Origin of the sequence: Bradyrhizobium sp. BLXBL-03 (assembly GCF_051853015.1) — a bacterium.
GTDB lineage: Bacteria > Pseudomonadota > Alphaproteobacteria > Rhizobiales > Xanthobacteraceae > Bradyrhizobium > Bradyrhizobium manausense.
In genome coordinates this window covers 5399897-5630582 of sequence record NZ_CP182470.1, presented here as the reverse complement: position 1 = coordinate 5630582, position 230686 = coordinate 5399897, and the positions used below count along the sequence as shown (strand labels likewise).

Here is a 230686-nt window from a genome sequence, read left to right as displayed (position 1 = left end):
ACTCATGCGCTGCCTGATGACAAGGAGGCGGTCGAACGATTCGCCTGGTTCTTCGGCTATGGCAGCCGCGAGGCCTTTGCGCGCGACCTGATGCACCAGCTCGAGATCGTCCAGGGGCACTACGAAAAACTGTTCGAGGGCGATGATCCGACCGGCACGGCAAGCCTGCCCGCGATCGATTATCGCACCGGCCCTGACGATCCGCGCCTGCTCCAGCATTTGACGACGCTTGGCTTCAAGAAGCCTGCCGCGGTGGCGCAGACCGTCTGCGACTGGCTCACCGCGGATTATCGCGTGTTCCGCAACAAGCAGACGCGCAACGCTTTCGTCGAGTTCGTGCCGGCCTTGATCGACGGCCTGGCGCATGCGGAGGAGCCGGACCGCGCAGTGACGGCATTCGATCATTTCCTCCGGGCGCTCCAGCGCGGCGGCCGGCTGATCACGCTGCTCGGCCAGAACCGCGATCTCGTCGCGCTCGTGGCGCTGGTGCTTGGCGCCGCGCCCCGGCTTGGCGAGATGCTGGCGCGGCAACCGCAATTGATGGACGGCCTGATCGATCCGCGCTTCTTCGGCGCGATGCCGGATCGGCGGGAACTGTCGGCGCGGCTTGCGGCCACGGTGCAGGATGCGGGCTCCTATGAGGAGTTTCTGGACCGGCTGCGCCTGTTCGGACAGGAGAGCCTGTTCCTGATCGGCACCCGCATCCTGTCCGGCACGGTTTCGGCGCAGCAGGCCAGTACGGCTTTTGCCGACGTCGCCGAGGGCATCGTTCACACCGTCCACGGTCTCGTCGCCGATCGCTTTGCCGCGCAACACGGCCGGATCAGGGGGCAGGAGACCGCGATCATCGCCATGGGACGGCTCGGCAGCCGCGAGATGACCGCGTCCTCGGATCTCGATCTGATCCTGCTCTACGATTTCGACAGCGACCATCCGGACTCGGACGGCGAGAAATCACTTCAGGGCGCGCATTATTTCGCCCGCCTCACCCAGCGCCTGATCAGCGCCTTCACGACCCGCACCAATTACGGCGTGCTCTACGAGATCGACATGCGGCTGCGGCCCTCGGGACGCGCGGGTCCCGTGGCGTCGAGCCTTGTCTCCTTTGCGGACTACCAGGCCAATGAGGCCTGGACCTGGGAGCACATGGCGTTGACGCGCGCGCGCGTGGTGTCGGCGTCGCCCGAATTCACCGCGCGCATCGAGCAGATTATCCGCGAGGTCCTGACCCGCCGCCGCGACCGGGCCATCATCGCCAACGACGTCGCCGACATGCGCCGCGCGATCGCGCAGGAGAAGGGCGAGACCGACTATTGGGACCTGAAATACGCCTCGGGTGGCATGGTCGACATCGATTTTATCGCGCAATACCTGCAACTTGTGCACGCCCACGACAAGCCCGAGATTCTCGATGTCAGCACGTTGCAGGTGCTGGATAATGCATGCAGGCTCGGTGTGATCGGGCAACCTGAAACCGAAATCCTGCGCGCCGCCGCGCGGCTCTATCATGATCTGACGCAGATCCTGCGGCTCTGCGTCAGCGACCGCTTCAAGCCGGAAACCGCGGGCACCGATCTGCAGCGGGTGATGGCGCGCGCCGGCGACGCGCCGGATTTCTCCTCGCTGGAGGCACGCGTGAAGGAGACGCAAAGCGAGGTGCGGCGCGTGTTCAGCGCGCTTCTGGAAGGGAAGTCGCCAGCTTGAGCGAAGTGAGGGCTTCGAGCACGTTCGGCTCCAGCCCTGCGCCGCCCGCGTCGAGATGCGCGAAGATGGCGCGCTTCATCCGGGGATCCCAGAACTTCTTGATGTGGTCGGCGATCCCGGGCACGGCCCTGTCGTGGCCCTGACTGCGGAAGAAAGTGCCGATCTGATTGGCCATGTAGACGAGGCGGTCAGGCGACGACATCGATGATCTCCGGAGCACAATCAGCGGCAACGCGACCCTGATGCGTGAACACTTCAAACCCGTCGTTGCGGGCAATTGCAGTCAGCGTGATGCCGGCAGCCTCCGCGGTACGTACTGCAAGCGCGGTCGGCGCGGAGACCGCGACCATCACGGGCGCACCAATTGCAGCCGTCTTCTGCACCATCTCGACGGAGACGCGGCTCGTCAGCAGCACCATGCCGTTGCATGCGCTTGTCCGGCTGCGCGCAAGCGAGCCCGCGAGCTTGTCGAGCGCGTTGTGGCGGCCGACGTCCTCGCGCAAGGCGACGATGCCGTGCGACGGTGACCAGAAGGCGGCGGCGTGCACTGCGCGGGTCTGCATGTTGATCGATTGCAGGGGAGCGATCGCCTGCATCGCCGTCATGATCTGGCGCGGCGTGAAGATCTGACCCTGCGGCACGATCGCCGCCGGCCGTATGGCCTCGGCGATGGACTCGATGCCGCAGATGCCGCAGCCGGTGGGGCCTGCGATATGGCGGCGGCGCTCGCTGATGCGCGCGGCGTCCTCCGACTCCAACCACATGCGCAGCTCGATGCCGTCGTCGAGCCTGACAACATCGAGCGATTTGATGTCGTCGACGGACCTGATGATGCCTTCGTCCAGGCTGAAGCCGACGGCGAAATCTTCCAGGTTCTGCGGCGTCCCCATCATGACGGCATAGGTGCCGCCATTATAGGTCAGCGCCAGCGGAGTCTCCTCTGGGATCAGCCGCGTTCCTGCCGACGCGACAGCGTCGCGCCAGATCTCGCGGTCGATGGCCTGGACCGGTACGTGCATGCGGTTACTCCGCGGCCTCGGCCGGCGCGATGCGGCGGGAGTGCCGCGCCTGCGCGTCGTAGCTCTTCTGCCAGTCGGACGGCCCGTTCGAGGGCGAGATCTGCACCGCCGTGACCTTGTATTCCGGACAATTGGTTGCCCAGTCCGAATAGTCTGTGGTGATCACGTTGGCCTGCGTGTCCGGATGATGGAAAGTGGTGTAGACGACACCCGGCGACACGCGGTCGGTGATTTCGGCGCGCAGCGTGGTCTCGCCGGCCCGGCTCGCCAGCCGCACCCAGTCGCCGTCGCGCACGCCGCGCTGCTCGGCGTCGTGGGGATGGATCTCCAGCCGGTCCTCGGCATGCCAGACCACGTTCTCGGTGCGCCGTGTCTGCGCGCCGACATTGTACTGGCTGAGGATGCGGCCGGTGGTGAGCAGCAGCGGGAAGCGGGGGCCGGTGCGCTCGTCGGTCGCGACATATTCGGTGACGATGAACTTGCCCTTGCCGCGGACGAAGCCGTCGATATGCATCACCGGCGTGCCCTCGGGCGCCTTCTCGTTGCAGGGCCACTGCACCGAGCCGAGCTCGTCGAGCTTGGCATAGGAGACGCCGGTGAAAGTCGGCGTCAGCGCCGCGATCTCGTCCATGATCTCCGAGGGGTGGCTGTAGTTCATCGGAAAGCCCATCGCCTTGGCGAGGCCGATGGTGACCTCCCAGTCGGCCATGCCGTTCTTCGGCGACATCACCTTGCGGACGCGCTGGATGCGGCGCTCGGCATTGGTGAAGGTGCCGTCCTTCTCGAGGAAGCTCGAGCCGGGCAGGAAGACATGGGCGTAGTTCGCGGTCTCGTTCAGGAAGAGGTCGTGAACGATGACGCATTCCATCGCCGACAGCGCCGCCACCACATGCTTGGTATTGGGATCGGACTGGAGAATGTCCTCGCCCTGCACATAGAGGCCCATGAACGTGCCTTCGATCGCGGCATCGAACATGTTGGGAATGCGCAGGCCCGGCTCCGGGTTGAGCTTGACGTTCCACAGCGCCTCGAACTGATCGCGCACGGCATCACCCGAGATGTGGCGATAGCCGGGCAACTCGTGCGGGAACGAGCCCATGTCGCAGGAGCCTTGAACGTTGTTCTGGCCGCGCAGCGGATTCACACCGACGCCGGGACGGCCGATATTGCCTGTTGCCATAGCGAGGTTGGCGATCGCGATCACGGTGGTCGAGCCCTGGCTGTGCTCGGTGACGCCGAGGCCGTAATAGATCGCGCCATTGCCGCCGGTGGCGTAGAGGCGGGCGGCTTCGCGCAGCACCTTCGGATCGACCCCGGTGAGGATGGCGGTGGCTTCCGGGCTGTGCTTTGCTTGCGCGACGAAGGCGGCCCATTCCTCGAATTCGCTCCAGTCGCAGCGCTCGCGCACGAAGGCTTCGTTGACGAGGCCCTCGGTGACGATGACATGCGCCAGCGCCGTGACGACCGCGACGTTGGTGCCGGGCATCAAGGGTAGGTGCAGCGCCTTCACATGCGGTGATTCCACCATCTCGGTGCGGCGCGGATCGATCACGATCAGCTTCGCGCCCTGGCGCAGCCGCTTCTTCAGGCGCGAGGCGAACACCGGGTGAGCCGAGGCGGGGTTGGCCCCGATGATGACGGCGACGTCGGTGTCCTCGACCGAGTCGAAGTCCTGCGTGCCGGCCGAGGTGCCGAAAGTCTGCGACAGGCCATAGCCGGTTGGCGAATGGCAGACGCGGGCGCAGGTGTCGACATTGTTGTTGCCGAAGCCAGCGCGGATCAGCTTCTGCACCAGATAGGTCTCTTCATTGGTGCAGCGGGACGAGGTGATGCCGCCGATGGCATCGCGGCCGTATTTCTTCTGGATGCCGCGCATCCTGGCGGCGGCAAAGGAGAACGCCTCGTCCCAGGACACTTCCTTCCACGGGTCCTCGATCCGCTCGCGGATCATGGGTTTAAGAATGCGCTCCTTGTGGTTGGTGTAGCCCCAGGCGAAGCGGCCCTTGACGCAGGAATGGCCACGATTGGCCTTGCCGTCCTTGTAGGGCACCATGCGCACCACTTCCTCGCCGCGCATTTCCGCCTTGAAGGCGCAGCCGACACCGCAATAGGCACAGGTGGTGACGACGGAGTGCTCGGGCTGTCCGATCTCGATCACGGATTTTTCCGTCAACGTCGCGGTCGGGCAGGCCTGCACGCAGGCACCGCAGGAGACACATTCGGAGCCGAGGAAGCTCTCGCTCATGCCCGGCGAGACTCGGCTGTCGAAGCCGCGGCCAGAGATGGTCAGCGCGAAGGTGCCTTGCACCTCCTCGCAGGCGCGGACGCAGCGCGAGCAGACGATGCACTTGGAGGGATCGTAGGTGAAATAGGGGTTGGACTCGTCCTTCGGCATCCAGGCGGCGTTGACCTCGCCGTTGGATTTCGCGAAGACGTGATTCTCGCCCTCATAGCCGTAGCGGACTTCGCGCAGGCCCACGGCGCCGGCCATGTCCTGCAATTCGCAATCGCCATTGGCGCCGCAGGTGAGACAGTCGAGCGGGTGGTCGGAGATGTAGAGCTCCATCACGCCCTTGCGCAGCTGCTTCAGCCGCTCGCTCTGGGTGTGGACCACCAGGCCGTTCATCACGGGCGTGGTGCAGGAGGCCGGCGTGCCGGCGCGGCCCTCGATCTCGACGACGCAGAGGCGGCAGGAGCCGAAGGCATCGACCATGTCGGTCGCGCACAGTTTTGGGATCTGGTGGCCGGCGTCCATCGTGGCGCGCATGATCGAGGTGCCCTCGGGCACCGTGACCTCTTTGCCGTCGATGGTCAGTGTGACCATCGTTGATGATTTGGAGCGCGGCGTGCCAAAGTCGATTTCTTCGATCAGCGACATTGTCGTTCTCCTATTCCGCGGCCTGAAGCGTGGTCGGGGCCGGGACAAAATCTTCCCGGAAGTGCTTCAATGCGCTCAGCACGGGGTAGGGCGTGAAGCCGCCGAGCGCGCACAGCGAGCCGAATTTCATGGTGTTGCAGAGGTCTTCGACCAGCGCGAGATTTTCGGAGACGCGTTCGCCGCGGATGATCTTCTCGATGGTCTCGACGCCGCGGGTCGAGCCGATGCGGCAGGGCGTGCACTTGCCGCAGGATTCGATGGCGCAGAACTCCATGGCGAAGCGCGCCTGCTTGCGCATGTCGACGCTGTCGTCGAACACGACGATGCCGCCATGGCCGATCAGGCCGTCACGCGCGGCGAAGGCCTCGTAGTCGAACGGCGTGTCGAACAGGGCGCGGGGGAAGTAGGCGCCGAGCGGGCCGCCGACCTGCACCGCGCGCACCGGGCGTCCCGTGAACGTGCCGCCGCCGATGTCGTCGACGAGCTCGCCCAGCGTCACGCCGAACGCGGTTTCGAACAGCCCGCCATGGCGGATATTGCCGGCGAGCTGGATCGGCATGGTGCCGCGCGAACGGCCCATGCCGAAATCGGCATAGGCCTTGGCGCCCTCGGCGAGGATGAAGGGGATGGCGGCAAACGACAGCACGTTGTTGATGACGGTCGGCTTGCCGAACAGGCCATGATGCGCCGGCAGCGGCGGTTTTGCGCGCACCAGGCCGCGGCGCCCTTCGAGGCTTTCCAGCAGCGAGGTCTCCTCGCCGCAGACATAGGCGCCGGCGCCGACGCGCACGTCCATGTCGAAGCTATGGGTCGAGCCGCCGATCCTGTCGCCGAGATAGCCGCCGCGCCTGGCGGCCTTGATGGCCGCATTCATCGCCTCGACCGCGTGCGGATATTCGCTGCGGATGTAGATATAGCCTTTGGTCGCCCCGACGGTGATGCCGGCGGTGGTCATGCCCTCGATGACCAGGAAGGGATCGCCTTCCATGATCATGCGATCGGCAAAGGTGCCGCTGTCGCCTTCGTCGGCATTGCAGACGATGAACTTACGGTCGGCCTTGGCCTGCGCCACGGTCTTCCACTTGATGCCGGTCGGAAAGCCGGCGCCGCCGCGGCCGCGCAGGCCCGACGTCGTCACTTCGTCGAGGATCGCGTCCGGGCCCAGCGACAGCGCGCGCTCAAGACCCTTGTAGCCGCCATGGGCGCGATAGTCGTCGAGCGAACGCGGATCGATCACGCCGCAGCGGGCGAAGGTGAGGCGGGTCTGGCGCTTCAGCCAGGAGATCTCGTCCGTGACGCCGAGCCGCAGCGCGTGCGGTCCGTCGCTCGCCATGGACTCGAGCACGGAGGCGACGTCCTCGGCGCTCACCGGCCCGTAGGCGACGCGGCCCGCAGGCGTCGCCACCTCGACCATCGGCTCCAGCCAGTGCAATCCGCGCGAGCCGGTCCTGATGATCTCGATCGCCAGGCCGCGCTGCTGCGCGATCTGGTCAAGCGCTGTGACGACGTCATCGGCGCCGACGGCGATTGCCGTCGCATCCCGCGGAACAAAAATCCTCATATTCATCGCTGCGCCTCCGCAACCAGCGCATCGAGGCGCTTCTCGTCGAGCCGTCCGACGAGGCGGCCGTCGAGCATCGCCGACGGCGCGGTCGAGCAGAGGCCGAGGCAGTAGATCGGCTCCAGCGTGACGCGGTCATCCGCAGTGGTGTTGCCAAGCGAAACGCCGAGCTTCGCCTCGGCGCGCGCCGCCAGCGCATCGCCGCCGGCGGCCTGGCAGGCCTCGGCGCGGCACAGCTTCAGCACATGGCGGCCGGCCGGCTTATGGCGGAAATCATGGTAGAAGGTGAAGACGCCATGGACCTCGGCGCGCGACAGGTTCAGCGCCTGCGCCACCATGGGAATCGCGGCCTCCGGCACGTAGCCGAACGCCGCCTGGAGCGCGTGGAGGATGACGAGCGTTGCGCCTTCCTGGCTGGCATGTTCGGCGATGATCTCGGCGCCGCGAATCTCGTTCCAAGGTTCGCGTGAAGGCTCGTATGAAGGCTCAAAAACCACTGTCATTCTTCGTTCTCAAATTGAGCGTCCCTTCCGCAAACTATTTGGAATCATTCGAAGATCAATAAAGCTGTCTCATGCTGCGATTGCGAATTCGGATCGATCGGAAAGCGCAATCGACCGATACGGTCAGGCAATGAAACTCGTATCGGCTGCCGGTTTTTGCGTGTTGGTGCAGCCCCGGCGTGATAGCTTGCATGCCGCGTTGGAATCCGAAGGGACGGACGATTGATCGACAAGCTTGAACTGCTGCTGGCGCTGGCCAAGGAGCGGCATTTTGGACGGGCGGCAGAGGCCTGCGGCGTGACCCAGCCGACCATGTCGACCGGGCTGAAGCAGCTCGAGGAGATCCTCGGCGTGATGCTGGTCCAGCGCGGCTCCCGTTTCCAGGGTTTCACCCCCGAAGGCGAGCGGGCGCTCGACTGGGCGCGTCGCATCGTCGGCGATGCTCGTGCGATGCGCGACGAGATCAACGGACTGAAGCATCAGCTCTCCGGCGAGATCCGTATTGCGGCGATCCCGACCGTGCTCGGCATGGTCGCGTCATTGACGACGCCGTTCCGTGCGCGGCATCCCGAGGTGCGCTTCAGCATCCGCTCGACGACCTCGTCGGAGGTGCTGGGGCTGCTCGAAAATCTCGAGGTCGATGCGGGGCTGACCTATATCGAGAACGAGCCGATCGGCAAGGTGCGCACCATTCCGCTCTACAATGAGAGCTATCGTCTGCTCACCGCGCCCGATGGGATGTTCGGCGATCGCGAGACGGTGACCTGGAAGGAGGTCGGGCAGGTGCCGCTGTGCCTGCTGACGCCTGACATGCAGAACCGCCGCATCATCGACCGCGCGCTGCGCTCGGTCGGCGCGGAGGCGACGCCGACGCTGACATCGAATTCGCTGCTGGTGCTGTTCACCCACGTCAAGACCGGCCGGTGGGCGAGCGTGATGCCGGCCAAGCTCGCCGAGACGCTCGGCCTGTCCGACAAGGTCCGCACCATCCCGATCGTCGACCCCGAGGTCACCTACAGCATTGGTCTCGTCATCCCGCAGCGCGACCCGATGACGCCGCTGATCGCAGCGCTGGTCAATATCGCCCGCGAAGTCGCGCCGTCGCTGCAGTCGTAAGGGCTATCGGGGTAGCCTTGTAGGGTGGGCAAAGCGAAGCGTGCCCACGCGGTTTAGCCGCGTCGATCCAACACAGCAAGGGCACGGCGCAAGTGCGCCTTTGCCCACCCTACTGGAGCGGTGCTTTTGGGTCGCTTCGATTCAACCAGAGCTGATTGAGCCCTACGCCGCGGCCGAAATCCCTGACGCCACCTTGACGGCGTCGCGCGGCAGCGTCACGCGGACGACGGTGCCGACTTCCAGCCTGGAGCGCAGCTTCATCGAGCCACCGTGGAGCTGCGCCAGCGAACGCGCGATCGCAAGGCCAAGGCCGGAGCCGTGATAGGTCTTGGTGAGCTGGCTCTCGACCTGCTCGAACGGACGTCCGAGCCGCGCCAGCGAGTGCGGCGCGATGCCGATGCCGGTATCGGCGATCATCAGCACGATCCTGTCCTCGAGCTGCCGGCTGCGCACCACGATGCGGCCGCCGTCGGGCGTGAACTTCACGGCGTTGGACAACAGGTTGACGACGATTTGCTTGGTGGCGCGGCGGTCGGCGACGACAGAGATCGATTTCCCGATGTCGGCATCGAGCTTGAGGTGCTTGTCCTGGGCTCGGCCGGCGACGACGCGCAAGGATTCAGCCAACGTCTGCGACAGGTCGAGCTCTTCCATGTCGAGCTTCATGCGGCCGGCCTCGATCTTGGACATGTCGAGGATGTCGTTGATGACCTCGAGCAGATAGTGACCGCTGGTCAGGATGTCGTGGCAGTATTCCTGGTACTTCTCGCTGCCGAGCTCGCCGAACATGCCCGAGCCCATGATCTCGGAGAAGCCGATGATGGCGTTGAGCGGCGTGCGCAGCTCGTGGCTCATATTGGCGAGGAACTTCGACTTGGTCTGGTTGGCTTCCTCGGCCCGGGTCTTCTCGCGCTGGTACTTCTCGGCGAGATCGGCGAGCTCGATGGTCTGGCGCTCCAGCGCGGCCTGCGAGCGCTTGAGGTCGATGACGGTGGCGCGCAGGCGCAGATCGTTGTCGACGAGCTTCTGCTCGTGCTCCTTGATGCGGGTGATGTCGGTGCCGACGGAGACGTAGCCGCCGTCCTTGGTCCGACGCTCGCTGATATGCAGCCAGCTGCCGTCGTCGAGCTGGGCCTCGAAGGTGCGCGCGCCCGGCCCCTGGGCACCGGTGTCGTTGTGGCGGGTGCGGACCTCGGGCATGCGGCCGACTTCCAGCACGGTCTCGTAGGAGGTGCCGGGGATCACCGCGGTGTCGGGCAGCTTGTGCAGGCGCTGGAAGTGCGAGTTGCAGAGCACCAGGCGGTCGCTGGCGTCCCACAGCACGAAGGCTTCCGGAATGGTCTCGATCGCATCGCGCAGGCGCAGGTCGGCTTCCACGGTCCGCTCGGCGAGGCTCTTCTGCTCGGTGATGTCGACCGCGATGCCGATCAGGTGGATGCCGGCATCACTTGCGCCGCGGGTTCGCTCGCAGCGGACGCGCAGCCAGATCCAGTGGCCGTCGACGTGCTGCATGCGGAAGGTCTGGTCGATGTAGTCGATCTTCCCGGAGATCAGCTGGTCGGCGATCTCGAACAGGTCGATGTCGTCGGACTTCACCAGCGCATTGACCTCGCCGAAAGTGAGCAGCTCGTTGCGACCGTCGAGGCCCAGCATCGAGAACATCGATTGCGACCAGAAGATCCGGCCGCGCGACAGGTCCCAGTCCCACAGGCCGCAGCGGCCGCGGTTGAGCGCGGTGTCGATGCGGCCGCGCACCGCGTCGTTGATGAGGTCGCCTTCACGGGCGCGGGTCGACTGCCAGTGGAAGGCAAAGCCGAGGATCAGGACGACGAAGCCCGTGGTCGCCGACAGCGTCACCGACAGCGCTGCGTCCGAGCCCCAGATCGGCTCGTTGCGCTCCTGGATCACCGTGACGAGACCCGGCAACGACTTGATCGGCCGCGCGGCCGCCAGCGCCGTGCTGCCGTCAGGCAGCGTCATGTCCGCGACGTTGTTGTCGCGCGGCGGCGCCGCGAGCAGCTGCGCGGTGGTGATCGCATCGAGCAGGCGGTCGTTGCCTGCTGGATCGCTGTCGATCGGAATGCGGGCGAGGATGTGACCGTTGACGCCGGCCGAGGTGACGACGACGTGGCGGCCCGAGACCCTGGCCTTGTTCGGGATCATCTCGGGCAGCAGCGTCGGCAGGTTCTCGATGGCCTTCAGTCGCTCGGCGCGCAACGAGGTCGCGCGGTCGATGCGCTCGGCGAGCAGTTCGGCGAGCATCGAGATGTCGTTCTGGATCACCAGGCGCTTCTGGCGTGTCTGGTCGACGACCTGGACGAACGCGCCGAGGCAGATCGTGATGAGGAAGGCAATGATGAGCGTCGGCACGGCGCGACGCAGCGCCGGCTCCGCGATCAGGAGCCGATGATAGGCAGGTTTCGCGATCGATTGCGCCAATCCCTTGATCGAATCGGATTGGACGCACGCGTTCGCGGCGTCTGCGCGCGCCATGCCTTCGGCCCCCTGAAAACCTGTCTGCAACACCATTCGAAAGCAGCCCCACAACGCTTTCGAATCACAGCGATTTGAATCCAGTTTGCGCAGGCTGTCGAGAGTCAACGAAAGGTTAACGCGAAATAATTCTTATCCAATGCAGAGTTTGCGCGGCTTCTGCTCCGCAAACTCACATGCATCAGGAGTCCGAAACGAGAACGTGTGACTCCTCGCGCTTTCCGCCTCACGCGCGCGGTGGTTCGGCGTGGCTGATGACGCGCTTCACGCTCGGGAACGCGCGGCGCAAGCGGCGCTCGATCGCATCGACTTGCTCATGAACCTTGATCACGCTCATCGACGGCGCGGCGCGGCAATGGAAGTTGACGATCTCGCCGCCTTCGGTGTCGCGGACGCGCACATTATGGATGTCGTGAATCTCGCCGCCGGCGGCATATTCGGTGAGCGCGGCGGCGATGGTCTGTACCCTGTCGGGCGCGGCATCGGCGCCGAACGGCAGTTCCGGCTCCAGCGGCTCGATATGGACGTCGACCTCGACGTCAGCGCCGAACTCTTCCTGGATGCTGCGCTCCAGCCTGTTGGCGACGTCGTGGGCGGCCTCGAGCTGCATGTCGGCGTCGACCTCGAGGTCGATGCTGACGATCAGCTTCGCACCCAGGTCGTGCACCGTGACGTGGTGGATGGCGAGGCCCGAATTGCGCGCGATCACCATGATGCGGTCGCGCACGGTCTCGTTGTCGCGGGCGACGGGGACGGCGGTGAAGGACAGGTCGGCATCGCCGAAGATCTTGCCGACGGCGGCTTCGGCGTTGCGCTTGATGCCTTCGACGCGGTCGATCGGGTAGGTCCTGGGCACCTTGACGATGCTGTCGATGAAAGTGGTCGCCCCGACCATGCGCACGCGCAGCCGCTCGACGTCGATCACGCCGGGCACGCTGCGGATCGCGGCGGTGGCCTTGTCCTGTGCCCCTTCCGGCGCGCGGTCGACCAGCGTCTGCACCGTCGAGCCCGCCATGCGCAGGCCGAGCAGGGCGATCATCACGGCGACCGCGGCGGCGGCCGCGGCGTCGCCCCACCAGAAGCCGAAGGCCGCAAGGATCAGGCCGATGATGACAGCGAATGAGCCCATGACATCGGAGGCAAAATGCAGCGCGTCGGCCGCGAGCGCCTGGCTCCGCGTTTCCCGCGCGGCCTTGTGCAGGGCGCGGGCGCGCCAGAGATTGACGGCGATGTCGAGCACCAGCACCACGAATGGCACGGCCGAGATCGTCGGCGGCGGGGTTCCCTCGCGCAGCCGGCTGTAGGATTCGACCAGGATGCCGCCGGCGAGCACATAGAGCAGGGCGGTCACACCGAGCGCGGAGACGCTCTCGAGCTTGCCGTGGCCGTAATGGTGCTCGTCGTCGGCCGGCTTGTCCGAGACCCGCACCACCGCCCAGGTGATGATGGTCGCGACCAGGTCGATCGAGGAGTGCAGCGCCTCGGAGATCAGCGCCAGCGATCCGATCGCGATCCCGACCACGAATTTGGCCGCCGCCATGCCGCCGCTGGCCAGGATCGAGATGGCTGCGACCGATGTCTTGTCGTGTTGTCCGCTCATGGCGGGGATTTAGCAGGGCGTTCGCGAACATCAAGCGACGATCCACAGAACTAGTCGCGAGTGAGTTGCAGGAGCGGATGCGCCCTCAAGTCCTGTCATTCCGGGGCGCCGCAGGCGAACCCGGAATCTCGAGATTCCGGGTTCGATGCTTTGCATCGCCCCGGAATGACGGCCGCGGCCGGAGCTACGGCACCGTCACCACGATCTTCCCCAGGTGCTTGTTCGCCTCCATGTGCGCGAACGCTTTGTCGATGTCGGAGAACGCATAGACGCGGTCGATCGGCAGCTGAAGCTTTCGCGATTCCACCGCGCCCCAGATGTCCTTGCGGACCTCCTCAAAGATCGCGCGGACCTCCTCGATGGTGCGGGTGCGGAAGGTCACGCCGATATAGGAGATGCGGCGGGCGGCATGGAGGTCGAAGTTGAAGTCGGCATGGGTGCCGCCGAGCCGGCCGACATTGACGATGCGGCCCAGGATCTTGGTTGCCGCGAGGTTCTGGTTGGCGACCTTGCCGGAGACCTGGTCGACGATGAGGTCGACGCCTTCGCCGCCAGTCGCCTTCAGCACCTCGTCGACCCATTTGGGATCGGAGGAATCGACCGCGAGGTCGGCGCCGTAGTCCTTCAGTCGTCCGCGGCGATAGGCATCGGTCGAGGATCCGATCACCAGCTTTGCGCCCTTGAGCTTTGCGATTTGCATGGCCATCAAGCCGACGCCCGAGCTTGCGCCCTGGATCAGCACGGCCTGCCCCGGCTGCACGCCACCGACGGTGACGACGGCGTTGTGCATCGTGGCGAGCGCGACGGGCAGGGTGGCGGCCTCCTCGAAATTCATGTTCGAGGGCGCGCGGAACAGCCGGCCATGGTCGGCAAGCGTATACTCCGCGAACGCGGCACCGCCCGAGCCCATGATGCGATCGCCGACTTTGACGCCCTTCGCATCGGGTCCGAGCTCGGCCACTTCGCCGGCCCATTCCATGCCGAGCACGGTGCCGACGCCGCCGGCCGCGCCATGGGCATGGCCCTTGCGCATGCCGGTGTCGGCGCGATTGAGACCGCAGGCGCGGACGCGTACCAGCACCTGCGTGCCTTTGGGCTTTGGTTGAGCGACGTCGGAAATCCGAGCGCCTTCAGCGCCGTAGACGTAAGCCTTCATGAATTACTCTCGCTTCTTGCAGTGACTATTCCGCGGCTTGCGCGTTTGGTTGAACGATCATGCCTTCGAGCCGGCCGCGGATGATCGCCTCCGCCTCCCGCACGATACGGGAGATCAGCTCGCCGCAACTCGGGATGTCCTGGATCAGGCCCTGCACCTGGCCGGCCGACCAGATGCCTTCGTCCGAATTGCCTGTGGCATAGACCATCTTGCCACGGGCGCCCGCAACCAGCTCGCGGATGTCCTCGAACCTGGCGCCTTCCTTCTCCATCGCGACGACCTTGGTCGAGATCTCGTTCTTGGCGACGCGCGAGGTGTTGCGCATGGTGCGGAAGATCAGCTCGGTCTCGCGCTCGTCATTGGCGACGATCTTCTCCTTGATGAGCTGATGGATCGGGCTCTCCTTGGTCGCCATGAAGCGGGTGCCCATGTTGATGCCCTCGGCCCCGAGCGCCAGCGCCGCGACCAGGCCGCGGGCATCAGCAAAGCCGCCGGAGGCGATCATGGGGATCTTGACCTTGTTGGCGGCGGCCGGGATCAGGATCAGGCCGGGGGTATCGTCCTCGCCGGGATGGCCGGCGCATTCGAACCCGTCGATCGAGATGGCGTCGACGCCCATCCGCTCGGCCGAGAGCGCATGGCGGACGCTGGTGCATTTGTGCACGACCTTGACGCCGTGCCTTTTGAACTCGTCGACATGCTCCTGCGGCTTGTTGCCGGCGGTCTCGACCACCTTGATGCCGGCCTCGATGATGGCGGCGCGGTATTCGGCATAAGGCGGCGGCTTGATCGCCGGCAGGATGGTGAGGTTGACGCCGAACGGCTTGTCGGTGAGGTCGCGGCAGCGCGCGATCTCGCGGGTCAGGTCCTCCGGCGTCGGCTGGGTCAGCGCGGTGATGAAGCCGAGCGCACCGGCATTGGCGACCGCCGCGACCAGCTCGGCGCGCCCGACCCACTGCATGCCGCCCTGGACGATCGGGTGCTCGACACCGACAAGCTTTGTGAACCGTGTTTGCAGCATGACGTTTCCCACGCCTGTGTGACAGGCTCTGTTCTCGATCGATGGCGGGAGGATGCCGCCGGGGGTGGGAAATGTCTATTGGGGGGGCGTGCGGTGAGGGCGGGGCCTCATGCGGACGGTGGGGGTGATTCCGTGAGGCGGATAATCGAGATCTCGATCCGTCATCCCCGCGCAACCGCGAAGCGGTTGTCGCAGGAGGTGCGAAGCATGGAACGCAACGCGTCCCATGGGAGCCTCGAAGGATGAACGGCCGTGCGGCGAGAGCCGGGCCGTCGCCCTTCGAGGCTCGCTCGCGCTGCTGCGCACCGCGGCTCGCACCTCAGGGACGGTCCTAGAATCGGCCCTGCTGCGTCAACGGACTCGTCATTGCGAGCGCAGCGAAGCAATCCAGAGTCCCTCCGCGGAAAGATTCTGGATTGCTTCGCTGCGCTCGCAATGACGGCGTGGCCGCTACTCCGCCGACAGCCGCACCATCTGCCGGCCGCCGTTCATCTCTTTCAGGCTGTTGACGAAGTTTTCCGGGCGCTGCCAGCGATACGGCACTTTCAGGCCCATGTACTCGGCGATGTCGCCGATGAAGCCGGTGCAGTTGGTGGTCTCGGCGTTCCAGACTGGCGAGCTTGCCTTCAGCTTCTCGATATAGGCGAACACGCGCTTGGCGTCGGCTTCGTTCAGATAGACGCGATAGCTCGCGGTCAGATATTCCGGATCGAGATCACCATAGCTGGCACCGGTCTCCGATGGCACCCAGGTGAGATGGCCGAGCACATAGGTCCAGGTGTCGCCGGCAGGCGTCAGCCCCGCGACCTCGACGGCGCGCTCGCTGGTCTTGCCGTACCAGACGAAGGCATGGCCCCAGCTCGCCGCCGTCCGCGCGCGGAAGTCGACGTAGTAGGGGCCTTTCTCCGCCCGCGTCACCGAGCGCCGCGTCGCTTGCGGCGTGGCGCGCGAGGCGGTGTCGGTCGGGACAAGCGCACTGGCATCGGCCATGCGCTTGTTCGTTTCGTGTTTCGTTTGTTGGGCGGAAGCCGACGGCATCACGCACGCGATCATGGTCGCGAGCGCGAGGCCCGCAAGGATGCAGGATCCCGATCGATCAAACTTGTTCGTCACGCTGTGCCCCTCGACTGTCGGCCTCTTTTCGTTCGCTGGCGCCTCAGTAGCGCGCAGCAACCGGGCCGGGCGCCTTGCCGATCGGGGCCTTGCCAACGGGACCCTTGCCAATGGGCATCTTGCCGATCGGAGCCTGCTCGGCCGGATAGACCGGCACGGGCTGGCGGCGCGGCAAATCTGCAGCGTTCGCAGCCGTCACCAGAGCAAGCGTCGCACCCAGAACAAATACAATCTTCTTCACAGTCATACCCCTAGCAGTTTGGCCCAAGCACGGCTGAGCCGTGCCCCCAGACACCCCTCAGAGATGGACGTCGGAATGCGACCACAGTGCGGCAGCGGCGAGACATGTTGGCGGCATCTCTTGGGCGCGCGCAGATGTGATGTGGGTCGAAATGATTCGCTTCACTCTGCCCATCCCGCCGAGCAACTCACCCGATCCGGTTCAGGCCGTTGCGGATGGAAGAGAAGATACCGCCGATGTCCTTGCGCAAGGCATCGAGCGCGTTGATTGGAGAGCGGAACCGAGATCAAGGGGCGGGCGAGCGGCCTAAGGTGTCGAAAGGCGCGATCCACAACTCGGTGCCTGACACGATCGGTGAGCGCCGCGCTGGGTGAGCTGTTGTTTTTCCGAAATTTGGCGAAGGCGTAGCCCGGATGGAGCGCAGCGCAATCCGGGGTCTGCGAGCTTCGAACGCCGGTCCCCGATTACGCTTTCGCTCCATCCGGGCTACGGCACCGTGTTTTGCGGTTACAGCCGAAACTCGTTCGTCAGCTCGCCGATGCCGTCGATCGCGACCGTCACGATGTTCACCGGCTCCTTCATCACGCCGACGCCGACCGAGGTGCCGACCGCGATGAGGTCGCCGGGGAGCAGGGTCATGTCGTGGGAGATCTTGCTGACCAGCTGTTGCGCGGAAAAAATCATGTCCGAGATCGGGTAGTTCTGCCGCTCCGCGCCATTGAGGATGGTGCGGACCGTGAGCTTGGCCGGATCGAGGCCGGTCGCGATCACAGGTCCGAACGGGCCGTAATCGTCGATGCCCTTGGCGCGGGCCCATTGCGGAAAGGTGGGGTCGCTGGTCAGGATGTCGTTGGCGGTGATGTCGTTGACGCAGGTGTAGCCGAAGATGAAGCGGTCGGCCTCGTCAGGCGAGACGCGCGCGCAGGTCTTGCCGATGACGATGCCGAGCTCGCCCTCGTAGGTGGTCTTGCCGTCGTAATAGGAGGGACGGCGGATCACGGCGCCCGGCGTCGTGATGGTGGTGGTGGCCTTGAGTAGATAGAGCGGCTCAGGCGGTTCTGGCTGGTTCAGCTTGGCCGCGAGCGCATGGAAATTATTCCAGAGCGCGACGATCTTGCTGGGCGCGCAGGGCGCCAGCAGCTCGACCTCCGTCAGCGTCAGAATCTTGCCGGTCGCAGCATTCCGGCCGAACATCTCGCCCTCATGCACGCTGATGCCTGACGAGGTCAGCGTGCCGAATCCGGTGGTGCCGCCGTGGCGGAAGCGCAGCCATTTCGTCGTCGCGCTCATCACGCCACCGCCAGCGCGCGAGGATCAAGGGGCGCGGAGATGCCGTCATAGAGGCCGGCGATGCGGGCGCGCTGGGTCACCATCGCCAGCACGGAGTCGAGCGCGGGCGTCGGGATCTTGGTCAGGCGCCCCATCTCCTGCACCACGGTGACGAGCGGGTCGATCTCCATCGGACGGCCGCGCTCGAGATCCTGCAGCATCGAGGTCTTGTGCGCGCCGACCTTGCGGGCGCCCTCGATGCGGCGCTCGACATCGACGCGGAACTTGACGCCGAAGGTTTCGGCGATGGCTTGCGTCTCCACCATGATCGCACGCGACAGCGCGCGCGTGGCGGGATCGCTGCAGATCACGTCGAGCGTCGCATGGGTCAGCGCGCTGATCGGGTTGAAGCAGACATTGCCCCACAGCTTGAGCCAGATCTCGTCGCGGATGCGGTCGAGCACCGGGGCCTTCAGCCCTGCGGCGACGAAGAGGTCGGCGAGGCGCTGTACGTCGGCGGTGATTTCGCCTGATGGTTCGCCAAGCGGAAAATTGTTGCCGTAGACGTGGCGGATCACGCCGGGCGCCTCGATCTCGGTGGCGGGATAGACGATGCAGCCAATCGCGCGGTCAGGCCCGAGCTCGCGCCACTGCCGCCCGCCGGGATCGATGCTCTCCAAGGTCGCGTTCTCATACGCGCCGCCGTGCTTGTAAAAATACCAATAGGGGATGCCGTTGACCGCGGTCACGATGCGGGTGTGCGGCCCGAGCAGCGGCTGCATCTTCTCGATCACGCCGGTGATCGAATGCGCTTTCAGCGTGACGATGACATGGTCCTGCACGCCGAGCTCGGCCGCATTGTCGGTGCAGCGGGGATGGACGGTGTGCGTCTCCTCGCCGGCGAGGAGTGTCAAGCCGCGCTCGCGCATCGCGGCGAGATGCGCGCCGCGCGCGACCAGGCTGACATCGGCGCCTGCGCGGGCCAGCTGCACGCCGAGATATCCGCCGATCGCGCCGGCGCCGTAGATGCAGATCTTCATGAAATCCTCGCGGGGTACCGGAAATTTGGGACGAGAGATCCGGTCCGGCTCGGATGCGTCCGAGCCGGGGCCGGTAGTCGCAGGGAAGTGAGACGTTTTAAGCTGCCGCTTGCGGCGCGCCGTTGAGGGCCTCGTCGACGGCAGCGGCGATGTCGCGCATGCTGATGACGGAGACGAGGCTGTAGTCGTCGATCACGGGCAGGTGCCGGATGTGATTCCGGTTCATCAGATGCCGGACGTGCTCGATCGTGTCAGAGGAGGTGCAGGAGACGAGCTGCTGCACCGAGATGAGCTGCGAGACCTTGACGTTGATGGCACCCGCGCCGTGCTCGGCAACCGCGCGCACCACGTCGCGCTCGGTGAACATGCCGACCGCGGTGTTTCCTTCCGAGCGGACCACGTCCTTCACCACCAGCGCGCTGATGTTGTTGGCCCGCATCAGCTTGGCGGCAATACCCACGGTTTCGTTCATTCGCACCGTGACGACGCGCGGCGTCTTCTTGCGCAGAATGTCTCCGACCAGCATGGCAACCTCCCTGGGTGAACGATGCAGGGAGTGTGGTATACATAATGCCAATCGTCAAGCACTGGATTTGGGTGATCCGAAAATTCTTGCGGCAGCCATGCTGACGTTTGTCCTCATCGACAAAGAAAAAGGGGCGCATCACTGCGCCCCTCGATCGACGTGAAGACGTGTCGCGGCTCACGCCGTCCCGGTCTTGGCACGCGTCTCCGCGGTGGCGGTCGCGGGGCTGGTGCTCTCGGCCTCCTTGCCAAGGATGAAGGAGCGGCGCAGCGGCTTGATCACGAACAGCGCCATCAGCGCGGCCGTCGCATTCAGCGCCACGGCCACCACGAACACGGCCTTCCAGCCATAGGCGGTCGAGATCACGCTGGCGAGCGGGACGAGCAGGGAGGCGGTGCCCTTCGCGGTGTAGAGCATGCCGTTGTTGGTGGTCGCGAACTTCGAGCCGAAGGTGTCGCCGCAGGTGGCGGGGAACAGCGAGTAGATTTCGCCGAACACGCCGAAATAGACCGCGGTCGCGAGCACGAACACGAGCGGGACGTGACCGTAGGCCGACAGCGTCAGCAGCATCAAGGCGGCGGTGCCGAAGGCGATGAACATGGTGTTCTCGCGGCCGATCGTATCAGACACGAAGCCGAAGAACGGGCGGCCGAAGCCGTCGAAGATGCGGTCGAGCGAGATCGCGAAGGTCAGCGCCGCCATCTGGAAGCCGGCGAGCGAGACTGGCGTGTCGGCGATCTTGAAGTCGTGCGCGATCGGCGCGATCTGGGCCGCTGTCATCAGGCCGCCGGAGGCGACCATGACGAAGACGAGATACATGATCCAGAAAATCGGGGCGCGCAGCACTTGCGGCGGCGTGAAATCGATCTTGGTCTGCGGCAGGTTGAGCTGCTTCTTCTTCGGCGGGATCGAGAGCCGCGGCGGCTGGATGAAGAAGGCGAGCACGAACACGATCAGGCCCTGGCCGATGCCGAAGGTGAGGAACGCGTGCTGGTAGCCTGACGATGCGATCATCGCCGCGATCGGCACCACGGTGAGCGCTGCGCCCGCGCCGAAGCCGGCAGCCGTCGCACCGGCGGCGAGGCCGCGGCGATCGGGAAACCATTTCAGCGCATTGCCGACGCAGGTGCCGTACACCGCGCCCGCGCCCAGGCCGCCGACGACAGCCGCGGTATAGAGCAGGGGAAGCGAGTCGGCGTAGGAGTTGAGCACCCAGGACAGTGCGATCATCACACCGCCGAACATGATGACGATGCGCGGGCCGTATTTGTCGACGAACCAGGCCTCGACCGGCACCAGCCAGGTCTCCGTCACGACGAAGATGGTGAAGGCGAGCTGGATCGCGGCGCGACCCCAATGATACTTGGCGTCGATCGGGTCGACGAACAGCGTCCAGCCATATTGCAGGTTGGCGATCATCGCCATGCAGACGATGCCCATCACCAGCTGGAGCCAACGGAAACCTGTGCGAAGCGGCGCGGCCGTGACGGCGCCATCCGTGTTGGAAATCATCAACAACCTCCCAAGCGCCTGTCTGGTCACGACAGCGCCGTCCATCTGACGGAGTGTCGCAAATCTTGTGGCTTATGGTCGCAAGCGCGGCGAGCAGCTTGGTATACCATATCCCAGAATGCAAGCTCTATCTTGGGAGCAAGCCCGGGAAAAGTGCAGGGTTCCTTCGGCTCCAAGGCTATTCGGGAAAATGAAAACGCCCGGCGGTGAAGCCGGGCGTTTTCCACGACAGTTATGCTGCGACTGCGAAGTCAGGTGGTCGAGTGCGCCACCACGACCCTGCGCCAGGGTTTCAGCACCAATAGCGCGAGCAGCGAGGCCAGGATGTTGGCGCCGGCAGCCAGGATGAACACGTTGTCCCAATGCCCGGAGCTTTGCTGCATGTAGTTCGCCAGTGGCACCAGCAACGCGGCGGTGCCCTTGGCGGTGTAGAGCAGGCCGGCATTGGTGGTCGCGAACTTCGCGCCGAACGTGTCGGTGCAGGTCGAGGGGAACAGCGAGTAGATCTCGCCCCAGGCAAAGAACACGAAGCCCGACAGGATCACGAACCAGATCGGATCGTGGCCCCAGAGATAGAGCATCCAGATGCCGAAGCCTTCCATGCCGAAGGCGATGAACATGGTGTTCTCGCGGCCGATCATGTCGGAGATCCAGCCGAAGAACGGACGCGTCAATCCGTTGAGCACGCGGTCGATCGTCGCTGCGAACGTCACCGCGGTCATGGTCATCCCGATCAGCGTCACCGGCACGGCGTCGACCTTCCAGTCGACCGCGATCGGCTTCAGGTTCGCCGTCACCATCAGTCCGCCGGCGCCGACGATCACGAACATGAAGTACATCAGCCAAAAGATCGGCTGGCGCAGCACTTCGGTCGGCTGGTAGTTGCGGCGGCTCTGCTGCAAGGCGGCGTTGGCCACGACGTTCGGCACCTGGCCGGGCTTCGGCGCCAGCAGGAAGAAGGCGAGGATGCAGATGATGATGCCTTGTCCCAGGCCGAAATAGAGGAAGGTGGTCTGGAAGCCAGAGTCCTTGATCATGGCCTGGATCGGCGCGACCGTCAGCGCCGAGCCCGCACCGAAACCGGCTGCGGTAATGCCCGCTGCAAGGCCGCGCTTGTCGGGAAACCATTTCAGCGCGTTGCCGACGCAGGTGCCGTAGACGCCGCCGGCGCCGATGCCCGCGATGATCATGCCGAGATAGTAGCCGTTGAGCGTGGTGGCCTGCGCGTTGATGGCCCAGCCGATCGCGCAGAGCACGCCGCCGACCAGCACGACGATGCGCGGACCGTATTTGTCGACAAACCATCCTTCGACCGGCACCAGCCAGGTCTCGAACAAAACAAACAGCGTAAAGGCCCATTGGATCGAGGCGCGATCCCAACCGAATGTCTTCTGAATGTCGGGGACGAAGAAGGTCCAGCCATATTGGTAGTTGGCGATCATCACCATCGCCGCCACGCCGATCGCCAATTGCGCCCAGCGATAGGTGTCGCTGACCCGTGCGGCGGTAGGGGCTGTTGTGGCCTGCACCATGTCCGTCATGAATCCTCCAGTTGCGCTTCTGTCTTTTGAGCGAGCGTTGGCGGCATTCTTGTATTCATTATGCCAAGCTTCAAGCGCGCCAGACCCATTGTGCGCTTATGACGCAACCTCGTTGTCCGAGGGTGCACGCGTGAGCCCGATCCCAAATAGAAATGGCTCCGCAGTGCGGAGCCATTCTTCAAAAGTAGGAATTCGCTGGATTTGCAACCGGCGCGACAATTCGACGCGCGGGGACCTCGGATGGTCCTTACAGGCCGAACCGGGGCAGGTCGCCGTTCTGGTTGGAAATCTCGGCGCTCGCCATCAGCAAGCGGTCGATCACGGCCATGAGGCGGGCGAACAGCGAGGCGGAGGGCGCGAGCGCGACGGAAGCGGTCTTGGACATCGGAATTCCCTTTCCCGAGACAGTCAGTGATGCTGTCTCATTTCGAAGGTTGTTCTATGTATACCAAATGCCAATGTCCATGCATGCCAGTGCATAGCAGCATGGAGCTCTTCGCATTGCAGCAAAATGATGCACTGAAGCGCCGATTTGGGCTTAAAACAGCCAAATGCTGCTGAATCCGGGCTATTCGCCTGACGCGATGCACAATCAAAGGTCTTGGCAGCGGCGTGCGGAGCCGGTAGTGGTGCGCCCCCTTCCATCCAACCGTCAGAGTGGTTCATGTCGAGCGCCTCGCCCGCCGTCTCGATCGGCATCGATTTTGGAACCAGCAATACCGTCGTCGCTCTCGCGGCAGACGACCGCCGGGTCGAAGCCATCCGCTTCGAGCACGGCGGGCAACGCCACAGCACCTACGTCTCGGCGCTGTGCTTCTGGGAGGACCGGCCGGGCGCCGGCGCCCAGGCCGAAGGCGGGCCGTGGGCGATCGAGCAGTTTCTCGAGGGGCGCCACGTCTATCGCTTCCTGCAATCGTTCAAGACCTTCGCGGCCAGCTCGAGCTTCAACACCACGCAAGTGTTCCGGCAGCGCTTCAAGTTCGAGGACATCCTCGCTGCGTTCCTGCGCACGCTGGCGCGCCATGGCGGCGACAAATTCGGCTTCGAGGCGGCGAACATCACCGTCGGCCGCCCCGTGCGCTTTGCCGGCGGCAATCCCGACGATGACCTCGCCATGCAGCGTTACCGCGCCGCCTTCGAACGTCTCGGTGCCGGCCATGCCCGCTATGTCTACGAGCCCGTCGGTGCGGCGTTCTCCTTTGCCCGAAGGCTGGAGCGCGATGCCACCGTGCTGGTTGCGGATTTCGGCGGCGGCACCAGCGACTTCTCGGTGATGCGTTTCTCGCGCGCCGGCGGCCATTTGCGCGCCGAGCCGCTCGGCCATGCCGGCATCGGCATTGCCGGCGACACGTTCGACTATCGCATCGTCGATCAAATCGTCTCGCCGCGGCTCGGCAAGGGGTCGAGCTTCCGCTCGTTCGACAAGGTGCTGCCGATCCCGAACAGCCATTACACCAACCTGGCGCGCTGGCATCAGCTCGCGCTGATGAAGAGCAACGGCGACCTGCGCGAGCTCCGCGAGCTTGCGCGCACCGCGCTGAAGCCGGATCAGCTCGAGGATTTCATCACCATCGTCGATCTCGATCTCGGCTTCTCGCTGTACCGCGCGGTGTCGGATGCCAAGGTCGCGCTGTCGGCCCAGGATGAGGTCGACTTCCGCTTCAAAGGTGGCGGCGTCGACATCGGCGCGGCCATCACGCGCAGGAGGTTCGAGTCCTGGATCGCCGACGACATCGCGCGCCTCGGCGCCACCGTCGACAAGGTGCTGGGCGAGGCCCGCATCACCGCGCGCGAGGTGGAGAAGGTGTTCTTGACCGGCGGCACTTCCTTCGTGCCGGCGGTGCGAAAACTGTTCGCCGACCGCTTCGGCAACGAGCGGCTGATGTCGGGCGACCAGTTCGAGTCGATCGCTTACGGCCTCGCGCTGATCGGGCACAGTCCCGAGCCGGATCGCTGGACCGCCGGTGGCGGGCTGAAGGCGCGCGCGTAGCTGCGTCAACTTCACGATCTTTACCTGGATGGCTCCAGGCGGTTACAAAGGCGGCGTCGGCCTGGCTGGAACATGATCCGGAAAAAGTGTGAAGCGGTTTTCCGGAAAGATCATGCTCAAAAAGAGTCCGATTTGAAATCCGGGAAAGGCCACGAAATGCGTGTTCTGCGCTGGATGATCCTGGCGGGTACGACAACGGTCCTCAGCGCCGTCCCGGCCACGGCTCAACGCTACGATCCGCGCTTTCCAGTGTGCCTTCAGAGGTGGTACGCGCGGGGCTTCATCACCTACGACTGCAGCTATACGTCGATGGATCAATGCCGGATGACGGCTTCGGGACTCTCGGCCATGTGCCAGGAGAATCCATATTGGCAGGGACCGTCTCGCCGCAACTCCCGGCGACGCCAAGGCGGTCCCAGCTAAGGAGCAGCGAGCTACGGCTTGATCTCGGGCTCAACCAGGCGCGCAAGGTTGCGCAGCGATTCCTGCCAGCCGAGATAGCAGGCTTCCGGCGGGATAGCGTCGGGAATGCCTGATTGCGTGATGTCGAGCTCGGTACCGACAAGGACTTTCCTGAGCACCACCGTTACTTCGATCTCGCCGGGCAAGTTCGGATCGTCGAACCTGTCGGTGTAGCGCAGGCGTTCGCCAGGCACGAGCTCGAGATATTCGCCGCCGAAGCTATGGCCGCTGCCGGTCGTGAAATTCCGGAACGACATTTTGAAAGTTCCTCCGACCTTCGGCTCATGGTGATGCACCGTGCAGGTGAAGCCGTTGGGCGGAAGCCATTTTGCCAGCGCATCCGCCTCCACGAAGGCGCGATAGAGTTTCTCGGGGCTGGTGGTGAGAACGCGGTGCAGGCGGACAGTGCTGGGCATGGTTGTTATCCTCATGAACTGATGGGCCGTCGAGGTCTAGGGGCCGATCATGGCCCGAGGACGAACGAGGCGTCCGGAACCCGACAATTCGTCCCGGAATTTCTTGCGAGCGAGGTCTTGACCTATGTCAAGCGTTCGATGGCGCGAGCTCTCCAAAAAGGGAGGGCTTCTTCATGAACGGAAAGCGCCGCGCAATGAAATTTACTGCAGACTTTCCGCACGTCATCGGCACCCGCCGCCTTCATCGCTCGTCACTGAAGCGTGCGTTGTGAGGGCCGAATACCTCGCACATCTCTCGCCACGTGGCCGCCTGAGCCTCGCGATCGTCCTCCTGGCATCGATCGCTGCGACGCTCTGGGCGGTGGTGCATGTTTGGCAGACGGCTCCGTCGCGCCACATCGTGCTGGCGTCCGGCCTGGAAGATGGCCTTTTGCACCAATACGCAAAACGCTACATCGAAATTCTGGCACGTTCCGGGGTCACGATCGAAGAGCGGATCACCAACGGTGCAGAAGACAATCTGGCACTGTTGCAGGATCCGAAGTCCGGCGTGGATATCGGCTTCACCCAAGGCGGCCTGTCGCAGGCGTCCGACGCCAAGGACGTGGTCATGGTCGCGAGCCTCTATTATGTGCCGCTGTGGATTTTCTACCGCAAGTCAGAGCAGCTGAATTACGTCAATGAATTGCGCAATCGCAAGGTCGCCATTGGTGTTCCCGGCAGCGGGGCACGTTCGTTCAGCGAGTCCGTTTTCGCGCTCAACGGTCTCACCCCCGACAATGTCACGATGGAGCCTTTGAGCAATCTTCCGGCGCTGATTGCGCTGCGCTCGCGCGAGGTGGACGCCGTCGTCTTTGTCGACGGAGCGGACAATCCCGCCGTCTGGAACGCACTGCGCGATCCGACCCTGAGCTTGCTGAACTTCACGAGAGCCGAGGCCTATCGGCGACGGCTCAACTTCATCAGCACGCTCAAATTGCCTTCCGGTGTGATCGACCTGGCGGACCATATTCCGGAAAAGGATATTGACCTGATCGGTACCAAGGTGATGCTCGCATCGCGCAAGGATCTCCATCCGGCCATCACGCTTTTGTTGGTCGACGCCGCAAGGGAGATCCACGGCCGGCAAGGTCTTTTCGAGGAGGCCGGCGAATTCCCAGGCACGGCCCAGGTGGATCTGCCTGTCTCGACCGATGCCGATCAGCACAGGCGCTTCGGCCGGACGATCCTCTACCAATATCTGCCGTTCTGGATCGCGGCCTGGGGCGAGCGTGCAATCATCATCTTGTTGCCTCTGGCGGCAATCCTGTTGCCGCTGTTCCACTATTTGCCTCAATTGGTCCGCTGGCATGTCCGCTCGCGCATCTACCGATGGTACGGCGAGCTGGCGCTGCTCGAGCGCGACGTTGCCGCGCGCACGGGCGATTTGCCGAGAGACAAGTGGGAGGCTGACCTTGCCCGCATCGAAGAGGCCGTCGCCAGAATACGCACGCCGGCCGGCTTCGCGAGCGAGGCCTATACGCTCCGTGAGCACATCAGCCTGGTTCGTCGCGCCATCGTCGCGCGCGGCCATTCATCGCCCGCCGAGCCGAGGGAGGTGACGCGGGTATCATAGCGTGGGTGGGGCAGAGCCTGTCCATGGGCGCGCTGTCGATGGCTGTTTGCCGTGCCTTCCATTCGATCAATTCGCCAGAAGCGCCGGATTTGTCGACGTCACACCGGTGGGCACGAGCACAGCAGCGTAGGGTGGGCAAAGGCGCACTTGCGCCGTGCCCACGATCTTCCAACGCGGCGAAAGGTGGTGGGCCGCTTGCGCTTTGCCCACCCTACGAGACTGTCGGCAGTGCCGTTCCAGTCGTGTTGGGGCCGTCGTTTCTTCTGATCGTTATGCCGGAGCCGGCACCGCCGGACGCTTCACCAGCGTAAAGGCTGCCGCAGCGAGCAGGCAGAGGATCCCGGCGACGAGAAAAGCTGGCACGTAAGTCCCCAGCGCATCCCTGCTGACGCCGGCGGCAAAGGCCATCAGGCCAACGCCAAGCTGATGGGCCGCAAAAATCCAGCCGAAGATCACCGGGCCCATCTCCCGCCCGAACGCGCCGACCGTCAATTTCACCGTCGGCGGAACGGTCGCGATGAAGTCCAGCCCGTAGAGCATCGCAAAAGCGCTCATCGCGCCCAGCGTTGCGTTCGACTCCACCAGCCAGATCAGCGCAAGCCCGCGAAATCCGTAATAGATCGCCAGCAGCCATCGGTTGTCGAAGCGATCGGACAACCAGCCAGAGCCGATCGTGCCGACCAGGTCGAACACGCCGATCATGGCGAGCAGGCCTGCCGACGTCACGGCCGGCAAGCCGAGATCGCCGCAGAACGGGACGAAGTGGGTCGACGTCAGCCCGTAGCTCGATACGCCGCAGATCAGGAAGGTCAGCGACAGCACCCAGAACACCAGCCTGGTTGAAGCAAGGCGCAGGCCGCGGAAGCTGATCGTCGCAAAGCTCTGTGTGGGAATTGCGGGGATCGGCGGCATCACCGTCTCCCCGAGCGGCGCCAGGCCCAATTCCTGCGGGCGGTCCTTGCCGAGCAACAGAAACAGGATGATCGACAGCAGAAGACCGAGTCCGGACGGCAGCAGCGCGACACGCCAGCCCCAATGTTCGGCGATCCACGCGCCGAGCGGCATGAAGATCAAGGTGCCGGTTGCGATCGATCCGTTGAGGAGACCGACCACCAACCCGCGATGGGTCGTGAACCAGCGTACCGAAATGACAGCGGCGAGCTGCAGCGCAGTCAGCCCCGGCGCCAGGCCGAGAATCAGCCCGAGGCCGAGCCACATCTCGAACCGGTTGGTCATGACGATCGTCAGTAGCAATCCGGCCAGCGCCAGCGTGCCGGCGATGGCCAGCATCATCCTCGGTCCGTAGCGGAGCATGAGGCCGCCGGCGAACGGTGCCACGAGGCCAAACAGCGCAAAGCGAAGCCCTTGCGAGGCCGACAACTCGCCCATGCTGACGCCGACGTCAGAGGCGATCTCCCGCATCAGGACGCTGGGCACGCCGAGGGCCGAGCTTGCAAACAGGGAGTAGAGAAATCCCACGGCAGCCATCACCCAGCCGTAGTGGATGTTTCGAGCAGCGGCATGTCGTGCAGCGAATTCCGCAAGCATGGCCAAATTCCCTTGATGGAAATGAATTCTCTGGAAACCGGACAAGCCTATGCCGGAGGGGGTGTCCTCTCAAGGCGAAATTGAGGGCAGGGCAGAGGAGCGCCGCGCCGAGTTTGCCAGCGTCTTTCGGATCACCTGAAGCAAGCAGACCTCGCATCGCTGAGAGCTAGGGCTCGCCGCGGCCATGGCCAAACCTCAGGCTACGAAAGCGTATCTGAGGCGCGCCTCGCGGCCGTGACGCAAAGCCTCACACGCGTTCAGCCTTACTGGGGACCGCTTCGATGACCTGGTAGAGCGAGCCCGCGCGAGCCGTGCCGCGCGTCTTGAATCCGGCTGCCTTACACAGCGCGGAATACTCGTCGTACGTTCTTTCCAGCGCACCGAGCATGACGAGCATATTGAGGTCACTGAGTTTCGAGATGAGTCCCTCGTTCGGCGGCTCCACAACACGCTCAACGAGCAGCAATCTGGCGTCGTCAGTCATGGCGCGGCGGCAGGTCTTCAGGATGGAAATCGCGTCCTTGTCGTCCCAATCGTGGATGATCGCCCGCATCACATAGGCGTCAGCCCCTTCCGGGATGCTTTCAAAGAAACTGCCAGCAACGATTTCGCATCTGTCGGCGACGCCATGTCGGTTCAGAACGTCGGCTGCGTGGCTGACCACGTGCGGCTGATCGAACAGCGTTCCGCGCAGGGCCTTATTTGCAGCGAGAATTCCCGCCAGCAGTTGGCCTTGACCACCCCCGATGTCAGCAACGTGACGAAAGCGGCTGAAGTCGCAGGCAGCGATGATGGCCTCGATGGCGCCGCGAGAATTGGCCGTCATGGCTCGGTTGAAAATCGCGTTTTCATCCGGACGGGCGCTGCGATACTCCCATACGCTCTGACCGTTGAGATGCCGAAAGGCGTTCTCGCCGGTGCGGACGCTGTGTTCAAGATGCGCCCAGGCCTGCCAGGCATAGGGACGGCCGACATAGGCGGCCCAGCCGTCGAGTGGAGTGGGCGAGTCGGACCGAAGACACTCGCCCATCGCTGTGAGCGAGAACGTTCTGTTCTCGGCCTCGTGGAAAACACCGGCTGAAGCCAGCGCGCGCAACAGCCGATAAAGCGTTCTCGGATGCGATCCGCTAAGCCGAGCGAGTTCGTCGCTGCTGAGTGGCCCGTGACTGAGGTGGTTGGCGATGCCGAGCCGGGCCGCGACGTGAATGGCTTGCGAAATCTGATAGCCGTTAATCAGCCGCGTAAGATCCGAGAAAGCATTGGTCGTCATGGCCTCATCTCCTCCCTGGCTGTGCGCATAGTAAAGATGCATCGGGCGGGCATTCGTGCAAACAGATGATATCGGCATAAGTTGCGGTCGCACGCTGTAGCACAACGAACGCCCTTCAACGATCTGTGACATGGCGATGGCGACAATTCGACTTCGGAGCAGTGACCAGACACCAATGTCTGTTCTGGGTCCGACAGCTGAACTTGTCGGCCGGGTACCTGCTCAATCCGCCTCTCACGGTACGTCGCGTCGGCCCTAAGGACGGCCCGGTACCCGGTTGCGAGCTTGACCTCCGGCAATTTGCTTCACCAACTCAGCGATCTGGTCGGCGCCTGCGCATAAGCTGCGTGATTTTGCTGCCATAATGATTGACTCATAGATGTAGCTGTTAACCGCAACTAGACCTTTAGAACGCAGTCGCTCCAGTTCTGCGGCGTCGAGTACGCAGGTTGGCCATTGTATAACATCAGCAGCGGGCTTCGAGTGAACCTGAGCATTCAGAAATTGGCCGCGGTTTTGCGTCGGCAAAAGCAGCGCCGGGGCCGATCGACATCACTTGCAGAATTGTAGTGCTACCTGGCGAAAGCGGCTCGCCCGCGCCCACTATTGCTTGTTTCGGTTCTTGCTAGCCCCTCTGAGCGGCGGCGTCGATGCCAGCGCAGTTGCGGTCTCGGCCATTTGGATGCAGGTGAGCAAATCGACGTAGCTTTGGGTTCCTCCTGTTATGGCCTCACCTTCGCAGGCATCGCGGACAGCGGGCTTGGCCGACAACCACACCGTGCCGAGCTGCTGCTGCGCTGTCGTTTCATCGCGCATGCAATCGGTAAAGCTTTGCGCCAACGCCAGCCCCATCGACTTGTCCGTTTCGGACGTCGCCTTGCAAAGCGCTTCGACCTTCAGTTCGGGAACGCGATCAGAAGCCGGTATGACCATTGAACCCGCAAGCAGTGCAAGTGAGAGCAGGGCGCTGTTCATCTGTGTCTCCTTGCTAGAATTGCCCCGGCTGAGCCGGCGGTGGGGACCAATCGGACCTGAGATTGTTTGGATTGGCACGATCAAACAGATCCTGCCGCAACACGAAGCCGCGCCAGGCTGGAGAAACAGGGGACGGTGAACGCGAGACCTGAGCCTTTGCACCAGTTGGACGAACGTAATGGTCCGCTGCATGGGCAGGCTGAGCGAGCCCAATTTGAAAAGTCGCAAGCACGGCAAGAAAGCAAGCGCTTATCATGGCTGTACTCAACGATCGACGCTGCAACCAATATGGGACAGGGAGCCACGGCATTTCGGGATCGACGTTGATTCAAATCAACCCAAACAACGGCGCCTGACGATGCCGCGCTGTCACTTCGTGATGATGTGCTTTGTCGGCGTCACAGCCGGGGGCGGCGCCGCAGGCGAGATGACAAAGGTCACCCAGGCGTTCCAGCCCTCGGGCCGGTTTTCCGCGGCGAACTCCTTGTAAGCCTTCAGGTTCAGATAGCCCTGCATGTCGCCCACCGGGAAGATGAAGCCGACCTGCGGGCCTGCGGCCGCGACCTGCGAGCGGAAGCAACCGACGCGATCGGCAAAGCCGCTGTCGCAGCCGAGTTGCTTGTAGACGTAACCTACGAGACCGACCTGGACCTGCTTGGTCAGGAATTGTGAGGCGCCCCAGTCGAAATGCATGTCGACGCCGCTTTGATATTGCGTATCCGTGTTCTTGAAATTGTATGTGAAGCCGAGCACGCCGGACAGTTCATGCCCCGTCTGCGGATTGAAATAGGTGTATCCGCCGCCAGCGTCGATCGTCCCGTGCCCTAGCCCGATATTGGCGAGACGGGTCGACTGGTAAGCCCCGACCGGAATATCGCCCGTGATGTAAGTCATGTAGTTGTTGACACCGGCATTCCAGCGCAACGCGAACTGTGGGATCAGGTCGCCGAAGCCTGTCACGGAGTCGCTGATGGAATCGAAGCGAGAGAAGGGAATCGAGCCGCCCGGCAGTGCCAGTGTGCCCGTGACCAATCCGTTAAGCGAGGTGGTATTCGCCCCGTAGATGCCGATCAGGCTGGCAGAGGCCTGACCGCCCAGCACCGGCGTTGCAAACACGTAGGTCGCGTTCAACAACCCGAGATCCACATTGGCATTGACGTTTGCGTTCAACGTCGCCGTCAGATTTGCGGGGATGCGCCCGATCTGAATCTCTCTCGCGCGGGCTACGTCGGCTCCGGCGGACACCGAGGTGTGATAGTAGATCGCGGCGGCCGTCCAGCCCGGCTGCTGAGGGGTGGCAGCGAGGCTGCCGAATGTGCCGGGAATCCAGAAGCTGATACCGCTTTCATCGGCCGAGGCCTTGGTCGGTACTGATGCGACGGCTGCAATTGCAATGACCGCAAACGCCTTCATCATCCCCATGATGACTTCTCCCGAACCACAAGCTTCGCTCAGTGGGAGCGCCTGGTACGATGCCGACGATATGACAAAGGCGTCTACGCTGGCCACAACTACCTAAGGCAGCAGGAATATTTGGCAATCGAATGTAGCAAACGAAGCACAGTACAGCGCTATCTTACCTCCAGGGAGAAAGAACGGTTCAGGCTGTCTCGGCGACGCGCCCATCCGCTCACGTTGCGCAGAAAAGTCGCTCCGAACTTGAACCACCATTTGATGCGTTGATCTACATCAAGGCCCTTTTGATGCCGTGGGCAGATCATGATTTTTCATTTGGAGGGAGGAATTGCAATGAGCGCTGCCCGATCCTTCGTCTCTGCATTTGCGCTTACACTTGCCTTTTCAGCGCCGTCATTTGCGCAGCAGGCGCAACAAACCGCACCGCCACCCGGTTCGCCCGCCGCGACGATCACCATTCCCGGCAATCAGCTTCCGCCGCCACCAGAGAAATTCGGCGGGAAGATCGAGCGCGATGCCCGGGATTCGAAACCGTATTGGCCGGCTCGCGTGGTGCCCCCTAAAGGCGCGCCGAATGTCCTCCTGATCATCACTGACGACGCGGGTTACGGCGTGCCCAGCACCTTCGGCGGCGTGATCCCGACGCCCGCGCTCGACCGAATTGCACAAAACGGACTGCGCTACACCAATTTCCATTCGACCGCGCTGTGCTCGCCGACGCGAGCTGCGCTGATCACGGGACGCAATCATCACTCGGTCGGCTATGGCGTGATCGCCGAGCAGGCGACCGGCTATCCCGGCTATGACAGCATCATCACCAAGGATAAGGCCACGATCGGGAGAATTCTGACCGACAACGGCTACCATACCGCCTGGTTCGGCAAGAACCACAACACGCCCGAATATCAGGCGAGCCAGGCCGGCCCGTTCGACCAGTGGCCGACCGGCATGGGGTTCGAATATTTCTACGGGTTCATGGGCGGCGACACCAACCAGTGGGAGCCCGGCAACCTCGTCCGCAACACGACGCCGATCCATCCCTATGTCGGCAAGCCCGGCTGGAACCTGATGACGGCGATGGCCGATGAAGCCATCGACTACGTCAACCGCATGAATGCGCTGTCGCCCGATACGCCGTTCTTCGTCAAGTTCGCGCCCGGTGCAACGCATGCCCCGCATCATCCGACGCCCGAGTGGGTGAAGAAGATCAGCGACATGCACCTGTTCGACCAAGGCTGGAACAAGCTGCGCGACACGATCTTCGAGAACCAGAAGCGGCTCGGCGTCATTCCGCAGAGTGCGAAGATGACCCCATGGCCGAAAGACCTGATCAAGGAATGGGACCAGCTCTCGGACGACGAGAAGAAGCTCTTCATCCGCCAGGCCGATGTGTTCGCGGCCTATGTGGCGTATGCCGACAGCGAGATCGGTCGTGTGATCCAGTCGATCGATGATCTGGGCAAGCTCGACAACACCCTGGTCATCTACATCGAGGGCGACAACGGCACGAGCGCGGAGGGCCAGCCGACCGGTACGCCCAACGAAGTGGCAATGTTCAACCAGGTCACCCCGTCAGTCGAAGATCAGCTCAAATATTTCTACGACGTGTGGGGTACTGACAAGACCTACAACCACATGTCGATCGGCTGGGCCTGGGCATTCGACACGCCATTCTCCTGGACCAAGCAGATCGTCTCGCATTTCGGCGGCACGCGGCAGGGCATGGCGATGTCCTGGCCGGCTGTCATCAAGGACAAGGGCGGCATCCGCGCCCAGTTCCATCACGTCATCGACATCGTGCCGACCATTCTCGAGGCCGCACAGATCAAGCAGCCGGACATCGTCGACGGCATCAAGCAAAGCCCGATCGAGGGCGTCAGCATGATGTACACGTTCGATGCCAAGAACGCGAATGCGGCAACGACACACACGACGCAGTATTTCGAGATGTTCGCCGATCGCGCCATCTACAACGACGGATGGATCGCCAGCACGAAGGTCTTGCGGCCACCGTGGGTGACGGTCGCGAAGCTGCCGAACCCGGGCGACTACCCTTGGGAGCTCTATGACCTGCGCAACGACTGGACCCAGGCCGAGGACGTTGCTGCCAAGAATCCGGACAAGCTGAAGGAGTTGCAGGCGCTGTTCTGGAAGGAGGCGGAAAAATATCAGGTGCTGCCGCTCGATTCGACGGTGGCGTCGCGCATGATTACACCGCGTCCCAGTCTGAGCGCGGGCCGCACGAACTTTGCCTGGACCCGACCGATGACCGGCACGCCGAACGGCGACGCGCCGAGCCTGCTCAACGCCTCCTATAACTTCAAGGTCGACGTCGATATTCCAGATGGCGGCGCCGAGGGCATGCTCGTGACGCAGGGAGGGCGTTTCGGGGGCTATGGCTTCTACGTCCTCAAGAACAAGCCCGTCTTCACGTGGAACCTCGTCGACCTGAAGCGCGTGCGTTGGGAGGGACCTGATCTGACCCCCGGCAAGCACCTGATCGAGTTTGACTTCAAGTACGATGGTCTTGGTGCGGCCACGATGATGTTCGGCGATTATACCGGCATCGGCCAGGGCGGCACCGGCACGCTGAAGGTCGACGGCAAGGCGGTGGCCACGGAGAAGATGGAGCAGACGCTGCCGTTCATCCTGCAATGGGATGAAGCCTTCGACATCGGCTCCGACACCGGCACGCCGGTGGACGACAACGACTATCAGACACCGTTTGCCTTCACCGGCAAGATCAACAAGCTCACGCTCGACATAGAGCGGCCGAAGCTGAGCCCGAACGACGTCAAGCGCCTGCAGGAGGCGGCCCGGGCGGCCGGCGACGGTCCGTCCGCCGACGCCGGAAAGACGGCTTCGGCCGAACCACAAGTCGGAACCGTCGGCCTGAGCCTGGTCGACAAGATCCAGTTGCGGATCGACAAGCGCGAAGCCTGCCGCAAGCAGGCGGAAGCGAAGGACCTCGGCATGGTGGAGCGAGTCAAGTTCGTCCGGCAATGTGTCCAGCAGTGATGCGAGATGGGCGGGAAGCCAGCCGGCTTCCCGCCGGGTCCAGTGCAGAGGATGGCGGGATGAGGTTCTTGAAACGTAGTTGCTCGATGTGGCTATCGACCGTTGCACTGATTGCAGCTGTGGCGTTCGCCGGAGCGGCAGCGCAAGCCGCCGAAGAGACGGTGCAGGGCATGCTCGCCGCGCAAATTCGCATGCAGGGCTTCGCCTGCGACAAGGCGCTCGGCGCGACGAAAGACGCGAAGCGTTCGCGGCCCGATCATGCGGTATGGATGCTCAGATGCAGCAATGCGAACTACCGGGTGAGCCGCGCGCCAGACATGGTTGCCAAGGTCGAGCCGCTTCGTTGACGAAGTCAGCAGTCCAGCATCGATTGGCGGAAATATGCAAAGCGTGATCGATCTGATGCCAGTCACGCCCTCGATTGACCAGCTTGGCCGCATTATCGCACGACAATGACCTTCACGTTTAAGCAACTGACGTTGAACGGGACCGGTGAGCGGACGTGGCAAGAGGCTCGCGAAGGAACCGCAGGCGTGACAAGGCTCGCGCACAAATGCCCGAGCCAGTTCGATCCATACCGCAGCTTGCGCCGCAGGGCACGACGAAGCGGGTGGTCGTCGCTGCGAGCGTCCTGGCCTGCGTGATTGCTGTCGGACTGTTCTGGTACGAGACATCGAACGCCCCGATCGAGCCTCCCTCGCATGCCAAGCTGGCGTTCGTCGGCAGCGAGTCCTGCGCCGGCTGTCATCAAGCCGAGACGAAGCTTTGGCAGAGCTCGCAGCACCGCCATGCCATGGATCACGCAACCGCGCAGACCGTGCGCGGCGACTTCAACGACGCGACCTTTGACTACGCCGGCACGCACTCGCGCTTCTTCAGCAGGGACAACAAATTCCTGGTCGAAACCGACGGACCTGACGGCAAGCTCGCGACTTTCGAGGTGAAATACGCTTTCGGCATCGATCCGCTGCAGCAATACCTGATCGAATTTCCCGATGGCCGCATCCAGGCTCTGTCCATCGCCTGGGATACGCGAACGAAAGAGCAGGGCGGACAGCGCTGGCTTCATCTCTATCCCGACAGCGCCATCACCCATAACGATCCCCTGCATTGGACGAAGTTGAACCAGAACTGGAATTTCATGTGCGCCGAGTGTCACTCGACCGGCGTACTCAAGGGCTACGATGCCGCCAAGGACACGTTTGCCACCACCTTCGCCGAGATCAGCGTCGGCTGCGAGGCGTGCCATGGTGCCGGCTCGCGTCACGTCGCCTGGGCGCGCGGAAAGCCGGCGTCGCGCGGCGTAGACGACGGCCTGCTGGTCCGTTTTGACGAGCGCACCGGCATCACGTGGTCAGCCTCCGCCGGGACGCCGACGCCGACACGGAGTGCGCCAGCAGCAGCGCTGCGCAAGGAGGTCGAGACCTGCGGGCGCTGCCATGCCCGCCGCGGACAGCTTTCGGAAGATTGGACGCCGGGACGGCCGCTCTCCGAGACGCATCGCGTGTCGTTGCTCGACCGCCAGCGTTTCCATGCCGACGGCCAGATGCGCGACGATGAGGAGACCTACAACTACGCCCCGTTCAAGCAGAGCAGGATGTTTGCCAAGGGCGTAACTTGCAGCGACTGCCACGATCCGCATAGCGCGGCGCTGAAGGCGCCCGGGGACGGCGCCTGTGCGCAGTGCCATGCGCCGGACAAGTATCAGTCGCCTGCTCACCGGCATCATGCTGACGTCTCCCCGCCGCCGGGTTGCCCGTCCTGCCACATGCCGGAGCGCCGTTATATGGTCATCGACCATCGCCACGACCACGGCTTCCGCGTTCCGCGCCCTGATCTTTCCGTGCAGACGGGCGCACCGAATGCGTGCAACGACTGCCATCGTGACAGATCCGCGAATTGGGCCGCGCAACAGGTCGAAACTTGGCTTGGCCCTGGGCGGCGCGGCTATCAGACCTACGCGGGCGCATTTCACGCCGCTTGGAGCGAGGCGTCCGACGCGCAAGCGTCGCTGGCGGCGATCGCAGCATCGGACGACGTTGCCGGAATCGTCCGCGCCAGCGCGCTGGCCGAGCTTCCCGCGCCGATCTTAGATCTGACCCGGCGCGGACTTTCCGATTCTGATCCGCTCGTGAGGCTCGGCGCGCTCGATGGGCTAGAAGGAGCCCCAACCGATCAGCTCTGGTCGCTCGCCGCGTCGCAACTGACCGACCCCGTGCGTGGCGTGCGCATCCGCGCCGCCGAGCTTCTCGCCGCCGTGCCCGCTGCACGCCAGCCTGCGGCCGATCGCGACAAGTTCACACGGGCGGCTGCCGAATTCGTCGACGCGCAGAAGCTGAACGCGGATCGGCCGGAGGCGCGCACGGCGCTCGGCAATTTCCTCGCCCGCCAGGCCAACGCCGATCGGGCGGAAGCCGAATACCGCGCCGCGCTCAAGCTCGATCCCTCGTTTGCGGCCGCCGCCATCAATCTGTCTGACCTGTATCGCCAGCTCGGACGCGACAGCGACGGCGAGCGGGTCCTGCGCGAGGCTCTATCTGTGTCGGCGCAGGAGGCATCTCTCCACCACGCGCTCGGTCTGACGCTGGTGCGCCAGAAGCGCAACGAAGCAGCAATCGAAGAGCTGCAGCAGGCTGCGGCGCTGGACCCGGGCCAGCCGCGCTACGCCTACGTGTATGCAATCGGGCTGCATTCGGCCGGCCGGCGCGATGATGCGCTTGCGGTCCTGAAGGAAGGTCTGCGCGGGCATCCCGACAATCTGGAACTGCTGTCAGCCGCACTGAATTTCAGCCGTGAGAAAGGCGACGCCGTTGCTGCTCTGGAGTATGCCGAGCACCTTGGGCGCCTCTTGCCTGGCGACACGCGCTTGGCCGACGTTATCAGGGAGCTGAGGCGATAGGGCCGGGCATCAGGAAGAAAAGTCTCGATGATAGCCTTTTACCGCTGTTTTGCCCGACGAGTCAAGAAAAATTCGCTAAATACGAAATTTGTTCTTGGCCCGGCGAGGTTGGCTACTGTGCATGGGGTTGTTTTTGGTCTTTGGCGTGTGCTCGCAGCCGCACGGTCTTGCTGATGCAAAAAGGGCCGCCCCGAAGGGCGGCCCTTTCGTTTTGACGCAATGTGGTGCCGCTTACTCGGCGGCCTGCTTCTGCGGCGGGTCGAGCGCGCCCGACTTGTGGATCTCGGCGACCTGGTGATCGGAGAAGCCGAGAACGCTGCGCAGGATCTCGTCGGTATGCTCGCCGAGCAGCGGCGAGCGGGTGACGTCGCTCGGGCTATCCGACAGCTTGATCGGGTTGCCGACCGAGAGGTACTTGCCGCGGGTCGGGTGATCGACCTCGACCACGGTGCCGGTCTTGCGCAGCGACTGGTCCTCGGCGAGCTCCTTCATCGACAGGATCGGGCCGCAGGGGATGTCGTCCCTGTTGAGGATCTCCATCGCCTCGAACTTGGTCTTCGTCATCGTCCATTGTTCGATGCGGGCAAAGATCTCGTTGAGGCGCGGCAGGCGGGCCGCCGGCTTGGCGTAGTTCGGATCGGTCTTCCAGGAGGGCTCGCCGATCACGTCGCAGATCTTCTCCCAGACCGGGGCCTGGGTGATGAAGTAGATGTAGGCGTTCGGGTCGGTCTCCCAGCCCTTGCACTTCAGGATGCGGCCGGGCTGGCCGCCGCCGGAATCGTTGCCGGCGCGCGGCACGGCATCGCCGAACGGAATGCCTTCGCCGTACTGGCTGTATTCCTTGAGGGGGCCGTGGGCGAGGCGCTGCTGGTCGCGCAGCTTGACGCGCGCGAGGTTGAGCACGCCGTCCTGCATCGCCGCAGTGACGCGCTGGCCCTTGCCGGTGTGGGTGCGCTGATAGAGCGCGGTGACGATGCCGAGCGCGAGGTGCAGGCCGGTGCCGCTGTCGCCGATCTGCGCGCCGGTGACGAGCGGAAGCCCGTCACGGAAGCCGGTGGTGGAGGCGGCGCCGCCGGTGCACTGCGCCACATTCTCATAGACCTTGCAGTCTTCGTACGGTCCGGGGCCAAAGCCCTTGATCGACGCCACGATCATCTTCGGGTTGATCGCTTGGATCTTCTCCCAGGGGAAGCCCATGCGGTCGAGCACGCCGGGGCCGAAATTCTCGACCAGCACGTCGCACTTCTTGATCAGCTCGGTGAGGACTTCCTTGCCCTTCGGGTTCTTGGTGTCGAGCGTGATCGAACGCTTGTTGTGGTTGAGCATGGTGAAATACAGGCTGTCCACGTTCGGGATGTCCTGCAACTGGCCGCGGGTGATGTCACCCACGCCGGGGCGTTCCACCTTGATCACGTCGGCGCCGAACCATGCCAGCAGCTGCGTGCAGGTCGGTCCTGACTGGACGTGGGTGAAGTCGAGAATGCGAACGCCCTCGAGCGCTTTGGTCATCTTGTATGCTCCGTACTCTGTCTGCCCCTGCACCCGCAGGGAATAAGGGTTGAGGGGGGACTTACTTCTTCTGCAGAACGCTCTGCGGATTGAGGTTGCCGATGCGGCCGCTTTCCGAGCCCGCGGCCGGATCGATCACGGCGTTGATCAGCGTCGGCTTGCGGGATGCCATGGCTTCGTTCACTGCGCGCTTCAGTTCATCCGGTGAGGTCGCGTTCACGCCGACGCCGCCGAAGGCTTCCATCATCTTGTCGTAGCGTGCACCCTTGACGAACACGGTGGTCGCGGGATCGGAGTTGGCGCCGTTGACGTCGGTGCCGCGATAGATGCCGTCATTGTTGAAGATGACGACGCAGATCGGCAGGTTGTAGCGGCAGATGGTCTCGACCTCCATGCCGGAGAAGCCGAAGGCCGAGTCGCCTTCCACTGCAAGAACGGGGTGGCCGGTCTCGAGCGCAGCCGCGATCGCCTGGCCCATGCCGATGCCCATCACGCCCCAGGTGCCGACGTCGAGACGCTTGCGCGGGCGGTACATGTCGATGACGCCGCGGGCCAGGTCGAGCGTGTTGGCGCCTTCGTTGACGAGGATCGCTTCGGGATGATCCTTGATCACATTCTTCAGCACGCCGAGCGCGCCGTGATAGTCCATCGGCGATTTGTTGTTCATCAGCTTCGGCGCCATCTTGGCGATGTTCTCTTCACGCTTGGACGACACCGCCTTGGTCCATTCGGCTGGCGGGGCGGTCCAGCCCGTTCCCATCGCCTGGTTGAAGGCGGAGACGACCGAGCCGATGTCGCCGACCACGGGCGCGACGATCTCGACGTTGGAGTCCATTTCCTTCGGCTCGATATCGACCTGGATGAACTTCTTCGGCTGATCACCCCAGCTCTTGCCCTTGCCATGCGAGAGCAGCCAGTTCAGTCGCGCGCCGATCAGCATGACGACGTCGGAGTCCTTCAGCACGGTCGAGCGCGCAGCGCCGGCGCATTGCGGATGCGTATCGGGGAGCAGGCCCTTGGCCATGCTCATCGGCAGGAACGGCACGCCGCTCTTCTCGACGAAGCTCTTGATCTCCTCGTCGGCCTGCGCGTAGGCCGCGCCCTTGCCGAGAATGATGAGCGGACGCTTGGCGCTCTTGAGCACGTCGAGCGCGCGCTTCACCGACGCGGGTGAGGGGATCTGCGCCGGCGCAGCGTCAATCACCTTGACCAGCGACTTCTGACCGGCCTCGGCGTTCATCACCTGGCCGAACAGCTTTGCCGGCAGGTCGAGATAGACGCCGCCCGGACGGCCCGAGAGGGCGGCGCGGATGGCGCGGGCAAAGCCGATGCCGATGTCCTGGGCGTGCAGCACGCGATAGGCCGCCTTGCACAGCGGCTTTGCGATCGCGAGCTGGTCCATCTCTTCGTAGTCGCCCTGCTGCAGATCGACGATCTCGCGCTCGGAGGAGCCCGAGACCAGGATCATCGGATAGCAGTTGGTGGTGGCGTGGGCGAGCGCGGTGAGACCGTTCAGGAAGCCCGGGGCGGACACCGTGAGGCAGACACCGGGCTTCTTGGTGAGATAGCCGGCGATGCCGGCGGCGTAGCCGGCGTTCTGCTCGTGGCGGAAGGAGATCACACGAATGCCGGCGGCCTGCGCCATGCGGCCCAAATCCGTGATCGGGATGCCCGGCACATTATAGATGGTGTTGATGCCGTTCAGCTTGAGCGCGTCGATGACGAGATGGAAGCCATCCGTCAGTTCCTGCTCGGTGCCCGGTGCTTCGGACTTGGTCGCAGTGTTCAGCATGGGCCTTGTCTCCCTGATCTCAAGGTAGTGGGGCGAATGGTTCGCCCTTCTGGTGAATGTCGCTAGGTGAACAGTTAAGTAAACAGTTCTTGGCCGTGCGCTTCGACGTAAGCGGCAAGGCCAAGGGTGTGGTCGCGGGCGCGCTTCTCGGCGAGTTCGGTGTCGCGCGCTTCCAGCGCCTCGATCATGCCGAGATGCTCGGGCAGGGAGGTCGCGGTGCGGTCCTTGCGGCCGATCGTCAGCTGGCGGTAGCCGCGCACGTGCAACAAGAGGTCGTTGGTGAGATCGACCAGGACGGGGGACTCCGACAGCGAGATCAGCGCCTGGTGGAAGGCGATGTTCGCCTTCGAATATTCCTCGACGTGATCCTCGGGCAGGCGGTCCTTGCCGAAATCCTTGAAGAAGTCGCGCAGCGCCGTGATGTCCTTTTTGCGCGCGGTGGTGGTGATCAGGCGCGCCGCCATGCTCTCCAGCGCCGCCCAGGCGCGGATCATGTCGACGATCTCGCTCTTGGTCCGGCGCACCACCATGATGCCGCGGCGCGGCACGGTCTTCACGAAACCATCCTGCTCGAGCATCGCGATCGCTTCGCGGATGGGCGTGCGGCTGACGCCCAGCCGTTCGGACAGCGCGCGCTCGTCCAGCATGACAGGCTCGGGCGTCGAATAGATGTCCATCTTGAGGATGGCTTCCTTCAAGGCGTCATACGCCTTGTTCTTGAAGCTGCTCTCCGGGGCAATACGAACGATTGTGATGTCTGCCTCGGCCATGTTCGGCAACGCCTTGGTTGGTTTCCGCAGTGACACGACGATTCTCCTCCAGTGGGAGTCGTCTTTTACAGGAATATTTGCCGGAAAGTTTTTGGCATACCACATGCCAGAATGTCAAGCTGCCTATTTTTTGCGGCGTTATCGACCGTGCTCTGGCTTGACAAGTTGGCTCCTGGCATACCAAATGCCATAGCTAGCCATTTTTGATCCAAGCTGGCGGAGTCATCAAGGCCTTTCAGCCCTCCGTTCCGCTAGGTGGAACAGGGCGCGGCGATGGCAAGTGTCACGGGCAGCCGCATCACGCGCGCTTTGCAAAGTAAGAACTGAAGGTCAAGGGAGAAGCTCATGTCGAATTCCAAAGACGTCGTCCGCAAGGTCCTTGACCAGGTCAAGGCCGACAAACGCACCAGCCTGACAGCGCCGGAAGGCAAGGTGGTCTGCGATGCCTACGGCATTCCCGTGCCGAAAGAGGGCGTGGCGAAGTCGGCCGGCGAGGCCGGCAAAATGGCGTCGTCGATGGGCTTCCCGGTGGTGATGAAGATCGTCTCCCCGGACATTCTCCACAAGACCGAAGCCGGAGGTGTCATCGTCGGCGTCAAGACGGCTGAGGATGCCGAGAAGGCCTACGAGACCATTCTCGGCAACGCCAAGAAGTATAAAGCCGACGCCAAGATCGAGGGCATCCAGGTGCAGCAGATGCTGGCCGGTGGCACCGAAGTGATCGTCGGCTCGATCACCGACGGCTCGTTCGGCAAGCTGGTCGCCTTCGGTCTCGGCGGTGTGCTGGTCGAGGTGTTGAAGGACATCACCTTCCGCCTCGCGCCCGCGACCAGGGAAGACGCGCTGTCGATGCTCGACGGCATCCAGGCGCATGAAATTCTGAAGGGCGTGCGCGGCGGCGAGCCGGTGAACCGCACCGCTCTGGCCGATGTCATCGTCAAGGTTTCGCAGCTCGTCACCGATTTCCCTGAAATCGTCGAGCTCGACCTCAACCCTGTGTTCGCCACCGCCAAGGACGCGATTGCGGCCGACGTGCGTATCGTCGTCGACTTCGCCTACAAGCCCAAGCCGAAGCCGCGTCCGACCGAAGAGATCGTCGCAGCCATGAACCGCATCATGCAGCCGAAGGCGGTCGCCGTGATCGGCGCCTCGGCCGAGGACGGCAAGATCGGCAACTCCGTGATGAAGAACCTCATCAACGGTGGCTACAAGGGCGAGATCATTCCGATCCATCCCAAGGCAGCCGAGATCCTCGGCTACAAGGCGTACAAGAGCGTCAAAGACGTGCCCGGCGTGATCGACGTCGCGGTGTTCGCGATTCCCGCGAAGTTCGTCGCCGGTGCGCTCACCGAGTGCGGCGAGAAGAAAATCCCGGGTGCGGTACTGATTCCGTCAGGCTTTGCCGAGGCCGGCGCGCCGGAGCTGCAGGCCGAGATCGTCGAGGTCGGCAAGAAGTACGACATCCGCCTGATGGGACCGAACATCTACGGCTTCTATTATACGCCCGCCAATCTCTGTGCGACCTTCTGCACCGCCTACGACGTCAAGGGCCACGCGGCGCTGTCGTCGCAGTCGGGCGGCATCGGCATGGCCATCATCGGCTTCTCGCGCTCGGCCAAGATGGGCGTCTCCGCGATCGTCGGCCTTGGCAACAAGTCCGATATCGATGAGGACGATCTGCTCGCTTTCTTCGAGCAGGATCCGAATACGAATCTGATCGCGCAGCACTGCGAGGACCTCAAGGACGGTCGCGCCTTCGCGGAAGCCGCCAAGCGGGTCTCCAAGAAGAAGCCGGTCGTTGTGCTCAAGGCCGGCCGCACCTCGGCCGGCGCGAAGGCGGCCTCGTCGCACACCGGCGCGCTCGCCGGTAACGACAAGATCTATGAGGACGTGCTGGCACAGTCGGGCGTGATCCGCGCCCGCAGCCTGCGGCAGCTGCTCGAGTTCGCCCGCGGCGTGCCGGTGCTGCCGACGCCTAAGGGCGAGAACGTGCTGATCATCACCGGTGCCGGCGGCTCGGGCGTGCTGCTGTCGGACTCATGTGTCGACAACGGCCTGTCGCTGATGTCGATGCCGCCGGATCTCGATGCGGCCTTCCGCAAGTTCATCCCGCCGTTCGGCGCGGCTGGTAACCCTGTGGATATCACCGGTGGCGAGCCGCCGATCACCTACGTCAACACGGTGAAGCTCGGTCTGTCGGACGAGCGCATCCACTCGCTGATCCTCGGCTATTGGCACACCATCGTCACCCCGCCGATGGTGTTCGCCCGCAATATGGTCGAGGTGAAGAAGGAGATGGAGGCCAAGGGCTTTGTGAAGCCAATCGTGGCCTCACTGGCCGGCGACGTCGAAGTCGAGGAAGCCGCCGAATATCTCTACCAGAACGGCATCCCGGCCTATGCCTACTCGACCGAGCTGCCGGTCGAGGTGTTAGGTGCCAAGTACAAGTGGGCGCGCGGGGCAGGGCTGCTCTGAGCCTAATCTCTCCGGTCATCCCGGGGCGGCGCGAAGCGTCGAACTATGGTGCGCACTTGTGCGCTTGAGGATCTCGAGATTGCGGGTTCGCGCTTTCGCGCGCCCCCGAATGACGCCAGCCACAGCGGCAGGTCGCGATGGGCAAGAACGTGATCCGGCGCAAATCGCCTGAGACACGATCGGCTGCGGAGGCCGATCGTGACGGCGGCGTGCAGTCTGTCGACCGCGCGCTGTCGATCCTCGAGACGCTGGCCGAGGACGACGAAGGTTATCGCCTCAGCGATCTCGCCGTTCGCACCGGCCTGTCGGCCTCGACCGTGCACCGCCTGCTGGCGACGCTGGAAAGCCGCCGCTTCGTGCAGTTCGACCGCGCCGAGTCCAAATGGCATGTTGGCGTCCGCAGCTTCACCGTCGGGGCGAGCTTCGCGCGGCGGCGCAATTTCACCGCGCAGGCGATTCCTTATTTGCGCAAATTGCGCGATCTCACCCGCGAGACCGCCAATCTCGCCGTTGTCGACGACGAGTTCATCATCGTGCTGACCCGCATGGAGAGCCGCGAGATCATGCGCTCGCTGACCAAGGTCGGCGGCCGCGTCGCGATGGTGACATCGGGGGTCGGTAAGGCCGTGCTCGCGACCTATTCCGACGAGGATGTCGGCGCGGTCATCCGCCATCACGGCATGCCGAGACTCACGGAAAAATCCATCGTGCGGCCCAGCGACCTTTTTAGAGAACTCGCGGCGGTTCGCAAGCAGGGCTTTGCAATCGACGACGAGGAGGCTCAGATGGGCCTGCGCTGCGTCGCCGCCGTGGTCTACAACGCGCTGGCCGAACCGCTTGCGGCAATCTCGGTGTCCGGGATGACCAGCCGCATCACCGATGAGCGATTGCCGGAGGTTGGCCGCATGGTGCGCGAGGTAGCGGCGGAACTAACGGCCGCACTCGGCGGCGTCGCGCCGGAGCCGAAGGCGTCCTAGTCGACCACGGCCATGATCACGCAGACATACAGAACGAACGTCGTGATCGAGGCGCTGCCACACGTCATCCCGCGGCGTGTTGACGAGCACGTTGAATTCCAGGTTCAGCCGGTGCGCGCCCGCAGCGTGTCGAAAAGGCCCTACAACGCATAAAAGGCGATCCGCAACATCTCGATGGGAAGGGCGAGGAGTCTGAGCATGGCCTGGTTGGTCGCGGCGGCGCGGGCGAAGTTCATTTCGGGCTGTAACGGATGAGGGAAGGGCGGCCGTAGCGGCGCCGTGCTATGCTTCCGCGGCCATCGATGGGCTGTGCCGGCCACGTGCCACCGGCCGGTCCTGCCCAATGCGTAAGCAGAAGTGCAGTTTTAATTGAGTTGCCCCTCCTGCATGAGGGCGCAACCATTGGCGGACGAACCACGTCCGCCGGGAGCTCCGATGACCAAACTGACCCGCTTTGCCGTCGCGCCACTGCATTCGATGACGCGACGTCTCGCCGATGTCGCCTCTGCCCGGCTCGCACCCGAGCTCGTCATTTCAGGTGCAAGGCTGCTCTCGACCTATTCGGAGCGGATCCATCCGGGACGCGAGGTCTGGATCACGTGCGGCCGCATCGCCGCGGTGAAACCGGCCGGAACGGCGAAGAAGATGTGGAGCCACGTGCCGCTGTATGACGCCGCGGGCGGCATCATCGCGCCAGGACTGGTCGATCCGCATATTCACATCGAATCTTCAATGGTGACGGCCTGCGCCTACGCCGAGGCCGCGCTGCTCAACGGGACCACCACGATCTTCTGCGATAGCCACGAGATCGGCAACGTCATGGACGTCGCCGGCGTCGAGGCGATGCTGGAGGACGCCCGTGAGGCGCCGCTGTCGATCTTTCTGACGGTGCCGAGCACGGTGCCGGCAACCTCGGCGGAACTGGAGACCGCCGGCGGCGACCTCACGCCCGACAAGATCGCCGGTCTGTTCGACCGCTGGCCTGAAGCCGTCGCGCTCGGCGAAAAGATGGATTTCGTGCCAGTGACCATGGGCGACGAGCGCAGCCACGCGATCCTCGCGGCAGCCTTGAAGCGCGGGCGACCCGTGTCCGGGCATATCTACGGCCGTGAATTCGTCGCGGCCTATGCGGCTTCCGGCGTCACCGACACGCATGAAGCGATCGACCGCGACATTGCCGACGACCTGCTCGATGCCGGCGTCTGGATCTTCCTGCGCGGCGGGCCGCCGACGACGCCCTGGCATTCGCTGCCGCAGGCGATCCGGACGATCACCGAACTCGGGGCCTCGCACAAGCGCACCGCAGTCTGCACCGACGACCGCGATGCCGATGATCTCCTGCTCTTTGGCCTCGACTGGGTGGTGCGCGAAGCCGTGAGGGCGGGGATGTCGCCGGAACAGGCCTGGTCGATGGGTTCGCTGCACGGCGCCACCCGCTTTGGCATGGAGGGGGAGATCGGCGGGCTCGGCGGCGGCCGCCGCGCCGATCTCGTGCTGATGGACGACAATCTCAAGCCGCAATCGACCTGGTATGGCGGCGAGCTCGTGGTGGAGAACCGCAAGATCACGCCGCGCCTCGATCAGGCGCTGTCGCAGCGCTATCAATATCCGAAGGCGGCCTACGCGACCGTGAAGCTGCCGGAGAAGATCAAGCTGACGCCGGAGCTACCGACAAAGGCCTGCACCGTCAACGCCATCAAGACCGCGCTGCCCGGCATTACGCTGATCCACGAGAAGGTCGCGATCGAGCCGGCCAAAGATTGGCCGTCGCTGTTCGCGCGCTATGACCTGTGCTTCGTCACTGTCGTGGAGCGTCATGGCAAGTCGGCCGGCAATGTCGCCTATGGTCTCCTCAAGGACTTCGGGCTGAAGCGGGGCGCAGTTGCCTCCAGCGTCGGCCATGACAGCCACAACATCATCGTCGCCGGCACCAACGAGCGCGACATGCAGGTCGCGATCGCTGCGATCAAGGGGCAGCAGGGCGGCGTCTGCGTCGTCGCCGACGGCAAGGTGCGGGCGCTGGTGCCGCTGCCGATAGCGGGCCTGTTGTCGGACAAGCGGGTGACGGAGGTGGCCGAAGAGGTCAAAGTGTTGAAGAAGGAATGGGCCGAGGCCGGCTGCACCATCCCCTACATGGGATTCAATCTGATTCCGCTATCGGTCATTCCGGAAATTCGCATCACCGACAAGGGCTTGGTGCTGGTGCCGCAGATGGAGCTGGCGCCGTTGTTCGAATGACCAGCTTTCACGTATTTCTCGATCTAACCAATTGAGACCGCCGCGTTTTTCCAGCGGCTGCCGCATCGTGGAAAATAAAATCGATCTCGTTGAGATGTGCATCTGCGCACCTGATGATCTCGCTCGCTGAATTAAACTTGAGCGAGGTCCGATATGGCGAAGATGCGAGCCGTCGATGCAGCCGTGCGTATCCTGGAGAAGGAAGGCATCTCGACCGCCTTCGGCGTTCCTGGGGCGGCGATCAATCCGCTTTACTCGGCGCTGAAGAAGCGTGGCTCGATCCGCCACATCCTGGCGCGCCATGTCGAGGGTGCCTCGCACATGGCCGAAGGCTATACACGGGCCAAGGCCGGCAATATCGGCGTCTGCATCGGCACCTCGGGGCCGGCTGGCACCGACATGATCACAGGCCTCTATTCGGCGATCGCCGATTCCATTCCGATCCTCTGCATCACCGGCCAGGCGCCGCGGGCGCGGCTCTACAAGGAAGACTTTCAGGCCGTCGACATCGAGGCGATCGCAAAGCCGGTGACGAAATGGGCGGTGACCGTGCGCGAGCCGGCGCTGGTGCCGCGCGTCTTCAGCCAGGCGTTTCATGTGATGCGTTCGGGCCGGCCTGGGCCGGTCCTGATCGACATGCCGCTCGACGTGCAACTCGCCGAGATCGAGTTCGACGACGAGACCTATGAGCCGCTGCCGGTCTACAAGCCTGCCGCGACCCGTAAGCAGGTCGAGAAGGCGCTGGAAATGCTCAACGCCGCCGAGCGTCCGCTGATCGTTGCCGGCGGCGGCATCATCAATGCCGACGCCTCCGACCTGCTGGTCGAATTCGCCGAGATCGCCAATGTGCCTGTGGTACCGACGCTGATGGGATGGGGCACGATCCCCGACGATCACGTGCTGATGGCCGGCATGGTCGGCCTCCAGACCAGCCACCGCTACGGTAACGCTACGCTGCTGGAGTCCGATTTCGTGCTTGGCATTGGCAATCGCTGGGCCAACAGGCACACCGGCTCGGTCGAGACCTACACCAAGGGCCGCAAATTCGTTCACGTGGATATCGAGCCGACGCAGATCGGGCGCGTGTTCAACCCCGATCTCGGCATCGTGTCGGACGCGAAGGCCGCGCTCGAACTCTTCGTTTCCGTTGCCCGGGAGTGGCGACGTTCCGGCAGGCTCCGCGAGCGCCAGGCGTGGCCCGCGTCCTGCCGCGACCGCAAGAAGACCATGCTGCGCAAGAGCCATTTCGACAACGTTCCGATCAAGCCGCCGCGCGTCTATGAGGAGATGAACAAGGCGTTCGGCCGCGACACCACCTATGTCACGGTGATCGGCCTGTCGCAGATCGCCGGCGCGCAGTTTTTAGGCGTCTACAAGCCGCGTAACTGGATCAATGCCGGGCAGGCTGGGCCGCTGGGCTGGACCTTGCCGGCAGCGCTCGGCGTGCGTGCGGCGTGCCCGGATCGCGACATCGTCGCGCTGTCCGGCGACTACGACTTCCAGTTCCTGATCGAGGAGCTCGCGGTCGGAGCGCAGTTCAATCTGCCCTACATCCACGTCGTCGTGAACAATTCCTATCTCGGCCTGATCCGCCAGGCCCAGCGCGGCTTCGAGATGGATTATCACGTCCAGCTCTCCTTCGAGAACATCAACGCGCCGGAGATCGGCGTCTACGGCGTCGATCATGTCGCGGTGGCCGAAGGCCTCGGCTGCAAGGCGATCCGCGTCACCGATCCCAAGGACACGCAGGCCGCGTTCGCGACCGCGCGCGAATTGATGGCGAAGCACCGCGTGCCCGTGGTGGTGGAGTTCATCCTCGAACGCGTCACCAACATTGCGATGGGCACCGAGATCGACAACATCGTCGAGTTCGAGGAGGTGCTGAATTTGCCGCTCGACGAGGTCGGGTCTGCGCGCGCGCTGCAGCCGGCAGAATAGGGGACAGCATCATGCCGAAATTCGCCGCCAACCTCACCATGCTCTTCAACGAGATGCCGTTCATCGACCGCTTTGCCGCGGCGAAGGCCGCGGGCTTTGTCGGGGTCGAGTATCTCTTTCCCTACGATTTCGACAAGGCGCAGCTCCGCGAACAGCTTGAGGCCCACGGCCTGACCCAGGTGCTGCACAATCTCCCCGCCGGCGACTGGACCGCCGGCGAGCGCGGCATCGCGATCATGCCCGATCGCACCGCCGAATTCCGCGACGGCGTGTTTCGCGCCATCGATTATGCCAAGGCGCTCGATTGCGAGCAGCTCAATTGCCTCGTCGGCATCGCACTTGCGGACGCCGATCCGCGCGAGCTTCAGGAGACGTTGGTCGGCAATTTGCGCTTTGCGGCTTCGACGCTGGCGCGGGAGAACATCAAGCTGCTGGTCGAGCCGATCAACACGCTCGACATTCCCGGCTTCTTCCTCAATGGCACGGAGCAGGCGCTACGGCTGATCTCCGAGGTGCGGTCGAACAACCTGTTTGTGCAATACGATATCTATCACATGCAGATCATGGAGGGTGATCTCGCTCGCACCATGCAGGAATGCCTTCCGCAGATCGCCCACATCCAGCTCGCCGACAATCCCGGCCGGCACGAGCCCGGTACCGGCGAGATCAACTATCCCTTCCTGTTCCGCCATCTCGACGCGATCGGTTATCGTGGCTGGATCGGCTGCGAATACAAGCCGCGCACCACGACGCTGGAAGGCCTGTCCTGGCACGCCGCGCAGACATTTGAGACGTGAGACGCAGCCGCAGCGGCGGTGCGCTCCCTCTCCCGCTTGGGGGAGAGGTGAGCGAGCGCGCGGATCGACTTACCTGATCGAGAGGAAACGAGACCATGATCGACATCGGATTCATCGGACTTGGCACCATGGGACGGCCGATGGCCGGCCATCTCCTTGCTGCGGGCCATCGCCTATTCCTGCATGACATTGCGCCCGTCGCGGCCGAGTTGATTGCCGCAGGCGGCGTCGCCTGCAAATCGGCCAAGGAGGTTGCGGAGGAGGCCGATGTCGTCATCATCATGGTGCCCGACACGCCGCACGTCGAGGCGGTGCTGTTCGGCAAGGACGGCGTTGCGGGCGGCCTCTCCAAGGGCCAGATCGTGGTCGACATGAGCTCGGTCTCGCCGCTGGCGACGAAGGAATTCGCCAGGAAGATCGAGGCACTCGGTGCGGACTACCTCGATGCGCCGGTGTCCGGCGGGGAGGTCGGCGCCAAGGCCGCGAGCCTCACCATCATGGTCGGCGGTCCCGAGCGGGCCTTTGGCACCATGAAGCCGATCTTCGACAAAATGGGCAAGAACGTCACGCATGTCGGCGCCAATGGCGACGGCCAGACGACCAAGGTCGCCAACCAGATCATTGTGGCACTGACGATCGAGGCGGTGAGTGAAGCGCTGCTGTTCGCCTCCAAGGCCGGCGCCGATCCTGCGTTGGTGCGCAAGGCGCTGATGGGTGGCTTCGCCTCGTCGCGGATTCTCGAAGTGCATGGCGAGCGCATGGTGAAGCGCGATTTCGATCCCGGCTTTCGCATCGAGCTGCACCAAAAGGATCTCAATCTCGCGCTCGAAGGCGCGCGCGCTCTCGGCCTGTCGCTGCCGAGCACGGCAGTCGCGCAGCAACTGTTCTCGTCCTGCACCGCACATGGCGGCAAGGGCTGGGATCATTCGGCGATGGTGCGTGCGCTGGAACTGATGGCGGGCCACGAGATCACAGCCAGCTGAATTGTTACGGCGTAACACTCTCAAGGTTTAAAGCAACTTTCGTCACAGGGGAACCGGAACAATGGTCCGCCCTCGCGGGTTGAAAGCGCACCCAACAACACTGGAGAGTGTAGATATGAAGACCCGTCTTGTGATTTCGTTGGCTGCCGCGTCGCTGCTGGCGTCGAGTGCAGCCTTTGCTCAGTCGACGACCGAAGAAGGCGCCAGGAACGGCGCACGCACGGGCGGTGAAGTCGGCGGCCCGATCGGCGCGATGGTTGGGGGCACCGTGGGTGCGGCGGTCGGCGCCGGTCTCGAGATTCCGAACGCGATCCTCGGCGGCATCCCGCGCGATGATTCAGTCGTGATTCACGAGCGCGTCGAGGTCGGCGAGCCGCTGCCCCCGACCGTGGTGCTGCGCCCCGTGCCGAACTACACCCAGTATCGCTACGCAGTGGTGAATGATCGCCGCGTGATCGTTGAGCCGCGCACGCGCCGGGTGATCAAGATCATCGACTGATCCGGTTGAACGTCAGGAATTGAAATGGCCCCCGGAGTGACGCTCCGCGGGGCCTTGTCGTCGACCATTGAATGTCAGAGCGGCTCGCGCACGCCGAGGCCGTGCATGAAGCGCTCGCGGATCTGCACGGGATCCCGGCGGGTGGTGCCGACGCCGGGTTTGTCGTCGATGCGGAGCGCGATCAGGCTGGGCTCGTCAGCCGACATCGCCTGATCGACCAGCCGCTCGAAATCCTCTTCGTCCGCGGCCCATGCGCTGTTGGTGAGGCCCGAGCCCTGTGCGATTGCAACGAGATCGGCGACGCCAGCGGCGGGCGTCGGCTGCGCACCGGTGATCTGGTAGATGCCGTTGTCCATCACGATCATAGTCAGGTTCTTCGGCTTCAAGGCCGCGATCGTCGAGAGCGCGCCGAGTTGCATCAGCAGTGAGCCGTCGCCTTCCAGCGCGAATACGCGTCGATCGGGCTGCGCCAGCGCCACGCCGAGTGCGATCGGGAAGGCGAGCCCCATGCTGCCCAGCATGTAAAAGTTCTGCGGGCGGTGGCCAGCGGCCCAGAGGTCGAAATTGGTATTGCCGATGCCGCCGATCACCGCTTCCCCCTGCTTGAGTTTTGCGATCAGGCGCGACGTCACATCGAAGCGATTCATGATCTTGGTATTGGTATTGTTCATGACGGCGCTCACTTGTCGAAGACCTTGCCGCCCGTGAGCAGCGGGTTGAGGATCAGCGCCACCGGCGCCTGTGTCGTGACGGCCTGCTTGATCGAGCGGTCGACGATGAATTCCAGCTCGTCGAGCCGGGTGATGGTGTGGTGCTCAATCGCCAGCGAATCCAGCACCGGGCGCATGGTGCGGCAGACCAGCGACTGGCCGTAGTTGAATTCGCCCAGCGTACCGCGCTCGGAGACGAACATGATCAGCGGGATCTGGTAGGGCACCGCGAGCGAGGCGAGGGTGTTTGCCAGCGTTGCAAAGCCCGAGGTCTGCATCAGCACCGCGCCGCGCCGTCCGCCCATCCAGGCGCCCGAGACGATGCCGACGGCCTCTTCCTCGCGGGCGGTGGCAAAGGTCGTAAAGAAAGCATCGGCGTGCAGATTCTTGATCAGCGGCGTCAATACCCGGTCGGGCACGTAGGGGATGAGACGGATTTCATTCCGCTTCAGGGTTTGCAGGACGATGCCATGCCAGCTCTTGTCGCCGGATGCCTGCGTCGAATTATGCTGCTCCGCAATCGCCATTGCGTTCTCCCTCGCGCCGCACATGCTTCTTCTTTGGCCGTCTTCTTTTGCCGTCCCGGCGTTTGCCGAACTTGACGGAGCGGACGGGATTGTCAACATGTCCGGGCCGGCACCGTGATCTGCGCCAGACGGGCTTCCGTGGCCGGCACCGCCGTGCCACAAGCGGGATAATGAGAAACGGGAGGAACGCTAGGAACGGACGCGCATTGCGCTGACCTTGCGAGCCTCCGCGACAGAGCCGGAAGGGTCCTGATGTCGGTCAACAGCAAGCGCGTCTTCTACGTCAAATACCTGGCCAACCCTGTTTACATCGACATCCTGAAGGCGCGGTCCGACGTACGGCTCGACCGCATCGAGAACGAGAGCCCAGAGGATTTTTACGCGCCGATCCTGAGCGCGGCGCATGTCTATCAGATCGGTGCCGCGCGCGACGAGTTGGCGCCGCACTTCCATGTCGACGCCGCCTTCCTGAAGCGCACACCAAACCTGCTCCTGGTCTCCAGCAACGGCGCGGGCTTCGATCCGGTCGATGTCGAGGCCTGCACGGATGCAGGCGTGCTGGTCGTCAACCAGTCCGGCGGCAACGCGCATTCGGTGGCCGAGCACGCACTGGCGATGATGTTGACCCTGTCCAAGCGTATCATCCAGTCCGATCGCCGGCTGCGCCGCGAGGCCAATGTCAATCGCAACGAGCTCGTCGGCAACGAGGTCGAGCACAAGACCGTCGGCATCATCGGTCTCGGCAATGTCGGCCGCCGCATCGCCGCGCTCTGCAAGGGCCTACTCGGCATGACGGTGCTGGCTTACGATCCCTATCTCAGCAAAGAGGTGATGGCCGAGCGGGGTGGCGAGAAGGTGGAGCTTGACGAACTGCTGCGCCGAGCCGATTTCGTTTCGATCTCCTGCCCGCTCAACAAGGGCAGTCGCAACATGATCAGCGTGCGCGAATTCGGCCTGATGCAGCCGCACGCCTATTTCATCACCACCGCACGCGGATTCATCCACGACGAGGATGCGCTGCTCCAGGCACTGCGCGACAAGCGCATCGCCGGTGCCGGTCTCGACGTCTGGTCCAAGGAACCGCCGCCGCCGGAACATCCGCTGCTGCAGTTCGACAACGTGCTGGCAAGCCCGCATACGGCGGGTGTGACGATCGAAGCGCGCCGGAATATGGGCCGCATCGCAGCCGAGCAGGTGCTGGAGACGCTCGACGGCAAGCGGCCGCCGCGCATCATCAATCCCGAGGTCTGGCCCCTCTATGCCGAGCGCTTCAGGCAGGCCTTTGGCGTGACGCCGGGGTAGGGGCGAAGCGCTCTCTGCGCTGGTTACGCGGATGAAAACGGAACGCAACGGATTTTACTGATTGCGTCAGTGAACGCGTATGGCTTGTCCTGTAGATCAGGGCCCATGAGCATCTCTTCGATTGCGACGTCAGGACTTTCTGCGGCGAGTTTGCGAGCGAACGTGGCCGCCAGCAACATCGCCAATGTTCGAACCACGGGTCCGCTGCCCGCGTCAAGCGGATCGGGCGCACCGGCCGGTGCGGGCAGTTCGGGCATTGCTCCCACGTTTCCGGCGGCCTATGTGCCGCTACGCGTCGACCAGGTCGACCAATCGAGCGGCTCGACGCCGGGCGGTACGGTCGCGACCGTGTCGACGGTGTCGCCGAGCTATATCGCACAGTCCGACCCGAGCGCTCCCTTCGCAAACCAGGATGGCCTAGTCGCTGCGCCTAATGTCGATCTTGCTGACCAATTCGTTCAGCTGGCGACCGCAAAATACAGCTTCATGGCCAATGCCAAGGTCATTCAGGCCTATTCCGAGACGGAAAAGTCCCTGCTCGACATCACCGCCTGATTGCTGACGGACTGTATCGGTGGCGGGAACCGCCGCCTTGCCTTGATCCGCGTCAAAATCTCCCTCCCCCAACCGGCTTAAATGGGATTAGAGTGCCGGCGGCGCAGCAGGAGGTCCCATGTCAACTTATGTCGTCAGGTTCATGAAGGACGTGCTCGGGGAGTACGGCCGGCAGAGCGAAGTTTGTCAGGGTACGCTCGAGATCGACGCTATCGACGAGATCGAGGCCACGGAGCGAGCGAAGGCAAAATTCTGCAAGGACCAGGCGTTGCATCACTGGTCGTTGCATGCCGATCGCATCCAGGTCAGACCGTCCGATTTTCCGTCGTGAGGGCTAGCGGCCCGGCGCTGTGACCGGCGGGGGAGCCGTCGTCCCCGCACCGAGCGAACGTTGCACCGTGAATAGCCATGGCATGTCCCGAATGTGCGGAGACGGATACGTCTCTGCACATTCAATGACAGTTCGATGACAGCAGGCGCCGCGCTTGACAGTCAGCCCGCCGCGGCGATGACCGTGCGCTTGCGGCCGAAACTCGCCACCGCCGCCTCGGGGACTCCGAAATTGTTGGCCAGAAGGTGCCGCGGGGCCTGGCTCACCCAGTCGGTCAGGCTGCTTTCGCGGTAGGCGCCACTATCGAGCGCGCCGACCACCTCTGCTTCCTCGGTACCGATATTCTGGATCGAGTGTCCGCAATTGCTCGGGATATAGGCGCAGTCCCCGGCCGAAAGCTCCGCGACGGCGACGCGCTTGTCGAACGCGAACAGTGTCACGCGCGTGCGCCCCTTCAGCACATAGTGCCACTCATTGGCATCGGCGTGCCAGTGCGGCTCGTGCATCGCGCCCGGCTTCAGCTTGAGTACGATGCCGGTCATGGTGCTCGACATTGGGAATTCCCCGGCGGACGCCACATAGAGCTGGCCGCCGGCGGTGTTCACGCGCGGCTTCTGCGACATCAGCGGGAAGCGATGCGTCCGATCGCGAGCGAGGGGCTTTGCGACCTTCGCCTGCGGCCCGTCCAGCGCCAGGATTTCGCCCTGCATGATGTAGGTTTCCGCTTTCGGATTGGCGCTGAGGATGTCGGAGGGAACGCCGAGCGCCTGCGACAGAGTGGGGGCATCGTAGCGGCTCATCCAGTCGCTGATGCCGAATGTGCCGTGCTCGGAATAGAGTCCGTCGTCAAAGGCGAGGATGGCGTGACAGGGGATGGACCCCAGCGTCTGGATGGCGTGGCTGTGGCCCTTCGGAAAGTACCAGAGATCGCCGGGGCCGAGGTTGACGACCTCGAGCTGCCCGTCCGGGTCGACCGCCGTCACCTGACAATTGCCGTCGACGACATAGGCCCACTCGGCCGAATTGTGCCAATGCATCTCCCGGGCACCGCCGGCATTGACGAACAGATGTGCGCCGGCGATGCCGGTCGCGAGCGGCAGGCCGCGGGTGGTGATCTCGCGCGCCCAGCCGCCGGACGTGGCCTTGATCGGTCCGGTGTCGAGCGAAGCCGTGAACACCATGGGATCGCCCGACTTCCGCGGAATCGTCTTCAGGTACTCGGAGGCCGGGGCAACGTCGTAGCCCGCCGCATGCCCGTCGGGGGCCGCAATCGCGGATTTGCCGGCGCCCAAGGCGCCGGCACTGAAGGCAACGGATTGAATGAAAAGACGGCGGCTGGATTTGAACATGGAAAACCCCAGGAATGATATGGTTACGTGACATGGGGCGCTGGTCGCATCGCGTCCTATCAATTGGGTCTGATGATGGGGTCTGTTCGGCTCAATCGTTTGGTTGAAATTGCAATTCAACTTTCTTTGATGAAGGGACGACGCCGCTGACAAAGCCGTCGCCTCGGAGCGCAGCGGGCCCGGCTACCGCTTCGTCTCGCCGAACACCACGGTCGGCACTGCGCGGTTGACGACCTCGCGCAACGCAAAACTCGATTGCACCCGCGCCACGCGCGGCAGTCGCGACAGCTCGGTGCGGTGGATGCGCTCGAAATCCTGGATGTCACGTGCGAGCACGATCAGGATGTAATCGTCGGTGCCTGACATCAGGAAGCAGCGCACGACGGAAGGACACTTCACCACCTCCGCCTCGAAGGCCTTCAGGGCCTCGTCGCTCTGGCTCTCAAGCGCAATGCGCACCAGCACCGTCGTGGTGAGGCCGAACTGGGCGAGGTCGAGCGCGGCCTGGTAGGCCTGGATGTAACCGTCATCCTCCAGTGCCTTCTGCCGTCGCGCCAGCGCTGTGCTTGACAGGCCGACCTTGTTGGCGAGCTCGGTATGGCTGGCGCGCGCATTGGTCGTGAGTTCCGCGAGAATCGCGAGGTCTTTGCGGTCGAGGGCCAAGGTTTCGTTTCCGGCGTGAAAGGGCACTTCCGCGACCGAAACAGGCGCGGGAAGGTCAAAGCTAGCGGATATTTGCACGAAACCAAACCGCCTGCGCCGCTACGATCTCAGGAGGAATCAAAAGGAGACCAGCAGGATGCGTGTCGGTGTACCCAAGGAAATCAAGGTCCAGGAATATCGCGTCGGGCTCACCCCGGGCGCCGTCCGCGAATATGTCGCAGCCGGCCACCAGGTGACGGTCGAGACCGGCGCTGGCAACGGCATCGGCGCGCCCGATGAGGTGTACCAGCGGGCAGGGGCCTCCATTGCGGCGAGCGCAAGCGACATCTTCGCCAAGTCCGAGATGATCGTGAAGGTGAAGGAGCCGCAGAAGGGCGAATGGGCCCAGCTCCGCGAAGGCCAGATCCTGTTCACTTATCTCCACCTTGCGCCGGATCCGGAGCAAGCCAAGGGCCTGCTCGCTTCCGGCTGCACAGCGATTGCCTATGAAACCGTCACCGACGCGGCCGGCCACCTCCCCCTGCTCGCGCCGATGAGCGAAGTCGCCGGCCGCCTCGCCATCGAGGCCGCCGGCGCCGCGCTCAAGCGGACGGCCGGCGGTCGCGGGCTGCTGCTCGGCGGCGTGCCGGGCGTGCAGCCGGCGCGCGTCGTCGTGCTTGGCGGCGGCGTGGTGGGAATGCAGGCCGCGCGGATGGCCGCAGGCCTCGGCGCCGAAGTCACCGTGATCGACCGCTCGATTCCGCGCTTGCGCGAGCTTGATGATCTCTTCACCGGACGTGTGCGCACGCGCTTCTCGACGATCGAGTCCGTCGAAGAAGAAGTATTTAGCGCCGACGTCGTGATCGGCGCGGTGCTGGTGCCGGGCGCGAGCGCTCCGAAACTCGTCACGCGCGCGATGCTGAAATCGATGCGCCCGGGCGCGGTGCTGGTCGACGTTGCGATCGACCAGGGCGGCTGCTTCGAGACCTCGCATGCGACGACGCATGCGGAGCCGACCTATGAGGTCGATGGCGTCGTGCATTATTGCGTGGCCAACATGCCGGGCGCGGTGCCGGTCACCTCAAGCCAGGCGCTCAACAATGCGACATTGCCGTTCGGCTTGATGCTGGCGAACGAGGGCTTTGCCGCGATGCTGGAGAACCCGCATTTGCGCAACGGGCTGAACGTGCATCGCGGCCGTGTCACCAACAAGGCGGTGGCGGACAGCCTCGGGCTGGAATTCGCACCGGTGGAAAGCGGGCTCGCGGCGTAGAGCCGCGAACCTACGCCTTCGTCAGCCTGTACTGTCGCATGTCGGGATCGTGCGTCATGCGCCAATAGTCCACGAAGCGCCATGGCATCGCCGAGAAAACGCGGCCGGTTGCGTTGCGATAGTAAGTGCTCATGCCCGGATGGGTCCAGATCATCGCCTCGTGCTCTGCATCGACCTTGCTGACGTAGTCGTCGAGCACATCCTGGCGGACATCAATCGCGGCGATGTCGTGCTCGATCATGTCGACGAGGCAAGCTGAGATGTAGCGGCTCTGGCATTCCGACTGGAAGATGACGCTGCCGCCATGCGCCGGACCGGAATTGGGCCCGAGCATGCAGAAGAAGTTGGGGAAATCGGGCACGGTGAGGCCGAGAAACGCCGTCGGATTGTCGTTGGCCCAGGCCTGCCGCAAAGCCTTGCCGTCGCGGCCGCTGATGTTGAGGCGCGCGGCCATCTCGGTGACCTTGAAGCCGGTGGCAACCACGATGATGTCGGCGGGGCGGTGCTTGCCGTCGGCGGTGACGATGCCACTCTCGTCAAAATGGTCGATCGTATCGGTGATGAGCTCGACATTGTCCCGCGTCAATGTCTTGAACCAGCTGTTGTCGAGCAGGATGCGCTTGCCATAGGGCGGATAGGTCGGTACGCATTTTGCGATCAGGTCGGGCCGGTCCTTCAGCTCTGACAGGATGAAGTCGGTCAGCTCCTGGCGGTGTCGATCGTTGCCCTTGTTGACGGCGCGCTCCGGATGCGGCCAGGCCGGGTCCTTGCGCAGGAACGGCAACAGGCCATCGCCGTAGCGCCAGAACATGTTGAAGCGATACCATTGCACATAGAATGGCAGGTGCGCGAGCAGCCAGCGCGCGCCCTCGGTGATCGGATCGACATAGCCCTTCACCGGTCGCGCCCATTGCGCGCTGCGCTGATAGACCGTGACCGAGGCGACGCGGCCGGCGATCGTCGGCACCAGCTGCATCGATGTCGCGCCGGTGCCGATCACGGCAACATGCTTGCCGTCGAGCTTGATGTCGTCCGACCACAACGCCGAGTGAAGGATCGTGCCCTCGAAGCTCTCCTCCCCCTTGAAGTGCGCGCGGGAGGGATCGTTGAGCTGGCCGATGGCCGCGACGAGCGCGGTGGATTCGAAAGTTTCTTCGCCATTGCACGTCTTCAGCGTCGAGATCCAGCGCCGCTTTCCTTCATCCCAGCGCGACGAGGTCAGCTCCGTGTTGACGCGCAGATGCTTGCGGATGCCGTATTCATCGGCGACTTTCAGGAGATAATCGAGCAGCTCCTCGCGCTGGCAGAAATAGCGTGTCCAGGCATTGCGCGGGCCGAACGAGTAGGAATAGGAGTGGTTCGGCGTGTCGACGCCGCAGCCGGGATAGCGGTTGATCCACCAGGTGCCGCCGAGCTCGGTGTTCTTCTCGACGATGGTGTAGGGGATGCCGAGATGGCCAAGCGCCACGGCGAGCGCGATGGCGCAGACCCCGGCACCGACGATCAGCACGTGCTGCGCTGTGAGCTTCTCGTCCGATGGCCGCCTGGTCCATTGCGCCTCGCGCGACACAAAGCCCATCTCCTCCCGCATCAGCGGCGCATATTCCGGTGCGACGTTCTCGCCGAGGCAGGCGCGCATCATCTTGAGCAGCAGCTCGTCGCCGGGATCGGTGATGACGGGTGTTGGCGTGTCGTCGGCAAAGAGCTCGACCACGGCGGCGCGGATCTCGTCCTGGATCTCTCGGGGAACGCCGGCCTCGGGATCGGGGATGAGACGGATGTCGCGCTTGGGAAGATAAGGAGGCTCGAGCCAGCGGGCGTCGCCGGTCATGTGCACCAGCACCATGAGGAGGCAGCGGATGTCCCCTTCCGCAATGGCTGAGGCGAGGTCGAGGGGCTTGCGGGGAGATTCGATGTTCATCGTCTTCTTCTGATCTCCGGCGATCCGGCGACGGACCTGCGGGCGACGGCAGGCTAGTCGACCCGGATGGAATCGTCCATGCGGCCGGCTTCCGGGGTCCAGGCTGCGGTGCCAAATGGGGCGAAAGAAGAAAACTATTGCCGTGGGATGTTCCTGCGGAAGGAGTTTTCCCTCAAGGGGCCAAAAACGCCAATCGCTTCCATTGCCGTTTTGGGCCGAAACGACGACATTCCATCCACAAATTGATGGATTGACGGCCATGGAACGCACTGGATTTGAGCCCTTCGGCGAGCAGCTGGTGTCCGCAACGGACAGCCAGTCGCAATCGCGTGCCTCAAAGCTGCTGCTTCGGGCCGGCACCACCGTATTCTGGACGCTGGTCGCAGGCATCGTGCTCGCACGTGCAGCGTTCTTCGAGCCGGGCGTCTATGACAGGTTCAGCCACGTGGCTTCGCTCGCCAAGGACCTGCTCTTCTGATACGGACCTCTGTTTTGAGCCGGGTTATTCCACGCTGGGGATCAAACTTCCCTCGGCCCTGATATGTCGAAAACTTATTCCCCAACGCGAGCGCCGTGCGTATAAATCTTTCTCCTCTGGGAGAGATTTGTGTCGCAGAATCAAGCATCCAGCCCGGCCGACGCCAAGCCGACCACGGCCTTTAGCCGTATCGTCGCGCTGATTCCCGGCATTCTCCTTTGCATCCTTGTTGCAGGTGTTTCGGCCCTGCTGGAGCGGGCGGAACTCGGCGTGTTCGAGCACCCTTATATCGAGGCGCTGGTGATGGCGATCCTGCTGGGGATGGCCCTGCGCAGCTTCTGGAAGCCGGCGCCGCGCTGGCAGGCCGGCATCGCCTTCAGTGCCAAGCAGCTGCTTGAAGTCGCGGTCATGCTGCTCGGCGCCTCCATCAGCTTTGCCGCCATCGCGGCCTCCGGCATCGCGCTGCTCGCCTCGATCGCTGCAGTCGTGGTGATCGCGCTCTGCGTCTCCTTCGGCCTGAGCCGCATGCTCGGGCTATCGACGCGGCTGTCGATCCTGATTGCTTGCGGCAATTCGATCTGCGGCAATTCGGCGATCGCGGCGGTCGCGCCGATCATCGGCGCCAGCAGCGACGAGATCGCATCCTCGATCTCCTTCACCGCGATTCTCGGCGTCATGATGGTGCTGGGCCTGCCGCTGTTGATCCCGCTGCTCCAGCTCACCGCCACGCAGTACGGCATTCTCGCTGGGTTAACCGTCTATGCCGTGCCGCAAGTACTCGCGGCGACGGTGCCGGCCGGCCTGATCTCCACGCAGATCGGCACGCTGGTCAAGCTGATGCGCGTGCTGATGCTGGGCCCCGTGGTCGTCGGCCTCTCGCTGGTCGCTTCGCGCTGGCAGGCCGGCGCCAAGAAGACCAATGTCGGCTTCTTCCGCCTGGTCCCGTGGTTCATCCTCGGCTTCCTTGCGCTCGCGACCTTGCGCTCGCTGGAGATCGTGCCGGGTACGGTGGTTGCTCCGGTGACGAAGATCACGACGTTCCTTACCGTGGTGTCGATGGCGGCCCTTGGCCTCGGGGTCGACGTGCGCGTGCTCGCCAATGTTGGTGGCAGGGTGACGGCAGCTGTGACGCTCTCGCTGATGCTGCTGCTCGGCATCAGCATCGCGCTGGTGCACTGGTTCAAGTGATCGAGGCAAGACTGCCGTAAGGTGGGCAAAGCGAAGCGTGCCCACGGATTTTCGCGATCGAGAGAGGTGGTGGGCACGGCGCAAGGGCGCCTTTGCCCACCCTACGCGACGGTCGTTTCCCCGGGGGGCAGGTCGAGCTAAATCAAATCACGTCAGCCAGCGAATGCCCGTGCAGCTCGATGTTGAGCCCCTGCATGCCCATGTCGTTGATCTCGCCGCCCATCGCCTTCAGGCTCTCCTCGCGGATCAGCGACATCAGACCGCGGCGCAGTGCCAAAAATTCCGACGACATCATCATCGATTGCTGCCGCGGCCGCTCCAATGGAATCGGTATCTCGGCCTTGATCGAGCCGGGGCGCGCGGTCATGCAGTAGACGCGGTCGGACAGGAAGATCGCCTCGTCGATGTCGTGGGTGACGAACAGCACCGAGATTTTCAGGCGCTGCCACATATTGGTGAGGATTTGTTGCATGATGACGCGCGTCTGCGCGTCGAGCGCGCCGAACGGCTCATCGAGCAGCAGCACTTTGGGTCCCGTGGCGAGCGCACGGACTATGCCGACGCGCTGCTTCATGCCGCCGGACAGTTTCTCCGGGTAATGCTTTTCGAAGGCTTCCAGGCCTGCGAGTCCGAGCAATGTGCGCGCGGCCCGTTCGCGCTGCGAGCGCGGCATGCCGCGCATCTTGAGGCCGAACTCGACGTTCTCCCGCACCGTCTTCCAGGGAAACAGCGAATATTGCTGGAACACCATGCCGCGTTCGGCGCTGGGGCCGTTCACACGCTCGCCGTCGACGGTGACGATTCCCGTGGTGGGTTTGAGGAAGCCGGCGACTGCGTTCAGCAGCGTCGACTTTCCGCAGCCGGAGGGCCCGACGATCGAGACGAATTCGCCCGGCTTTACATGGATCTGCGTGTCGGTGACGGCCTGAACCGGTCCCTCGATGCTGTCATAGCTGAGGGAGAAGTTCTTGACGTCGATATGGCCCTTCGGTTCGCTCGCAAGCATCTCGCTCATCTCGTCGATCTCCATGGCATCACCAGATGTCCCGCACCCCTGATCAGCAGGCTCGATCCGAGGCCAAGCACGCCGATCGCGATCATGCCGAGCGCGATGTCGGCATATTGCACCAGCGAATAGGCCTCCCAGGTGAAATAGCCGATGCCGTACTGGCCCGAGATCATCTCGGCCGCGATCAGCGACACCCAGGCGACGCCCATGCCGACGGTAAGGCCGGTGAAGATGTGCGGCAGCGAGGCCGGAAAATACACCTCGCGGAAGATCGACCGTTCGCGCGCGCCGAGACATTGTGCGGCGCGTACCAGCACGGGGTCGACCAGCGACATGCCGTGCAGCGTGTTGACCAGGATAGGGAAGAACGAGCCCAGGAAGGTGATGAAGACGATGCTCTGCTCGTTGGTCGGCCACAGCATGATCGCCATCGGTACCCAGGCGATCGCCGGGATCGGCCGCAGCACCTCGGCCACGGGAAAGATGATCTCATGCACCAGCTTGAAGCGGCCCATGATCAGGCCGAGCGGCACGCCGACAACAGCGGCCAGCGAGAAGCCGATGAAGATGCGCCGGCAGCTCAACAAGATGTGCATCAGGAATTTGGGATCGTGGATGGCCTTGACGAAGCTCGCATAGACCGCGAGCGGGGAGGGTACGTTGGTGAAACGCACAAAGAACACGACGCGATAGGTCGTGAGCAGGTGCCAGACCAGCAGGAAGGCGATCAGCGAGATGATGCCGATCGCGGTGGCGCGAAGCCGACCCTGGTTCAGCCGGTACCAGCGCAGCGCGAGCGTGCCGAAGGATGGCGGTGGCGCGGGTGGGATGGCGGCTGGCGCGGGGCCCGCCTGTGCAAGTGCTGCTGTTGCCGGCATACTGTCCTCGGGATGTCTGACGAGGGCGGGACTGCTCACGTCTTGTCTCCGCTGACGGCTGCCTTCACCGCGTCGTCGAAGCCGAGCACCTTGCCGCTGATCTTGGCGGCATAGGCCTCGGCGTCCTTCTTGAGAAGGAACGGGGCGACGTCACCATTGCCGACCGCAAAGAAGGCCTGGTCGGCGAATAGCTTGATGCCGCGCGTGGTGTCGAAGACGTAAGCGACGTTGATCTTCTTGCCCTTGGCCTTGAAGTCGGCATAAGCCCCGAGCGTGCAGGCGGCGGACGAGAACGGCATGATGCCGGCCTCATCGACCCAGACCTCGCCGGCCTTGCGTGGATCGGTGATCGGCTTCTTGCAGAAGGCGTCTTCGCCCCTGATCTCATAGTTCTTTGTGCTGCCCAGCTGCGCGTCATAGTCGAGCTTCATCTCGGCGTAGGCCTTGCGGATGTAGCTGTCGTCGACCCATTTCTTTGGATCGAACTCCTTCATGCGGCCGAGGTTTTGCAGCACCTTGACGTCGGCGCTGGCTGCTTCGATCAGCGTCGGCTTGACCGTGGGATCGGTGGTCATGTTGCCGCCCGGTCCCAGGAAGATGTAGACGACTTCCTTGTTGATGCCGGTCCATTCCTGGATCTTCTCGGAAGCAAGCTTGGGATCGTCGCGCAGCCACTGGTTGGCGGCGATCAGCGCCTTGAAATAGGCAACGACGACTTCAGGATATTTCTCGGCGAAATCGGTGCGCACCACGATGCCGTGAAAGGTCGGCAAGTTCGTCTCGACGCCGTCGAAGATCTTTCGCGCAAAGCCGCGGAAGGGAAGCAACTCGGCGAAGGGGACGAAGTCGGCATGGGCGTCGATCTTCTTCTCCTGGAGATTGGTCGAGCCGACCTCCGGGCTCTGGCTGACGAGCTGGAAGAAATCGGATGAATAGCCGCGGTCTTGCATCGCCTTCAGCACCATGCCGTGCGCAGCGGAGCCGAACGGCACGCTGACCAGCTTGCCCTTGAGATCGGCGAGATCGTAGTAGGGCGAGTCCTTGTGGACGACGATGCCGTTGCCGGAGCCGGACAGGCTGTATGCGGCGATGCCGATCAGCCGGCTCTTGCTTTCAGGGTTGCTCTCGAAGGTGAAGCCGTTCACGATCAGCGGATAGTCGCCCATCATGCCGATCTGCAGTTTGTTCGCCATCATCGCGTTGGTGACGGGCGGACCGGACGTGAAATTTTGCCACTCCAGCTCGAACTTGATGTTGGCGTATTTACCTGACGTGGGCAGATATTTTTCGAGAAGATGCAGCTGCCGGATGACGACGCCCGCGGTCACCGTGTTGGTCGTGGTGTCCTGCGTTCCGATGCCGAGCGTGACGGTTTCCGCCGAGGCCGGCTGGGCGAGGATTAGCGCCAGCGACGTCACCGACATCGCGATCGAGAGCGTGGGAAGATGGCGGACCATTCTCATCCTCATCAGGTTGGATGTGCTGCGGTTGCCATGATTGGGGGAGGGCGCGGGCAGGGCAAATCCGGAATGACCGCGGTAGTCGATTAGTTGCCGGGAAAAGCTGATTGCATAGTCCTTGGGCAGTCCTGCACTATAAAGCCGCTTGCCTGTGCACCGGCCCTGGTCGGCTTTTTCAGTCGGAGGCTTGGCCCCGCATCTCCTCCAGCACGTCGGTCCGGCAGACCACGATCTGCGAGCGCTTGGTGACGACGATCCCCTTCTCCTGCATCCGCTTCAGGCTGATCGTGACCCATTGCCTGGTGGCGCCGACCATGTGGGCGATGTCGGCATGGGTGAAGGCGGCCGCGATCACGCGGCCCTCGGCATCCTCGACGCCATAGAGCTCGACGAGGTGCAGGAGCAGATGTGCGAGGCGCTGCGTGATCGAGCGAGTTCCCAGCATCTGAGCCAGCGCCGAATAGCATTTGCCCTTGAAAGTCAGGCCTTCAATAAGACCGATCGCGAGGCTCGGGATATCCGCAGCAAGGGACCGCAATTCTCTTCCGGGCAGGTGTACGACGCTGCAATTGCTCGACGCGACGCCGGACCATTGATGCACCGTGCCCTCGAACACTTCGGGCCCGCCGACGAAGTTGCCGACATGCCAATAGGCGAGTGTGATCTCGCGCCCCTGCGGCGAGGTATAGAACACACGGATGCGGCCGCTTTCGATCAGCCAGATGCCGTCATGCTTACCGCCCTGGCTGAACAGCGTCTGGCCGCGGTTAAGCACCTTTCGCCGGCCCTGCTTCAGCACCAGTTCCCGCTCTCGTGGGCTGAGCTTGTCCATCAGCGCCGGCGGCCCGCCGATCCATTGCTGGTTCTCGGTCAGCAGCAGCGAGGAACTAGCCGCAGGTCGGACTGCCGGGGGAACCGCCCCGCGCACTGCACTTGCCGCCTGCAACATTGTCTGCCTCCGGAACGTTCAAATCGTTCTACAGATGAGCAATGTCCGTGCCAGATGGGGGTTAAGGAGTGAGGTTGCTCCGCCGTCATGCCCGGCTTGTCCCGGGCATCCACGTTCTTGGTGAGGCAGGAAGATCGTGGACGGCCGGGACAAGCCCGGCCGTGACGCTGGTTGCGCAACCGAACGCTCAGGATGCAGGGTTGTCTGCAGCAGCCAGGCTCAGCAAATACGGCTTTGGGTAAATCCCCCTGTTGTGTCCATCGGAAAACGAGATGTTCAGCCCATAGCCGAGGTCGCCGATCTCGGTGATGGCGATTCCCGGAAACCGTTCAGGGAAACATTCGTCGAAGCGGGCCCGGGTGCAGTGGGCGCATTTGCAGGAAAGGCGAAGTTTCTCGGCGGGAACGCTGAAGGCATCACCCTCGGCGGTACGGACGAGCAGCGTCGCGAGATCGGCGCTTGCTTCGTAGTCGGCCACGGTTGGCGCCATCAGGGGCATGGTCAAGACGAACCTCCTCATACTGTCTACGTCGCCGTCCGCGCGCGGCGATAGCAACTAATTGCCAGCGAGAGCATGCGATCGGACGGTTACCGCCTGCTCTGCAATCACCGCTCGCGAAATGTGAAACTAATCGACCGGGAATTCCACTTCCGAATTGCCGGACTCCGCTCTCTCCGAGAACCTGCGCGCAATCAAAGGAGAGACCATGAGCGCATTTCAGAAGGAAACGGTTTTGTCGGTCCGGCACTGGACCGAATCCCTGTTCAGCTTCACCGCGACGCGCGATCCCGGCTTCCGCTTCCAGAACGGCCAGTTCGCGATGATCGGGCTGGAAGTCGAGGGCAAGCCGTTGATGCGCGCCTACAGCATGGCCAGCGCCAATCACGAGGAAGCGCTCGAATTCTTCTCGATCAAGGTGCAGGACGGCCCGCTGACCTCGCGCCTCCAAAAGATCCGGGAAGGCGACATCATCCTGGTCGGCCGCAAGGCGACGGGTACGCTGATCACCGGCAATCTCATCCCGGGAAGACGCCTGCTGCTGCTCTCGACCGGCACGGGCCTTGCGCCCTTCGCCAGCCTGATCAAGGACCCCGACGTCTACGAGAATTACGAGACCATCGTGCTTGCCCATGGCTGCCGCCAGGTCTCCGAGCTCGCTTATGGCGAGCACGTCGTCGATGGCCTGCGCAATCACGAATTCTTCGGCCCCCTGATCCGCGACAAGCTGGTCTATTATCCGACCGTTACCCGCGAGCCGTTCCGCAATCGCGGCCGTATCACCGACCTTATCGCCTCCAACCAGCTGTTCGAGGATATCGGCCAATCCGGCCTCGATATCGAGACCGACCGCATCATGCTGTGCGGGAGCCCGGCGATGCTCGAGGAACTGCACGCGATGTTCTCCGCGCGCGGCTTTGTCGAGGGCAATCACAGCCAGCCCGGTCATTTCGTCATCGAAAAGGCCTTCGTCGAGCGCTGAGGCGCAAATCGCGTCCCGGCGACAACTAATTGCTATCGCCGGACGATCACCTGAACAAATCTGATGCAAAGGCGCCGGAGATGCCGGCGGACCAGGAGCAAGCGATGGCACTAGATCAGATCGTCGACGGACTTTCGGAGGTTTCCTGCGATGTGCTCGTGATCGGCGGCGGCACCGCCGGCCCGATGGCGGCGCTGAAGGCGAAGCTGAAGAACCCGAAGGCCAACGTCGTCCTGCTCGAGAAGGCCAACGTCAAGCGCTCAGGCGCGATCTCGATGGGTATGGACGGACTGAACAACGCCGTCATCCCCGGCTACGCGACGCCGGAGCAGTACACCAAGGAAATTACCATCGCCAATGACGGCATTGTCGACCAGAAGGCGGTCTATAAATATGCCCAGAATTGCTACAAGATCATCGAGGAGCTCGACAGTTTCGGCATCCGCTTCCTGAAGAACGAGAACGGCGACTACGCCGTCAAGAAGGTGCACCATATCGGCACCTATGTGCTGCCGATGCCGAACGGCGAGACCGTGAAGAAGGCGCTGTACCGTCAGCTCCGCCGCGCGCGCATCCTGATCTCCAACCGCTACATGGCGACGCGGCTGCTGAAATCGTCCGACGGCCGCATTGCCGGCGCGATCTCCGTCAACACCCGCACCGCCGAGATCCTGGTGATCAAGGCCAAGGCCGTGATCCTTTGCATGGGCGCCGCCGGCCGGCTTGGCCTGCCAACCTCCGGCTACATGTTCGGCACCTACGAGAACGCCGCCAATTCCGGTGACGGCTATTCCATGGCTTATCACGCTGGTGCTGCGCTCGCGAACCTCGAATGCTACCAGATCAATCCGCTGATCAAGGACTATAACGGCCCGGCCTGCGCCTATGTCGCCGGTCCCTTCGGCGCCTTCACGGCGAACAACGAAGGCTCGCGCTTCATCGAATGCGATTACTGGTCCGGCCAGATGATGCTGGAGTTCTACAACGAACTCCTGTCCGGCAAGGGGCCGGTTTTCCTCCAGCTCAAGCATCTCCATCCCGACACCATCTCGGAGATCGAATCCACGCTGCACAAGGTCGAGCGGCCCACGCGCGGTCTGTTCCAGCAGGGGCGCGGCGTCGATTACCGCAACGAGTCGATCGAGATGCACATCTCGGAGATCGGCTTCTGCTCCGGCCACAGCGCCTCCGGCGTGTTCGTCGACGACAACACGCGCACGACCGTGCCGGGCCTGTACGCCGCCGGCGACATGGCGAGCGTGCCGCACAATTACATGCTCGGCGCCTTCACCAATGGCTCGGTCGCCGGCATCGCCGCGATGGAGTTCGCCGACAATCACGACTTTGCCGGGCTCGATGCGGCTGATATCGCCAAGGAGCGCGATCGCGTGCTCGCACCGACCAAACGCGAGGACGGCATTCCGCCGAACCAGGTCGAATACAAGACCCGCCGCCTGGTGAATGATTACCTTCAGCCGCCGAAGGTCACGCGCAAATACGAGCTCGGCATGCGCCGCCTCGCCGAGACGCGGCAGGACATGCAGGAGCGCATGATCGCACGCAACGCGCATGAGCTGCTCCGCGCCCTGGAAGTGCAGTCGATCATGGATTGCGCCGACATGGCCGTGCATGCCTCGCTCTATCGCGAGGAGAGCCGCTGGGGCCTCTACCACTGGCGCACCGATTTCCCGGAGAAGGACAATGAGAACTGGTTCTGCCACACGCTGCTGTCGAAGCAGAACGGCAAGATGACCAGCGAGAAGCGCGCCGTCGAGCCTTACGTCGTCCCGATCGCCGACGACGAGAAGGATCTCTACGACAAGCAGCGCATCCGCGCCACTGCCTGATCCACCGCAACAGAGCAACAGGAGACATCACATGCCTCTCGCGTCCTATCAGACATCGGTTCCGGTGGTCGTCGACGACGCCAAATGCATCGCCGACAAGGGCTGCACCGTCTGTGTCGACGTCTGCCCGCTCGACGTGCTGCGCATCAGCGACATGACCGGCAAGGCCTACATGGCTTATGATGAGTGCTGGTACTGCATGCCCTGCGAGGCCGATTGCCCGACCGGCGCCGTCACTGTCAACATTCCCTACCTGTTGAGGTGATCATGTCGAGCCCGTTCGAATCCTACGACGATCTCGAAGATGCCGACGAGCGGCTCCAGGCCGCCGATCCTGCCGAGCGCCGCGTCGCGATCATCGCGCTCGGCCATTCCGGCGATCCCGCGGCCGTCGCGCACCTCGCCAATATGGTGGCCGATCCCGACGCCGGCGTGCGCCAACAGGTGGCGATGGCACTCGGCGAGTTCGATGGGCCGGAGGCGGCAAGTGCGCTGGTGAAGCTGCTGGTCGATCCGGAAAGGATCGTCGCGGCGGCCGCGGCCGACAGCATGGCGGAATTCAAGGATCCCGCCTGCGCCGATGTCATCTTGCCGCTCGTCAAGCATGCCCACGCCTTCGTTCGTATGGGCGCGCTGCGCGCGCTGAAGGAATTGCGCTGCAAGGACACGCTCAAGCCAGCACTCGAAGCGCTGCAGGACGCTGATGCCGCCGTTCGCGTGCAAGCGATCGGCGTGATCGGCTTCCTCAAACTGGAGGAATCCATCCCAGCGCTGACCGCGCTGATCAATGATCCCGACGCGCATGTACGCCGCGCCGCGGTGAGCGCGCTGGCGTTCTCGCAGATGAAGCCCGCTGCCGAGACGATCACCCGGGCACTGAAGGACTCCGACTGGATGGTGCGAGAGATGGCGGCGGAGACGCTCGGTCTCAGCGTCAACGGTTCGCTCGCCGCCGACCAACTCATCGGCGGGCTCACGGATGAGTTCTGGCAGGTACGACTGAAAGCGATCCGCAGCCTCGGCAAGATGAAGATCGAGCGCGCGGTGCGCCCAATTGGCCATTGTGTCAATCATGATCAGGCGAATTTGCGGAAAGAGGCGGCCGCTGCGCTCGGCGAGATCGCGCATCCCGACGGTGAGGCCTTTTTGGCGGTCGTCGCCGACGATGCGGATCCAGACGTCCGCAAGAATGCACGCTGGGCGCTGCAGCAGATCGCGGCCCGCAAGGCGCGCGCAGGGGCGTAGCAGCAGGGCATTCTGCCGCTCTGGACTTCCCCTGCCAGACGTTTATTGGTCTTCGCCAATGGGATCAGTTGCCAGCGAGAGCAGCCGATCCGAAAAACAGCGAGGACGCCGGCCATGACGAATTTGACGGTTCAAGACCTTCTCCCCGAGGACGGAACGAAGGGAACGCTGGTCGGCCGCGTTTGGCTGCCGCAGGCGAACGGTCCGGCCGTGGTCGCGGTGCGCGCTGACGGCGTCTTCGACGTCACCGCCAAATTTCCGACCGTCAGCGCCCTCTGCGACGAGGACAATCCGGCCAAGGCGCTTGCCGCGATCAAGGGCGAACGCATCGGCGATCTCGAAGCCATCGTCGCCAACACGGCGCCTGATGGGCGCGATCCGAAAAAGCCCTGGCTGCTTGCGCCGGTCGATCTCCAGACCCTGAAGGCCGCGGGTGTCACTTTCGCGATCTCGATGCTGGAACGCGTGATCGAGGAGCGCGCCAAGGGCAACCCCGCCTCGGCCGAAGCCATTCGCAAGGAAGTCACGCGGCTGATCGGCGACGATCTGTCCAAGCTCAAGCCGGGTTCTGACCAGGCGATGCATTTGAAACAGGTGCTGATCGATCAGAACGCCTGGAGCCAATATCTCGAGGTCGGCATCGGCCCCGATGCCGAGGTCTTCACCAAGGCGCCGACGCTTTCCTCGGTCGGCACCGGCATGGATGCCGGGCTGCATCCGAAATCGACCTGGAACAATCCCGAGCCGGAGCTCGTGCTGTTCGTCTCCAGCCGCGGCAAGATCGTCGGCGGTGCGCTCGGTAACGACGTCAATTTGCGCGACTTTGAGGGCCGCTCGGCGCTGCTGCTGTCGAAGGCCAAGGACAACAACGCCTCTTGCGCGATCGGACCGCTGCTGCGGCTGTTCGACGAGACCTTCACGCTCGATGACGCGCGCAGGCTCGACATCAGCCTGAACGTAATGGGGACTGATGGCTTTGTCCTCGACGGGCATTCCTCGATCAGCAAGATCAGCCGCGATCCGACCGATCTCGTCGCGCAGACCATCGGCAAGGTGCATCAATATCCTGACGGTTTCGTGCTGTTCCTCGGCACGATGTTCGCACCGGTCAAGGATCGCGATGCGCCGGGGCAGGGGTTCACCCACAAGCGCGACGACATCGTCACGATTGCCGCCCCGCAACTCGGCAAGCTCGTCAACCGCATGCGGACCAGCGACGAGTGCGAGCCGTGGACGTTCGGCATCGGCGCGCTGATGAAGAACCTTGCGCAGCGCAAGCTGATCTAGCTTTTTCGCTTGCCTGCTGTTGATCGCACCGGATCACACACGCGAATTTCCATGAGATCGTCATGCCCGGACGAGCCCGGCCATGACGATGCTGTCTCGTAGAAACGAGTTGATCTTTAAGTTGTATAATGTATAAGATTAACTCTGTGCGTGTAGATTTCGCTCATCCAGATTATTCGACCAATAGTCAAATAATATGACTATACGGGCGCTGTCTTCCATGGAATAGTCCCTTCCGCCGCCCTGAAGGTCGGCCTGAGGGTGTCATGATACCGTGGACGCCCCGGATAACACTTGGGAGACACACGCCTCATGACCCTCAAAGCCCTTTTTGCGGCCAGCGCCACCGCCGCGTTGCTGCTTGCACTGCCGGCGAATGCCGCAGAGCTCACTGTCGGTTTCTCGCAGATCGGATCGGAGTCCGGCTGGCGCGCAGCCGAGACCTCGGTCTCCAAGCAGGAGGCCGCCAAGCGCAAGGTCAATCTCAAGATCGCCGACGCGCAGCAGAAGCAGGAAAATCAGATCAAGGCGATCCGCTCCTTCATCGCGCAGAACGTCGATGCGATCTTCCTCGCCCCCGTCGTCTCGACTGGCTGGGATGCGGTGCTGAAGGAAGCCAAGGAAGCCAAGATTCCGGTCGTGCTGCTTGACCGCGACATCGATCCCTCGGGCAAGGACCTCTATCTCACCGCCGTCACCTCGGACAGCGTCCACGAAGGCGAGGTCGCCGGCGACTGGCTGGCCAAGACCGTCGGCGACAAGGCCTGCAACATCGTCGAATTGCAGGGCACGGTCGGCGCCAGCGTTGCCGCCAACCGCAAGAAGGGCTTTGACACCGCGATCGCCAAGCACGCCAATCTGAAGATTGTGCGCAGCCAGACCGGTGACTTCACCCGTGCCAAGGGCAAGGAAGTCATGGAGAGCTTCATCAAGGCCGAGGGCGGCGGCAAGAACATCTGCGCGGTCTACGCCCACAACGACGACATGATGGTCGGCGCGATCCAGGCCATGAAGGAAGCCGGTCTCAAGCCGGGCAAGGACATCCTCACGGTGTCGATTGACGCAGTGCCTGATATCTTCAAGGCGATGGTCGCCGGCGAGGCCAATGCCACGGTCGAGCTGACGCCGAACATGGCCGGTCCGGCCTTCGACGCCGTCGCGGCCTTCAAGGAGAAGGGGACGGTTCCACCGAAGTGGATCCAGACCGAATCCAGGCTGCTCACGGCCACTGACAATCCGCAGAAGGAATACGACAGCAAGAAGGGCCTCGGTTACTGAGGCGGGCGTCTTGCCGGACCACGCTCCGTGGTCCGGCAAACCCCCTTCGCAACCGTCGCGCGAACGAATAGGCTCGGTGTCGGCAGCATGAGCGGGCGCCGGTGGGAGTGACGTCGTTATGGAGAACAGCCTTGGTCCTGCTCCGCCGCTCCTGGAGGTGCGCGGGATCAGCAAGAGCTTTGGTGCGGTGCGCGCGTTGCAGGAGGTCGACTTCACGCTTCGCGCCGGCGAGATCCATGCGCTGCTCGGCGAGAACGGCGCCGGCAAATCCACGCTGATCAAAGTCGTCACCGGCGTGTTCCCGCGCGATGCCGGTGTTGTCCGGCTGGGCGGCGACGAGGTCGCGCCGCGTTCGGCCAAGGCTGCGCTCGAGGCCGGCATTGCCACCGTCTACCAGGAGGTCAATCTGCTGCCGAACCTGTCGGTCGCGCAGAACCTTTTTCTCGACCGCCAGCCGATGCGATTCGGTATCGTGCGCGAAGGCGAGATGCGCCGCCGCGCCGAAGCGCTGCTGACCGAGTTCGGCCTCGACATCGATGTCGCAGCGCCGCTCGGCAATTATTCGGTCGCCATCCAGCATGTCACCGCGATCGCGCGCGCCGTCGATCTTTCCGCACGCGTGCTGATTCTGGACGAGCCGACTGCGAGCCTCGACCGTCACGAGGTCGAGATCCTCTTCGGCATCATGCGCCAGCTTGCCAGGCGCGGCATCGGCATTGTCTTCGTCAGCCATTTCCTCGATCAGGTCTACGAGATCTCCGATCGGATCACGGTGCTGCGCAACGGCCGCCTGGTCGGCGAGCGCGAGACGGCCTCGCTGCCCCGGCTCGAGCTGATCCGGATGATGCTCGGGCGCGAGCTCGCCGAGACCACCAGCGCGCGGGCGGCGGCAGGCCACCGTCGGCCGCGCGAGGTCTGTGCGAGTTTCGAGAATTACGGCAAGGCCGGCTATGTCGCGCCGTTCAATCTCGAGCTGCGCCATGGCGAGGTCGTCGGCCTTGCCGGACTGCTCGGCTCGGGCCGTACCGAGACGGCGCGGCTGGTGTTCGGCGCCGAGCGCCCCGATGGCGGGCAGGCGAGGGTGGAGGGTGCCCCCGTGCGACTGCAGTCGCCGCGCGACGGCGTCCGCCAGGGCTTTGGCTATTGCCCGGAGGAGCGCAAGACCGACGGCATCGTCGCCGAACTCACCGTGCGCGAGAACATCGTGCTCGCGCTGCAGGCCAAGCTCGGCCTGCATCGGCCGCTGTCACGCCGTGAGCAGGACGAGATTGCCCGCCGCTACGTCAAGATGCTCGACATCCGTCCGCCCGATCCCGAGCGCCCGGTGGGCCTGCTCTCCGGCGGCAATCAGCAAAAGGCGCTGCTGGCGCGCTGGCTCGCGACGGCGCCGCGGCTCCTCGTGCTGGATGAACCTACGCGAGGCATCGATGTCGGCGCGCACGCCGAGATCATCCGCCTGATCCGCGAGCTCTGCGACGACGGGCTGGCGCTCCTCGTGATCTCCTCCGAGCTCGACGAGATCGTGACCTATTCCGATCGCGTAGTCGTGCTGCGCGATCGCGCCCATGTCGAGGAGCTCGCGGGCGAGGCCATCGACGTCACCAATATCCTCGCGGCCATCGCCGCCGAGGGCGCAGCGAAAGAGGCGCGGGCATGACGATGCTGCTGCCGCGCCGCGGCCTTGCCCAGATCCTGGCGCTGATCGTCATCCTCGCGGTCGACCGCGTGGTATCGCCGCAATTTTTCGACCTGCGTCTTCAGGACGGCCGCCTGTTCGGCAGCCTGATCGACGTGCTCAATCGCGGCACGCCGGTGGCGTTGCTCTCGCTCGGCATGGTGCTGGTGATCGCAACGCGCGGCATCGATCTCTCGGTCGGTGCGGTGATGGCCATCTGCGGCGCGATCGCCGCAAGCCTCGCCGATAGTCACGGCCTGCCGGTGGTGCTGGCGGCCGCGCTCGGCGCCGGCCTCGTCTGCGGATTGTGGAACGGGTTTCTTGTCGCCGTGCTCGGCATGCAGCCGATCGTGGCGACGCTGATCCTGATGGTGGCAGGGCGCGGCATTGCCCAGCTCATCACCGAGGGGCGCATTGTGACCTTCAGCTCGCCGGACCTGGTCTGGCTCGGCAACGGTGCCATTCTCGGCGTTCCGGTCCCGATCGCGATTGCGCTCGGCATGCTGATCCTCACGGGCGCGGTGGTCCGCGGCTCGGCACTCGGACTCCTGATCGAGGCGACGGGCGGCAATGCACGCGCGAGCGAGCTTGCCGGGGTCGGTACCCGCGCGATGATCTTGGCGGTCTATGTCTGGTGCGGCGTCTGCGCCTCGCTCGCGGGCGTGATCGCCGCGGCCGACATCATGGGGGCAGATGCAAACAATGCTGGCCTCTGGCTCGAGCTCGACGCGATTCTCGCGGTCGTGATCGGCGGCACCTCGCTGTTCGGCGGCCGCTTCAGCCTCGTTCTGGCCGTGTTGGGTGCGCTGATCATCCAGACCATGAACACCGGCATCCTGCTATCGGGCTATCCGCCGGAGTTCAATTTGCTGGTCAAGGCCGTGGTGGTCCTCGCGGTGCTGCTGCTGCAATCGCCAAAACTGTCCGGCTTTGCCGGCATCATGGCGCCGCTGCGGAGGGCGAAACCATGAAAGGCCTCTCGCCCGTCCTGATCACGGCCATTGTGCTCGTCGTGGGCTTTGGGCTCTGCGCGATGCAGTTCCCCAACATTGCCTCGACCCGCGTGGTCGGCAATCTCCTCACCGACAATGCCTTCCTCGGCATCGTCGCGACCGGCATGACCTTCGTCATTATCTCCGGCGGGATAGATCTCTCGGTCGGCTCGGTGATCGGCTTCACCACTGTGTTCGTTGCGCTGGCGATCGAACGCTGGGGCGTGCCGCCGCTGGTTGCCTTCGTCGCCATCCTCGTGCTCTCGGCGGCCTTTGGTGCGGCGATGGGAGCGGTCATCCACGTTTTCGACCTGCCGCCCTTCATCGTGACGTTGGCCGGCATGTTCCTGGCGCGCGGCGCCAGCTTCCTGCTCTCGACGGAATCGGTGCCGATCACGGCGCCTGTTTATTCGACCGTGTCCGACTTTGCGTTGCGGATGCCCGGGGGCGGGCGGCTCAGCGCGATCGCGATCATCATGCTCGTGATCCTGATCGGCGGCATCCTGTTGCTGCGTCTCACCCGGTTCGGTGCCAATGTCTATGCACTCGGGGGTGGCCGGGCGACCGCGAGCCTGATGGGCGTTGCGGTCGGCAAGATGACGATAAAGATCTACATGCTGTCGAGCCTGCTGGCAGGGACTGCCGGGATCGTGTTCTCCTTCTACACCAGCGCCGGCTATTCGCTTTCCGCTGTCGGTGTCGAGCTCGACAGCATCGCTGCCGTGGTGATCGGCGGCACACTGCTCACGGGCGGGCAGGGTTCGGTGATCGGCACTTTCCTCGGCGTGCTGATCCAGGGCATGATCCAGACCTACATCAATTTCGACGGCACGCTGTCGAGCTGGTGGACCAAGATCGCGACCGGCATCTTGCTGTTCGCCTTCATCGCACTTCAGCAGGGCCTGGTCGCGCTGGCGCGCCGGCCAGTGGCAACGCGCGCGGGAGCAGCCTCATGATTTCGCGCATCGTCGTCATCCCGACACGACGGGCCCATTCCAACCACGCGGAAGTGTCCCGCTCGATCGGCGTCGACATCATCGCTGGCCGGTACGCGGAAGGCGTGCGGCTTCCGGGCGATGCCGAGCTGACGGCGATGTTCGGCGTGTCGCGTCCGGTGTTGCGCGAGAGCGTGAAAACGCTGGTCGCCAAGGGCCTGCTCACCACCAAGGCGCGGGTTGGCACCGTTGTACGCGGGCGCGCCGCCTGGAACATGTTCGACGCCGATGTGCTGGCCTGGCATCTCGACGCCGGCATCGACAGGCGCTTTCTCAACGACCTCGCGGAGATACGTCTTGCGGTCGAGCCGCGCGCGGCGGCACTAGCGGCCAGGCGCCGTTCGGAAGAAGACATCGCCGAGCTTCGGCGCAGCATGGACCGCATGCGGCAGGAGACGTCCGAGTCCGTCGACTTTGCCGAAGCCGACCTCGCCTTGCACCTTGCGGTGGCCAGAGCGTCCGGCAATCCGTTCATGCGCTCCATCGGTCATGTGATCGAGGCGGCCTTGCGCACGGCATTCATGCTCAGTGCACCTGCGGGATCGGAAGACCGCGAGATTACCTTGCTCTGGCACCAGAAGATCGTCGATTCGATCGCAGAAGGTGACGCCGACGCGGCGGCCGAGGCCATGGCCTTCGTCATTCACAACGGCATGCGCCGGCATAAGGGCACGGCGGCCGAGACGGCACCGGCCGCGCCTGCAGAACCTGGAGAACATCCGTGACAGCTCTTCGTATCGCCATCGTCGGCTTCGGCAAGATCGCGCGCGACCAGCATGTCGGCGCGATCGCCGCGACGCCTGGCGCGGTACTTGCCGCCGTGGCCAGCCGCAACGCGTCGCTGCCCGGCCTGCCCCATTTTGCAACCATCGAGGAACTGCTGGAGAAGGGTCCAGAGATCGATGCGGTGTCGCTCTGCACACCGCCGCAGGTGCGCCGCGCCCAGGCTGCCGCAGCGCTCGCCGCCGGCAAGCATGTCATGCTGGAGAAGCCGCCAGGCATCGGCGTTGCGGAGCTCGATCCGTTGATCTCAATGGCGGTCGACGCAAAGCGCACCTTGTTTGCGACCTGGCATTCGCGCCACGCCCCGGCGGTCGAGCCGGCCCGCGAATGGCTGGCAACGCGCCGGATCAAGTCGGTTCACATCATCTGGAAGGAAGATGTCCGCGTCTGGCATCCCGGCCAGACCTGGATCTGGGAGCCGGGCGGGCTCGGCGTGTTCGATCCCGGCATCAATGCGCTCTCGATCCTGACCCGCATATTGCCCAAGCCGGTGTTCGTCACCGCGGCCGAACTTGCCTTTCCGGCCAATTGCCAGTCGCCGATTGCCGCCAACCTGACGCTGACCGACATCGGCGGCCTGCCTGTCACAGCCGAGTTCGACTTTCGTCAGACCGGGCCGCAGAGCTGGGATATCGTCGCGGAAACCGATCAGGGCCGGATGACATTGTCTCGTGGTGGCAGGATCATGGAGGTCGACGGCAAGGTTGTTGCCGACGCGCCTGATGAGGAATATCGAGAACTCTACCGTCACTTCGTCAAGCTCGCGGCATCAGGCGCGAGCGATGTCGACCTGGCACCGCTTCGCCTCGTCGCCGACTCTTTCCTGCTCGGCAAGCGTACTATCGTCGAACCGTTTGTGGACTAGACATGGCTGGTGCGAAAATAGCAAAGGACGTGTTCGGAACACTGCCGGATGGACGCAGTGTCGATCGTGTCGTGCTGCGTGGGGAGGGCGGGTTTGAGGCCCGCATCATCACCCATGGCGCCGTGATCCAGGCGCTGATCGCGCCGGATGCCAAAGGCGGCACCGACGACGTCGTGCTCGGCCATGACAGCTTTGCCGGCTATCTCGCTGAACGGAAGTTCTTTGGCGCCACCGTTGGCCGCTACGCCAACCGCATCGCCAACGGCCGGTTTTCGCTGGACGGCGAGACCTTCCAGCTTGCCGTCAACAACGGCCCCAACGCGCTGCATGGCGGCCTCGACGGTTTCGACCGCAAGATCTGGGACATCGCCGAGATCGATGACGGCGCCAGCCCTGCGGTCACGCTGACCTATACGAGCCCGCATGGCGAGGAGAATTATCCAGGCAAGCTCGATGTGCGCCTGACCTATCGCGTCACAGGCCCGACCGAGCTGTCGCTGATCATGGAGGCACGGACCGACCGGCCGACCATCGTGAACCTCACCAATCACAGCTTCTTCAATCTGGAGGGCGCGACCTCGGGCACGTCCACCCTCGATCACAGGCTGACGGTCAAGGCCGACCACTTCCTCGCTATCGATCCCACCGCCATCCCGCTGCCGGAACCGCCGCGCAGCGTGGCCGGCACGCCGTTCGACTTCCGCGAGGCTCACCCCGTCGGTGCGCGCATCCGCGAGGGCGATCTGCAATTGCAGAACGGCAGGGGCTATGATCACACTTATTGCCTCGCGCGCGATGGCAAGCTCGCGCTTGCGGCTCGGCTGGAAGCACCGCTTTCAGGACGGATCATGGAGCTGTTCACCGACCAGCCCGGCCTGCAAGTCTATTCCGGCAACTATCTCGACGGCACGATCGCGGGCAAGGGCGGCAAGCTGATCCGTCAATCGGACGCCTTGTGCCTGGAGCCGCATATGTGGCCCGACTCGCCGAACCGGCCGGATTTTCCGAGCCCGCGCCTCGACCCCGGCAGTGTCTACCGACATCACACCGTCTATCGCTTCGCAGCGAGGACGCCATGATGGAGCAGGTGCCGACGACCATTCTCTCGACCGAGCGATGTCATCTCGGTGAAGGCCCGACCTATGACGTGGCCACCGACACCGCCTGGTGGTTTGACATTCGCGAGGGGAAGCTGTTCCAGGCGCATCTTGGCAGCGGCGCGATCCGAATCCACGCGCTGGGCCGGATGGCGAGCGCGCTGGGGCGAATCGATGCCGAGCGCCAGCTCGTGGTCGCCGAGGATGGCTGTTACGTCCGCACACTCGCCGATGGCGCAATGACGTTGTTCTGCGCGCTGGAGGCGGACAATCCCGCGACACGCTCCAACGATTGCCGCGTGCATCAATCCGGAACGTTCTGGATCGGAACGATGGGACGCAAGGCCGAGCGAGGTCTGGGGGCGATCTACGTGCTCCACCGCGGCAAGATCTCGATGCTGTTTCCGGGCATCAGCATCCCGAACTCGATCTGCTTCTCGCCGGACGGCGCCACAGGCTATTTCACCGACACCGCACGCGGCGCGCTCTATGCCGTGCCGCTCGATCCTGACACGGGCCTGCCGCGCGGCGAGCCTGAGGTGTTGCTGCGTCACACCGGCGTCGGCGGGCTCGACGGCTCGGTGTGCGATGCCGATGGCCAGATCTGGAATGCCTGTTGGGGCGCCAGCCGCGTCGATGTCTATTCTCCGCAAGGCGAGTGCCTGCGTTCGCTGCATGTGCCGGCCAAGCAGGCGAGCTGCCCTGCTTTCGTCGGTCCTGATCTATCGCGCCTGCTGGTCACTTCGGCCTGGCAGGACATGGACGCAGAGGCGCGCGCCGCCGACCCACAGGCCGGCTGCACTTTTGTGTTACAAGCCTCCGCGCGCGGTCGCGCGGAGCCCGACGTCAAGCTCGCATAGGAGACCCGAAACCGACCTTTACCGATGTACTGCACGACACTAACAAACAGTCTGACACCCAAAGGGAGTGAAGCATGTTGAAATTGAAGACGACATTTCTGGCGATGGCGCTGGCGGGCGCCGCAACGATGGCTACAGGTCTCACCGCCTCCGCGCAGGACAAGGCAACCGTCGGCATCTCCATGCCGACCAAGTCCTCGGCGCGCTGGATCGACGATGGCAACAACATGGTGAAGGTGCTGAAGGAGCGCGGCTACAACACCGACCTGCAATATGCCGAGGATGACATCCCGAACCAGCTCTCGCAGGTCGAGAACATGGTGACCAAGGGCGCCAAGGCGCTCGTGATCGCCGCGATCGACGGCACCACGCTGTCCGACGTGCTCAAGCAGGCGAAAGCGAAAGGCATCACCGTGATCGCCTATGACCGCTTGATCCGCGGCACGCCGAACGTCGACTATTACGCGACCTTCGACAATTTCCAGGTCGGCGTGCTGCAGGCGGAATCGATCGAGAAGGGGCTTGGCCTCAAGGAGGGCAAGGGTCCGTTCAACATCGAGCTGTTCGGCGGTTCGCCCGACGACAACAATGCCTACTTCTTCTACAACGGCGCGATGAGCGTGTTGAAGCCGTATATCGACAGCGGCAAGCTCGTGGTCGCCTCGGGCCAGATGGGCATGGACAAGGTCGCGACCCTGCGCTGGGACGGTGCCACTGCGCAGGCCCGCATGGACAATCTGCTCAGCGCCTACTACGGCAACAAGAAGGTCCATGCCGTGCTGTCGCCCTATGACGGCCTCTCGATCGGCATCATCTCCTCGCTGAAAGGCGTAGGCTATGGTAGTGCCGACCAGCCGATGCCGATCATCTCGGGACAGGACGCCGAAGTGCCGTCGATCAAGGCGATGCTGCGGGGCGATCAGTATTCGACCATCTTCAAGGACACCCGCGATCTCGCCAAGGTGACCGCCGACATGGTCGACGCCGCGCTCGCCGGCAAGCAGGTGACGGTCAACGACACCAAGACCTACGAGAACGGCGTTAAGACCGTGCCATCCTATCTCCTGAAGCCCGTCGTGGTGTACAAGGACAATTGGGAGAAGGTTCTGGTTGACAGCGGCTACTACAAGAAGTCGCAGTTTCAGTAAGACTTCTTCTCCGTCATTCCGGGGCGATGCGAAGCATCGTGCCCGGAATCTCGAGGTTCCGGGTTCGCCCTTCGGGCGCCCCGGAACGACGACGATCTAGGAAAATGATGCAATGACCGCCATGCTGGAGATGCGCAACGTCAGCAAGAGCTTTGCCGGTGTGCAGGCGCTGCGTGACGTCAATTTCTCGGTTGAAGCCGGGCAGATCCATGCCCTCGTCGGCGAGAACGGCGCCGGAAAATCAACCTTGATGAAGGTGCTGAGCGGGGTCTACCCGGCGGGCAGCTATGAAGGCACCATTATCTTCGAGGGCCAGGAGCGCCGGTTCCGCGACATCAACGATTCCGAGGCGCTCGGCATCATCATCATCCATCAGGAGTTGGCGCTGATTCCGCTGATGTCGATTGCGGAGAATATTTTTCTCTCGCATCCGCCGTCAAAATTCGGCGTGATCGATCGCGACCAGGTGTACCGGCGCACGCGCGAGCTGCTCGCGCAGGTCGGTCTGAAGGAATCGCCGGATACGCTGATCACCGATCTCGGCGTCGGCAAGCAGCAGCTTGTCGAAATTGCCAAGGCGCTGTCCAAACGCGTCCGGATGCTGATCCTGGATGAGCCGACCGCGAGCCTGAACGAGGCCGATAGCGCTGCACTGCTCGAACGCCTGATGAAGTTCCGCGAGCAGGGCATCGGCTCGATCCTGATCTCGCACAAGCTCAACGAGGTCGCCCGCGTCGCCGACCACATCACCGTGCTGCGCGACGGACGCACCGTCGACGGTATCGACTGCCGCGCCGAGCCGATCCAGGAAGACCGCATCATCCGCAGCATGGTCAATCGCGACCTTGCCCATCGTTTTCCCGAGCGCAGCGCCAAGATCGGCGAACCGGTGCTCGAGGTTTCGAACTGGTCGGTCTATCACCCCATCCATCCCGATCGGCAGGTGATCAAGAATGTCAATTTCGGCGTCAAGCGCGGCGAGGTTGTCGGCATTGCCGGGCTGATGGGGGCCGGTCGCACCGAGTTCGCCATGAGTCTGTTCGGCCGCTCCTGGGGGACCAATATCAGCGGCCGCATTGCCCTCGAGGGTCACGAGATCGTGCTGCCGACCGTCGCGGCCGCCATCGACGCCGGCCTTGCCTATGTCACCGAGGACCGCAAGCAGCTCGGCCTGATCCTGGCCGACGACGTGCGCAAGAACATTACACTGGCAAGCCTCGACCAGGTCGCACCGGGGCGGGTGATCGACGACATCGCCGAGCTGAAGGTCGCCAGCGATTACCGTAACCGGATGCGGATTCGCTGCTCCGACGTCTACCAGGAGACCGGCCAGCTGTCCGGCGGGAACCAGCAGAAGGTCGTGTTGTCGAAATGGCTGATGACCGACCCCAAGGTGCTGATCCTGGATGAGCCGACAAGGGGCATCGACGTCGGTGCCAAATACGAGATTTACTGTATTATCAACGAACTGGCGGAGGCCGGCCGCGGCGTTGTGGTGATCTCTTCGGAGATGCCCGAGCTGCTCGGCATCTGCGACCGCATCTGTGTCATGAACGACGGGGCCTTCGTCGGCGAGTTCCCGGGCGCTGAGGCGACACAGGAAAACATCATGCGCGCTATCATGCGCAACGAACGAAGCAACGGAAACGGCGCGGCCAGGGCCGCGGAGATGGGAGGATCGCAGCCATGACCGACAAGACGGTGTCGCTGCCCGAGGAGCGCCGGCACGGCAGCTTCATCAAGAACAATTTGCGCAACTACGGCATGCTGATGTCGCTGATTGCGATCATGCTGTTCTTCCAGGTCATGACCAGCGGCACGCTGTTGCAGCCGTTGAACCTGACGAACCTGGTGCTCCAGAACAGCTACATCGTCATCATGGCGCTGGGCATGCTGCTGGTGATCGTCACCGGCCATATCGACCTGTCGGTCGGATCGGTCGCCGGCTTCGTCGGTGCGGTCGCCGCGCTTCTGATGGTGACATACAAGGTCGACTACACGCTCGCCTTCCTGATCTGTCTTGCGGTCGGGGCGGCTATCGGCGCGGCGCAGGGCTATTGGGTCGCTTATTTCAAGATCCCGTCGTTCATCGTGACGCTGGCGGGCATGCTGGTGTTCAAGGGCCTTGCGCTTGCCGTGTTGCAGGGCCAGTCGCTCGGGCCGTTCCCGCCGACCTTCCAGAAGCTGTCGTCGGGCTTCATTCCGGAGCTGCTGCCAGAGGCCGGCACGCTGCATCCCACTTCGATGCTGATCGGAGCGGTGCTGGCGCTCGGTCTGGTCTACGCCAGCGCCAAGAGCCGCGCGCGCGAGGTGTCGCACGGCATCGAGGTTGAACCCTACGCGTTCTTCCTCGGCAAGAGTGTCGTGCTCGCCTTTGCCGTGCTCTATTTCACCTATTTGATCGCGACTTACCGCGGCCTGCCCAACGTGCTCGTGATCATGAGCGTCCTGATCGCGCTCTATGGTTTCGTCACCCGCCGCACCGTGATCGGCCGCCAGATCTATGCCGTTGGTGGCAACGCCAAGGCGGCAGGCCTGTCGGGCATCAAGACCGAACGGCTGACTTTCTTCACCTTCGTCAACATGGGCGTGCTCGCTGCGCTCGCCGGTCTCGTCTTCGCCGCGCGCCTCAACACCGCGACGCCGAAAGCCGGCCTCGGCTTCGAGCTCGACGTCATCGCAGCCTGCTTCATCGGTGGCGCTTCGGCCTATGGTGGCGTCGGCCGCGTCGGCGGTGCCGTGGTCGGCGCCATGATCATGGGCGTGATGAACAATGGCATGTCCATCCTCGGCATCGGCATCGACTACCAGCAGGTCATCAAGGGCCTGGTGCTGCTCGGAGCTGTGTGCATCGACGTCTATAACCAGCGACGATAGGGAATAGATTGCTCGCGGGGCGGGGCTCCGGCACCGCCCTCGTACGGTCCAATTTTCCTCAAATCCCATCACGGCATTGGCATCGCGACCGAGACCGATGCCTCGCCTTGACCATGATTTGGGCTAAGATCCAAGGGTTGCCGAACAGCGCACGGGCAGGTCAGCACCAGTGGCGGCTCGCATCAACGAAATGACGGACGACGAGTATGAGGTGCGGCTTCGCATCCTCGTGCGCATCGTTTCCGTCTGCACCCTGGGACTGATGTCCTTCGCGGCGGGTTTGCTGATCGGCGCCTTTGTTCTGTTTTGACCGGAGTGATCACGCCACCGGGCGGCGATCTCTCGACCGCGGCCGGTCGCTTCTTCAAAATCCCGGTGAAGGCCGCGCCGCGTCCGAAGGCCGATGGCTGTGACGCCGCCTGGCCTGTTGATCTAGATCAACCGACGACCAATCCCGCGCGAATTTCATGCAGTTGGCGCAAGGGATCACGGGGAATTTGAGTGACGAGCACAGTGAGGTCATCGCCCGCATCGGAGGTGATGCTGGTCTCGACATTGCCGGCGTTGCAGCTGATCTACGATACCGCCCCGATCGGGCTCGCCTGTCTGTCGCCGGACTGCCGGTATCTGCTGATCAACCAGCGCCTGACCGAAATCTGCGGTATCTCCGTCGAGGGACATCTCGGGCATACTGTGCGGGATTGCGTGCCCGCGTTGGCGGAGTCAGTCGAACAGATCGTGCGTTCGATCATGGTAACGGGCGAGCCAGTGATCGGCATCGAAGTGGCGGGGCAGCGGGCTGATCAGCTCGATGAGCGCTCCTGGGTCACCTATTGGCATCCGCTGCGGATGCCAAATGGCGAGATCGTTGCGGTCAATGTGGCGGCTGAGGAGATCACCGAACGAAAGCGGGCCGAACGCGAAATCCGCGGTGCCAGAGATGCTGCCGAAACGGCGCTTCGGCACTTGCGCGATATCCAGGACTCCCTGATCGAGGCGGAAAAGCTCGCCGCGCTCGGACGTATGGTCGCAGGCGTCGCGCACGAGATCAATACTCCGCTCGGCAGCAGCCTGACGGTGGCTTCGACGCTCCAGCGCAAGGCCGAACAGTTCGCGGCGGACGTCGCGCGCGGTAACCTCAGGCGTTCGACATTGATCGGGTTTCTGGAATTGGTGAACGATGCGTCGGCGCAACTGGTCACCAATCTCGGACGAGCCGCCGAGCGCGTCCAATCGTTCAAGCAGGTTGCGGCCGACCAGACCGAGTCCCGTCGACGAAGCTTTGACGCGGGGGAACTGACCGGCCAGGTGCTCTCGCAATTCGCGCGGCAGCTTCGACAGCGTGGCATCGCGCTCAGCGTCAACTGCATGCCGGATCTTGCGATGGACAGCTATCCCGGGCCGTTTGGCCAGGCTCTGACCAATCTCACCGTCAATGCGATGACCCACGCATTCCCCGGCGGCCAGCGTGGGACCATCAACGTATCGATCGGCCCCTCCGGCCAGGAGCATATCGCGCTCTCGTTTGCGGATGACGGCTGCGGCATGGCGCCGGACGTGGAGCGGCGGGCATTTGATCCTTTCTTTACGACGCGCCGGCACGATGGCGCGAGCGGTCTTGGCCTGCACATCGTCCACAGCATCGTCGTCGATCGGTTGGGCGGGCAGCTCCGGCTTGAAAGCAAGCCGGGCGGCGGAACGCAATTTCAGCTCGTCCTGCCGCGGGTTGCCCCGGCGCGGCGTACCGAGCTTTGAACCATTGCTCATCATCTGGGTATATGATCGAATGACGGGATGGACCTGGACCGGCCAAAACCCGATCTGATCATCTTCGATTGCGACGGCGTGCTCGTCGACAGCGAACTGCTCAGCTGTCGCTGCCTGTCCGAGGTGCTGGCGCTGTTCGGCCTTCAGCTCAGCGTGGAGCAGGCGCTCGAGCTCTTCCTCGGACGCAGCACGGGGGCGATCGAGCAGCATTACCGCGAGCTCGGCCAGGTTCTGCCGAGCGAATTCCTTCCGCGACTGAAGGCGCGCGTGCTCGAGACGTTTGCCGGCTCGCTCCAGCCGATTCCCGGCGTCGGCACCGTGCTGTCGAGATTGAAGACGCCATGCTGTGTCGCATCGTCGAGCGACCTTGACCGCGTCTCGCTGTCGCTTGAGGTCACCGGTCTCGCCCCGCATTTCGGCGATCGGCTCTACACCGCGCAGATGGTCAGGTACGGCAAGCCGGCTCCGGATCTCTTTCTCCATGCCGCCGGCAAGATGCAGGCCAGCCCTTCTCGCACCCTGGTGATCGAGGACAGTGTCAGCGGCGTCCAGGCCGCCAAGGCGGCCGGGATGATGGTCTGGGGATTTGTCGGCGGTGCCCATTATCGGAGCCGCGACGGCCGCGCTATATTGTCCGCCGCCGGGGCCGATCGGGTCTTCGCGCAGATGAGCGATTTCTGGGGGGCGTGAGGCCGCATGGCCGCCGAGAACGAAAAATCCAGGCTCGACGACGCCGCGCGCGCCGGCTGGCTCTATTTCATTGCCGGCCACACCCAGGACGAGATCGCAAAAATGCTGCAGGTGTCGCGCGCCTCGGCGCAGCGATTGGTGTCACTGTGCCTCGCCGAGCGGCTGATCACGTTCCGGCTTGAACATCCGATCGCAGCCTGCATGGAGCTGGCGGCGCGCCTGAAGGAGCGCTTTGATCTCCGCCATTGCGAGGTCGTGCCGGCCGATCCAGCCTCGCCGCAGTCCAACGCCGGAATTGCCGAGCGTTGCGCCAATCTGCTCGATGCGACGCTGCGCTCTGAGACACCCGTGATCGTGGCGCTCGGCACGGGGCGGGCCGTGCGCGCCGCGGTCGAGCGCGTCACCCCGATCGACCGGCCCAACCATCAGATCGTATCGCTGGTCGGCAACATCTCCGCGGACGGTTCGGCGAGCTTCTACGACACCGTCGGCCGGCTCGCTGACCGCACCGGCGCACGGCACTATCCGATGCCGCTGCCGTTCCTGATGTCGTCTGAGGACGAGCGCAACAGGATGGTTCGCATCGAGCCGATCGCGAAGGTCAAGGCGGTCGCCGCCAAGGCCGATCTGCGTCTTGTCGGTATCGGCCAAATGGATCAGAGAGCGCAGGTCCATATCGACGGCTTCGTCACCCGCGATGAATTGTTCGAGATGATGCGGCAGGGCGCGATCGGCGAGATCACCGGCTGGGCCTATGATTCCAAGGGCCGATTGCTCAAGGCCGGCACCAACAAGCGCCTCACCAGCATTCCGCCAGAGGTGCCCGCGAAGGCCACGACCATCGGCGCCGCGGTCGGTGCGGCCAAGGTGTCCGCGATCGCAGCAGCCCTAAACGGGCGCCTGATCAACGGCCTGATCACGGACGAGGCCACCGCAAGGGCGATCCTGGAGCGGTAGGCGTTTGGTCCCGCGAAGGTCTCTGCGTCGTCATGGTCGGGCTTGACCCGGCCATCGACGTCTTTCTTGCAGCACTGAGAACGTGGATGCCCGGGACAAGCCGGGGATGACGACCTTCGATGAGGATCAGCTCGCATCCTCCCGCACCGCAGCACTCATAACTTGCCAAAACGCACGCGCGCCTGCTTGACATCTGCGGCACCTCAGCCGAACATACGCCCAACGCGTGGGCATATGCTCAAAACGCGAGTTGAGGGAGGACACCGTGAAACACATCCTGGGCGCCGTCTGCGGCGCGTCCGTACTGCTTGCCGTCCCCGCGATGGCCGAAACGACCCTGACGATCGCCACTGTCAACAATGGCGACATGATCCGCATGCAGGGGCTGACCGGCGAATTCACCAAGGCAAACCCGGACATCTCGGTCAAATGGGTGACGCTGGAGGAGAACGTGCTGCGCCAGCGCGTCACCACCGATATCGCCACCAAGGGCGGTCAGTTCGACGTGTTGACCATCGGCACCTACGAGGTGCCGATCTGGGCCAAGAAGGGCTGGCTGGTGCCGCTCGCTAATCTCGGCGCCGACTACGACGTTGCCGACCTTCTGCCGAAGATCAAGGACGCCGTCTCCGTCGACGGCAAGCTTTATGCCGCGCCATTCTACGGCGAGAGCTCGATGGTGATGTACCGCACCGATCTGTTCGACAAGGCCGGCCTGAAGATGCCGGAAAATCCGACCTGGGATTTCGTCATCGATGCCGCCAAGAAGCTCACCGACAAGAACGCCGGCGTCTACGGCATCTGCCTGCGTGGCAAGGCCGGCTGGGGCGAGAACATGGCGTTCCTCTCGGCGATGGCCAATTCATACGGCGCGCGCTGGTTCGACGAGAAGTGGGAGCCGCAGTTTAACACGCCGGAATGGAAGACGACGCTCACGACCTACGTCAATCTGATGAAGGACGCCGGCCCTCCCGGCGCGAGCTCGAACGGATTTAACGAGAACCTCGCACTGTTCAATGCCGGCAAGTGCGCGATGTGGATCGACGCGACGGTCGCGGCGTCCTTCGTCACCAACCCGAAGGACTCGAAGGTTGCGGACCAGGTCGGCTTTGCGCTGGCGCCCAACACAGGGCTCGGCAAGAACGCCAACTGGCTGTGGGCCTGGAGTCTGGCGATTCCCGCAGGCTCCAAGAAGGCCGATGCGGCCGAGAAGTTCATCGCCTGGGCAACGAGCAAGGACTACACCAAGCTCGTGGCTTCGAAGGAGGGCTGGGCCAACGTGCCGCCGGGTACGCGCACCTCGCTCTACCAGAATCCTGAGTATGTGAAAGCCGCGCCCTTCGCCAAGATGACGCTGGCATCGATCGACGCAGCCGACCCGAACAAGCCGACCGTGAAGCCGGTGCCTTATGTCGGCGTGCAATATGCCGCGATCCCCGAATTCCAGGGCATCGGCACGCAAGTCGGGCAGCAGTTCTCGGCCGCGCTTGCGGGATCGATGACGGTCGACGCGGCGCTGGCTGCGGCGCAATCTGCCACCGAGCGCGAGATGAAGCGCGCCGGCTACATCAAGTAAACCCGAGCTCTCCCTGAGCTCAAACTCGCGGCCATCCACTCCTTGCGCGATGGATGGCCGCCTTCTTCCCAAGGTTTTATTTTGACGCGTTTTCTTTCCGCGAACCGGTCTCCACTTCGCTCGAAAACGCTCTGAGGGAGATCCCGAGGATGGCAACCCGGCAGACGCAGTTTCTTGCGCGGTCGCTCCTGACGCCAGCCGTCGGACTGCTGTTCATCTGGATGATCGTTCCGCTCGCGCTGACGCTCTATTTCTCTACGCTGCACTACAGCCTGCTCGATCCGGGTTCGGAGGCATTCATCGGGCTCGAAAACTTCCGCTACTTCCTCACCGACCCGGCCTTTCTCGCCTCGCTCCAGAACACGCTGGTGCTGGTCGGCTCCGTGCTGGCGCTGACGATCGTGCTCGGCATTCCCCTGGCACTGTTGCTCGACCAGCCCGTGGTGGGCCGCAATTTCGTGCGGCTGATGGTGATCGCGCCGTTCTTCGTGATGCCGACGGTGAGCGCGCTGGTCTGGAAGAACCTGCTGATGCACCCGGTCTCAGGTCTGTTCGCCTGGCTCGCCAAGCTGGTCGGGCTCACGCCGATCGACTGGTTCAACGACGTGCCGCTGTTCTCGGTGATCCTGATCGTGGCCTGGCAATGGCTGCCATTTGCGACGCTGATCCTGCTGACCGCGCTACAATCGCTCGACGAAGAGCAGAAGGAAGCGGCCGAGATGGACGGTGCCAGCGCGATCTCGACCTTCATCTACATCACGCTGCCTCATCTGGCGCGTCCGATCACCGTGGTGATCCTGATCGAGACCATCTTCCTGCTGACGGTATTCGCCGAGATCTTCGTCACCACCGGGGGCGGGCCGGGCCTGCAAACCACCAATATCGCCTTCCTGATCTATTCGCAGGCGCTGATCCAGTTCGACGTCGGCAGCGCCTCGGCGGGCGGACTCGTCGCGGTGGTCATCGCCAATATCGTCGCCTTCTTCCTGGTCCGAATCGTCGGCCGCAACCTGGAAGCCTGAAATCATGGCGCGCAAGTCAACAACGCAGCGAGTGGTGGTCTCGACGATTGGGGCCTGGTTCTTCGGCTTCCTGATTTTCTTCCCGATCCTGTGGATGGTCCTGGCCAGTTTCAAAACCGAGCTCGAAGCTTTCGCGATCCCGCCGTCGTTCCTGTTCTTCCACTGGACCACGGAGAATTACGCGACGGTGCAGGAACGCAGCGATTATTTTCTCCACGCCATGAACTCGATCATCATCGCCGGCGGCTCGACGCTGATTGCGCTCCTGATCGCAGTCCCCGCAGCCTGGTCGATGGCGTTCTCGCCGACCAAGCGCACCAAGGACGTCCTGCTCTGGATGCTTTCGACCAAGATGATGCCGCCGGTCGGCGTGCTGGTGCCGATCTACCTGATCTACAAGAGCTTTGGCTTGCTCGATTCCCGCATCGGCCTGGTCTTCATCCTCTGCCTCGGCAATTTGCCGATCGTGATCTGGATGCTGTTTACCTATTTCAAGGAGATCCCGCGCGACATTCTCGAAGCCGCGCGTATGGACGGCGCCACGATCGGCCGCGAGCTTGTCTACGTCCTGACGCCGATGGCGATCCCGGGGCTGGCGTCGACCTTACTGCTCAATTTGATCCTGGCTTGGAACGAGGCGTTCTGGACGCTGAACCTGTCGACCTCGAACGCCGCGCCGCTCACCACGTTCATCGCATCCTATTCCAGTCCAGAAGGACTGTTCTGGGCAAAGCTGTCAGCGGCCTCGACGCTGGCGATCGCGCCCATTCTCGTCCTCGGTTGGTTCAGCCAGAAGCAGCTCGTGCGCGGGCTCACCTTCGGCGCGGTGAAATAAAGGGGCTGCCGGATCATGGGTCAGATCACACTTCAGGGCGTGCAGAAATCCTTCGGCCCCGTGCATATCATCAAGGGCGCCGATCTCGACATCGCCGACGGCTCCTTCGTCGTCTTTGTCGGTCCTTCCGGCTGCGGCAAGACCACGCTGCTTCGGCTGATCGCAGGCCTCGAGGACGTTACCGGCGGCGCCATCCTGATCGACGGCAAGAACGTCGTCGACACGCCGCCGGCCAAGCGCGGCCTGTCGATGGTGTTCCAGTCCTATGCGCTCTATCCGCATATGAGCGTGCGCGGCAACATCGGCTTTGGCCTGAAGATGGCAGGATTGCCCAAGGACGAGATCAATCGCAAGGTCGAGGCGGCCGCGGCGACGCTGAACCTCACGCCCTATCTCGACCGCAAGCCGAGAGAGCTCTCTGGTGGCCAGCGCCAGCGCGTCGCGATTGGACGCGCCATCGTCCGCGAGCCCAAGGGATTCCTGTTCGACGAGCCGCTGTCCAATCTGGACGCCGCCCTGCGCGTGCAGATGCGCATCGAGGTGACGCGGCTCCAGAAACAGCTGGGCACCACCGCGATCTATGTCACCCACGACCAGGTCGAGGCCATGACCATGGCCGACAAGATCGTCGTGCTCAACGCCGGCAAGATCGAGCAATACGGCTCGCCGCTGGAGCTCTACGAGCGGCCCGCCAATCTCTTCGTCGCCGGCTTCATCGGCTCGCCCAAGATGAATTTCGTCACCGGCGACAGCGCCGTGCAGCAGGGCGCGGCCACCATCGGCGTGCGGCCGGAGCATCTCAAGATCGAGCGCGACGGTGGTGGCGGCTGGCAGGGCACGATCGCGGTCGCCGAGCACCTCGGCAGCGACACCTTTCTTTATGTCGATGCCGGGCCGCTCGGGATGTTGACCGCGCGCTACATCGGCGAACTGAGCCTGCATGCCGGCGACCGCGTGTCGCTGCTGCCGGACCCCACGCGCATCCACCGCTTCGACGCGAGTGGCAATGCGATCAGGAACTAACAAGAAACGGGACTACGATCATGTACCTGGAAAAATTCAAACTGAGCGGCAAGACCGCGTTTATTACAGGCGGCGGGCAGGGTATTGGGCTCGCCTGCGCGGAGGCACTGGCCGAAGCTGGCGCCGAGGTGATCATCGGCGACCGCGACAGCAAAGTCGCCGGCGACGCCAAGGCCAGCCTGAAGGCGAAGGGTTATGACATCGAGACCGCGATCATGGACGTTACCGACACCAAACGGGTGGCGGAGGTGGCGAACGATCTCGTCGCCCGGCACGGCAAGGTTGACATCCTCGTCAACAACGCCGGCATTGCGCGCAGCGAAACCCCGGCCGAGACCGTGACCGATGAGCACTGGCTCAACGTCATCGATGTCAATCTCAACGGCACCTTCTGGTGCTGCCGCGAGTTCGGCAAGCATATGCTCAAGGCCAAAAGCGGCGCTATCGTCAACGTCGGCTCGATGTCCGGCTTCATCGTCAACAAGCCGCAGGAGCAGTGCTTCTACAATGCCTCCAAGGCCGGCGTGCACCATCTGACCAAGTCGCTGGCTGCCGAATGGGGCGCGCGCGGCATCCGCGTCAATGCGGTGGCGCCGACCTATATCGACACGCCGCTCAACGCCTTCGTGAAGAGCACCCCGAAAATGTACGACGCCTGGATCGGTGGAACTCCGATGGGGCGGATGGGGCAGGTCGAGGAGATCGCCTCGGTCGTGCTGTTCCTGGCATCTGAGGCCGCGAGCCTGATGACCGGCAGCATCGTGCTGGTGGATGGCGGCTACACTTGCTGGTAGGCTTGCCGTCAAAACTGACGGAAGCCACCGGGAGCGACAATGCCGCGAGCGTATATCGGCGTCGATGTAGGGACCACGAGCACGCGGGCAGGGGTGTTTGACGAGGCGGGAACGCTGCTTGCGACCGCCAAGCATCCGATCCGGGTCTGGCACGAGGCCGGCGACATCGTCGAGCAGTCCTCGCAGGACATCTGGGAGGCCTGTGTCAAATCGGTGCGGGCGGCGACGGCGGAGGCGGCCATCGCGCCCGACAGTGTCGGCGGCATCGGTTTCGACGCGACCTGTTCCCTGGTTGTGCTCGACCGCGAGGGCGAGCCGGTCACGGTCAGCGCCTCCGGCGAGAAGCAACGCAACGTCATTGTCTGGATGGACCATCGCGCCATCGCCGAGGCGCGGCTGATCAACGAGACCGCAGACGACGTGCTGCGCTATGTCGGCGGCTCGATCTCACCCGAGATGGAGATGCCGAAGCTATTGTGGCTCAAGCGTCATCTGCGCGCGAGCTTTGATTCCGCCGGGCATTTCTTCGATCTGGCAGACTATCTGACCTGGCGCGCGACCGGATCGCTGCAGCGCTCGACCTGCACCGTCACCTGCAAATGGAACTATCTCGCCCATGACGGCGGCGGCTGGAGCGCGCCGTTCTTCAAGCGCATCGGCCTGTCCGACTTCGTGAGTGAAAAATACGCCCGCATCGGTACCGAGATCGTTGCCCCTGGCACGCGGCTCGGCGCCGGCCTCACCAGCGCCGCCGCCGTCGATCTCGGCCTGTCCGCGGGCACCCCGGTCGGCGCCTCCCTGATCGATGCTCACGCCGGCGGCATCGGCGCGATCGGCGGACGCGACGGGTCGGGCGGAACGACTGACGTCACCGATCGTCTGGCCTACATCATGGGAACGTCGGCCTGCATCATGGCGACGACGAAGGATCCGTGCTTCGTGCCGGGCGTCTGGGGACCCTATTATTCCGGTATGGTGCCGAACTTCTGGCTCAACGAAGGCGGCCAATCGGCCGCCGGCGCGGCGATCGACCACCTTCTCAGATCGCATCCGCGCCATGCCGAGGCGAGTGCGGCGGCGAAGAATGAGGGTGTCGACCTCATCGAGTTTCTCGAGCGCCGCATCATCGCGCACGCCGGCGATGCCAGCCGCGCGGCACTGCTCGCCCGCGACGTCCATGTGCTCCCCGAGTTCATCGGCAACCGCTCGCCTTACGCCGACCCCGATACGCGCGCTGTGATCGCCGGCCTCGATCTCGACACCGATGTCGGTTCGATGGAGCGGCTCTTCGTTGCAGGCCTGTGCGGGCTCGCTTATGGACTCGCCGAGGTGATCGAAGCCTTTGCCGCGCATGGCGTTCATGCCGGCATCATGATCATGGGCGGCGGCGCCAGCCGCAGCCCCTTGGTGCGGCAGATCATGGCCGATACCACCGGCCTCACCGTCGCGTTGCCGCAGACCAGGGAGCCGGTGCTCTTGGGCGCCGCGATGCTCGGTGCGGTCGCCGGCGGCGCCTATGCCTCGATCGGCGAGACCATGGCAAAGATGTCGGCGCTCGGGCGCAAGAGCGAACCGACCGCGCCCGACATGGCCGCATTTCACACCAGGAAGCGCGAGGTGTACAAGCTGCTGCGCGAGGTCGATCGCGACAGTCGCGCGGCGATGCGCGACATCGCCAAGAGTTAGAAGGACCTGTTGAGAGACATGCTGATTTCTTGCGGCGATGCACTGATTGATTTCGTGCCGACGAAAAACGCCGAGGGCCGCGAAGCGGTGATGCCGGCGGTCGGCGGCTCCTGTCTCAACGTCGCGATCGGCATCGCGCGGCTCGGCGCCCCCACCGGTTTTGTCGGCGGCATCTCGAACGACATGTTCGGAAGCATGATCGCGGAGCATGCCGCCGCATCGAATGTCGAGCTTGGTTTCGCCACGCGCAGCGATCACCAGACCACGCTGGCCTTCGTCCGCATCGTCGCCGGCGAGTCGCATTATGCGTTCTATGACGCCGAGACCGCGACCCGGAATTGGACGTTTCGGCGCGGCACCCTCCCGTTCGATACGGTCGAGGCTGTTCATGTCGGCTCGACCACGCTGGTCAACGATCAAGGCGCCGCCGAGACCAAAGCGTTGATTGCAGATGCCAAGGCGACGTCGACGATCTCCTTCGATCCGAATTGCCGGCCCAATCTGGTCAAGGACAAGCCGGGCTATCTCGCCCGCATGGTGGAGTTCGCGACCCAAGCCGATCTCATCAAGATGTCGGACGTCGACTTCGCTTATCTCTTCGGCGAGGAGCCGTATCAGCAGCGCGCGGACGCCATGCTGGGGCAGGGCCCGAGCCTTGTCGTCATCACCCGCGGCAACAACGGCGCCATCGCCTGGCATGCGAAGACGGGCCAGATCGAGGTCGAGGCGCCGAAGGTCGCGGTCGCCGATACCATCGGCGCCGGTGACAGCTTCCAGGCCGCATTGCTGTTCGCACTGCACAAGCAGGGCCGTCTCGCCAGACAGCAACTCAAGGACATCAGCGCCGATGGGCTTCGTCGCGCATTGTCTTTTGCCGCAAACTGCGCCGGCCTCACCTGTACCCGCCCGGGCGCCGATCCGCCCTGGAGCCACGAGATCAGCTGGAGCTGGTAGGCCACGTCACAGTCGCGCGACAGCCTTTTCGGCGCATTTCAGAAATTTAGGGATGAGCGGGCTCTGCGAATCTCGCCGCCAGCACACCGCGATGTCGATGGAATCGGCGACATCGCCCAGCGGCCGAAACACGATGCCGCGCGGCGCACCGAGCTTGGCACAGGCCGGCAGGATCGCGAGCCCCTCACCGGCAAGAACCAGGCTCATCGCCGAATTCACCGTCTCCACCCGGCTAGAGCATGATGTATTTACACGGAAACATAGCCTGAGTTTTTGAAGTAGTTGGTGCACTCCGCCTCGGAGAAGAGATCGAGGAGTTCACCAACCTTCCGCCAGGTTGCCTCGACGTCACGGGGTTCTGCGGATCGCATGAGGTGTTTGAGTTTGGCGAAGACCTGCTCGATCGGGTTGAGGTCAGGGCTGTAGGGCGGCAAGAAGATAAGGTGGGCTCCTCTGGCGCGGATAGCTTGGCGAGCCGCTTTGCCCTTGTGGCTGCCAAGATTGTCGAGAACGACGATCTCGCCCGGTGCGAGGGTGGGTGCCAACACCTTCTCGACGTACAGCGTGAAGAGTTCACCATTGATGGGACCATCAATCACCCAAGGCGCACTGATCCGATCATGACGCAGCGCCGCGATGAAGGTCATGGTCTTCCAATGGCCGAAAGGTGCAGAGGCTTGGAGGCGCTGCCCACAAGGCCCCCAGCCGCGTAGCGGCGCCATATTGGTCTTGATCCACGTCTCGTCGATAAAAACCAGCCGCGTGACGTCAATCCTGCCTTGATGCGCTTTCCATCGGGTCCGCTTACGGGCGACGTCTGGGCGATCCTGCTCGGCTGGTAGAAGCGTTTTTTTTGAAGCTGAGCCCCTCGGCGTGAACAAAAGTCCACACCGCCCGCACGTCTGTCTTGATCCCCCGTGCGGCCAGCTCCTGCGTCAGCTTGCGCAAGGTGAATGGCCCCGAGCGAATGCGTTTGCGCAGCCAGTCGGCGTTGGCATCCGACAGAACCCGCTTCTTGTGGCCGCCGATCTGGCCGGGCGCCAGGCCTCCGGTATCACGCCTTAGGTTCTTCCACTTCGTCACGCACGAGGGGCTGATCTGTAGCGCCTTCGCGATCGAACGAACCGTCTCGCCCGCGTCAGCGCGAGCCAAGGCACGTTCACGGATGTCTTCCGAATAGGGGCGCGTCATCCATGCTGGCCTCCGCACTCCAGCATGGAGCTTGAATCAGAAATCGCCCGCTCTGGGAACCCCGATTCCAGTCAAAAACATCATGCTCTAGCGATCGGCATCACGATTTGATGCCGCCGCAGCAGGGCCGCGACCGCGGAGGAGGCGGGGTCCCGCTCCGGCGGTGGTAGTGCGATTAGCGGGCGGCCCTGCAAGCGCGCGATCGGTACGGCGCCGAGACGTGCCAGCGGCGAGCTGTTCGCCATCGCCAGCATGAAGGGTTGCGCGCCGATCCGCGTCACCTGGATTTCAGGATGGTGGATCGCCGGCATGCACAGCGCAACCGTGACGCTGCGGTCGAGCAGCCGCGCCTCGCGCGTTGATGCGCTGAGGTCGACGAAGTCGAGATCGACCCCAGGAATGGATCGCCGCAGCTCCGGGATCAGCCGCGGCAGCACGGCGTTCGCCAGCACGAACATGTAGCCGACCGAGAGCCGCCCGCGCCTGCCAGCCGCGACCGCGCGAGCGGCTTCGATGCCGTCGGCCGCCAGCGCCAGGGCCTCGCCGGCGCGGGCAAGCAGGGCTTGGCCCGCCTCCGTCAGGTCCATGCCGCGCGTGCCGCGGTGAAATAGCGGCGCGCCGACCTCTGCCTCGAGCTTGCGGATCTGGACAGAGAGCGGCGGCTGCGCCATCCGCAACTGGTCGGCGGCCTTGCCTACGCTGCGGGCCTCGGCCACGGCGACGAAATAGCGGAGACGGCGAAGATCCATAGGCATACCCAAACCGTATGGGTTGACCACCAAAATCGTATTGGACGCCGAGTTAACAAAACTGTCATTCTCGATGTCAATGCATGAGGCCAACGGCGGCCCGCTTCGGAGCATGATTTGACGATGAACGGCGATCCCTGCCTGCTGTCCGCAACCGAATTGCGTCCGCTGATTGCGAACAAGCAGATTTCCCCCGTCGAAATCACCCGCGCTGCGCTCGCGCGCGCCGAAGCGCTTCAGCCCAAGCTGAACCTCTTCATCACGATCTGCGGCGACGAGGCGATGGCAGCGGCGCGCGAGGCCGAGCGCAAGGTGATGGCGGGCGAGCGGCTTGGCCTGCTGCACGGGCTTCCCATGACGGTCAAGGACATCGTCAACACCAAGGGCGTGAGGACCACCTTCGGCGCAGTTCCCTACAAGGACAATGTGCCGACCGAAGATGCGGTCGCGGTCGGGAAGCTGCGCGCGGAAGGCGCGATCCTGATTGGCAAGACGACGACGCCCGAATTCGGCAGCAAGTGCCTGACCGACTCGCCGCTGTTCGGCCGCACCCGCAATGCCTGGAGCGCGGAGCGCTCCTCCGGCGGCTCCAGCGGCGGCGCGGCCGTGGCGGTGGCGAGCGGCATCGCGCCGCTGGCGATCGCGACCGATGGCGGCGGCTCGACGCGAATTCCCGCCGCCTGCAACGGAGTCGTTGGCTTGAAGCAGAGCAACGGCGTGATCGCGCACAGCCAGGCGCTCGATGCGTTCGGCAACCAGACCTATGTCACGCCGACCACGCGCACGGTCGCCGACACGGCGCTGATGATGCAGGCGATGGCGGGCGAAGATTCCTGCGATCCTTGGTCGATCGGTGTGCCCGTGCCTGACTTCATCGGCCCCGCCGCGCCGCGCGGCGATCTGCGCGGGCAAAAAATCCTGTTCTGTGCTTCGCCGCCCGGCCGGCCCGTGTCGGCCGATGTCGCCGCCGCCTTCAAGGCGAGCCTCGACCGGCTCGCTGACCTCGGTGCCGAGCTCGAGGAGTTCTCCGGCGAGGGCTACGATGTCGAGCCGATCTGGCGGGCCATCAACCACACCGTCTGGCGCTCGCGCTTCTCGAAGCTGGTGGCCGAGCATCGCGAGGTTCTTAGCGACGCTTTCATCAAGCAGATTGCACTCGCGACCAATGTCAGCGGCGTCGACTATCAGGAGGCGATGTTCGCGCGCACGGCGTTGTTCCGCCGGGTGCAATCCCTGCTTGCGCGCGGGCATTTGCTGGCGATGCCGACCATCACCCGCACCGCACTGCCGATCGACCAGGACCTGTTCGGCAAGATCGAGATCGACGGGGTGCAGTTTGATAGCCTCCGGCCGCACTGGTTCCCCTGGACCATGCCGTTCAACATGACCGGCCACCCCGCGATCAGTCTGCCCTGCGGCTTCGGCCGCGACGGCCTGCCGATCGGGCTCCAACTCGTCGGCCGCTTCCGGCTCGACGCGGAATTGCTGCGGGTCAGTGCGCTGTTCGAGGCCGCGTCCGATCTTCTCGCCCGCCGGCCGGAATGATGGCATGTATAGGCCGCAAAGGGCTTGCGTCCGACGTCCGGACATGTTGATCGTGCCGCTGATGAGCCGTGAACCCGACCGCGCATGAGCGTATTTGTCCTCCGACGTGTCCTGACATTGCTGGCGACGCTGGTCGGCGCATCCGTGATCATTTTCCTGGTGCTGGACGCGCTGCCTGGCAATGCCGCGCAGATGCTGATGGGGGCTGACGCCTCGCCTGACGCGGTCCGTGCGCTCACGATCAAGCTCGGGCTCGACCAGCCGCTGGCGATCCGCTATCTGCAATGGATCAAGGGTATCGTCATCGGCGATCTCGGCAATTCCTATGTCTATGGCACGCCAGTTGCGAGCCTGATCGCAGAGCGGCTGGTGCTGACCGTCCCGCTCGCGATCATGTCGATGCTGATCACGGTGGTGCTGGCGCTCTCGGCCGGCATTTACACCGCGGCCAACCACAACAAGCTCGGCGACGTCGGCGTGATGTCGCTGACGCAAGTGGGCATCGCGTTGCCGAACTTCTGGTTTGCCATTCTCCTGGTTCTGCTGTTCGCGGTGCGGCTGCAATGGCTTTCCGCAGGCGGCTTCGCCGGCTGGGATGACGGCATCTGGCTGGGTGTAAAATCGTTGCTGCTGCCATCGATCTCGCTCGCTGTCGTGCAGGCCGCGATCCTCGCCCGCGTGACACGGTCAGCCGTGCTCGAAGTGCTGCGTGAAGATTTTGTCCGCACGGCGCGCGCGAAGGGGCTCGGCAAGCGCGAGGTGCTGTGGAGCCACGTGCTGCGCAATGCCATGATCCCGGTGATGACGGTGATGGGACTGCAATTCGCCAATCTGCTCGCCGGCACCATCGTGATTGAGAACGTGTTCTATCTGCCCGGCCTCGGCCGGCTGATCTTCCAGTCGATCGCCAACCGCGACCTCATCGTGGTGCGCAATTGCGTGATGCTGCTGGCGGCCATGGTGGTCATCGTCAATTTCGTGGTCGATGTGCTCTATGCCTTCATCGATCCCCGCATCAAGGTGCACGACCTGTGAGCGCGCAGCTTTCCCCCCCGGTTGACGCGCCGATCGCAACGCGGCCCTTGCCGGCACGCACATTCTGGAGCCGCGCGCTGCGCCATCGCAGTTTTGTGCTGGGTGGCCTGCTCAGCCTGCTGGTGGTCGCCTCGGCGCTGCTCTCGCTGGTGTGGACGCCGTGGTCTCCGTACGAGATCGATATCGCCGCGAAACTCCGGCCGCCGTCGGCGGCGCACTGGCTCGGCACCGATTCCTTCGGCCGCGACATCGTCTCTCTGCTGCTCGCGGGCGCGCGCTCGACCATCCTGGTCGGCATTATCGCGGTCAGCATCGGTCTTTCCTTCGGCGTCTGCCTCGGCCTGATCGCTTCGGCCAAGCGCGGCTGGACCGAAGAGATCATCATGCGCTTCTCCGATTTCACCTTTGCCTTTCCGGCCGTGCTGTCGGCGATCATGCTGGCCGCGGTGGCAGGACCGGGCATGGTGACCTCGATCATCGCGATCGGCATCTTCCAGATCCCGACCTTGACCCGGCTGACGCGCGGCTCGGCCAATGCGATCTGGGCGCGTGAATTCGTGTTGGCCGCGCGTGCCTCGGGCAAGGGCGCGTTCCGTATCACGATCGAGCACGTGCTGCCGAACATCCTGTCGATCCTGATCGTGCAGGCCACCATCCAGTTCGCGTTGGCGATCCTCGCTGAAGCCGCGCTGTCCTATCTCGGCCTCGGCACGCAGCCGCCGCAGCCGTCCTGGGGCCGCATGCTGAACGATGCGCAGACCATGCTGTTCCAGTCGCCGATGCTCGCGGTCTATCCGGGCGCGGCGATCGCAATCGCGGTGCTCGGCCTCAACCTGCTCGGTGACGGCTTGCGCGATTTGCTCGATCCCCGTCTGGCGCGGGAGCGATGACGATGCCCGGTTCCGCAACCCTGATCGAGGTCGACAATCTCGGCGTCCGCCTCAACACCAGCCGCGGCCCGGCGCAGGCCGTGCGCGGCGTCAGTTTTGCGTTGAAGCGCGGCGAGACGCTCGGGCTCGTCGGCGAATCCGGCTGCGGCAAGTCGGTCACGGCGCTGTCGCTGATGGGGTTGCTGCCTGATAGTGCCGTCGTCACCGGCAGCATCAAGCTTGATGGTGCCGAGCTCGCGCGGCTGCCTGACGCGGAATACTGCAAGCTGCGCGGCAATCGCATCAGCATGATCTTCCAGGAGCCGATGACGGCGCTGAACCCGATGCACACGATCGGGCACCAGGTCGCAGAACCCCTGCGGCGCCACAAGAGATACTCCGCTGCGCAGGCGCGCAAAGAAGCGATTGCATTGCTCGACCGTGTCGGGCTGCCCGATCCCGCCAAGCGTATCGATGCTTATCCGCACCAGTTCTCCGGCGGCCAGCGCCAGCGCGTCACCATTGCGATGGCGCTCGCCTGCGAGCCGGACCTGTTGATCGCGGATGAGCCGACCACGGCGCTCGACGTCACCATCCAGGGCCAGATCCTCGACCTCGTCGCCGATCTTGTCGAGGAGCGCGGCATGTCGATGATCCTGATCTCGCACGATCTCGGCGTCATCGCCGAGAACGTGCAGCGCATGATGGTGATGTATGGCGGCACGGTCGTCGAGAGCGGGCCGACCAACGAGGTGTTCCGCCGGATGGGGCATCCCTATACGCAGGGCCTGTTCCGCGCCCGCCCAAAACTCGGCGCGCGTAAGGGGACGCGGCTGACGACGATCTCGGGCACGGTGCCGGAGCTCGCCGATCTGCCCTCCGGCTGCACTTTTGCCGATCGATGTCCGCTGGTGATCGAACGATGTCGCTCTGCGCTGCCGCCGATGGTGGAGGTCGGGGCCGGCCACAATGTCCGCTGCATCAGAACCGACGTTTCGATGGCCGCGAATGTCGGGGCGCTGTCCGCATGACCGCAGCGCCGCTTCTCGACGTCAAGGATCTCGAGCAGCGTTACACGCTGCCGCGCGAAAGCCTGTTCCGTCCGCCCGGCCAGGTGCGCGCGCTCAACGGCGTCAGCCTGCAGGTTCAGGGCGGCAAAAGCCTCGGCATCGTCGGCGAATCCGGTTCGGGCAAATCCACGTTTGCGCGCGTCGTGATGGCGCTGGAGCGGCCGGCGGCAGGGCAGGTCACGCTGCTCGGCCGCGATCTCAACCGCATCTCTCCTGATGAACTGCGCCGTGCGCGGCGCGATTTCCAGATGGTATTTCAGGACCCGTACGGCTCGCTCGACCCACGCCAAACCATTGGCCGCATCGTCGCCGAGCCGCTCACCGTGCTTGACGATGCCGACCGGACCGCCTTCCGCGCCCGCGTCGCGACGGTGCTGAAGCAGGTCGGATTGCGCGAAGCGGATATGGACAAATATCCGCACGAATTCTCCGGCGGTCAGCGCCAGCGCATCGCGATTGCGCGTGCGCTGATCACCCAGCCAAAGCTGATCGTTGCGGATGAGCCGGTCTCCGCGCTCGACGTCTCGGTGCAGGCGCAGGTCCTCAACCTGATGCAGGATCTGCAGGAGCAGTTCGGCCTCAGCTACATTCTGATCAGCCACGACCTCGCGGTCGTCGATTATCTCTGCGACGAGGTCGCGGTGATGTATCTCGGCCGGGTGGTCGAGCAGGGTCGCCCCGAAGATCTGTTCGAGCGCTGCGCGCATCCCTACACGCGGGCGCTGCTGGACGCCGTGCCGCGGGCGCGGGCCGGGGGCGGACGGCGCCGCCGGGGGGCCCAGGCGATCGCCTCGCAATCGGCGGCGGCGACCGGATGCCCCTACGTGGCGCGCTGCCCGCTCGCCGACCAGCATTGCCGCGAGGTTCCGCCCTTGCTACGCAGGGTGGGCGAGGGACATCTCGCCGCCTGCCACAAGGCGGAGGCCCTGATGGCATTGCCGCGGGCCGCCCGGGAAGGTTAGTGTCGGCTGCGGAATTGGCGTAGTCTCAGAAGGACAGAAGAAGGCCGGGGAGTTGGGCATGTTGAAGAAGCTAACGATCGTCGCTTTTGCCGCCACATTGGCCGCGGCGCCGCTGCCGGTGCTGGCGCAGAGCAAGAAGGACAGCGTCGTCATGGGCATGACGCTGGAGCCGCCGGGGCTCGACCCGACCAACGCGGCCGCCGCCGCGATCGCGGAGGTCACGCTCTACAACATCTATGAGACCCTCACCAAGATCAACGAGGACGGCTCGGTCTCACCGCTGCTCGCCGAGAGCTGGACCGCATCGCCTGACCTGAAGACCTATACGTTCAAGCTGCGCAAGGGCGTCAAATTCCAGAACGGCGAAGCCTTCGATTCCGCCGCGGTGAAATTCTCCTACGAGCGCAACGCGGCCGCGAACAGCACCAACAAGGACAAGAGCCTGTTCCAGGCGTTCGAGAAGGTCGATGCGCCCGATGCAGACACGATCGTGCTCACGCTGAAATATCCCGAGCCGAACCTGCCGTTCCTGCTGGGCCAGGCGAGCGGTTCCATCGTCGAGCCGAAGAGCGCACCGACCAACGTGACGCAGCCGGTCGGCACCGGGCCGTATCAGCTGGGCGGCTGGGTCAAGGGCTCCTCGCTCACGCTGAACAAATGGCCCGACTATCGCAACGCCTCCGCGATCAAGCTGTCCAAGGTGACGATCCGCTTCATCGGCGATCCCGCGGCGCAGATCGCGGCGCTGCTGTCCGGCGACGTCGATGCGTTCCCGCGCGTCACCACCCGCGGCGTCGCGCAGTTCAAGAACGACCCGCGCTTCACCGTGCTGGTCGGCGGCTCCAAGGCCAAGACCATTGTCGCCATCAACGAAAAGAAGAAGCCGCTCGACGATGTCAGGGTGCGCCGGGCCATCCTCGCCGCGATCGACCGCAAGGCATTGATCGACGGCGCCGTCGAAGGTTTCGGTACGCCGATCGGCAGCTTCTACACGCCGGGTTCGCTCGGCTATGTCGACACGACAGGCATCAACCCCTACGACCCCGAGAAGGCCAAGAAGCTGCTGACGGAGGCCGGCGTCACCACGCCGCTCGAAATCAGTCTGAAGCTGCCGCCGCCGCCTTACGCGCGGCAGGGCGGCGAGATCCTGGCGGCCCAGCTCGCCAAGGTCGGCATCACCGCCAAGATCGAGAACGTCGAATGGGCGCAATGGCTGTCGCAGGTGTTCGCACCGAACGGTCCGCACAATTACGACCTCACCATCGTCAGCCATGTCGAGCCGTTCGACCTCGTCAAGCTCACCGAGCCGGACTACTATCTCGGCTACAACAACGAGGCCTTCAACGCGCTCTACAAGCAGATCGTCTCGACGCCTGACGAAGCCGGTCGCGCCAAGCTGCTCGGCGATGCCCAGAAGATGCTGGCGACCGACGCCGTGGCCGGCTTCCTGTTCCAGCCGCAATGGCCGACGGTCATCAACAAGAAGCTGAAAGGCGTCTGGAAGGAAGTTCCGCAGTTCGAGAATGACTTCTCGGCCTGGTCCTGGGAGTAGGGACCGCGTCATCAGTCGAAACTGTCGCGTCTGCAAGGGCCTCTTCCCCACCGGGAAGAGGCCATTCGTTTGGCCTCCCCGAAACATCATCTGAAAACAACCCCATGCACCGTAGCGATGGGCTTGAAGGGCCTGACGAAATTTCTGACTTGACGAAATCGCTTGCTTCGTCGGGCAAAACACCGGCATAATGCCATAATCGGAAATTCAGAACTGCGTGATCGACAAACAAATGTTGGTCGCGATCACCTCGCCACTAACATTTGTTGCTCGGAGCGCAACTCGTCGTTGATTGCCGATTCTTCCCGCACTTTACGATTGCTGAAATTTCGAAAATAGATAGCGGAGCAATGTCCCCGGTACGATCTGCTTAACGAATTGCCGCTATTTTAATCACGTACTCATCGTGCGTTGCATAATTTATTTCGGTGTCGCAAACGACATCCGGCTGGGGGAAACATTCGCATGCCGACGCAGGGCTCTCATCGCTCGCGATTGCTCGTTGCGACGATCGCATCCGCCGCACTCGGCGTTCTCGGTTCCGCGAGCATCGGTTTTGGCGCCGCCGTGGTCGGCGAAAGCCGGAAGGTCGAGATCACGCAAAATGGACCTGGCGGTGTCGATGCGCTCAAGGCGCTGTATCGCCGGCCTGCGACGATCCCGTTTCCCAAGGACAATCCGTTCACGCCCGAGAAGGCGGCTCTCGGCAAGAAGCTCTATTTCGACACGCGTCTCTCGGTGACGTCAGCGCAGTCCTGCGCGAGCTGCCATAGCCCGGGGTTCGGCTGGGGTGACGGGCTTGCGGTCGGTGTCGGTCACGGCATGGCCAAGCTCGGCCGTCGTTCGCCGACGGTTGTCAACGCGGCCTGGAGCGCGATCTACATGTGGGATGGCCGTCTGCCGACGCTTGAAGACCAGGCGCTCGGCCCGATCCAGTCGCCCGGCGAGATGAACATGAAGCTCGACCAGCTCATGACGCGGCTCGCAACCATTCCAGAATACAAGCCGATGTTCGACGCAGCCTTTCCGGGCGAGGGCATGAAGCCGAAGACGCTGGCGCAGGCAATCGCGACCTATGAGCGTACGGTCGTTTCAGAACGGGCTCCGTTCGACGCCTGGATCGACGGCAACGAGAAGGCGATCTCCGAGGAGGCCAAGCGCGGCTTCGTCGTGTTCAACGGCAAGGCGCAATGCGCGGCCTGCCACGAGGGCTGGAACTTCACCAACGAGGGCTTTCAGGACATCGGGTTGCCGAGCAAGGATATCGGTCGCGGTGAATACCTGCCTGGCGTCATCAAGATGCAGCACGCGTTCAAGACGCCGGGCCTGCGCGAGATCACCCGTCGCGGCCCCTATATGCATGACGGCTCGCTCCCCACGCTGGAAGCTGTCATCGACCATTACGACCATGCCGGCGTCGACCGGCCCAGCCGATCCGATCTCATGCGCCCGCTCGACCTGTCCGCGCAGGACAAGGCCGACCTCGTCGCATTCCTCAAGACCTTGACCAGCGAGCTCGGCCCGACCGCTGTGCCGGTTCTCCCACGCTAACCCACGAAGGTTCCTCACATGCGCACAATCGCTCTCTTCACCTGCGTCATCGTTGCCGGCTTTTCGGTCGGCGCCTATGCCGCGACCGAAATCGTCCATCAGCAAGGCCGCGCCTTCTCCGCCGAGAGCATCACGATCAAGAAGGGTGCGGCCGTCACCTTCCTGAATGACGACACGGTGCCGCACAACATCATGTCGGCCAGCAAGGGCAACGAGTTCAATCTGGGATCGCAGGCGCCGGGCACCTCGACGGACGTGTCGTTCAAGGAGCCGGGCGATGTGCAGGTGATCTGCGCCATTCATCCGCGCATGAAGATGATGGTCAAGGTCACGGATTAGCATTTCATCTTGAAGCGTTTTCCTCTCGCAAACGCGACCCACTTCGCGCGACAACGCTTTAATCGAAGCGCCGGAGATTTGACGATGTCCATACGTTACAAGATTTTCGGTGCTTTCAGTGTCGTGCTTCTGCTAGCCTGCGGCATCGCCTTCTACGGCATTCGCGCCATCGGCAACTCCGGGGACCTGGTGGTTCGTCTCTATGACGGCCCATTGATGGGAATCAATCACGCGCGCTCCGCTCACGCGGCGCTGCACGAGGCGCGACTGCTGCTCCAGCGCGCCCTTGTCGCCGGCAGCTCCAGCGAAATCGTCGCAAAGTTCGAGTCGCTGATCCGCGACAGTGCCGAGGACCTGAAAGTGGTGCGTGAGCGCGTCGCAACGCCGAGCGTTGCGACCGCACGCGAGAAGGCCGAAAAAGAGCTCAAGGAGTGGTCGACCGCCGCGCTCAAGATCCTGAAGCCGTCGCCCGGTGGCGCAACGGAGATCCCGACCAGCTTCCTGCTCGCCCAGCAAGGCGACCGGCTGATGGCGTCGATCGACGATCTCGTGGAGCTCGTTGCGGCGTACGGCTATGAATATCGCATGGCGGCAGAGAAGGATGTGGAGGCGGCCCGCACCACGATGCTGACGGTCGCAGTCGGAACTGTCGCGATCGGGCTTTTGATCGCGCTTGCATTCTCGTACTCGATGAGCCGACCGATCTCCGCGGCGGTGCGGGTTGCCGAACGCGTCGCCGCCGGTAATTTCACCGACGACATCGCGGTGCGTCGCAGCGATGAGCTCGGTCGCCTGCTGAAGTCGCTCGCGCTCATGCAGGCGAGCCTGAAGACCCGCGCCGATGACGATCACGCGCTGATCGCGGCCAAGGACCAGAGCAGTGCAGAGCAGGCCGTTCACCGCCAGCGCCTGGAAGCCGAGATCGATGCCTTCCGGTCCGCCTTCAGCGAGGTCATGAGCAACACCGCGCGCATGACCGGCGAGCTGACGGACACGGCCCAGGGCCTCGCCTCCGCCGCACGCAATGCGGGCTCGCAATCGAACGAGGCGGCTTCGACGGCGAAGGAGACGTCGGCGAACGTCCAGACCGTGGCAGCAGCCGCAAGCCAGCTCGGCCAGTCCGTCCAGGCGATCACGTCGCAACTGGCCGATGCGACCGCCATCGTGCAGCGCGCATCCGGCATGGCGGAGGCGGCCAACCAGACCATCGGCAGGCTCGCCAGTGCCGCCCAGCAGATCGACGAGGTGGTCGGCTTCATCAGGACCATTGCCGGCCAGACCAACCTGCTCGCGCTCAATGCCACGATCGAAGCGGCGCGCGCCGGCGAAGCGGGCAGGGGTTTTGCAGTGGTTGCTTCGGAAGTGAAGGCGCTGGCGACGCAAACGGCCAAGGCGACCGAGGAGATTTCGAGCCAGATCACCGAGGTGCAGTCGGCGACGCGCGAGGCGGTCGACAATGTCGGCGCCATCGCGACGATCATCGGCGATATCGACGGCTTCACCGGGCGGATCGCGGCCGCGGTCAGCCAGCAAAATGCGGCGGCCGGCGAGATCTCCCGGAATATCGGACAGGCCGCCTCCGGCACCGCGCAGGTCGCGCGCAGCATCGCCGGGACGGCGGAGGCGACCGACAACGCCAATCGCACCGCCGACATCGTCCTTGCCACGGCGCACGACCTCTCCAGCCAGGCCACGCAGCTGCGCTCGTCGGTGGATCGGTTCCTGTCGAACGTGGCGGCTTAGGCCGCCGGGGGCGACCGGCGCTCCAGATTACCCGCGCGTGTCGACGGGCAGCACCGGACAGCGGGCATGCAGGCTCGGATGTCAGCTCGGCTGAAGTGACACGGGACCTCCCCGCAGGAATGCCACCTTGCGACCCATAGCGTGCCACACGGCCATCGTGATGAAATTAGGTTTGGCCGCGCGAGGACATCGAGGAACGTTGAAAAATCGCAGACAACTTCCGCCGCAAGATGAACTGAGGCCAAACTGGCGGGGAACCAAATGGTCCGCACCCAAGTTGATGCGTTTCGAATAACGCCTCGACACGTGAGACCGACGCAAAAGGCCTCAGCTCGGCGCCAGCCGCGGAGCCGAGGCCGTTTTATCGCTTGTGTATATTTTTGCACCAAGCCCCGGAACGGAGCGGCAGCGCGAGCATCTTCGATCCGCTTACTCTCGTGCGAGACGAACTGAAAGGGTCGAGGACAATAGCCGCCGCGCCGCCTCCGTGGCTAGGCAGCTTAATATTCCATGGCTTTCGTCAATAACTGCCGGATCCGTTCAAGCTGATCCAGCGCGGCAGCGTGCCGCGCACTCCGCATCTCCGCGCGCTAGCAACCATTTCGAATCTCGCTCGTTGTCGCCGGCACAATCACTTGCAGGAGACAAAAAGATGTCACGTATAACTTTGCTGGCCGCAACCTTGTTGCTGCTCGCGTCGGCGCCCGCGGGCGCCCAGTCGCAGCCGGCGCAGAGCGGGCCGGGCAACAACGCCGTCAACAGCTCCGATAAGAACAATTCGAATGCGCCGGTCGCGGGCCGCAACAGCTTCACCGAGGGCCAGGCGAAATCGCGGATCGAGGACGCGGGATATTCCAACGTCTCCTCCCTGCAGAAGGACGACCAGGGTGTCTGGCGCGGCAAGGCCGACAAGGGCGGCACCAAGACCGACGTCAGCGTCGACTTCCAGGGCAACGTCAATTCCACGAAATAAGGAGCAGATCGCATGACGACCACCATCTCTCGACTCTACGACAATTATTCCGATGCCGAACGGGCCGTCTCCCGGCTCGAGAGCGCCGGCGTGCCGCACTCCGACATCAGCATCGTCGCCAACAATTCCGATAATTGGTTCGGTTCACAGCGCGGCAAGGTCGACCGTGACCGCGACGGCGTCGACGATCGCGCGGAAGGCGCGGGCACGGGTGCCGGTATCGGCGCCGGCATCGGCGGCGCGGCAGGCCTTCTCGCCGGCCTGGGTCTCTTGGCCATTCCGGGCCTGGGCCCGGTCGTTGCTGCCGGATGGCTCGCCTCTACCGCTGCCGGTGCGGTCGCTGGCGCGGCCACGGGCGGTATCGTCGGCGCACTCACCGAAGCCGGCGTCTCGAAGGAAGACGCTTCGCGCTATGCGGAAGGCGTTCGCCGCGGTGGCACGCTCGTCACAGCGAAGGTGCCCGACAACGACCGTGCACGTCTCGACGCGCTTCTCCAGGAGAGCTCCGTCAACCTGCAGGAGCGCAGCTCCGCTTGGCAGAAGGCCGGCTGGAGCGATTTCGATGCCGCCAGCCCGCCGCTGTCTCCTGAGGACATCGGGCGGGAGCGCGAACTGTACGGCGCGGGTGCACGGCGATAGGCCCCGCAAAGTCGACAAGACAAAGGCCTCGCGCTGCGAGGCCTTTTTTGTGGAGCCCAAAGCCTAAAGCGCGGAGATGGGTTGAGGGAGGCCATTAACCTCGTTTGCGCCAAGCCGCTAAACTCTTGCTAACTCGTGGTCCCTAACCTGGTCGTCACGGCAACAGGAGCACGCGCGGAATGGGCTTGGACGCCATGTTCGACGATTGCGCAGCCGCGCTGGAGCTGGGCCTCCGAGAAGCGCGCACCGGCAATCCGAAGATGATCGACGTCTTCGACGCCATCCTGACCCAGCTCGATGCGCGCGACGATGCCGAGGCCCGCGAAATGAAGGCCGCCGCCCATTTCGCGGCGGCAACATGCCACGCCGCGTGCGGCCAAGCCGGGGCGATGGGAAAGCGCGCCGCCAAGGCCATGGCGGCCCTCAAGAGCCTCGGTGAGCCGAGCCGGACGCTGGCGAGCGTCGACGTGATCGCAGACGCGCTCATGGACCGTAACGAACATCGCCGAGCCCTGCCTTATTGCCAGCAAGCCGTCACTCTGACCCGTCGCGATCCCGTGGCAGTGCGGGGTCGACTTTGGCGCGCCGGTCGCTGCCTCGTGCGTCTCGGCTTCTCGGCCGAAGCGGCGGGCGTGCTGCGGGAGGCGATTGACCTGATCCGCGGCTCGGGCCCGGACCTGCTGCTCGCTCACGCTTTGCTCGATCTCGGCAACGCCACAATCAGGTCCCACGCAGACGACGCATCGCAGGCGTTCCGCGAGGCCGCGGACATCTTCGCCGCGAAAGATCACAGCAACCAGGCCGCGATCGCATGGCTCAACCTCGGCGTGCTGGCGAGCCGGGCGAACCGGCTCGAAGAGGCGCTCGCTTGGTATGAAAAAGTGCGCGAGGCGCGCGAGTGCGACCCGCAAACGACGACGACGCAGCGGGGCAACCTGCACAACAACATCGCCAATGTCTATCGTCGCCAACGCGATTTCGTGCGCGCCCGGACTGAGGCCGACCGCGCGGTCGACATCCTGACCCCGGTCGGCGGCGAGTTTCTCGCACACGCCCTTGGTACACAGGGTGAAATCCGCCGCGATGCGGGCGAGAAGGAAGCCGCGCTGGAGTGGTTCGGCCGCGCCCGCGCCGTCATGGAGGCGCTTCCAAACGTCAATAGAGAGAAGCTTGCCGAAAAGCTGAGCAACGAGGCCGACGCGCTCGAGGCCTTGGACCGCGCCACTGAAGCCGACGCGCTGCGCGCACGCGCCGCCGCCTTGCTCCAGACCAAGGCGCCGCCGACGCCGCACGCGGCTCCGAAACCCGCCAGGCCATCCGCCAAGCGCAAGAGCAACGGCACCGTGCTGGTCACGCTTGATGGCATCGGCCTTCCCGCCGAGGTCTATGCGCAATGCGATCTGCACACGCTCGAGAGCAGGCTCGAACGCCGGCTCGACGAGACGGATGCGGGCGAGCTCGACGGTCACGAGCACGGTCCGGAAAATGTGCAGCTTTTCCTTTATGGCCCAAGCGCCCGCGCACTCTTTGAGGCGATCCGCCCGGTTCTGACCGCCTATCCGCTCTGCCGGGGCGCTGAAATCGAATTGCGCCAGGGTCGCAAGGTTCAACGCTTTCCTTTAAGCGCAGCCTGACCTTGCTACCGCAAGCTTTATCGAGACGTGGAGGCTTGCGCTGGTTGTGCCGCTTTGATATGTTCGGACCATGATGATCAGCACTCTCAACATCGCTTCGGTTTTCTTCCTGCTGAGCCGCTAACGGCTCGCCCGCGCCTTTGCGGGCAGGAATTGGAGATCGTCCTCGCGCGCATCGTCCTCGCGACCATGTGCTTTCGAGCGGCGTCTTCATAATCGAATCGACCACACCTCGCGGTCCCGCACGACGACCGTAGGTGCTGGCACGTAGAGAGAGCTCTGTCATGTCCCCCTTAAACGACGACCAACTGCGTCACTTCGCAGAACGCGGCTTTGTGGTTATTCCTGACGTCGTTGCACCAAGGCTGCTCGAAGCGGCGATGCTGCGGATCGACCGTTTGGTCGAGCAAAATCCGCCTCCGGCTGATCGTCGCGGATTCCACTTCTATTGGGAGCAGAATCCGGCCGACAGCGATCCCCTGGTCGCTCTGCTGCATGAGAGCAGGGCCCCGGAGATCGTGCAAAGCCTGATCGCGCCGCTGGCCCTGGCCAAGCTGGAGCAACTTCAGGTCTCGCTCAATATTCCAGTCTGGAAGCACCGGCCCGGCGGGCCGCATATCGATGGGATCAGGATCACAGAGCCGAGCGGACGTCCCGGAACGTTCACCTTGCTGGCCGGCATATTCCTGACCGACCAGTCCACGACCGACATGGGCAATCTCTGGGTCTGGCCCGGCTCGCACAAGGTTGCGGCGTCCTATCTCCGCGAGCACGGGCCCGACGCGTTGTTCGATATCGAGCACCCGACCTACCCAATGGAGGCGCCCGAGCAGATCCTGGGGCGGGCCGGCGATCTCTTTCTTGGAAACTATTTGCTCGGCCACAATATGGGTGGAAACCTTTCAGCGGTGATCCGGCGGGTCGTCTATTTCCGTCTCCAGGCGGAAGGCCATCGGGCGCGATGGCGAGACTGTGTGCGGGATCCGCTGCTCGAATTCGAGCCTGCACGAATGGCCCTGAACCGCTCTCGGTGATGCGCCACCTGGAGAGGCGAAGCGGCGCAGCGTCCGAAGGCGGTGCGCCGCTTGTTCGTTCATGCCGCCTTCGCCTCGACGCTGCCGATCCAGCTGCGGGCGAGGGTCACGTCGGCTTGCGACAGTTGATGGCCCGCCGGCAAAACCTTGTGGTCGACACGCGCGCCTGCGTCCGACAGCAGTGCCGCAAGCCTGACCGAATTGCTCGACGGCACGATCGGATCAGCCTGACCCGATAGCAGCAGCACCGGCTTGTCACTGAGCTCGGCTTCAGGCGGATCCGACAGCGGCACCATCGCGCGCAGCAGCACTGCGCCTGCCAGCACGTCCGGCTTCAGCAGCAACAGCGCGGCGGCGATGTTGGCGCCGTTGGAGAAGCCGACCGCGACGGGCGCGGCGATCTCGTAGCGCTTGCGAGCGTCCGCGACGAAATCGCCGAGCTCGAGCGCGCGACGACGCACATCGTCCTCGTCGAACACGCCTTCGGCAAGGCGGCGGAAGAAGCGCGGCATGCCGTGCTCGAGCACGCGGCCGCGCGGCGAGAGCAGGGCCGAGCCTGGCGAGATCATCCGGCCGAGCCCGAGCAGGTCGTTCTCGTCGCCGCCGGTGCCGTGCAGCAGCAGCAGGGGTGGGAGGTGCGCGCCGGTCGCGGGCTCGAAGCGATGGATGAACTCGGTCATGATGCGGTCGCTTCCAGGCTCGGCAGCACGCCCTCGATCTGCTTGCGATGCTTTTCGAGGAAGCTCGGCAGCTTCAGGTCGCGTCCGAGGCTCGCCACCGGCTCGTCCACGGCGAAGCCGGGGATGTCGGTTGCGATCTCGAACAGCACGCCGCCGGGCTCGCGGAAATAGATCGAGCGGAAGTAGTTGCGATCGCGCTGCTCGGTCGGATGCAGGCCGTGATTGCTCACGAGCTTTTGCGCCATCCTGCCCTGCTCGGCGTCATCCGCCGCGCGGAAGGCGATGTGGTGCACCGAGCCGCCGCCCTGATGGCCGCGCAGAAAGCCCTTGGCTTCATAGATGTCGACGACGCTGCCTTGCGCATCGCCAGGCGCCTTGAAGCGGATCACCGAGCCCTCGCGGCCCGTCTCCTTGAAGCCGAACACGTCGGTAAGCACCGCAGCCGTCTTCGCCGCGCTGTCGAGCAGCAGGGTCACGCCGTGGAAGCCGCGGATCGCGTGTTCGGCCGGCACGTCGCCATTGCTCCAGCCGGGCTCGTTCTCGGCGCCGGGAATGCCGATCAACGCGAGCGCCATGCCGTCAGGATCGGTGAACGGCAGCACGGATTCGCCAAAACGCTTTTCCAGCGCCTCATAGGCGATGCCCTTCTCGGTGAAGCGCTGCGTCCAGTAGCCGAGCGAGCGTTGCGGCACGCGGAAGGCGGTCTGGTGGGTCTCGCCGACGCCGCGGCGGCCGGGCGAGACGCCGGCCCAGGGGAAGAAGGTCAGGATGGTGCCGGGGCGGCCGGTCTCGTCGCCATAGTAGAAATGATAGGTGCCGGGATCGTCGAAATTGACCGTCTTCTTGACGAAGCGCAGGCCGAGATCCCTGACGTAAAAGCCAAAATTGCGGATGGGGTCGCCGGCAATCGCGGTGACATGGTGCAGTCCAGACATTGTCGTCCTCCTGTTGGGGGCACTCTTGCTCTGGGTGGAAATATCGTTCCGGTTTGGATTGGAGACAATCCATGCAAATATGACGGCTATGTCTACGATTTGGAAACAATGGCGGGCCCTTGGATAAGGTCGCCAGCCTCCGCGCCTTCGTGAAGGTGGTCGAGAGCGGCAGCTTTGCCGAGGCGGGCCGGCAGCTGCGGCTGTCGCGTTCGGCGATCAGCAAATACATCGCCGACCTCGAGGAGAGCCTCGGCGTCCAGCTCCTGAACCGGACCACGCGGCACGCCAGCCCGACCGAGAACGGCCAGCGCTATTTCGAGCGCGCGGTCGTCATCCTCTCCGAGATCGAAGCGGCCGACCAGGCTGTGACGCAGGCCCAGTCGGCGCCGCGGGGCCTCTTGCGCGTCAACGCGCCGATGTCGTTCGGCACGATGCGGCTCGGGCCTGTGCTCGCGGATTTCATGCAAGCGTACCCGGAGCTGCAGCTCCAGATCGTGCTCAGCGACGATCTGCTCGATCCCGTCCAGGACGGTTTTGACGTGACGCTGCGGATCGCCGACCTTGAATCGTCGAGCCTGATCGCGCGAAAGATCATGCAGGTAGCCCGCATGATCTGCGCCTCGCCTGAATATCTCGCGCGTCACGGCACGCCTAAACATCCGCAGGACCTGCGCGCGCATGCCTCGCTCACCTACGGCTTCCTGCTGACCGGCAATCAGTGGAAGCTGTCAGGTGCCGATGGCGATCACTGGATCCAGCCGGACTGGTCGCTCTGCGTCAACAACGCCGAGGTGCTGCGCGATGCCGCGATCAAGGGCCGGGGCCTCGCTCTGCTGCCCGAATTCATCGCCGCGGACGCGCTGCGTAAAGGCGAGCTACGGACGGTGCTAACAGACTATTCCGCGCCGCCGCTCGCGCTCTATGCGGTCTACCCGCCGACGCGGCATCTGTCGGTGAAGGTGCGGCTGTTCATCGATTTTCTGGTGGAGCGGTTTGGGGCGTGAGCATATCGTCCAGCGCGCTCATCGACGCCTCGCGAAGCGCGGCGAGCTCGCGCGCCGCATCACGACACGCCTCTGGTGACATCGATGGCGCTGCCTCTTCGATCTCGCGGCAGCGCTCGAACAGGCTGATCAGGCCGAGCGCGCTTGCGGCGCTGCCGAGCTGGTGCGCGGATCGCGCGAGCTGCCTGGCATCGCCGGCCGCGGCCGCCGCGGTGATGTCGGCGATCAGCTTTTCACTGGTCTCTCTCAGCAGATGATGCAGCTTTGCGATCTGGCCGGTGCCGAGCAGCTCCTTCTGGTCCTCGAGAAAGCGCCGATCGATCAATGCCCCTGATGCAAGCGGCGCGTCGGTCGCGCCGCGCGCGGGCTCGTCCTCGATCGCCTCGCGGAGCGCGCCAATCAGGATTGGCTTGCTGACGACCTTGCTGATCCCGGCGCTTGCGAGCCGCTCGCGGGTGCCGCGCGAGGCGTCGGCGGTCACGACGATGATCCGCGGCATCGGCTGCAATGGGAGCTGACGGATCCGCGTGGCCGCCTCCACGCCGTCCATGCCGGGCATGTGCAGGTCCATCAGGACGACGTCGAACGGCTGGCTTCCGGCGAGCGCGACCGCGGCCGCGCCATTGCTTGCGATCGCGGCGCGGTGGCCGAGCCTGGTCAAAATCGCTTCGCCGACCTCGCAATTGATGGGGTCGTCGTCGACCAGCAGCACGCGGAGCGGTCGCGATTGCGGCGGCAGCGCGCCTTGTGCAATGCCGCCGGCGGCCTTGCCGAGCGGGACGACAAGCGTAAACACGCTGCCGTTGCCCGGCGTGCTCTCCACCGTCAGGTCGCCGCGCATCAGCCGCGTCAGTCGGCGCGCGATCGCAAGCCCGAGGCCGGTGCCGCCGAACCGCCGTGCGATGCTGTCGTCGGCCTGCACGAAGTCCTCGAAGATCCGTTCGTGCATCTCGGGCGCAATGCCGATGCCGGTGTCACGAACGACGGCGCGCAGCAGCGCATGGTCGTCACGCCGCTCGATCGTCGCATGCACGGATATTCCGCCGCTCGGGGTGAACTTGATGGCGTTGCCGATCAGATTGAGCAGGATTCGGTTGAGACGCACGGGATCGCCGTGGACTGACGCGCTGATTGATGGATCGCAGGCGAGGTCGAAGGAGAGACCCTTGCCGAACGCCCGCGGACGCATCAGATCGGCCGCCGTCTCGATCAGCTGGTCGAGACGGAAGTCGCGCGTCTCCAGAGCCTCGGTGCTGGCCTCGAGGCGGGCATATTCCAGAATGGCGTCCACCAGCGCGATCAGTGTTTCGCCCGAGGCGGCCGCGGTTGCAAGGTGGCGGCGCTGGACCTCGCTGAGCCGGCCGTCGTCGAGCAGCTGCAGCACGCCCATGACCCCGTTGAGCGGCGTGCGCAGCTCGTGGCTGACCACGGCGAGGAAGCGCGATTTGGTTTCGTTGGCTGCAACCGCGACGCTGCGCGCCCGCTCGGCCGCGTCATGCTCGGCCAGCGCGTGATCGCGCGCCTTCTCGAGCTCGGAGGTGCGTTCGATCACCTTGCGCTCGAGCGTGGCGTAGGATTCGCGCAAATGCGCGGCCATGCGGTTGAACTGGTCGCCCAGCGCCTCGAGCTCGTCGCCGGTCTTGATGGCGAGCCGCTGTCCGAGATCGCCGCTGCCGATCCGCCGTGCCCCCAGGGTCAGCATCTGGATCGGCACGGCCATGCGCCGGCTGAGCCAGAGCGACACCAGGGTGGCGGAGGCGAGCAGGACGATCAGCAGGACCATCGAGCGTCCGATCGAGGCGTAGATCGGCGCGTAGGCTTCGCTGAGCGGGAGCTCGACGAACACCAGCCAGCCGAGCGAGGGGACCGTCGCATAGGTCGAGAGCACGCGCTGACCGGCAAAATCCTCCTTGATCAGCCCGCCCGAGGGTGGCCCGACTCCGTCGAGCCCGGCGCGCACGTCAGGATGGCTGGAGAGATCGCTGCGGCGAAGCGCCGGCCACAGATCGGGATGCGCGATCAGCACACCCAGCCGATCGACGACATAGGCCTTGCCGGTGTTGCCCACCCTGATCCCGGCGACGAGGTCCCAGATGAAGCGCAGATTGACCTCGGCGATGACGACGTTGGGTGAGCTGCCGCTGCCGCGCGTGGCGAGCGTCATGAAGGGCTCGGTGTCGCCGAAGAAATAGACCGGCCCGTAATAGGCCCGGCCTTCATTGGCGCCGCGGAAGGCGGCCGAGGAGGACTGGTCGATGTTGCTGCCGATCCGGTCCGCAACGCGGCGCGACACGCGCACCTGTTCGCGGCCGTTCGAATCGAGCTCGGTAATTTCGGCAATCGCGGGCGAGAGGCGCAGCAGCCTGATGGCATTCAGGCGCACGTCTTCATTGGTCGAAAGCTCCGGGGGCAGGTGCGACAGCCATCTGACCTCGGTCTCGATCTGGCTGATGAACTGGCCGATCTGGATCGCCGCGCTCGCAGCCTGCTCGCGCTGGGTTGCCGCGAGCAGCTGCTTCTGCTCGTGATAGGAGAACCAGACGTCGAAGCCGGTGTTGATGGCGAGCGCGGCAAAGGCAAGCGCGACGATCGAGTAGAGATATTTGCGGAACAGCCGTCCGGGAGGCGTCCGCAAAGGTCCCTGGTCGACCTGTGCGTTCACTCGCGAATCTCGTCGGCGCGCGCCAGCAGCGTGTAGGGAATCTTCAATCCGAGCGTACTGGCGACGGTGCGGTTGATCAGCAGCTCGTATTTGCGCGGCGATTGCACCGGCAGGTCGCCGGCCTTGGTGCCGCGGAGGATGAGATCGACATAATCGGCCGAGCGCACCTCCAGCGTCGGCCCGTAGCTCATCAGCCCGCCCGAATCCATGAAGTAGTGGAACGGATAGATCATCGGCACGCGATGTCTCGCGGCCGTCTCGACCACCGCTTTCCTGATGACCACGAGAAAGCTGTCGACAAGCGAGATCATGGCCGCCTTCGGAGGATCAGCGAAGCGGCCGATCGCGCCGTCGATCTCGGCGACTGCGCTGATGGGTGCAAGCTCCACCGCGACGCCCGATGTCGCGGCTTCCTGCTCGAGCGAATCAAGGTAATAGCGGCCGGCGCGAGGGGTGCTGGCCGGGTTGAACAGGACGCCGATGCGCTGAACGTCAGGCACGGCTTCCTTGATGAGCTGAAGCCATTTGCCGCCCATATCGGGGGTGCTGCTGGTGAAGCCGGTGACATTGCCGCCGGGATGGGCAAGGCTTTCGACGAAGCCGTTGCCGACGGGATCGTTGGAGGTCGCGAAAACGATCGGGATCGTCCTGGTGGCCGCCATGACGGCCGCGGTCTCGACAGTCGAGCCGGTCAGGATGACATCCGGCTTGAGATCGATGAGCTCCGCGATCGCGGTCTGCAACTTGTCGGGCCCGCCGAACGTCGAGCGAACCTCGAGACGATAATTGACCCCTTCGACCCAGCCGCGTTGTCGCAAGCCCGCGATCAGCGCACCGAGGCGAGAGTTCGAACTCTCGCTCATGTTGCGTCGGGTCAGCTCGTCATCGAGCGCCAGAGCGGTGATCGAGGCGACGATTCGCATGCGATCCGACGTTGCGTCGAGCGCAAACAAACCTGCGACCGTTGCTCCCACAAGCCGAATGAAATCGCGGCGGGCGAGCGCCGGCACGACGCGGGCAGGAGCAGGCCGCTCGCTCATGAAATGTTTCGCAAGATTTGTCCCCGGGGAATGTGCATAACGCGAAAGGACGGCAACCACAATTGATGGAAATGCGCTTGTGAATGTTCGTTCGCAGCGGTCCCGGTGGATAGAGCGGGCTGCTACCGCCGCAGCGTGAACTCGCTCGCGTCCCGCCGGTGCTCCCACTTCGCCTGCTCGAGCTCGGGCTGGTCGCATTCCGCCTCGGGATAGCCGATGCAGAGATAGGCGATGAACTTCCAGGAAGCGGGCACGTCGAGCAGGCCGTGGATACGCTGCGGGCTGAGGATGGAGACCCAGCCGAGCCCGATACCTTCGGCGCGCGCGGCCAGCCACATCGCGGTGATGGCCGCGACCACCGAATATTCCGTGGTCTCCGGCATGGTGGCGCGGCCGAGGCCGTGGCCGATGTCGCTGGCCTTGTCGGCGAAGATCGCGAGGTGGCCAGGGGCCTGTTCGAGCCCCGAGAGCTTGAGCGTGGCATAGCGCGCGGCGCGCTCGCCGGAATAGCAGTCGAGTGCATCGGCGTTACACGCCTTGAAATCGTCGATCACGGCACGGCGCCGCGCGGGATCATCGACGATGACGAAGCGCCAGGGCTGGCTCAGGCCGACCGAGGGCGACAGGCAAGCCGTCTCGATCAGCCGCTCCATCGCGCCGTCGGGCAGTGCCTGGTTACGAAAGCGGCGCACGTCCCGGCGCCACACGAACAGCTCGCGCAATTGCCGGCGGAAGGTGTCGTCGAACTCGACCATGATTTCATCCTCCCCCATGGAGGAAGGCGGCCGCGACCAGCAGGATCAGGATTTCGCCGACCTGCTCGAATGCGCCCAGGATGTCGCCGGTCTGCCCGCCGATCTGGCGGATGGCAATCCGCGCCAGCATCAGCCCGGCGAGGGAGAGCAGCACCAGGCCGACCAGCGCCTTGCCCGGCCCCAACGCCAGGGCGAGCGAGAGCGTTCCTATGGCGAAGGAGGTAGCCACGCTGCGGCCCGGCGGCGCTCCTGCGTTCGCCGAAAGTCCATCGGGACGTGCCGGGGCGACCAACAACATGAAGGCCGGCAAGCCCGCGCGGGCCGCGGCATGAGCTGCGCACAGCGCGAGCATCACAGCCCATGGATTAGCGATGGCCGCAAGCGCGCTCCAGCGCAAGCCGAATGACAGGATGAGCGCGCAGACACCATAGCTGCCGATCCGGCTGTCGCGCATGATCTCGAGCCTGCGCTCGCGCGTCCGCCCGCCGCCAAGGCCGTCTGCGGTGTCGGCAAGCCCGTCCTCGTGCAGCGCGCCGGTGATGAGCGTAGTCGTCGCGAGCGCGAGCAGGGCGGCGATATCAGGCGGCAGTCCAACGCGAATGGCGACCTTGTAGACGAGCGCGCCGGCAAGGCCGACCAGCAGCCCGGCCGCTGGGAGGGCCCATGTCGCGCGCGCGATGGCGCCTTCGCCTGATGGCTTCGACGAGGCCACGGGAAGGATCGTGACGAAGGACGCGGCGATCCTGAGATCGGCGACGACGTCTTTCAGAATGTCGGCGCGCGGCGTCATTTCAGCTTCATCGGCAGGCCGGCGACCACGAACTCGACCTTGTCGGCGACATCAGCAATGGTCTGGTTCATGATGCCGGCTGCATCGCGATAGCTGCGCGCCAATGCGTTGTCGGGCACGATGCCGAGTCCGACCTCGTTGGTGACAAAGATGACGGGGCTCTTGAGACGGGGCAGCGCGGCGGCAAGCTCGCTCACCTCCCGTTCCCAGTCGCGCTCCGCATGCATGAGATTCGAGAGCCACAGCGTCAGGCAGTCCACCAGCCTCGCACCGCCGCCATCGCTTGCGATGAGCGCAGGCACGAGATCGAGCGGCACCTCGCGCTCGATCCAGCCGGATCCGCGTCGCGCCCGATGCCCGGCGATGCGCGCCTCCATCTCGGCATCGAGCGCCTCGGCCGTAGCGATGTAGATCGGCGGCTGGTCCGGAAAGCTGCGCGCCAGCGCTTCCGCGCGGGCGCTCTTGCCCGATCGCGCTCCGCCCGTGATCAAGATGACGGCCATAAAGCTCTCCTGTGAGCCTGACTAATCACCAATCGCGGCCAAAGACAAAGCCGAAATCAGCCCGGCAGGGGCTTGCGCTCGCCCCTCGCTTTGCGCAACAGGGGCGGGACAGGAGGCGGGTTTGGGTTTTGCAGGCGCGATGGTGGTGGCGATGGCGATGGATGCCCTCCTGGGCTGGCCGTCATGGCTGTTCGCGCGGATCGGCCACCCCGTGACCTGGCTGGGTCGGTTGATCGCAGCCATCGATGCCGGCTTGAATCGCGAGTCTGACCCGCCGGCGCTGCGTCGCGCTGCTGGCGTCGGCGGCGCGCTTTCGGTGATCGTGCTCGCGGTTGCGCTCGGTTGGTTGATTCAATCGGTGCTTCCCTCCGGCTGGATCCAGATCCTGCTGGTCGGCGTCCTGGCCTGGCCGCTGGTGGCGCTGCGCTCGTTGCATGATCATGTCGCCGCCGTCGCCAAGCCTCTGCTGACCGGGGATATCGCCGCCGCGCGCGAGGCGGTCTCGCGCATCGTCGGTCGGGATCCGGCCGCGCTCGACGAAGCCGGCATCGCGCGCGCGGCGATCGAGAGTCTCGCCGAGAACGCCTCAGATGGCATCGTCGCGCCGGTGTTCTGGGGGGCGCTGTTCGGCCTTCCCGGCATTTTGGGCTACAAGGCCATCAACACGCTGGACTCCATGATCGGCCATCGCAGTGAACGGCACAAAGCCTTCGGCTGGGCGGCTGCTCGCATCGACGATGTCGCCAATTTCATTCCCGCGCGCCTGACGGGTTTCCTGTTCGTGCTGCTCGCTTCGCGGCGATCGGAAGCGCTGTCCTGCATGACGCGCGATGCGCGCCGCCATCGCTCACCCAATGCGGGCTGGCCGGAAGCGGCGATGGCCGGCGCGCTGGGCGTGCGGATTAGCGGGCCGCGATTCTATCATGGCTGTGTCACGAACGAGCCTTGGCTCAACGAGGGCGCGCGCGATCCGCTTGCCGGGGACATTGGCGAGGGGCTGGCAGTGTACCGCCGCACCATGCTGCTGCTCGCCGTTCTCCTTGCGGTCCTGGCCCTTGCGTGACAGAACGGGCTCATGCGCGAGCACGGTGGAAATCTCGATCTGGCCCAGCAGCGTTTTGGCGGGCGTGCGGAAGACTGGATCGATCTGTCGACCGGGATCAACCGGTTGCCTTATCCCGTGGGCGAAATCTCTCCGTACTACTGGCGATCCTTACCTCTGCGGTTCCAGGTCGAGACTTTGCATCAGGCGGCCCAGGAGGCCTATCGCACAAGCGCGCCTGTTGTCGCCATGGCTGGAGCGCAGGCGGCCATTCAAAGGTTGCCGTTTGTGATAAGGGGCAAGCGTGCCCGCATCCTCGGGCCGACTTACAACGAATATGCCTCGGTTTTCTCGGCTAGAGAATGGGAGGTTGAGGAGGTCGGGGAGCTCGACGCGCTGGCGGGTGCCGATGTTGCCATCGTCGTCAATCCCAACAATCCCGATGGCCGCTCTCATACGCGGAAAGATCTGCTCGCGCTGTTGCCGCGCGTCGGTCGCCTCGTTGTCGACGAGAGTTTTGCCGATGCCGTTCCGGAACTCTCGCTCGCCTCCGACGCCGGGCAGCCGGGGCTGCTGATCCTACGCTCCTTCGGCAAGTTCTATGGTCTTGCCGGCCTGCGGCTCGGCTTTGTGATCGGCCATACGCTTGACATCATCGAGCTAGACTTGGAGGCCGGCCCGTGGGCGGTATCGGGCGCGGCGATCTCGATCGGCGGCCGCGCCTTGCGAGATGAGGCCTGGGCAAAGGCGACGTCAGCGCGGCTTGTACGGGATTGTGTTCGTCTTGACGCGATGGCGCAGTCGCAAGGGTGGCGGCTGGTCGGCGGCGCGCCGCTGTTTCGCCTGTATGAGACGCCAGATGCGCTTGCCGCGCAGGAAAAGCTCGCGCGTGGCCAAATCTGGTCGCGGGTCTTCGCGCAAAATCCGACATGGCTGCGACTCGGGCTTCCAGGGCCTGAGACCGAATGGGAGCGTCTCGCAGAGGCGCTAGCGCGCTAGTGCGAGCAGGCCGTCGACATCGAGATGCCTTTCGATGTGAGCGGCGAGGGCATCGAGCGCGCTCTCGACCCTCGCGTGATACGGTTCTTCGCCCGCGACAATGTCGAGCTTGGCCAGATACGCCCTGCGGAAATCATCCGAGGTGAACAGGCCGTGCAGATAGCTGCCCTGCACGCGGCCATCGCGCGAGATCGCGCCTTCCGGCGCATCGTTCAGCTCCGCGAACGGGCGCGCGCGGTCTGGCCCGTCGGTGCGGCCAATGTGGATTTCGTACGCCTGGATCGGTTGCCCCGTCGCTCCATGCACGGCCGCAACGCGGGTGAGCGTCTTGTGCGGGCTCATGACCGTTTCCACATCCAGCAGCCCAAGGCCCGGTGTATCGCCCGCAGGACCTTCGATACCCTCCGGGTCGGCGACACTGCGCCCAAGCATCTGATAGCCGCCGCAGAGCCCGAGCACGTGGCCGCCCCTGCGGTGATGCGCGAGCAGGTCGATGTCCCAGCCCTGCGCCCGCAAAAAGGCGAGGTCGCCACGGGTGGACTTTGAGCCGGGGATGATGACGAGCCTGACGTCGCCGGGGATCGCTTCGCCCGGACGCACCATGACGAGATCGACGGAAGGCTCGAGCTTGAGCGGATCGAGATCGTCGAAATTGGCGATCCGCGACAGCGCCAGGCAGGCGATCTTGGTCTGGCCGGGCTTGCGCGCATCGCTCAGGCCCAACGCATCCTCGGCCGGCAGCTCGCCGGCGCGCGAAAACCAGGGCAGCACGCCAAAGCCGCGCCATGCGGTCTTTTGCGCGATCAACCTGTAGCCATCCTCGAACAGCGTGGGATCGCCGCGGAACTTGTTGATGACAAACCCCTGGATCATCGCGGCATCATCAGGGTCGATCACGGTCTTGATGCCGACGAGCTGCGCGATGACGCCGCCGCGGTCGATGTCGCCGACCAGAACCACCGGCACGTCGGCCTTGCGGGCAAAGCCCATATTGGCAATGTCGGCCTTGCGCAAATTCACTTCGGCCGGGCTGCCGGCACCTTCAACCAGCACCAGATCAGCGCGCGCCTTCAACCGCCCAAAGCTCTCAAGCACTGCGCCCATCAAGGAGGGCTTCATCGCCGCATATTCGCGCGCGCGTGCGGTCGCGATGCGCTTTCCCTGCACGATCACCTGCGCACCGACATCGGTCTCGGGCTTGAGCAGCACCGGGTTCATGTCGGTGTGCGGCTCGACGCCGGCCGCGAGCGCCTGCAATGCCTGGGCGCGGCCGATCTCGCCGCCGTCGACGGTGACGGCGGCATTGTTCGACATGTTCTGCGGTTTGAAGGGGAGCACACGCAAACCGCGGCGCGTGAAGGCGCGCGCGAGGCCGGCGACGATGAGCGATTTGCCCACGTCCGAGCCGGCCCCCTGGATCATCAGCGCGCGTGCCATCGACTTCAGAACTCGACGCCGGGCTGCGCCTTGATGCCGGAGCGGAACGGATGCTTCACCAGCGTCATCTCGGTGACGAGATCGGCGGTCTCGATCAGCTCGTCCTTGGCATTGCGTCCCGTGAGCACGACATGCGTCATCGGCGGCCTCGACGTCTTGAGGAAATCGACGACCTCTGCGATGTCGAGATAGTCGTAGCGCAGCGCGATGTTGATCTCGTCGAGCACGACCATGCGCAGGCTCTCATTGAGAATCAGCTCCTTCGCCTTCTCCCAGCCGGCGCGCGCCGCCGCGATGTCGCGGGCGCGGTCCTGCGTCTCCCAGGTGAAGCCTTCGCCCATGGCGTGGAACTGGCAGAGCTCGCCGAAATGGCCGGTGAGCAGGCGCCGCTCGCCGGTATCCCAGGCGCCCTTGATGAACTGCACCACCGCGCAGGGCAGGCCATGGGCGACACAGCGCACGATCATGCCGAAGGCGGAGGACGACTTGCCCTTGCCGGCGCCGGTGTGGACGATGATGAGGCCCTTTTCTCCGCTCTTGGTCGCCATGATCTTGTCGCGGGCGACCTTGATCTTCGCCATCTTGGCGGCGTGCTTGGCGTCGGTTTCATCTGCCGTTTCGGTCTCCGGCTCGCTCGTCATCGGATCGGTCCTTCGGCTTGACAAGAGGCGGCCGGGGGCAAATGGTGCTCCGGCGTTGGTTCCTGTCCTATGACAGGCGAAGAGGGAATGCGATAGGGTCCGAATCGGCAAGATTTGGGTCCAAAATGCAGCCGCCCCCGCGACCGTGACCGGAGAGATGCCCAAAGCCACTGATCCCCTGAAGGGATCGGGAAGGCGGGGATCGAAGGGGAAACCCTGCTCCGCAAGCCGGGAGACCTGCCAGCGCGGACGATTTGTGGACCGGCGGACGGGGTGTTCCGCGACGGGGAAACGGGCCTTCGCAAGGATGGTCCGTGGGCCTCTTCGCCTCCCGCTGATACTTCTGGAAGAGGCGATGACTGTCACACTGCATGTCTGCATCACCTGCCGCGCCGGCCAGACGCTGGGCGAGGGCGAGGTCACGCCCGGCAAGCGCCTGCATGGTGCGATCCTCGAAGCCGGCGTGCCCGAGGGTGTGACCGTGGTTCCCGTCGAATGCCTGTCGGCATGCAGCCAGGGCTGCTCGGTCGCACTCAGCGCGCCCGGCCGCTGGTCGTATGTCTATGGCCGCCTGACGGATGCCAACGCGCAGGAAGTCGTCGCCGGCGCCGCCGCCTATGCCGCCGCGCCCGATGGTCTCGTGCCCTGGCGCAGCCGGCCCGAAATCTTCCGCAAGCAGTCGCTTGCCCGCATCCCCCCTATCGCCGTGTTGCCGGAGGCCGCCGAATGAACTCGCTCGCAAAAGTCCCTGTGACCGTGGTCACGGGTTTTCTCGGCTCCGGCAAGACCACGCTGATCCAGCATTTGCTCAGCAATGCGGGCGGGAAGAAGCTCGCCGTGCTCGTCAACGAGTTCGGCAGCGAGGGCGTGGATGGCGAGATCCTGAAATCCTGTGCCGACGCGAATTGCCCGGAAGAGAACATCGTCGAGCTCGCCAATGGCTGCATCTGCTGCACCGTCGCCGACGATTTCATTCCGACCATGGAGCAGCTGCTGGCGCGCCCCGTGCGGCCCGATCACATCCTGATCGAGACCTCGGGGCTGGCGCTGCCAAAACCGCTGCTCAAGGCTTTCGATTGGCCGGAAATCCGCTCGCGCATCACGGTCGACGGCGTGATTGCGCTCGCCGATGCCGAGGCCGTCGCGGCCGGCCGGTTCGCCCCGGATCCGGATGCGGTCGAGGCGCAGCGCGCTGCGGACCAAAATCTCGATCACGAGACGCCGCTGTCCGAAGTGTTCGAGGACCAGATCGCCTGCGCCGATATCGTGCTGCTGACCAAGGCCGATCTTGCGGGCGCTGCCGGCATCGAAGCCGCAAAGGCCGCGATCACCGCGGAGATGCCGCGTCGCGTGCCGATGCTGCCCATCACCGACGGCGCCATCGATGCGCGCGTCATCCTCGGCCTCGGCGCTGCCGCCGAGAACGATCTTGCCGCGCGCCCCTCGCATCATGACGGCGAGGAGGAGCACGAGCACGATGATTTCGCCTCCGTCGTGATCGATCTTCCTGAGGTCGCCGACGTCGATGCGCTGGTCGCCTCCGTGCAGAAGCTGGCGCGCGAGCAGAACGTGCTGCGTGCCAAGGGTTACATCGCGGTTGCGGGCAAGCCGATGCGCTTGCTGTTGCAGGCGGTCGGCGAACGCGTGCGCCACCAGTTCGACAAGCCGTGGGGCGCGGGCAACAGGCAGTCAAAGCTCGTCGTGATCGGCGAGCACGGCGATATTGATGAAGCCGCGATCAGGGCGGGATTGGGAGTCTGATGCACGTCGTCTTCCGCGAGAGCCGTGGTCTCGAGGAGACCGCGACGCCAAGGGACATCGGCCAGGACGCGGCCGATCTCGTGGTGCTCTCGTTCTCGGATTCGGACCTGGCGGCGTTTGCGGCGGGCTGGCGGCGTGGCCGCGACAGCCTGCCGTCGCTGCGGCTGGCGAACCTTGCGGAGCTCCGTCATCCGCTCTCGGTCGACACCTATATCGAGCGCACGCTGTTGCAGGCGCGCGGCATTCTGGTGCGGCTGATCGGTGGTGAGTCCTATTGGTCGTACGGGCTTGCGGCGCTTCAGCAACTGGCAAAGGATCGGGGCATCGCTCTCGCGGTGTTGCCGGCCGATGGCCGTGATGACATCAGGCTGGATGCGTATTCGACCTTGCCGGTCTCGACGCTGCGGCGGCTGAAGGTGCTCTGCGACACCGGCGGTCCCGTCGCGGCGCAAGCCGCGATCGCGCAACTCGCGCTGGCCTCGGGTCTCTATGCCGGGCCTGTTACCGGCGAGATGAACGTGCCCGAGATGGGCTTTTATGATCCCGTACGCGGCGTCATTGCGCCGCCGCCGGGCGAGGGGAAGCCCTTCGCGCTCGTGACATTCTACCGCTCCTATCTCACCGCTGCGGACACCGGGCCCGTCGATGCGCTGATCGCAGCGCTGCGCGAGAAAGGTTTTCATGCCTATGGGGCTTTCGTCACGTCGCTGAAGGCGGCGGGCGTCGCGGATTGGCTGCGCGCGCATCTCGCGCAAAATCCGCCGGCGGCCATCGTCAACGCGACGGCGTTCTCGGCGATGAGCGACGACGGTACGACCCCGTTCGATGCCGTGCAATGTCCGGTCTTCCAGGTCGCGCTCTCCTCGGCGCGGCGCGAGGACTGGGCGGAATCGCTGCGCGGCCTTTCGCCCGGCGACCTCGCCATGCATGTGGTGCTGCCCGAGGTCGACGGCCGCCTGTTCGCCGGCGTGGTTAGCTTCAAGTCGGCTGCGCGTCGCGATCCCGATCTGCAATTCTCGCATCTGGCCCACAGACCGGACGAGGAGCGTATGGAGGCCGTCATAGCCCGCGTCGCGGCGTGGCGGAAGCTTGCCGGGACGCCGGTCGCCGAGAAGCGGCTGGCCATCGTGCTCTCGAACTATCCCGGCCGTCCGCACCAGATCGCGCATGCGGTCGGTCTCGATGCACTCGCTTCGGTCGAAGCGCTGGTGACCGATCTCGCCGAGGCCGGCTTCCATGTTGCGTCGGTGCATGCACTCGGCGAGATGTTGCTGAAGCAGAAATTGACGTGGAGCGTCGCCGATTACCGCGCCGCGCTCGCGCGCCTGCCGCAGATTCTGCAGGACGATCTCGCGCAGGCCTGGGGCGCGCCGGATAACGACCCGAACTGCCGCGACGGCGCGTTCCACTTCGCTGCGATCCCATGCGGCCGATCGATCATCGCGGTCCAGCCCGAGCGTGGCGACGCGACCACGCGCGATGCCGACTACCACGATCTCGCCCGCACGCCGCGCCATGGCTATGTCGCGTTCTATCTCTGGCTGCGCGCGCAAGGGATCGATGCCGTCGTGCATATGGGCGCGCATGGCACGCTGGAATGGCTGCCGGGAAAGTCGGTGGCGCTGTCGTCCGCGTGCTGGCCGGAAGCGCTGACCGGTGATCTGCCCGTCATCTATCCCTTCATCGTCAACGATCCCGGCGAGGCGGCGCAGGCCAAGCGGCGCTTAGGGGCCGTCACCATCGGCCATCTGCCGCCGGCGCTCGAGCAATCCGCGGTACCGGAAGGGCTGCGCCGGCTCGAACGTCTGCTCGACGAATATGCGACGGCCGACGGTCTCGATCCCGCCCGACGCCAGCGCCTGATCGCCGCGATCCGCGACGAGGCGCGTGCGGCCGGCCTCGAAGACGATCTCGGGATCGATGCCTCGGCCGCGCCGGCGGAAGCCATTCCGCGCATCGATCGCTTCGTCTGCGACCTCAAGGAAAGTCAGTTCGGCGACGGCCTGCATGTGTTCGGCCGCGGCGCCTGTGGCACGGAGGAGCGCGATGCGCTGCGCGCCGCGCTCGCAGGACGATGCGTGGCGCCGGGTCCGTCCGGCTCGCCCTATCGCGGGCGTCAGGACGTGCTGCCGACCGGGCGCAATCTGTTCGCTGTCGATCCCCGCGCGGTGCCGACGCCGTCGGCGCATGCACAGGGGATCAAGCTCGCCGAAGAGCTGCTGCGTCGTCATTTGCAGGATCACGGCGACTGGCCGAAGGGCCTCGTCGTCGATCTCTGGGGCTCGGCGACGATGCGCACCGCGGGCGAGGAGTTTGCGATGGCGCTGCATCTTGCTGGCCTGGCGCCGCGCTGGGATCACGCCTCCGGCCGGGTCACCGGCTACGACATCGTCGCGCCGGCCGAGCTCGGCCGTCCCCGCATCGACGTGACGCTGCGCGTGTCCGGCCTGTTCCGCGATGTCTTCGCCGGCCTTGCGCAATTGTTCGAGGCGGCCTCCGAGGCGCTCGCCTCGCGCGAGGAGGAGGGCGAGGAGAATCCGTATCGTCAGCGTGCGTCGCGTGTGTTCGCGCCGCGGCCCGGACAATACGGCGTCGGCCTCTCGGCCATCCCCGATGCGTTCACATCGGAGACGCGCGATGCTGCCGGCGAGGCCTGGCTGTCCGCTTCGTCCTGGGCGTTCTCTGCCGATGGTGCAATCAAGCCCGATCGCGCCGGCATCGAGCAGCGGCTCGCCTCGGCCGATGCGTTCGTTCACGCCCAGGATCTGCCCGAGACCGACCTCCTGCTCGCCGCCGACTATGCGGCGCATGAAGCCGGCATCGCCGCGGCGGCGGCGCATCTCGGCGCATCAGGGCCATCGCTCTATCACCTCGACACGACGCGCCCCGACGCGCCGCATGCGCGCACGCTGACGGAAGAAATCTCCCGCGTCGTCCGCGCCCGCGCCGTCAATCCGGCCTGGATATCAGGCATGAAGCGCCACGGGTTTCGCGGCGCGGCCGAGATATCGGCGACGCTGGAGCACATGGCGGCCTTCGCCCATCTTGCCGGTGCCGTGCCGCCGCATCTGTTCGATCTCTATTACGACGCGACGCTGGGCGACGCCGATGTCCGCGCCTTCCTGGCGCGCGAAAATCCGGCGGCGCTTGCCGCAATGGAAACGTGCTTCACGCGCCTGCACGAGGCCTCGCTCTGGCGGACGCGCCGCAACTCGATCGCGGCCGCGCTGAAGGAGGCGTCATGAGTGCGGCGTCAGTGAAGGGCTGGTGTCCCGGCGCGCTGCGGCCGATGCAATCGGGCGACGGGCTCGTGGTCCGCGTGCGCCCGTTCGGCGGCCGGCTCGATGCGGCACAGACGGCCGGGCTCGCGCATCTCGCCGAGCGCCACGGCAATGGCCTGATCGACGTCACCAGCCGCGCCAATCTCCAGATCAGGGGCGTCAGCGAGGGCAGCCATCGGTCGCTGCTCGACGGTCTTGCGCAACTGACGCTGCTCGACCCCGATGCCGACACCGAATCCCGGCGCAACATCCTGGTCACGCCGTTCTGGCGCGACGGCGACGCGACCCAGGCGCTCGCCGCCGAGCTCGAAGAGGCGTTGGCAGATTCGATGCTCGAACTGCCGACGAAATTCGGCTTCGCGATCGACGACGGCAACTCGCGCGTGCTCGCCGGCGATTCCGCCGACGTGCGGATCGAGCGTGACGTTTCAGGTGATCTCCTTGTCCGCGCGGACGGCGCCCGGCTCGGCCGCGGCGTCGCGCGTGGTGAGGTTGTGAGCACCGCGATTGCTGTTGCGCGCTGGTTCGTCGCCTCAGGCGTCAGGGATGGGCGCGGGCGCATGGCAGCGCATCTTGCGGCCGGCGCAAAATTGCCTGAGGCGCTCCGCGGCGAGGCCGAGCCTGCGCCGATCATGGCAGCAGCCCGTCCGGGCCTTTATCCGCAAGGCGCCATGGTCGGGGTCGCCTTCGGGCAGATGCCGCATACGACGCTCAGTCAGCTTGCCAGTTGCGGGCATGCGTTGCGGATGACGCCGTGGCGGATGGTCCTGGGCGAAGGCAAGCGGACCATGCCGACCGCGTCCGGCCTGATCACCGAAGCCCATGATCCGGCGTTGCGCGTCATCGCCTGCAGCGGTGCGCCGCGCTGCCGCGAGGCCCATGCCGATACGCGGGGGCTGGCGGCGGCGCTGGCGCCAAATATCGGCGGGGCCGCGCAGCTTCACGTCTCTGGCTGCAGCAAGGGCTGCGCCCATTCCGGCGCGGCCGCGATCACGCTGGTCGCGACGGCAAAGGGATTCGATCTCGTGCGCGGCGGCTCGACCCGCGACGAGCCCGTCCTGCGCGGGCTCGATCGTGACGATATCGTTCGTGATCCCTCCATCCTGATGGGAGGGCACTGATGCCGCACACCTACGAGACCGACGGCGCGGCGATCTACCGGCAATCCTTTGCGACCATCCGGGCCGAGGCCGATCTGGCGCGCTTCACGCCTGACGAGGAGCAGGTCGTGGTGCGGATGATCCATGCCGCCGGCATGGTGGGACTCGAGGCGCAGATCCGCTTCACGCCCGGCATGGCGACGGCTGCGCGCGCGGCCCTGCAGAAGGGCGCGCCGATCCTGTGCGACGCGCGCATGGTGTCCGAGGGCATTACCCGTGCGCGATTGCCTGCGGCAAATGCCGTGATCTGTACGCTGGGCGACGAGACCGTCGCAGCATTGGCCAAGTCGATGAACAACACGCGCTCGGCTGCGGCGCTGGAGCTGTGGCGGCCGCATCTGAAAGGCGCCATTGTCGCGATCGGCAATGCGCCGACGGCGCTGTTCCATCTGCTCAACATGCTCGAGGATCCCGACTGTCCGCGTCCCGCGGCGATCATCGGCTGTCCCGTCGGCTTCGTCGGCGCCGCCGAGTCAAAGGCCGCGTTGATGGCTGATCCGCCGGTGCCGGCGCTGACCGTTGAAGGCCGCCTCGGCGGCTCCGCGATCACGGTCGCCGCCGTGAATGCGCTGGCAAGCCGGAGCGAGTAGCGATGGGACGCATCATCTGCTGCGGTCTCGGCCCCGGCGATCCTGACCTGATGAGCGTGCGCGCCGACCGCATGGTGCGGGCGGCGAAGCATGTCGCCTATTTCCGCAAGAGGGGGCGGCCGGGCCAGGCGCGGCGCATCGTCGAGGGCATGCTCGCTGCCGACGTCACCGAATATCCCATGGAATATCCTGTCACCACCGAGATCGCCTTCGACAGCCCGGACTACGTGCAGCAGCTCTCCGGCTTCTACGACGAATGGGCCGAACGCCTGGCGCGGCTTTCGCGTGCCGTCGACGTCGTCGTGCTCTGCGAGGGCGATCCCTACTTCTACGGCTCGTTCATGCATTTGCACACGCGCCTGCAAGGCCGCGTCGAGATCGAGGTGATCGCCGGCATTCCCGGCATGGTCGGCTGCTGGAACGGCGTCGGCCAGCCGATCGCCCTCGGCGACGACGTGACGACGGTGCTGATGGGCACGCTTCCGGAAGGCGAGCTTGAACGCCGTATGCGCGATTCCGATGCACTTGTGATCATGAAGACCGGCCGCAATCTTGCAAAGGTGCGGCGCGCGCTCGCGGCCGCCGGGCGGCTGGATGATGCCTGGCTGGTCGAGCGCGGCACCATGCCGGGGGAGCGGGTCGCGCGACTCGTTGAGATCGACGCCACCGAGTGTCCTTACTTCGCGATCGTGCTGGTGCACGGCAAGGGCCGGCTTCCGGACGCCGCCGAATGACGGGCACGGTGACCATCGCGGGCCTTGGCCCGGGCAGTGAAGCGCTGGTGACGCCGGAGGTTTCCGCCGCGCTTGCCGCCGCGACCGATATTTTGGGATACGCGCCCTATGTCGCGCGCCTCGCCCCGCGTCCTGGGCTCACCGTGCATCCATCCGACAATCGTGAAGAGCTCCGGCGCGCGAGCGAGGCGCTGCGGCTGGCGGCTGAAGGCGGGCAGGTCGTCGTCGTCTCCTCCGGCGACCCTGGCGTCTTCGCCATGGCTTCAGCCGTGTTCGAGGCGCTCGAAAGGGCGCCGCAATATCAGGACCTGCCGATCCGCGTGCTGCCTGGCATCACCGCGATGCTGGCAGCTAGCGCACGCGCCGGTGCGCCGCTTGGTCACGACTTCTGTGCGATCAATCTCTCCGACAATCTCAAGCCATGGGCGATGATCGAGAAACGGCTGCGGCTCGCAGCGGAGGCGGATTTTTCAATTGCGATGTATAATCCGCGCTCCGCGAGCCGGCCGGACGGGTTTGGCCGAGCGCTCGCGGTGCTGAAGGAAGCGGGCTGTGGCGGGCGCCTTGTGATCTTCGCGCGCGCGATCAGCGCGCCTGACGAGACGATCGTGACCGTGCCGCTGAATGATGCGACGCCTGAGATGGCCGACATGCGCACGCTGGTGATCGTCGGCAACTCGCAGACGCGCCGCGTTGGCCGCTGGATCTATGCGCCGAGGCAAGTCCGATGACCAAGCCACTGCATCACTTCCGCGACGCTCTCGACCCGCTTGCGCTCGGGCAAGTTTGGCCGCGAGATCATGATCACGGGCAGGCCGAGCAGGCGGGCCGCGTCGATCTTGGCACGGGCGCCGTCGCCGCCGGAATTGCGGGCGACGATCCAGGCGATGCCGCGCGTGCGCATCATCTCCGTCTCGCCGTCAATCGTGAAGGGTCCGCGCGAGACGATCACATCGGCGGCGAAGGGCAGGGGCACGTCGGGCGGATCGACGAACCGCAGCGTGTAGGCATGCTGCGGCTTCGCCGCGAACGGCGCGATGTGCTGGCGGCCGATGGCCAGGAACACGTTGGCGCGTGCTTCGGGCAGCGCAGCGACTGCTGCGTTGACGTCAACCACTTCAATCCAGGTATCATCAGGCGCTTTCGCCCAGGGGGCACGCTCCAGCGCGATCAGCGGCGTGCCGGCCGCCGCGCACGCGGCGATGGCATGGCGGCTCATCTCGGCCGCGAAGGGATGGGTCGCGTCGATCACATGCGTGATGCGTTCGCGGCTGATGTAATCAGCAAGACCGCTCACGCCGCCAAAGCCGCCGCTGCGGGTCGGCAGCGGTTGATCGGCAGGGGTTCTGGTGCGCCCACCATAGGAATACACCGCATCGATCCCTGCGCGCGCGATCTCGGCGGCGAGCAGGCTCGCATCGGCAATTCCGCCCAGAATAAGGGCGCGCATCATGGTTGATTCCCCGGCTAATCCTTGGCTGACCATCATCGGTATCGGCGAAGATGGCCTTGCCGGGCTGTCGGAGGCAAGCCGAAAGGCGCTGGCCAAGGCCGAAACCGTGTTCGGCGGCGAGCGCCATCTTGCGCTTGCCGCCGCCGGCAGCCGCGGCCGCGCGTGGCCGGTACCGTTCGACGCCAGCGCGGTGCTGAATTGTCGCGGCCGGCCGACAGTGGTGCTCGCCTCCGGCGATCCGTTCTGGCATGGCGCCGGCGCGAGCCTTGCCGAAATGCTCGATGGCGATGAATGGATCGCGCATCCGGCACCGTCGACCTTCTCGCTTGCGGCCGCGCGGCTCGGCTGGCGACTTGAGGCCACGACGTGCATCGGCCTCCATGCGGCGCCGTTCGAGCGTCTGGTGCCGCATCTGGTGCGAGATGCGCACATCATCTGCCTGATGCGCGACGCAGCTTCGGTCGGCGATCTCGCTAATTGGCTGACCGAGCGCGGATGGGGCGCGTCACTGATTTGGACGCTCGAGGCGCTTGGCGGTCCACGGGAAAACACTGACCAGCATCGCGTCGACCTCTTTGCCGAGGAGATCGCCGCTGATCTGGTCGCGGTGGCGGTGTGGGCGAGGGGAACCCAGGGCATTCCCCGCAGTTCGGGCCTACCAGACGATCTGTTCGTCCATGACGGCCAGATCACCAAGAGGCCTCTGCGCGCGCTCGCGCTCTCGGCCTTGGCGCCGCGTCCGGGCGAGCGGCTGTGGGACATCGGTGCAGGCTCAGGTTCGATCTCGGTCGAGTGGGCTCTGTGCGGGGGAACCGCGATTGCGGTTGAGATGCGCGAGGATCGCGCCGCGAATATTCGCACCAATGCGGCATCGTTTGGATTGGCGCATCGGATCGCGGTTGTCAGTGCACGGGCGCCGGAAGCCTTCGCAACGCTGGACGAGCCCGACTCCGTCTTTGTCGGAGGCGGTCTCGATCGCGCAATGTTCGAAGCTGTCTGGTCGCGGATTGCGCCTGGCACGCGGTTCGTCGCCCATGCCGTGACGTTGGAGACGGAAGCGCTGCTCGGCCAGCTGCATCAACAGCATGGCGGAGAGTTGATGCGGGTCGAGATCGCGCATGCCGCTCCCCTCGGCCGTTACCACGCGTGGGAGGCGACGCGGCCGGTGGTTCAGTGGAGCGCGGTCCGATGAAGGTCGCCGGGCTTGGATTCAAACAGGACGTGACGCTGGCCTCTTTGCGCGAGGCGCTGCTGGCAGCCGGCGGTTCCGCAGGGCTGGCTGCGGTCGCGACAGTGAGCGACAAGGCGGATGCGGAGCCGCTGAAGCAGCTCGCGCGCGAGTGTGGCGTTCCGATCAAGGCGGTCCCCGCCGAGACCCTGGCCGGCATCGCAACGCCGTCGCAGTCGCAGCGGATCACCGAAAGGTTCGGCACGGGCTCGCTCGCCGAAGCCGCCGCCCTCGCGGCCGCCGGCCCTCACGCGCGGCTGATCGCAACGCGCGCGGTCTCGCGGGATCGCGCGGCGACGGCGGCGATCGCCGAAGGAGACGGCCCATGACGGTGCATTTCATCGGCGCCGGGCCGGGCGCGCCCGATCTGCTCACCCTGCGCGGGCGCGACTTGATCGCGGCCTGTCCGGTTTGCCTCTATGCGGGTTCGCTGGTGCCGGAAGGCGTGCTTGCGCATTGCCCCCCAGGCGCGCGGATCGTCAATACGGCGCCGCTGTCGCTCGACGAGATCATCGCCGAGATTGCCGCGGCCCATGCCGCAGGCAAGGATGTCGCGCGGCTGCATTCCGGCGATCTCTCGATCTGGTCGGCGATGGGCGAGCAGCTGCGCCGCCTGCGCGCGCTCGGCATTCCCTTTACTGTCACGCCGGGCGTTCCGTCCTTCTCCGCAGCCGCTGCCGCTTTGGAAGCCGAGCTGACATTGCCCGGTCTCTCCCAGTCGGTTGTGCTGACGCGCACAGCGGGTCGCGCCAGCGCGATGCCCGATGGGGAAAAGCTCGCGGCCTTCGCCGCGACAGGCGCGGTGCTCGCCATCCATCTGTCGATCCATCTGCTCGACAAGGTCGTTGCCGAGCTCACCCCGCATTACGGCGCGGACTGCCCGGTCGCGATCGTCTGGCGTGCGAGCTGGCCGGACCAGCGCGTCGTCCGCGCCACGCTGGCGACGCTCGATGCCGCGCTCGGCGCCGAGATGGAGCGCACCGCGCTGATCCTGGTCGGCAAGACGCTTGGCGCGGCGGATTTCGACGAGAGCCGGCTTTATGCCGCCGACTACGACCGCCGCTATCGGCCCGTTGGCACTGAACCGCGCTTTCCGGAGGCGTCGTGATGGCAGCTGCCCTCGTCGTCTCCGCACCAGCCTCCGGCGTCGGCAAGACCACCCTCACGCTGGCGCTCGCGCGTGCCTGGCGTAATCGTGGCCTGAACGTGCAATGCTTCAAGAGCGGCCCTGACTATATCGATCCCGCCTTCCATGCCGCCGCTACGGGCCGCGCTTCGGTCAACGTCGATAGCTGGGCGATGGACAGCGCGACGATCTCACATCTGATCAGCCGCGGCGCGGACGCCGATGTCGTGCTCGCCGAGGGCTCGATGGGCCTGTTCGACGGGGTCGCTGCGCGCGGTGTCTCCGGCACCGGTGCGACCGCCGACATCGCGGAGATGCTGGGCTGGCCGGTGGTTCTGGTGATCGACCCGTCCGGACAGGCGCAGACAGCGGCGGCGATCGCGGCTGGCCTGCGCGATTATCGCGCCGGCGTGCGCCTTGCGGGCGTCGTGCTCAATCGCATCGCCAGCCCGCGCCATGAAGACCTCGTGCGGCGTGCGTTGAACGATGCCGGGATTGCCGTGTTCGGCGCATTGCCGCGCCATGCCGAGATCAGCCTGCCGAAGCGGCATCTCGGCCTGGTGCAGGCCGAAGAGCAGGCGGAGATCGGAAAACTGATCCAGGAGGCCGCGCGCTTTGTCTCGGAGCATGTCGATCTCGATGCGGTGCTGCAATCGGCCGCAAGCTGGTCGCCGCAGCCGGTCGTGAACGGCTTGAACGTGACGCCGCCCGGCCAACGCATCGCGCTCGCCCGCGATGCCGCGTTCTCCTTCGTCTATCCGCATATGCTGGAAGCCTGGCGCGCGGCCGGCGCGGAGATATCGACCTTCTCGCCGCTGGCGGACGAGGAGCCCGACGCGAGCGCCGATGTGTGCTGGCTCCCCGGCGGCTATCCCGAGCTTCACGCAGGCAAGATCGCCGCGAACAGGCGCTTCCGCAGCGGCCTGCGCGCCTTCGCCGAGACGCGGCCGGTGCATGGCGAATGCGGCGGGTATATGGTGCTGGGAGCTGCTTTGACTGACGCCGATGGTATCAGGCATGAGATGACAGGCCTGCTCGGCCTCGAGACGAGCTTTGCCAAGCGGCGCATGCATCTTGGCTATCGTCTTGCCGCGCTTGCGGCGCCGATGCCGGGGCACAAGGTTGGCGCGGGGCTGCGCGGCCATGAGTTTCACTATTCGACCATTCTCGCCCAGCCTGACACGCCGCTGGCGGTCGTGCACGATGCGACCGGTGCGGTCATCGCCGAGACCGGCTCGCGGCGCGGCCACGCCACCGGCACCTTCTTTCACCTGATCGCGGAGGACCGGTGAGCGGCTTTGTCTCCTTCGTCTCCGCCGGCCCCGGCGACCCTGAATTGCTCACGCTCAAGGGCGCCGCGCGGCTGCGCGAGGCTGATGTCGTGCTCTATGACGATCTCGCCTCCGGGGCGATCCTCGATCTGGCGCGGCCCGGGGCCAACCTCGTCGCGGTGGGGAAGCGGGCAGGCCGGCCATCGACAAAGCAGCATCATGTCAACCGCCTGCTGGTCGACTATGCGGCGACGGGCGTTCGCGTCGTGCGGCTGAAGTCGGGCGATGCCGGCATCTTTGGCCGGCTCGAGGAGGAGATCGAGACGCTGCGCGAGGCCGGCATCGGCTATGAGATCGTTCCCGGCGTCACCTCGGCCTGCGTCGCCGCCGCACATGCCGGCATTCCGCTGACGCGTCGCCACACCTCGCGCCGGGTCCAATTCGTGACCGGCGCCGATGTCACCGGCGAGCTGCCGCCCAATTTGAACTGGGTGGCGCTTGCCGACCCCGATGCGACGACGGTGGTCTATATGGGCCGGCGAACCTTTCCGGCGCTGGTCGCGAAGCTGATTGAGCATGGCCTCTTGCCGAGCACGCCGGCGCTGTTCGCGGAATCGCTCGGCCGCGCTGACGAGCGTCTGGTCCGCACCACTATTGTCGAGCTGGCCGATCAGCTGGCGCGCGGTGGCGCGGCCTCGACGGCCGCCGTCATCCTGTTCGGCGCGCTGGCGGAGGGCGGATCGTCATGATGACCCTCTCCCTGATCGGCATCGGCTGCGGCGATCCTGGCCAGCTCACGCGCGCGGCAATTGGCGCGATCAACACCGCAGACCTGATCCTGATCCCGCGCAAGGGCGCCGCAAAATCCGATCTTGCCGATCTCAGGCGGACGATTTGCACCGATGTCCTCATCAGCGGCACCACGCGGATTGCCGAATTCGATCTTCCCGTGCGCGATGCCGGCGAAGCCGATTACCACAAGGGCGTCGACGATTGGCACGACGCGGTCGCCGCGACCTGGTCGCGGACGATCGCCGATCATCTGGGCCCAGGCGGCAAGGTCGCGCTGCTGATCTGGGGCGATCCCTCACTCTATGATTCCTCGCTGCGCATCGCGCGCCGGCTCAATCCCCTGCCTGAGATCGAGGTTGTGCCCGGCATCACCTCGATCCAGGCGCTGTGCGCGGCACATGCGCTGCCGCTCAACGATATCGGTGAGCCGTTCCTGGTGACGACGGGACGCCGCTTGCGCGAAGGCGGCTGGCCTGAAGGCGTCGACACCGTCGTTGTGATGCTTGATGGCGGCACGGCGTTCCAGTCGCTGGATCCTGAAGGCCTTCAGATCTGGTGGGGCGCCTATCTTGGCATGGCCGACCAGATCATCCTGTCCGGCGCGCTGACTGAGGTCGGCCCGCGCATCGTCGCCGCGCGGCAGGACGCGCGCGAGCGGAACGGCTGGATCATGGACAGTTACATTCTCAAGCGCAGGCCATAAGCGAGGCAGCATGCTCCCTGAATGGGTTACCCAGAAATGCCCCGAAATCTCCGCCGACCACCGCGAAGCGGCGATTGCGCGGCAGGCACAACTGACAAAGCCGACCGGTGCGCTCGGCCGCCTCGAGCAGCTCGCGATCGAGCTCGCCGGCCTGCAGGCGACCGAACGCCCGCGCGCCGCGCGCGTGCCGATCATCATCTTCGCCGGCGATCACGGCGTCGTCGCGCAGGGCGTGTCGGCCTATCCTCAGGCTGTGACGATCGCGATGATGGCGAATTTTGCGTCCGGAGGTGCCGCGATCTCGGTGCTGGCGCGCGAGCTCGGTTCGACGCTCGAAGTTGTCGATGCCGGCACGCTGGCCGAGGAAGCGATGCCTGATATCATCACGGATAAGCCGCGCCACGGCACGCGCGATTTCAGCGTTGAGCCTGCGCTCACGCCGGCTGAGCTGGCCTTTGCGTTCGAGGCCGGCCAGCGCGCCGTAGCGCGGGCGAAGGCCCATCAGCCTGACCTGCTGATCTTCGGCGAAATGGGCATCGGTAATACCACGGCTTCTGCGGCGATTGCCGCGAGCCTGCTCGGCATCGGCGCCGAGGAGATCGCGGGCAGTGGTACCGGCGTCGATGCGGCCGGCCGTGCGCACAAGGTGCGCGTGATCGAGGCGGCAATCGCGCGCCACGGTGTGGCGAGCGCTTCGCCCGAAAACATCCTGTGCACCGTCGGCGGCCTCGAGATCGCTGCGATATCAGGCGCGATCATCGCGGCCGCGCAGGCGCGCATTCCCGTGCTGATCGACGGTTTCATCGTTTCGGTGGCGGCACTGGCGGCGGTGCGGCTCAATCCGTCGTGCCAGCCATTCCTGCTGCCGTCGCATCAATCGGCGGAGCAGGGGCACCGGCTGGTGTTGCGTGCGCTGAACGTGCAGCCCTTGATCAGCCTCGATCTCAGGCTCGGCGAAGGTTCTGGCGCCGCGATCGCGCTGCCGCTGGTGCGATCGGCCTGCGCGCTCCACAATGACATGGCGACCTTCGCGCAGGCCAACGTGCCCGACAGGCCTAAAGCGCGATGAGATTAGAATGAATCGTCATCGCGCTTCGGGTTGTTGTTTGAGCATGATCTCTTCGGAAAACCGCTTTGCACTTTTCCGGATCATGCTTTAACTGACCCGCTGGTTGACCGACACGACCCGCCAGCCGGTCGCGAGCCGGTCGATCCGGGTCAGCGACAGCGGATCGATCACGAAGCGCAAGGCGGCATCCGGCGTCAGGTCGAGCGCGATGCACAGCGCGGCGCGGATCGTGCCGGAATGCACAATCAGCGCCGCCGGACCCGCGCCGACCCGCGCGAGGCCCAGCCGGACGCGGGCGACCTGATCTTCAAAGCTTTCACCGCCCGGTGGTCTCTGATGCGCAGGGTCGTTCCAGAACTGCGCATAGGCCTCGCCACCGCTGCTGGCGAGCTCGTCGTGCCGCCGGCCGGTCCAGTCGCCGAAGTCCTGCTCGCCAAACTCGTGGACCAGTTCTGGTTCGAGCCCCAGCGCGCGCGCCGTCTCGATCGTGCGCCGCGCAGGGCTGGCATAGCTCGCAGCATCGTGTGGCAAGCGCGACCGCAGCACCTCCAGTTGCGCGCGATCGGTCAGGTCCGCCGCTGCATCGGCCGCGTGGATCGTCCCTTTGACGCCGTCGACGGGCGCATGTCGGATCAGCCAGAGGAAGGTCGCGCCTTCCATGTCAATCTCCGGGGAAGTTGGTGGCTGTGGCAATATCGCCGCGTCTTGCACATTGACTCCGTCTTGGTCGTAATCCTAGATGCTGGCGACGGTTTCCCCGAGAGGGGATGAAAAGGGAATGCGGTGCGGGGACAGTGTCGTAAGGACATCGTCCCCAATGCCGTAGCTGCCCCCGCAACTGTAAGCGGTGAATCCTTCGTCTTTAAAGCCACTGGGCCCTCGGTCCCGGGAAGGCGACGAAGCGGTCACGACCCGCGAGCCAGGAGACCTGCCGTCAGCCGTGGTCACACGCGAAGATGTCGGTCGGGGAGTACAGACATCAGGCTTCATCGGAAGGCTTAGTGCCTGATGATGGGACCTTGGTTCGCGGTGACGTGCCACTGACGTCACTCCGAGGTCCAGGACCGTGTTTACCAGCCGTATTGTACGACCACGCCGCATTTTGCTGGCGTCTGCCGCTCTGACATCTCTTGCAGTTGTCGATATGTCCGCCGCTTTGGCGCAGCAGGCCCGCGAGACGCTGCCGGCTGTGGAGGTGTCGCCCCCGCAATCCCGCAAGCGGGTCAAGCCGGCCGCCCGGGACGCGGCAGGCGCCCGCCGCGCGACAGCGCGCAAGCCGGCCGCGGCGGAGGTCGCGCCAAGACCGGTCGTGACGAACAATGCGGCGCCGACGCCGCTCAACAGCAATGCGGTTGCCGAAAGCGCCTCGCGCCTCGGCCTGACGGTGCGACAGACACCCGCAACGGTCGAAGTCATCTCCGCCGAGACCATGCGCGAGCAGGGCTACCGCACCGTCTCCGATGTCGCGCAAGGCGCGGTTGGCGTCACCGCCGGCGACAATCCCGCCGAGCCTTCAGCCTTCTCGATGCGCGGCTTCACCAACAGCCAGATCAACACGCTCTACAACGGCATCAAGATCGGCCCGCAGAACATGACCTCGCGGATCATGGACACCGCCAATCTCGAAGCCGTGGAAATCCTCAAAGGCCCGGCCTCGCTGATCTCGGGCGAGGGCGCCGCCGGCGGCGCGATCAATTTCGTTACCAAGCAGCCGCACACGGGGCCGATCCGGAACGAAGCGGACTTCTCCTGGGACTCGTTGAACTCTTTCCGCGCGCATTACGGCTCGGGCGGCAGCACCAATGTGCAGGGGCTGGACTACCGTTTCGACTTGAGCCGCTCCACGCTTAACGGCTTTGCCGACGATACCAGCACCAGGACGTTCGATGTGTCTGGCCAGCTCAATTACCGCATCTCGGACAGCCTCAAGGTTTGGGGCGCGATCGAATATCGCGAGGATCGCGGACGGGCCTATTGGGGCGCGCCCCTGGTGCCCGTGGCCTTCAGCGGCTCGCACGCGACGGCAGGCATCGTCTCGGGCACTTATATCTCGAACTTCAACGGGACCAATCTTGGCCCTGTGACCATCGACGATCGCACCTTCAACACCAACTACAACGTTCTCGACAACCGCAACGTGGCTCAGGAGGTGTGGCTCCGCGGCGGCTTCGAGCTGGGGCTCGCGCCCGACCTCACCTTGAAGAGTCAGGCCTATGCCTACGGCGCGGAGCGCTCCTGGCTCAACAACGAGGTTGAGGCGTTCAACACAACGACGAATAGGGTCGATCGCAGCCGCTTCTATGTCGCGCACAGCCAGCGTCTGGTCGGCAATATCACCGACCTGACGTGGGATGCTGATATCGCGGGCCTCGAAAATCGTCTCGTCACGACCTTTTCGTCGAGCTATCTCGATTTCGTCCGGCCGGGCGCGGCGAATTTCCCCGGCGATTCCGTTGATCTCGTCGATCCCGACCGTGGCTTCTATGGCCTGCTCACGACCAGGCAGCAGACCGCGCGGATCGACAACGAGGCGCTGTCGTTCGAGGATCGGCTGAAGCTGACGCGGACATTCGCTCTGATCGGCGGCCTGCGCGTCGAACATATCGGGCTCGACCGCAACTCGACCGACGTCAACGGGCTGGAGAACGCGGGATTCCCGTTTACGAAATCCTGGGCGCCCGTCACGGGGCGCCTCGGCTACACCTGGGAGGCCATTCCCGGCCTGACCTTCTTCAGCCAGTACGCCACCGGCGCAGATGTCTCGGCCAACAACATCTTCCTGCTCGGGCCGACCCAGCCGCTCGATCTGACCACCGCACGCACCTACGAGACCGGCGTCAAGCACGTACTCTGGGACAACAGGGCGGAGTGGTCGTTCTCGGCCTACGATATCGTGCGCAAGAACGTCTATGCCGCGGCCGGCGGCCAGACGCTCAACATTGCGGGGCGGCAGGAGTCCAAGGGCGTCGAGCTTGCCGGATCGATTCGCCCCATCGCGCCTTTGCGTCTCTGGGGCAACATCGCCTATGTCGATGCGCGTTATGCCGACTATGATTTCACCGGCGGCTCGTTCTCGGGCAACAGGCCGCCGAACGTGCCGCGCATCGTCGCCAATGCCGGCGCGTCCTGGCGCTTCTTCACACCCTGGCCGGTGGAGGTCGGCATCACCGGCCGTCATGTCGGCGATCGCACCAACAGCGACGCCAACACGGTGACCATGAATGCCTATACCGTCGGCGACGTTTACGCCTTCGTCGATATTCCCAAGACGGTTTTCAATGCCGTCGACCAGGCCCGCCTGACCTTTCGGGTGCGCAACGTCACCGACAAGCGCTACGCGATCTGGGGCGACCCGTTCTATCCCGACCAGATCCTGCTCGGTGCGCCCCGGACCTACGAGATCGCCGCCGCGTTCAAATGGTAGGGGGATCACATGACCGGCGTGATCGTCCTTCTGCACCGCTGGCTCGGCATCGCGTTCTGCCTGATGTTCGCGATGTGGTTCGCAAGCGGCATGGTGATGCACTTGGTTCCGTTTCCCGCACTGACGGAGGCGGAACGCCTCACCGGTCTGGCGCCGGTGGAGGGGGCATCGATCATTCCGGTTGCCGACGCGGTCGCCGCAAGCGGGATCACGGACGCCACGCGCATTCGCCTGATCCAGCGCAGCGACGGGCCGGTCTACGTCGTGTCGGAACCGTCGCGGGTTCGGGCGGTCCATGCGTCAGACGGAGCCGACGCCTCGGTGGAATTTCCCGACGTCGCGCTTGCGATTGCACAGGACCATGCCCGCCGACGCGGGTTCGATGCCGCACACGCTGCGATCATTGCGCGCGCCGATTACGATCAATGGAGCGTGCCGAACGGGTTTGATCGCCACCGGCCGCTATTTCGCATCGCTCTCGGCGATGCGGCCGGGACGGAAATCTACGTGTCGTCGCGCATCGGCGAGGTGGTGCTGGACACGACCCGCAGCGAGCGCGGCTGGAATTGGGTCGGCAGCGTCGTGCACTGGATCTATCCGACGGTTCTCAGGAGCAACTGGGTGCTGTGGGACCGGGTGGTTTCGAATCTCGCGCTGGTGGCCCTGATCGCGGCGGTGCTTGGGGCGCTGCTCGGTGTCATCAGGATCAGGATCCGGGGGCGGGTCTCGTCACCCTATCGCGGCTGGCACGCTCTGCACCACGTCATCGGTCTCGTTTCGACCGTCTTCGTGCTGACCTGGATTTTCAGCGGCTGGCTCTCCATGGATCACGGCCGGCTGTTTTCGCGCGGGCAATTGACCGCGGCTGAGGCGGGCATAACGAATGCTGTACCGGACTGGCGCACGGCTCCATCGCTCGATCAGCGGGCGCTGTCGATTTCTGCCCGCGAAGTCGAATGGTTTGCTTTCAATGCGAATGTCTTTCGGCGCGACCGGACCGATCTTGGCCGCCAGACCTTGACCAAAGCGGGCGAGGCGGCCCGCGATCGGCAGAAGACGTTCCTGGATGCGCAGGAGGTCCTCCGCCTCACGACGCGCCTTTCGGGAGGCTGCGGCGCGGTGTCGGTTGTTGCGGATGACGACGCCTATCCGGCTCGGTCCAGCGTTCCCGGCGCTCCCGTCTATCGCTCACGCTGCGGCGATCTCTGGTTCGATATCGACGGCGCTGACGGCAGCATTCTGCAAAGGCTCGATGCTTCGCGGCGCGTCTATCGCTGGGCCTACAGCGCGCTGCATACGCTGGACGTCCCCGTCCTCATGGCGCATTCGCGCCTGCGCGATGGCCTGATCGTCGGGCTTTGCGCGCTCGGCCTGGCGTTCTCCGTCACCGGAATCGTGATCGGCTGGCGGCGCTTGCGGGCAACCTTTGCAAGCAAAGGCGCATGACGTGCTAAATTTTTCTGGTCACGGCGCGCGCCGACAGCGTGACGATGCACATCAGCGCGGCGAGCATCCAGAATGCCGCCGGCAATCCGATGGCATGGGCGACAAAGCCGATGCCGGCAGGGCCAACCAGCACACCGGCATAGCCGGCGGTGGTGATCGACGCCACCGCAAGCCCGGTGGGCATGGCGGTCTGCCTGGCCGCACCACGGAACAGCACCGGCACGAGGTTCGAGGCGCCAAGGCCGATCAGCAGGAAACCGGCGATGGCAATGGCCGCGCTCGGTGCGAGCAGCAGCACCGCAAGGCCCGCGACCGCAAGCAGGCTTCCGCCGATCAATGTCGCGCGATCGCCGATCCGCGCAACGACAGCGTCGCCGCCAAGCCGGCCCACGGTCATCGCAATCGAGAACACGATGTAGCCGATCCCACCGCGAGCCTCGCTGACGAGGCCCGCGCCGATGACGAGCAGGGCACCCCAGTCCAGCATCGCGCCTTCGATCAGGAAGGTGACCGCGGCCAGCAGCGCCAGCAACAGCACGATGCCGTGCGGCAGCACGAACAGCGGTCCCTCCTGCGCCTGTGTCCTGCGCAGCAGGCGTGGCCAAGTCATCGCCATCGCGATCAGCATCAGTACGGAACAGATCAATGCGCTTCCGAGCGGTCCAAGATGCAGCGACAGCAGCGCCGTCATCACCGCCGATCCGGCAAACCCGCCAATGCTGAACAGCGCATGAAAGCCCGACATCAGCGGCTGTCCTGCCGCGCGTTCGACCTCGACGGCGTGGATGTTCATGGCGACATCGATGGAGCCGAGCGCGGCTCCGAATGCGAGCAGCGACAGCGCCAACGCTACAGGCGTGCCGGCGACGACCAGCAGCGGCAACATCAGGGCAAGGCCGATCCCGCCGGCGATGATGATCGGCTTGGTGCCGTAACGCGCGCTCAAAATGCCGGTTGCGAGCATCGCCACGACCGAGCCGATGCCGAGGCTGAGCAGCAGCAGGCCGAGGACGGCGTCGTCGACCGCGAGCCGTGCCTTCGCGAACGGAACCAGCGGCGCCCAGCACGCAAGGCCGAATCCGGCGACCAGGAACGAGAGGCGCGTGGCGAGCCGCGTCGCCGGCCGGTCGGCTGAGGCCATCGGTGAAACTCCGGGAGGGAAGCGCACGCGATCGCGGGCGAGGGATGTGCTGGGATGTGCTTAAATCATCAACGGGAAGCGAAGGCCAGAGTTCCGGCAGCCCCGTGAGTTGACGCCTGTAAATTAGCCAGACAGCTCAATTCCTTCGATTGCAGCGGGCGAAAGGCGCTAATTCATCGCGGAAAATCCGTGGTGCGCTGCACGTTATCCCTATGCTCACGTGCTCATTCCGCGGGCAGTGCGGTCCACCGAGATGGGGTGAGCGCGCATCCTCTGGACGTGGAGCATCATCGCCGCGCCCGAGGGTTTACTGGGGCGCGGCTGCAAGGTGCCGAACGGGGAGAACGGACGGCATGAAAGCTGCTTGGCTGGCAAAACGCCGCTCGGCCACGTTATGCTGCGCGCGCAGACCCGCCCTTGAAGCTGCGATCGCCAGCCTCGCCAAAAAAAGTCGTCAAGAAGTCAGGACATCGCTGATGCGTATCGTCACAGTTGCAGCCGCTCAGATGGGCCCGATTCAGAGGGCCGACAGCCGCGAGGCCGTGGTCAAGCGCATGATCGCGCTGATGGACGAAGCCAAGAGAAGAGGCGCCGATCTCATCGTCTATCCCGAGCTGGCACTGACGACGTTCTTCCCGCGCTGGTATGTGGAGGACCGAGCCGAGTTCGACAGCTGGTTCGAGCGCGAGATGCCGAATGCGGCGACCATGCCGCTGTTCGAGCGCGCGGCGCAGCACAGAATCGCGATGAATTTCGGCTATGCCGAGCTGACGCCCGACGGTCACCACTTCAACACCGCGATCCTCACCGACAAATCCGGCAGGATCGTCGGCAAATATCGCAAGGTCCATCTGCCCGGCCATGTCGAATACGAATCCCACCGCTCGCGTCAGCACCTGGAGAAGCGCTATTTCGAGCCGGGCGATCTCGGCTTCAACGTCTGGCGCGAGCTCGGTGGCATCATCGGCATGGCCATCTGCAACGATCGCCGTTGGCCCGAGACCTATCGCGTCATGGGCTTGCAGGGCGTCGAGATGGTGCTGATCGGCTACAACACGCCGTCGGTGAATGCGGAGAAGAGCGAAGAGGGCGTCGAGAAGCGCCTGTTCCACAACCGCCTCTCCGTGCAGGCCGGCGCCTATCAGAATGCGACCTGGGTGGTTGCGGTCGCCAAGGCCGGCGTCGAGGATGGGCATGCGCTGTTCGGCGGCAGCCTGATCGTCGATCCCAATGGCGAGATCGTTGCCGAAGCAAAGACCGACGATGACGAGGTTCTGGTCCACGCCTGCGACCTCGACGCCACCACCTTCGGCAAGACCACGATCTTCGACTTCGCCAGGCATCGCCGCATCGAGCATTACGGCCTGATCACCAGCCGCACCGGTGCGGTGCCGCCGCCTGAGAAGTGATGCGGACGGCCTTCTCGCAAGCTGGCGATCAACCATGGAGTGCCTCATGACCGAACCCACCTACGACCTCATCATCCGCGGCGGGCGCGTCGCCACAACAACAGACGTGTTCGAGGCGGACGTTGCCATCTCCGGCGAGACCATTGCGGCCATCGGTCGTGGTCTGCCTCCGGCCAAGCGCGAGATCGATGCGCGCGGCAAGCTGGTGCTGCCTGGTGGCGTCGACAGCCACGCCCATATCGAGCAGCTCTCCGCGGCCGGCATCATGAATGCCGATACGTTCGAGAGCGCGACCGTATCGGCGGCGTTTGGCGGCACCACCACGGTGATTCCGTTCGCAGCGCAGCATGTCGGCATGAAGCTGCCGCAGGTGGTGGAGGATTATCACGCACTCGCCAGGAAGGGCGCCGTGATCGACTACGCCTTTCACATGATCATTGCGGATGCGACCAGGGAGACGGTCGAAGAGCACATTCCCGCACTGGTGAAGCAGGGCCATGCCTCGATCAAGATCTTCATGACCTATGACCGGCTCAAGGTCGACGACGAGCCGCTGCTCGACATCCTCCTCGCCGCGCGCCAGTCCGGCGCAATGCTGTGTGCGCACGCGGAGAACCACGGCATCATCGCGTGGATGGTGAAGCGGCTGCTCGCGCGCGGCTACACCATGCCGAAATACCACGCCGTCAGCCACGCCCGCGTGTCTGAGGCGGAAGCCTTCACCCGGCTGATCGGCATGGCGGCGCTGATCGACCAGCCGATCATGATCTTCCATGTCTCGACCGCCGAAGGCGCCAAGGTGATCCGCGACTCGCGGGGGCAGGGGCTGAAGGTGTTTGCCGAGACTTGCCCGCAATATCTGTTCCTCACCGCTAGCGATCTCGACAAGCCCGGCGCGGAAGGCGCGAAGTGGATGTGCAGTCCGCCGCCGCGCACACATTCCGACCAGGAAGCACTGTGGCAGGCATTGTCTCTCGGCGATCTCCAGACCATCTCGTCGGATCACGCGCCCTATCGCTTTGATGAGACCGGCAAGCTGCGTGCCGGCCTCAATCCGAACTTCAAGCAGGTCGCCAACGGCCTTCCGGGATTGGAGCTACGGCTGCCGCTGCTGTTCGACGCGATGGTCTCGAAGGGCAGGCTCGGTCTCGAAAAATTCGTCGAGCTGACCGCGACGGCGCCGGCAAAGATCTACAATCTGCATCCGCGCAAGGGCTCGATCGCCGTTGGCGCCGATGCCGATATCGCGATCTGGGATCCCAACCGCGAGACCGTGATCGCCGACGAGATGATGCACGATCTCGCCGGCTACACGCCGTTCGCCGGCCGCAAGCTCAGGGGCTGGCCGGTTTCCGTGCTGTCGCGTGGCCGGCTGATCGTCGACGGCGGCAAATGTCTCGCCAGCGCCGGCAGTGGCCAATTCCTGGCGCGCAGCGGCGGCGAGGCGGCGAAGCCGACCGGTCGGCTCGTGGCGGACATGGATCCGGAGCGGAATTTCGGAGCAAAACTGCTGTGATCGCGCACCCGGCGCGACGACGATCGTCGTCCGCGCTGCTGCGCGGCGACAGGCGCAAGTCGCCAATAGCCCGCTGCCGAAGGAACGGTTGCTGGCATACCATTTGCAAGCCGATGGGCTCTGTTTCACCTGCCTTTGGCCAATGATTGGCTGGCACCACGGCTTTACTGGAGGACTTCATGGATCGCAGGACGGTATTGAAGGGACTGGCCGGCGCGAGCGGTCTGGCGTTGACCGGTGGCCTCTCGGCCCCGGCGATCGCGCAAGGCGCGGCAGCCCGGACCCTGCGTTTCGTGCCGCAGGCCAATCTCGCCAATTTCGACCCGATCTGGGGCACCCAATATGTCGTGCGCAATGCGGCCGCGATGGTCTGGGACACGCTCTACGGCATCGATTCCTCGTTCCAGCCGCAACGGCAGATGGTCGAATCCGAGGAAGTGACGGACGACGGCACGACCTGGACGTTCAAGCTGCGCTCGGGCCTGAAATTCCACGACGGCGAGCCGGTGCGGAGCAAGGACGTCGTCGCGAGCCTCAGCCGCTGGGCTGCGCGCGACCCCATGGGCCTGATGCTCAAGGCGATCCAGCAGGAACTCACGGCCGTCGACGACCGCACCTTCAAATGGGTGCTGAAGCAACCCTTTCCGAAGCTGCTCTACGCGCTCGCCAAGAACAATTCGCCCTGCGCCTTCATCATGCCGGAACGCATCGCGCAGACCGATCCGTTCAAGCAGATTTCGGATTATATCGGCTCCGGCCCGATGAAGTTCGTCGCGGGCGAATGGGTGCCGGGCGCGAAAGCGGTGTTCGAAAAATTCGCCGACTATGCACCCCGGCAGGAGAAGTCGTCCTGGCTCGCGGGTGGCAAGCAGATCCTGCTCGATCGCATCGAGTGGGTGATCATGCCGGATCCGGCGACCGCCGCGGCGGCGTTGCAGAATGGCGAGATCGACTGGTGGGAGAACCCGATCGCCGATCTCGTTCCGGTGCTGAAGAAGAACAAGAACATCAATGTCGATATCGGCGATCCGCTCGGCAATATCGGCTCGTTCCGCATGAATTTCCTGTACCCGCCCTTCAACGACGTGCGCGCGCGGCGCGCCGTGCTGATGGCGATGAGCCAGGAAGACTATATGCGCGCGCTCGTTGGCGACGACGATTCGCTGTGGAAGCCGCTGCCCGGCTTCTTCACGCCCGATACGCCTCTTTACACCGAGGTGGGTGGCGAGGTCCTGAAGGGCAAGCGGGATCTCGATGCGGCCAAGAAGCTCCTTGCGGAGAGCGGCTATTCCGGTCAGCCGGTGACGTGTCTCGTCGCGCAAGACCAGCCGATCACCAAGGCGATGGGCGATGTGACGGCCGATCTGTTGAAGAAGCTCGGCATGAATGTCGACTTCGTGGCGACGGATTGGGGTACGGTCGGTTCGCGCCGCGCCCAGAAGACGCCGCCGGGCCAGGGCGGCTGGAACATGTTCCACACCTGGCACGCCGGCGCGGACTGCATCAATCCCGCGCCCTACACCGCCATTCGTGCCAATGGCGACAAGGCCTGGTTCGGCTGGCCGACCAGCGCAGGCACGGAAAAGGAGGTCACGTCCTGGTTCGAAGCCAAGAACCTCGACGAAGAGAAGGCCGCGATCGGCCGTCTCAACAAGGCGGCGATGGATGACGTCGTGTACGCGCCGACCGGCTTCTTCCTGACCTACACCGCGTGGCGCAAGAATGTCTCCGGTGTGACCAAGGGACCGCTGCCGTTCTTCTGGGGCGTATCGAAGACCGCTTGATCCTGCGCTGAGGCCAGATGCTTTCCTACATCCTCCGGCGCATCGTCGCCACCTTGCCGGTGATGGCGATTGTCGCGCTGTTCGTGTTCAGCCTGCTCTATATCGCGCCGGGTGATCCGGCCGTGGTGATCGCGGGCGACCAGGCGAGCCCGGAGGATGTGGAGCGCATCCGCCAGAGCCTCGGCCTCGACCGGCCGTTCCTGATCCAGTTCGGAAGCTGGGTCTGGCGTCTCATGCACGGCGATCTCGGCACCTCGATCTTCACCAACCTGCCGGTGTCGACCATGATCGGGCAGCGTCTCGGACCGACGCTATCGCTGATGGTGATCACGCTGCTGCTCACGATCCTCGTCGCGGTGCCGCTCGGTGTCGTTGCGGCGTGGAAGGCCGGCAGTTTCATCGATCGGGCCATCATGGGCTTCGCCGTGTTCGGCTTCTCTCTGCCGGTCTTCGTGGTCGGCTACATGCTGGCCTACATCTTCGCACTCGAGCTCGAATGGCTTCCGGTGCAGGGCTATACGCCGCTCAACCAGGGCTTCTGGCCGTGGCTGCAGAATTTGATCCTGCCGGCGATTGCGCTCGGCTGCGTCTATATCGCGCTGGTGGCGCGCATCACCCGTGCCGCCATGCTCGAAGTGCTGCAGCAGGACTATGTCCGCACCGCCAAGGCCAAGGGCCTCGGGCAGGGCGGCATCCTGTTCATTCATGCGCTGAAGAACGCGGCGGTGCCGATCGTCACCGTGATCGGCATCGGCATCGCGCTCCTGATCGGCGGCGCGGTCGTGACGGAAAGCGTGTTCGCAATTCCCGGTCTTGGCCGTCTCACCATCGATGCGATCCTGCGGCGCGACTATCCCGTCATTCAGGGCATCGTGCTGCTGTTCAGCTTCGTCTACGTCCTCGTCAACCTGATGATCGACGTCACCTACACGCTCGTTGACCCGAGGATCCGCTATTGACCGATACCACTGTCAACCCGCAGTCGCTTCCGGCCGGGCTCGTCCTCGCGCCGCAACTGCCTGACATCCTGCGGCCGGTCACGATCCGCCGGGGCTTCATCGGGTTCTTGCGCGGCCATCCGACCGTCGCGATCGGCGGCCTGTTGCTGCTGGTGCTCGTGCTGATCGCGGTTTTTGCGCCGTATCTCTGGACCGTCGACCCGACTGCGCTCGCGCCTGCCAAGCGCACGAGAGCGCCGTCGGCAGCGTTCTGGTTCGGCACCGACGTGCTCGGCCGCGATATCTATTCGCGCGTGCTGTTCGGCGCGCGGGTCTCGCTCACGGTCGGGCTGTCGGTTGCGATCTTCGCCTCCGCGGCCGGCCTTGCCATCGGCATGGTCTCGGGCTTCGTCCGCTGGGCCGACGGCATCTTGATGCGCTTCATGGACGGCTTGATGTCGATCCCGCCGATCCTGCTCGCGATCGCGCTGATGGCGCTGACGCGCGGCAGCGTCGGCAACGTCATCCTGGCCATCACCATCGCCGAGATCCCGCGCGTCTCGCGCCTGGTCCGCAGCGTGGTGCTGTCGCTGCGCGAGCAGCCTTATGTGGATGCGGCGGTCGCGTGCGGCACACGAACGCCGATGATCATCCTGCGCCACATCCTGCCCAACACGGTTGCGCCGATGCTGGTGCAGGCGACCTATATCTGCGCCAGCGCCATGATCACCGAGGCGATCCTGTCCTTCATCGGTGCCGGCACGCCACCCACCATTCCGTCCTGGGGCAACATCATGGCCGAGGGCCGCGCGCTGTGGCAGGTCAAGCCCTACATCGTGTTCTTCCCGGCGGCCTTCCTGTCCGTCACCGTGCTCGCCGTGAACCTGCTCGGCGACGGCCTCCGCGATGCGCTCGATCCGCGCATGGCCAAGCGTCTCTGAACGGGGCTGCTCACGATGGCGTTGCTTGAAGTTGAAAATCTCCAGACCCACTTCCGCACTCCCAGCGGCATCAATCGCGCGGTGGACGGGGTGTCCTTCCATGTCAATGAGGGCGAGACGCTCGCCATCGTCGGCGAGTCCGGCTGCGGCAAGTCGGTCACCTCGATGTCGCTGATGCGGCTGATCCCGGAGCCGCCGGGCAGGATCGCCGGCGCGATCCGCTTCGCCGGCAAGGATCTGCTGCAAATGTCCGACCGCGAGATGCGGGCCATCAGGGGCAACGACATCTCGATGATCTTTCAGGAGCCGATGACCAGCCTCAACCCGGTCCTCACCGTCGGCCGCCAGATCCGCGAGACCCTGATGATTCATCAGGGCCTGGACAAGCAGGCCGCCGAGGCGGACGCGGTCGAGATGCTGACGCTGGTCGGCATTCCCGAGCCGAAGCGGCGCGTGCGGGAATATCCGCACCAGCTCTCCGGCGGCATGCGCCAGCGCGTGATGATCGCGATTGCGCTCGCCTGCAATCCGAAGCTCCTGATCGCGGACGAGCCGACCACGGCGCTCGACGTCACCATCCAGGCGCAGATCCTGAAGCTGATGCTCGATCTGAAGCGCCGCGTCGGCGCCGCGATCATCCTGATCACCCACGATCTTGGTGTCGTCGCCGAGATCGCCGAGCGCGTCATGGTGATGTATGCCGGCCGCAAGGTCGAGGAAGCGCCGGTGGCCGAGCTCTTCCGTTCCCCGCGCCACCCCTATACGAAAGGATTGCTCGGCGCAGTGCCGAAACTCGGCTCCTCGCTATCAGGCACCACGACGCGGCTCGCTGAAATTCCGGGGCAAGTGCCCGATCTGCGCAAACCGATCACCGGCTGCGTCTTCGCCGGCCGCTGTGCGCTCGCGACCGATCTCTGCCGGCAATATGCGCCGGGGCTCGAGGAGAAGGGGCCGCGCCATATCGCGGCCTGCCACTACGCAGCCAAGGGAGCCGTCGCGGCATGAGTGTCCCGCTGCTCCAGGTCAACGACCTCAAGAAGCATTTTCCTGTCAACAAGGGCCTGTTTGGGCGCAACTCCGAATTCGTTTATGCCGTCGACGGCGTCTCGTTCGAGATCGCGCGCGGCGAGACACTGTCGCTGGTCGGCGAATCCGGCTGCGGCAAGTCGACGGTCGGCCGCGCGATCCTGCGGTTGTTCGATGTGACGTCGGGCCAGGTGATCCTCGACGGCCAGCGCATCGACGATGCGCTGCCGAGCACGATGCGCCAGATGCGCCGGCGCGTGCAGGTCGTGTTCCAGGATCCGTTCTCGAGCCTCAATCCGCGCATGCGGGTGCGCGACATTCTGGCCGAGCCAATCCGCAATTTCGGCCTCGCCAAATCGGCAACCGATCTCGAAACGCGCGTGACCGCGCTGATGGACACGGTGCGCCTGCCGCGCGAGGCGCTGAACCGCCGGCCACACGAGTTCTCCGGCGGTCAGCGTCAGCGCATCGGCATCGCCAGGGCGCTGGCGGCCGAGCCCGAGCTGATCGTCTGTGACGAGGCGGTCTCGGCGCTGGACGTCTCGGTCAAGGCGCAGATCGTCAACCTGCTGCAGGATCTGCAGCGCGAGTTTGGCCTGGCGCTGCTCTTCATCAGCCATGATCTCGCCATCGTCGAGCATATGACCCATCGCGTCGCGGTAATGTATCTCGGCAAGATCGTCGAGGTGGCGCCCCGCCGGCAGATCTTTGCAGCGCCGCGACATCCCTATACCAAGGCGCTGCTCTCGGCGGTCCCGCTGCCGGACCCGGGGGCCAAGCGCAGTCCCATCATCCTCGGCGGCGACGTGCCGAGCCCGATCAACCCTCCGAAAGGCTGCCGATTCCATACCCGCTGCCCGTACGTCTTCGATCGCTGCCGGACCGAAGAGCCGCAGCTTCGTTCGGCGGAAGGCGAGCAATGGGTCGCCTGTCATCTGGATGCGCTGCCGACGGGATAGGGCGCATTCGTGATGCCGAAAACCGCGGCGCCATGAAAAAAGGGGCCGTCCTGTGAGGGTGCAGGGCGGCCCCAAGAGGCTCGTAGGCCCGGGAGGAGGAGGGCGCGAGCCGGCGCAGTGGCAGCGCACTTACGCCAAGCGGGTTGTCGAGAGCGTTGTCATGCCGCCGTGCTCACGATGTGGCCCTGATCCCATGATGGACGCCGTCGTGGCAGCGTTTCAACGTCAGGCCGGTGGCTCTTGCTGGCCGCACGCCAGCGCGCCGGGGTCTCGCCGCTGATGCGCTTGAAGACAGTCGAAAAGTGCGCCTGAGTGCTGAAGCCGACTGCAAGAGCGATCTCGGCCAACGGTCTCTCTGATGTCGTCAACAGCGACTTCGCCTGCTCGATGCGATGGTTGAGCAGATATTCGCGCGGACGATATCCGGTCGCTGCACGGAACTGCGCGGCGAAATGCATCCTGGAGAGGCCTGCGACGCCGGCGAGCTCGGACAGGCTGATGCCGCGTTCGAAATGAGCGGCGATGTGTTGTTCGACGCGTCGGAGCCGCCATTTCGGCAGAGCATTGACCTTGGCGCGTGGCAATTCGGGGCGGACCTCGTGATCCCCGGGCCCCGCCGCAAGGTCGATCCGGGTGTAAACCGTCTGCAATTCCGTCAGCATCGCCTGTTCTCTCAAAGCTCGTTCGCTGTGACCACGGGACTCCGAACCCCTCGGCATGGTGACAGCATATGCGCGAGCCGGCCTCGAAGCCCGTTAGGAACTGTTAGATTCTGTAGATGCAGACAATCTGCAGTCATCGATCGCAGAAAGTTCCCTTGAACCAGGTCCCAGAGACTTGCCCCGCTACTCGAAGACAGCGTCGAAGATCTCGACGTCGATCAGCACCGGCCTGGCGATAGCGCTGCCGTCGGGCTGTTGCATCAGCGTGCGCCGCAGGGTCGGAACGACGATGCCGCCGAAATTGTCGTGAGCCCATGAATAGTGCGCGACACGCGCGCCGAGCAGATCGTGATCGGTTCGCCGCTGCAAGGCATTTTCATCGAAGTAGAACACCTGTTCGGACGCAAGATTGATCAGGCTCGGCGGCAATTGCGCGCGAAGGCGCCGCCACGTCTCATTGTTCTCCCGCCACGGCGGCAGCTCCTCGATCGCAACGTCAGGACGGGCGAGAAGGAATGGGGTGGTGAGATAGTTCCAGATCTGGACGCCGCAGAAGAAAACCAGATGCAGCTCGTCCGCCAGCGCATGCGTGCCGTTGGTGGGGACGGCGAGACTGGGGTTGCTCAAGGTCCGCAGCAACTGACCGTCGAGGGTTTCGATCGTGATCGCATCAGGCGCGAACGCGCCTGACTGTTCGCCGCCGGTGATCCCCGTGAAGCGCACCGATTGTGTGCGCATCGATCCTTCCGCGGTGACATCCTTGAATTCGCGGGCATGCCCGGCGTCCGCGAACAGCGTTCCGCCGACGGACAAATGCAGGGTGAACCGGCTCAAGCTGTTCCAGCGGGCCAGTCCCCCGCAGGCGTCGATCGCATCGTCGAGAAGTGCCATGTCTCACTGCATCCACCATGAATTGGGATCACCATGGCGGAGCGGGCGCGGCCTGGCGTGTTAGAAGTTGTTAGGAGTTGCAAGAGCCAGATCTTGCGGTATCCCGTTGAAGACGCTCCTAATTCAGGGCGCAACAAGCGGCGCAAGCAGAGCCTGCGCGCCGACCTTCCGGCCATCCCGCCGCCAGACGCGAGCAAGGCTCATCGCGCCCCGAAGCTTCCAGCGGCGCGCGCATTCGGAACGGGTGCACCGGTCGTATCACGCAAGGATCACGTGCCGTCCGATCATAACAAAATCTTGCAACGTCTAACGAGCATGAGGTGCAAGTCTATATCAGTATAACCTGCGAACCTGCGATCAGGCCTATTCCCAACGGGGGAAGACTACGATGCCCGATGTCAAATCGCGGCCGAATGACGGGGGCGTTCGAACACATCTCGCCGGCCTGAACAGCGGCTTCAACGCTCGAACCTGCACTTCAACTCAGGGAGTTCGACATGACCATCATCGAGACGGCGCACGGCGTCGAAACAAAAGCGTCGAGATCGCAGCGAGCCGATCTCAAGCTCGAAGTCATTGTCATTCCGGTATCGGATGTGGACCGCGCCAAAATATTTTATGCGAGCCTCGGCTGGAGACTGGATGCCGATTTCGCCTCTGCCGATGGCTGGCGCGTCGTTCAGTTCACGCCGCCGGGCTCGGCCTGCTCGGTGATTTTCGGCAAGAACGTCACATCGGCGGTCCCTGGCTCGGCCCAGGGCCTGTATCTTGTCGTCTCCGACCTCAAGGCCGCAACTCAGGATCTGCTCGCCCGTGGCGTTGGGGTCAGTGAACCCTTCCATGGCGCCGGCGATGTTCACGCCGGGACGGACGAGCCTTATCTGTTTGGCCGCATCAGGCTCAACGGCGCTGATCCGAAACGCGGTAGCTACAGCTCGTTTGCTTCATTCAGAGATCCAGACGGCAACGGCTGGCTGCTTCAGGAGGTCACGACCCGGTTGCCGGGTCGCATCGAAGCGGAGGACGCCGCGTTCACCTCGTCAAGCGAGCTTGCGGGCGCGCTGCGGCGCGCCGCCGCGGCGCATGGCGAGCACGAGAAGCGAACCGGCGGACACGACGAGAACTGGCCGGACTGGTACGCCGATTACATCGTACGCGAGCAGGCCGGCCAGCCGCTGCCGACCTGATGCGCGGCCCACGCTAGAACCCGCCGGGCTTCCACGTCCGACAGGTTGGCAGTTGATGGAACCGCTGCGGCGCTCGACCGGTTGTAGGCGATACGGGGGGCGGCGCGCCAATGGCCCTTTCATCGGTGGGGAGCGCCGCTGGACGAGCCCAAATCAAGCAAGGAGAAACGAGAGATGATCCGCAAGGCAAGAGCTGTATGGCAGGGCACTGGTCGCGACGGCACAGGCCATCTCTCCAGCGAATCCGGCGTGCTGGCCGAGACGCCCTATTCGTTCAAGACCCGCTTCGAGAACGAGAAGGGCACCAATCCCGAGGAATTGATCGCGGCCGCGCATGCCGGCTGCTTCACGATGGCGCTGGCGTTCGGTCTTCAACTCGCGGGCTTTACCCCGACCGAGCTCTCCACTGAGGCCGCCGTCACCCTCGAGCCCGAAGGGAAGGGATTCAAGATCAGCAGGTCGGCGCTGACGTTGCGCGCCAAGGTGCCTAATCTCGACGATGCCGGCTTTGCCCGCATTGCCGGCGAGGCCGAGAAGAACTGCCCGGTATCCAAGGTCCTCAACGCCGACATCAGCCTCGACGCCAAGCTGGTCTAGCCGGCCCGCTTCGAATAGATTGGCCATCCGGTTCCTCGCCGAAGGGCTGGAACCGGATGGACATCCCTGGCACGACGGGAGCTGACACATGACGACAGAGCGCGCGGTTTTGGCGGGAGGCTGCTTCTGGGGCATGCAGGATCTCATCCGCAAGCAGCCAGGTGTGATCGCAACGCGCGTCGGCTACACCGGCGGACGGGTGAAGAACGCCACCTATCGCAATCACGACGGTCACGCCGAAGCGATCGAGATCATCTTCGACCCCGCGAAGACCAGCTTCCGGACCATGCTGGAGTTCTTCTTCCAGATTCACGATCCGACGACGCTCAATCGCCAGGGCAATGATCTGGGGACGAGCTACCGCTCTGCGATTTTCTACACGTCGGATGAGCAGAAGCGCATTGCCAATGACACCATTGCCGATGTCGAAGCATCGGGCTTGTGGCCCGGCAAGGTCGTGACCGAAGTCGCTCCCGTTGGTGAATTCTGGGAGGCCGAGCCCGAGCATCAGGACTATCTCGAACGCTACCCTGACGGCTACACCTGTCACTTCATCCGGCCCGACTGGAAGCTGCCCCGACGCGCCGCCGTAGGCGGATAGAGCTCGCCAGCAAACTCCGCTTACGCCCGCAACTGCGCGATCAGGTCGCGCGCCATCTGCATATCGGCGATCGCTGATCCTTCGGCCATCGCGTTGCATGCCTTCTCGAGCACCGCGCGCGCCTCGGCGCGCTGGTCTCGTCCGATCCTGAGCTGCGCAATGCTGATCGCGCAGCGCAGCTGCCAGAAGTGCGCGCCATGCTGTGCCGTCAGCTCCATGGCTTCGTGAAAGCAGGCATCTGCGGCATCCGATTGCGGTGACTCCTTCCGCATCAGCTCACCCTTGATGCGGAGCAGCTCCGGCAGATACCAGCGCTCCTGCCTGTCGTTGCAGCGCGCCAGCGCGCTCTCGATCGTGTCGAAGCCATGGTGAACCTGATTGGCTTGTCCGAAGCACGCGGCGAGCTCGCCAAGCAGGGGAAGGAAGCGCGGCAGGAAGCGCGCATCGCCGGCGCGATTGAGCTCGTCTCGCAACAGCGGCAAGCCTGCGTCGACGTCTGTGCGCTTTGCAGCGACCAGCGCGTTGAACGCACGGGCCCACAGCCCCCAGAGCCGGATGGCGTGGCGATCGGCGTGCTCGAGCAGTTCGGTGCCGTAGCGCTCGGCGGCCTCGTAGTCGCCGGCGAGGAAGGCAATCGGGCAGGCGGCTTGTCCGAGCACGCTACAGAATGTCAGCGCGTGGCCGTTGGCCCGACCTTCGTGGATATTCTGTTCGGCCAACGCCAAAGCCTGATCGGCATGACCCTGGAGCCACAGGATGCGGGCGCGGAAGTATTGCGTCGAAATCCGCAAATCGAGCGGGAAGATCTTCGGCTTCTCGGCCAGCACGTGCAGGGACGAATTCACCCGGTCGATACGAAGGCGGGCCTCGCGTTGGTCTCCGAGATAATGCAGCACGACGGCCGTCAGCCGGTCCGCCAGCATGAGATCCGTCTTGTCGGGTGAATGCGCCGCGGCTTCGGCGAAACGGTCGGCAAGCGCGCGTGCCCTGCCGAACGCTCCGTTGTTGAACTGGTCGATTGAGAGGCCCCAGAGGGCGCGCAACCGGAAATCCTTGTCGTCGAGCTTCTCGGCAAGTTCAAGCGTGGCCTCGAGGATCGGGCGGGCCTCGCGCGCCCGTCCCTCGCCGTACATCAACGACCAGCCGAGCGCTGCCAGGAGCTGCATGCGCACGCGCTCGTCGTCATGGTCTCCCAGCGCGGCAAGCGCCGTCCTGGCGCGCTCGCGACACTCGGCGAACAACGAAAGCCTGATCCAGAGCGTGACCGCCACCGCCGTCAGCGCGATGCCGAGCCGGGCATCGCCTTCAGGCGAAAAAGCCCAATCCAGCGCAGCGCGCAGATTGTCCAACTCGGCGCCGTAGGTGCCGAGCCAGTCCGCCAGTGGAGCGGACGTTTCGGCCTCGGCGCGCTCGAAAAGGTCGCGAAAATATTTGGCGTGCCGCTGCGCAATCCGCTGCGCTTCACCGGCCTCGTTCAGCTTGCCAAGCGCGTAGGAGCGGGTGGTATCCAGCAGGCGATAGCGCAGTGTTCGCGCAGCTGACGGTGCGATCAGCGACTTCGTGACGAGATTGTCGATCGCCTCCATGGTCGCGGCGGCACTGAGCCCGTCGCCCGAGGCGACGGCGGCAGCCGCCTCCGGCGTGAACGGTCCGGCGAACACGGACAATCTCCGCAAGATCGCGCTCTCGGATGCGGGAAGCAGGTCGTAGCTCCAGTCGAGCGCGGCGCCGAGCGTCTGATGTCGCGGGATGGCCGTGCGCCGTCCGCGCCATTGCAGCGAAAAGCGGCTGTCGAGCAGGGATGCCGTGCCGGCGATGCCATAGGCGTTGACGCGCCCCGCAGCGAGCTCGATCGCAAGCGCGATGCCGTCGAGGCGGCGGCAGATGTCGGCCACCAGCGGCGCGTCTTCTGCGCTCAGCTGAAACGGTCCGGAGCTCTGCGCGATACGCTCGACGAAGAGCTGGGCGGCCGGATAGGCAAGGACGTCGGTTACGGTGAGGTCGTCGCTCCGAGGCGGACAATCCAGTGGAAACAGCCGAAAGATCCGTTCGCCGTCGCTGCGGAAGGATTCCCGGCTGGTCGCCAACACATGCAATCGCGGCACCTCGCGAACGAGGCGCTCGACTAGCGGTGCAAGCGTCTCCAGCACGTGCTCGCAACTGTCGAAGATCAGCAGCGTCGGTTTCGTCTGCAGGTGCGTCAACAGGGCCGGGACCGGATCCTCCGCATTGACGGATAGCCCGAGCGCTGATGCGATGGTGATTGCTGCGAGTTCAGGCTTCCGCACCGGTCCGAAGTCGACGAAGAACACATGCCCGTCGAAATGGGCAAGCCGGCGATGGCCGACGGTCACGGCCACCGCGGTCTTGCCGATGCCGCCTGGGCCGACCACCGTCACGAAACGATGCATCGCGAGCCCGGCCGAAATCTTCTCGATGACCTCGTCTCGCCCGATCACCCGCGCGAGCGGAGCGGGAAGGGACCGGGGCGGAGGGATAGCCGTCGGGGGAGCAGAAGGCGCGGGAGCAATCTGGGTGAGAGACGCGACGAAGCTATAACCGCGCCCGGGGACGTTGACCACGTAGCGGGCCGACTTGCCGGTGTCGCCGAGTGTCTTGCGCAGGGCCGCGATGTGGAAGCGGAGACTGCCATCGTCGACATTCACGTTGGCCCAGACACGCTTGACGAGCTCCCGCTTGTCGACGACTTCGCCGGGCCGCTCGGCCAGGAAGATCAGGATGTCGAGCGCGCGGCCGCCGACATGAAGATGCGCGCCGTCCTTCTCCAGGAGGCGGGACTTCGGAAACAGTCGAAATGGCCCAAAAGAAATGGCCGAGTCTTGGTTGTTGTCTGACACGCGCCATCGTCCCCGCAGCGGGGAGTCAAAGTTGTCTGTCCTTGTCCTATCAGAACGAAGCGTACAGTAAACCCGACGAAAGCAGCGGGAGCGCTGCAGGTCTACGCGCCGTAGCTTCAGCCAGCCCGGCGCATTTTAAAATATTGTTGTTAGATGAAGGCTTTAGACTGTTGGATGAGGCTTGCTCATCCACCGAGCTGTCTGGCTTGCGCAGGGACCTTAGTCGAAAACGGATGGACACTCTCGTTCTGCGCGCATTCCATGATGGCACGCCGATCGCATGTGCCATTGACGATGGCTGTCTCCTGCTGCGTTTGGAGCTTTGGGAGCCGGTCCCGCCGCTGATCAAAGCTTACGACGTTCGGAATAGGACATGCCTTCCCTTTCGCGACGAGATTTCGTCAACGCGGCCACGTTTGCCGTTGCGCTCCCCGGACTCTCGCGCAGCGGGAAAGCCGCTGACTATCCATCGCGGCCCATTCGCCTTGTGATTCCCTATGCGGCCGGCGGCTCGGGTGATCAGATCGGTCGCCCCTGGGTCGAGAAGATGTCGTCTCAACTCGGTCCGACATTTGTGGAAAATGTTGGCGGTGCAGGCGGCGCGATCGGGACCACCGCGGTGGCGCGCGAGAAGCCCGATGGCTATTCGCTGCTTCTGGGAAACGGCAGCACGCAGGTCATCATCCCGCTGACGACGCCAAATCCTTCCTATTCGGTCGGGGATTTCCGGGCGATCTATCGCCTGATCAGCAGCGCACTGGTTTTCGCCGTCCATCCGTCGCTGCCTGCTACGGATCTGCAAGGCCTGATCGCCTATGCCAGGAGCAAACCGGGCACGCTGTCCTATGGGACCCCGGGCATCGGCACCGGCAATCACCTCGTGGGGGAGCTGTTCAAGCAGCAGGCAGGCAGCCTGGATATCGTCCACGTTCCCTATCGGGGAATCTCGCAGGCTACCAACGATCTCGTCAGCGGCCAGATATCGCTCGTCATTGCCGTGATGTCGGACCAATTGCAGCAACTGAGACGGGCCGGCAAAATAAGGCTGCTTGCGGTCACCACCGACAGGCGCTTGAGCGGCGCGCCTGACATCCCGACCGCGATTGAATCCGGCATGCCTGATCTCAGCTACGAGGGATGGTTCGGCCTTTTCGCTCCGACAAAAACCGACGATGCGATCATCGACCGCATCGCGCAGGCAACGCGGGCGGCGATGGCCGATCCAGCACTGCAGGCTAGATATCGCGCGCAGGGCATGGAGCCCGACAGCGATTCAAGTCCGGAAAAATTCCAGCGGGTTGTCGATGCCACCTCGGCAAGCCTTGCGCCGGTGATCAAATCAATCGGGCTACAAGTGCTGTAGGCGCGCCGACGTTTCGTGTGCTGGAGGCGGAGTGCAATCTCCGGGGGCCCGATGCCGGAGGCCTGAGAAACTGCGCTTGCAATGTTTAGTAATTGGTGGTTCACTAAACAAATCGAGCCTGCCGGGCCTATAGAATCCGGGTGGCGCGAGGAAACTCCAGTTTAGTTACTCAGCTCGTCATGGACTGTGTTGCTCTGCTCGAAGCATTCGAGCGGGTAGGAAAGCCGCGCCATGTCGATGGCCGGTCCACCAGGAGGGAACGTGTAATGAAACGGACGACGAAGACGCTTGTAGTGGCATGCGGGGCAGTCGCCGCCGCATTTGGCGTCGGAGCGGGCACCACGCCCGCGCAGGCGCAGGGCAAGACCATCACGCTGTGCTGGGCCGCATGGGACCCGGCCAACGCATTGGTCGAATTGTCGAAGGACTTCACCGCCAAATCGGGTATCGGTATGAAGTTCGAATTCGTGCCGTGGACCAATTACGCCGATCGCTTCCTGAACGAACTCAATTCGCACGGTTCGCTGTGCGACCTCATCATCGGCGATTCCCAATGGATCGGCGGTGCCGCGGAGAACGGCCAGTACGTCAAGCTCAACGATTTCTTCAAGAAGGAAGGAATCAGCATGGACGACTACATGCCGGCGACGGTGGTCGGCTATTCCGAATGGCCGAAGAACACGCCGAACTATTGGGCGCTGCCGGCGATGGGCGATGCGGTGGGCTGGACCTATCGCAAGGACTGGTTCGCACGGCCGGACGTGCAGAAGGACTTCAAGGCCAAGTACGGCCGCGAAATCGGTGTGCCGAAGACCCTCGATGAGCTCAAGGACATTGCGCAATTCTTCCAGGGCCGCGAGATCGACGGCAAGAAGGTCTATGGCGCCTCGATCTATACCGAGCGTGGCTCGGAAGGCATCACCATGGGCGTCTCGAACTACCTCTACGATTACGGCTTCAAATACGACGATCCGAAGAAGCCCTATGCGATGGACGGGTTCGTGAACTCGGCCAATGCGGTGAAGGGACTCGAAGCCTACAAGGAGCTCTACAAGTGCTGCACGCCGCCCGGCGCCTCCAACTCCTACATGTCGGAAGGGCTTGATGCCTTCAAGTCCGGACAGGTCGCGCTGCAGATGAACTTCTTCGCGTTCTTCCCGGGCCTCTACAAGGACCCGAATGTCGGCGGCGACAAGATCGGCTTCTTCGTCAATCCGGCAGGTCCTGCCGCGCAGGCGACGCAGCTCGGCGGACAGGGCATCTCGGTGGTCTCCTACTCGAAGAACCAGCCCGAGGCGCTGCAATACATCAAGTGGTTCTCCGGCGGCGACGTCCAGAAGAAGTGGTGGGCGCTCGGCGGCTACTCCTGTGCCAAGTCGGTGCTGAACGATCCGAGCTTCCCGGGCAGTGCGCCGTTCGCCAAGGAGTTCCTGCAATCGATGGGCATGGTGGTCGACTTCTGGGCCGAGCCGTCCTACGCCCAGCTGCTGCAAGCCGAGCAGAAGCGCGTGCATGATTACGTGGTGGCCGACAAGGGCACCGCACAGGAAGCGCTCGACGGTCTGGTCAAGGACTGGAAGGCGATCTTCAAGGAAGAAGGCAAGAAGTTCTGAGGTTGATTCCCGGAGCGCGTGCGCTCGCGCTCCGGGCTTTCCTTCGATGACCGGAACTGTCGCATCGTCGACATCCCGGGTGCCAGGATCGGTCGCTGCAATGAATGAATTGAGTGCCTCTTCGCGCATCACCTATCGGGCCGTCATGGTCCGGCCCAGTGTGGCGCATCGTATCCGCGGCCTGTCGGACAGGACGCTCGCGTGGCTCTTCATCACGCCGACGATCGTGTTGCTGCTGGCTATCAACATCTTTCCGCTGCTCTGGACCATCTATCTGTCGTTCACGAACTATCGCGCCAACAGAGCCAATGTGCCGACGATCTGGCTGGGCGCCGACTGGTACCAGTCGATCCTGACCGATCCGGACATCTGGGCGGCGATGCAGGTGACGGCGCATTTCGTGATCTGGACTGTCGTGATCGAGACCGTTCTCGGGTTTGGCCTCGCCTATCTCATCGACAAGAAGTTCAGGGGCCACGGGATTTGGACCACGATCATCCTGCTGCCGATGATGCTGTCGCCGGCCGTCGTCGGCAATTTCTGGACGTTCCTGTACCAGCCCCAGATCGGACTGTTCAATTACGTCGTCGCCTTCTTCACCGGACGCGCGGCCTCGTCCTTCCAGATGCTGGGCGACGTCACGCTGAGCCCCTGGGCCATCGTCATCGTCGATGCCTGGATGTGGACGCCCTATGTGATGCTGATCTGCCTCGCAGGCCTGCGTTCGATTCCCGATTACATCTACGAAGCGGCGGAGGTCGATCGCGCGTCGAAATGGCGGCAGTTCTGGTCGATCACGCTGCCGATGGCACTGCCGTTCATCATGCTGGCGGTGCTGTTTCGCGGCATCGAGAATTTCAAGATGTTCGACATGGTCAATCTGCTGACCGGCGGGGGGCCGGGATCGACCACCGAAGTTGCCTCGATCACGCTCAAGCGTGCCGCGTTCGAGAGCTGGCGCACCGGCTATTCCTCGGCCTTCGCGATCATCCTGTTCGTGACGGTCTTCGGCCTCGCCAATATCTACGTCAAGGCGCTGAACAAGGTGAAAAGCCGATGACCTCAGCCACCACAGCCCATTCGGTCGTCGAGCCCTCGGCCACGACGCGGCGCTTTGCCGGTTCGCTGGTCGTGCTCTACGCCGTCATCACCATGATCCCGCTGGTCTGGATCATGCTCACCGCGTTCAAGTCGCCTGACGATGCGATCTCCTATCCGCCCAAGGTGCTGTTCAAGCCGTCGCTCGAAGGCTTCTGCAACCTGTTCACGACGCGGTCGCGCCAGACGCCGGAATTCATCCGTTCGCTGGGGCCGCCGCAGGGGATGTGCGACGACATCGCGCGCAGCCGCAACATGGTGGTTGCCGGTCCCTCGAACTATGTGCCGCGCTTCGTCAACTCACTGATCATCGCGTTCGGTTCGACCGTGCTCGCCGTCGCGCTCGGCACTTTGTCGGCCTACGGCTTCTCGCGCTTCCGCGTGCCGCTGAAGGATGATCTGCTGTTCTTCATCCTGTCGACCAGGATGATGCCCCCGATCGCGGTCGCGATCCCGATCTATCTGATGTACCGCACCATCGGATTGTCGGACACCAGGCTCGGGATGATTCTGCTCTACACCTCGGTCAATGTCTCGCTCGCCGTCTGGCTGCTCAAGGGCTTCATCGACGAAATCCCGCGCGAGTACGAGGAAGCGGCGATGATCGACGGCTACACCCGCTTCCAGGCCTTCGTGAAGGTGGTGCTGCCGCAGGCCACCACGGGAATCGCGGCAACCGCGATCTTCTGCCTGATCTTCGCCTGGAACGAATACGCCTTCGCCGTGCTTCTCACCTCGGGCAACGCGCAGACGGCACCGCCGTTCATTCCGATCATCATCGGCGAGGGCGGGCAGGACTGGCCCGCGGTGGCCGCCGGCACCACGCTGTTCCTGGTGCCGATCGTGGTGTTCACGGTGCTTCTGCGCAAGCATCTGTTGCGCGGCATCACCTTTGGAGCTGTCCGCAAATGAGCCTCGATGTCACCCCATCCATCGCGCCTCGCGGGCTTGCAGACCGCATGCTGCGCCGCGGCCCGCTTGAAGCCGTGGCGACCGCGATGATCGCTGCCGGTGTGGTGATGCTGATGCAGCCATTCTCACTGACCCTGTATTCCTGGTCGTTCGCAACAACCCTGTTCGGCACGGTGATGTTCACCATCGTGTCGAAGGTCCGGGAGTAGCGCGATGGCACAGATCAAGGTCGAGGCGCTCGACAAATCCTTTGGTGACTTCCATGCCGTCAAGTCCGCAAGCTTCACCGTGGAGGACGGCCAGTTCCTTTGTCTGCTCGGACCTTCCGGCTGCGGCAAGACCACAACGCTCCGCATGATCGCCGGCCTGGAGCTGCCGACGGCAGGCACGATCAGGCTCGACGGTGAGGACGTGACGATGAACCGCGCCTCGGCGCGCGACATCGCCTTCGTGTTCCAGCTGTTTGCGCTCTATCCGCACATGAATGTCCGGCGCAACATCGGCTTTCCCCTGAAATGCGAGGGCATCGGTGCGGCCGAGCGTGACCGTCGCGTCGTCGAGGCCGCGCGCATCCTGCGGATCTCCCATCTCCTCGACCGTTCCGTCTCGGGCCTTGCCGGCGGCGACCGGCAGCGCGTCGCGCTCGGGCGGGCGATCGTGCGCAAGCCAAAATGCTTCCTGATGGACGAGCCGCTGGGCGCGCTCGATACCGAGATGCGCGAGGCCATGATTCATGAGCTGCGTGCCCTGCATGACCGGCTCGGCGCGACGACCGTCTATGTCACCCATGACCAGCTCGAGGCCATGGCGATGGCCGACAGGATCGCGGTGATGAACAACGGCGTTGTCGAGCAGGTCGCAAGCCCGCGGGACATCTATGACCGGCCGGCTTCGCTGTTCGTTGCGGATTTCATCGGCTCGCCGCCGATGAACTTCCTGCCGTTCCGTGGCGGCCTGCAGACCGGCGCCGAGGCAATCCGGCTCGGCGAGCGCGATGTGGCCATTCCGGCTGCACGCGAGGCGATGGCGGAGAGCGAGCTCGTGCTTGGCGTGCGACCCGAGCACGTGCGCTTCACCGATCGCGGCATGGTGCGCGGCGAGGTCTATGGCACCGAATATCTGGGCACGACGCAGATCGTGACGGTGACGACCAGCTATGGCGCGCTCAAGGCCCGCTCGCCCAGCAGCAGATCGTTTCGGACGGGCGAGACCGTTGGGCTCGACTTCCGGCCCGACACGCTGTCGATCTTCGACAAGGCGTCGGGCCGGGCCATTCGCACCGCGCTGCATGAAGGAGTTGCGCATGGCTGAGGTCGAGATCGTCTCCGTTTCCAAAGCCTTCGGCAAGACGCAAGCCTTGGGTGATCTGTCGCTGACCATCGGCGACGGCGAGTTCGTCGCGCTGCTCGGGCCCACCGGTGCCGGCAAGACCACGGCATTGCGATTGATCGCCGGATTGGAGCAGCCGGATAGCGGCTCGATCCGGATCGACGGGCGTGACGTCACCGGCAATGCGCCGGCGGACCGCGATGTGGCCTTCGTCTTCCAGCAATATTCGCTGTATCCGCACCTCACCGTGTTCGAGAACATGGCCTTCGCGCTGCGGGCGCCGACCCGCCGCGTGGGCGAGGCCGATATTCGCATGAAAGTGCGGGAGGTCGCGCGTCTGCTTCACATCGAGAACAAGCTGGACAACAAGGCGACGCAGCTCTCGGGCGGGCAGATGCAGCGCGTCGCGATCGGCCGGGCGCTGGTGCGTTCGCCCTCGATCTATCTGATGGACGAGCCGCTGTCCTCGCTGGATGCCAAGCTGCGCGGCGAGTTGCGCCTCGAGCTCAAGCGCATCCAGGTCGATCTCGGCGCGACGATTCTTTATGTCACCCACGACCAAACCGAAGCGATGACCATGGCCTCGCGCATCGGCGTGATCGAGGGCGGACGGCTGTTGCAGATCGGCTCGCCGCGCGAGATCTACGAGAACCCGATCAACGCGCATGTCGCAGCAAGGCTGGGCCAGCCGACGATCAACCTGCTTCCGGCAGCTCTGTTCGGCCGTGCGCCTGCCGGCGCCGCGACGGTCGGCGCGCGGACCGAGCATCTGACAATCGCGCGCGGCGGCGGCGAGGTCTCGGCAATTGTCAAGCGGGTCGAGCATCTCGGCGACCAGAGCCATCTCCATCTCGACCTCGCCGGCCGGCCAGTTGTGACCCTGGCGGATCCCGAGGCGGGCTTTGGCGCCGGAGATGTCGTGTCACTCTGTCTCAACAAACCGCTGTTTTTCGATGCGAATGGCTGGAGGGTGGCGGCATGAGCCTTGATCGGGTAGCCAGGGAAAGATTGGTGCGAGCGCTGGCGGGTTCAGTGATCGAGCACGCGGACGAATTGACGAGCCTCGACCAGGCGATTGGCGATGGGGATCACGGGCTGAACATGAAGCGCGGTTTCGAGGCGGTGCTGGCGGCACTGCCGGGCCTTGCCGACAAGTCGCTTCCCGAAATGCTGAAGGCGATAGGAATGACGTTGGTGATGAAGGTCGGCGGCGCGTCGGGGCCGCTGGTCGGAACTTTCTTCATGGAACTGGGTAAGGCCCTTCCGGAGCAACCGAGCCGGTCTGATCTGGTCGCCGCGACGGAGAAGGCGATCGAAGCCGTCAAGGCGCGCGGCCGTTCGGAGGCGGGGCAGAAAACCCTGCTGGATGTCCTGGTGCCGGTTCACGCCGTCCTGGCGGGAGGCGGCGATGCCAAGGCGATCGCGGCCGAGGCTGCGCAGGCCGCCGATCGCACCACGCCGATGCAGGCGATTCGCGGCCGCGCATCGTTCCTTGGTGAACGTTCCATCGGTCACATGGATCCCGGCTCGCGCTCGGCGTCCCTTCTGATCGGCGCAGCCGTTGAGACACTGGAGTTCGAGGTCAATCCATGAGCAACGTCGGAATTGTCATCGTGTCGCATTCACCGAAGATCGCGGAAGGCGCGGCCGACATGGTGCGCCAGATGGTCGGTGACGCAGTGCCGCTGGCCTGGACCGGCGGCGATGTCGATGGCGGGCTTGGTACGAACGTTTCCGGAATCCTCGAGGCGATCGAGTCGGCCTGGTCGCCGGCAGGCGTGGCGATCCTGGTCGACCTCGGGGGTGCCGAGACCAATTCCGAGATGGCAGTGGAGATGCTCCCCGAAGATCGTCGCGCGCGCGTTCTGGTTTGCAATGCCCCAGTGGTCGAGGGGGCGGTGATCGCCGCGACCGAATCGTCGGGCGGCTCATCGCTTGCCGCCGTCAAGCGCAGTGCGGAGGAATTCTATGCATGATGTTAACGCCAACCGGGCGGCCCAGACGTTTGCGCCGCTGACCGCCTCGGCGGTCCTCGTCAATCCGGTCGGCCTGCACGCGCGGCCATCGGTGAAGCTCACGCAACTGGCAAAGGGCTTTACCGCAAAGATCGAGATTGCGCTTGCGGCCGAGGGACCGTGGACGGACGCCAAGAGCCCGGTGAAGGTGATGCGTGTGAAAGCGCCGCAGGGCGCAACGCTGCATTTCCGCGTCAACGGTCCTGATGGCGAGGCGGCGCTCGCGGCCATGCTGGCGCTGGTGCATGACGGGTTCGGCGAGGCATAAGTCGTGGGCGAGATTCACCTGACCGGCCATCCCGCTTCGCCAGGCCTTGCCATCGGCCCGGTCGCGGTGCTGACGAGCGAAGTGGCGAGCAGGGCTGAGAAGGGCGATCCGGCACAGGAGGCCGCAGCGCTGAAGGCGGCGATCGAGGGCGCTGCAAGCGAGCTCGCCGATTTGATCGCGACGGTCCACGGCGAGGCCGCGGAGATCCTGGAGTTCCAGGTTGCAATGCTCGGCGACGATGCGCTAGCGGAGGGCGCTTACGAAGCCATTGCGGGCGGTACGGCCGCCGATGAAGCCTGGCGGGTGGCACTCGACGTCGAGATCGCCGGCTACCGCGCGGCGGATGAGGAATATTTTCGGGCGCGTGCTGCCGATCTTGTCGACATTCGCGATCGCGTCCTCGCGGGCCTGAACGGTGCAAACACGATAGCAAACATCTCCGGCGATTCCGTCGTTACGGGTGATGATATTTCGCCATCGACATTCCTTGCCGTTGACTGGACCCGCGGCGGCGCGATTGCGCTCGCCAGCGGATCGCCATCGTCGCATGTCGCGATGCTCGCGCGATCGCGGGGCGCTCCAATGGTTGTTGGGTTGGGGCCGTTGCCATGGAACGGACAGCCGCCGTCACTGGCGCTGGTCGACGGTGACGCCGGCACCGTGATCTTCAATCCCATGCCCGAAACGCGCCGGCTGTTCGAGCAACGCATGGCGGCTGCGAATGCCGCGCAGATTGCCGCCGATGCTGGTCGCCTCAAGCCCGCGGTGACAGCAGATGGGCGCCGTATCGCCGTTCTCCTCAATGTCGCTGCGCCGGAAGATCTCGCAGGCCTCGATCCCGCCATCTGCGACGGCATTGGACTCGTACGGACGGAGTTCCTGTTCGAGGGATCGAGAGGGCTTCCGGGCGAGGATGCACAATGCGCGGTCTACCGCCGCATTCTCGAATGGGCCGCGGGGCGACCGGTGACGATCCGCACCCTCGATGCCGGCGGCGACAAGCCGATCCCCGGCGTGACTGATGATGGCGAGCGCAATCCGTTCCTGGGCCGGCGCGGTATCAGGCTCTCGCTGTCGCGGCCGGAGGTGTTTCGCGTGCAGTTGCGGGCGCTGTGCCGTGCAGCCGTGCATGGGACGCTGAAGGTGATGCTGCCGATGATCGCGATTCCCTCGGAGCTCGATCGTGCGAACGTCATGCTGGACGAGGAATTCGCCGCACTGAAGGCAGCAGGCACAGACTGCGCCAGGCCGCCTCTCGGCATCATGGTCGAGGTCCCCTCGGCCGCGCTCTGCGCGGAAGATTTCGGCGCGGCGTTCTATTCCATCGGCTCAAATGACCTGACCCAATACACAATGGCCGCGGCGCGCGACATCGGCGCCGTCGCCGACCTCAACGATGCCGGCCATCCCGCCGTGCTGGCGCTGATCGCACGGACGGTCGAGGCCGGGCGCAAGCGCGGCGTCGAGGTCTCGCTCTGCGGCGATGCCGCCGCCGATACGCGCTTGACGAAGGTGCTGCTGGCGACCGGCCTGACAACCCTCTCGGTCTCGCCGATCGCTGTGGCCCGGCTCAAAGCCGCCATCGCCGGGGTGAGCGCATGAGCGAGGATGCAGGCGAGGACATAAGCCGGCCGGGCGACAGCAACGTCGCGGATTACAAGCTCATCCTGCGGCGGGCGCTCGACAACCGGCCATCCGGAACGCGGTTGAAGCTCGCGGCGGCGCTTGGCAAGAACCGCTCCTTCGTCAGCCAGATTACGAATCCGGCCTATCTGGTGCCGATTCCGGCAAAGCATGTCGCGATCATCTTCGAGGTCTGCCATCTCTCTGGTACCGAGCGCGCGGCCTTTCTGGAAGCCTATGGGCGCGCGCATCCGGGGCGGCTGCGCGGCGCGCATCGCGAGACGCGCACCCGCGATGTGACCGTGACGGTGCCCGATCTCGGCGACGACAAGAAAAATCGTGCGCTGGAGCAGCTCATCGTCGACTTTGCCGCCCAGCTCGCGCGTTACGCGGAGAGCATCGGCTGACGAATTCGAAACGCAAGAGATAACCGGGAGGACGCCATGAAAAAGTTGATCAACAGCGCCGACACGGTGCTCGAAGAGAGTCTCGATGGGCTCGCGGCCGCGCATGCCGATATCCTGCAGCTCGGTGCTGACAGGAAGTTCGTGCGCCGCCGCAATCCGAAGCCGGGCAAGGTCGCGCTGATCTCGGGCGGCGGCTCCGGCCATGAACCGCTTCATGCCGGCTTTGTCGGCCATGGCATGCTCGATGCCGCCTGTCCGGGCCAGGTCTTCACCTCGCCGACGCCGGATCAGATGATCGAGGCGGCCGAGGCCGTCGATACCGGGGCAGGCGTGCTCTTCATCGTCAAGAATTACGAAGGCGATGTGATGAATTTCACCATGGCCGCCGAGATGGCGGGCTGCGAGGTCGCGAGCATCGTGACCAATGACGATGTCGCGGTCGAAAAATCGACCTACACCACCGGGCGTCGCGGCGTTGCAGGCACGCTGATCGTGGAAAAGATGGTCGGCGCTGCGGCCGAAAAGGGCATGCCGCTCGCCGCGCTCAAGGCGCTCGGCGATGATGTCAACAGGCGCACCCGCTCGATGGGCGTGGCGCTGTTGCCGTGCACCGTTCCTGCGGCGGGGCGGCCGAATTTCACCCTGGCTGACAACGAAATGGAGATGGGGGTTGGCATCCATGGCGAACCGGGCCGCCGCAGGGTGCCGCTGACCTCCGCCGATGCGATTGCAGCCGACATGGTTGGCGCGATCCTGGATGATCTCGCGCCGAGCAAGGGCAGCGAAGTCCTGCTTCTGGTCAACGGGTTCGGCGCAACGCCGCTGATCGAGCTCTATCTGATGGTCAACAGTGCCAAGCGCATCCTGGATGGCGCCGGCATCACGGCGACGCGTTTCCTGACCGGCTCCTACGTGACGTCCCTCGACATGGCTGGCGCATCGATCACGGTCTCGGTGCTCGATGACCAGTCAAAGGAATTGTGGGACGCGCCGGTGCATACCGCGGCCCTTCGCTGGGGGATGTGACGGCCGGAAATCAGGCCCGATCACCAACGGCATGGCTCAAGTCGCTGGATTGCGGAGTGGGGCGAAGGTCGATCCGCGGGACGCCTGCTTATAGCGACTGGAGAAGTCGATTGGGGGTGATATAGATGGACAGCCGGACCAACAGAGTCCGGGCAATTCCGAGAGAGGGAACGATACAACATGCTCAAGGGCATCAACCCGCTGCTCAATGCCGACGTGCTCTATGCCTTGCGTGCCATGGGGCACGGGGATCGTCTGGTCGTGTGCGATACCAATTTCCCGGCCGACTCGATTGCGCGCCAGACCGCATTCGGCGAGCTGCTTCGCATCGACAATGTCAGCACCGCAAAGGCGGTCGAAGCCATTCTCTCGGTGCTGCCGCTCGATACGTTCGTGGACGACGCGGCCATGCGGATGGAGATCGTCGGCCAGCCGCAGGAGGTGCCGCCGGTGCAGCGCGAAGTGCAGGCCGTGATCGACCGCGCCGAGGGACGTTCCTGGCCGCTGGTCGGGGTCGAGCGTCACGCCTTCTATGAGAAGGCCAAGACGGCCTATTGCGTCATCGCCACCGGCGAGCGGCGCTTCTACGGCTGCTTCATCTTCTCCAAAGGCGTGATCGCGCCGGACGGAGAGTGATGGCCATGAGTCATGGCGCCGGGCGGTTCAGCTGACAATGCGGCTCAGAACCGCTTCGCCATCTCGGCGAGGCGGCGATGCGCAGACTCGCGGGCGGCGCGGATCGGTTCGGCCGGTCCTGCGGTTGGGCCGATCGGCACGAAGCGCACGTCGCTGACACCGATGAAGCGGAGCGCTTCGCGCAAATAGGGTGTCGCCATGTCGATGCGACCGCGGTTCATGCCGGTCGCGAAATCGCTGCCCGAGGCGAGGATGACAATGGTCGGCCGGTCCTTCAGCAGCGGAAGGTATCCTTGCGCGGGATCGAAGCGGAACGTCAGGCCGGGCTGGATGATGATGTCGAACCACTGCTTCAGCTTGTAGGGGATGCCGAAGTTCCACATCGGCGTCGAGATCAGCACGCGATCGGCCAGCGCGAAGCGCAGGGCCATCCGCTCGGCTTCGGCAAAGCTGTTCCGCTGAGCATCGTTGAAGGCCTGCGCGTTCATGCGCGCATATTTGGCCTCGACGATGGGACCTGCAAATTCCGGCATCCGCTCGCGCCAGAGGTCGGCGACGTCGATGTCCCAATCGGGGCGGGCCTGGCGAAAGCCGTCAAGGAACACGCCTGCACCGGCACTGGACTCGGAGTCGGGGCGCGGCGAGCAGGAGAGATGCAGAAGCTTCGCCACCGCTCATCCCAGCGCTCTGATGACGGCATCCGCGCGCGTGACCACGGCGACGTTCTGCATGGCAAAATTGATCGACGCCGAGTGCCAGTCGGCATTCATGGTCGAGCAGCAGTCCTCCGGCACGATCATGAAGTAGCCCTTGTCGGCGCCGGTGCGCGCGGTGTGCTCGACCGACATGTTGGTCCAGGCCCCGGTATTGATGATCATGTCGCGGCCGGTGGCTTTCAGGATCGTCTCCAGCTTGGTGCCTTCCCAGGCGCTCATGCGCATCTTCTCGACCACGAAATCGCCGGGCCGCGGCTCGAGGCCTGACACCGGCGCGGCGCCCCAGCTGCCGCGCACCATGGCCTTGCTGTCGACCAGGCCCTCGAACAGCGGCGCGTTCAGCGTCACGCCGGGCGCGCCTGCTTCGACCACGAACCAGACATGAATGATGGCGACGCCGCGCGCCCGCGCGGTCTCTGCCAGGCGCCGGACGTTCTCCACCACGTGCTGTTGCTTGGCATGGCCTGGCGCACCGGAGTCGGCGAAGGCGCCGCCATCCATGATCACGTCGTTCTGCAGATCCTGGATGATCATGGCGCAGCGGTTCGGATCGAGCCGCAACTCGCCATCGGCGAGGATCGGCGCCGCTGCCGCGGGCCCCGTGCTCGTACCACCGCTGCTGCGCCGTCCGCTCATATAGGGCTCGTGGCGAGGTCCGGTCCTGGTCGGGATGGCATAGACCGAATGCGTCGCGGTCAGGTACAGCGTGCGGAAATCCGGCCCACCCCATGCGAGGTTGGCGACCAGCTCCGGCACGCGGACTTTTCCGAGCAACTCGCCGCGCGGCGAGTAGACCCAGACGCCGCCGGGCGCGGTGACCCAGACATTGCCGTGCTGATCGCATTTCATGCCATCGGGCACACCAGCCTCGAGCTCGGAGCGGATGCCGCTGGCGAACACGCGCGCATTCGCCAGCGTGCCGTCGGCGTTGACGTCGAACACTCGGATCAGCGCCTGCACCGTGTCGTTGACATAGAGCAGTCTTTCATCGGGCGAGAAGCACAAGCCGTTCGGCTGGTCGAACAAGGTTCTGTCGACCACCAGCTTCGGCTCGCCGCCGGGCACCACGCGATAGACGCCCTGGAAGCCGAGCTGGCGCGGCCGCTCGACCCCATAGACCGGCATGCGGCCATACCAGGGGTCCGAGAAATAGATTGCGCCTGAGGAGTGGACGCAGACATCGTTCGGGCTGTTGAGCTCCTGCCCGCCAAAGTGCGAGGCCAGCACCTCGCGCCGCCCGTCCGGCCGTTCGCGGATCAGCGAGGAGGTCGCGTGCTCGCAGACGATCAAATTGAGCTCGGCATCGTAGGTCATGCCGTTGCACTTGTTCGACGGACGCTTGACCTCGACGACGCCGCGCCGCGCATCCCAGCGCCGGCGCACGTCGCCCGGCATGTCCGAGAACAACAGGTAATGATCGACCGGATGCCAGATCGGTCCTTCCGTGAACTCAAAGCCTGTGCCGACTTGCGCAACGGGCGCGTAGGGATCGATCAGCGTCTCGAATTCGGAGCGCAGGGTGACATGTGTCATCGGTCGGCCCTCACATCATGCTAGGCGGGGAACCAGTTTCGCGCGGGCAGGGACTGCACGATCGGTCCGGGGACCTGGTCGTGCAGCCTGCCCACGACATTGCCGCCTTCGATCTTGGCGGGGCGGTCGTGCACCGGCAGCAGGTAGCGCGAATTGCTGAGCAGCTTCTTGATCGCGGCCTTCTCCGCACGTTTGCTGGTGCCGTGGTTGCCGGTGGTGCGCGGCTCCCAGTCGTGGATCTCGTGGAAGGGCGTGACGATCTGGTCGTTGAAATCGTAGATCACGTCGCCGCAGATGGTGGCAATGCCGTCGGCGGTTTCGACGATGATGTTCATCGAGCCCTCGGTATGGGCATTGGCGGCGTCGCAATAGACGCCGGGCATCAGCTCGATCGGGCCGGTGATCTCCAAGTCGAGGAAGCGCAGCGCGCTCTTGGTGTGCAGACGGTCGATCAGGTGCTTGATGTCGGGCGCCGGATATTGCGGGTGCATCAGGCCGGAGACGGAATATTCCAGTTCCTTGCGGTTGAGCACGACGGTCGTGTTCATCGGGAACAGATCGTCCTTGCCGGCATGATCGATGTGCAGATGGGTGTGGCAGACGAAACGGACGTCGCCCATGCGCACGCCGTGGCGGGCGAGCTGGTTCTCGATCATGTGTTCGTGGTACTGCAAGCCGCGCATGCCCAGCGTCTCCATGATCTGGTTGGAGCGATAGCCGGTGTCGACCACGACAGGATATTTGCCGCCGAGGATCAGAAAGCCCAGCGTGAGGACGCGGCGGGTGCGGCCGCAATCGCGACCGAGCACCAGGAAGCTCGATTCCAGCTCGATATCGCCGTAGTCCAGGATCTTGATCTCCAGCGCCATTCGTTGCCCTCCTTGTGTTCTTTCTTGTCGTTCAAAGTCGATAGACGCGTGTCGCCGTAGCTCGGAAGATTGCATCCCGTTGCTCGGCGCTCAGCGGCGCGGCCGCCGCGCGAAAGGCCTCAACGAGCTCGCGATAGCTGGTCCACAATTTCTCGATCGGGAAATTCGAGCCGAACAGGCAGCGCTCGGCGCCGAAGATCGCGACGGTGTCGGCGACGACGGCGGCGATATGCGCGGGGTCGTTGCGATGGATGAAGGTGCCGAGGCCGGAGAGCTTCGAGACGACATTCGGACATGCGGCGAGCCGGGCCATCCCGGCGCGCCAGGCGGCGCGGCCCGCTGGCGAAAGGTCTTCGAGCATGCCGGCATGCTGGAGGATGAAGGTCACCTTGGGGCAGGAGTCGGCGAGATGCGCGGCATCCGGCATCTGCGGCGTGAAGACCTGCAGATCGAAACTCCAGCCATAACCGGCGAGACGCGCGACGTTGCGGCGGACCACGGGATCGATGCAGAGATCGGGCTTGGCCGCGAAGCGATAGAGCGGATTTTCGTGCCAATGCAGCTGCATGCGCACGCCGCGCACCGGGGAATAGCGCTTGAGGCGGTCAAGCTGCGGACGGACATCGTCCACGGCGAAATTGGCATAGGCGACGATGGCGTGCGGCCAGCCGTGCGCGTCGGCGGTTTGTTGCACCCAGGCCGCTTCGTCCTCGAAACAATCATTAGCCCAGTTGGTCTGCACGTAGACCGAGCGGATCACGCCGCTGCCTTTGAGATCGTCGAGATATTCGTCGATCGGATAATCGCGCCGGATGGCCTCGTAGGGCCCGAAAATGCGCGGCTGCATCGGGCCGATCAGCCAGGGCAGGTCGGCCTGCCGCCAGATGTGATGATGGGCGTCGACAATCTCGGTCACGCAACTCTCCTTCGTCCCAGCGCCAGCACATGCGCGACGATCGAAGCGCTCGATCCACCGTCGACGAGATCATCGACAAAGCGCTCGATGGCAACGAGCGCCTCGGTCTGCGGCCGAAAGCCGGGGCCGGTCGCCAGGGGCGTCAGCCAGCTCACGCGCCAGGCCCGCCGCGACAGCTTTGCCACCGCATCACGCAACGCATCGGGCTCGCCGCGCTCCAGCCCGTCCGATATGACGACCACGGCCGCCCCGCGCGCATAGCTGCCGAAGCGGGGCACCGCTAGGAAGGCTTGGAGCGCATCGCCAATGCGGGTGCCGCCATCCCAGTCGCTGACGAGATGCGCGGCCGCGCTCAGCGCCTGCTCGCGGCGCTTCAGCCGCAGCGCGCGGGTGACGCGGGTCAGCCGGGTGCCGAAGGTGAAGACCTCGACATTGGGCGCGGCCTGCACCAGCGCATGCGCCAGCTTCATGTTCTCTTCGGTGCGGCTCTTCATCGAACCGGAGACGTCGATCAGCAGCAGGAATTTTCGCGGCCGCTGGCGCCGCTTCATATGCCCGAGCCGCAGGATCTCGCCGTCGCTGCGGACGGAGTCGCGCAAGGTACGGCGAAGATCGGCAAACGGCCCGCGGCGCGCGCGCATGCGGCGGTGGCCACGCCGCCTGGGCAGGCGCCTTGGCGCTTCGCGGGACAGCCGGCGGAGCGCATCCGTGGTGGAGAGCTGCGCGAAGCGTCGCTCGACCAGCGCCTCGGTGCGCGTTGCGGTCAGGCCGGATTCGTTGGCGTCGTCGGAGCGCAGCGGCTCCTCGTCGCCGCGTCCTTCCTCCTGGAGCCGCACGGTCTCGTCGTCCTCGCCGTCATCGGCATGCTCGATCGCCTCACTGCCGCGGAAGTGAAGGTCGAACAGGCGGTCGAACGTCGTGCGGCGTTCGGGCGGCGGGGCGAGGGTGGCGAGTGCTGCCTGCCTGATATCGCCGAGGTCGCGCGGGCCGAGCAGCTCGATCGCGGTGAGGAACGCGGTGGTTTGTTCCGGCGCGACGGCAAAGGCGTTGGCACGCAGCAATGCGACGAAGGAGACGAAGATGCGGGCGGCGCGCGGGAGTTGGGGCTCGGTGCTCATGCGGTCGCCTCCGCGAGCATGGCGTCGAGCCGGGGCGAGATGAAGTGCAGATCCTCCTCGTCCTTCAGCGCGACGCCAATCGATCGCTTGAACGCATCGGGCCAGCGCGCACCGCCCTTGTGCAGCAGCGTTGCAGCCTCGGCCCAATCCACGGCCTCGGCGATGCCAGGCGCCTTGCTCAGCGGCTCGCGCCGGAGCTTGCCGACCGCCGCGACGACGGCCCGCGCGGTCGCTTCGGCGACGCTGGAGGCGCGCAGCATCACGATGCGGGCCTCGCGCTCTTCGTTGGGATAGTCGATCCAGTGATAGACGCAGCGGCGGCGCAACGCTTCGTGCAGGTCGCGCGTCCGGTTCGATGTCAGGACGACGACGGGGCGTTCGGCAGCACGCACGGTGCCGCGCTCGGGGATCGAGATCTGGAAGTCGGAGAGGAATTCCAGCAGGAAAGCCTCGAACTCCTGGTCGGCGCGGTCGACTTCGTCGATCAGCAGCACGGTCGAATCCGGGGCTCGCAAAGCCGCCAGCATCGGCCGCTCGATCAGGAATGTCTCGCCGTAGATGTCGATGCTCTCGTCGCCGGCCTGGCGGATCGCAAGCATCTGGCGCGGATAGTTCCACTCGTAGAGTGCAGCGGAGGCGTCGATGCCCTCGTAGCATTGCAGGCGGATCAGACGGCGGCCGAGCACGGCGGCGATGGCCTTTGCGGCCTCCGTTTTGCCGACACCCGGCGCGCCCTCGAGCAGCAACGGCTTGCCGAGCGCAAGGCCCAGATAGGCCGCGGTCGCAAGGCCTTCGTCGGCGAGGTAATAGGCAGCGCGCAGCGCTTTCTCCAGCGCCTCCGGGCTGTCGATGCCGACGATGTTGCTGCGGACCGGCATGAGCCAAAACCTCTAGCGCCGCGCCTGCGGCCGCGCGCCGCCCTGGGCTTTGATCGCGCGCAGCACCTTTTCCGGCGTGATCGGCAGGTCGTCGATGCGCACGCCGACCGCGTTGAAGATTGCGTTGGCGACGGCCGGCAGCACCGGGTTCGCGCACATCTCGCCGGGCCCCTTGGCGCCGTACGGACCGTCCGGGGCGGGGCGCTCGAGCACGGCGATATCGTGCGGGCAGATGTCGCCGGGCCCGGGCATCAGATATTCGACGAAGTCGCGCGGGCCATGCACCGGCTCGGGATAATACGGCTCGGGCGTCTCATACAGCGCGTGGCTGACGCCCATCCAGGCGCCGCCGACGAGCTGCTGCTCGACCAGCCGCGGATTGAGCGCGCGGCCGAGCTCATAGGCCGAGTCCATTCGCACCATGGCGACCTCGCCGGTCTCGTCGTCGACCTCCACCTCGGCGACAAGACAGGCATGCGCGTAGCAGGTCGCGGGCGACATCTCGCCGGTCTCCGGATTCACTTCGGAGAGCGGCACGAGAAAAATTCCGCGGCCAGAAATGGTCTTGCCCTGCTTGAACTGGGCCGCGATTGCGACGTCCTTGGTCGAGATCGAACGGTGCGGCGCGCCCTTGACGTGGATGTTGCCGCGCCCGTCGGTCTCGAGGTCGGCGGCGTTGACCTCCAGCTCCTCGGCGGCGGCTTCCATCATCACGCCACGGGCTTCGCGGGCGGCTGCCATCACCGCATTGCCGACGCGATGCGTTCCGCGCGAGGCGAAGGAGCCCATGCAATGCGGGCCGGTGTCCGAGTCGGCCGTGTCGACATAGACGTCCTCCACCGGTACGCCCAGCGTCTCCGCACAGATTTGCCGCGTCACCGATTTCATGCCCTGTCCGAGGTCGATCGAGGACAGCGCGACCGTGAACTTGCCGCTCGGATTGGAATGCACCAGCGCCTGGCTGGGATCGCCGCCGAGATTCATGCCGATGGGATAGTTGATCGAGGCCATGCCCCGTCCGCGATGCCGGGTCATCTAGCGCCTCCTGGTGCCGAAGACTGAGGAGAAGCGGGTCGCGCCATGCGAGGGCGCGGCGGGCCGCGGCGAAGGCGGCGTCGGAGCCGGCGGAGGCGGATCGCGCGGGGGTTCGCGGGTGACGGTCGGTGGCAGCCGGTCGTAGCTGGTGCGCTGCTGGGCCGGAGCCGCTGGCCGTGCGCGTGAGTCTGCCGGTGTCGGCGGGATCATGGCGCGGCTGCCGCCGCCGTCCTTGCGCGAGGATGCCCGCCTGAACTCCTCGCGCAGCGGCCATTTGGCCTTTTCAGCCGCGACCTGCACGCATTCGATCAGCGCCGTGTTCTTGGCCTCGCGCCGGTGCGCCTTCATGTCGCCGTCGCGATAGGCGTTGAGGATCCGGAACTCCATCGGATCCATGTTGACGAGGTGCGCCAGCTTGTCCATCTGGCACTCGATGGCAAAATCCATTGCGGTGACGCCGAAGCCGCGCATGGCGGTCGCCGGCGTGCGGTTGGTGAAGACGCAATAGACGTCACCATAGACATTCGGGATGGTGTAGGGGCCCGGCAAATGCGCGGCGCATTTCACCGCGGCGTAGCTGGAGAGGCGGGTATAGGCGCCGCTGTCGAAATAGGCGCGGATCTTGCGCGCGACGATGCGGCCGTCGCGCATCACGCCGTCCTTGATATAGATGCGCTCGGCGCCGCGCGGCGGGCCATATTGCATCTCCTCCTCGCGGCCGAACACGTAGCGCACCGGCTTTCCCGTCAGCATGGCGCCGAGGATGGCAAGCGGCTCGGTCAGTGTGTCGACCTTGCCGCCAAAGCCGCCGCCGACGGTGCCCCCGATGAAATGGAAGGTGTTGGACGGCACGTTCAGAATCTTGGCGCAGGTATCGACCGAAAAGAACAGCGCCTGGGTCGAGGTATAGACGACATAGCGACCGTTGGTGTCGGGCGCAGCGATCGCGCCGTTGGTCTCGGTCGGCGCGTGCTCGATCGGCGACATCTGGTAGCGTTGTTCCAGCACATGATCGGCGGTCGCCAGCGCCGCATCGGCATCGCCGAAGCGCAGCCGCTGGTGATCGTAGGTCTCGTGATAGGTGAAGGTGTTTTTGGGATAGGTTTCGTTGACGACAGGTGCGCCGGGCTTCAGCGCGTCCTCGACGTCGAACACCGCCGGCAGCGGCTCGTAGTCGATCCTGACTTTCGCGATCGCCTCAAAGGCCTCGCGCTCGCTGTCGGCGACGATGGCGATAACAGGCTCGCCCTTGTAGCGGACCTTGTCGACCGCCAGCGACGGCTCGTCGTCCTTGCCGAAATTGATCAGGCTGAGCAGCGTGTTCAGATTCACCGGCACATCGGCGCCCCTGATGATCCGGCGCACGCCGGCCGAGCGCTCAGCCTCCGTCGTGTCGATGCGGCGAATGCGTGCATGCGCCTGCGTCGACCGCACGACCTTCAGATGCAACATGCCCTGAAGCTTGTGGTCGTTGAAATAGCTCGACGTGCCCGTGACATGTCCGAGCATGTCCTGCCGCTGCGTGCCCTTGCCGATTTCCTTTAAATTATCGTCGCGCTCGTCGGCGAAGATGTCCTTGCGCAGTTCCAGCATGGTCGCGTTCCCTTACGCGCTGACCCGGCCGCCGGCGGCGGCGAGGATGGCATTGATGATCGGCTCATAGCCGGTGCAGCGGCAGATGTTGCCGGAGATGGCCTCGATGACCTCGTCGCGGCTCGGTGAGGGATTGCGGTCGAGCAAGGCCTTGGCGGCCATCAGCATGCCCGGCGTGCAATAACCGCACTGCGCGGCGAAATTGTCGGCAAAGGCGCGCTGCAGCGGATGCAGGTTCGGACCCTGCTTCATGCCGTCGAGCGTTTCGACGGCGCGGCCAGCGACCGTTTCCGCCAGCGTCAGGCAGGAGAGGTGGAGTTCGCCGTCGATCAGCACGCTACAAGTGCCGCAGCCGCCCTGGCCGCAGCCGAATTTCGGCGTCATGTCGCCGATCAGCTCGCGCAGTGCCACCAGCAGATTGGTTCCGCCGTCGACGAAGATGGCGACGTCGCGGCCGTTGTGACGAAATTGAAGCGGGATCTTGGACATGGGGCTCTATTCCTGTCCCGACAGCAGGCGGCGCAGATGCACGCCGACGATCTCGCGGCGATACCAGGCGCTGCCGAGCGCATTGTCGGATGGTGATGTTCCCTCGGTGACGGCCGATGCGGCAGCGGCGATGGTCGCGGCATCCAGCGAACGTCCCTCCAGCGCACGCTCGGCGGCGCGGGCGCGGATCTGCGTCGGTGCCATCGAGCCGAGTGCGATCCGGGCGCCTGCGATACGGCCGCCCGAGATCGGCAGATGCGCGGCCAGCGTGATGACCGAGCCACCCTTCGGCTTGATGCGCGCAATCTTGCGATAGCGGAACGCCTCGGTGCTTGCTGGCCGGGTGCAGGAGATCGAGAGGACCAATGCCCCCGCCTGTCGGTCGCGCGCCTGCAAAAATTCCTCGATCGGAATGTCGCGCGAGCCAAAGCCGCCCGCGACGGCTACGGTCGCATCGAGCGCCAGCAGCGCGACGGTGAAATCGCCATAGGGGTTCGGCGCAAAAAGATTGCCGCCGACCGTTCCCATGTTGCGCACTGCTGGGCCACCGATCGATCGGGCCGGGGCGTGCAGGAAGCCGAGGTCGCGCTCGGCGAGGACACGAGCGAAGGTGACGCCAGCGCCCAACGTGATGCGCGGGCCGGACGCGTCGATCCGGGTCAGTGCCTGATCGTGGGCGCGGACCACCGTCGAGATCGAGACATCGCCCTCGTTCAGCGCCCGCATCACCAGCGTGCCGCCGCCGAGATAGCGGGCGCTGCGGTCCGAGGACAGCGCCCCGGCCGCCTCGCCGGCGCTGGCAAAAGTCTTCACTGTCACGGCCATCTAGGCGGCCTCCTTCAGGTGCCGGCGGATTGCATCGAACCCGGCCTGGTAAATGTCTTCGGCGACCATGTGGGTGATGCGGTCGCGGTCTTCCAGCCTGGTCGTGAAGCGCGACTCCCAGTGCCAGAAGGTGCGGTCGCCGTCAGTGACAGGCAGCAGGCGGACATGCGCGACGTAGTTGAACATCGGGATCGGGGTATCGAGCAGGCAGTAGCTGAAGCTTTGTTCGAGGTCGGACAGCGCCAGCAATTGCTCGCGCAGCTCGGCGCCGTCCTGCAGCTTGAACCGTCTGATGCAGCCGATCTTGTCGGACGAATGCGCGCGTTCGATCGAAGACGTCGCGACCGCCGGATGCCAGCGATCGTGCCCGTTGAAATCGCGCAGCAGTGCCCACGCTGCATCGGTGGGCGCGTCCAGGATGGTGCTTTTGACGATATGCGGCACTGATATCAGCCTCCGAACACACGCTTCAGCGCATCGAACCCGCCCTGGAACACACCGCCGCCGATGTTGCCGACAAGCTCGGTCTCGCGCTCCGGGGCGCAGTCGAACTCGGCGGTCCATTCCACAAAAGTCTGGTCGCCATCGGTGACGGGCGTCAGCCGCAAGGTCGCGACATAGTTCTCGACGCCCATCGGCGATTCCAGGATCGAATAGGTGCAGAACATGTCGTAGTCGGAGAGGCCGAGCAGCTTCTCGCGGATGCGGTCGCCGTTGCGCAGGCGAAAGTCGCGCACACATCCGATCTTGTCGGCGGGCTCGCCGCCCTCGATCCGGCTTTCGGCGATCGCGGGATGCCAGTTCGGCAGGCCGTTGAAATCGCGCACGCGCGCCCAGACGCGGTCGTTGCGCGCATTGACGACGGTGGAGACGTAGACGCGGGGCATGGGTGGGACCTCAGCTCTTCTTCCGCGGACCGCGCTCGGCGGGCGGCTCGCCGCCCTCCGCCGCGGGCGGGGCGCTGGCCTGCTTGTCGCCACCGCCCTTGCGCGCGGAATCCTTGATGCCCTGCATGTCGCGGGCCTCGCGGATCAGGCCCGGCATCTTGGCGAGGCTGCCGCCCTCGACGCCGATGTCGGACAGGATGGAGTCGATCAGCGGCGCCTGCACGCGGTAGCGCAGTGCCGAGTCGATCACCTCGTCGGTGGCGCTGCGGCCGCCATTGCCGCCGTGGCCGTTGCCGTTGAGGCCGTCGACCTGGAGGATGCGGATCCCCTCGATCTTCTCCATCGGCTTGACGCTCTCGCGCACGATGCCCTCGATCTTGTCGAGCAGCTTGCGGCGGAACAGCGAGTAGCGCGCCTGGTCCGTCAGCACGTTCTCGGCTTCGTTGAGCATCCGCTGCGCCTCAGCCTCGACGGCGGCGCGGACACGTTCGGCATCCGCGGCTATGCGGGTTTCCTCGGCCTGCTTCTCCGCGAGCAGCACCTCGACCGTCTTGCGGCGTTTTGCGATCTCGCTCTCGCGCGCCGTAACCACGCGCTCGGCGGCCTCGGTAGCCCGCATGCGGGCCTCTTCGGCCGCGGCGCGGGCGGCGGATTCTTCGAGCGATTTCTGATGAATGGCGATCGCCTTCTCCATCAAGACGGTCTCGACCTCCTTCTCGCGATTGACTTCGAGCTTGCGCAGTTCGCGCTCGCGGCCGATGCGGGCCTCGTCGAGGCCGCGATCGGAGGCGATGCGCGCGCGCTCCACTTCCTCGCGGGATGAGATTTCGGCCTCCTGCAGTGACTGGACGCGGGCGACCTCGAGCTGCTCGATGGCGCGGCGACGTTCGAGGCGGGCGGCTTCCAACGCCTGCTCGCGCGAGACGTCTGTGGTCTCGACGTCCCTGCGAGCGACGATCTCGGCCTGGCGGACCTGGCGATCCGCATCGATCCGTTCCGATTTCTTGGCGGAGAGGGCGATGACGCGGTCCTCGTCGGCGATCTCGATCGCCTTCTTCTGCTCGATGTTGAGCACCTCGCGCTTCTTGGACGAGTTGATCCGCTCGGCCTCGAGCGCGAGGTCGACCGTGATGCGCTGGCGTTCGATGGCATCGCGCCGCTTCAGCTCGGCGGCCTCCAGAATGCCGGTTCGTTCGATCTCCAGCGAACGCGTGTCGCGCTCGGCCTGGATGCGTTCGGCCGCCACCGCCTTCTCCTGGGCGATGCGCGCCGCCTCGATCGCCTCGCGGGAGGCGATATCGGCTTCTTCGACGGCGCGGTTGCGCGCGATCTCCAGCGAACGGACGCGCTCTTCCTGGGCGATGCGCGAGGCCTCGGTGGCCTCGCGTGCCGCGATGCCGGCGACTTCGAGGGTCTGGTTGCGCTCGATTTCGAGCTGTCGCGTGTTCTGCTCGGCGGCGATCCGTTCCGCGGCGAGCGTCCGTTCGCGGGCGATGCGGGCGGCTTCCACCGCACGCTGCGCCTCGATCTCGGCCTCCTGGATGGTGCGGACCTGCTGGATCTCCAGCGCGCGGGTGCGTTCGTCGGAGGAGATGCGTTCGACATTGACGATCAGCGTCTGCGCGATGCGCGCCTTCTCAGTGGCCTCGCGGGCGGCAATCTCGGCCTCGTCGACGGCGCGGGTGCGCTCGATCTCGCGGCGCCTTGTCTCCTCCTCATTGGCGATGCGGGCGTCGGTGACGACGCGGTCCTGCTGGATGCGGGCCTTCTCGATCGCCTCGCGGGCTGCGATCTCGGCCTCCTCGACCGTGCGCATCCGCTCGATCTCGCGCTGGCGGACCTCGCGTTCGCTGGCAATCCGCGTCGTATCGATCGAGCGTTGGTTGGCGATGCGGGTCTTCTCGATCTCCTCGCGCGCCAGCAGCTCCTTCTCCTCGATGGTCCGGGTGCGCTCGATCTCCTTCTGGCGGGTCTCGCGCTCGGAGGCGATGCGGGCCTCCGCGATCGCCTGCTCGTTGGCGATGCGCGAGCGCTCGATGGCCTCGCGCGCCGAGATCTGGGCCTGCTCGGCCTCGGTCTCGCGCAGTGCGCGTTCGCGGGCGACTTCGGTGCGCTGGAGCGCCCGGCGCATCTCGATGTCGCGCTCCTGCTCGAGCCGCGCGGTCTCGCTCTCGCGTTCGATTTCCAGCGCCTGCCGCTCGGCCTCCAGATTGCGGGTGCGGATCTTGATCATCGAGTCCTGCTCGATGTCGTTGCGCAGTTTGCGCCTTGCCTCGATGTCCTCCATCAGGCGGGTCAGACCTTCGGCGTCGAAGCGGTTCGACGGGTTGAAGAATTCGAGATCGGTCTGGTCGAGATCGGTGATGGCGACGGACTCGATCTCGAGGCCGTTGAGGGCAAGGGCCTCGGCCGCGTTGGTCTTGACCCGCGCGACATAGTCGCCGCGGCGCTCGTGCATCTCCTCCATGGTCATTTCCGAGGCAACCGAGCGGATGGCCGAGATGAACTTGCCGGCCAGCAATGTATGGAGCTGCCCCGGCTCCATGGTGCGGCGGCCGAGCGTGGCGGCCGCAATCGAGACGGCCTCGCGGGTCGGCTGCACCCGCACATAGAAATCTGCCTCGATGTCGACGCGCATGCGATCACGGGTGATCACGGCGTCCTGGCGCGAGCGCACGATGCCCATCGGCAGCACGTTCATGTTGACGGGCGTGTAGTCGTGAATGAACGGCAGCACGAAGGCACCGCCGTTGATCACCACGCGCTCGCCGAGGAAGCCGGTGCGGACGAACGACACCTCCTTGGAAGAGCGGTGGTAGAGCCAATTGACGATGTAGACGCCAACCACGATCACGATGATGGCGACGATCAGCCAGAGGATGAGCTCGCCGACCAGGATCCCTGACATGTTTCCCTCCCTCGATCTTGTAAGGCGTTACGGCGCGCCGATCGCCTTGAATTTGCGGACCTGTTCCGTCAATGCCCGCTCCACCGGCAGCCGCTCCATCGAGGAGGCGCCGTAGAAGCCGTGGCAGTAGCGGGTGTTCTTCATGATGAAATCGGCATCCGCGGGATCCGCGATCGGGCCGCCATGGGCGAGCACCAGAATGTCCGGGTTGACGCTGAGCGCCGCCGATGCCCAGGTGTCGATGCGTGCCGGGCAGTCGTTCAGCTTGGGCGCGGTCTGCGCGCCGATCGTGCCGCCGGTCGTGAGGCCCATGTGGCAGACGATGATATCGGCGCCGGCGATCGCCATCGCGGCGGCTTCCTTCTCGCTGAAGACGTAGGGCGTCGTCAGCAAATCCTTCTCGCGCGCCTTCGCAATCATGTCGATCTCCAGCGCGTAGGACATGCCGGTCTCTTCGAGGTTGGCGCGGAAGAGGCCGTCGATCAGTCCGACGGTTGGAAAGTTCTGCACGCCGGCAAAGCCGAGTGCCTTGAGCTGGTCGAGGAACACATCCATGTCGCGGAATGGATCGGTGCCGTTCACGCCCGCGAGCACCGGCGTCTTGCTGACGATCGGCAGCACTTCGCCGGCCATTTCGACCACGATCGCGTTGGCATCGCCATAGGGCATCAGACCGGCAAGCGAGCCGCGGCCGGCCATGCGATAGCGGCCGGAATTGTAGATCACGATGAGATCGACGCCGCCGGCTTCCTCGCATTTGGCCGAAAGGCCGGTGCCGGCGCCGCCGCCGACGATCGGCTCGCCGCGCTTCGCCATGTCGCGAAACCGCTTCAGGAGTGCTGCGCGTTCAAACCGGGCCATCGGTCACCTCGCTGCTCTCCGGCGCGCCCCGGCGCGTCCGAACAGGGTTCGGAACGCGCTCACGATGGTCGAGGCGAACTCGGGATCGTTGATGTTCTGCTTGACGCGGATGAGTTGCCGGTTGCCGGTCGCACGCACCGTGCGTTCCAGCGCGCGGAACAAGGCAGCGTCGGCCGCGGGGTCCCAGAACGGCTGGCCACGCGCATCCAGCGCGGAGACGCCGCCCTCGGGCAGGAAGAAGCGCACCGGCCCGTCCATCTGGTTCAGCCGTTCGCCGATCCAGCGGCCCATGCGCTCGTTCTCGTCCGCTGTCGTGCGCATCAAGGTCACCTGCGGATTGTGGACGTGGAATTTGCGGCCGCGATAGCGCTCGGGGATGGTGTCGGGTGCGCCGAAATTGACCATGTCGAGCGCGCCGACCGAGCCGACATAGGGCAGGCGGGTGCGGACGATGGCGCCGAAACGATCTTCCGTCGCCGGAAACACGCCGCCCATCAAGAGGTCGCAGATCTCGGTGGTGGTGAGATCGATCACGCCGGCGAGCTGGCCGGAATCGACCAGCTTCTCCATCGATCGACCGCCGACGCCGGTGGCGTGGAAGACGAGGCATTCGAAATCGCCAGCGAGATCGGCCGCGATCTTCTGCACCGCTGGTGTCGTGACGCCGAACATGGTGATGCCGATCGAGGGCAAGCCGGCACTCGTGGCGCGCTCCTTGGCTTCGCGCTGATCGAGGCGGGCCTTGACCATGCCGACGATGGCATTGGCGCCGTTCGAAAGCACCGCGCGCGAGATCGAATTGAGGCCCTGCACGTCGGTGACCGAATACATCATGGTGATGTCGGCGGGACCCACGTAAGGCGCGACATCGCCCGAAGCGACCGAGGAGATGATCAGTTTTGGCACGCCGACGGGGAGGGTACGCATGGCGGGGGCGACCAGCGATGCGGCGCCCGAACCGCCGGCCGAGATCACGCCGGCGATATTGCCCTGGCGCTTGATCCACTTGGCGAACGCGTCCGCCATCGCGGTGACAGCAGCGCCGCGGTCCGGGCCGAACACGGCCGAGCCGCCGCGGCCATGGTTCAGCGCGATCTCCTGCGCGGAGACGTCGCAGGTCGCGTGCTTGCCGCTGGTGGAGACGTCGACGAGCCGCGTGCGCAGCCCGCTCTCGCCAATGACGTCGCGGATGAAGCGTAGCTCTGTGCCCTTGGTGTCGAGCGTGCCGACGACCAGAACGACCGGCGGACCGGAGGTCTGCGCCGTTATCGGCTCACGCTTGCGCCTCGCGGTCTCATCAAGACGCGCGACTTGCGTCGACAGCGTGCGCGCGGCGGCTTCGATGCGAGCGATCGGGACCGGCTGTGACCAGCGCGTCGGCGGCGTCGGATTGGAAATGTAGATGCGGATCGGGCCGCTGGTGCGTGCGGGCTGAGCGACAGGCTTTGCTTCGTCGCCCGCAGAAGGGACGTCGATGTCGGGCTCCAGCTCGGCATGCAGTCCGACACCGAGCAGGCGCTGCTGCAACGCGCGGTCGGCGGACAGCCGCGCAGAGTCGATGATGCGGTTGATGCGGCCGTTGACCATGATCGCGACGTTGCGCGAGATCGCGGTGGCGACGCCGATGTTCTGCTCGATCACGAGCACGGACATGTCGCCGTCCTCGCCGAGCTGCAGCAGCATCTCCTCGACCTGGGCGACGATGACGGGCGCAAGCCCTTCGGTCGGCTCGTCCATGATCAGCAATTGCGGATTGGTCAGCAGCGCGCGCGAGATCGCCAGCATCTGCTGCTCGCCGCCCGAGAGCTGGCCGCCGCCGTGATCCCGGCGTTCGGCAAGCCGCGGAAAGGTGTCGTAGATGCGCTCGACCGTCCAGGCGCCGGAGCGGATGCCGCCGGCGAGCCGCAGATGCTCGTCGACGCTGAGCGAGCGCCACAGCCGGCGGCCCTGCGGCACGTAGCCGACCCCGAGCCGCGCGATATTCGCCGGCGGCCGCCGCGTGATATCTTCGCCGCGAACCCGGATCGAGCCGCCGCTGACCGGCACAAGCCCCATGATCGCCTTGCACAGCGTGGTCTTGCCCATGCCGTTGCGGCCGACCACGGAAAACACGCCGGCGTCGAGCGTGAGGTCGACACCCTGTAGCGCGTGCGAATGACCGTAATAGACATCGAGGCCACGGACCTCGAGAGCGGCGGCACTGCGGCGGGCCTCACTCATGGCCGCCTCCGAGATAAAGCTCCTGCACCTCGGGATCGGACTGGATCTCCTCCGGCAGGCCTTCCTTGAAGATGCGGCCATTGTGCATCATCGTCACGCTCTCGACGACGCGCAGCGCAACGTCCATGTCGTGCTCGATGATGATGTAGCCGATATGCGCGGGCAGTGAGGTCAGGATCTCCACCAACTCGGCCCGCTCGGTCGGCGACAGGCCGGCGGCGGGCTCGTCGAACAGCACGAAGCGGGGGGCGCCTGCGAGCGCCAGCGCGATCTCGAGCTGGCGCTGCTGGCCGTGCGCGAGCTCGGCGACGCGCTGATCCCTAACCGCGCTCAAATGCACTGCCTGCACCAGATTGTCGGCCGCATGCATCAGCGCATCGTTCTGGCCGGGCCTCAGGAACGAGAAGCGTCCCCGCGAGACGCCGCGACAGGCGAGGTAGACATTGTCCTGCACGGTGAGGCCGGGGAATAGCGCGGAGATCTGGTAGGTGCGCCTGAGCCCGCGGCGGATGCGCTCATAGGGCGGGAAGTGCGTGACGTCCTCGCCGAAGAAGCGGATCGTGCCTGAGGTCGGCGGGAAGTCGCCGGTGATGCAGTTGAACAGCGTGGTCTTGCCGGCGCCGTTGGAGCCGAGCACGGCGCGCCGCTCGCCGGGGCGCACGGTGATGGTGACGTCGGTCAGCGCCGCCAGTGCGCCGAACAGCCGCGTCACGCCGCGCAGCTCCAGCGCTGCACCGGCTCCGACCGCGGAGAGGCGCCGGGCGACGCTATCCATGGCCGCGCCCTCCGTTCGGGCGATCCGACTGCGGACGCTGGCTCCTCCGCCAGCGCTGCCACAGGCCGATCACGCCATCCGACGACCAGAACACGATGGCAAGGAAGCCGAGCCCGATCAGCAGCCGGAAGCGGTTGCCGTCGAGCCCGATCTTGACCAGGAAGTCGAGCGCAAAGGTGCGTAGCAGCACGAACACCAGGGCGCCGATATAAGGACCGATCGGGCGGGTGATGCCGCCGACAATGGCGATGATCAGAATATCGATGCAGGCGCCGACGCTGACCGAGCCCGGCGAGATCTGGCGGTAGTTCCAGACCTGGAGCACGCCGGCGAGGCCCGCAATGAACGAAGCGACCGCGTAGGCGGCGACGCGGTGCGCATTGACGTTGAAGCCGAGCGCGGCCATGCGGCGCGGATTGTCGCGCACGCCCTGGAGCGCCAGGCCGAACGGCGCGCGGGAGATGTAGTCGACCCCGAAATAGCAGAGTGCGGCGATCGCGAGCACGACATAGTAGAACGGAATGTCCGACCGCCAGTTGACGCCCCAGAAATGCGGCGTCGCGACGTTGTTGATGCCGGTATGACCGTTGAAGATCGCCCAGTTCTGGTTGGTGAAGTAGTAGAACGCGGCACCGATCGCCAGCGTGATCATGATCGTGTAGATGCCCTCGGTCCGCACCGCGAGCGCGCCGCCGAACGTGCCGAAGATGGTCGCGAGCGTCAGCGCCGTCGGCACCGCCAGCCACCACGGCCAGCCCAGGCTGATATTGGCGTTGTCGCTGGTGCCGAACACCGCGACCATGTAGGCGGCAAAGCCCGCGATGGTGAGCTGCATCAGGCTGACCATGCCGCCATAGCCGGCGAGGAACATCAGGCTGAGCGCGATGGTGCCGAGCATCAGCGTGGTCGCAAAGATCTCGATCAGGAAGAAGCCGTTGGCGATCAGCGGCATGATCAGCAGGATCACCGCCACGATCCAGGCTGCGGGATTGTTGAGATCGGGCCAGCCGCGTGCGGCCTGCCGCTGCGCCGAGGAGGCGGGGCTGCGGATCTGAATGCGCGTATCGTGGGTGACGGACATGTCAGCGCCTCGCCAGCAGGCCCTGCGGCCGAAGCGCCAGCACCAGCACCATGATCAGGAAGGTCACGACGATGGCGTAGGTCGGGATGTAGACCGAGCCAAGCTGCTCGGCGAGACCGATGATGAGGGCGCCGAGCGCGGCGCCGGGGATCGAGCCCATGCCGCCGACGATCACAACGACGAGGGAGGCGAGCAGGAAGCGGATGTCCTCGCCGGGCGAGAGCGATTGGAAGGTGCCGCCGACGACGCCCGCGATACCGGCAAGCCCCGCGCCGAGCGCGAACACCAGCACGAAGACGATCTGGATGCGCACGCCGGTCGCTGCAAGGATGTCGCGATCGTCGACGCCGGCGCGGATGATCATGCCGATCCGGGTGCGGTTGAGCGCGAGCCACATCGCGATGCCGATGATGACGGAGGCCAGGAAGATCACGAGCCGCACCAGCGGATAGCGCAAGTAAACCGGCTCGCCGGAGGATTTCAGTGCGGTGATCAGCGGCAGCTCGACCGGACCGATCAGCCAGCTCGGGGTCTGGATCTGGTAGAAGTCGCCGCCGCAGGCCCACAGCATCAGGTCGGCGAACACGATCGAGAGTCCGATCGTCACCATGGTCTGGCGCAGATCCTGGCCCTCCATGCGGCGGAACACGAGCACCTGGAGCAGGATGCCAACCAGCGCCGTCAGGACGAAGGCGACGATGAAGGCGAGGATCCACGACCCGGTCGAGGCGCTGATGGCGTAGCCGACATAGCCGCCGAACAGATAGAGCGAGCCGTGCGCAAGGTTGACATTGCGCATCAGGCCGAAGATCAGCGTGAAGCCGCTGGCGACAAGGAAATAGAGACCGCCGAGCGTGATGCCGTTGAAGACCGCGTTGAGGAACACGCGCTTGCGGCCGATCGCATCTTCAAGCCCCGGCGGCCACACCGCAAAGATCAGCCACAGCACGACTGCGACCGCGATGATGACGATCAGCGCCCAGGCCGGATGACGTTCGACAAAGCGGGTCATGGCGTCTCCTCGCTCCGCTTGCGACGGGCGCCACGACACTTCTTATGCAGGTCGGACAGCCCTGTGCAGGCTGCGTACCGCGCCATGGATTTGCGTCCTCCCGGGACATGCGATCCTCTTGCCGGGATCGCGTTCCGTCCATCCTAGTGGGGCGGAGAGAGAGGCATTTGATCGTGAGTATCTTTTCGCGCGTTCGTCAGCCGCGCAAAACCTTGGCCGCGCGGCGATAATCGGTCGGTGCCATCCCGACATTAGCGGCGAAGAAGCGGGTGAAGCCGCTCTGCGAGGAGAAGCCGAGATCGAAGCCGATATCGGCGATCGGGACCTCGCTTTCCACCAGCGCCTCCAGCGCCTGCTCCATCATCAGCGTGTTGAGATAAAGGTGCGGCGTGACGCCGGTCTGGGTGCGGAACAGCCGGTAGAAATGCGGCCGCGACAGGCCGGATTCGCGTGCGATGGTGTCGAGCTCGATCTCCGCGCCGGGGCTCTCCGACATCATCTTGATGCACTTGCGGACGCGAAAATCGGTGATGGAACCGTTCGCGCGCAGATCGGGCGCGGTCTGGGCCTGGTGCCAGCTTTCGTCGTAGCAGCTATCGATCAGCCGTCGCAGCTCGCCATCGAGGCTGTTCAGCGAGGGGGCGCCGCACACGAGGGCTGCGGCGTGCCTGATCTGCTTGTCCAGCGCAGGCGATCGCGCGAACTGGGTGCGGCCGAAGCGCAGGCGGTCGGCGCCGGGCGCATCCGGCGCGAACCATTCCGGATTGACATAGAGCACGAAGAAGACGGCGCCGCCGTCGAGGTCGGTGGGAAGAAAATTATGCGGTTCCCATGGATTGACCGCGACGACTGAGCCTTCGGTGAGGTCGTAGCGTCCGTCGTTGACATCGATGCATGCGGAACGCCCGCCGACATGGAAGATCAAATGACCTTCGCGATGCGCGTGGATATTGAAAGGGCGGTTCAACTGATAGACCGTCGCCCGGCCGAAGCGGCCGTGGAAGACGGCGAGCGCCCGGCTCATGCCTTCCCTCCCAAAAGCTTTTGTCTTTTTTTGTAGGGTTCAACAACCGGGGAGAGAATGCAAGAGCGCGCGTGTCGCGCCTCTGCAAATCTCTCCCCGATCAGTCATTGCGTCGCTGATGCGACTACGTCAGTACTTCTTACATTCCGGTACTGTACGACTGGGCAAACCGATCTTGGCGAACACGGCAGGGTCATAGCCCAGCGTCTGGTTTACGTTCGGGATCACCTTCACCACCTTCGAGAACAGCGCACCCTTGCCGTCATCGACCACTTCGGTGACGAAGTTGGTGCCGATCGCCTGGCGGTTGGAGTCGAGCTTGATCTTGCCGTTGGGCGCATCGAGCTCGATCTTGGCGAGCGCAGCCTTGTACTTCGACTGGTTGTCGCTGAGATCGCCATTGACCTGACGCAATGCCAGGATCAGCGCCATGGTCGAGCCGTAATAGTTGGTGGCGAGCAGCGACGGGCTCGGGAAGCGCTTGTTCGGCGGGAAGGCGTCCTGATAGTCCTTCACGAACTTCTGCCAACCCGGATCCTCCCACGTGTCGGCCTGGCCGCTGGCGGCCAGCGTGCCGATCAGCGCGTTCTTGGCATTGCCCTTGGACGACAGGATGGTCTGGTCGATCATGATCGAGCCGCCCATCAGATGCGCCTTGCCGCCGGCCTGCTGGTACTGGTTGAGGAAGTTGACGGCGTCGCCGCCGCCGAGGCCGAGATAGATGGCGTCGACGTCGTCAGGCAGCGCCGCGATGACCGACGCAAAATCCTTGGTGCCGAGCGGCACCCATTGCCGGTTGGTGACCTGTCCACCCGCGCCGCAGAATTCGAGCACGAGGCCGAACACCTGGGTGTAGATGAAGGAGTAGTCCTCGCCGACCGTTGCGATCTTGCGATAACCCTTGGTGTCATAGGCGTATTTGCCGAGGCCGACCTGCCATTGCGCGCCGTCCATGTTGTAGCGGAAGAAATTCGGGGCCGGATCGACATAGGTCGTTTCCTGCGCGCCGGAGGCTGCGTTGATGAAGGTCAGCTCCGGATGGGTCTTCGCGAAGTTCTTGACCGCGATGCCCTCGTCGCCGGAGAGCGGCGACAGCAGGATCTGCACCTTGTCCTGCTCGATCAGCTTGCGCACGGCGCGCACAGCCGAGTCCGGTGTCGCGTCCGTCGAAGCGATGACGAATTCGAGTTCCTTGTCGCCGACCTTTTTGCCGAGCACGTTCAGTGCTGTCTGGAAGCCACGGATGCCGTCCTCGCCGAGCACGGTGTAGGTGCCTTCGAGGGTCGCGGTGACGCCGACCTTGATCTTCTCCTGCGCGAAGGCGGTACCCGACATCAGCAGGCCGCTCAACGCAATCAGTCCTAGACTGCCTTTCAACATTGCTCTCCTCCCTGGTCGTTCTTGTCGCTGTTTTTCACCGCACCTCACGCTTCCGCCGCGCGGTGCGACGTTCTTGCAAGGCCATCGGGTCTTCGACGATTTCTTGGGATGAAGGCTAACCGAACTCGGATACGGCGCACCGGTCGGCGCCACGCGCGGCTTAACGGGCAGTCTCATTTTGAATGGTGCGTCGCAAATCGTTCCGCGGTGCAATAGGCGCGTCCACGCGCCCTGGTTGTCGCCGAAACCCGGCGTCGGGACGGCGCCGGGTCGCGAAGTTCCGAGCTTGACAGTGCCCGGCGAAAAGAACAGAAGTCGAACATGAACGCGAAGGAATCACGGGGAACTTCGACCGGAGCGGGGTCGCGCTGCGCTGCGCCGAGGGCTGCGCGCGGATGACGCTGCCTGTCCTGCCGGTCTACTATTATCACGACCACTTCACGGAGATGCTGAGCTTCGTTTGCGAGACCTACGGTCCGGTGCTGGCCGAGAGGCATCATGCCTTTGTCGCTCGCTTCTCACAGCTGTCGAAGGATGCCCAGTGCCTGTTCGTCCGGATGGTCAACCGCAACGGCACGGTCTTCAATCCCTCCACCTTCAAATACGCCGAGATCGCCGACCCCGTCGGTGCGCTGGGGGAGCTCGGCGTTGCCGGTTATGTTCGAGGCCTGACCGAACAGGACTACGCAGCGTTCCTGGCGTGCCTTGCAAAGCCTGATCTGTTCGACGGCGCAAAGGCGGCCGGCATGAGCGACGTCAGGGCCTCGTGGCCCAAGGCCAAGCTGTCGGAGTATTGCCTCGCCAATCTGTCGTTCGGCACGGCATTCCGGCACTGCGGTGGAGAGGCCTTCATCGCGCTCGCTGACACCGAACCGCTCGAGTTCCTGCTCTATCTCTATTTCGGCAAGACAGAGAACAACCTGAAGAATTTCGCGCTGCGCGATCTCGGCATCCTGCGCACCAACGGCCAAGCGGATTTCAGCGCGCGGTTTGCCGATGCGGACGAGGCGAGGGCCTGCTTCCACTATGCGCGCCTGCTGCGCCAGCTCGAGGCCAAATCCGACGAGGTGTATCGCAGGTCCGTTGCCGACATTCTCGGTGGTCCTGCCTGCCCGACGGATTACGCCCTCGATCTGCGCAGCCGTGCGGCCCACAAAGCGGGTCTGCACTTCGAGAAGAAGGGTGAGGCCGCGCTCGCGGCGCAGCTCTATCGTGCCGGCGCTTCGGCCGAATGCAACGAGCGCCTCGCCCGGCTGCTTTATGCGGAGGGCGACAAGGACGCCGCGGAGGACCTGCTGCGGCGCATGATCGATGATCCCGCCAGCGATGACGAATGCGTCTTTGCGAGCGACTTCTATGCCCGGAAGTTCGATGGGCGCCGGACGGGACTCTGCACCGAGCTGTTGCGGGCAGGACGAACGCTCCGGGTCGACGACACCTGGCGCGGCAGCCCGGAGGCCGGGATCGCAGGCGTTCTGCGCCGGCAGGGCCTTGAGGTCTTCCACGCCGAAAACACACTCTGGCACTGCCTGTTCGGCTTGCTGTTCTGGGATGAGCTGTTCGAATCCGGACAGCTGCACAGCGGCTTCGATTGGATGCCGCACTGCCTGAAGGACAGAACCTTTGCCCGGATGTTCTCGTCTCAGATCGAGGCGAAGCTGGGGACGATCGCCTCGCGCTCCGCGCTGCCCCAGATCCTGCGGATCGTTGCTGCGAAATGGGGCAAGCCGAACGGCGTGTTCGCCTGGGACCATGTTGATATGGACGCGCTCCGCGCGTTGCTTGCGGGGGCCAGTGCTGACGGCCTCGCCGCGATCCTTCGCCTGATGTGCGAGGACTATCGCGCGATGCGCGATGGCTTCCCCGATCTCATGCTTGTGGCTGATGGCGCCGTCTCGTTCATGGAAGTGAAGGCCGAGGGCGACGTCATCAGGCGCAACCAGCTGACGCGGCTTCGCCAGCTCGGCAACGCTGGAATCCCTTCGGAGATCGGCCGCGCCGATTTCCGTTTCGATCCGGACCAGGACTATGTCGTCGTGGACATCGAGACCACCGGCGGCTGGACCGGCGGGGATCGCATCACTGAAATCGGCGCCGTCAAGATCCGCAATCACGAGGTCGTGGCGGAGTGGCATTCGCTGATCAACCCGCAGCGGTCGATCCCGGCCAAGATCGTCGCGTTGACCGGCATCAGCAATGAGATGGTACGGGGTGCGCCATTGTTCGCGGAAGTCGCCGATAGCTTCATGCAGTTCATGCGTGACGGCGTCTTCGTCGCTCACAATGTCAATTTCGATTACGGCTTCATCGCCGCGGAATACGAACGCCTCGAACGCCGTTTCCGCTTTCCAAAGCTCTGCACCTGCGCGAGCATGCGCCGGCACTACCCCGGCCACAAATCCTACGGGCTCGGCAAGCTCACAAGGGCCTACAATATCGAGCTGAAGGACCACCACCGCGCGTTGTGCGATGCCCGCGCGGCCGCGCATCTGCTCAATTTGATCAATGCGAAGCGCGACGAGGTCGGGAGCAGGGCGGAAGAGATCGCGGCCTGATCATTCGAATCCCCGGCGTCCGGATCAAATTTCGAACGTCAGTTGCGGCGCCGCATCGTCGCCGACCTGGAGCGATGACAACGAGACTCCCAGGAGCCTGACGCGCTTGGGCAGGGGCATCTCCGCCTCGAGCAGGCCGCAGGCGAGGCGCTCCAGCTCGTCCCGGCCAGGGACCGGCGCAGCCACGGACCTGCTGCGCGTGATGATCTCGAAGTCGGCGAACTTGATCTTCAAGGTCACGGTCCGGCCCCGGCTGCCTGATGCCTCGCAATGGCGCCAGACCTTGTCGACGAGCGGGCGCAGCTCGACGACGAGTGCGTCGAATTCGGCGAGGTCGGTCGAGAACGTGGTCTCCGCGCCGATCGACTTGCGGATCCGGTTGGCCCGCACCGGCCGTTCGTCGACGCCGCGCGAGATCCAGTAATAATAGGCGCCTGACTTGCCGAAATTCGCGTTCATGAATTCAAGCGTCTGGTTGCGGATGTCGAGGCCGGTGAACAGGCCGAGCGCGTTCATCTTTGCGCTCGTTGCCGGTCCGATCCCGTGGAACTTGCCCACCGGCAGCGTCTCCACGAAAGCGGGCCCCATTTCGGGCGAGATCACGAACTGCCCATTGGGCTTGCGATGGTCGGAGGCGAGCTTTGCCAGGAACTTGTTGTAGGAGATGCCCGCCGAGGCGTTGAGGCCGGTCTCGGCCTTGATCTTCTCGCGGATCCGCAGCGCCACGTCACGGGCAAGCGGGATGCCTTGCAGGTTTTCCGTCACGTCGAGATAGGCCTCATCGAGCGACAACGGCTCGATGATGTCGGTGTGCTCGGCAAAGATCTCACGGATCTGCCGGCTGATCGCCTTGTAGACCTCAAAGCGGGGCTTTACGAAAATCAGGTCGGGACATTGCCGCTTCGCGGTGACCGACGGCATCGCGGAACGAACGCCGAATTTGCGCGCTTCATAGCTCGCGGCAGCGACCACGCCGCGCTCGGCCGAACCACCGACCGCGACGGGCTTGCCGCGCAGCTCGGGATTGTCGCGCTGTTCCACGGATGCGTAGAAGGCATCCATGTCGATATGGATGATCTTGCGAACGCGTGTCGGGTCGTCGTCCGCGGCGTCGGAATAGCTCATGCCGGGATGATACAATCGGGCCGCGGGAATCGCGAGCGAGTATGCGGATTCGAGCCCGTCACCGCACGAGAGCGATATTTTGCTGGACGAATGACAGCTTGATCGCCGCGCCTTCAGCCGGGATCTCATCGGTTTGGCGGCTGACGACGAAAAGCTCGCCGATCGGCGTCGAGACCATCATCTCGACGTGATCGCCGAGGTAAGAGGATTTCCTGACGGTTCCTGCGAGGCCATCGCCGAACATGATGCCGTGGGGCCGGATGGCCGCTTTGGCCGGCCCGGGCGTGAGGCCGCGCGCGGCAAGCGTCAGGCGGAGAGGTCCCAGCATGACCTGCGCTTGCCCGTCATGCACGGCTTCGATCGACACCTCCACGAGATTGGCATCGCCGATGAAATCGGCGACGAAGCTGTTCGCCGGGGCTTCATAAAGCTCGCGCGGCGAGCCCTGCTGCGCGATCTTCGCATTCGACATCACGATGATGCGGTCGGAGACGGCGAGGGCCTCCTCCTGGTCATGCGTGACATAGGCGACGGTGAGCTTCAGCGACTGCTGGAGCTCGCGGATCTCCTGCCGCACCCGGCGCCTGAGCTTGGCATCGAGGTTGGAGAGCGGCTCGTCGAACAGCAGCACCTGCGGCTCCAGCACGAGGGCGCGCGCCACGGCGACGCGCTGCTGCTGACCGCCGGACAGCTCGGCCGGATAGCGCTTCTCGAAGCCCTTGAGACCGACCAAAGCGAGCTTCTCCAGCGCCATCGCCTCGGCCCGCGCCTTTCCCAGCCCCTTCACCGTCGGTCCATACGCCGCGTTCTCCAGCACGTTCATATGCGGAAACAGCGCGTAGGACTGGAACACCATGCTGACGTCGCGGTCCGCGGCCGAGAGCCGTGTCACATCCTTGCCGCCAATCAGGATCTGCCCGTCGCTCGCGATCTCGAGGCCGGCGATCATGCGCAAGGTCGTGGTCTTGCCGCAGCCGGAGGGGCCAAGCAGCGTCACGAGTTCGCCCGCGTGGATCCTGAAGCTGACATCGTCCACGGCCGTCACATTGCCGTAGCGCATGCTGACATGTCTGAACTCGACGGAGGCGGGGCCTGATTTGGGCATGGCAAGTCCTATCTGCAAGTCCTATCTGGCCGGCTCGGCGGCCGAGGTCGCGAGCGTGACGGGCCTGCGGCCAAGCTTGCGCTCGCCCACGCCGAACTGAATGAGCGCGATGCCCGCCGCCATGACGACGATCAGCACCGAGGAATAGGCGATGGCGAGGCCGAACTCGCCGGCCTCGACTCGCCCGACGATGTAGGCGGTCGCGAGATTGTATTCGGCCGACACCAGAAAGATCACGGCACTGACCGAGGTGATGCTGCGCACGAAGCTGTAGATCAGCGCTGCGATAAGCGCCGGCTTGAGCAACGGCAGCACCACGCGGCGCAATGTCGTGAAGCTGCGCGCCCGCAGGGTGGTCGAGGCCTCGTCGAGGCTCTTGTCGATCTGGGCCAGTCCCGCAATGCCCGAGCGTATGCCCACGGGCATGTTGCGGAAGACGAAGGCGAGCACGAGGATGAGGCCGGTCCCGGTGATCTCGATCGGCGGCACGTTGAAGGCGAGGATATAGGCGACCCCGAGCACGGTGCCGGGAATGGCGAAGCTCAGCATGGTCGTGAATTCGAGCAGCTGGCGGCCGACGAAGCGTTGCCGCGTGAGCAGATAGGCGGTGAGCAGGCCGATCAGCGCCGTCAGTGGTGCCGAGATCGCAGCCACTTTCAGCGTCGTGAACAAAGAGGGCCAGGCTGCGCCCTCGAAGAACAGGCCGTGGCTGAAATCGACGGCGAAGCCGGTGCGGTAATGCTCCAGCGTCGGCGTATGGTCGCGGCCCATCGTCTTGACGAAGCCGCCGATCAGGATCACCGCGTAGATCACCGCCGTCAGCCCGACCCAGGGTATGATCACCACGGCGGAGAGCACGGTGACGGAGGTCGGCAGCTTCGCCGGAATGCCGGCATCGCCCTTGCCGGAGACCGTGGTGTAGCTCTTGCCGCCGAGCCAGCTCTGCTGCAGCCCGAACGCACCGAGCGTGAAGACGAGCAGCACGATCGCGAGCACTGCGGCCAGACCCTGGTTATGGGCGGCGCCGACCACGGCAAAGAAGATCTTGGTCGAAAGCACTTCGAAATTGCCGCCGAGCACGAGCGGGTTGCCGAAATCGGCCAGGCTCTCGACGAAGCCGAGCAGAAAGGCGTTGGCGAGCCCCGGCCGCAGCAGCGGCCAGGTCACGGAGCGGAACGTCTGCCAATGCCTGGCACCAAGCGTCTGGGACGCCTCTTCGAGGCTCGGTGCGATGCCTTGGACCACGCCCATCAATACGAGGAAGGCGATCGGTGCGAAGGCCAGCCCCTGCGCCAGCAGCACGCCCGGCAGGCCGTAGATCCAGCGCGAGCGTGGGATGCCGAACCATTCGGACATCAGGCCGGTGACGACGCCGGAACGGCCGAACAACAGGATGAGCGCAAGGCCGATGACGAAGGGCGGTGTGATGATCGGCAGCACCGTCATCGCGCGCATCAGCCGCTTGCCTGGCATCGCAGTGCGCAACACCAGCAGCGCGCAGGCGAGGCCCAGCAGCGTGGTGATGAGGCCGGTCAGCACGCCGAGGATCAGCGTATTCCAGGCGACGCCGCAGGCGATACCGCCGCCGACGCATCCCAGTCCCCAGATCGTCGAGGAGAGCAGGCGGCCTGCGAATTCGCCCAGCGCCCAGCTGCCGTTGGCGTCGACCAGCGCACTGCGCAGGATCGTCGCCACCGGCAGGAAGATGAAGAGGCCGATCAGCAGCACCACGACACCGATGGTGGACGTGGTGAAGAGATCGCCCCGACAGAACCCGCGATAGGCGAGGCCGTGGCAGAGCAGCAAGAGGAGCGAGAACATCGTCAGCAGCGCGCCGAAACCCATGCCCGGCTGCGCGGCGCCTGCGCCGCCCAGCAGCGCGGCGAGCCAGGGAATGCCTTGCCCGGGCAGCGTGATCGCAAAGCCTTGTGCGAAGAACGCGACCAGGCCGAGCAGCCCGGTGAGGATCAACGCGGGCCCACTAAGGGTGGTCTCGGCACGGACGGCGAGGAGCGTCGCCGCAAGGAGCGCGATGCCGATCGGCCACAGCCATGGCGCTGCGCCTGATGTCGCAAGCAGGAGTGCGGTGCCGGCCCGCCCGAACGGATAGCCCGCAAGGTCGGAGCCTTCCGGCAGGTACCAGGGCACGAGCATATAGCCCAACCAACCGAGCAGGAGAGCAAGCCGTGTCGAAAGGCGCATCCGGGATCTCCGCAGCCGACGGCTATTTCGGCAGCGCCTTGACCTCCTTGTCCCACTTTGTCAGCAGCCGCGAGCGCTCCGCGGACGAGCCGTATTTGACGAAGTCGTAGTTGATCAGCTTCATCTCGCTCATCTTCGGCGCCTGCGGCGGCACCGGAGCGTTCTTGTTGGACGGCACCTGATACGACTTCGCGGGGGCGGCGAGGGCCTGTGCGGCGGGGCTCAACGCCCAATCGTAGAACTTCTTGGCGTTCTCCAGATTGCGTGCGCCCTTGACGATCGACATCGAGCCGATCTCGTAGCCTGTGCCTTCGCACGGCGCGACGGCCTTGATCGGATCACCCTGTACCGCGAAGACGACGGCATCATGGATGAAGACGATGCCGACGGCGGTCTCGCCGAGGCTCGCAGCCTTGGCTGGCGCTGCGCCTGATTTGGTGTATTGGCTGACATTCTTGTGCAGGGCCTTGAGATAATCGAAGCCCTTGTCCTCGCCCATCAACTGCACGACCGTGGCAAGCAGGGTATAGGCGGTGCCGGACGAATTCGGGTCGGCGACCTGCACGTCATCCCTGAGCTTGGGATTGAGCAGGTCGGCCCAGCATTTCGGCTCCGGAATGCCCTTGGCCTTGATCTGCTCGGTGTTGTAGCCGAAGCCGAGCGCGCCGGCATAGATGCCGATCGAGCGTTGCTTCGCCGCTTTCCACTGGTTCAGCGCCCAGTCGTGCAGATCCTTGTTGGCCGGGGATTCGTATTCGAGCGTCAGCCCCTCATCGGCGGCCTGAAGATGCGGGTCGCCGGTGCCGCCCCACCAGATGTCGGCGCGCGGGTTCGAGGCCTCGGCCCTGAGCTGCGCATAGGTTTCGCCGGCGGATTTCCGCGTCATCGAAACCTTGATGCCGGTCTCCTTCTCGAAGGTGGTGGACATCGCGCGGCACCATTCCTCCTGCACGCCGCAATACATGACCAGCGACCCCTCGGCCGACGCCGAGGCTGCGCCCGCGGCCAGGATACCGGCGCTGAACAGCGCCCTGACGACAAGGGATTTCCAAACCATGGTCCACCTCCCGAGAACGAGAACTTGATATTCTCTGTCATTGGCTGGGACGGTGGCGTCTCTTCAGTTCCAAAGCAATAACTATTAAGTCGACTAGGAAATCCCGGTGATTTCGCTGAGCTGCGATGCCAGCGCCGGCGTGCAGCACAGGATCGGGTTGCCCTTGCTGATGCCGTCGCCGGCGAAGAAGTCGCTGACCCAGCCGCCGGCCTCGCGGGCGATCACAACGCCGGCGGCGATGTCCCAGGCGTTGATGTGCAACTCGGCATAGGCGTCGGTGCGGGCGTTCGCCACATGGCAGAGGCCCAAAGCGCCGGAGCCCGAGCGCTTCATCGCGCCGCCAGCCGCATAAACGCGGCCGATCATGTCGACATAGTGCTGCGAGGGTACACGGGGCGACCAGCCCAGTTCGACATAGGCACGTCCGATATCGTCGACGCCGGAGACGGCGATTTTTTGCCCGTTTAGCGTGGCGCCCTGGCCGCGTTGCGCGACATAGAGCTCATCCAGCGCCGGTGCCGCGACGATCCCGATCGTCGGTTCGCGGTTCACAAGGAAGCCAACGGAGATGCACCAGGTGCGATCGCCATGGGCGAAGTTCGCGGTGCCGTCGATCGGATCGAGGATCCAGACCGCATCACTCGCCTCGCCGCCGCCTTCCTCGCCGATGACAGTGTCGCCGGGGAAAAGCTCCGTCAGCCGCGCGCGCAAGAAGTCCTCGACGGCACCGTCGGCGACGGTGAGCCAATCCTGCGCGCCTTTCATCGTGACGCCGAGGCTCTCCTGCCGGCTGAAATAGCCGAGCGCGATGCGCCCCGCTTCAGTGGCGAGGCCCTGGGCCGCGTAACGGCGCAGCATGAGTTCGGCCGGCGTCACGCTCAGGCAGCCTTGATCGCGACAGGGCGGCCGGTGCGGGCCGACTCGGTCGCCGCGTCGGCCAGCATCTGGGCGCGCAGCCCGTCGAGACCGGTGGGCGAGGGCGCAACCTTGCCGGTGCAGGCGTCGATGAAGGCTGCAAGCTCGGCGCGATAGGCGGCGGCATAGCGTTCGAGAAAGAAGTTCTGCACCGGATCGGCACGGAAGCCCTGGCGGGTCGCGATCTCCAGAGTCGTCTCGTGGACGTTGCCGGCCCGCAGCATGCCCTTCGCGCCATGCACCTCGACGCGCTGGTCGTAGCCGTAAGTGGCACGGCGCGAATTCGAGATCTGCGCGATGCGCCCGCTCGCCGTCTTCATGACAACAGCGGCGGTGTCGACGTCGCCGGCTTCGCCGATCGCCTTGTCCACCAGCGCCGATCCGACTGCGAAGATGACGACCGGCTCCTCGGCCAGCAGGAAGCGCGCCATGTCGAAATCGTGGATCATCATGTCGCGGAACAGGCCGCCCGAGCGTTTCACATAGTCGACCGGCGGCGGTCCGGGATCGCGCGAGATCACGCTGACGATCTCGATCTCGCCGGCCTCGCCGCTGCGCAGCCGCTTCTCCAGCGCCGCAAAGTTCGGATCGAAGCGGCGGTTGAAGCCGATCATCAGGGGCTTGCCGGATTTTTCAACCGTGGCGAGGCAGCGGCGAATGCGGTCCGAATCGAGATCGACCGGCTTCTCGCAGAACACCGCCTTGCCGGCCGAGACGGCGGCTTCGATCAGATCGGCATGCGTGTCGGTCGGCGTGCAGATCAGGATGGCGTCGATGGCTGAATCGCCGATGATCGCATCCGCATCGGCCACTTTCGCGCCCGTCGCCTGCGCCAGCGAGGACGCAGCCTCGTTCGAGGCGTCGGCCACCGCGACGAGCCGTGCATCGCTGCGCGCCGCTACATTGAGACCGTGAATGCGCCCGATCCTGCCGGCGCCGAGAAGTCCAACCCGCATTGCCATCATCACTGCTTGACTATTCGAATAAGCATTCCATTCTCTGCGCCGCCCAGTCAAGGTCGGAGCTTGCACTTCTCGATGTCATCAACCGCCACGCAACATCGTATCGGATCGAGCGACGACACATTCGCGACACAGTTGCGCGAGCACAAGCGCTCGGTCGGCGCGATGGCGGAATATCTTGACGGGCCGGTCCGCGCGACGGGGTTGAGTGGGAGCGAGTGATGGCGACGATCAGGCTCACGATGGCCCAGGCGCTTGTCGCCGCGATGGCCGCGCAACGGACTGTCATCGACGGGAAGGATCAGCCGCTGTTCGCCGGCGTCTGGGCGATCTTCGGGCATGGCAATGTCGCAGGCCTCGGCGAGGCGCTGTATGCCGCGCGCGACCGCCTGCCGACGTTGCGCGCGCATAATGAGCAGGCGATGGCGCATGCCGCGATTGCCTTCGCGAAAACCTCGCGCCGCCGGCGCATGATGGCGGTGACGAGCTCGATCGGCCCCGGCGCGACCAATATGGTGACGGCGGCAGCCGTCGCTCACGTCAATCGCCTGCCGGTGTTGCTGCTGCCGGGCGATGTCTTCGCCGGACGCCGTCCCGATCCCGTGCTGCAGCAGATCGAGGATTTCGGCGACGGCACTGTCTCCGCCAATGATTGCTTCAGGCCCGTCTCGCGCTATTTCGATCGCATCACCAGGCCCGAGCAGATCGTGCCCGCTTTCGAGCGGGCGATGCAGGTTCTGACCGACGCGGCCGAATGTGGACCCGTGACGCTTGCGCTCTGCCAGGACGTGCAAACGGAAGCCTTCGACTATCCCGACTGGTTCTTCGCCGAGCGCGTCTGGCAGCCGCGCCGCCCGCGCGCCGACGTGACGCAGATGGCGCAGGCCGCAGCGCTGCTCAAGGCCGCCAAGCGCCCGCTCGTCGTCGCCGGCGGCGGCGTTCTCTACAGCGAGGCGGAAGCCGATCTTGCGGCCTTCTGCACCGCGCACGGCATTCCGGCGGCAGAAACGCAGGCCGGCAAGAGCGCGCTGCCGCACGACCATCCTCTTAATCTCGGCGCGATCGGCGTCACCGGCACCCGCGCCGCCAATGATGCGGCGCGGCAGGCCGATCTCGTGCTGGCGATCGGCACCCGCTTGCAGGATTTCACCACCGGCTCGCGCTCGCTGTTCGCCGATCCCGCCTGCCGGATCATCGGCCTCAATACGCAGAGCTTCGATGCCGGCAAGCATCGCGCGCAGCCGCTCGTCGCCGATGCCAAGGTCGGCTTGGCCGAGCTCGGCACCGCCCTTCAGGGCTGGACGGCACCTGCCGTCTGGACCGGGCAGGCCAGGAGTGGCCGCACGGCCTGGCTGGAAACGGCCGCGCGCTACACCGCGTCAGGCAACGAAGCCTTGCCGAGCGATGCCCAGGTCATCGGCGCCGTCCAGCGCCGCAGCCGGCCAAGCGATGTCGTGCTGTGCGCGGCCGGCGGCTTGCCCGGCGAGCTGCACAAGCTGTGGCAGCCGGGCGCGCCCGGCGGCTACCACATGGAATACGGCTATTCCTGCATGGGCTACGAAATCGCCGGCGGGCTCGGCGTCAAGCTCGCCGATCCCTCGCGCGAAGTCGTCGTGATGGTCGGCGATGGCTCCTATCTGATGATGAATTCCGAGATCGCCACGTCGGTGATGTTAGGGGCAAAACTCATCATCGTCGTGCTCGATAACAGAGGCTTCGGCTGCATCAACCGGCTCCAGAACGCGACCGGGGGCGCCCCTTTCAACAACCTCTTGCGCGACGCCCGCCACGAGACGCTGCCCGAGATCGACTTCGCGGCCCACGCCGCATCGATGGGAGCGATCGCGCGCAAGGTCGCTGGTATCGCGGAGCTGGAAGCGGCGCTTGAGCAGGCGCGAGGTCACGACCGGACCAGTGTCGTCGTGATCGACACCGACCCGCTGCGCTCGACCGACGCCGGCGGCCATTGGTGGGAGGTGGCGGTGCCGGAGGTCTCCGAGCGCACCGAGGTCGAAGCCGCAAGGCGCGGCTACATCGAGGCGCTTGCGCGTCGCAATATCTGATCGAGTGAGGACGACATGCCTATCCGTATCGGCGCCAACCCCATCGGCTGGTCGAACGACGATCTCCAGGAGATCGGCGGCGACACACCGCTCGAGACCTGCCTCGCCGAGGCGCGCGAAGCCGGCTTCGAGGGCATGGAGCTCGGCCACAAATTTCCCCGTGAGCCGCAGGCCCTGAAGGCCGCGCTCGCGCCCTTCGGCATGGCCTGCATCTCCGGCTGGTATTCGGCGGAGCTCTTGAAGCGCGATGCCGACGCGGAGATGCAGCATCTGCGCCCGCATCTCGATCTCCTCAAGGCGATAGGATCTTCAGTCCTCGTTTTCGCCGAGACCTCGAATGCGATCCACGGCGATCGCAGCAAGCCGCTGTCGCAGCGGCCGGTCATGAAGGCAGGCGACTGGGCGCAGTTCGGCCGCCGCATCACCGAAGTCGCCGAGCGCACGCTCGCCGAAGGCGTCAGGCTGGTCTACCATCATCACATCGGCACCATCGTCGAAAGCGCTGATGACATCGACGCCTTCATGACGGCGACCGGCGAGGCCGCGCATCTCCTGCTCGACACCGGCCACGCCACCTGGGGCGGTGTCGATCCGGCCGCGCTGGCGCGAAAATATCGCGCCCGCATCAGCCACGTCCACGCCAAGGATGTGCGCCGGGCGGTGATGGAGCAGGCGCGCCGCGAGGACTGGAGCTTCCTCGACGCGGTGCTAGGGCAGGGCAGCGCGCTCGGTGTCTACACCGTGCCCGGCGACGGCATGGTCGATTACCCCGCCGTCTTCCGCGAACTGCCGGGCTATTCCGGCTGGATCGTCGTCGAGGCTGAGCAGGACCCGCAGAAGGCACACCCGCTGACCTATGCCAAGAAGGGTATTGCCCATCTGAAGCAGAGCCTGAAGGCGGCTGGGCTGGCCTGATTGCAGATCTCTGACGTTCTGAAAGCGCACCCCGTCCTGCGAAAGCTGCGCAATAAGAGGCCGCGATGCTGCCTCATGCTCCGTCATTGCGAGCGCAGCGAAGCAATCCAAAGTCGTTCCGCGGAGGGATTCTGGATTGCTTCGCCGCGCTCGCAACGAAGTCCGAGAGAGAGGTGCTCGCCTTCAGCGGCAAGCGCCTCAGACCCAGCCGCCGTCGACGATGTAGTGCTGGGCGGTGCAGGCAGAGGCTTCGTCTGAGGCGAGGAAGAGGGTGAATTTCGCGACTTCATCAGGCACGAGCCGGCGCTTCAGGCACTGGCGCTGCTGCAGCTCGGCTTCGCCTGCGGGCGTCATCCATTTCTCGAGCTGGCGCTCCGTCATGATCCATCCCGGTGCAATCGCGTTGACGCGGATGTTGAAGGGACCGTAGTCACGCGCCAGCGAGCGCGTGAGCCCGATCACGCCTGATTTGCTGGCGGTGTAGGCGGCCATGCCGCCCTGTCCGGCGATCCACGACACCGAGCCGAAATTGATGATGGCGCCCGACTTGGCCGCCTTCATGTCCGGCAACACGGCCTGTGACGCAAAGAACTGGTGCTTCAGGTTCACCGCGATGCGGTCATCCCAATATTCCGGCGTCATCTCCTCGGTCTTGTGCCGCTCGTCATGCGCGGCGTTGTTGATCAGGATGTTGACCGGCCCGTGTGCCTTGCGGGCCTCTTCGACGCCGTCGCGCAGGGCCGGGATGTCGGTCAGGTCGACGCGCTGGAAATGCGCGGCCAGCCCTTGATCCGACAGCTCGCGGGCCAGGCGCTGACCTTCGTCGACCTTGATGTCGAAGAACACGACCCTGGATTTCTGCTCCGCGAAGCGCCGCACGATCGCGGCACCAATTCCCGCTGCACCTCCGGTGATGAGCACAACCTTGCCGGCGAGGTCGGAATAGATGGCAGCCATGGGGAACCTTTCAGCTTGTTATGGGCGGCGAAGCCCGCCCTGATTCTTTCCCAGGAACTTAGCCGTTCCTCTTGTGAGGTCCATATGTCAGAATTTTAGTTGCGTACCTCAAAAACTGAAGGCAGGATTGCGTTCAAAGAATAAAAGCCTGGGAGGTTGTGATGAGATTGCTCGGGAAGCTGGGACTCGCCGTTGCCGCATGCCTGCTTGGCGCAAATGTCGCGGCAGCCGACACCACCGTGAAATGGCTCCACATCGAGGTCAATCCCGCCCAGGTGAAGATCTGGGAGGAGGTCGCACGCAGCTATGAGGCCTCGCACCCCGGTGTGAAGGTCGAGATGCAGTTCCTCGAGAACGAGGCCTACAAGGCCAAGCTGCCGACCATCCTGCAATCGAAGGACCGGCCGCACATCATCTATAGCTGGGCCGGCGGCGTCTTGAAGACGCAGGTCGATGCGGGCGTGCTGGAAGACATCACCGATTCCGTGAAGAGCGACGGCTACAGCGACACGATCGCACCGGCGGCGCTCGCCGCCTTCACCCAGAACGGCCGCGTCTTCGGACTTCCGATTTCGCTCTCGCAGGTCGGCTTCCTCTACAACAAGGATTTGATGGCCAAGGGCAATGTCGATCCAAGCAAGATCAAGACATGGGACGATCTGCTCGGCGCGGTGAAAACGCTGAAGGCCGCGGGTGTTACGCCGATCGTGGTTGGCGGTGCCGACAAATGGCCGCTGCATTTCTACTGGACGCATCTCGCTGTGCGCATCGGCGGCAAGCCGGCCTTCGATGCAGCGCTGAAGGGCGAGAAAGGCGGCTTCGCCGGCGAGACCTTCCAGAAATCCGGCGAGCTGTTCAAGCAGCTGGTCGATCTGCAGCCGTTCCAGAACGGCTTCCTCGGCTTCAAGAACCCGCAGGCCGTCGGCTATTTCGGTGACGGGAAGGCCGCGATGATCCTGGCCATCTCCTCCTTCTATCACACCCAGCGCGCGCTTGCCGCCGACAAGGTCGGTCTCAGCGACGACAAGCTTGGCTGGTTCGATTTTCCGGTCGTACCCGGCGGCAAGGGTGAGCCGTCAGACACGCTCGGCGGCATCACCGGCTGGCTGATCACCAAGGGCGCGCCCAAGGAAGCCACCGACTTCCTCAAGTTCTTTATCTCCAAGGACGTGCAGGCGCGACTTGCCGCCGGCAACTTCATCGTTCCCGTCGTCAAGGGCGGCGAGGCGGGCCTCAAGAGCGACTTCATGAAGCAGATCGCGGCCAATCTGGCGAGGTCGCAGTATCACCAGAACTTCTATGACCAGAGCCTCGGCCCCTCGGTCGGGCGCGTCGTCAACGACGTCACGGCGGAGATCGCTGGTGGCAGCATGAGCCCGCAGGACGCTGCGAAGGCAATCGAAGCGGCGTACAAGCAAGGTAACTGACTGTGGCGCGACGGATCGCGATCACCTCGCCGATCAGCGTTGCCGGTGAGGCGGCCCCTCAGGTTGCGGTACGTGGCCCGGGCTGGGACGGCCGCTTCACCGTCCTGATCCTGTTTCTGCCGCCGGCGCTGCTGCTGTTCACGCTGTTCGTGGTGCTGCCGATCGGCGAGGCGGCGTGGTACTCGGGCTTCAACTGGAATGGTTTCGGCAGGCCGACCAACTGGATCGGCTTCGACAATTATCGTTTCGTGCTGGAAACCCGCGCGTTCTGGCTCGCGCTGCGCAACAACGGGCTCATCATCGCGGTCTCGCTCGCGATCCAGCTGCCGCTCGCCCTGACACTGGCCCTGATGCTGGCCGAGAAGTTTCGCGGGGCGGTGGCGCTGCGCATGCTGTTCTTCATGCCCTACATCCTGGCGGAGATCGCGACCGGCTTGATCTTCAGTTTCGTCTATGACGGTGACTACGGTCTCGTCGCATCGATCTGGCGCAGCTTCGGCGCCGAGCCGCCGTACCTCCTGGCCTCGACCGATACGGCGATGCTGGCGGTGCTGATCGTCATCGTGTGGAAGTATTTCGGTTTTCATATGATGCTGTTCATTGCGGCGCTGCAGAGCCTCGACAAGAGTCTGGTCGAGGCGGCGCGGATCGACGGCGCAACGCGATCGCAGGCGCTGCGCCATGTCGTGATCCCCTTGCTCTACCCGACCATACGCCTCTCGGTGTTCTTCGCCATCGTCGGCTCGCTGCAACTGTTCGACCTCGTCATGCCGCTGACACGTGGGGGGCCTGCGGATTCCTCCAACACCATGGTGAGTTTCCTCTACAACAACGGCATCTCGCGCATGCGGGTCGGCTATGGCAGCGCCATCGGCGTCATCCTGTTCGCGATCTGCGTGACCTTTGCCTTCACCTACAAGCGATGGTTCATGCGCGATGAATAGTGCCGAGACTGCCCGCGCGCCGTTCGACCCAGCAATGCTGTTCAAGGCGGCATTTCTCGGCATCGTTGCCATCTTCGTGCTGGTGCCGCTGCTTGCGACTCTGCTTGGCGGCTTCAAATCGCTCGGCGAATTGCGCGTCAATCCGTTCGGCCTGCCACAGCATTGGGAGTGGCAGAACTATGCGGATATCCTGTTCTCTGCCCGCTACTGGCAGCTCCTGCGCAATTCGCTGATCATCTCGACCCTCACCGTGACATTGACCCTGATCGTCGCCTCGATGGCGGCTTTCACCTTCGCCCATGTCAGGTTCTTCGGCTCGTCGATGCTGCTGAGCTATTTGACGCTCGGCCTGTTGTTTCCGGCGGCGACCGCGGTGCTGCCGCTGTTCATCAAGGTGCGCGATCTCGGCCTGCTCGATACCTATTTCGGCGTGGCGCTGCCGCAAGTGGCCTTCAGCCTCGCCATGAGCGTGCTGCTGCTGCGCCGCTTCTTCAAGGACATTCCCTATGAGCTGCTGGAGGCCGCGCTGGTCGACGGCTGCAGCTACGTCAAGTTCTTTCGTTATGTGACGCTGCCGTTGTCGCGGCCGATCCTGGCCACCGTCGGCACCATCACCTTCGTCAACAGCTGGAACGCCTATCTGCTGCCGCTGGTGATGCTCAACACCGATGCGCTCTATCCCTGGCCGCTCGGCATCATGGTCTACCAGGGCGAATATTCGTCCGAGTGGCACCTGATCCTCGCCTTCATCACGCTCACCATCCTGCCGACGATCATTCTGTTCCTGCTGGCGCAAAAGCACATCGTTGCCGGCCTCACGGCGGGCGCGGTCAAGGGATAAGCAAGACTTCACGGAGACAACAATGAGAAAAGTCGGCGTCGGAATCATCGGCTGCGGTGTCATCAGCACTGCTTACCTCAAGGCAGCGCAGCGCTTTCCAGTCATGGAGGTGAGGGCACTCGCCGACATGCGCAGCGATGTCGCCGAGCGCCAGGGCGCCGCCTTCAACTTGCCGGCGATGCGGGTCGACCAGCTGCTCAAGCGCGACGACGTCGAGATCGTCGTCAATCTCACCGTGCCGCTCGCCCACACCGATGTCAGCCTCGCGGTGCTGAACGCGGGCAAGCACGTCCATTCCGAGAAGCCGCTCGGCATCAACGTTGCGGAAGCCCGCAAGGTGATGGATCTCGCCGCGCAGAAGAACCTTCGTGTCGGCTGCGCACCCGACACGTTCCTCGGCGGCGGGCACCAGACCGCGCGCAAGCTGATCGATGACGGCGCGATCGGCACGCCTGTGGCGGGAAGCGCCTTCTTCGGCTGCCCCGGCCATGAGCGCTGGCATCCGGCTCCGGGATTTTACTATTTGCGGGGCGGCGGGCCGATGCTGGACATGGGCCCGTATTACATCACCGATCTCGTGCAACTGCTGGGGCCCGTTGCCAGTGTGATGGGCTCGACCGCGCGGCCGAGATCCGAACGCGTTGTCACCAGCCAGCCGATGAATGGGACCCTGATCCCGGTCGAGGTGGCGACCCACGTCGCGGGCACACTCGAATTCGAAAGCGGGGCCGTCGTCTCGATCACGATGAGCTTCGATGTGCCTAAGCACCGCCACGCGCCGATCGAGATCTATGGCGACAAGGGCAGCATGCTGGTGCCGGACCCGAACCGCTTCGGCGGCGAAGTGCAGGTCGCCAAGACCGGCGGCGAATTCGAGACGATGCCGCTGACGCATGGTCATGTCGAAGGCGAGTTCCGCTCGATCGGCGTCGCCGACATGGCGTCCGCGATCCTGAACAACCGGCCGCACCGCGCCAGCGGCGCGCTCGCCTTCCATGTGCTGGAGGTGATGGAGGCGTTCCAGACTTCGGCGGACGAAGGGCGGCGCGTCAAGATCGAAAACCGCGTCGAGCGGCCGGCGATGCTGCCGGCCGGAATTGAAACCGGACAGATCGACTGAGGACATGAGCATGCGCAAGGCATTGATTGTATGGGGCGGCTGGCCGGGACACGATCCCGATCTCTGTGCCTCGATGATCCGCGGCTGGCTGAAGGCGGAAGGCTTCGAAGTCCGGATCGAGACCACGACCGAGGCGTTCGGCGATCCCAAGATCCACGATCTCTCGCTGATCATCCCGATCTACACCATGTCGAAGATCGAGAAGGCGGACGCGCTCAATCTCTGCGCGGCCGTGCGCAGCGGCGTCGGGCTCGCCGGTCATCATGGCGGTATGTGCGATGCCTTCCGCGATTCTGTGGACTACCAGTTCATGTGCGGCGGGCAATGGGTCGCGCATCCCGGCAACATCATCGACTACAAGGTCGACGTGACCAAGCCCGACGATCCCATCATGAAGGGCCTGAAGAGTTTTGAGCATCGTTCCGAGCAGTATTACATGCATGTCGATCCCGCTATCGAGGTGCTGGCGACGACGACCTTTACCGGCGAGCACGCGCCCTGGATCGACGGCGTGGTGATGCCGGTGGTGTGGAAGAAGCAATATGGCGCGGGCAGGGTGTTCTATTCCTCGCTCGGTCATCGCGCCTATGAGCTCGACGTACCGGAGATCCGGACATTGATGACCCGCGGCATGCTGTGGGCGGCGCGCGAATGACTGAGAGCGCGACCCAGCCCATGGCTCGCGCCACGCTCGAAGATGTCGCGCGCGCGGCGGGGGTGTCGCTCGCCACCGTCGATCGCGTCGTCAACCGGCGCGAGGGCGTGCGCGCCAAGACTGTCGCGCGTGTCGAGGCCGCGGTGGCAAAACTCGGCTATCGTGCCGACGTCGCCGCTGCGCGCCTCGCCCGCGGGCAGTCGTTTCGTTTCGCCTTCGTGCTGCCGACCGGCAGCAACAGCTTCATGACCAATTTGTCCGAGCAGGTCCAGCGCACCGCCGGCTGGCTCGCCGGCCAGCGCGGCTTCATCGACATCCGCCACGTCGACGTGTTCGATCCGGAAGTTCTGGCCGGCGCGCTGGAAGATTTGTCGCCGGTCTATCAGGGGGTCGCCGTGGTTGCGCTCGACCATCCCAAGGTCCGCGACGCGATCGACGGGCTCACCGCGCGCGGGGTCGTCGTGGTGACCCTTGTGTCGGACGCGCCGAGCTCGCGCCGTCTGCACTATGTCGGTATCGACAATCCGGCCGCGGGACGGACCGCGGCAACGCTGATGGGGCGCTTTCTCGCCGCTCGCGAGGGCAAGGTTGCGGTCATCGCGGGATCGTTGTCCCTGCGCGATCACAGCGAGCGACAGTTCGGCTTCCACCAGATCTTGTCCAGCGAGTATCCGAATCTGGCGACATTGCCTGTCATCGAGGGCCGCGACGACAGCGAGCGCACGCGGGAGCTGACCACCGCGCTGCTCAAACGCCATGCGGACCTGCGCGGCATCTATTGCTGCGGCGCCGGCAATCGCGGCATTGCCGAGGCACTCGAGGCCTCCGGCCGCGCGCGCGACGTGGTCTGGATCACCCATGAGCTGACCCAGCATACGCGGCGCTTCCTGGTGCGCGGCACGCTCGATGCGATCATCAACCAGGATCCCGGCCACGAGGCGCGCTCCGCCGCACGGGTGCTGCTGGCGCATTGCATGGAAGAGCCGATCAGCCCCGATCAGGAGCGCATCCGCATCGACATCTTCCTGCGCGACAATCTGCCGTAACGGCCTGATGATGTCGGCGGAGCGCTCGGGACGATGCTTCGCATCGCCCGGGGCGATTCAGGTCGGCACGCCCGCAACACACCAAGAGCTCCATCTTCCCAAATAGTTAGAGGCGCGATGTGCGCCCCGCCGGGCCTGGCCCGCGCGGACGATTGACAGGCAATTATTACATGTCTAAAAATATGCAAATTCATATAATTCACGGGCCGCCTGAATGGACGCGCATCCGCTCAAGCTCAAGGTCAGGTCGTATGCCGCGGAGACGCCGTTCATACGGAGCCTTGTGTTTGGCGTGGAGGACGGGGCCGTGCCGCGCTGGCAGGCCGGCGCGCATCTCCGCGTGGCGCTCCCCGATGGAGGGGACCGGCCGTATTCGCTGATGGCGTTGCCGGGCCTGCCCGGGGATGCGCTGGCGCTCGGTGTCCTGCGCGAAGAGGCCTCGAGCGGCGGCTCGCAATTCATGCATGCGCTGAAGGTCGGCGATGTCGTGAAGGCGAGCGCGCCGGTCAACAATTTTCGCCTGCACGAGGGCAGCGCGCCGGCGCTGCTGTTTGCCGGCGGCATCGGCATCACGCCCGTACTGTCGATGGCGGCGGAGCTGGCGGCGCGAGGAAGTCCGTATCGCCTGCATTATGCCGGCCGCAAGCAAGGACTGCTGGCGTTCCTGCCGCAATTGCAGGAGATCTGCGCCAGGAATCTGTCCGTTCACTACGACAGCGATGAGACCCGCCTCGACATTGCAGCAGCGCTCGGCGCTTCAGGTGCAAACGCGCACATCTATGTCTGCGGTCCCTCAGGCATGATCGAGGCGGTCAAGGCCGGCGCGCTCGCCGCCGGCGTATCAGCCGACCGCATCCATTACGAGCTGTTCAAAGCCGAGCAGCTGTCCTCGCCGGACCGCCCGTTCGAGGTCGAGATCAAATCGACCGGGCAGGTCGTCGGCGTCGCGGTGGGGCAGAGCATCATCCAGGCGCTGGAGGCGGCCGGGTTAGAGGTTCTCTACGACTGCCAGCGCGGCGATTGCGGCATCTGCCAATGCGGCGTGATCGATGGCGTGCCCGATCACCGCGACGTCATTCTCAGCGACGAGGAGAGGGCGTCCAACAAGGTCATGCAGATCTGTGTGTCGCGCGCCAAGTCCGAACGTCTGGTGCTGGATTTGTGAGGGGAGCCATGACGAAATACGGAAGGAATGCCCAAGCGATTGCCGCGCTGGTGCGCGAGGCCGAGGTGCACCGCGACGTCTATGTCGACCGTGAGATCTTCGAGCTCGAGATGGAGCACCTGTTTCCGAACAGCTGGATCTATGTCGGCCATGCCAGCCAGCTGGCCAAATCCGGCGATTTCATCACTGCCACCATCGGCCGGCAGCCGGTCATGGCCAGCCGCCACAGCGACGGCTCCATCCACGTCTTCTACAATCGCTGTCCCCACAAAGGCGTGAAGATCGCCTCTGAGCCCTGCGGCAACACCGGAAAATTCTTTCGCTGTCCCTATCATGCCTGGTCCTTCAAGACCGATGGCTCGCTGCTCGCGATTCCCTTGAAGAAGGGCTACGAGGGCACCGGCTTCGGCGACACCCAGGCCAATGAGGGGCTGTCGAAGGTCAAAAACGTCGTCATCTACCGCGATTTCATCTTCGCCCGCCTCAGCGATAATGGCGTGTCATTCGAGGATTATTTCGGCGAGAGCCTCTCGACCATCGACAACATGGTCGACCGCTCGCCGGAGGGAAAGCTCGCAGTCCAGGCGACGCCGATCCGCTACATGCACAGCTGCAACTGGAAGATGCTGGTCGAGAACCAGACCGACACCTGCCATCCCATGGTGGCACATGAGAGCTCGGCCGGCACCGCGGTCAAGGTCTGGAAGCGCGAGCAGGGGGATGCCACGGAGACGCCGATGGCGGTGCAGCTCTACGGGCCCTTCATGAGCCCGTACGAGTTCTACGAGCAGAGCGGCATCAGGATCTGGCCGAACGGCCACGGTCACACCGGCGTCGCCAACTCCATCCATTCGAACTATCAGGATGTCCCCGGCTATCTCGACCAGATGGTTGCGGCCTATGGCGAGCAGCGGGCGCACGAGATCCTCGGCGAGGTCAGACACAACACCGTCTATTTCCCGAACATCATGGTCAAGGGCGCGGTGCAGATCCTGCGCAACTTCATCCCCATAGCGGTCGACAAGACGCTGGTCGAGAGCTGGGTCTATCGCCTGGTCGGCGCGCCCGACAAGCTCTACGAGCGGGCCCTGATGTACAACCGCTTCATCAACGCGCCCACTTCGATCGTCGGCCACGACGATCTCGAAATGTACGAGCGGGCGCAGGAAGGGCTGAAGTCGAACGGCAATCAATGGGTCAATCTGCGGCGGCTCTACGACGATCATGAGGAGCCTGATGTCACGGCCGTCATCAACGGCACGTCGGAGCGGCAGATGCGAAACCAGTTCCATGCCTGGGCGAAATTCATGACCATGGACATGGACAAGGACATGGACAAGCGCATCGAGGCCGCGGAATGATCAGCGAGCAAGACATCACCGACTTCATCTACCGCGAGGCCGAGCTGCTCGACACCATGCAGTGGCAGGCCTGGCTCGAACTGTTTCATCCCGAGGGGCGCTACTGGATGCCGCTGGAATGGCAGCAGCAGGATCCGGTGCTGCAGCCGTCATTGATGTACGAGGACCTGCTGCTGCTGAAGGTTCGCGTCGAGCGGCTGGCCGGCGAGCGCACCTTCAGCCAGAAGCCGAAGAGCCGCTGTCATCATCTGCTCCAGGCGCCCAGCATCGTGGCGTGCGATCCTGAAGCCGGCGTGTTCAAGACGCGGACGTCCTACATCTACACCGAGACCCGCGGTGATACGCTGGAGCGTTATTCGGGATGGGCCTCGCACGATCTCGTAGAGGTCGGCGATGCCCTGAAGATCAAGCTCAAGCGGATCGATCTCGTCAATTTCGATGCGCCGTTCGGCAATATCCAGCTTTTCATGTGAGACTGCTTTGACCCCTGCGACCACAGTCTATGACCGCTTTCGCGAGACCGCGCTGCGCCGGGGTGAGGCGGGCTTCCTCAACGTGCTGCCGGAGACCGCCGAGATCTACGGCATCGCCGCGGGCGAGATCTCCTACCGCGCCATGCTTGAGCGGGTCGAACGCCGGCGCGCGGCCTTTGCAGAGCGCGGCTACGGCGAAGGTCACCGGGTCGGGCTGCTGCTGCAGAACCGGCCCGTCTTCATCGAGCTGTGGTTCGCGCTCAATGCGCTCGGTGTCTCCGTGGTGCCGATCAATCCGGACCTGCGCCTCAGTGAGCTCGAATACATCATCGCGCATTCCGAGGTGAACGCGGCCTTCGTCCTCTCCGAGCGACGCGAAGAGGTCGGGGCGGCGGCACGCCAGGCCGGCCGGCCGATTCCTGTCGTGACCGATCAGGACGACGTTCCCGCGCCCTTCGGCGGCGCGCGGCCAGCCAGCGCGGGCGACGGCTCGAGCGAATGCGCGCTGCTCTATACATCAGGCACGACGGGGCAGCCCAAGGGCTGCGTGCTCGCCAACACCTATTTTCTGCACTCCGGCAACTGGTATCGCGACGTCGGCGGGCTGATCGACATCAGGGACGATGGCGAGCGCATGATCACGCCGCTGCCATTGTTCCACATGAATGCGATGGCGGTGTCGCTGATGGCGATGCTCTCGGTCGGCGGCTGCCTGACCTTGCTCGATCGCTTTCATCCGCGTTCCTGGTGGGCCGCGGTGCGCGACAGCCGCGCCACCTGCCTGCATTATCTCGGCGTCATGCCCTCGATGCTGATGAGCGCACCGCCATCGGACCAGGACCGGGCGCATAGCGTGCGCTTCGGCTTTGGCGCCGGCGTCGACAAGCTGCTGCATGCACCGTTCGAGCAACGCTTCGGCTTTCCGCTGCTGGAGGCCTGGGCGATGACCGAGACCGGCAGCGGCGGCGTCATCGCCGCCAATGTCGAGCCGCGCAAGATTGGCACCAGCTGCTTTGGTCGTCCGGCCGCCGAGGTGGAGGTTCGGATCGTAGATGATGCCGGCAACGATGCTCCCAACGACGTCCCCGGCGAGCTCCTGGTGCGGCGGGCCGGCGCCGATCCACGTTACGGCTTCTTCCGCGAATATCTGAAGAATCCGGAAGCCACTGCTGAGGCATGGGCCGGCGGCTGGCTGCACACCGGAGATATCGTGTCGCGCGATGCGGACGGTGACCTGCACTTCGTCGATCGCAAGAAGAACGTGATCCGCCGCTCCGGCGAGAACATCGCCGCGGTCGAGGTCGAATCCGTGCTCAACCGCCATCCCGCGATCCGGCAGGCCGCCGTTGCGGCGGCGCCCGATCAGGTGCGCGGCGACGAGGTCGCGGCGGTGATCATCGCGGAACACAGCGGCGCCGACCGTGCGCTCGCCGAACAGATCGTGCGCTGGAGCCTGGAGCAGATGGCCTATTACAAGGCGCCGGGCTGGATCGCTTTCGTCGATAGCCTGCCGCTGACGGCAACCGAGAAAATCCAGCGCGGCGGCCTGAAGGATTTTGTCACGAAGCTCATGCGTGAGGGCGCGTTCTTCGATCTTCGCGACCTCAAGAAGCGGCAGATCTGATCATGGGCGAGCAGCGCACCACACTCATCACCGGTGGCAATTCCGGAATCGGCGAGGCGCTGGCGAAGAAGCTGGTCGCGCGCGGCGAGCGCGTGGTCTCGGTCGGGCTGGAGCAGCCGACATGGACGCATGAGCTGCTCGCGGCCTACCGCGCCGATCTCTCCAATCTCGAGGAGACGCGCGCGATCGCGCAAGAGATTTGCCGCGATCACGCCATCGATCGCCTTGTGCACAATGCCGGCGTGATCCTGCCGAACCTGCTGCCCGATGCGAGGCCGGAAGACATTTTGATGCTGGCGCAGCTGCATCTGGGCGCGCCGATGCTGCTGACCCAGGCGGCGCTGGAGGGGATGCTGGCGCGCCGCTTCGGCCGCATCGTGTTCGTTTCGTCGCGCGCGGCGATGGGCGCCGCGACCCGCTCGGCCTATTCGGCCACCAAGGCCGGCGTGCACGGCATGGCCCGGACCTGGGCGCTCGAGCTCGCTGCGAGTGGCATCACCGTGAATGTGGTGGCGCCGGGGCCGATCCTCACCGACAATTTCTGGGGCATCATCCCGAAGGACTCCGAGCAGCAGGAGCGGATGGCGCGCAACGTCCCGGTCGGGCGGCTCGGCTCGCGCGAGGATGTCGCGCACGCCATATCGTTCTTCCTCGACGAGCGTTCGGATTTCGTCACCGGCCAGGTGCTCTATGTCTGCGGCGGCACCAGCCTCGTTGGGCTCGGGCCGTAAAAGGCCGTCCAGGCTCGATCGTTGCCGCGATGACATAAAAACGATTGCGCAAACGTTTTCGTCTGCCATAATCCACCAGAACTTGGGTTGTTCAACAAAGCCCAGGCACGGGAGGGGGCGTGGCGACCATCGCCGATGTAGCCCGCAAAGCGGGCGTTTCGGTCTCGACCGTTTCACATGTCGTGAACGGTACGCGGCGGGTTGCGCCGGACACGGCACGCGCCGTGGAAGCGGCGATCGCCTCCTTGAGCTACCGCCCCAACATCATGGCGCGCAGCCTGAAGGCCGCGTCGACCCGCTCGGTCGGCATCGCCATCTCTTCGATCTCCAATCCCTATTTCAGCGACATCATCTGCGCGATCGAAACCGAGTGTGCGCGCCTCGGCATGATGGTGTTTCTGTCCGACACCGAGGACGACCCGGACCGTGAGCTGGAGGTCGTCATGGCGCTGCATCAACGGCGCGTCGACGGCATCATCCTCGCGCCGAGTCCCGATCCCGATCGCCGCGCGCTCGCCTATCTGCGCGACGTCGGGCTGCCCTGTGTGCTTGTCGATCGCATGCCCGACCCGACCTTCGATCAGGTCGGCATCAACAACCGCGAGGCGATGCGCAATCTCGTCGCGCGGGTCGCCGCGCACGGTCACCGCCGCATCGGCTATGTCGGCGGCAATCCCGGCTTCGCGACCACGCTCGCGCGCATTGCCGGCTATCGCGAGGGCCTGGCCGGCGCCGGCGGCGCGATCGACGAGCGCCTTCTGGTGACCGGCAGTGCGACGACGAACAGCGCGATGCAGGCGGCGGAGCGGCTCCTTGATCTCGATCAACCGCCGACCGCCTTGGTCGGTGGCAACAATCTCGCGACGATCGGCATCATGAAGGCCATCCATAGGCGCGGATTGCGGGTGCCGAAGGATATCTCGATCGTCGGCTTCGACGATTTCGAATGGGCCGATTGCTTTGAGCCGCGCCTGACGCTGGTCGCGCAGCCCTGCGCCGAGATCGGCCGGCGCGCTGCCTTCCTGCTCATGGAGCGCATCGCCGCGCCGCAAGGGGCGCGGCGTTCCATTCAACTCGACGCTGTTATCATCGAGCGCGAATCTTGCGGGAGGCCCAAATGAACACGGGCTCACACACCCCGTTGCTCGCCATGCGCGGCATCGTCAAGAGCTTTGGCGGCGCGCAGGCGCTGCGCGGCGTCGATTTCGATCTCGAAAGCGGGGAAATCCACGCGCTGCTTGGCGAGAACGGCGCGGGCAAGTCGACCCTGATGAATGTTCTCTCCGGCGTGATCGCGCCGGATCAGGGCGAGATCCGCGTCGACGGGGCCGAAGTCCGCTTCACCGATCCACGCGCCGCGCAGGCCGCGGGGGTTGCGACGATCTTCCAGGAGCTCGATCTCGTCCCGAGCCTCGACGTAACCGCCAACCTGTTCCTCGGCCGAGAGCTAACGCGGGCCGGCGTGCTCGACGGCGGCGCGATGCGTCGCGCGGCGCGGGCGCGGCTTGATGAGATCGGCTTCGATGTGGATGTCGATCAGCCGGTCGGTGAATTGTCGGTCGGCAGGCGGCAGATCGTCGCGATCGCCAAGGCCCTGACCTACGCGTCGCGAATTCTCGTGATGGACGAGCCGACGGCCGCGTTGACCGCTGCGGAGGTGCAGCGGTTGTTTCATGTGATGCGCGAGATCGCACGGCGCGGGGTCGGCATCGTCTATATCTCGCATCGGCTCGAAGAGGTGCCGCGCGTCGCCGACCGCGTGACGATCTTGCGCGATGGCAGGATCGCAGGGACGGCGCCGCCGACCGCTCCGCAATCCGATCTCGTGGCGTTGCTCGTCGGACGGCCGCTCGCAGAGCTCTATCCGCGCCGCAGCGGCGCATTCGGTCGCCGTGTGCTGCATCTGGAGCGGGCCGCCTATCGCCCGCGCCGGCCCAAGGCCGGTTGGCGTGCGCCGCGCGAGGTCTCGCTCGAGGTGCGCGCCGGCGAGGTCGTCGGCTTGGCCGGCATCATGGGAGCGGGACGGACCGAGCTGCTCTCTGCACTCTATGGCGCGGGCGGTCCCGGCGCCTGGTCGGGCCGCGTCGAGGTCGGGGAGAGGCCGGCCAGGCTGACCTCCATACCGGAGGCGCGCCGCGCCGGCGTCGCCTTTGTCAGCGATGATCGGCGCGGCGCCGGCTTGATGTTGCGCGACAGCGTCGAACGCAATCTCGTCGCCTCGGTGCTGCGGCGCGTGTCGCCGTTCTTTCTGATGTCGCAGGTACGCCAGGCGAGACTCGCCCGTCAGGCGATCAAGGCGTTCGACGTGCGGCCGCCGCGGCCTGAGCTTGCGGTCGGCGCCCTCTCCGGAGGCAACCAGCAGAAAGTCGCGCTTGCCAAGGAGGTGCTTGGCGAGCCGCGCCTGCTTCTGCTCGACGAGCCGACGCGCGGCGTGGATGTCGGCGCAAAGGGCGAAATCTATGCCCGCATTCGTGAGCTCGCGGCCCAGGGCGTCGGCATTCTTGTCGCCTCAAGCGAAATGCCCGAACTGATCGGCCTGTGCGATCGTATCGTCGTGCTGAGGGGTGGGCGTACGGTTGCCGAATTTCCCGCCGGCGCCGCGGAGGACGACATCCTCGCGGTGGCCGAATCCAGTCAGGACGATAGCGATGAATGACGCCGCAACACTCTTGAAATCCGCACCCGCACGGTCCACGCCGAGGCGCCGTCTTGATTTCTTCGCGATCGCGGTCCGCTTTCAGAGCGTCATCGGCCTCATCCTCGTTGCGATCGGCGGCGTCATCTTCTCGCCGCGGCGGCACGGCTCCATCCTGTTCCTGGCGCCTGATAACATCGCGAACATCGTGCGGGCGATTTCCGAGACCGGCATCATCGCCGTCGGCATGACCTTCGTCATCATCACCGCAGGCATCGATCTGTCGGTCGGCGCGCTGCTCAGCCTGTGCAGTGTGCTCACCGCCACGATCATGACGACCTGGGGCTGGGGACTTGTTCCGACCCTGCTGTTCGTCATGATCTGCGGCGCCCTGTTCGGTTGCGCGCAGGGCGCGATCTCGACCCGCTTCCGCCTCGAGGCCTTCATCGTGACGCTGGCGGGCCTGCAGGTCGCACGCGGCCTGGCGCTGGTGATCTCCAACAACCAGTACATCAATATCTCCTACGGCAATGGTCCGGGTCTTGCGCCGCCGATCTTCTCGGTGCTGGGCGATCGTCTGTTCGACAACACGGTTCCGGTCGCAACCCTGGTCTTTCTCGTCGTCGCGATCGTGGCCATTTTCGTGCTGAACTTCACGCGCTTTGGCCGCTATGTCTTCGCGGTCGGCGGCAATGAGCGGGCGGCGCGGCTTTCCGGCGTGCCAGTCACGCTGGTCAAGATCTCGGTCTATGCGATTACGGGTCTGGTGTCGGCCATCGCCGGCATCGTCCACGCCGGCCAGTTCAATTTCGGCAGCGCCAATGATGGTACAGGTTACGAATTGACCGCGATCGCGGCGGTGGTGATCGGCGGCACCAGCCTGTTCGGCGGCGCCGGCTCGATGATCGGCACGATCGCAGGTGCGATCATGCTCGGTGCATTGGCCAACATCCTTCAGCTCAACAACATCAATGCGGCGCTGCAGCTGCTCGCGACCGGCGCGATCATCGTCGTGGCCGCGGTTCTTCAATCTCTCGTTCGTCGCCGCGAGGGATTGGGTCGTTGACCCCAATGGCGACGCAAAGGCTGGGACGTAAAGATCCGGCGGTGGCCAGCGGCCGCCGGCAAGCGACCGCCCGTAGTGGCGGAATGTTCAAGGCAAAACAGGGGAGTGAATCATGCGACGCGCATCTACCAAGTCGAGGTTATGGTCCAATCTGATGCTGGGCGCCGGCACCGCGGCGCTCGTCGCCGGTGCAGCGCAGGCCGCACCGCTGGTCAAGGAGTGCGGCAAGACCGGGGAGTTTGTCATCGGCTTCTCGCAGGCCAACAATGCCGAGCCCTATCGCCAGCATGTCAACGATCAGCTCACCGCTGCGGCAAAGAAAGTGCCGCAATTCAAGCTGCAGATCGCCGACGGCGCCGGCAACGTGAACACGCAGACCTCGCAGATGGACAATTTCATCACCCAGAAGGTCGACCTGATCCTGATCTCGCCGTTCGAGGCCGCGCCGCTGACGCCGGTCGTCGCGCGGGCCATGAAGGCCGGCATTCCCGTCATCGAACTCGACCGCAAGACGGTCGGCGAGCCCGGCAAGGATTATACGGCCTTCATCGGCGGCGATAATTTCAAGATCGCCGAGGAGGCGGGCAAATACGTCGCCGACAAGCTCCTTCCGCAGGGCGGCGAAGTGGCTGTGCTCCAGGGCCTGCCGAGCTCGACGCCCGCCGTCGAACGGCTCAACGGCTTCAAGTCCGGCGTGAAGGACAATCCGAAGGTTCAGGTCGTCGCCGAGCAGGCCGCCGACTGGTTGCCGGACAAGGCGCAGACCGCGTTCGCCGCGATGCTCCAGGCCCATCCGAACATCAAGGCGGTCTATGCGAGCAACGACATGATGGCCGCCGGTGCGCGCCTCGCGGCCAAGGGCGCCGGCAAGCTCGATCAGGTGAAGATCCTCGGCACCGACGGCTTGCCCGGACCTGCTGGCGGCATCCGCGCGGTTGCGGAAGGCGAGTGGGCCGCCACCTTCACCTATCCGACCGGAGGCCCGGAGGCGATCGACATGGCAAAGTCAATCCTGCTCGATTGCGCCGAGAAGGTGCCGACCGTGGTAACCGTGCCGACCACCGCGATTACGCCGGATAACGCGAAGCAGCTAATGCAGAACTGAACATTGCCCAGTGGGCGCGGCCGGTGGTCGCCGCGCCCGCACGGCGCTCTTCGTCAACGCCGCCGTCACCTGCTAGCTACGCACAAATCAAATCTGGTTCTGCTTGATATTCTCGACCATCTTGGCCAGCACGCGCGCGCAGACCTCGATGTCGTCAGGGTCGATGCCCTCGATCAGCCTGTCGTAATTGTTCGCCATGATCGGCCAGATCTTGCGCAGCAGCGCCTCGCCTTCGGGCGTCAGCCCGACGACGCGACGGCGCTGGTCCTCTTCGGCGATCTCGCGCTTGACGAGGCCCGACGACACCATGGACTCGACCATGCGGCTCGCGGTCGACTGCTCGGTCACCGCAAGCACGGCGACCTCGTTGACCGTCAGGGTCTTGTAGATGAACAGCACCGACAGCGTCCGGAACACGACGTTGTTGATGCCGTGCTCGCTGAGGTCGCGGTTCTGGTCGAGGTTCCAGCGATTGGCGAGCCGGTTGAACAAATAGGGGATGTAGGTTTGCAGCTGGTCCCGCGTCCGCGGCGGGCCCGACTTCCATCGGCTCTTGGATTCTCTGGCCATTATCTCTTGCGACTTTGCTTCTTGCTCTCGGTATCAAGTTTCGAAGAAAGCGATTTCAGCACCGACAGCGCGTTGTCGAGCTCCCGGGCCGACATGTTCTCGAACCGTTTGGCGAGAAGCTTCTTGTGCACGTCGGCCGCCTTCCTGAACAGCGCTTCGCCCTTCGGCGTCAGGCGCACGATGAAGGAGCGCCGGTCCTCGCTGGACATTTCCCGGCTGATGAGATCGTCCGCGAGCAGGCGCTGCACCAGGCCGGAGACATTGCCGCCGGTGACCTTCAAATTCTGGGAGAGCTGCCCGAGCGCAAGGCCATCGCGGTAGCGATCCAGCTGGGCCAGCACGTCGAACTTCGCCAGCGACAGGCCGAACTCGGCGTTCAGCATCGAATTGAGCGAGGCAAACAGTTCGCCATGCAACGACAGCAATTGCAGCCAGAGCCGGGTCTCGATCTGCCCAGGGACGGGAACAATGTTCTCTTTGAGTGCTGCCGGCATCGCATGACCATCGAGGACAGAATGTCTCGTCGAGCTTAAGGGGATTATCGCTGGTTTGTCGCTCCGATGAACGACTTGAGAATCGTAGTCAAGCCGCCTGATCCTGACGTCCCCGCGGGCGAACGGCAATCCAATCCTGCATCCTGCGCGGTTTGAATCATGCAAAGGTCTGGATGGTCTGGATCACGCCGTCGAGCGCCGTGCCGGCGCTGTCCTTCAGCGCGGCCTCGCGCAGGCGACGGGCCCAGTCGGCCGCATCCTCGCGGCGCTCGATCAGCTTGATCGCAGCCAGCGTCTTGTCGAACTTCGACAGGCCCCGGCTGTGGGTATCTGAATAGCCCTTGACCAGGCGGCGGCATTGCAGGATCTCGACGCCGAGCTGGTAGTTGCTGCCGACCGCCTCTCGCGCAGCCTTCAGCCATGCATCCCGGTGCGCCGTCTCGATGACGTGACGCAGCGAGCGGCGGCGCAGGCCGCGCATGCCGCCGACGACATAGAGCACCAGGAACCAGGGCAGCGAATAGGTCCGCACCCGCCGTCCCTTGTTGACGCGGCGATCGAGCCAGCCGACGAGGCGCGGCCGCGCGCCGAGCCAGCGGCCAAAGCCGGCAGGCAGCATGCCCATCACTTCCTCCATGCGCGGATGCATGAATTCGGTGGTGTGGAGCACCTGTCCGTCCGTCATCTCGAGCTCGCTCTCGATGCGCGCGCGGCGGCCGGCGCGGGTCTTGAGGTCTGCGACGCGGATCACGTCGTCATAGCCCATCGCGTTGGCGAGATACTTTGCCGCGGTCTCCGTGAAGGCATAGGCGTGCGCGCCGCCACCGGCGTTGCGGTCGGCCGCGTGCAGCTCCTTGAGGATGTCGAGATATTCGGCGCCATAGGCGACGTCCTGGAAGTCGACGACCTTCCGCAATCCCGCGCGTGCCATGGGAAGCGCAGGCTCTGGCAGTTCCTGGTTCAATCTCGCAATGAGCGCGCCGAGTTGCGGATCGGATATTGCGGAGGAGGGCGTCTTATTGGCCGGCTTGGCTTGCGCCGGTGCTGCTAGCTCGGCCGGGCCGGTCTTGACGCGCTCGAAGGCGGCCTCGAAGGTCTCGACGCTGGCCCTGGCGCCCTTGCCGCCGGCGCGGATCACGTCGAGATAGCTGTCGCGGCTGAACGGCAGCACATCGGCCGCGGCGAGCGCGCCGAACATCGCCGCCGAGATGACGCTGCCATGGGTGATCGCCAGCGCATTGAGGTCGAAGATGATCTCGGTCTTCGCCGCAATCCCGATGGCGCCGGTGACGGCGCCGCTGTCGGCGATGCCGTTGCCCGGCGCGATCTTCTCGCCGACCGCGAACGAGCGGTGGTTGGACGCGATCAGCGTGGTACGGTCAGGCGTCACCAGGCCGCGCAGGATCGACCGGCCCGCCTCCATGAACTCCGCCGCCATCACCACGTCGACATCGCCGGGGGTCGGCATCAGCGACAGGATCGGCTTGCGGCCATCGAGCGGCGGCATCGCCTCGATATAGTAGATCGTGGCGCCGGTGCGCTGGGCGACGCCGGGCACCGAGGTCGATTGCGCGACCCAGCCATGGTTCTCGGCGAGCTGCACGATCCAGTCGGTCAGCACGCCGCCGCCCTGGCCGCCCATCGCGACGATGGCGATCGAGATCGGCCGCTCGGTCGCTTCGCCTGAAGCGGGGAGGGCCAGCCGGACCGTCTCGTCCCTCATGCCAGTGCCTCGAGCGCCGGCCGCCGGCGGTTACGCCGTCGCTGCAGCCAGCCGATCACGCTCATCGCGACCTTCGACTTGAACTTGTCCCAGCCGGTCGGATTGTGAATCACATCGGCGCGATAGAACGACGGGCAGAGCACGGCGGCCTCGGAGACCTCGCCGCAATTGCCGCAGCCGACGCAGGAATTGTCGATCGCAGCGACCGGATCATCGCGCAAGGGATCGTCGAGCTGCTTCACCGACAGCGATGGGCAGCCGGAGAGCCGGATGCAGGCATGGTCGCCGGTGCAGACGTCCTCGTCGACGCCGAAGCGCTCCTTGACGATGCGCACGCCGTCCTTGATCGCCTTGCTCATCTGCGGCTTGACGCGGCGCTGCTTGTTCAGCATGCATTCGGAGGAGGCGACGATGACCTTGGGACCTTCCTCCTTGGTGGTCAGCGCCTCCTTCAGCGTGTCGCGCATCTTGCCGACATCATAGGTGCGATCGAGCTGGCGCACCCATTGGCCGCCGATGCCCTTCACCGCCTGCACGATCGAATTGTTGGTCTTGCGCCGCTTGTTGACCGCGCGCGAGGACAGGATGTCCTGACCGCCGGTCGCCGAGGTGTAGTAGTTGTCGACGATGACGAAGACGCCGTCATGCTTGTTGAACACGGCATTGCCGATGCCGCTGGTCAGCCCGTTGTGCCAGAAGCCGCCGTCGCCCATCACGGCGATCGAGCGCTTGTCGGCCTTGACGTTGAAGGCCGAGGTCGAGGCCGGGCCGAGGCCGAAGCCCATCGTGGTCGCGCCGATGTTGAACGGCGGCAGGATCGAGAACAGATGGCAGCCGATATCGGCGGAGACGTGATGCTGGCCGAGTTCTTCCTCGACCAGCTTCATCGCGGCGAAGATCGGCCGCTCCGGGCAGCCGGTGCAGAGCCCGGGCGGGCGCGCCGGCACCACCTGCTTGAGCTTTTCGACCGCGGGGTGACCGAGCACGGGCGCGGCATCCGGCGCCGGCGGCCGGTTGCCGAGCAGCCGCGGCTCGGTCTTGTCGAGGAACTCCCTGACGCCGCCGAGCAGCACCTGCGCCGTGTAATCGCCGCCCATCGGCAGCACGTCCTTGCCGTGGACGCGCGCCTGGATGTCCCTGCGCCGCAGCACGGTGTTGATCGCCTGTTCCAGATATTCCGGCTGGCCCTCTTCGACGACGAGTACCGCGTCCTTGCCGGCGCAGAATTCCGCAACCTCCGTGTCGATCACGGGGTAGGTGACGTTCATGACGTAGAGCGCCACTTGCGTATTGCCATAGGCGTCCGACAGCCCGAGATATTGCAGCGCGCGG

The 230686-nt window shown here is 64.7% G+C and carries 203 protein-coding genes, 3 pseudogenes and 2 riboswitches (2 of these 208 cut by a window edge); of the genes and pseudogenes, 122 read left to right on the top strand and 84 right to left on the bottom strand.

The features are described 5' to 3' along the window. Positions 1-1704 carry the 3' portion of a bifunctional [glutamine synthetase] adenylyltransferase/[glutamine synthetase]-adenylyl-L-tyrosine phosphorylase gene (locus tag ACNJX9_RS27105; RefSeq protein ID WP_439405067.1) on the top strand. The gene continues 1275 nt to the left of window position 1, outside the view, so the window shows 1704 of its 2979 coding nt (coding positions 1276-2979); the start codon falls outside the window, past its left edge; it ends in the stop codon at positions 1702-1704. Here the strand turns inward: ACNJX9_RS27105 and ACNJX9_RS27100 are convergent. From ACNJX9_RS27100 to ACNJX9_RS27080, 5 genes are read right to left on the bottom strand one after another with little or no spacing between them, the layout of a single operon-like run. Beyond that, positions 1670-1906 carry a formate dehydrogenase subunit delta gene (locus ACNJX9_RS27100; protein WP_220006220.1) on the bottom strand — a complete coding sequence of 79 codons (237 nt, stop codon included), beginning with the start codon at positions 1904-1906 and terminating at the stop codon, positions 1670-1672. The genes ACNJX9_RS27105 and ACNJX9_RS27100 overlap by 35 nt on opposite strands. Continuing rightward, entirely contained in the window at positions 1893-2723 is an 831-nt protein-coding gene (gene fdhD, locus ACNJX9_RS27095) for a formate dehydrogenase accessory sulfurtransferase FdhD (RefSeq protein WP_439405066.1), read from the bottom strand. The genes ACNJX9_RS27100 and fdhD overlap by 14 nt, the downstream gene beginning before the upstream one ends. Before the next feature lie 4 nt (positions 2724-2727). After that, complete coding sequence (gene fdhF, locus ACNJX9_RS27090; RefSeq protein ID WP_439405065.1) at positions 2728-5601, bottom strand: formate dehydrogenase subunit alpha; 2874 nt, start codon at positions 5599-5601, stop codon at positions 2728-2730. Between the two features lie 10 nt (positions 5602-5611). After that, positions 5612-7168 (bottom strand): formate dehydrogenase beta subunit, encoded by a 1557-nt coding sequence (locus ACNJX9_RS27085; protein WP_439405064.1) that lies wholly within the window; start codon positions 7166-7168, stop codon positions 5612-5614. Continuing rightward, positions 7165-7665 (bottom strand): formate dehydrogenase subunit gamma, encoded by a 501-nt coding sequence (locus tag ACNJX9_RS27080; protein ID WP_439405063.1) that lies wholly within the window; start codon positions 7663-7665, stop codon positions 7165-7167. Before ACNJX9_RS27080 ends, ACNJX9_RS27085 begins: the two co-directional genes overlap by 4 nt. Before the next feature lie 222 nt (positions 7666-7887). Here ACNJX9_RS27080 and ACNJX9_RS27075 point away from each other — a divergent pair, with 222 nt between their 5' ends. Next, positions 7888-8781, top strand: coding sequence for a LysR family transcriptional regulator (locus tag ACNJX9_RS27075; RefSeq protein WP_057753087.1), 894 nt, complete (start codon positions 7888-7890; stop codon positions 8779-8781). 162 nt (positions 8782-8943) lie between these two features. Here the strand turns inward: ACNJX9_RS27075 and ACNJX9_RS27070 are convergent, their stop codons facing one another. The 12 genes from ACNJX9_RS27070 to ACNJX9_RS27015 form a co-directional block, all read right to left on the bottom strand. Next, positions 8944-11274, bottom strand: a complete 2331-nt coding sequence (locus ACNJX9_RS27070) for a PAS domain-containing sensor histidine kinase (protein WP_439405062.1) — start codon at positions 11272-11274, stop codon at positions 8944-8946. Between the two features lie 226 nt (positions 11275-11500). Next, the gene (locus ACNJX9_RS27065; RefSeq protein WP_439405061.1) at positions 11501-12874 is read right to left on the bottom strand and encodes a cation-efflux pump; all 1374 of its coding nucleotides are present in this window, start codon (positions 12872-12874) and stop codon (positions 11501-11503) included. A gap of 184 nt (positions 12875-13058) precedes the next feature. Further along, the gene (locus ACNJX9_RS27060) at positions 13059-14030 is read right to left on the bottom strand and encodes a zinc-binding dehydrogenase (protein ID WP_439405059.1); all 972 of its coding nucleotides are present in this window, start codon (positions 14028-14030) and stop codon (positions 13059-13061) included. A gap of 25 nt (positions 14031-14055) precedes the next feature. After that, on the bottom strand, positions 14056-15051 hold the full coding sequence (locus tag ACNJX9_RS27055; protein ID WP_057753090.1) for an NAD(P)H-dependent flavin oxidoreductase: 996 nt from the start codon (positions 15049-15051) through the stop codon (positions 14056-14058). Positions 15052-15501: 450 nt separating this feature from the next. Next, positions 15502-16164, bottom strand: coding sequence for a hypothetical protein (locus ACNJX9_RS27050; protein WP_057753091.1), 663 nt, complete (start codon positions 16162-16164; stop codon positions 15502-15504). 43 nt (positions 16165-16207) lie between these two features. Beyond that, a complete protein-coding gene (locus ACNJX9_RS27045; RefSeq protein ID WP_057753092.1) occupies positions 16208-16411 on the bottom strand; it encodes a hypothetical protein in 204 nt (67 codons plus the stop codon). 501 nt (positions 16412-16912) lie between these two features. Continuing rightward, positions 16913-17695, bottom strand: a complete 783-nt coding sequence (locus tag ACNJX9_RS27040; protein ID WP_057753093.1) for a fumarylacetoacetate hydrolase family protein — start codon at positions 17693-17695, stop codon at positions 16913-16915. Next, positions 17695-18714, bottom strand: a complete 1020-nt coding sequence (locus ACNJX9_RS27035; protein WP_439405057.1) for a 2-dehydropantoate 2-reductase — start codon at positions 18712-18714, stop codon at positions 17695-17697. Before ACNJX9_RS27035 ends, ACNJX9_RS27040 begins: the two co-directional genes overlap by 1 nt. A 97-nt stretch (positions 18715-18811) precedes the next feature. Continuing rightward, positions 18812-19240, bottom strand: coding sequence for a CBS domain-containing protein (locus tag ACNJX9_RS27030; RefSeq protein ID WP_057753095.1), 429 nt, complete (start codon positions 19238-19240; stop codon positions 18812-18814). Between the two features lie 177 nt (positions 19241-19417). After that, complete coding sequence (gene oxlT / locus ACNJX9_RS27025; RefSeq protein ID WP_439405056.1) at positions 19418-20752, bottom strand: oxalate/formate MFS antiporter; 1335 nt, start codon at positions 20750-20752, stop codon at positions 19418-19420. A gap of 251 nt (positions 20753-21003) precedes the next feature. Beyond that, positions 21004-22293: an oxalate/formate MFS antiporter gene (gene oxlT, locus ACNJX9_RS27020; RefSeq protein ID WP_057753096.1), complete on the bottom strand. Its 1290-nt coding sequence runs from the start codon at positions 22291-22293 to the stop codon at positions 21004-21006. Positions 22294-22540: 247 nt separating this feature from the next. Beyond that, positions 22541-22678 (bottom strand): hypothetical protein, encoded by a 138-nt coding sequence (locus ACNJX9_RS27015; RefSeq protein WP_167353999.1) that lies wholly within the window; start codon positions 22676-22678, stop codon positions 22541-22543. A gap of 279 nt (positions 22679-22957) precedes the next feature. Between ACNJX9_RS27015 and ACNJX9_RS27010 the strand changes: the two genes are divergently transcribed. Beyond that, positions 22958-24283, top strand: coding sequence for an Hsp70 family protein (locus ACNJX9_RS27010; protein ID WP_439405055.1), 1326 nt, complete (start codon positions 22958-22960; stop codon positions 24281-24283). Between the two features lie 72 nt (positions 24284-24355). Then, positions 24356-24706, top strand: a complete 351-nt coding sequence (locus ACNJX9_RS27005; protein WP_439405054.1) for a DUF3551 domain-containing protein — start codon at positions 24356-24358, stop codon at positions 24704-24706. A gap of 11 nt (positions 24707-24717) precedes the next feature. On the opposite strand, the gene ACNJX9_RS27000 is transcribed toward ACNJX9_RS27005, so the two are convergent. Next, positions 24718-25161, bottom strand: a complete 444-nt coding sequence (locus ACNJX9_RS27000; protein ID WP_057753098.1) for an SRPBCC family protein — start codon at positions 25159-25161, stop codon at positions 24718-24720. A 124-nt stretch (positions 25162-25285) separates the two neighbouring features. Between ACNJX9_RS27000 and ACNJX9_RS26995 the strand changes: the two genes are divergently transcribed. Further along, on the top strand, positions 25286-26776 hold the full coding sequence (locus ACNJX9_RS26995; RefSeq protein ID WP_439405053.1) for a TAXI family TRAP transporter solute-binding subunit: 1491 nt from the start codon (positions 25286-25288) through the stop codon (positions 26774-26776). Positions 26777-27046: 270 nt separating this feature from the next. Here ACNJX9_RS26995 and ACNJX9_RS26990 read toward each other — a convergent pair whose 3' ends face one another. The 4 genes from ACNJX9_RS26990 to ACNJX9_RS26975 form a co-directional block, all read right to left on the bottom strand. After that, positions 27047-28324, bottom strand: a complete 1278-nt coding sequence (locus ACNJX9_RS26990) for an MFS transporter (RefSeq protein WP_063958178.1) — start codon at positions 28322-28324, stop codon at positions 27047-27049. 247 nt (positions 28325-28571) lie between these two features. Beyond that, positions 28572-29594: a methyltransferase gene (locus ACNJX9_RS26985; protein WP_439405052.1), complete on the bottom strand. Its 1023-nt coding sequence runs from the start codon at positions 29592-29594 to the stop codon at positions 28572-28574. Positions 29595-30197: 603 nt separating this feature from the next. Continuing rightward, positions 30198-30569 (bottom strand): hypothetical protein, encoded by a 372-nt coding sequence (locus ACNJX9_RS26980; protein WP_057742093.1) that lies wholly within the window; start codon positions 30567-30569, stop codon positions 30198-30200. A 369-nt stretch (positions 30570-30938) separates the two neighbouring features. Further along, complete coding sequence (locus ACNJX9_RS26975; protein WP_157083355.1) at positions 30939-31982, bottom strand: SphA family protein; 1044 nt, start codon at positions 31980-31982, stop codon at positions 30939-30941. A 336-nt stretch (positions 31983-32318) separates the two neighbouring features. Between ACNJX9_RS26975 and ACNJX9_RS26970 the strand changes: the two genes are divergently transcribed. The 3 genes from ACNJX9_RS26970 (at position 32319) to ACNJX9_RS26960 (ending at position 37902) form a co-directional block, all read left to right on the top strand. Beyond that, on the top strand, positions 32319-35003 hold the full coding sequence (locus tag ACNJX9_RS26970; protein WP_439405051.1) for an arylsulfatase: 2685 nt from the start codon (positions 32319-32321) through the stop codon (positions 35001-35003). Positions 35004-35089: 86 nt separating this feature from the next. Further along, positions 35090-35350, top strand: coding sequence for a hypothetical protein (locus tag ACNJX9_RS26965; protein ID WP_057742074.1), 261 nt, complete (start codon positions 35090-35092; stop codon positions 35348-35350). Between the two features lie 206 nt (positions 35351-35556). After that, complete coding sequence (locus tag ACNJX9_RS26960) at positions 35557-37902, top strand: tetratricopeptide repeat protein (RefSeq protein WP_439405050.1); 2346 nt, start codon at positions 35557-35559, stop codon at positions 37900-37902. Between the two features lie 231 nt (positions 37903-38133). On the opposite strand, the gene frc is transcribed toward ACNJX9_RS26960, so the two are convergent. The 3 genes from frc to ACNJX9_RS26945 form a co-directional block, all read right to left on the bottom strand. Then, positions 38134-39411 (bottom strand): formyl-CoA transferase, encoded by a 1278-nt coding sequence (frc, locus tag ACNJX9_RS26955; protein WP_439405049.1) that lies wholly within the window; start codon positions 39409-39411, stop codon positions 38134-38136. A 61-nt stretch (positions 39412-39472) separates the two neighbouring features. Further along, positions 39473-41203, bottom strand: a complete 1731-nt coding sequence (gene oxc, locus ACNJX9_RS26950; protein WP_439405048.1) for an oxalyl-CoA decarboxylase — start codon at positions 41201-41203, stop codon at positions 39473-39475. Positions 41204-41277: 74 nt separating this feature from the next. Then, a complete protein-coding gene (locus ACNJX9_RS26945; protein ID WP_162268309.1) occupies positions 41278-41973 on the bottom strand; it encodes a GntR family transcriptional regulator in 696 nt (231 codons plus the stop codon). Positions 41974-42318: 345 nt separating this feature from the next. On the opposite strand from ACNJX9_RS26945, the gene ACNJX9_RS26940 reads away from it, so the two are divergent. From ACNJX9_RS26940 to ACNJX9_RS26910, 7 genes are all read left to right on the top strand, one after another. Continuing rightward, entirely contained in the window at positions 42319-44448 is a 2130-nt protein-coding gene (locus ACNJX9_RS26940) for an acetate--CoA ligase family protein (RefSeq protein WP_057742058.1), read from the top strand. A 137-nt stretch (positions 44449-44585) separates the two neighbouring features. Beyond that, the gene (locus tag ACNJX9_RS26935) at positions 44586-45425 is read left to right on the top strand and encodes an IclR family transcriptional regulator (protein WP_057742053.1); all 840 of its coding nucleotides are present in this window, start codon (positions 44586-44588) and stop codon (positions 45423-45425) included. A 435-nt stretch (positions 45426-45860) separates the two neighbouring features. Next, entirely contained in the window at positions 45861-47663 is a 1803-nt protein-coding gene (locus ACNJX9_RS26930) for an adenine deaminase C-terminal domain-containing protein (RefSeq protein ID WP_439405047.1), read from the top strand. 153 nt (positions 47664-47816) lie between these two features. Then, positions 47817-49601, top strand: coding sequence for a glyoxylate carboligase (gcl, locus tag ACNJX9_RS26925; RefSeq protein ID WP_439405046.1), 1785 nt, complete (start codon positions 47817-47819; stop codon positions 49599-49601). 11 nt (positions 49602-49612) lie between these two features. Next, entirely contained in the window at positions 49613-50398 is a 786-nt protein-coding gene (hyi, locus tag ACNJX9_RS26920; protein WP_439405044.1) for a hydroxypyruvate isomerase, read from the top strand. A gap of 95 nt (positions 50399-50493) precedes the next feature. Continuing rightward, positions 50494-51381 (top strand): 2-hydroxy-3-oxopropionate reductase, encoded by an 888-nt coding sequence (locus tag ACNJX9_RS26915; protein WP_439405043.1) that lies wholly within the window; start codon positions 50494-50496, stop codon positions 51379-51381. Positions 51382-51496: 115 nt separating this feature from the next. Beyond that, entirely contained in the window at positions 51497-51880 is a 384-nt protein-coding gene (locus tag ACNJX9_RS26910) for a DUF1236 domain-containing protein (RefSeq protein WP_057742034.1), read from the top strand. 74 nt (positions 51881-51954) lie between these two features. Here ACNJX9_RS26910 and ACNJX9_RS26905 read toward each other — a convergent pair whose 3' ends face one another. Beyond that, complete coding sequence (locus ACNJX9_RS26905) at positions 51955-52551, bottom strand: thiamine pyrophosphate-dependent enzyme (protein ID WP_439405041.1); 597 nt, start codon at positions 52549-52551, stop codon at positions 51955-51957. Positions 52552-52559: 8 nt separating this feature from the next. Next, positions 52560-53117, bottom strand: a complete 558-nt coding sequence (locus ACNJX9_RS26900) for a thiamine pyrophosphate-binding protein (protein WP_439405040.1) — start codon at positions 53115-53117, stop codon at positions 52560-52562. A gap of 252 nt (positions 53118-53369) precedes the next feature. On the opposite strand from ACNJX9_RS26900, the gene ACNJX9_RS26895 reads away from it, so the two are divergent. The 3 genes from ACNJX9_RS26895 (at position 53370) to ACNJX9_RS26885 (ending at position 55305) form a co-directional block, all read left to right on the top strand. After that, the gene (locus tag ACNJX9_RS26895; protein WP_439405038.1) at positions 53370-54419 is read left to right on the top strand and encodes a hydroxyacid dehydrogenase; all 1050 of its coding nucleotides are present in this window, start codon (positions 53370-53372) and stop codon (positions 54417-54419) included. 105 nt (positions 54420-54524) lie between these two features. Then, the gene (locus ACNJX9_RS26890; RefSeq protein WP_439405037.1) at positions 54525-54974 is read left to right on the top strand and encodes a flagellar basal body rod protein FlgC; all 450 of its coding nucleotides are present in this window, start codon (positions 54525-54527) and stop codon (positions 54972-54974) included. A 118-nt stretch (positions 54975-55092) separates the two neighbouring features. Next, positions 55093-55305, top strand: coding sequence for a hypothetical protein (locus ACNJX9_RS26885; RefSeq protein ID WP_057742018.1), 213 nt, complete (start codon positions 55093-55095; stop codon positions 55303-55305). A gap of 161 nt (positions 55306-55466) precedes the next feature. Here the strand turns inward: ACNJX9_RS26885 and ACNJX9_RS26880 are convergent, their stop codons facing one another. Both ACNJX9_RS26880 and ACNJX9_RS26875 read right to left on the bottom strand, forming a co-directional pair. Further along, positions 55467-56654, bottom strand: a complete 1188-nt coding sequence (locus tag ACNJX9_RS26880) for a cupin domain-containing protein (protein WP_057758983.1) — start codon at positions 56652-56654, stop codon at positions 55467-55469. Positions 56655-56837: 183 nt separating this feature from the next. Further along, on the bottom strand, positions 56838-57317 hold the full coding sequence (locus tag ACNJX9_RS26875; RefSeq protein ID WP_057759127.1) for an Lrp/AsnC family transcriptional regulator: 480 nt from the start codon (positions 57315-57317) through the stop codon (positions 56838-56840). Between the two features lie 136 nt (positions 57318-57453). Between ACNJX9_RS26875 and ald the strand changes: the two genes are divergently transcribed. Further along, positions 57454-58569 carry an alanine dehydrogenase gene (ald, locus tag ACNJX9_RS26870; RefSeq protein WP_439405035.1) on the top strand — a complete coding sequence of 372 codons (1116 nt, stop codon included), beginning with the start codon at positions 57454-57456 and terminating at the stop codon, positions 58567-58569. 10 nt (positions 58570-58579) lie between these two features. Here the strand turns inward: ald and ACNJX9_RS26865 are convergent, their stop codons facing one another. Then, the gene (locus tag ACNJX9_RS26865) at positions 58580-60490 is read right to left on the bottom strand and encodes a flavin-containing monooxygenase (RefSeq protein WP_439405034.1); all 1911 of its coding nucleotides are present in this window, start codon (positions 60488-60490) and stop codon (positions 58580-58582) included. 259 nt (positions 60491-60749) lie between these two features. Here ACNJX9_RS26865 and ACNJX9_RS26860 point away from each other — a divergent pair, with 259 nt between their 5' ends. Together ACNJX9_RS26860 and ACNJX9_RS26855 are read left to right on the top strand one after the other, a co-directional pair. Further along, a complete protein-coding gene (locus tag ACNJX9_RS26860; RefSeq protein ID WP_271602181.1) occupies positions 60750-60968 on the top strand; it encodes a hypothetical protein in 219 nt (72 codons plus the stop codon). A gap of 129 nt (positions 60969-61097) precedes the next feature. Continuing rightward, the gene (locus ACNJX9_RS26855) at positions 61098-62156 is read left to right on the top strand and encodes a YeiH family protein (protein ID WP_220006853.1); all 1059 of its coding nucleotides are present in this window, start codon (positions 61098-61100) and stop codon (positions 62154-62156) included. A 142-nt stretch (positions 62157-62298) separates the two neighbouring features. Here ACNJX9_RS26855 and ACNJX9_RS26850 read toward each other — a convergent pair whose 3' ends face one another. The 5 genes from ACNJX9_RS26850 to ACNJX9_RS26830 all read right to left on the bottom strand — a co-directional run bounded on the left by ACNJX9_RS26850 (position 62299) and on the right by ACNJX9_RS26830 (position 66951). Then, positions 62299-63186, bottom strand: a complete 888-nt coding sequence (locus ACNJX9_RS26850; RefSeq protein ID WP_439405033.1) for an ABC transporter ATP-binding protein — start codon at positions 63184-63186, stop codon at positions 62299-62301. After that, positions 63168-64082 (bottom strand): ABC transporter permease, encoded by a 915-nt coding sequence (locus ACNJX9_RS26845; protein WP_439405031.1) that lies wholly within the window; start codon positions 64080-64082, stop codon positions 63168-63170. Before ACNJX9_RS26845 ends, ACNJX9_RS26850 begins: the two co-directional genes overlap by 19 nt. Further along, entirely contained in the window at positions 64079-65500 is a 1422-nt protein-coding gene (locus tag ACNJX9_RS26840; protein WP_057758970.1) for an ABC transporter substrate-binding protein, read from the bottom strand. The genes ACNJX9_RS26845 and ACNJX9_RS26840 overlap by 4 nt, the downstream gene beginning before the upstream one ends. A gap of 178 nt (positions 65501-65678) precedes the next feature. Then, positions 65679-66452 (bottom strand): Crp/Fnr family transcriptional regulator, encoded by a 774-nt coding sequence (locus ACNJX9_RS26835; protein ID WP_439405030.1) that lies wholly within the window; start codon positions 66450-66452, stop codon positions 65679-65681. Positions 66453-66639: 187 nt separating this feature from the next. Continuing rightward, positions 66640-66951, bottom strand: coding sequence for a gamma-butyrobetaine hydroxylase-like domain-containing protein (locus ACNJX9_RS26830; protein ID WP_439410137.1), 312 nt, complete (start codon positions 66949-66951; stop codon positions 66640-66642). 208 nt (positions 66952-67159) lie between these two features. Between ACNJX9_RS26830 and ACNJX9_RS26825 the strand changes: the two genes are divergently transcribed. The 27 genes from ACNJX9_RS26825 (at position 67160) to ACNJX9_RS26695 (ending at position 96186) form a co-directional block, all read left to right on the top strand. Continuing rightward, entirely contained in the window at positions 67160-67933 is a 774-nt protein-coding gene (locus ACNJX9_RS26825) for a ferredoxin--NADP reductase (protein ID WP_439405028.1), read from the top strand. A 104-nt stretch (positions 67934-68037) separates the two neighbouring features. Continuing rightward, complete coding sequence (locus ACNJX9_RS26820; protein WP_439405027.1) at positions 68038-69780, top strand: fumarate reductase/succinate dehydrogenase flavoprotein subunit; 1743 nt, start codon at positions 68038-68040, stop codon at positions 69778-69780. Between the two features lie 31 nt (positions 69781-69811). Beyond that, a complete protein-coding gene (locus ACNJX9_RS26815; RefSeq protein WP_008141081.1) occupies positions 69812-70045 on the top strand; it encodes a 4Fe-4S dicluster domain-containing protein in 234 nt (77 codons plus the stop codon). A gap of 2 nt (positions 70046-70047) precedes the next feature. Next, positions 70048-71025: a HEAT repeat domain-containing protein gene (locus ACNJX9_RS26810; RefSeq protein WP_439405025.1), complete on the top strand. Its 978-nt coding sequence runs from the start codon at positions 70048-70050 to the stop codon at positions 71023-71025. A 114-nt stretch (positions 71026-71139) separates the two neighbouring features. Then, the gene (locus ACNJX9_RS26805) at positions 71140-72312 is read left to right on the top strand and encodes a fumarylacetoacetate hydrolase family protein (protein WP_439405023.1); all 1173 of its coding nucleotides are present in this window, start codon (positions 71140-71142) and stop codon (positions 72310-72312) included. Positions 72313-72624: 312 nt separating this feature from the next. Then, a complete protein-coding gene (gene ytfQ / locus ACNJX9_RS26800; protein ID WP_057758962.1) occupies positions 72625-73590 on the top strand; it encodes a galactofuranose ABC transporter, galactofuranose-binding protein YtfQ in 966 nt (321 codons plus the stop codon). 118 nt (positions 73591-73708) lie between these two features. Next, on the top strand, positions 73709-75247 hold the full coding sequence (locus ACNJX9_RS26795; RefSeq protein ID WP_439405022.1) for a sugar ABC transporter ATP-binding protein: 1539 nt from the start codon (positions 73709-73711) through the stop codon (positions 75245-75247). Further along, positions 75244-76236, top strand: coding sequence for an ABC transporter permease (locus ACNJX9_RS26790; protein ID WP_057758958.1), 993 nt, complete (start codon positions 75244-75246; stop codon positions 76234-76236). The genes ACNJX9_RS26795 and ACNJX9_RS26790 overlap by 4 nt, the downstream gene beginning before the upstream one ends. After that, positions 76233-77213 carry a galactofuranose ABC transporter, permease protein YjfF gene (yjfF, locus tag ACNJX9_RS26785; protein ID WP_439405021.1) on the top strand — a complete coding sequence of 327 codons (981 nt, stop codon included), beginning with the start codon at positions 76233-76235 and terminating at the stop codon, positions 77211-77213. Before ACNJX9_RS26790 ends, yjfF begins: the two co-directional genes overlap by 4 nt. Beyond that, positions 77210-77977 carry a FadR/GntR family transcriptional regulator gene (locus ACNJX9_RS26780; protein WP_439405020.1) on the top strand — a complete coding sequence of 256 codons (768 nt, stop codon included), beginning with the start codon at positions 77210-77212 and terminating at the stop codon, positions 77975-77977. Before yjfF ends, ACNJX9_RS26780 begins: the two co-directional genes overlap by 4 nt. Continuing rightward, positions 77974-78900, top strand: coding sequence for a Gfo/Idh/MocA family protein (locus ACNJX9_RS26775; protein ID WP_057758952.1), 927 nt, complete (start codon positions 77974-77976; stop codon positions 78898-78900). Before ACNJX9_RS26780 ends, ACNJX9_RS26775 begins: the two co-directional genes overlap by 4 nt. Before the next feature lie 2 nt (positions 78901-78902). After that, entirely contained in the window at positions 78903-79979 is a 1077-nt protein-coding gene (locus ACNJX9_RS26770; RefSeq protein ID WP_439405019.1) for an aldose epimerase family protein, read from the top strand. Beyond that, positions 79979-80857, top strand: coding sequence for an SMP-30/gluconolactonase/LRE family protein (locus ACNJX9_RS26765; protein ID WP_439410136.1), 879 nt, complete (start codon positions 79979-79981; stop codon positions 80855-80857). Before ACNJX9_RS26770 ends, ACNJX9_RS26765 begins: the two co-directional genes overlap by 1 nt. 74 nt (positions 80858-80931) lie before the next feature. Next, positions 80932-82005, top strand: a complete 1074-nt coding sequence (chvE, locus tag ACNJX9_RS26760) for a multiple monosaccharide ABC transporter substrate-binding protein (RefSeq protein ID WP_057758946.1) — start codon at positions 80932-80934, stop codon at positions 82003-82005. Positions 82006-82117: 112 nt separating this feature from the next. After that, positions 82118-83695: a multiple monosaccharide ABC transporter ATP-binding protein gene (gene mmsA / locus ACNJX9_RS26755; protein ID WP_057758944.1), complete on the top strand. Its 1578-nt coding sequence runs from the start codon at positions 82118-82120 to the stop codon at positions 83693-83695. After that, positions 83692-84882, top strand: coding sequence for a multiple monosaccharide ABC transporter permease (gene mmsB, locus ACNJX9_RS26750; protein ID WP_057758942.1), 1191 nt, complete (start codon positions 83692-83694; stop codon positions 84880-84882). Before mmsA ends, mmsB begins: the two co-directional genes overlap by 4 nt. A gap of 169 nt (positions 84883-85051) precedes the next feature. Next, positions 85052-85192, top strand: coding sequence for a hypothetical protein (locus ACNJX9_RS26745; protein ID WP_157083801.1), 141 nt, complete (start codon positions 85052-85054; stop codon positions 85190-85192). Positions 85193-85383: 191 nt separating this feature from the next. Beyond that, positions 85384-86637, top strand: coding sequence for a sensor histidine kinase (locus ACNJX9_RS26740; protein ID WP_245317398.1), 1254 nt, complete (start codon positions 85384-85386; stop codon positions 86635-86637). 39 nt (positions 86638-86676) lie between these two features. After that, entirely contained in the window at positions 86677-87339 is a 663-nt protein-coding gene (locus ACNJX9_RS26735) for an HAD family hydrolase (RefSeq protein WP_271602163.1), read from the top strand. 6 nt (positions 87340-87345) lie between these two features. After that, the gene (locus ACNJX9_RS26730) at positions 87346-88296 is read left to right on the top strand and encodes a sugar-binding transcriptional regulator (RefSeq protein ID WP_439405018.1); all 951 of its coding nucleotides are present in this window, start codon (positions 87346-87348) and stop codon (positions 88294-88296) included. A gap of 322 nt (positions 88297-88618) precedes the next feature. Continuing rightward, the gene (locus tag ACNJX9_RS26725; protein WP_439410135.1) at positions 88619-89872 is read left to right on the top strand and encodes an ABC transporter substrate-binding protein; all 1254 of its coding nucleotides are present in this window, start codon (positions 88619-88621) and stop codon (positions 89870-89872) included. A gap of 149 nt (positions 89873-90021) precedes the next feature. Then, positions 90022-90894: a carbohydrate ABC transporter permease gene (locus ACNJX9_RS26720; protein ID WP_057759115.1), complete on the top strand. Its 873-nt coding sequence runs from the start codon at positions 90022-90024 to the stop codon at positions 90892-90894. A 4-nt stretch (positions 90895-90898) separates the two neighbouring features. Next, a complete protein-coding gene (locus ACNJX9_RS26715; protein ID WP_057758936.1) occupies positions 90899-91729 on the top strand; it encodes a carbohydrate ABC transporter permease in 831 nt (276 codons plus the stop codon). A gap of 15 nt (positions 91730-91744) precedes the next feature. Then, positions 91745-92752, top strand: a complete 1008-nt coding sequence (locus ACNJX9_RS26710; protein WP_439405017.1) for an ABC transporter ATP-binding protein — start codon at positions 91745-91747, stop codon at positions 92750-92752. 20 nt (positions 92753-92772) lie between these two features. Next, positions 92773-93546: an SDR family NAD(P)-dependent oxidoreductase gene (locus tag ACNJX9_RS26705; protein ID WP_439405015.1), complete on the top strand. Its 774-nt coding sequence runs from the start codon at positions 92773-92775 to the stop codon at positions 93544-93546. A 39-nt stretch (positions 93547-93585) separates the two neighbouring features. Beyond that, positions 93586-95232: an FGGY-family carbohydrate kinase gene (locus ACNJX9_RS26700; protein ID WP_439405014.1), complete on the top strand. Its 1647-nt coding sequence runs from the start codon at positions 93586-93588 to the stop codon at positions 95230-95232. A gap of 18 nt (positions 95233-95250) precedes the next feature. Continuing rightward, the gene (locus ACNJX9_RS26695) at positions 95251-96186 is read left to right on the top strand and encodes a carbohydrate kinase family protein (protein WP_057758930.1); all 936 of its coding nucleotides are present in this window, start codon (positions 95251-95253) and stop codon (positions 96184-96186) included. A 6-nt stretch (positions 96187-96192) separates the two neighbouring features. On the opposite strand, the pseudogene ACNJX9_RS26690 reads toward ACNJX9_RS26695, so the two are convergent. From ACNJX9_RS26690 to ACNJX9_RS26680, 3 genes and pseudogenes are all read right to left on the bottom strand, one after another. Next, positions 96193-96423: pseudogene (locus tag ACNJX9_RS26690) on the bottom strand (LysR substrate-binding domain-containing protein); the annotation flags it as partial. 11 nt (positions 96424-96434) lie between these two features. Beyond that, positions 96435-97377, bottom strand: a protein-coding gene (locus tag ACNJX9_RS26685; protein WP_439404163.1) for an IS630 family transposase whose coding sequence is annotated in 2 segments (ribosomal slippage) — positions 96435-97040 and positions 97042-97377 — 942 coding nt in all. Because the reading frame shifts where the segments join, the coding sequence is not laid out codon by codon here. A gap of 89 nt (positions 97378-97466) precedes the next feature. Next, positions 97467-98126, bottom strand: a pseudogene (locus ACNJX9_RS26680) (LysR family transcriptional regulator); the annotation flags it as partial. A gap of 123 nt (positions 98127-98249) precedes the next feature. On the opposite strand from ACNJX9_RS26680, the gene ACNJX9_RS26675 reads away from it, so the two are divergent. From ACNJX9_RS26675 to ACNJX9_RS26615, 13 genes are all read left to right on the top strand, one after another. Then, positions 98250-99671 carry an amidase gene (locus ACNJX9_RS26675; RefSeq protein WP_439410134.1) on the top strand — a complete coding sequence of 474 codons (1422 nt, stop codon included), beginning with the start codon at positions 98250-98252 and terminating at the stop codon, positions 99669-99671. Between the two features lie 84 nt (positions 99672-99755). Further along, entirely contained in the window at positions 99756-100706 is a 951-nt protein-coding gene (locus ACNJX9_RS26670; protein ID WP_439405013.1) for an ABC transporter permease, read from the top strand. Continuing rightward, a complete protein-coding gene (locus tag ACNJX9_RS26665; RefSeq protein ID WP_439405012.1) occupies positions 100703-101596 on the top strand; it encodes an ABC transporter permease in 894 nt (297 codons plus the stop codon). Before ACNJX9_RS26670 ends, ACNJX9_RS26665 begins: the two co-directional genes overlap by 4 nt. Next, positions 101593-102606, top strand: coding sequence for an ABC transporter ATP-binding protein (locus tag ACNJX9_RS26660; RefSeq protein WP_439405011.1), 1014 nt, complete (start codon positions 101593-101595; stop codon positions 102604-102606). Before ACNJX9_RS26665 ends, ACNJX9_RS26660 begins: the two co-directional genes overlap by 4 nt. Further along, on the top strand, positions 102603-103607 hold the full coding sequence (locus ACNJX9_RS26655) for an ABC transporter ATP-binding protein (protein WP_439405009.1): 1005 nt from the start codon (positions 102603-102605) through the stop codon (positions 103605-103607). The genes ACNJX9_RS26660 and ACNJX9_RS26655 overlap by 4 nt, the downstream gene beginning before the upstream one ends. A 58-nt stretch (positions 103608-103665) precedes the next feature. Further along, the gene (locus tag ACNJX9_RS26650; RefSeq protein WP_439405007.1) at positions 103666-105159 is read left to right on the top strand and encodes an ABC transporter substrate-binding protein; all 1494 of its coding nucleotides are present in this window, start codon (positions 103666-103668) and stop codon (positions 105157-105159) included. Between the two features lie 465 nt (positions 105160-105624). Beyond that, positions 105625-106710, top strand: coding sequence for a cytochrome-c peroxidase (locus tag ACNJX9_RS26645; protein ID WP_057758915.1), 1086 nt, complete (start codon positions 105625-105627; stop codon positions 106708-106710). Positions 106711-106728: 18 nt separating this feature from the next. Next, the gene (locus tag ACNJX9_RS26640; RefSeq protein ID WP_057758913.1) at positions 106729-107049 is read left to right on the top strand and encodes a plastocyanin/azurin family copper-binding protein; all 321 of its coding nucleotides are present in this window, start codon (positions 106729-106731) and stop codon (positions 107047-107049) included. 84 nt (positions 107050-107133) lie between these two features. Next, positions 107134-108792: a methyl-accepting chemotaxis protein gene (locus ACNJX9_RS26635; protein ID WP_057758911.1), complete on the top strand. Its 1659-nt coding sequence runs from the start codon at positions 107134-107136 to the stop codon at positions 108790-108792. A gap of 652 nt (positions 108793-109444) precedes the next feature. After that, positions 109445-109765: a hypothetical protein gene (locus ACNJX9_RS26630; RefSeq protein ID WP_057758909.1), complete on the top strand. Its 321-nt coding sequence runs from the start codon at positions 109445-109447 to the stop codon at positions 109763-109765. 12 nt (positions 109766-109777) lie between these two features. Next, the gene (locus tag ACNJX9_RS26625; protein WP_439405005.1) at positions 109778-110404 is read left to right on the top strand and encodes a hypothetical protein; all 627 of its coding nucleotides are present in this window, start codon (positions 109778-109780) and stop codon (positions 110402-110404) included. Positions 110405-110598: 194 nt separating this feature from the next. Beyond that, the gene (locus ACNJX9_RS26620) at positions 110599-112038 is read left to right on the top strand and encodes a tetratricopeptide repeat protein (RefSeq protein ID WP_439410133.1); all 1440 of its coding nucleotides are present in this window, start codon (positions 110599-110601) and stop codon (positions 112036-112038) included. 284 nt (positions 112039-112322) lie between these two features. Further along, positions 112323-113072 carry a phytanoyl-CoA dioxygenase family protein gene (locus tag ACNJX9_RS26615; protein ID WP_439405004.1) on the top strand — a complete coding sequence of 250 codons (750 nt, stop codon included), beginning with the start codon at positions 112323-112325 and terminating at the stop codon, positions 113070-113072. A 59-nt stretch (positions 113073-113131) separates the two neighbouring features. Here the strand turns inward: ACNJX9_RS26615 and ACNJX9_RS26610 are convergent, their stop codons facing one another. Both ACNJX9_RS26610 and ACNJX9_RS26605 read right to left on the bottom strand, forming a co-directional pair. Beyond that, a complete protein-coding gene (locus ACNJX9_RS26610; protein ID WP_439405003.1) occupies positions 113132-113752 on the bottom strand; it encodes an alpha/beta hydrolase in 621 nt (206 codons plus the stop codon). Beyond that, positions 113749-114687 (bottom strand): ring-cleaving dioxygenase, encoded by a 939-nt coding sequence (locus ACNJX9_RS26605; RefSeq protein WP_439405002.1) that lies wholly within the window; start codon positions 114685-114687, stop codon positions 113749-113751. Before ACNJX9_RS26605 ends, ACNJX9_RS26610 begins: the two co-directional genes overlap by 4 nt. A gap of 119 nt (positions 114688-114806) precedes the next feature. Here ACNJX9_RS26605 and ACNJX9_RS26600 point away from each other — a divergent pair, with 119 nt between their 5' ends. Continuing rightward, on the top strand, positions 114807-115691 hold the full coding sequence (locus ACNJX9_RS26600; RefSeq protein WP_439405001.1) for a LysR substrate-binding domain-containing protein: 885 nt from the start codon (positions 114807-114809) through the stop codon (positions 115689-115691). On the opposite strand, the gene ACNJX9_RS26595 is transcribed toward ACNJX9_RS26600, so the two are convergent. The 5 genes from ACNJX9_RS26595 to cobU all read right to left on the bottom strand — a co-directional run bounded on the left by ACNJX9_RS26595 (position 115657) and on the right by cobU (position 121441). Continuing rightward, positions 115657-118353: an ATP-binding protein gene (locus ACNJX9_RS26595; RefSeq protein WP_439405000.1), complete on the bottom strand. Its 2697-nt coding sequence runs from the start codon at positions 118351-118353 to the stop codon at positions 115657-115659. The genes ACNJX9_RS26600 and ACNJX9_RS26595 overlap by 35 nt on opposite strands. After that, the gene (locus ACNJX9_RS26590; RefSeq protein ID WP_439404999.1) at positions 118350-119393 is read right to left on the bottom strand and encodes an ABC transporter substrate-binding protein; all 1044 of its coding nucleotides are present in this window, start codon (positions 119391-119393) and stop codon (positions 118350-118352) included. Before ACNJX9_RS26590 ends, ACNJX9_RS26595 begins: the two co-directional genes overlap by 4 nt. Positions 119394-119515: 122 nt before the next feature. Further along, a complete protein-coding gene (gene bluB, locus ACNJX9_RS26585) occupies positions 119516-120148 on the bottom strand; it encodes a 5,6-dimethylbenzimidazole synthase (RefSeq protein WP_439404998.1) in 633 nt (210 codons plus the stop codon). A 4-nt stretch (positions 120149-120152) separates the two neighbouring features. Beyond that, positions 120153-120938, bottom strand: a complete 786-nt coding sequence (gene cobS, locus ACNJX9_RS26580) for an adenosylcobinamide-GDP ribazoletransferase (protein WP_439404997.1) — start codon at positions 120936-120938, stop codon at positions 120153-120155. Next, positions 120935-121441 (bottom strand): bifunctional adenosylcobinamide kinase/adenosylcobinamide-phosphate guanylyltransferase, encoded by a 507-nt coding sequence (gene cobU / locus ACNJX9_RS26575; RefSeq protein WP_439404996.1) that lies wholly within the window; start codon positions 121439-121441, stop codon positions 120935-120937. The genes cobS and cobU overlap by 4 nt, the downstream gene beginning before the upstream one ends. 121 nt (positions 121442-121562) lie before the next feature. Between cobU and cbiB the strand changes: the two genes are divergently transcribed. After that, positions 121563-122504 (top strand): adenosylcobinamide-phosphate synthase CbiB, encoded by a 942-nt coding sequence (gene cbiB, locus ACNJX9_RS26570; protein WP_439404994.1) that lies wholly within the window; start codon positions 121563-121565, stop codon positions 122502-122504. 12 nt (positions 122505-122516) lie between these two features. After that, the gene (gene cobD / locus ACNJX9_RS26565) at positions 122517-123482 is read left to right on the top strand and encodes a threonine-phosphate decarboxylase CobD (protein WP_057758889.1); all 966 of its coding nucleotides are present in this window, start codon (positions 122517-122519) and stop codon (positions 123480-123482) included. Here cobD and ACNJX9_RS26560 read toward each other — a convergent pair. Further along, positions 123471-124919: a cobyric acid synthase gene (locus ACNJX9_RS26560; protein WP_439404993.1), complete on the bottom strand. Its 1449-nt coding sequence runs from the start codon at positions 124917-124919 to the stop codon at positions 123471-123473. The genes cobD and ACNJX9_RS26560 overlap by 12 nt on opposite strands. 5 nt (positions 124920-124924) lie before the next feature. Further along, positions 124925-125560, bottom strand: coding sequence for a cob(I)yrinic acid a,c-diamide adenosyltransferase (cobO, locus tag ACNJX9_RS26555; protein WP_439404992.1), 636 nt, complete (start codon positions 125558-125560; stop codon positions 124925-124927). Between the two features lie 39 nt (positions 125561-125599). Beyond that, positions 125600-125819, top strand: a riboswitch (cobalamin riboswitch). Between the two features lie 96 nt (positions 125820-125915). On the opposite strand from cobO, the gene ACNJX9_RS26550 reads away from it, so the two are divergent. The 7 genes from ACNJX9_RS26550 to cobJ are packed head-to-tail and all read left to right on the top strand — an operon-like array spanning position 125916 to position 133817. Further along, positions 125916-126290, top strand: a complete 375-nt coding sequence (locus tag ACNJX9_RS26550; RefSeq protein ID WP_439404991.1) for a DUF1636 family protein — start codon at positions 125916-125918, stop codon at positions 126288-126290. Next, on the top strand, positions 126287-127321 hold the full coding sequence (gene cobW / locus ACNJX9_RS26545) for a cobalamin biosynthesis protein CobW (RefSeq protein WP_439404989.1): 1035 nt from the start codon (positions 126287-126289) through the stop codon (positions 127319-127321). Before ACNJX9_RS26550 ends, cobW begins: the two co-directional genes overlap by 4 nt. Then, positions 127321-130566, top strand: coding sequence for a cobaltochelatase subunit CobN (cobN, locus tag ACNJX9_RS26540; protein WP_439404988.1), 3246 nt, complete (start codon positions 127321-127323; stop codon positions 130564-130566). Before cobW ends, cobN begins: the two co-directional genes overlap by 1 nt. Then, the gene (gene cobG / locus ACNJX9_RS26535; protein WP_439404987.1) at positions 130563-131723 is read left to right on the top strand and encodes a precorrin-3B synthase; all 1161 of its coding nucleotides are present in this window, start codon (positions 130563-130565) and stop codon (positions 131721-131723) included. The genes cobN and cobG overlap by 4 nt, the downstream gene beginning before the upstream one ends. Next, complete coding sequence (locus tag ACNJX9_RS26530; RefSeq protein ID WP_439404985.1) at positions 131723-132352, top strand: precorrin-8X methylmutase; 630 nt, start codon at positions 131723-131725, stop codon at positions 132350-132352. The genes cobG and ACNJX9_RS26530 overlap by 1 nt, the downstream gene beginning before the upstream one ends. Positions 132353-132354: 2 nt before the next feature. Further along, positions 132355-133086, top strand: a complete 732-nt coding sequence (locus ACNJX9_RS26525) for a precorrin-2 C(20)-methyltransferase (RefSeq protein WP_439404984.1) — start codon at positions 132355-132357, stop codon at positions 133084-133086. Beyond that, positions 133083-133817 carry a precorrin-3B C(17)-methyltransferase gene (gene cobJ, locus ACNJX9_RS26520; protein WP_439404982.1) on the top strand — a complete coding sequence of 245 codons (735 nt, stop codon included), beginning with the start codon at positions 133083-133085 and terminating at the stop codon, positions 133815-133817. Before ACNJX9_RS26525 ends, cobJ begins: the two co-directional genes overlap by 4 nt. Here the strand turns inward: cobJ and ACNJX9_RS26515 are convergent. Next, positions 133793-134539 carry a cobalt-precorrin-6A reductase gene (locus ACNJX9_RS26515; RefSeq protein WP_439404981.1) on the bottom strand — a complete coding sequence of 249 codons (747 nt, stop codon included), beginning with the start codon at positions 134537-134539 and terminating at the stop codon, positions 133793-133795. The two genes, cobJ and ACNJX9_RS26515, sit on opposite strands and share 25 nt — an antisense overlap. Between ACNJX9_RS26515 and cbiE the strand changes: the two genes are divergently transcribed. From cbiE to cobT, 7 genes are read left to right on the top strand one after another with little or no spacing between them, the layout of a single operon-like run. Beyond that, positions 134538-135731, top strand: coding sequence for a precorrin-6y C5,15-methyltransferase (decarboxylating) subunit CbiE (gene cbiE, locus ACNJX9_RS26510; protein ID WP_439404979.1), 1194 nt, complete (start codon positions 134538-134540; stop codon positions 135729-135731). The genes ACNJX9_RS26515 and cbiE overlap by 2 nt on opposite strands. Beyond that, entirely contained in the window at positions 135728-136096 is a 369-nt protein-coding gene (locus ACNJX9_RS26505; RefSeq protein WP_439404978.1) for a cobalamin biosynthesis protein, read from the top strand. Before cbiE ends, ACNJX9_RS26505 begins: the two co-directional genes overlap by 4 nt. Further along, complete coding sequence (cobM, locus tag ACNJX9_RS26500; RefSeq protein WP_439404976.1) at positions 136093-136875, top strand: precorrin-4 C(11)-methyltransferase; 783 nt, start codon at positions 136093-136095, stop codon at positions 136873-136875. Before ACNJX9_RS26505 ends, cobM begins: the two co-directional genes overlap by 4 nt. Continuing rightward, entirely contained in the window at positions 136875-138185 is a 1311-nt protein-coding gene (locus ACNJX9_RS26495) for a cobyrinate a,c-diamide synthase (protein ID WP_439404974.1), read from the top strand. Before cobM ends, ACNJX9_RS26495 begins: the two co-directional genes overlap by 1 nt. Further along, positions 138182-138913 carry a uroporphyrinogen-III C-methyltransferase gene (gene cobA, locus ACNJX9_RS26490; RefSeq protein ID WP_439404972.1) on the top strand — a complete coding sequence of 244 codons (732 nt, stop codon included), beginning with the start codon at positions 138182-138184 and terminating at the stop codon, positions 138911-138913. Before ACNJX9_RS26495 ends, cobA begins: the two co-directional genes overlap by 4 nt. Then, the gene (gene cobF / locus ACNJX9_RS26485) at positions 138910-139659 is read left to right on the top strand and encodes a precorrin-6A synthase (deacetylating) (RefSeq protein ID WP_439404970.1); all 750 of its coding nucleotides are present in this window, start codon (positions 138910-138912) and stop codon (positions 139657-139659) included. The genes cobA and cobF overlap by 4 nt, the downstream gene beginning before the upstream one ends. Before the next feature lie 10 nt (positions 139660-139669). Further along, positions 139670-140728 (top strand): nicotinate-nucleotide--dimethylbenzimidazole phosphoribosyltransferase, encoded by a 1059-nt coding sequence (cobT, locus tag ACNJX9_RS26480; protein ID WP_057758857.1) that lies wholly within the window; start codon positions 139670-139672, stop codon positions 140726-140728. Positions 140729-140815: 87 nt separating this feature from the next. Here the strand turns inward: cobT and ACNJX9_RS26475 are convergent, their stop codons facing one another. Further along, positions 140816-141388, bottom strand: a complete 573-nt coding sequence (locus ACNJX9_RS26475) for a histidine phosphatase family protein (protein ID WP_057758855.1) — start codon at positions 141386-141388, stop codon at positions 140816-140818. Between the two features lie 72 nt (positions 141389-141460). Further along, a riboswitch (cobalamin riboswitch) is annotated at positions 141461-141678 on the top strand. Between the two features lie 116 nt (positions 141679-141794). Between ACNJX9_RS26475 and ACNJX9_RS26470 the strand changes: the two genes are divergently transcribed. Beyond that, positions 141795-144152 carry a TonB-dependent receptor gene (locus ACNJX9_RS26470; protein ID WP_439404968.1) on the top strand — a complete coding sequence of 786 codons (2358 nt, stop codon included), beginning with the start codon at positions 141795-141797 and terminating at the stop codon, positions 144150-144152. Between the two features lie 9 nt (positions 144153-144161). Next, on the top strand, positions 144162-145598 hold the full coding sequence (locus ACNJX9_RS26465; protein WP_439404967.1) for a PepSY domain-containing protein: 1437 nt from the start codon (positions 144162-144164) through the stop codon (positions 145596-145598). A gap of 4 nt (positions 145599-145602) precedes the next feature. Here the strand turns inward: ACNJX9_RS26465 and ACNJX9_RS26460 are convergent, their stop codons facing one another. After that, on the bottom strand, positions 145603-146739 hold the full coding sequence (locus ACNJX9_RS26460) for an MFS transporter (RefSeq protein WP_439404965.1): 1137 nt from the start codon (positions 146737-146739) through the stop codon (positions 145603-145605). A gap of 476 nt (positions 146740-147215) precedes the next feature. On the opposite strand from ACNJX9_RS26460, the gene ACNJX9_RS26455 reads away from it, so the two are divergent. From ACNJX9_RS26455 to ACNJX9_RS26425, 7 genes are all read left to right on the top strand, one after another. Further along, on the top strand, positions 147216-148148 hold the full coding sequence (locus ACNJX9_RS26455; protein WP_439404964.1) for an N-carbamoyl-D-amino-acid hydrolase: 933 nt from the start codon (positions 147216-147218) through the stop codon (positions 148146-148148). 46 nt (positions 148149-148194) lie between these two features. Beyond that, a complete protein-coding gene (hydA, locus tag ACNJX9_RS26450; protein ID WP_439404963.1) occupies positions 148195-149664 on the top strand; it encodes a dihydropyrimidinase in 1470 nt (489 codons plus the stop codon). Between the two features lie 179 nt (positions 149665-149843). Then, positions 149844-151448 carry an ABC transporter substrate-binding protein gene (locus ACNJX9_RS26445; RefSeq protein ID WP_439404962.1) on the top strand — a complete coding sequence of 535 codons (1605 nt, stop codon included), beginning with the start codon at positions 149844-149846 and terminating at the stop codon, positions 151446-151448. A 17-nt stretch (positions 151449-151465) separates the two neighbouring features. Further along, on the top strand, positions 151466-152407 hold the full coding sequence (locus ACNJX9_RS26440) for an ABC transporter permease (protein WP_057758840.1): 942 nt from the start codon (positions 151466-151468) through the stop codon (positions 152405-152407). Further along, positions 152404-153327, top strand: a complete 924-nt coding sequence (locus ACNJX9_RS26435) for an ABC transporter permease (protein ID WP_439404961.1) — start codon at positions 152404-152406, stop codon at positions 153325-153327. Before ACNJX9_RS26440 ends, ACNJX9_RS26435 begins: the two co-directional genes overlap by 4 nt. A gap of 15 nt (positions 153328-153342) precedes the next feature. After that, entirely contained in the window at positions 153343-154332 is a 990-nt protein-coding gene (locus ACNJX9_RS26430; protein ID WP_439404959.1) for an ABC transporter ATP-binding protein, read from the top strand. After that, positions 154329-155312, top strand: a complete 984-nt coding sequence (locus ACNJX9_RS26425; RefSeq protein ID WP_057758833.1) for an ABC transporter ATP-binding protein — start codon at positions 154329-154331, stop codon at positions 155310-155312. The genes ACNJX9_RS26430 and ACNJX9_RS26425 overlap by 4 nt, the downstream gene beginning before the upstream one ends. Before the next feature lie 158 nt (positions 155313-155470). Here the strand turns inward: ACNJX9_RS26425 and ACNJX9_RS26420 are convergent. Next, positions 155471-155914: pseudogene (locus ACNJX9_RS26420) on the bottom strand (helix-turn-helix domain-containing protein); the annotation flags it as partial. A gap of 243 nt (positions 155915-156157) precedes the next feature. Then, positions 156158-156865, bottom strand: coding sequence for a hypothetical protein (locus tag ACNJX9_RS26415; RefSeq protein ID WP_057758831.1), 708 nt, complete (start codon positions 156863-156865; stop codon positions 156158-156160). Between the two features lie 497 nt (positions 156866-157362). Between ACNJX9_RS26415 and ACNJX9_RS26410 the strand changes: the two genes are divergently transcribed. From ACNJX9_RS26410 to msrA, 3 genes are all read left to right on the top strand, one after another. Further along, a complete protein-coding gene (locus tag ACNJX9_RS26410; RefSeq protein WP_439404958.1) occupies positions 157363-158052 on the top strand; it encodes a VOC family protein in 690 nt (229 codons plus the stop codon). A 174-nt stretch (positions 158053-158226) separates the two neighbouring features. Continuing rightward, complete coding sequence (locus ACNJX9_RS26405) at positions 158227-158649, top strand: OsmC family protein (protein ID WP_057758827.1); 423 nt, start codon at positions 158227-158229, stop codon at positions 158647-158649. 88 nt (positions 158650-158737) lie between these two features. Then, positions 158738-159250 (top strand): peptide-methionine (S)-S-oxide reductase MsrA, encoded by a 513-nt coding sequence (gene msrA / locus ACNJX9_RS26400; RefSeq protein ID WP_057758825.1) that lies wholly within the window; start codon positions 158738-158740, stop codon positions 159248-159250. 20 nt (positions 159251-159270) lie between these two features. Here the strand turns inward: msrA and ACNJX9_RS26395 are convergent, their stop codons facing one another. Further along, positions 159271-162108 (bottom strand): ATP-binding protein, encoded by a 2838-nt coding sequence (locus ACNJX9_RS26395; protein WP_439404957.1) that lies wholly within the window; start codon positions 162106-162108, stop codon positions 159271-159273. A gap of 373 nt (positions 162109-162481) precedes the next feature. On the opposite strand from ACNJX9_RS26395, the gene ACNJX9_RS26390 reads away from it, so the two are divergent. The 14 genes from ACNJX9_RS26390 to ACNJX9_RS26325 all read left to right on the top strand — a co-directional run bounded on the left by ACNJX9_RS26390 (position 162482) and on the right by ACNJX9_RS26325 (position 174398). Beyond that, entirely contained in the window at positions 162482-163471 is a 990-nt protein-coding gene (locus ACNJX9_RS26390; protein WP_439404956.1) for a Bug family tripartite tricarboxylate transporter substrate binding protein, read from the top strand. A gap of 266 nt (positions 163472-163737) precedes the next feature. Then, positions 163738-165084, top strand: a complete 1347-nt coding sequence (locus ACNJX9_RS26385; protein WP_439404954.1) for an ABC transporter substrate-binding protein — start codon at positions 163738-163740, stop codon at positions 165082-165084. Positions 165085-165184: 100 nt separating this feature from the next. Next, positions 165185-166144 (top strand): carbohydrate ABC transporter permease, encoded by a 960-nt coding sequence (locus ACNJX9_RS26380; RefSeq protein ID WP_057758818.1) that lies wholly within the window; start codon positions 165185-165187, stop codon positions 166142-166144. Continuing rightward, complete coding sequence (locus tag ACNJX9_RS26375; RefSeq protein ID WP_057758816.1) at positions 166141-167094, top strand: carbohydrate ABC transporter permease; 954 nt, start codon at positions 166141-166143, stop codon at positions 167092-167094. The genes ACNJX9_RS26380 and ACNJX9_RS26375 overlap by 4 nt, the downstream gene beginning before the upstream one ends. Continuing rightward, positions 167091-167303: a hypothetical protein gene (locus tag ACNJX9_RS26370; RefSeq protein ID WP_439404953.1), complete on the top strand. Its 213-nt coding sequence runs from the start codon at positions 167091-167093 to the stop codon at positions 167301-167303. Before ACNJX9_RS26375 ends, ACNJX9_RS26370 begins: the two co-directional genes overlap by 4 nt. Positions 167304-167307: 4 nt before the next feature. Further along, on the top strand, positions 167308-168405 hold the full coding sequence (locus ACNJX9_RS26365; protein ID WP_057758812.1) for an ABC transporter ATP-binding protein: 1098 nt from the start codon (positions 167308-167310) through the stop codon (positions 168403-168405). Then, entirely contained in the window at positions 168398-169405 is a 1008-nt protein-coding gene (locus tag ACNJX9_RS26360; protein WP_057759109.1) for an ABC transporter ATP-binding protein, read from the top strand. Before ACNJX9_RS26365 ends, ACNJX9_RS26360 begins: the two co-directional genes overlap by 8 nt. Next, complete coding sequence (dhaL, locus tag ACNJX9_RS26355) at positions 169402-170016, top strand: dihydroxyacetone kinase subunit DhaL (RefSeq protein WP_057758810.1); 615 nt, start codon at positions 169402-169404, stop codon at positions 170014-170016. Before ACNJX9_RS26360 ends, dhaL begins: the two co-directional genes overlap by 4 nt. Next, positions 170013-170399: a dihydroxyacetone kinase phosphoryl donor subunit DhaM gene (gene dhaM, locus ACNJX9_RS26350; RefSeq protein WP_271602097.1), complete on the top strand. Its 387-nt coding sequence runs from the start codon at positions 170013-170015 to the stop codon at positions 170397-170399. The genes dhaL and dhaM overlap by 4 nt, the downstream gene beginning before the upstream one ends. Continuing rightward, the gene (locus tag ACNJX9_RS26345; RefSeq protein ID WP_057758806.1) at positions 170392-170706 is read left to right on the top strand and encodes an HPr family phosphocarrier protein; all 315 of its coding nucleotides are present in this window, start codon (positions 170392-170394) and stop codon (positions 170704-170706) included. The genes dhaM and ACNJX9_RS26345 overlap by 8 nt, the downstream gene beginning before the upstream one ends. 3 nt (positions 170707-170709) lie before the next feature. Further along, positions 170710-172308, top strand: a complete 1599-nt coding sequence (gene ptsP / locus ACNJX9_RS26340; RefSeq protein ID WP_439404951.1) for a phosphoenolpyruvate--protein phosphotransferase — start codon at positions 170710-170712, stop codon at positions 172306-172308. After that, positions 172305-172736: a hypothetical protein gene (locus ACNJX9_RS26335; protein ID WP_057758802.1), complete on the top strand. Its 432-nt coding sequence runs from the start codon at positions 172305-172307 to the stop codon at positions 172734-172736. The genes ptsP and ACNJX9_RS26335 overlap by 4 nt, the downstream gene beginning before the upstream one ends. Before the next feature lie 36 nt (positions 172737-172772). Next, positions 172773-173762 (top strand): dihydroxyacetone kinase subunit DhaK, encoded by a 990-nt coding sequence (gene dhaK / locus ACNJX9_RS26330; protein ID WP_439404949.1) that lies wholly within the window; start codon positions 172773-172775, stop codon positions 173760-173762. Between the two features lie 180 nt (positions 173763-173942). Next, positions 173943-174398, top strand: coding sequence for an RbsD/FucU family protein (locus tag ACNJX9_RS26325; protein WP_057758798.1), 456 nt, complete (start codon positions 173943-173945; stop codon positions 174396-174398). Between the two features lie 44 nt (positions 174399-174442). On the opposite strand, the gene ACNJX9_RS26320 is transcribed toward ACNJX9_RS26325, so the two are convergent. The 20 genes from ACNJX9_RS26320 to ACNJX9_RS26225 form a co-directional block, all read right to left on the bottom strand. Next, positions 174443-175069: an FMN-dependent NADH-azoreductase gene (locus ACNJX9_RS26320; protein ID WP_439404948.1), complete on the bottom strand. Its 627-nt coding sequence runs from the start codon at positions 175067-175069 to the stop codon at positions 174443-174445. Positions 175070-175072: 3 nt separating this feature from the next. Further along, on the bottom strand, positions 175073-176647 hold the full coding sequence (locus tag ACNJX9_RS26315; RefSeq protein WP_439404947.1) for an isochorismatase family protein: 1575 nt from the start codon (positions 176645-176647) through the stop codon (positions 175073-175075). 20 nt (positions 176648-176667) lie between these two features. Further along, on the bottom strand, positions 176668-177516 hold the full coding sequence (locus tag ACNJX9_RS26310; protein WP_057758792.1) for an MBL fold metallo-hydrolase: 849 nt from the start codon (positions 177514-177516) through the stop codon (positions 176668-176670). Between the two features lie 31 nt (positions 177517-177547). Then, the gene (locus tag ACNJX9_RS26305; protein WP_439404946.1) at positions 177548-178432 is read right to left on the bottom strand and encodes an amidohydrolase family protein; all 885 of its coding nucleotides are present in this window, start codon (positions 178430-178432) and stop codon (positions 177548-177550) included. Then, positions 178429-179550 carry a vWA domain-containing protein gene (locus ACNJX9_RS26300; RefSeq protein ID WP_439404944.1) on the bottom strand — a complete coding sequence of 374 codons (1122 nt, stop codon included), beginning with the start codon at positions 179548-179550 and terminating at the stop codon, positions 178429-178431. Before ACNJX9_RS26300 ends, ACNJX9_RS26305 begins: the two co-directional genes overlap by 4 nt. Next, positions 179547-180428 carry an AAA family ATPase gene (locus tag ACNJX9_RS26295; protein WP_439404942.1) on the bottom strand — a complete coding sequence of 294 codons (882 nt, stop codon included), beginning with the start codon at positions 180426-180428 and terminating at the stop codon, positions 179547-179549. Before ACNJX9_RS26295 ends, ACNJX9_RS26300 begins: the two co-directional genes overlap by 4 nt. A 12-nt stretch (positions 180429-180440) precedes the next feature. Then, positions 180441-181463 carry a xanthine dehydrogenase family protein molybdopterin-binding subunit gene (locus tag ACNJX9_RS26290; protein ID WP_439404940.1) on the bottom strand — a complete coding sequence of 341 codons (1023 nt, stop codon included), beginning with the start codon at positions 181461-181463 and terminating at the stop codon, positions 180441-180443. Continuing rightward, positions 181464-183056 carry a xanthine dehydrogenase family protein molybdopterin-binding subunit gene (locus ACNJX9_RS26285; RefSeq protein ID WP_439404938.1) on the bottom strand — a complete coding sequence of 531 codons (1593 nt, stop codon included), beginning with the start codon at positions 183054-183056 and terminating at the stop codon, positions 181464-181466. Positions 183057-183068: 12 nt separating this feature from the next. Further along, positions 183069-183545: a (2Fe-2S)-binding protein gene (locus ACNJX9_RS26280; RefSeq protein WP_057758780.1), complete on the bottom strand. Its 477-nt coding sequence runs from the start codon at positions 183543-183545 to the stop codon at positions 183069-183071. A gap of 6 nt (positions 183546-183551) precedes the next feature. Then, positions 183552-184370 (bottom strand): FAD binding domain-containing protein, encoded by an 819-nt coding sequence (locus tag ACNJX9_RS26275; protein WP_439404937.1) that lies wholly within the window; start codon positions 184368-184370, stop codon positions 183552-183554. Further along, positions 184371-184814, bottom strand: a complete 444-nt coding sequence (locus ACNJX9_RS26270) for an SRPBCC family protein (RefSeq protein WP_439404935.1) — start codon at positions 184812-184814, stop codon at positions 184371-184373. It abuts the gene before it with no gap. Positions 184815-184819: 5 nt separating this feature from the next. After that, a complete protein-coding gene (locus ACNJX9_RS26265) occupies positions 184820-185257 on the bottom strand; it encodes an SRPBCC family protein (RefSeq protein WP_200468663.1) in 438 nt (145 codons plus the stop codon). A 10-nt stretch (positions 185258-185267) separates the two neighbouring features. After that, positions 185268-188165 carry a flotillin domain-containing protein gene (locus ACNJX9_RS26260; RefSeq protein ID WP_439404934.1) on the bottom strand — a complete coding sequence of 966 codons (2898 nt, stop codon included), beginning with the start codon at positions 188163-188165 and terminating at the stop codon, positions 185268-185270. Positions 188166-188192: 27 nt separating this feature from the next. Then, on the bottom strand, positions 188193-189026 hold the full coding sequence (locus ACNJX9_RS26255) for a phosphoenolpyruvate hydrolase family protein (RefSeq protein WP_057758769.1): 834 nt from the start codon (positions 189024-189026) through the stop codon (positions 188193-188195). Between the two features lie 3 nt (positions 189027-189029). Then, positions 189030-191246 (bottom strand): ABC transporter permease, encoded by a 2217-nt coding sequence (locus tag ACNJX9_RS26250; RefSeq protein WP_439404932.1) that lies wholly within the window; start codon positions 191244-191246, stop codon positions 189030-189032. Continuing rightward, positions 191239-192021 (bottom strand): ABC transporter ATP-binding protein, encoded by a 783-nt coding sequence (locus tag ACNJX9_RS26245; protein WP_439404930.1) that lies wholly within the window; start codon positions 192019-192021, stop codon positions 191239-191241. Before ACNJX9_RS26245 ends, ACNJX9_RS26250 begins: the two co-directional genes overlap by 8 nt. After that, positions 192014-193102 (bottom strand): branched-chain amino acid ABC transporter permease, encoded by a 1089-nt coding sequence (locus ACNJX9_RS26240; protein ID WP_057758763.1) that lies wholly within the window; start codon positions 193100-193102, stop codon positions 192014-192016. Before ACNJX9_RS26240 ends, ACNJX9_RS26245 begins: the two co-directional genes overlap by 8 nt. Position 193103: 1 nt before the next feature. After that, entirely contained in the window at positions 193104-194114 is a 1011-nt protein-coding gene (locus ACNJX9_RS26235) for a branched-chain amino acid ABC transporter permease (RefSeq protein WP_439404929.1), read from the bottom strand. A gap of 196 nt (positions 194115-194310) precedes the next feature. Further along, entirely contained in the window at positions 194311-195138 is an 828-nt protein-coding gene (locus ACNJX9_RS26230) for an AraC family transcriptional regulator (protein WP_439404927.1), read from the bottom strand. A 129-nt stretch (positions 195139-195267) separates the two neighbouring features. After that, positions 195268-196518, bottom strand: a complete 1251-nt coding sequence (locus tag ACNJX9_RS26225) for an ABC transporter substrate-binding protein (protein ID WP_057758758.1) — start codon at positions 196516-196518, stop codon at positions 195268-195270. Between the two features lie 395 nt (positions 196519-196913). On the opposite strand from ACNJX9_RS26225, the gene ACNJX9_RS26220 reads away from it, so the two are divergent. Next, positions 196914-199073, top strand: coding sequence for an exonuclease domain-containing protein (locus ACNJX9_RS26220; protein WP_439404926.1), 2160 nt, complete (start codon positions 196914-196916; stop codon positions 199071-199073). 24 nt (positions 199074-199097) lie between these two features. On the opposite strand, the gene dinB is transcribed toward ACNJX9_RS26220, so the two are convergent. From dinB to iolG, 6 genes are all read right to left on the bottom strand, one after another. Further along, complete coding sequence (gene dinB, locus ACNJX9_RS26215) at positions 199098-200198, bottom strand: DNA polymerase IV (protein ID WP_439404924.1); 1101 nt, start codon at positions 200196-200198, stop codon at positions 199098-199100. A 58-nt stretch (positions 200199-200256) separates the two neighbouring features. After that, positions 200257-201303 (bottom strand): ABC transporter ATP-binding protein, encoded by a 1047-nt coding sequence (locus ACNJX9_RS26210; protein WP_439404922.1) that lies wholly within the window; start codon positions 201301-201303, stop codon positions 200257-200259. Positions 201304-201324: 21 nt separating this feature from the next. After that, positions 201325-203505 carry an ABC transporter permease gene (locus tag ACNJX9_RS26205; RefSeq protein WP_439404920.1) on the bottom strand — a complete coding sequence of 727 codons (2181 nt, stop codon included), beginning with the start codon at positions 203503-203505 and terminating at the stop codon, positions 201325-201327. 22 nt (positions 203506-203527) lie between these two features. Further along, positions 203528-204562, bottom strand: coding sequence for an ABC transporter substrate-binding protein (locus ACNJX9_RS26200; RefSeq protein WP_439404919.1), 1035 nt, complete (start codon positions 204560-204562; stop codon positions 203528-203530). Positions 204563-204655: 93 nt separating this feature from the next. Further along, on the bottom strand, positions 204656-205438 hold the full coding sequence (locus ACNJX9_RS26195; RefSeq protein ID WP_439404918.1) for an inositol monophosphatase family protein: 783 nt from the start codon (positions 205436-205438) through the stop codon (positions 204656-204658). 2 nt (positions 205439-205440) lie between these two features. Continuing rightward, a complete protein-coding gene (gene iolG, locus ACNJX9_RS26190) occupies positions 205441-206433 on the bottom strand; it encodes an inositol 2-dehydrogenase (RefSeq protein ID WP_057759107.1) in 993 nt (330 codons plus the stop codon). Positions 206434-206660: 227 nt separating this feature from the next. Between iolG and iolD the strand changes: the two genes are divergently transcribed. Continuing rightward, entirely contained in the window at positions 206661-208502 is a 1842-nt protein-coding gene (iolD, locus tag ACNJX9_RS26185; RefSeq protein ID WP_439404917.1) for a 3D-(3,5/4)-trihydroxycyclohexane-1,2-dione acylhydrolase (decyclizing), read from the top strand. A 15-nt stretch (positions 208503-208517) separates the two neighbouring features. Beyond that, positions 208518-209417: a myo-inosose-2 dehydratase gene (iolE, locus tag ACNJX9_RS26180; RefSeq protein WP_439404915.1), complete on the top strand. Its 900-nt coding sequence runs from the start codon at positions 208518-208520 to the stop codon at positions 209415-209417. 198 nt (positions 209418-209615) lie between these two features. On the opposite strand, the gene ACNJX9_RS26175 is transcribed toward iolE, so the two are convergent. Further along, positions 209616-210374, bottom strand: coding sequence for an SDR family NAD(P)-dependent oxidoreductase (locus ACNJX9_RS26175; protein ID WP_057758741.1), 759 nt, complete (start codon positions 210372-210374; stop codon positions 209616-209618). 161 nt (positions 210375-210535) lie between these two features. Here ACNJX9_RS26175 and ACNJX9_RS26170 point away from each other — a divergent pair, with 161 nt between their 5' ends. The 15 genes from ACNJX9_RS26170 to ACNJX9_RS26100 all read left to right on the top strand — a co-directional run bounded on the left by ACNJX9_RS26170 (position 210536) and on the right by ACNJX9_RS26100 (position 226567). Continuing rightward, entirely contained in the window at positions 210536-211801 is a 1266-nt protein-coding gene (locus tag ACNJX9_RS26170) for an extracellular solute-binding protein (RefSeq protein WP_439404913.1), read from the top strand. A gap of 2 nt (positions 211802-211803) precedes the next feature. Beyond that, positions 211804-212745 (top strand): carbohydrate ABC transporter permease, encoded by a 942-nt coding sequence (locus ACNJX9_RS26165; RefSeq protein WP_057758736.1) that lies wholly within the window; start codon positions 211804-211806, stop codon positions 212743-212745. Continuing rightward, positions 212738-213586 carry a carbohydrate ABC transporter permease gene (locus ACNJX9_RS26160; protein ID WP_271620468.1) on the top strand — a complete coding sequence of 283 codons (849 nt, stop codon included), beginning with the start codon at positions 212738-212740 and terminating at the stop codon, positions 213584-213586. Before ACNJX9_RS26165 ends, ACNJX9_RS26160 begins: the two co-directional genes overlap by 8 nt. Before the next feature lie 22 nt (positions 213587-213608). After that, positions 213609-214706, top strand: a complete 1098-nt coding sequence (locus tag ACNJX9_RS26155) for a Gfo/Idh/MocA family protein (RefSeq protein ID WP_439404912.1) — start codon at positions 213609-213611, stop codon at positions 214704-214706. 10 nt (positions 214707-214716) lie between these two features. Further along, positions 214717-215361, top strand: a complete 645-nt coding sequence (locus tag ACNJX9_RS26150; RefSeq protein WP_057759104.1) for a ThuA domain-containing protein — start codon at positions 214717-214719, stop codon at positions 215359-215361. Further along, entirely contained in the window at positions 215358-216407 is a 1050-nt protein-coding gene (locus ACNJX9_RS26145) for a LacI family DNA-binding transcriptional regulator (RefSeq protein ID WP_439404911.1), read from the top strand. Before ACNJX9_RS26150 ends, ACNJX9_RS26145 begins: the two co-directional genes overlap by 4 nt. 214 nt (positions 216408-216621) lie before the next feature. Then, the gene (locus ACNJX9_RS26140; protein WP_439404909.1) at positions 216622-217572 is read left to right on the top strand and encodes a PDR/VanB family oxidoreductase; all 951 of its coding nucleotides are present in this window, start codon (positions 216622-216624) and stop codon (positions 217570-217572) included. Positions 217573-217580: 8 nt separating this feature from the next. Beyond that, entirely contained in the window at positions 217581-218933 is a 1353-nt protein-coding gene (locus ACNJX9_RS26135) for a Rieske 2Fe-2S domain-containing protein (RefSeq protein ID WP_439404908.1), read from the top strand. Then, entirely contained in the window at positions 218930-219406 is a 477-nt protein-coding gene (locus tag ACNJX9_RS26130) for an aromatic-ring-hydroxylating dioxygenase subunit beta (protein WP_439404907.1), read from the top strand. The genes ACNJX9_RS26135 and ACNJX9_RS26130 overlap by 4 nt, the downstream gene beginning before the upstream one ends. Continuing rightward, positions 219372-221030: an ATP-dependent acyl-CoA ligase gene (locus tag ACNJX9_RS26125; protein ID WP_439404906.1), complete on the top strand. Its 1659-nt coding sequence runs from the start codon at positions 219372-219374 to the stop codon at positions 221028-221030. Before ACNJX9_RS26130 ends, ACNJX9_RS26125 begins: the two co-directional genes overlap by 35 nt. A 2-nt stretch (positions 221031-221032) precedes the next feature. Beyond that, entirely contained in the window at positions 221033-221761 is a 729-nt protein-coding gene (locus tag ACNJX9_RS26120; RefSeq protein ID WP_057758722.1) for an SDR family NAD(P)-dependent oxidoreductase, read from the top strand. Positions 221762-221880: 119 nt separating this feature from the next. Beyond that, entirely contained in the window at positions 221881-222882 is a 1002-nt protein-coding gene (locus ACNJX9_RS26115; protein WP_057758720.1) for a LacI family DNA-binding transcriptional regulator, read from the top strand. Continuing rightward, positions 222879-224417 carry a sugar ABC transporter ATP-binding protein gene (locus tag ACNJX9_RS26110; RefSeq protein ID WP_439404904.1) on the top strand — a complete coding sequence of 513 codons (1539 nt, stop codon included), beginning with the start codon at positions 222879-222881 and terminating at the stop codon, positions 224415-224417. Before ACNJX9_RS26115 ends, ACNJX9_RS26110 begins: the two co-directional genes overlap by 4 nt. Next, entirely contained in the window at positions 224410-225462 is a 1053-nt protein-coding gene (locus tag ACNJX9_RS26105; protein WP_057758715.1) for an ABC transporter permease, read from the top strand. The genes ACNJX9_RS26110 and ACNJX9_RS26105 overlap by 8 nt, the downstream gene beginning before the upstream one ends. Positions 225463-225616: 154 nt before the next feature. Then, positions 225617-226567, top strand: a complete 951-nt coding sequence (locus ACNJX9_RS26100; RefSeq protein ID WP_439410132.1) for a substrate-binding domain-containing protein — start codon at positions 225617-225619, stop codon at positions 226565-226567. Between the two features lie 87 nt (positions 226568-226654). On the opposite strand, the gene ACNJX9_RS26095 is transcribed toward ACNJX9_RS26100, so the two are convergent. From ACNJX9_RS26095 to ACNJX9_RS26080, 4 genes are all read right to left on the bottom strand, one after another. Continuing rightward, positions 226655-227137, bottom strand: a complete 483-nt coding sequence (locus ACNJX9_RS26095) for a MarR family winged helix-turn-helix transcriptional regulator (RefSeq protein WP_439404903.1) — start codon at positions 227135-227137, stop codon at positions 226655-226657. After that, on the bottom strand, positions 227137-227631 hold the full coding sequence (locus ACNJX9_RS26090; protein WP_057758711.1) for a MarR family winged helix-turn-helix transcriptional regulator: 495 nt from the start codon (positions 227629-227631) through the stop codon (positions 227137-227139). The genes ACNJX9_RS26095 and ACNJX9_RS26090 overlap by 1 nt, the downstream gene beginning before the upstream one ends. 157 nt (positions 227632-227788) lie before the next feature. Continuing rightward, the gene (locus tag ACNJX9_RS26085) at positions 227789-229354 is read right to left on the bottom strand and encodes an indolepyruvate oxidoreductase subunit beta family protein (RefSeq protein ID WP_439404902.1); all 1566 of its coding nucleotides are present in this window, start codon (positions 229352-229354) and stop codon (positions 227789-227791) included. Then, positions 229351-230686: the 3' portion of a thiamine pyrophosphate-dependent enzyme gene (locus tag ACNJX9_RS26080; protein WP_439404901.1), read on the bottom strand. It continues 824 nt past the right edge of the window; 1336 of the gene's 2160 nt are visible here — the last part of the coding sequence; the start codon falls outside the window, past its right edge — the gene reads right to left on this strand; its stop codon occupies positions 229351-229353. Before ACNJX9_RS26080 ends, ACNJX9_RS26085 begins: the two co-directional genes overlap by 4 nt.

Coding starts and splice junctions, on each gene's coding strand:
- ACNJX9_RS27100 (WP_220006220.1), bottom strand. CDS start 1,906: ATGTCGTCGCCTGACCGCCTCGTCTACATGGCCAATCAGATCGGCACT.
- fdhD (WP_439405066.1), bottom strand. CDS start 2,723: ATGCACGTACCGGTCCAGGCCATCGACCGCGAGATCTGGCGCGACGCT.
- fdhF (WP_439405065.1), bottom strand. CDS start 5,601: ATGTCGCTGATCGAAGAAATCGACTTTGGCACGCCGCGCTCCAAATCA.
- ACNJX9_RS27085 (WP_439405064.1), bottom strand. CDS start 7,168: ATGAATATGAGGATTTTTGTTCCGCGGGATGCGACGGCAATCGCCGTC.
- ACNJX9_RS27080 (WP_439405063.1), bottom strand. CDS start 7,665: ATGACAGTGGTTTTTGAGCCTTCATACGAGCCTTCACGCGAACCTTGG.
- ACNJX9_RS27070 (WP_439405062.1), bottom strand. CDS start 11,274: ATGGCGCGCGCAGACGCCGCGAACGCGTGCGTCCAATCCGATTCGATC.
- ACNJX9_RS27065 (WP_439405061.1), bottom strand. CDS start 12,874: ATGAGCGGACAACACGACAAGACATCGGTCGCAGCCATCTCGATCCTG.
- ACNJX9_RS27060 (WP_439405059.1), bottom strand. CDS start 14,030: ATGAAGGCTTACGTCTACGGCGCTGAAGGCGCTCGGATTTCCGACGTC.
- ACNJX9_RS27055 (WP_057753090.1), bottom strand. CDS start 15,051: ATGCTGCAAACACGGTTCACAAAGCTTGTCGGTGTCGAGCACCCGATC.
- ACNJX9_RS27045 (WP_057753092.1), bottom strand. CDS start 16,411: ATGACTGTGAAGAAGATTGTATTTGTTCTGGGTGCGACGCTTGCTCTG.
- ACNJX9_RS27040 (WP_057753093.1), bottom strand. CDS start 17,695: ATGAGCGCGACGACGAAATGGCTGCGCTTCCGCCACGGCGGCACCACC.
- ACNJX9_RS27035 (WP_439405057.1), bottom strand. CDS start 18,714: ATGAAGATCTGCATCTACGGCGCCGGCGCGATCGGCGGATATCTCGGC.
- ACNJX9_RS27030 (WP_057753095.1), bottom strand. CDS start 19,240: ATGCTGGTCGGAGACATTCTGCGCAAGAAGACGCCGCGCGTCGTCACG.
- oxlT (WP_439405056.1), bottom strand. CDS start 20,752: ATGATTTCCAACACGGATGGCGCCGTCACGGCCGCGCCGCTTCGCACA.
- oxlT (WP_057753096.1), bottom strand. CDS start 22,293: ATGACGGACATGGTGCAGGCCACAACAGCCCCTACCGCCGCACGGGTC.
- ACNJX9_RS27015 (WP_167353999.1), bottom strand. CDS start 22,678: ATGTCCAAGACCGCTTCCGTCGCGCTCGCGCCCTCCGCCTCGCTGTTC.
- ACNJX9_RS27010 (WP_439405055.1), top strand. CDS start 22,958: ATGTCGAGCGCCTCGCCCGCCGTCTCGATCGGCATCGATTTTGGAACC.
- ACNJX9_RS27005 (WP_439405054.1), top strand. CDS start 24,356: ATGATCCGGAAAAAGTGTGAAGCGGTTTTCCGGAAAGATCATGCTCAA.
- ACNJX9_RS27000 (WP_057753098.1), bottom strand. CDS start 25,161: ATGCCCAGCACTGTCCGCCTGCACCGCGTTCTCACCACCAGCCCCGAG.
- ACNJX9_RS26995 (WP_439405053.1), top strand. CDS start 25,286: ATGTCAAGCGTTCGATGGCGCGAGCTCTCCAAAAAGGGAGGGCTTCTT.
- ACNJX9_RS26990 (WP_063958178.1), bottom strand. CDS start 28,324: ATGCTTGCGGAATTCGCTGCACGACATGCCGCTGCTCGAAACATCCAC.
- ACNJX9_RS26985 (WP_439405052.1), bottom strand. CDS start 29,594: ATGACGACCAATGCTTTCTCGGATCTTACGCGGCTGATTAACGGCTAT.
- ACNJX9_RS26980 (WP_057742093.1), bottom strand. CDS start 30,569: ATGAACAGCGCCCTGCTCTCACTTGCACTGCTTGCGGGTTCAATGGTC.
- ACNJX9_RS26975 (WP_157083355.1), bottom strand. CDS start 31,982: ATGAAGGCGTTTGCGGTCATTGCAATTGCAGCCGTCGCATCAGTACCG.
- ACNJX9_RS26970 (WP_439405051.1), top strand. CDS start 32,319: ATGAGCGCTGCCCGATCCTTCGTCTCTGCATTTGCGCTTACACTTGCC.
- ACNJX9_RS26965 (WP_057742074.1), top strand. CDS start 35,090: ATGTGGCTATCGACCGTTGCACTGATTGCAGCTGTGGCGTTCGCCGGA.
- ACNJX9_RS26960 (WP_439405050.1), top strand. CDS start 35,557: ATGCCCGAGCCAGTTCGATCCATACCGCAGCTTGCGCCGCAGGGCACG.
- frc (WP_439405049.1), bottom strand. CDS start 39,411: ATGACCAAAGCGCTCGAGGGCGTTCGCATTCTCGACTTCACCCACGTC.
- oxc (WP_439405048.1), bottom strand. CDS start 41,203: ATGCTGAACACTGCGACCAAGTCCGAAGCACCGGGCACCGAGCAGGAA.
- ACNJX9_RS26945 (WP_162268309.1), bottom strand. CDS start 41,973: ATGGCCGAGGCAGACATCACAATCGTTCGTATTGCCCCGGAGAGCAGC.
- ACNJX9_RS26940 (WP_057742058.1), top strand. CDS start 42,319: ATGTCGAATTCCAAAGACGTCGTCCGCAAGGTCCTTGACCAGGTCAAG.
- ACNJX9_RS26935 (WP_057742053.1), top strand. CDS start 44,586: ATGGGCAAGAACGTGATCCGGCGCAAATCGCCTGAGACACGATCGGCT.
- ACNJX9_RS26930 (WP_439405047.1), top strand. CDS start 45,861: ATGACCAAACTGACCCGCTTTGCCGTCGCGCCACTGCATTCGATGACG.
- gcl (WP_439405046.1), top strand. CDS start 47,817: ATGGCGAAGATGCGAGCCGTCGATGCAGCCGTGCGTATCCTGGAGAAG.
- hyi (WP_439405044.1), top strand. CDS start 49,613: ATGCCGAAATTCGCCGCCAACCTCACCATGCTCTTCAACGAGATGCCG.
- ACNJX9_RS26915 (WP_439405043.1), top strand. CDS start 50,494: ATGATCGACATCGGATTCATCGGACTTGGCACCATGGGACGGCCGATG.
- ACNJX9_RS26910 (WP_057742034.1), top strand. CDS start 51,497: ATGAAGACCCGTCTTGTGATTTCGTTGGCTGCCGCGTCGCTGCTGGCG.
- ACNJX9_RS26905 (WP_439405041.1), bottom strand. CDS start 52,551: ATGAACAATACCAATACCAAGATCATGAATCGCTTCGATGTGACGTCG.
- ACNJX9_RS26900 (WP_439405040.1), bottom strand. CDS start 53,117: ATGGCGATTGCGGAGCAGCATAATTCGACGCAGGCATCCGGCGACAAG.
- ACNJX9_RS26895 (WP_439405038.1), top strand. CDS start 53,370: ATGTCGGTCAACAGCAAGCGCGTCTTCTACGTCAAATACCTGGCCAAC.
- ACNJX9_RS26890 (WP_439405037.1), top strand. CDS start 54,525: ATGAGCATCTCTTCGATTGCGACGTCAGGACTTTCTGCGGCGAGTTTG.
- ACNJX9_RS26885 (WP_057742018.1), top strand. CDS start 55,093: ATGTCAACTTATGTCGTCAGGTTCATGAAGGACGTGCTCGGGGAGTAC.
- ACNJX9_RS26880 (WP_057758983.1), bottom strand. CDS start 56,654: ATGTTCAAATCCAGCCGCCGTCTTTTCATTCAATCCGTTGCCTTCAGT.
- ald (WP_439405035.1), top strand. CDS start 57,454: ATGCGTGTCGGTGTACCCAAGGAAATCAAGGTCCAGGAATATCGCGTC.
- ACNJX9_RS26865 (WP_439405034.1), bottom strand. CDS start 60,490: ATGAACATCGAATCTCCCCGCAAGCCCCTCGACCTCGCCTCAGCCATT.
- ACNJX9_RS26860 (WP_271602181.1), top strand. CDS start 60,750: ATGGAACGCACTGGATTTGAGCCCTTCGGCGAGCAGCTGGTGTCCGCA.
- ACNJX9_RS26850 (WP_439405033.1), bottom strand. CDS start 63,186: ATGGAGATCGACGAGATGAGCGAGATGCTTGCGAGCGAACCGAAGGGC.
- ACNJX9_RS26840 (WP_057758970.1), bottom strand. CDS start 65,500: ATGGTCCGCCATCTTCCCACGCTCTCGATCGCGATGTCGGTGACGTCG.
- ACNJX9_RS26835 (WP_439405030.1), bottom strand. CDS start 66,452: ATGTTGCAGGCGGCAAGTGCAGTGCGCGGGGCGGTTCCCCCGGCAGTC.
- ACNJX9_RS26830 (WP_439410137.1), bottom strand. CDS start 66,951: ATGCCCCTGATGGCGCCAACCGTGGCCGACTACGAAGCAAGCGCCGAT.
- ACNJX9_RS26825 (WP_439405028.1), top strand. CDS start 67,160: ATGAGCGCATTTCAGAAGGAAACGGTTTTGTCGGTCCGGCACTGGACC.
- ACNJX9_RS26820 (WP_439405027.1), top strand. CDS start 68,038: ATGGCACTAGATCAGATCGTCGACGGACTTTCGGAGGTTTCCTGCGAT.
- ACNJX9_RS26815 (WP_008141081.1), top strand. CDS start 69,812: ATGCCTCTCGCGTCCTATCAGACATCGGTTCCGGTGGTCGTCGACGAC.
- ACNJX9_RS26810 (WP_439405025.1), top strand. CDS start 70,048: ATGTCGAGCCCGTTCGAATCCTACGACGATCTCGAAGATGCCGACGAG.
- ACNJX9_RS26805 (WP_439405023.1), top strand. CDS start 71,140: ATGACGAATTTGACGGTTCAAGACCTTCTCCCCGAGGACGGAACGAAG.
- ytfQ (WP_057758962.1), top strand. CDS start 72,625: ATGACCCTCAAAGCCCTTTTTGCGGCCAGCGCCACCGCCGCGTTGCTG.
- ACNJX9_RS26795 (WP_439405022.1), top strand. CDS start 73,709: ATGGAGAACAGCCTTGGTCCTGCTCCGCCGCTCCTGGAGGTGCGCGGG.
- ACNJX9_RS26790 (WP_057758958.1), top strand. CDS start 75,244: ATGACGATGCTGCTGCCGCGCCGCGGCCTTGCCCAGATCCTGGCGCTG.
- yjfF (WP_439405021.1), top strand. CDS start 76,233: ATGAAAGGCCTCTCGCCCGTCCTGATCACGGCCATTGTGCTCGTCGTG.
- ACNJX9_RS26780 (WP_439405020.1), top strand. CDS start 77,210: ATGATTTCGCGCATCGTCGTCATCCCGACACGACGGGCCCATTCCAAC.
- ACNJX9_RS26770 (WP_439405019.1), top strand. CDS start 78,903: ATGGCTGGTGCGAAAATAGCAAAGGACGTGTTCGGAACACTGCCGGAT.
- ACNJX9_RS26765 (WP_439410136.1), top strand. CDS start 79,979: ATGGAGCAGGTGCCGACGACCATTCTCTCGACCGAGCGATGTCATCTC.
- chvE (WP_057758946.1), top strand. CDS start 80,932: ATGTTGAAATTGAAGACGACATTTCTGGCGATGGCGCTGGCGGGCGCC.
- mmsA (WP_057758944.1), top strand. CDS start 82,118: ATGACCGCCATGCTGGAGATGCGCAACGTCAGCAAGAGCTTTGCCGGT.
- mmsB (WP_057758942.1), top strand. CDS start 83,692: ATGACCGACAAGACGGTGTCGCTGCCCGAGGAGCGCCGGCACGGCAGC.
- ACNJX9_RS26735 (WP_271602163.1), top strand. CDS start 86,677: ATGGACCTGGACCGGCCAAAACCCGATCTGATCATCTTCGATTGCGAC.
- ACNJX9_RS26730 (WP_439405018.1), top strand. CDS start 87,346: ATGGCCGCCGAGAACGAAAAATCCAGGCTCGACGACGCCGCGCGCGCC.
- ACNJX9_RS26725 (WP_439410135.1), top strand. CDS start 88,619: ATGGCCGAAACGACCCTGACGATCGCCACTGTCAACAATGGCGACATG.
- ACNJX9_RS26720 (WP_057759115.1), top strand. CDS start 90,022: ATGGCAACCCGGCAGACGCAGTTTCTTGCGCGGTCGCTCCTGACGCCA.
- ACNJX9_RS26715 (WP_057758936.1), top strand. CDS start 90,899: ATGGCGCGCAAGTCAACAACGCAGCGAGTGGTGGTCTCGACGATTGGG.
- ACNJX9_RS26710 (WP_439405017.1), top strand. CDS start 91,745: ATGGGTCAGATCACACTTCAGGGCGTGCAGAAATCCTTCGGCCCCGTG.
- ACNJX9_RS26705 (WP_439405015.1), top strand. CDS start 92,773: ATGTACCTGGAAAAATTCAAACTGAGCGGCAAGACCGCGTTTATTACA.
- ACNJX9_RS26700 (WP_439405014.1), top strand. CDS start 93,586: ATGCCGCGAGCGTATATCGGCGTCGATGTAGGGACCACGAGCACGCGG.
- ACNJX9_RS26695 (WP_057758930.1), top strand. CDS start 95,251: ATGCTGATTTCTTGCGGCGATGCACTGATTGATTTCGTGCCGACGAAA.
- ACNJX9_RS26675 (WP_439410134.1), top strand. CDS start 98,250: ATGAACGGCGATCCCTGCCTGCTGTCCGCAACCGAATTGCGTCCGCTG.
- ACNJX9_RS26670 (WP_439405013.1), top strand. CDS start 99,756: ATGAGCGTATTTGTCCTCCGACGTGTCCTGACATTGCTGGCGACGCTG.
- ACNJX9_RS26660 (WP_439405011.1), top strand. CDS start 101,593: ATGACGATGCCCGGTTCCGCAACCCTGATCGAGGTCGACAATCTCGGC.
- ACNJX9_RS26655 (WP_439405009.1), top strand. CDS start 102,603: ATGACCGCAGCGCCGCTTCTCGACGTCAAGGATCTCGAGCAGCGTTAC.
- ACNJX9_RS26650 (WP_439405007.1), top strand. CDS start 103,666: ATGTTGAAGAAGCTAACGATCGTCGCTTTTGCCGCCACATTGGCCGCG.
- ACNJX9_RS26645 (WP_057758915.1), top strand. CDS start 105,625: ATGCCGACGCAGGGCTCTCATCGCTCGCGATTGCTCGTTGCGACGATC.
- ACNJX9_RS26640 (WP_057758913.1), top strand. CDS start 106,729: ATGCGCACAATCGCTCTCTTCACCTGCGTCATCGTTGCCGGCTTTTCG.
- ACNJX9_RS26635 (WP_057758911.1), top strand. CDS start 107,134: ATGTCCATACGTTACAAGATTTTCGGTGCTTTCAGTGTCGTGCTTCTG.
- ACNJX9_RS26630 (WP_057758909.1), top strand. CDS start 109,445: ATGTCACGTATAACTTTGCTGGCCGCAACCTTGTTGCTGCTCGCGTCG.
- ACNJX9_RS26625 (WP_439405005.1), top strand. CDS start 109,778: ATGACGACCACCATCTCTCGACTCTACGACAATTATTCCGATGCCGAA.
- ACNJX9_RS26620 (WP_439410133.1), top strand. CDS start 110,599: ATGTTCGACGATTGCGCAGCCGCGCTGGAGCTGGGCCTCCGAGAAGCG.
- ACNJX9_RS26615 (WP_439405004.1), top strand. CDS start 112,323: ATGTCCCCCTTAAACGACGACCAACTGCGTCACTTCGCAGAACGCGGC.
- ACNJX9_RS26610 (WP_439405003.1), bottom strand. CDS start 113,752: ATGACCGAGTTCATCCATCGCTTCGAGCCCGCGACCGGCGCGCACCTC.
- ACNJX9_RS26605 (WP_439405002.1), bottom strand. CDS start 114,687: ATGTCTGGACTGCACCATGTCACCGCGATTGCCGGCGACCCCATCCGC.
- ACNJX9_RS26590 (WP_439404999.1), bottom strand. CDS start 119,393: ATGAGCGAGCGGCCTGCTCCTGCCCGCGTCGTGCCGGCGCTCGCCCGC.
- bluB (WP_439404998.1), bottom strand. CDS start 120,148: ATGGTCGAGTTCGACGACACCTTCCGCCGGCAATTGCGCGAGCTGTTC.
- cobS (WP_439404997.1), bottom strand. CDS start 120,938: ATGACGCCGCGCGCCGACATTCTGAAAGACGTCGTCGCCGATCTCAGG.
- cobU (WP_439404996.1), bottom strand. CDS start 121,441: ATGGCCGTCATCTTGATCACGGGCGGAGCGCGATCGGGCAAGAGCGCC.
- cobD (WP_057758889.1), top strand. CDS start 122,517: ATGCGCGAGCACGGTGGAAATCTCGATCTGGCCCAGCAGCGTTTTGGC.
- ACNJX9_RS26560 (WP_439404993.1), bottom strand. CDS start 124,919: ATGGCACGCGCGCTGATGATCCAGGGGGCCGGCTCGGACGTGGGCAAA.
- cobO (WP_439404992.1), bottom strand. CDS start 125,560: ATGACGAGCGAGCCGGAGACCGAAACGGCAGATGAAACCGACGCCAAG.
- ACNJX9_RS26550 (WP_439404991.1), top strand. CDS start 125,916: ATGACTGTCACACTGCATGTCTGCATCACCTGCCGCGCCGGCCAGACG.
- cobW (WP_439404989.1), top strand. CDS start 126,287: ATGAACTCGCTCGCAAAAGTCCCTGTGACCGTGGTCACGGGTTTTCTC.
- cobN (WP_439404988.1), top strand. CDS start 127,321: ATGCACGTCGTCTTCCGCGAGAGCCGTGGTCTCGAGGAGACCGCGACG.
- cobG (WP_439404987.1), top strand. CDS start 130,563: ATGAGTGCGGCGTCAGTGAAGGGCTGGTGTCCCGGCGCGCTGCGGCCG.
- ACNJX9_RS26530 (WP_439404985.1), top strand. CDS start 131,723: ATGCCGCACACCTACGAGACCGACGGCGCGGCGATCTACCGGCAATCC.
- ACNJX9_RS26525 (WP_439404984.1), top strand. CDS start 132,355: ATGGGACGCATCATCTGCTGCGGTCTCGGCCCCGGCGATCCTGACCTG.
- cobJ (WP_439404982.1), top strand. CDS start 133,083: ATGACGGGCACGGTGACCATCGCGGGCCTTGGCCCGGGCAGTGAAGCG.
- cbiE (WP_439404979.1), top strand. CDS start 134,538: ATGGTTGATTCCCCGGCTAATCCTTGGCTGACCATCATCGGTATCGGC.
- ACNJX9_RS26515 (WP_439404981.1), bottom strand. CDS start 134,539: ATGATGCGCGCCCTTATTCTGGGCGGAATTGCCGATGCGAGCCTGCTC.
- ACNJX9_RS26505 (WP_439404978.1), top strand. CDS start 135,728: ATGAAGGTCGCCGGGCTTGGATTCAAACAGGACGTGACGCTGGCCTCT.
- cobM (WP_439404976.1), top strand. CDS start 136,093: ATGACGGTGCATTTCATCGGCGCCGGGCCGGGCGCGCCCGATCTGCTC.
- ACNJX9_RS26495 (WP_439404974.1), top strand. CDS start 136,875: ATGGCAGCTGCCCTCGTCGTCTCCGCACCAGCCTCCGGCGTCGGCAAG.
- cobF (WP_439404970.1), top strand. CDS start 138,910: ATGATGACCCTCTCCCTGATCGGCATCGGCTGCGGCGATCCTGGCCAG.
- cobT (WP_057758857.1), top strand. CDS start 139,670: ATGCTCCCTGAATGGGTTACCCAGAAATGCCCCGAAATCTCCGCCGAC.
- ACNJX9_RS26475 (WP_057758855.1), bottom strand. CDS start 141,388: ATGGAAGGCGCGACCTTCCTCTGGCTGATCCGACATGCGCCCGTCGAC.
- ACNJX9_RS26465 (WP_439404967.1), top strand. CDS start 144,162: ATGACCGGCGTGATCGTCCTTCTGCACCGCTGGCTCGGCATCGCGTTC.
- ACNJX9_RS26460 (WP_439404965.1), bottom strand. CDS start 146,739: ATGGCCTCAGCCGACCGGCCGGCGACGCGGCTCGCCACGCGCCTCTCG.
- ACNJX9_RS26455 (WP_439404964.1), top strand. CDS start 147,216: ATGCGTATCGTCACAGTTGCAGCCGCTCAGATGGGCCCGATTCAGAGG.
- hydA (WP_439404963.1), top strand. CDS start 148,195: ATGACCGAACCCACCTACGACCTCATCATCCGCGGCGGGCGCGTCGCC.
- ACNJX9_RS26445 (WP_439404962.1), top strand. CDS start 149,844: ATGGATCGCAGGACGGTATTGAAGGGACTGGCCGGCGCGAGCGGTCTG.
- ACNJX9_RS26440 (WP_057758840.1), top strand. CDS start 151,466: ATGCTTTCCTACATCCTCCGGCGCATCGTCGCCACCTTGCCGGTGATG.
- ACNJX9_RS26430 (WP_439404959.1), top strand. CDS start 153,343: ATGGCGTTGCTTGAAGTTGAAAATCTCCAGACCCACTTCCGCACTCCC.
- ACNJX9_RS26425 (WP_057758833.1), top strand. CDS start 154,329: ATGAGTGTCCCGCTGCTCCAGGTCAACGACCTCAAGAAGCATTTTCCT.
- ACNJX9_RS26415 (WP_057758831.1), bottom strand. CDS start 156,865: ATGGCACTTCTCGACGATGCGATCGACGCCTGCGGGGGACTGGCCCGC.
- ACNJX9_RS26410 (WP_439404958.1), top strand. CDS start 157,363: ATGACCATCATCGAGACGGCGCACGGCGTCGAAACAAAAGCGTCGAGA.
- ACNJX9_RS26405 (WP_057758827.1), top strand. CDS start 158,227: ATGATCCGCAAGGCAAGAGCTGTATGGCAGGGCACTGGTCGCGACGGC.
- msrA (WP_057758825.1), top strand. CDS start 158,738: ATGACGACAGAGCGCGCGGTTTTGGCGGGAGGCTGCTTCTGGGGCATG.
- ACNJX9_RS26390 (WP_439404956.1), top strand. CDS start 162,482: ATGCCTTCCCTTTCGCGACGAGATTTCGTCAACGCGGCCACGTTTGCC.
- ACNJX9_RS26385 (WP_439404954.1), top strand. CDS start 163,738: ATGAAACGGACGACGAAGACGCTTGTAGTGGCATGCGGGGCAGTCGCC.
- ACNJX9_RS26380 (WP_057758818.1), top strand. CDS start 165,185: ATGAATGAATTGAGTGCCTCTTCGCGCATCACCTATCGGGCCGTCATG.
- ACNJX9_RS26375 (WP_057758816.1), top strand. CDS start 166,141: ATGACCTCAGCCACCACAGCCCATTCGGTCGTCGAGCCCTCGGCCACG.
- ACNJX9_RS26370 (WP_439404953.1), top strand. CDS start 167,091: ATGAGCCTCGATGTCACCCCATCCATCGCGCCTCGCGGGCTTGCAGAC.
- ACNJX9_RS26365 (WP_057758812.1), top strand. CDS start 167,308: ATGGCACAGATCAAGGTCGAGGCGCTCGACAAATCCTTTGGTGACTTC.
- ACNJX9_RS26360 (WP_057759109.1), top strand. CDS start 168,398: ATGGCTGAGGTCGAGATCGTCTCCGTTTCCAAAGCCTTCGGCAAGACG.
- dhaL (WP_057758810.1), top strand. CDS start 169,402: ATGAGCCTTGATCGGGTAGCCAGGGAAAGATTGGTGCGAGCGCTGGCG.
- dhaM (WP_271602097.1), top strand. CDS start 170,013: ATGAGCAACGTCGGAATTGTCATCGTGTCGCATTCACCGAAGATCGCG.
- ACNJX9_RS26345 (WP_057758806.1), top strand. CDS start 170,392: ATGCATGATGTTAACGCCAACCGGGCGGCCCAGACGTTTGCGCCGCTG.
- ACNJX9_RS26335 (WP_057758802.1), top strand. CDS start 172,305: ATGAGCGAGGATGCAGGCGAGGACATAAGCCGGCCGGGCGACAGCAAC.
- dhaK (WP_439404949.1), top strand. CDS start 172,773: ATGAAAAAGTTGATCAACAGCGCCGACACGGTGCTCGAAGAGAGTCTC.
- ACNJX9_RS26325 (WP_057758798.1), top strand. CDS start 173,943: ATGCTCAAGGGCATCAACCCGCTGCTCAATGCCGACGTGCTCTATGCC.
- ACNJX9_RS26315 (WP_439404947.1), bottom strand. CDS start 176,647: ATGACACATGTCACCCTGCGCTCCGAATTCGAGACGCTGATCGATCCC.
- ACNJX9_RS26310 (WP_057758792.1), bottom strand. CDS start 177,516: ATGGCGCTGGAGATCAAGATCCTGGACTACGGCGATATCGAGCTGGAA.
- ACNJX9_RS26300 (WP_439404944.1), bottom strand. CDS start 179,550: ATGAGCACCGAGCCCCAACTCCCGCGCGCCGCCCGCATCTTCGTCTCC.
- ACNJX9_RS26295 (WP_439404942.1), bottom strand. CDS start 180,428: ATGCCGGTCCGCAGCAACATCGTCGGCATCGACAGCCCGGAGGCGCTG.
- ACNJX9_RS26290 (WP_439404940.1), bottom strand. CDS start 181,463: ATGACCCGGCATCGCGGACGGGGCATGGCCTCGATCAACTATCCCATC.
- ACNJX9_RS26285 (WP_439404938.1), bottom strand. CDS start 183,056: ATGCTGGAACTGCGCAAGGACATCTTCGCCGACGAGCGCGACGATAAT.
- ACNJX9_RS26280 (WP_057758780.1), bottom strand. CDS start 183,545: ATGTCCAAGATCCCGCTTCAATTTCGTCACAACGGCCGCGACGTCGCC.
- ACNJX9_RS26275 (WP_439404937.1), bottom strand. CDS start 184,370: ATGGCCGTGACAGTGAAGACTTTTGCCAGCGCCGGCGAGGCGGCCGGG.
- ACNJX9_RS26265 (WP_200468663.1), bottom strand. CDS start 185,257: ATGCCCCGCGTCTACGTCTCCACCGTCGTCAATGCGCGCAACGACCGC.
- ACNJX9_RS26260 (WP_439404934.1), bottom strand. CDS start 188,165: ATGTCAGGGATCCTGGTCGGCGAGCTCATCCTCTGGCTGATCGTCGCC.
- ACNJX9_RS26255 (WP_057758769.1), bottom strand. CDS start 189,026: ATGGCCCGGTTTGAACGCGCAGCACTCCTGAAGCGGTTTCGCGACATG.
- ACNJX9_RS26250 (WP_439404932.1), bottom strand. CDS start 191,246: ATGAGTGAGGCCCGCCGCAGTGCCGCCGCTCTCGAGGTCCGTGGCCTC.
- ACNJX9_RS26245 (WP_439404930.1), bottom strand. CDS start 192,021: ATGGATAGCGTCGCCCGGCGCCTCTCCGCGGTCGGAGCCGGTGCAGCG.
- ACNJX9_RS26240 (WP_057758763.1), bottom strand. CDS start 193,102: ATGTCCGTCACCCACGATACGCGCATTCAGATCCGCAGCCCCGCCTCC.
- ACNJX9_RS26235 (WP_439404929.1), bottom strand. CDS start 194,114: ATGACCCGCTTTGTCGAACGTCATCCGGCCTGGGCGCTGATCGTCATC.
- ACNJX9_RS26230 (WP_439404927.1), bottom strand. CDS start 195,138: ATGAGCCGGGCGCTCGCCGTCTTCCACGGCCGCTTCGGCCGGGCGACG.
- ACNJX9_RS26225 (WP_057758758.1), bottom strand. CDS start 196,518: ATGTTGAAAGGCAGTCTAGGACTGATTGCGTTGAGCGGCCTGCTGATG.
- ACNJX9_RS26220 (WP_439404926.1), top strand. CDS start 196,914: ATGACGCTGCCTGTCCTGCCGGTCTACTATTATCACGACCACTTCACG.
- dinB (WP_439404924.1), bottom strand. CDS start 200,198: ATGAGCTATTCCGACGCCGCGGACGACGACCCGACACGCGTTCGCAAG.
- ACNJX9_RS26210 (WP_439404922.1), bottom strand. CDS start 201,303: ATGCCCAAATCAGGCCCCGCCTCCGTCGAGTTCAGACATGTCAGCATG.
- ACNJX9_RS26205 (WP_439404920.1), bottom strand. CDS start 203,505: ATGCGCCTTTCGACACGGCTTGCTCTCCTGCTCGGTTGGTTGGGCTAT.
- ACNJX9_RS26200 (WP_439404919.1), bottom strand. CDS start 204,562: ATGGTTTGGAAATCCCTTGTCGTCAGGGCGCTGTTCAGCGCCGGTATC.
- iolG (WP_057759107.1), bottom strand. CDS start 206,433: ATGCGGGTTGGACTTCTCGGCGCCGGCAGGATCGGGCGCATTCACGGT.
- iolD (WP_439404917.1), top strand. CDS start 206,661: ATGGCGACGATCAGGCTCACGATGGCCCAGGCGCTTGTCGCCGCGATG.
- iolE (WP_439404915.1), top strand. CDS start 208,518: ATGCCTATCCGTATCGGCGCCAACCCCATCGGCTGGTCGAACGACGAT.
- ACNJX9_RS26175 (WP_057758741.1), bottom strand. CDS start 210,374: ATGGCTGCCATCTATTCCGACCTCGCCGGCAAGGTTGTGCTCATCACC.
- ACNJX9_RS26170 (WP_439404913.1), top strand. CDS start 210,536: ATGAGATTGCTCGGGAAGCTGGGACTCGCCGTTGCCGCATGCCTGCTT.
- ACNJX9_RS26160 (WP_271620468.1), top strand. CDS start 212,738: ATGAATAGTGCCGAGACTGCCCGCGCGCCGTTCGACCCAGCAATGCTG.
- ACNJX9_RS26155 (WP_439404912.1), top strand. CDS start 213,609: ATGAGAAAAGTCGGCGTCGGAATCATCGGCTGCGGTGTCATCAGCACT.
- ACNJX9_RS26150 (WP_057759104.1), top strand. CDS start 214,717: ATGCGCAAGGCATTGATTGTATGGGGCGGCTGGCCGGGACACGATCCC.
- ACNJX9_RS26145 (WP_439404911.1), top strand. CDS start 215,358: ATGACTGAGAGCGCGACCCAGCCCATGGCTCGCGCCACGCTCGAAGAT.
- ACNJX9_RS26140 (WP_439404909.1), top strand. CDS start 216,622: ATGGACGCGCATCCGCTCAAGCTCAAGGTCAGGTCGTATGCCGCGGAG.
- ACNJX9_RS26135 (WP_439404908.1), top strand. CDS start 217,581: ATGACGAAATACGGAAGGAATGCCCAAGCGATTGCCGCGCTGGTGCGC.
- ACNJX9_RS26130 (WP_439404907.1), top strand. CDS start 218,930: ATGATCAGCGAGCAAGACATCACCGACTTCATCTACCGCGAGGCCGAG.
- ACNJX9_RS26125 (WP_439404906.1), top strand. CDS start 219,372: ATGCGCCGTTCGGCAATATCCAGCTTTTCATGTGAGACTGCTTTGACC.
- ACNJX9_RS26120 (WP_057758722.1), top strand. CDS start 221,033: ATGGGCGAGCAGCGCACCACACTCATCACCGGTGGCAATTCCGGAATC.
- ACNJX9_RS26110 (WP_439404904.1), top strand. CDS start 222,879: ATGAACACGGGCTCACACACCCCGTTGCTCGCCATGCGCGGCATCGTC.
- ACNJX9_RS26105 (WP_057758715.1), top strand. CDS start 224,410: ATGAATGACGCCGCAACACTCTTGAAATCCGCACCCGCACGGTCCACG.
- ACNJX9_RS26100 (WP_439410132.1), top strand. CDS start 225,617: ATGCTGGGCGCCGGCACCGCGGCGCTCGTCGCCGGTGCAGCGCAGGCC.
- ACNJX9_RS26095 (WP_439404903.1), bottom strand. CDS start 227,137: ATGGCCAGAGAATCCAAGAGCCGATGGAAGTCGGGCCCGCCGCGGACG.
- ACNJX9_RS26090 (WP_057758711.1), bottom strand. CDS start 227,631: ATGCCGGCAGCACTCAAAGAGAACATTGTTCCCGTCCCTGGGCAGATC.
- ACNJX9_RS26085 (WP_439404902.1), bottom strand. CDS start 229,354: ATGAGGGACGAGACGGTCCGGCTGGCCCTCCCCGCTTCAGGCGAAGCG.